This window comes from Saccharopolyspora antiqui (assembly GCF_052246905.1).
In the GTDB taxonomy this organism is placed as follows: Bacteria; Actinomycetota; Actinomycetes; order Mycobacteriales; family Pseudonocardiaceae; genus Saccharopolyspora.
Window position 1 is genome coordinate 1 of sequence record NZ_JBQQBO010000007.1, and the last position, 227,799, is coordinate 227,799.

Sequence of the window (227,799 nt, forward strand, 5' to 3'; positions counted from 1 at the left end):
CGGGTGAGGTGGACGATTTCGCGCGAAATCGCCGTCTCCCACGCGGGGCGGGGGGCGATTTCGCGCGAAATCGCCAGGTCTGCCACCCGCACCGCGAAGCAAGACGAGTCCAAGGACAGGCACTCCGGCGGTGCTGAGAAGCGTTGACATGCGGGCAATGCTGCGCGCACGATGACGGACGATCGTCCGCTGTACGGACACCGTTCGTTTGGGAGGTGCAGTGACGGGCACCGACGGACCGCTCGCCGGACTGCTGATCGCAGACTTCTCCCGCATCCTCGCCGGTCCCTACGCCACCATGCTGCTCGCCGATCTGGGCGCCGAGGTGATCAAGGTCGAGTCCCCGGCGGGCGACGACACCCGCACCTGGATTCCCCCGGAACGCGACGGGGTGTCGACGTACTACCTCGCGATCAACCGCAACAAGCGGTCGATCGGCCTGGACCTGAAGAACCCGGACGATCTCCGCGCGGCCCGCGAACTCGCCAGGCGCGCCGACGTCCTCATCGAGAACTTCAAACCCGGTGGGCTGCGGCGTTTCGAACTCGACTACTCCTCGGTCCGCGAGACGAACCCGGGCGTGATCTACGCTTCGATCAGCGGCTTCGGCACGGCTGGCGGCGCGGCGCTGCCCGGCTACGACCTGCTGGTGCAGGCCGCTTCCGGGCTGATGAGCCTGACCGGCGACGCGGACGGTCCCCCGTACCGGGCCGGGATCTCGGTGTTCGACGTGATGACCGGGATGCACGCCGCGATCGGCATCCTCTCGGCGCTGCACCACCGCGATCGCACCGGCGAAGGCCAGCACGTCGAGGTCAACCTGCTGTCCTCGGCGCTGTCCGCGCTGGTCAACCACTCGGCCGCGCACGTCGCCGGGGACGTGGTGCCGCACCGCATGGGCAACGCACATCCCAGCCTGTTCCCGTACGAGCCGCTGCCGACGGCCGACAAGGACCTCATCATCATCGCGGGCAACGACGGCCAGTTCCGGATCCTGTGCCGGGAACTCGGACTGGCGGAGCTCATCACCGACGAGCGCTTCCTGCACAACGAGGACCGCACCCGCAACCGCGAACAACTCCGGCCGCTGCTCGTCGGCAAGCTCATGCAGCGCTCCGCCGACGACTGGTTCCGGCAGCTGTCCGCGGCGGGCGTGCCGTGCGGCCCGATCAACCACGTCGACGGAGGCGTGGCGCTGGCCGACGAACTCGGTCTCGATCCGGTGGTCCGCGTGGGCGCCGGGGACGACGTGGTGCCGTCGATCCGCAACCCGATCTCGCTGTCGGCCACGCCGACCCGCCACGTCCTGCCACCACCGGGGCTGAACCAGCACGGCGACGAGATACGCGCCTGGCTCGCCGAACCCGCCGACTGATCCGAGGAGCGACCCTTGTCCGACGAATCCCAGGGCTACCCCACCTCGATCGGCACCTCCGATGCCACCACGATCACGCTGCTCGGCCACGACCTCGCCGACGAGCTGATGGGCGAGGTCGGCTTCGGAGAGCTGGCCTTCTGGCTGACCACCCGGCGCCGCCCGACCCGGTCGGAAGTCCGCGTGTTCGAGACCGTGCTCGTCGCACTGGCCGACCACGGCTTCACCCCGACCGCGATCGCGGCGCGCCTGACCCTGTTGTCCGCACCCGAGTCCGTGCAGGGCGCGATGGCGGCCGGTCTGCTCGGCGGCGGATCCCGATTCCTCGGCGTCACCGAGGACACCGGCCGCTTCCTCGCCGAAACCCTCGCCGCGCGGCCCGAAACCCCCGCTACGGACGAGGAATGGGACGCGCTGGCGCGCCGCGCCGTCGAAGACCGCCGCGCGCAGCGGAGGCTGGTCCCGGGCCTTGGCCATCCGGTCCACAAAGGACAGGATCCGCGGACACCGGTCATCATCCGCATCGCCCGCGAGGAGGGGCAGTACGGCCCGCACCTCGCGTTGTTCGAGGCGATCGGGCGGGTGGCGCCCGATGTGCTCGGCCGAACGCTGCCGCTCAACGGTGCCGGTGTCTGCGGTGCGGCGCTCGCCGATCTCGGGCTGCCGATCGAACTGCTCCGGGGCTACGCCCTGCTCGCGCGCGCGGCGGGCTTGCTCGGCCACCTCGCCGAGGAGCTCCGGCAGCCCATCGGGGGCGACGTCTACCTGTCCGTCGACCGCAATGCGCACTACGTCGATCCCGAGCACAGCGAGGTGCGAGATGACGCCTGATCCGCAGGTAGCCGACTTCACGCCGGACCGGCCCGTGTTGTTCCGCGGTGCGACCGTGCTGTCCATGGATCCATCGATCGGGGTGCTCGACGGCGGCGACGTGCTGGTCCGGGGCGATCGGATCGAGCAGGTGGGGCGGGACCTCGCCGTCCCGGACAACGCGGTGGAGGTGGACGCGACCGGCGGCATCCTGTTGCCCGGCATGGTCGACACCCATCGCCACATGTGGCAGACCGCGCTGCGCGGCCTGGGCGCGGACTGGACGCTGTCGCAGTACTTCGTGTTCTACTACCTGAACTGGGGCAAGATCCACCGCCCGGCCGACATCCACGCGGGCAACGTGCTCTCCGGCATCGAGGCGCTCGACGCCGGGGTGACGACCACAGTGGACTGGTCGCACGGGCTGCAGACCGTCGAGCACGCCGAAGCGGCGGTCGAAGCGCTGCGCTCACTGCCAGGCCGGTTCGTGCTGGGCTACGGCAACATCCTCGGGGCGCCCTGGGAATGGGCCAACGACGCCAGGTTCCGGGCCTTCGTGAGCGAGCACTTCAGCGCGCCGGACGAGATGCTCGGCCTGCAGCTGGCCTTCGACGTCACCGGCGACGCGGAATTCCCGGAGCGGGGCGCGTTCGAGGCCGCCAGGGACCTCGATCTCCCGGTGACCACCCACGCGGGCGTGTGGGGCGCGACGAACGACGACGGCATCCGGCTGATGTGGGAGCACGGCTTCATGACCCCGAAGGTCACCTACGTGCACGCCACCACGCTCACCGACGACTCCTACCAGCGGATCGCCGCTTCCGGCGGCACCGCCTCGGTTTCCACGGAGAGCGAGCAGAGCGCGGGCCAGGGCTACCCGCCCACCTGGCAGCTGCGCAAGCACGGCATCCCGGTGTCGCTGTCGATGGACACCAGCGTGTGGTGGAGCGCCGACCTGTTCTCGGCGATGCGGGCGACGCTGTCCGCGGACCGGTCCCGCGAACACCTGGAGGCGCACGCGCACGGCGAAACGGTGGTGCACAACAAACTCCGCGCCGCGGACGTCGTGGAGTGGGCGACGATGGGCGGGGCCCGTGCACTGGGGCTCGACCACCTCATCGGCTCGCTGACGCCCGGTAAGAAGGCCGATCTGGTGCTGATCAAGAACGACCGGTCGCCGACGATGTTCCCGATCCTGCACCCCTACGGGCACGTCGTCTACCAGGCCGGTCGCGGCGACGTGCACACCGTGCTGGTGAACGGCGAGTTGGTCAAGTACCGGCACGAACTCGTCGGCATCGACCTCGACCGAGCGCGTGCCGAGGTCGCCGCGACGGTGGAGCACATCCGCGCCGGGATGGGCGAGGAAGCCTGGCGGGAATGCATGGCACCGGAGATCCCGGAAACCGAGCTGATCCCGAACCCCTACACCTACGCGGACTACCGCGGCGACGGCGTCGCGGTGCAGCACTCCGAACCCTCGTGAGCTCGGCGATCATCGCAGCCCGGAGTGCAAGAAGGCGTGGGTTATGTGGCGTGCGGTGAACACGTAAACGGCGAGCACGGGCACGGTGGAAAGCGTCGCGGCCGCGAGTAGTGGTCCGGGATTGGACCCCTCGGTGTTGGTGAACAACGTCAATCCCATTTGGATCGTGGCGTGTTCCGGTGTCGGCGCGATCAGCATCGGCCACAGGTACTCGTTCCAGGTGTTGATGAAGGACAGGATCGTCACCGCGCCCAGCGCGGGTCGCGATAGGGGAAGGACGACGTGCCACAGCGTCTGGATCGAGTTGGAGCCATCGAGTTGGGCGGCGGAGAACATTTCCTCCGGGATGGTGTGAAAGTTCTGCCGTAGCAGTAACACCGCCAAGGCGCAGCCGCCCAACTGCGGGATGATCAGCCCTGCGTAGGTATCCAGCCTCCCAAGGCGGGAGACGAGCAGGAACTGGGGAATGATCAGGGCCTGCGCCGGGATCAGCAGCGCGATCGTCACCAGCACCAGCAGTAGTCGCTGTCCTCGGAAACGGAACCGGATCATCGCGTACGCGGCCAATACAGCGATCACCAGATGGCCCACGCTGACACCGGCCGCGGTGACGAGTGTGTTGAGCAGCAAGCGGAACAGCGGAAATTCCTGGGTCGCGACTTGGTAGTTCTCAAGGCTGGCGGGCAGCGGAAGCACACTCGCTCCGTAGAGATCGCTCGCTGGCTTGAACGAACTGATCAGGGCCCACAGCAGGGGAAGTAGCAATCCGAGGCAGGCAAGCACGAGTACCGCGTGACTGCTGGCGCGGTATCTTCGACCGCCGGGCTTGATCACTTCGCCACCGCCGACCGTCGGTGCCGCAGCAAGCCGCGGATGACCAGTGGCGCACCGAGTACCGCCATCAGGACGACCGCCGCGGCCGACGCCGTGCCGGGTTCGAAAAAGGTGAAACCGTAGGTGTAGATCCGGTAGTAGACGTTGTCGGTGACACCGTCCGGGCCTCCTTGGGTCAGTACGGCCACGTTGGTGAAGGCCCATTGCCCGGCGAGGACGACGGTCACGCCGACGAGTAGCCCGGTGGTGCGTACGAGTTGGGGGATCAGCACGTGACGAGTGACTTGTCCCTCGGTCGCTCCGTCAGCGCGGGCTGCTTCCACACATTGCGGGTCGAGTCCACTGAGTGCGGCCCCGTAGAGGACGACGTTGAGGGCGACGATTTTTCCCGCGGTGATGAGCGCGATGGCGGGTAACGCGGTGTGGGGGTTGCCCAGCCAGTTGACCGGACCGAAGCCCAGCAGTCCCAAGGCCTGGTTGGCCATGCCTTGCAGCGGATTGAGGAGGAACTGCCACGACAACGCGTTGGCCACCGGTGCGAGCACCACAGGTGTGAACAGCAGCGTGCGGTAGATCGTGCTTGCCCGACCGGGCCGTTTCCACAGCAGGATCGCCAATGCCATGGGCAGGGCGGTCGCGAACGGCAGTAGGCAGACGACCAGCAGCACCGTCCGTGCCAGCGCCGCAGGAAATTCGGGCTGGGTGAACAGGTCGAGGTAATGCTGCAGCGCGGCGAACTCGGGCGCGCTGGTGAAGTCCCAGTCGACCACGCTGAGCAGCACGGTGAAGACCAGCGGCCCGTACATGGTGACCGCGAGCACCAAGACGAGCGGCGTCAGATAGGCCCATGCCCCGCGCGAGGGTGTCATCGTGGTCATCCGCCGGTGAGTCCGCGGATCTTGTCGGCGACGGTGCGGAGGGTGGCTGGTGGCTCCGCGTCCCGCAGCATGATCGGCGCCACCGCCTCGTCCTGCAGTGTCACCACGGCTTGATTTGCCTTCGGCCCGTTGAAGAACGTGTACGGGGTCAGGGTGTCCAGTTGCCGCAAGGCGGGAAGTAGCCGTTTGTCCGAGTCGAAGTAGCCCTTGAGATAGCGCGGCTCGCTGACCACGTTGGGCCGCAGCGGCAGGTAGCCGATTTTGGTGGTGATGGTGGTGAAGGCTTGCTCGCTGGTCAGGAACTGGATGAACTTCCACGCCGCCTGCTGCTTGGCCGGGTCCTTGGACAGTACGGCGAGTCCGGCTCCGGAGTAGGTGGGCCGGGCTGGTTTGTCGCCGAAACGGGGAAGTCCCGCGGTGAGCACCTGAAATTTTCCGGCCGCCGCCTTGTCCAGTGCGGTGAGGACGGCGGTGGAGGTCACCAGCATGCCCAGTTTGCCCGCCTTGAATGCCGCGAGTGCGTCGTCTTCGCTGACCGCCGGTTGGGCTCCTGACCGGGTCAAGTCCGCCAGCACCTGCAATGCCTGCACCGCGGGCGGCTGATCCAGCGTCACCGCCCCGTTCGGGGAGACGATCGAGCCGCCGTTGCTGTTGACAAGGGATTGGGTCAGGAAGTCGGATTTGCTGGCATTGGCCGCATCCACGTAGACGCCGTAGGCGCCGTGCTGGACGAGGGCGAGCGCGGCGGCCTTGACGTCATCGAAGGTTTCGGGCGGTCGCGTCGGGTCCAGGCCGGCGCTGCGGAACAGATCGGCGTTGTAGAACAGGGTGGGAATCGACATCGTGTAGGGCATCGCCGCAGTGCCACCGTCGTGTTCGGTGGCTTTCAGCACTGCCGGGTTGAATCCGGCGACGGTGTCGTTCCAGTCCCGCTCCGAGGCTATCTTCTGCACCGGCGTGATCGGTAAGGTCTGATAGGCCTCGGCCATCTTGCTCCAGCCGATCTGCGCCACGTCGAAGCCCGTACCACCCATCTCCGATGTGCGCAGCTTGGTCAGTACGTCCGCGACGGCAACGCCTTGTGGATTGATCTTGATGGTTGGGTTGGCTCTTTCGAACTCGTCGATGAGCTCCTGCGTCCCCTGCCCGCCAAGGTCGCTGGTGCCGTAGTTGTAGGACAGGAACGTCAGCGTGATCGTCCCCGGTGGCCCTGCGCTGTGCTGGCCGCAGCCCGCCAGTGTTGTTGCGAGAACAGCCGCGAGCGCCGTGCGAACGGCCAGCTTGCCGCGGAGCGTTCGGTTGATCACTGCAGTGCCTCTCGCGCCTGGTGAATGGGGAATCGGGCATACGGCGTCGCGACGTGTACCGGGCCTGCGAACAGCGCGGCAGCACTGTCCCGGAACAGCTCCAGCTGGCCCGGATCCGCGGAGCTGAAGTGGGTGAGCACGAGCTGCCCGGCGCCAGCTCGATGCGCAACCTCGGCGGCGTCTTCGGCGCAGAGATGACCGTGGGGACCGGAATCCGGTGCGGCCAAGGTGCATTCCGCCAACAGCAGGTCGGCATCCCGGGCGAGTCGGCGCAAAGCGTCGGTGCGGCCGGTGTCTCCGGTGTAGACGAGGGTGCCGTCGGCTGAGGTGATGCGGAAACCGCAGTTCGGTGCGGCGTGTGCCAGCAGTTCTGGCTCGACTTGGGCAGCGCCCACCGCGAACGGTTGCCCTGGGTCATATTCGTGCACGTCGAAAGCGAGGTCGAACGCGCGGTCCAGCGCTGGCACGGTGGCCACCGGAAACAGCGCCGCGAGCTGCGTCAACAGCGCCCGAGCACCTGCGGGAACATACAGCGGTATCCGCCGCGCCAACCGCACATCATCCTGCGGAGGCTCTCCGTCGACCGGATAGCGCAACCCCGCCGAAAGCAGGGCCTTGCCGATGGGCAGCAGGTCATAACAGTGATCAAGATGAACGTGGGTGATCAGCACCGCGTCCAGCGCATCAAAAGCGCACAGCCCGCTCAACGCCGTGGCCACGCCGGGACCGCAGTCCAGCAGGAGGGTGGTGTCAGCACCGGCGGTCACCAGGTAGCCCGAGCTGGCCTGGCCATCCGCGGGCATGCCGGAGCGGCAGCCAAGAATTGTCAACTCCATCAAGAACACTCGATTTCTTCCGCATGATGCCGGGAAACAGGGAGGAATCCGTCGGCTATCAGCTTTCAAGTGCGGCACCTTCGGCGCAATGAACAAATGCCAAAGACGCGATTGAGTTGTCCAATCGCAGACCACGCCACGTGATCAGCACCGTCCCACCGCCGCAGGCTCGGTGAATGGCCCCGCCGCCGCAACGCAATCCAGGAACCGCTGGGTCGACGGCGCGGCGCCCCCGGCCGACCACACGATGCACACATCGACGATCGGCTCGGGCTCCACCAAAACGATGGGCTTCAGCCCCATCCCGGCGGCCTCGGTCGCCCGTTCCGCCGATGCGAACCCCACCGCCGATCCCGTGGCCACGACCATCGCTGTTCCGATCGAGTCGTCGACCTCGTCGGCTACGTCCAGTTCAGCCCCGGCATGCCGCGCGGCCATCACCAGGGCGTCGTAGCAAGCCGGGCTCAACTCGCGCTTGAACAACAGGCAGCGGTGCTCGCACAATTCCGCGAACGACACCTCGCGACGAGCGGCCAGCGGATGCTGTGTCGCCACCAACGCCATCAGGGGCGTGCTAAACACCAACCGAGAGGCGTACGCCGCATCCGTCGGCGCACCAAACACCAGTGCCACATCCAACTCACCGGCCGCGACGCCAGCCAACTGGGGACCAGAACGCTTTTCCACCAGCACCGGTCGCAACCCCGGATAACTGTCCGCCAACCGACTCAAGGTTGCTGGCAGCACCCGCCGACCCGCCGGGTAGTTGAACCCCACCCGCACCGTCCCGTGGTGACCAGCATCCGCCTCCTTCGCCGCGTTGATCGCCTCTCGAAGCTGACCCAGCAACCGTCGAGCGTCCTGCTGGAACACCGCCCCAGCGGCCGTCAACTGCACCCGGTGCGGACCCCGATCGACCAACCGCACCCCCACCGCCCGTTCCAAGCGCTGCACGTGCTGGCTCAACGAGGGCTGCGAAAGGTGCAACCGCGCCGCCGCGCGACCGAAATGTCGCTCATCGGCGACCGCCAGGAAGGATTCCAAATACCGCAATTCCATGCCATCTCCCGGCCCGCCGACCACCGCGCCTCAAGGCGCGATTAGAGACTGCGGACTCAAGCTGGCCAAGAAGCGACAACGGCGTGTTGACACCACAAACGGCAAACAACCAGCCGCAAAACGCCATTGGTGCTAGTGCCGAGCACGGTCATCCCCGATAGGGCAGGACCGGCTGGCCATGGCCCGCTCGCGGCACCCGGAAGACCGCGCCCGCCAGCGGATGGGCCTCCAGGTCGGTGCCCACCTGGGAAGTCGTGATGTACAGGTCGGTCAGGTCGGGGCCGCCGAACGTGCAGGCGGTCACCTTCGGCGCGGGGACCTCGATGCGGTCGACGAGTTCACCGGTCGGCGAGTAGCGGTGCACGCCTGACCCGCCCCACAGGGCCACCCACAGGTACCCGTCCGCGTCCACGGTGAGCCCGTCGGGCGCACCGGCCTCCGGCGCCACGTGCGCTACGTGGCGCCGGGCGCGCAGCTCGCCGTCGGCGTAGTCGAACGCGTCGACGCACTGCGTCGGAGTGTCCACGTAGTACGCGGTCGTCCCGTCCGGGCTCCAAGCGAGGCCGTTGGAGATCGTGACCGCGTCGAGGACGACCGAAACCGAACCATCCGCGTCCAGCCGGTACAGCTTCCCCATTCCGGGATCGCTGCGGTAGGACATCGATCCGCAGTAGAAGCGGCCGTCGGGATCGCAGCCGCCTTCGTTCATCCGCACCGCCGGATCGCGCCACACCTCGGGCAGCGGCCGCACCTCGGTCAAATCGTCGTCGGCCAGGGCGAATCCCCGCTCCAGCGCGAGCACCGCGCCGCCAACGCTACGAGGCCGCAACGCCGCCGCGACCGAGCCGACGTGCGCGCGCCGCACCGCACCGGTCGCCTCGTCCAGCGTGAGCACGTCCCCGGCCAGCATGTCCACCCAGCGCAACCCGGGCCAGTCCCGGTGCCACACCGGGCCTTCGCCGTGGTGCGCGCACGGGTCGGTGAGCTGCTGTGCTTCGGCCATCGGGGATCTCCTCGAAGCTGTCAGGGATGCAGGAGGACCTTCACGATCCTGGCACGTTCTCCGTCGCGGGCCCGCAGCGCCTCGGCCGCGTCGTCGAGCCCGTACTCGCGGCTGATGATCCGGCCCGGATCGAGCACGCCGGTGGTGAAGGCCCGCACCGCGTGGACCCAGGCCCCCGACGGTGCGCCGAACACCGTGTGCAGCGTGAGCTGGTTTTGCACCAGGTGTCCCGGCGACGGCGGTTGTTCGTCGTGCGCGGCAACGCCGGTCAGCACGACCCGCCCGCCGCGACGAGCCAGCCGGGTGGCCAGATCCGCGGTGCCGGAAGCACCCGCGGCCTCCAGCACCGCGTCGAAGCGCCCGAAGTGCTGCGCTGCCTCCGCAGAGCGCCACGACGTGGTTGCACCGCACGCGACGGCCAGCTCCGCGCGCGTCGGCTCGGGGTCGACCACGACCAGTTCCGCCGGTCCCGCCGCGGCCAGCAGCTGCGTGGCGAGCAACCCCAGGCTGCCTCCGCCGACGACCGCGACGCGCTCACCGGGCACGGTTGCCAGCTTCAGGCACGCCTGCGCCACGCAGGCGGCCGGTTCGAGCGCTGCCGCGGCCCGCAGGTCGGCGTTGTGCGGCAGCACGTGCAGCAGGCGTGCCGGAATGGTGAGGTAGTCGGACCACGCGCCGGGCTGGGTGAATCCCGTCTCGTCATATCCCGCCGCGCACAGGTTGTTCTCGCCGCGACGACAGGCAGCGCAGACCTGGCAGCTGCGAAACCCCTCGCCCACCACGGATTCGCCGACCAGCTCGGCGCGGACGCCCGAGCCGACCTCGACCACGGTGCCCGACCACTCGTGCCCGGGAACGACCGGGTAGCGCACGAGCCCCGCCGGGCGTCCGCCGGTGAACAGTTCGCGGTCCGATCCGCAGATCCCGCTCCACGCCACGCGGATCAGGGCCTCCCCCGGGCCGGGCGGCACCGGTTCGGCAGGCCCCACCCGCAGGCTGCCCGGTCCATCGATGGTGACGGCGCGCGGCGTCATCTGGCGGTGCCGTGCTTGAGCGGACGCAGCCAGACCCAGCGGAGGAACAGCGCTGCCACGGCGAGCATGGCCAGCCCGGTCCACAGGTTGATGTTGATGCCCTGCGACTTCACCAACCCGGCCGCGGTGGGGAACAGCCCGGCCGCACCGATCAGCAGGCCGTAGAGCAGGAACAGCCCGCCGATCATCGTTCGGATGTCGAAGAGCTTGCGCGCCGTCGCCGACTGCTGCTCCAACTCGGCGACAGCCGCCGCGCGCCTGGTGCGCTCGACCGCATCTTCTGGCATTCGGTTCCTCCTTGCACGCTGCGGAATCTTCCTCGCTCAGAACGAGAACGGGAGGTAGCACAATGCGGCCAAGACTATTGCGCTCCATCCAAGCACGGCCGGGCGCCGGTACCAGGCGGAGTCACCGGGCGCCGGTTCGCCCGCCGAGCGGGCCGCCGCGCGGCTGTAGACCAGACCTTCGAGTTCGGCGTCGGTCTTGGGCGAGGTCGCCAGCGCGATCGGCACGCTGACCGCGACGTCCACGCAGAAGGCGATCATCGACGAGATCAGGTTGGCGCCCTGGTCGGTGCTGATCGGCACCACACCGCTCTGGTACGCGACGTAGAAGCTGATCGGTGCCAGCGTGCCGACAGGGAGCGCTGCACCTCCGCGAAGTTCGTCGTCCAATGTTCGGGACGATGTACCGACGTCGCGCGATGCGCCTCGATGCACCCATATCGCTCAAAACAACAAACCCGATCATGTTAGCGATCACATCAAACTGCGATGCGACGGCGACGCTGGACGAGATCCCGCAGCTGCCAGTTCGTCGCCTGGTAGCCACGCTCGATCAGCTGCCCCGTCCGGGAGAACGTCCAGCCCGTCCCGGGATTGACGGCGCCGCCCAGCACCAGAACCCGGTGATCGTCAACCGAGGCGGACGACCGGTACCCGACGGGGCGGGGCCAGCGGGTCGTCGGCAGCGCGATCACGGAAGCCGCACCGAGTTCGAAGGCCTCCGCGATCGGCAGGTCGTGGCGGATCCCGCCATCGACCAGGGCGACACCGTCGATCTCGACCGCGGGCAGCAGCACCGGTATCGCGCAACTCGCCAGCAGCGCGGGCAGCAGCGGTCCAGCGCGGAGCACGCGCTGCCGACGAGCTCCGCGTTCGGTCGCGAGCACGAACAGCGGCACGGCGAGTTCCTCGAACCTGCCGTGCGGCGGGAGGACCGATTCGGCGAGTCGGCGCAGCCCGTCGCCGCTGAACACCGCCCGTCGATCGCGCACCGATCCGCCGCCCCAGCAGAAGAGATCGCGGGCCCGCGCGCGCCGCCACAACGTGTCCAGACTTGGGACCGCCGAAGCGGGATCGGCGGCCAGCACCGCGGCGTTGAGCGCACCGACGGAGCAGCCGACGAGGAAATCGGGGCGAACACCGTGCTCGCCCAACGCCCGCAACTGTCCTACTTGGACAGCTCCGTGACTGCCACCGGCACCCAGCGCGAACGCCACCGGGCGAGGCAGCGGCACATCGTGCGGATGGTGCTGCCCCGCCGCCGGACGGGCCCGCTCGGCGCGGCGAAATATCGGGTGCGATCCGGTCATCGTTGCTCCTCGTGCGGCGCCGGTTCGCACCAGACCATGCCGTTTCGGGAGCTCGCACCGCGTCTACCCGCGGTCAGCGATCGATGTGACCAGGGGTTGAGACAGCCCGGATCTCAGTGCTGCGGGCCGGGGCGGATCAGCCGATGTTCGTAGGCGAAGACCACCACCTGTATCCGATCCCGCAGCCCCAACTTCGTCAGGATCCGCCAGACGTGCGTCTTGACGGTGCCCTCGCTCAGGTGCAGTTCGCCCGCGATCTCGGCATTGGAGCGGCCGCGGCCGACCAGCAGCAGGATCTCGCGTTCCCGCTCGGTCAACGGCGCCAACGGATCCGGCCCGGTCAGCGGCACCGGGAGCTCGGTGGCCACCTGGTCGAGCAGCCGCCGAGTCGTCGACGGCGCGATCACCGCGTCGCCGCGGTGCACGGTGCGGATCGCGGCGAGCAACTCCTCGGGGTCGGCGTCCTTGACCAGGAATCCGCTGGCACCGGCGCGCAACGCGGCGAACGCGTGCTCGTCCAGGTCGTAGGTCGTCAGCATGATGACCTTCGGCGCGGCCTCGCGGGACAGCAGACGTCGTGTCGTCTCAACGCCTTCCAGCCTCGGCATGCGCACGTCCATGAGCACCACGTCCACCGAGGTCGTCGCCAGGCGGTCCAGCGCCTCGCGGCCGTCCCCGGCCTCCCCGATGACGGTCATGTCCTGCTGCGAATCGACCACCATCGCCAAACCCGCGCGCACCAGGGCCTGATCGTCGACCAAGAACACCCGGATGCTCACCGGCTCACCTCTCCCCCCGGCGCGGCAACCACGCCTCCACCAGGTATCCGCCACCGGTCGCCGGACCCGCCGCGGCCCGCCCGCCGACCACGGACAGCCGTTCCCGCATGCCGACCAGTCCGTGCCCGGGATCGCCGAGGCCCGCACCCGCGCCATCATCGCGCACCTCGATCACCACGGAGTCCGCGAACCACCCGAAACGCACCCGCGCTCGGGCACCGGCCCCGGCGTGCTTCAGCGTGTTCGTCAGCGCCTCCTGGACCGCCCGGAACGCGGCGAGTTCGGCGGCGGGGCTCAGGCCGTGCTCGCCGTCACCAGGTGCATCGCGCTCCTCGAACGCGACGGGCACACCCGCCGCGCGGATGCGATCGAACAACTCCGGAAGATCGGCCAGTCGCGGATGCGGGAACTGCTCATCGTCGCCCGCCGCGCTGCGCAGCACCTGCAACAGTCCCCGGATGTCGGCCAAGGCCTGGCGTCCGGTTCGCGCGATGGTGGACAGCGAATCCACCGCGCGGGCCTGGTCGGTCTCGGCCACGTACCGGCCGCCGTCGGCCTGGCTGATCACCACGGACAGCGCGTGTGCGACGACGTCGTGCATCTCGCGGGCGAGGCGCGCGCGCTCGTCGGCGACCGCGCGCCGCGCGCGCTCCTCCCGCTCGGCCTCGGCGCGCACCGCACGGTCTTCCAGTGCGGCAACATGAGCGAGCCGCACCCGGCGGAACATCCCGAGGCTCCATGCCGCCACCACGAACGGGATCAACCGCAGCGCCGCGTGCTCGAACCACTGCGCCGGTCCGGCGGGAAGACCGGCGAGCGGGAAACCGCAGACCGAGACCACCACGGCTCCGACCACGCCGGTGGCCAGGCCCAGCACCGGAGCGAGCCGCGCTCCGCAGGCGCTCAACGAATACAGCGCCACCAGGAACAGCGGTGCGGACGGCAGGAACCACCAGATGCTCGCCAGCTGTTGGACACCCGTCGCGGCACCTACGACGGCGAACGACACACCGGGGCGAACCCGGCGCCACGCGACCGCGGCATGTCCGGCCACCACCGACGCCACCACCAGCGCTCGCCACGGCGGGCGCGTGGCCGGTGCCCCACCTACCACCGGTTCGCTCGTGCCGTCGAACAGCAGCGAGACCGTCCACAGGCCGAGCGTTGCGGCGAGCAGCACCGCGAACCCGGAGTCGACCAGCAGCGGATGCGCCCGCAACACCCGGCCGATGCGCTCCAGCCAGACCGGCACCCCGGCACTCCGATCGAACCTCCGCACCGCCACGCCCCCGAGCATCCCGCATGCTGTTGCGCATCCGCTGCACATCCGCACCTCACGTTCTGATGTTCCGGGGCGTTTACCGGGGGTGAAGGTGAGACCGTTCGAGCAGATCGTTGACGAGTACGGGCCGATGGTGCTGCGGGTTTGCCGGGCCGTGCTCGGACCCGCCGACGCCGACGACGCGTGGTCCGAGACGTTCCTGGCTGCCCTGCGCGCCTATCCGGAACTGGCCGAAGACGCGAACGTCGAGGCGTGGCTGGTCACCATCGCGCACCGCAAGGCGATCGACGTCACCCGAGCCGCGGCGCGGCGACCGGTGGTGGTCGAGCGCCTGCCCGAACGGACCAGCACCACGGGCAGACCGGAGGACTGGGACGGCGACCTGTGGGCCGCGCTCGGCGCGCTGCCGACCAAGCAGCGCACGGCGGTGGCCTACCACTACCTGGCCGGGCTGCCCTATGCCGAGATCGCCGCGATCACCGGCGGCAGTGCCGCCGCCGCGCGTCGGGCCGCCGCCGACGGCATCAAGACCCTGCGCGCGACCTATCAACACGCCACGAGTGCGGGAAGGTGAATGTGATGATGACGAGCCACGAATCCGATGACCGGCACCTGTTCGACGCGCTCCCGGCGATCGGCGTCGACGCCAGCGCCCGGCTGCACGCCCTGCTGGTCGAGGCCGCCGAGCGGGAGGGCCTGCTCGACGTCTCCTACCGCACGGTCGACACCCCGGTCGGCGAACTGCTGCTGGCCGCGACCGAACAGGGCCTGGTGCGGGTCGCCTTCGCCCGCCAGGGCCACGACCAGGTTCTGGAGTCGCTGGCGGAAACGGTCAGCCCGCGCATCCTGCGCGCGCCGGGGCGGCTGGACGAGGTCGCCCGCCAGATCGAGCAGTACTTCGCCGGGCAGCGGCGTGTTTTCGACCTGTCGCTGGACTGGCGCCTCTCGCGCGGGTTCCGGCGCAACGTGCTCTCGCACCTGCCGGACATCACTTACGGCAGCACCGCGAGCTACGCCGCGGTCGCCGCGGCGGCGGGCAGCCCGAAGGCGGTGCGGGCGGTGGGCACGGCGTGCGCGACCAACCCGCTGCCGGTGGTGGTGCCGTGCCACCGCGTCGTTCGCTCGGACGGCACCGCTGGCGGCTACGTCGGCGGCCCGGAAGCCAAGACCACCCTGCTGAGTTTGGAGGCGGCATGAGCACCGCGAATTCGGACCGGTTCGCCAAGCGGGTCGCCAGTGCGGACTGGGGTGCGGTCGCTACCGGGGTCAACGACTACGGCTGCGCCCTGCTGCCGCAGTTGTTGACCCCGGCCGAGTGCGAGCGCATCGCCGCCCTGTGGGACGAGCCGCGGCATTTCCGCGCCACGATCAACCTGCGCCGCCACCGCTTCGGCGACAACGGCGACTACCGCTACTTCGCAGCCCCGTTCCCGGCGCCGGTGGAGGAACTGCGGCAAGCCCTGTACTCGCGACTGCTGCCCATCGCCCGAGACTGGCACGACAAGCTCGGACGCGAAGCGGAGTGGCCGGGCACGCTCGACGAGTGGCTGGACGTCTGCCACCGAGCCGGGCAGACCCGCCCCACCCCGATCCTGCTGCGCTACGAGCCGGGTGGCTGGAACGCGCTGCACCGCGACCTCTACGGCGACAAGGTGTTCCCGTTGCAGGTAGTGATCAACCTCAACGATCCGGGCACCGACCACACCGGCGGGGAGTTCCTGTTGGTCGAGCAACGCCCCCGCGCCCAGTCGCGGGGCACCGCGACGCTCATCCCGCAGGGCTGCGGCCTGGTGTTCACCACTCGCGACCGGCCGGTGCGCTCGGTTCGCGGGTGGTCGGCGTCCCCGGTCCGGCACGGGGTCTCGCCGGTGCGTTCCGGACGCCGCCACACGCTGGGCCTGGTCTTCCACGACGCCACCTGATGTCCTACACGCTGATCGGGGCCGATGGGCAGCCGTACGAAAGCGCCGTGCCAGGTGAGCTCGGCGGGTACCGGCGCGGCCGGATCTACGGACGGCTGGACTGCCCGTCGGCGCGGCGTGCGATCGCCGATGGCGGCTACGTGGCTCATCGGGTGTTCTTCGCCGACGAAGCCACCGCGCGTTCGGCGGGTTACCGGCCCTGCGCGGTGTGCTTGCCTGAGCAGTACCGGCAATGGAAAAGCGGTCAGCTGCCTGGAACCTCGGCCCCACTGGTCCGACGATCGCGAGCACCGGCTGTGACTGCGCCGACCGCGCCCGCCCCGCCGCACAGCGCGGCTAAGGTCGCGGCGGTGCTGGGGCTGCTCGCGGGGATGCGGCCACGCGTGGCCTACATCGTGGTTGGGACCTCGCGCGACGCGGTTTCCCGCGCGACCGCCGCCGCCCTCGCCCAGGCCTGGACCGAGCGCGGCGGGCACGTGCTGGACATCGTGGACTGGCCCGAACAGGCCGCGTCCTGGTTGCGGCAGGCCCGCCGCTTCACCGCGCAGGATCCCGACGCGTGGGTGGTGACCGGGCGACTGCCCGGCTGGCTGCGGATGGGACGTCGACTCACGCGCTCCACCGGTTGGGACCCGGCGCGCACGGTCGCCACCGCCGCGCTGGCCAGTGACGACCTGATCGCCATCGGCGGAGTCGGCACCTTCGACGGGCTGCGCGGTGCGACCCGCGACGGCGGCACCTGGGAAGTCGCCAGCACCCAGCTGATCCAGCACTAGCAGGTGCTGCCGCGCCCCGGGAACCAGTCAGTCCACTATGGATTGTCCCGGAACCGATGTGGTTGCAGGCGGTTCAGTGCGCGAAGGCCGTTCCGGTGGCCGGAGCCCGGTCGACCTCCGGCCGGTAGGCCATCAGCACCGACGTCAGGCCGAGCCACACGGCGAACACCACACCGGTAACCAGCGACGCGATCGTGACGAACACGCCCGGCACGTAGAAGGAAGTGACACCGGCGACCAGACCGATCAGCCCCACGGCGAAACCGAACCAGCCCAGCCACGGCGCCATCAACTCGCGCCGCACCATGGCTGCCCCGGCGGTGGCCGCGAACAACGCGATCAGCAGACCGAGCGCCCCCAGCGACAACCGGTGCAGCTCGGACAGCACGAACACCATCGACTGGCTGGCGCTTTCCACGTTCCGGCTCAGCGAGACCAGGGTGGTGACCGGCAGCGTGCTCACCATCGTCATAATCGCCAGGCCGACGCCCGCGCCGAAGACCACCGGCGAGAACGCTTCCGCACCGCCTTCAGCCCGCTGCAACAGGTGGCGCAGGTGCCCCACGAACCACAGGAACACCACCCCCGCAACGGTCGCCAGCAACGCGGACAGCAGCACCGTCGACCGGTTCGCGGCCACGTAGAAGAAGGCCAACACCGGCTCTTCGCTGGTCGGCGGCAACGGGTTGAGGAACAGGCTCACCAGCAACAACACCGCTGCGGCCAGTCCGCTTATGGCACCTGCGCGTTCCCATGCGCGTTCATTCATCACAGCCCCCTAGACAAAAGAAATGCGAACGCCAAACCACGGGTACCCCGGAGGCGCTCGCGTCACCTCGTTGCCCGCGACCGAGACGTCGGGGTGGTCCGGAGATACGATGATGTCGTCGCAGAATTCGGTGCGGTGGCCAGCGCGAGCAGCACCCTTGCAGACATCGGACTGGGCGGCGATGACGCAGCAGTACCTCGTCGGCGAACTGTCACTGCGGTTGGCGCAGTTGCAGGCGGTCGCGGGTGCCCCGGCCGCCGCGGTTGAGGCTGCCCGGCTGCGCCGTGAAGTCGAAACGACCCTGCCGACCGCGTTGACGTCGGTGGCGGTCCGGGCCGTGCGCCTGCTCGACGAGTTCTGCTGGGACTCCCTGCACAGGGGCGACGTCGCCGCATTCGACGGCCAGGCCGAGGTGTCCGCGGAACTGTACGAGTTCGGGGTTTGCGCTGGCCTGTTCGGGCGGGAGGGTGAGCCATGACCACAGCACACGAGTCACCGGCCTCCGAAGCGGAGATCTCCGTGCACTGGCGGGAGGAGGACTACTACCAGCCACCGGCGAAGTTCATCGCCCAGGCCAATGCCGCCGACCCGGACATCCTCGGTCGCTTCGACGAAGGCCACTTCCCGGACTGCTTCAAGGAATACGCCGACCTGTTGAGCTGGGACGCCTACTGGCACACCACGTTGGACACCTCGAACCCGCCGTTTTGGCGGTGGTTCGTAGGCGGGCGGCTCAACGCCTGCTACAACTGCGTCGATCGGCACCTGGCCACCGATCGCAACAAGGCGGCCCTGATCTGGGTCCCGGAGCCGGAGGACGAGCCGACCAGGACGATCACCTATCAGGAGCTGTACCGGCAGGTCAACGAGTTCGCCGCCCTGCTGCGCGACTTCTGCGGACTGCGGACCGGTGACCGGGTCACCTTCCACCTGCCGATGGTGCCCGAGCTCCCGGTGGCGATGCTCGCCTGCGCCCGGCTCGGCGTGATCCACTCCGAGGTCTTCGGCGGGTTCAGCGGGGCCGCCTGCGGCGAGCGGATCGCCGACTCCGGCAGCCGCATCCTGGTGACCACGGACGGTTACTACCGCAACGGTCAGCTGTTCGACCACAAGGCCAAAGCCGACGAGGCGGTGCGGACCGCGGACGGACTCGGACAGCAGGTCGACAAGGTGCTGGTGTGGCGGCGGCACGCGGGGCGTTGCACCTCGCGGACCCCGATGGTCGACGGGCGTGACTTCTTCGTCGACGAACTGCTCGCCGAGCACCACCGGGCGGTCGTCGAGCCCGTCTCGATGCCCGCCGAAGCCCCGCTGTTCCTGATGTACACCAGCGGCACCACGGCGCGCCCCAAGGGTTGTCAGCACTCCACCGGTGGATATCTCGCATACGTCGCCGGGACCTCGAAGTACTACCAGGACATCCACCCGGAAGACACCTACTGGTGCTGTGCCGACATCGGGTGGATCACCGGCCACTCCTACATCGTCTACGGTCCGCTGGCGCTGGGCACCACCAGCGTCATCTACGAAGGCGCCCCGACCTACCCGGACGCCGGTCGGGTGTGGCGGATCGCCGAGCGGTTGGGGGTGAACATCTTCCACACCGCACCGACCACAATCCGCATGCTGCGCAAGCTCGGCCCGCGCGAACCGGACAGGTACGACTACCACCTCAAGCACATGACCACCGTCGGCGAACCCATCGAGCCGGAGGTGTGGCGCTGGTACCACGATGTGGCTGGCAAGGGCGAGGCGGTCGTGGTCGACACCTGGTGGCAGACCGAGAACGGCGGCTTCCTGGGCAGCACGCTGCCCGCCCTGCAGCCGATGAAGCCGGGCAGCTGCGGTCCCGGCGTTCTCGGCGTGTACCCGGTGATCTACGACGAGAACGGCAACATCGTCGAGGCGGGTAGCGGCAAGGCGGGCAACATCTGCATCCGCAACCCGTGGCCGGGGATCTTCCAGACCATTTGGGGCCAACCCGAGCGGTTCGTGCAGATCTACTACGCGAAGTACTGCCGGAACCCGGCCAGCACCGACTGGCGGGACTGGCCGTACTTCGCCGGGGACGGGGCGGTGCAGGCCGCCGACGGCTACTTCCGGATTCTCGGCCGGGTCGACGACGTGATCAACGTAGCCGGGCACCGGCTGGGCACCAAGGAACTGGAGTCCGCGTCGCTGACCGTCCACGAGGTTTCCGAGGCGGCGGCGGTCCCGGTGATCGACGAGATCCGCGGTCGAGCCGTCGAGATGTACGTCGCGCTGCAACCGGGCACGGCGCCCACCGAGGCCATCCGGCAGGCGGTGACCGGTGCGATCGAGCGCGAGATCGGCAAGATCGCCCGGCCGAAGAACGTCTGGATCGTCGACGACATGCCCAAGACCCGCTCCGGGAAGATCATGCGCCGGGTCATCGCCGGGATCTCGAACTTCTCCGATGTGGGCGATGTGTCAACATTGGCCAATCCGGAGATCGTCGACGAGATCCGGCACCGCATCCAGAGCGCAAAGCTCGCGCACGGCGAGGTGCCCCGGCAGCTCACCCGCGAAGAAGCCGCGGAGATCAGGTCCTTCGGCCGCAACGAGTGAACTCGCCTCAGTGGTGGTACTGGTGCACGACGGCATGTCCCTTGCCGCGCCGGATCAGCACGCGGTTGACCGGAACGGTCACCACGAACGCGATCGCCAGCGACGCGGCCAGCGCACCCCAGAACAGCGGGCTGGTCAGCCCGGCCGCCATCGCGCCGGGGATCACGACCATGATGGCGTTGTCGACGATCTCCATCACGGCGATCGACACGGTGTCCGCGGCGAGCGCCACGCCGAGCGCGGCGCCGAAACCAATACCGACCCGCAGCACCGGCACGATGGTCAGGCTGTATCCGAACACGAACGCCAGGGCGATGGCCAGGATGACCGTGGCGCCGCTGGACCAACCGAGCGCCGTGCCGATGACCATGCCGAGGACTTCGCCGATGGCGCATCCGGTCAGGCAGTGCGCCGTCGCCTTGATCGCGGTGCGGGTCAGCGCACGCCCATCGCCGACATGGTGCCCATGCCGCTGAGCGTGCTGGTCATGCGAGTGCGATTCGTGCCCAATCACCACAACACTCCCCTACTACGGGCCACCCACCGGGCAGCCACCATTCCGACAACACTCGATTTATACCCTAGGGGGGTATGGTTCGCAAGAGGATGAGCTGATGCCGAGTGCCTGCTCTGGCAGTGATCGGCCGGGTCGAACCCAGGAGTTTCACTGGACGGGAGGCCGGTTGGTGCGGGAGGCTGTGTCGTGCTTTTGCGCCAGTTGGAGTACCTCGTCGCGTTGGCCCGGGAGCGGCACTTCGCTCGTGCCGCGGACGCCTGCCACGTTTCGCAGCCTTCGTTGTCCGCCGCCATCCGCAAGCTGGAGCGGGAGCTCGGCGTCGCGATCGTGCTGCGGGGCCACCGGTTCGCCGGACTCACCCCGGAGGGCGAGCGCGTTCTCCAGTGGGCGCACCGGATCCTCGCCGAGTGCGACGCACTGCGCCACGACCTCTCGACGATGCGCGAGAGCCTGTCCGGTGTGCTGCGCGTCGGCGCGATCCCCAGCGCGCTGACCGCGGCCCCGCTGTTGACGACGCCGTTCTGCGAGCGGCATCCGCACACCCGGATCTCGCTGGAATCCCTGTCCTCGCGGGAGATCACACGTCGGCTCGCGGAGTTCGAATTGGACATCGCGATGACCTATGTGGACGATGAGGAGCTCGGAAACGTTCGGGTGACACCGCTTTACGAAGAGCGCTACCTGCTGCTGACGCCCAACGACGGCGAACTCGCCGACCGCCAGCTGGTGCGCTGGTCCGAGGTCGCGTCGCTGCCGCTGTGCATGCTGACCCCGCGGATGCGCAACCGCCGCATCCTCGACAAGATCTTCGCCGACGCCGGGGTCACCCCGGTGCCCGCGATCGAAACCGACACGGTGTCGGCGCTGTACGCGCACGTCGGGACGCACCGGTGGTCGAGCGTGATCGCGCACGCCTGGCTGCACATGTTCGGCACCCCCGAAGGAATGCGGATCGTTCCGCTGGAGCGCCCGACCTACTCGCCGCAGATCGGTCTCGTGGTGGCCGACCGCGACCCCGAGCCGATCCTGGCGCGGGCGTTGCTGGACCTGACTCGCGATCTGGACGTGCGCAGCGAACTCGACCGGGTGCTGCACGACCATCTGGCCTCGTCACAGCACGCTGGATAGAATTGGGCTATCCCCGAATAGAAAGTTTCGTTTTGACCGTGGCTTCGGGCACGGGGAAGGTCAAAAGCACCTGACAGAACGATCTTGGGAGCCAAATCATGGCAAAGGTGCTGTGCGTCCTGTATGACGACCCGGTGGACGGGTACCCGAATTCTTACGCGCGGGACGACCTGCCGCGCATAGAGCGCTATCCCAGTGGACAGACCCTGCCGACACCCGGTGCGATCGACTTCACGCCGGGCCACCTGCTCGGCAGCGTGTCGGGTGAGCTGGGACTGCGCCGATTCCTGGAAAGCCAGGGCCACACCCTGGTGGTCACCTCCGACAAGGACGGCGCGGACTCGACGTTCGACCGCGAGCTGGTTGATGCGGATGTGGTGATCTCCCAGCCGTTCTGGCCCGCTTACCTCACCGCGGAGCGGATGGCCAAGGCGCAGAACCTGAAGCTGGCGATCACCGCTGGAATCGGTTCGGACCACGTCGATCTCGACGCCGCGATACAACACGGTGTCACGGTGGCCGAGGTGACCTATTGCAACAGCATCAGCGTCGCCGAGCACGTGGTGATGATGATCCTCTCGCTGGTGCGCAACTACCTGCCCTCCTACAAGTGGGTGCTCGACGGCGGCTGGAACATCGCCGACTGCGTGGCGCGCTCCTACGACGTGGAGGGCATGCACGTCGGCACCGTCGCCGCCGGGAGGATCGGGCTCGCGGTGCTGCGCCGCCTGGCGCCCTTCGACGTGCACCTGCACTACACCGACCGGCACCGCCTGCCGGAGGAGGTCGAGCGGGAGCTGAACCTCACCTTCCACCCGAGCGCCGCCGACATGGTGCCGGTCTGCGATGTGGTCACCATCAACGCGCCGTTGCACCCGGAGACCGAAGGGCTGTTCGACGACGAACTGCTGGGGACCATGAAGCGCGGTGCCTACCTGATCAACACCGCTCGCGCCCGCATCGCCGACCGCGACGCCGTGGTCCGCGCGCTGGAGAGCGGGCAGTTGGCCGGGTACGCCGGTGACGTGTGGTTCCCGCAGCCCGCACCGGCGGACCACCCGTGGCGGAGCATGCCGCACCACGGCATGACCCCGCACATCTCCGGCAGCTCGCTGTCGGCCCAGGCCCGCTACGCCGCCGGAACCCGGGAAATCCTGGAGAACTGGCTGGCAGACACGCCGATCCGCGACGAGTACCTCATCGTCGATCGGGGCAAGCTCGCCGGTACCGGCGCGCATTCCTACTCGGTCACCCGCTGACCGGGCAGGCCGTCTAGCACGTCGAGCGCCGCGACCACCGGGGAACCGGCGGTCGCGGCGCTCGGGTGCGCCTGGCTCGTGAGTGGAAATCCCGGTCCTTACCGGAACAACCGCTCCCGAGCCGCGGCTACTCGCCGAGGAAGATCGGGTTAGTCATCGCCACCATCCCCGTCGGCCTGCGGACCTCCGCCCGCACCCAGCGCGTGTAGCGCGGGTAGGCCGTCCAGCTCGTGGTCAGCGAACCGGAGTCGGGGACCGCCTCGGTGTGCTCCGGCCCGAGCTGGTCCAGCAGCCGCACCGTGGTGCCCGGCACGCCGCTGACGGTCAGTTCGAGGATCACCGGGGTGCCGGTGTCCACCGGCAGCCGTTCGCCGATGCCCACCGTGCGACCGCCGCCGGTGGCCGTGAAGTCCAGCTGCACGGCTGCGGATTCGGCCAGCCACGAACGTCCCGCGCGCAGCCCGGCGAGCAGCGCCTCGCGCCGCAGGCCGTCGGCGAGCACCACGGTTTGCGGGCTGCCGACGGTGTGTTCGGGGTTGTGCGCGTCGGAGTTGCCGATCAGCGGAATCCAGCGTCCGGTGCGCAGCAGGCCGTCCCAGTGGTGCACGGCCGCTTCCTCTTCTTCGGTCCAGCCCTGGTTCCACACCTCGACGAGATCCGCCAGGTCGTAGGCGAATTCGTAGCTGCACCCGAAGCAGTTGGCGAACGGGTGTGCGGCGGTGACCAGGCCGCCCGCGTCGTGCACCTGGTCGACGAAGCGCCGGAAGCTGCGCGGGTCGTCAGCGCGGTAGCGCCAGTCGATCCAGGTGTTCGGTGGCAGTCCGATCGCCGGCCAGTGCCCGCTGCGGGTGGTGACCTCTTCGCCGTTGAGGATGAGCAGGTCGTCGGTCGCGTGCTCGCCCCACTGCAACGACGCCGACGGCGTGTTGTGTTCGGTGGAGGTGATGAAGTCCAGCCCGGCGGCGCGTGCGGCGGCGACGAGTTCCTCGGGTGTCCGGCGCCCGTCGGAGTGCACGGTGTGCAGGTGGCAGTCGCCGCGGTACCACGCCCGGCCCCGGTCGCGGGCCGGTGCGGTCTCGGGCGCCGGGTTGGGACGCGCTGGCGGTCCGGGCGGACCGAACCGCAGCGTGATGTCGACGCGGTAGTTCATCCCCTGCGGGGCGACGGTGTACGGGCCGAGGATGACGTGCCAGGTGCCCGCGCTGATCGGACCGGGCAGGTAGCCGGGCGTCGCGGTGGCGGCGTTGATCGTGAAGCGGTCCCGGAAACCACCGGACCAGCCGCGGAAGCCCCGGGCGTTGCCCAACTCGTGCCCTTGCGGGCCGAAGATGCCGATGTCGCAGGCGTTGCCTCGGGTGCCGGGCGGTACCTGCGGTTTGTCGTAGGAGTAGACCACCTCGATCTCGGCCACCCCGCGCGGCACCTCGACCGGGAGGTAGAACCAGTCTTCGATGCTGGGCTCGAAGGTGCCGGTGACCGTGCGGGTCTGGTCGCCGTCGGCCTGCTCCGCGAACGCCACGCCCGGCAGCAGGTTGGCCGCCGCGATGACACCCCCGGCCGCCAGGAACCCGCGCCTGCTCAGCAGATCCACTCTTTCCTCCCACGCTCGAAGTGCCACGAATCTAGCGGGGTGGAGCTGACCAGAACCGACACGCCGGGTGAACCCGATGCGACCGGCGGAAGAACTCCCTCCGGCCGCGATCCGGCAGCCGCCCAGGGCGGCCGGTTGATCGGCGAATCGCGTTGACATGGTGAGTCTATTTATAGAACTATCGAGGTAGACGTAATGTTTTGGGTTCGGATCGTCGGCTAGGCGCACCGGAACAACCGACCACCTGGAAGGACCATGGACGATTCCCAGGCCGGGGCAGAGCTCTGCGGCGCCGCCGGACAACCGGCGGCCGGTCGACCAGCCATCCGACCCGTGACGCCGCGGCCGCGCACCGAGCACCACCCGACAGCGGTTCTCCTCGTCGCCTCGGCCGGAGCTTTCCTGGCCAATCTCGGGTTGTTCATCGTCAACATCGCGCTGCCGGACATCCGCCAGTCCTTCGCCGGGACGCAGTTGGCCGGGGTGGCGTGGGTGCTCAACGCCTACACGGTGGTGTTCGCCGCGCTGCTCACCCCGGCGGGTCGCCTCGCCGACCGGTACGGCCGACGGCTGGTGTTCCTGATCGGCGCCGCGGTCTTCACCCTCGCCTCGGCCGCCTGCGCCGCCGCTGTTTCGGTTCCGCTGCTGGTGGTTTTCCGCGCCGTGCAGGCCGTCGGCGCGGCCTTGATGATCGCCACCTCGCTGGCGCTCATCCTCGCGGCGTTCCCACCTGCCAAGCGCACGACCGCGGTCGGGTTCTGGGCGGCGATCAACGCGCTGGCCGCGACCACCGGACCACCCATGGGTGGGCTGCTGGTCGAGCTGTCCTGGCGCTGGGTGTTCCTGGTCAACCTGCCGATCGGCGTTCTGATCCTGGTCATCGGGCCGCGGGTGCTGGCGGAGCACAGGACACCGACCGCCGGAGTGCCGGACGTGCTCGGCACCATCGGTCTGGTGCTCGGCGTCGGCGCCCTGACGTGGGCGTTCATCGAGGCCGCCGAACTCGGCTGGACCGGTGGCGCGGTGCTCGCCGGGTTCGGTGTCGCGGTGTTGTCGCTGGCGTGGGTGGTGTGGCGCTCGACGCGGCACCGGGTGCCGGTGCTCGACCTGCAGGCGCTGCGGGTGCCCAGCTTCGGGCTGGCCTGTGCGGCGATGCTGCTGTTCTCGGCCGGTTTCGGCTCGATGGTCTTCGGCAACGTCCTGTTCCTGACCGGGATCTGGCACATTTCGGCGGCGCTCGCCGGGCTGATGCTCGTACCGGGAGCGCTCGCCGTGGTCGTGACCGCACCTTTCGGCGGACGCCTGACGGACCGGTTCGGCTCGGGCCCGGTGGTGGCCGCCGGGGGGATCGTTTTCGCCGCCGGGGCGGCATCGTGGGTCTGGCTGCTGGATTCGACCGTGGACTTCGCCGGTGGACTCCTGCCCGGGCAGCTCCTCGCGGGCATCGGCATCGGCCTGCTGATGCCGAGCCTCAACGGCGTGGTCGGCTTGGTGCTCCCAGCACCGCGCTGGGGCGCCGGATCATCGATGATCAACACCTCGCGGCAGGTGGGCATCGCACTGGGAACCGCGCTCACGGTCGCCCTCTACGGCGACGACCTGACCCTCCCAGGCTTCCAACACAGCTGGCTACTGATCATCGCCACCACACTCGCAACAACACTCGCGGGCTACACCATCACAAAACAACACCGAACAACCAACACTCCACAGTAGACACACAACCACCCGCATCCCGCACCGCCCCGGGTTCACACGATGAGGTACGAGTGAAGGGCACCTTTGACCGACTATGCCGGTCAAAGGTGCCCTTCACCCCTCACTCGAACGGTGCGGCCGCGTGCTGGGGTGGGTTCAGGGGTCGAGTTCGTGGACCAGGTCGATGGCTCGGGCCAGGGTGGTCAGGCGGGCGTCCAGGGTGTCGCCTGCTGGGTAGAGGCGGACGGTGTCCACTCCGGAGGCCTGCCAGACGCGCAATCGTTCGCGGACCATGTCCTCGGTGCCGAGTAGCGTTGTGCCGAGCACCATTTCGTCGGTGACGAGATCGGCGGCGCCCGCGCGGTCACCGGTCTGCCAGCGCTGCCAGATCTCGGCAGCGACTTCGGCCCAGCCCTGGCGGCTGTAGGCGTTGTTGTAGAAGTTGGTGCTGGACGAGCCCATCCCACCGAGGCTGAAAGCCAGTTTCTTCTTGCGGCTGACCAACATCTCCCGCAGCACGTCCTCGTCGTCGGCGAAGGCCACCTCCGCGCCCTGGCAGACGTCGAGGTCGGTGCGGGTTCGCCCGGCCTCGGCCAGACCAGCGTCCAAGTGGGCGAAATAAGCGTCCGCGGCGCCTTCCGGCACGAAGCTGGTGCCCAGCCAGCCATCCGCGATCCGGCCGGTCAGCCGCAGCAGCGCGGGCGAGAGCGCGGCGAGGTAGATCGGGATGTCGTGTTCGGCGCGCATCGACAGGCACATCGGCGACGCATCACCGCCGGGCAGCGGAATCTGGAACCGGCTGCCCGAGAACGAGATCTTCTCGCCCGCGATCGCCTGCCGGATGATCTGCACGGTCTCGCGCATCCGCGCCAGCGGTCGGTCGAAGGCCACCCCGTGCAAACCCTCGATCACCTGCGGCCCGGACGGTCCCACCCCCAGCAGGAACCGGCCCCGCGACAGCTGCGACACGGTGATCGCCGCCTGCGCGATCGCCACCGGAGTCCTGGTGCCCAACTGCATGACGCCGGAACCGAGCAGCATGTGTTCGGTCCGCGCCGCCAGGTATCCCAGGAACGACGGGGCGTCGGAACCCCACGCCTCGGCCACCCAGCAGACGTCCAGCCCGAGTTTCTCCGCCTCCACCGCGAACTCGACCGGCTCCGACCAGTTGCCGCCGCCCGAGGCCTCGATCGTCGTGGCCGTGCGCATCAGGCGTCCACCCGGCCCGCGCCCTCGGCCAGCTTCTTGATCCCCTCGACCGTGGCGGTCATGTTCGTCTCGAACTCCCGCATTCGGACGAACACGATCTTCTGCTCCTTCTCCGGCATCCGATCGATCGCCAGCGACAGCCCGGAGCGGCCCGGCCCCATCCGCATCCACTCGTGCAGCCACGTTCCGCCGTCGGCCGATTCGATGGTGAACCGCCAGGTCGCGGTGGGGGCGTCGGGGCCCTGCACCGCCCAGGCGAACACCCGGGGCGGTTCGAACTCGACCACGCGCGAGGTCGTCGACCACTCCCCCAGCGCCTCGTGGGTGCTGCGCCCGACGAACCGGACGCCCAGCGCCGGGCCACTCGCCCCGTCCACCCACTCGATGGACTGCAACTCCGCGCTCAGACTCGGCATCAGCTCGACGTCGGAGACGAGTTCCCACACCCGCTGCGCAGTGGCGTCGATCCAGGTCCGCACCTGCGCGGTCGGCCCGTCCGCATACCGCGCGCCCGTCCATTCCATCCTCGGCTGACCTCCTCGTCACGCCGGACGACCGCTCGAAAAACGGCCTGACCACGAGAGTTGCGTAACTAAACTCGCGTGTCAAGACGGGGTTGCGAGCCGTAGCCGAAGACTCAGCGCGCGAAGCGCCGCTGCACCTCCGGCCGCTGCGCCAGCCGAGGCGGATAGCCCGGCCCCATCCGCTTGGTGGTGTCCGCGGCGGTCAGCGGCTCCCCGCAGACCGCGCACACCACCTCGGCGTGCGTGTCGTGCCCGCACCGCTCGTGGTGCAGGGTCACCGGTGGCCCCTCCTGCCCCGCGAGCCACTTGTCGCCCCACCGCGACATCGCGGCGAGCACCCCGTGGAAATCGCGGCCCTTCTCGGTGAGCACGTAGTCGTAGCGCACGGGGTTGCTGTCGTACTGCTGCTTCTCCAACAGGCCCTCGTCCACCAGCCGCCGCAACCGCTCCGAGAGCGTGTTGCGGGCGATGCCCAATTCCTGCTGGAACTCGTCGAACCGGCGGATCCCGTAGAAGGCCTCGCGCAGCACCAGTGGCGTCCACCAGTCACCCAGCAAGTCCATCGTCCGAGCGATCGAGCACGGCCACCGTGCGAAAGAGGTACGCCTCATACCGGCCAGACTACAAGTCTCACGACGAAACCGACCAGGTCAGTGCACGCGGCCGGAGCTCTAGAGCGCCTGGTGGATCAGGCGGTCCAGGACACCGGTGAGCAGATCGAGGCCCTTCACCAGGTCCTCGTCGGCGGTGTGCTCCAACTCGTTGTGCGAGATCCCGTCCACGCTGGGCACGAACAGCATCACCGTCGGCACCAGGTCCTTGACGTTGGTCGAGTCGTGCCCTGCGAGGGTGCGGAGCTCGCGACTGCTCAACCCCAGGTCGTCCGCGATCTCCCGGGCGAGCGCCACTCCCGCGGGCTCGTACTGCGCCGCTGGCCAGCGGTGGCCGAACTTCTTCTCGATCCGCACGTCCGCCTTGAGCTCGATCGCCGTGAACTGCTGCCGCAGCAGCGCGTCGGCTTCCTCCAGCAGTTCCTGGGAGTCCGAACGGAGGTCGAAGTGCATGCGCACCTCCGACGGCACGACGACCGGGGAGTTCGGGTGCACGGTGAGCTGGCCGCAGGAGGTGTGCAGGTGTTCGCCGAACCGGTCGGCGAGCTCTCGAACGGCCACCACCGCCAGTGCGGCTCCGTAGAGGGCGTCCTTGCGGTCGGGCATCGGGGTGGCACCGGTGTGGGCCTGCGCGCCGTGCACCGCGATCTCGTACTTGTTCGCCGCCCAGGTGGAGGTCACCAGGCCGATGTCGATGCCCTCCTTGTCGAGGATGGGGCCCTGCTCGATGTGGATCTCGGCGTATGCGGCCAACTCCGTCGCCGGGTCCACCACTTCGGCCCGGCCCTGTTCGCCGATCTGGAGGAGGGCGTCGGCGACGGCTGTGCCGCTGGTGTCCAGTTCGCCGAGCGCCTGGTCGAGCGGGATCTTGCCGCAGAACACGCCGCTGCCCATCATGGACGGCTTGAACCGCGACCCTTCCTCGTTGAACCAGTTGACCACGCCGATGTTCAGCGGTGGGGGCACGGCCGCTCCCCGGTACTTGCGGCGCAGCCGGTCCGCCGCGTGGGCGGCGGCGAGAACGCCGTAGGCGCCGTCGTACTTCCCGCCGCCGGGCTGGCTGTCCAGGTGCGAACCGGCGAGCACGTACGGCGCGCCCGGGGTGAATTCGTAGAGCCCGAACATGTTCCCGATCGGATCGTTGGCCACCCGGAACCCGCGGTGCAGCAACCAACCGCGCAGCCACGCCCGGTTCGCCAGGTCCGCCGGGGTCGCGGCCTGCCGCTCCACCCCACCTGCCGGGGTCGCCCCGAACTTCGACATGGTCCGGAAATCGGCGAGCAGATCGTCCGCCATGGCACCACCTTTCCAGCAAAAGACCGCCGGTTGGGACCCTACGAACCGCAGCGCCGCGCGGCCATAGTGCGGAAGTAGTATTCGCCCCAGTGGACGGCGCGTTGGCCAGCAGCGCCGCGGCGATGACCGACGAGTTCACCAACGCGGTGTCCTTCGAAGAAGCACTGCGCCGCTACACGGTGCACGCCGCGCACAGCACGTTCCTGGAGCAGCAGCTCGGCAGCCTCACCCCCGGCATGCTGGCCGACGACCCCACCTCGGTGCCCTCGACCAGATCCACATCACCGCCACCATCATCGGCTGACGGCCCGCCTACGCCCCGGACGCGCTGCTGGGCTGAGCACCGGCGGGGGCCAGCCGCGGCACCAACCACTGCCGGAACCGGGCGCCGAGCACCACCGGATCCTCCAGCAGCAACGGGATTCCCGCCGTGTTGCCCGGTTCGATGCGGGCGTGGATCAGCACCGGACCGGCGGATTCCAGCGCCTTGGTCAACGAGGCGTGCAGCGAGTCGGTGCTGTCGGCGCGCAGCACTTCCAGGTCGCAGGCCTCAGCGATGCGGCCGAGGTCCAGTCGCGCCGCCTGCGTCGGAATATCGGCGGTCGAGGCGTAGGTGCCGTTGTCCAGGAGCAGCACGATCAACGGCTTGGGCAGCAGATATCCGGCGGTGGCCAACGCACCCAGGTTCATCAGCAGCGAGCCGTCGCCGTCGATGGTGACCACCTTCGACACCGCGGTGCCTTCGCAGGCCAGCGCCAGACCGGTACCGACCGAGGTGGTCAGGCCCATCGCGTCGAGCAGGTAGAAGTGGTTCGGGCGATCCGCCACGGCGGCCAGTTCCCGACTGGTCGCCGCGCAGGTGGCCACCACCGGCAGGTCCTCGGTCAGCGCCACAGCGGTGCGCAGGGCATCGATGCGCTTCATGCTGCGTTCTTCCCTTCGGTCGCGTCGAAGAATTCCATCAGCACCACGACCGGCCGGTACGTCATCCGGGCGTGCTTGCCCGCTTCGGCGACGGTGCCGTGCCAATCCGCTGGCGAATCGCGGCGGTCCACTGTGAACACCGGGATCGCGGATGCCGACAGCACCGCGGGCACCGCGCCGGAAATGCTGTGGATCATCGAGTTGTACTCGCCGAGACCGCCGCGGGTGTTCGCCACGATCAGCAGCGGCAGGTGGTAGGACAGCGCGAAGGTGGTCAGCGCCGTCAGGGCGTTTCCGAAACCGTTGTCCTGCATGACGATCGCGCCGAACTGCCCGGCCAGCGGCAGCGCACCGATGATGCCCACGGCCTCTTCTTCGCGGGACACCGGGAACACCGCCGTCGGGCGTTCGGTGCCGGAGGCCGGGTCGGTGCGCTCCAGCTCGGTGATGATCGGCGCGATGCTGTTGGACGGGACGTAGGCGATGAAGTCGCAGTCCAGGTCCCGGATCGCGGCTGCGACCCCGGACCGTCGTTGCTCGATCCTGCTCATGCTGTCCTTTCCGATGAAACCGTGGCCGGTTGCCATGATGCGTGAAACTCCGCGCCAACAGCATGTCAATCCGCTCATTGCCGCAACAACGAATTCTGGCGGAAAATCCACCGGAGAAAAAGCCGATCCGGAGGTCGCGGAAGGCGGGGGCCGAACACCGTACCTCTCGGAACAGGGCAGGACAACGGCTGTCATCTGGCAGATCACCTGATAGATTCGGCACCGCAACGCGATATGTCCACTCAGGATCGCAAAGCCCGATTCGGGTGCAGTTGACGTCGTGCCTGGCGTTGCGGAGTCCACCAACCGGTTCTCGTTCTGCCCGCAGCACGAGAAGGGACGGTCGATGTTGAGAAGAGCCAACGCTTCCGGTACTCGCCTGCCGATGCGGAAGATCGCGACGGCGGTCGCGCTGCTCGCCGCCCTCGTGCTGCCCGCGGCCTGCGCAACGGGCGCGAAGTCAGCGGCGGACTACCCCTCCGACGAGATCCGGCTGCTCGTGCCCTACACCCCCGGTGGGCCCGCCGACCTCGCGGCCCGCACCATCGGCGACTACTACCAGCGCACGATGGGCCAGCCGGTGGTGGTGGAGAACGTGCCCGGCGCGGCCGGTTCGGTGTCGATGAACGAGCTGGTGTCCAGCAAACCCGACGGCTACACGATTGCGTTGATCGCGGCACCGTCGAGCGTGGTCACACCCATGCTGCAGGATGTCGGCTACGGCTCGGAAGACTTCGAGACGGTCGGTGTCATCACCGCGGTTCCGTCGGTGCTCTCGGTCGGCACCGGGTCGAAGTTCGGCACCGCGGAGCAGTTCTTCGCCGAGGCCAAGGCCCGGCCGCAGCAGCTCAAGGTCGGCGTGCCGGGCGCGACGACCTCGCAGGCCATCGAGTTGCGCCGGTTGGCCGACGAGTACGGCGTGCCGCTGACCGTGGTGCCGTTCAACGGCAACATGGAGATGATCCCGGCCATGCTCGGCGGCAACATCGACGCGCTGTTCTCCAACCTCTCCGAGGACATCCGGGCGCAGTTCGACGCGGGCGCGTTCCGGCCGCTGGCCATCAGTCCCCGCGACCGGGTCGACTACCTGCCGCAGGTGCCCACCCTCCACGAGCTCGGCTACCAGGGCCTGACCTACAGCACCTCGCTGTTCGGGCTCGGCGTGCCCAAGGGCACCCCGCCGGAGGTCATCGACAAGCTGGAGCAGGCGCTGCGCGCCGGATTGCAGGATCCGCAGGTGCGCCAACAGCTCGACGAAGCGTACGTGCCCAACGAGTTCGTCGACCGCAACGCATTCCGGGCGCAGTTGAACGAGATCGTTCAGGTCTACGGACCGGTGGTCAAGCGGATCAGGGGGAACTAGGTTGGCCACCCGCGAGCCGGGCCGACCCCGGTTGGCGCACCGCATCGGCGGTGTGGTGGCGCTGCTGGTCGGCGTCTTCTTCGTGGTGCAGGCCGCGCTGCTGCCGCTGGGCGACTTCGCCCGGCCGGGGCCGGGGCTGTGGCCGTTGCTGGTCGGGCTGGTCATGATCGGTGCCGCGATCCTGGTGCTGTTCACCGATTCCGGCGCCGACCACGAGCCGTTCGCGCCATCGGCGCGCAACGTCGCGTTCGGTGTCGCGGGACTGGCCGTGTTCATCACCGCGTTCGGCTACCTGGGTTTCATCCTGCCCGGGCTGGTCACGTTCGCCTGCTGGCTGCGGTTCCTGGCGCGCGAGTCGTGGCGCGATTCGCTGCTGCTCGCGGTGGTGCTCACCGTCCTGTTCTACGTGCTGTTCGTGCCGGTGCTGGGTGTGCCGTTCCCGCCGGACGTGGTGGCCGGGCTCTGGGGAGGTGACTGACCGCGATGGGGTTCGAATCGATCCTGACCGGGTTCGAGGTCGTCTTCGCGCCGGAGAACCTGCTGTACGTGTTCCTGGGCGTGCTGATCGGCACCGTCATCGGTGTCATGCCGGGGCTGGGTCCGACCGCGACGATCGCGCTGCTGCTGCCGTTGACCTACGGCATCGAACCGGAGTCGGCGGTCATCATGCTCGCCGGGATCTACTACGGCTCGATGTACGGCGGGACCATCACCTCGGTGCTGCTGCAACTGCCTGGCGAAGCCGCGTCGGTGGTGACCACCTTCGACGGCTACCAGATGGCCAAGCAGGGCCGAGCCGGGCCAGCGTTGGGCATTTCGGCCATCGGGTCGTTCATCGGCGGAACCGCCGCGGTGGTGGGGCTGACGCTGTTCGCCCCGCTGCTGGCGTCGTTCGCGGTCCGCTTCGGCCCGCCGGAGTACACCGCGCTCACCGTGCTCGGCATCCTGCTGGTCACGTACTTGGGCACCAAGTCGGTGCCCAAGAGCCTGGTGGCCGCCGCGCTCGGGTTGTTGCTGGCCGCTATCGGGCAGGATCCGATCGAGGGCACCGCGCGGTTCACGCTGGGCATGACGGATCTGTTGGACGGCCTGGACTTCGTCGCGATCGCGATGGGCCTCTTCGGCGTCGGGGAGGTGCTCTACAACCTCGAACGCGGCACCGACGGCTCGATGGTCACGCAGAAGATCGGCCGGTTGTGGCCGACGATGCGGGACTGGGCGCAGTCGCGGGGTGCGATCCTGCGCGGCTCGATCCTGGGGTTCGTCATCGGTGTGCTGCCCGGTGGCGGTGGCGTGGTGTCGTCGCTGGCGTCCTACGCCTTGGAGAAGCGGCGGTCGCGGCATCCCGAGCGGTTCGGCAAGGGCGCCATCGAAGGCGTGGCGGGGCCGGAGACGGCGAACAACGCCTCGTCGGCGTCGGCGTTCATCCCGCTGCTGACCCTCGGCATCCCGTCGAACGTGGTACTCGCGTTGATCTACGGCGCGCTGCTGATGCAGAACATCACGCCCGGGCCGCAGTTGGTGTCGCAGCACCCGGAGATCTTCTGGGGCGTCATCGCCTCGATGTACCTCGGCAACCTGATCCTGCTGGTGCTCAACCTGCCGCTGGTCGGGGTGTTCGTGCAGTTGCTGCGGTTGCGGGTGGGCATCCTCGGCGCGATCGCGGTGATGGTCACGATGGTCGGCGTTTTCAGCATCAACAACGACATCTTCGACATGTGGATCGTGCTGGTGTTCGGCGTGCTCGGCTACCTGATGCGCAAGGCCGGATTCGAACCCGGCCCCCTGGTGCTGGCCTTCGTGCTCGGCGCGATCATGGAACGCTCGTTCCGCCAGTCGATGCTGCTGTCCAACGGCGAACTCACCATCTTCGTAACCCGCCCGATCTCCGGCACCATCACCCTGATCGCCCTAGCCCTGATCACCTTCTCGATCTACCACTTCATCCAAACCCACCGCAAAACCCCAACCCCCACCCCAACTTCCCACGATGTGGACTGAGTGAAGGGCACCTTTGCCCGGCATACCCGGTCAAAGGTGCCCTTCACCCACCACCCGAACGGTGAACTGGGGTGCTGTTCGTGGGGCGGGTCGTGGGTGGTTTCTCAGCGTGCGTGGGTTGTTTGACAGGTGGGTTTTGGCTGGGCAGGCTCGGGGTTCGTGCAGGGGTATTTGGCAGTGCTGACTCGGCGCCGGTTCGTCGACAACATGACGGTGGCGAGCTCTTCCTGTTGTCGCTGAACCGATGGCGCAGACGCGCCGCGCGGCAACCGGCAGATCCCGTCAACACGGCCATGTCCAGTTTGGAGCCCGCCATGCCAATCGACCCCGCCACCCTCACCGCCGAACTCGCCAACACCGCCGAGGAGTACGACCACACCGGCGAATTCCCCACCGCCGGTATCCAGGCCGTGCACCGGGCCGGTCTGCTCACCGCGACGGCGGGCGCGGAGTACGGCGGCGCGGCGCTGAACATCGGCGGCACCGCCCGGCTGCTGGCCGCGCTCGGCGAAGGAGATCCCTCGGTCGCGTTGATCACCGCGATGACGCTGTTCCAGCACGCCGCCCAGGCAACCCGCGGCCACTGGCCCACCGACCTGTACAAGGAGGTGCTGGCGGCATCGGCGCACCGGCCCACGCTGCTCAACGCGGCGCGCGTGGAGCCCGAGCTCGGTTCGCCCGCTCGCGGCGGGCTCCCGGCGACCACCGCTCGCCGGACCGCGACCGGCTGGGCGCTCAGCGGCACGAAGCGTTTCGTCACCGGCGCCGAAGGGCTGGCGTACTTCCTGGTCTGGGCGGCCACCGACGAGCCGGTGCCCAAGGTCGGCGCGTTCGCCGTGCCCGGCGGCAGCGCCGGGATCGACATCGTCCGAACCTGGGACACGGTGGGGCTTCGGGCCAGCGGTTCGCACGACGTCGTCTTCACCGACGTCGAGATCCCGGTGTACAACGTGGTCGGACCGCTCGCTGAAATCGACGGGCGGGGCAGCATCGAGCACATCGGTCTCGGTCTGGCCCTGGCCTCGATCTACCTCGGTGTCGGACGCGCCGCGCAGCGCGCCTTCCACCGCTTCGCCTGGGAACGCGTGCCGAGCAACCTCGGCCGCCCGGTCGCCGAAACCGACCGGTTCCGCGCCGCCGCCGGGGAGATCGACGCGCTGCTGGGCGCCGCCGAGCACCTGCTGTTCGGGCTCGCCGATCGGGTCGACCGGGGCGAGGAGGTTCCCGACACCCGGCTGCTGGGTGCCCGCGTGGTCGCCGTCCGGCACCTCACCGACGCCGTGCAGGCAGCGCTGCGCCTGCTGGGAAATCCCGGATTGAGCAGGCTGAACCCGCTCGAACGGCACTTCCGCGACATCCAGTTCGCCGGGGTGCACGCCCCGCAGGCCGATGTCGCGCTGGGCATCGTCGGAGCCGCCGCGTTGTCGCGCGAGCGGGGCTAGCCTGCGGAACACCACTCCGGACGCCGCTGCGGTCTCGTACGCTGGCTGCCGTGTCGGAAGCCGGAATGCGCCTCGCGGACCGCCTCCGGCTGTTCTTCGCCGGGCTGCGGCCACCCACCCGCCGCGCGGCCTTGGTCGATGGTGCGCTGCTCGTGGTGGCGCTGGTTGTCTCGGTGGGCGGCGGGATCGCCGTCCCGCCGCCGGGGCCTGGTTGGCTCCCGGTCAAGCTCGCCGTGCTGGTCGGGCTCACGACGACGGCGCTGGTGCTGCGCCGCCACCATCCGATCGTGAGCCTGCTGGCGGCCGCGGCGGCCGCGGCGCTGCTGCCGCCAGCGCAGTTCCTGCTCGTCGGCATGAGTTACGCGGCCGGTTACCGGATCGCGCGAGTCGGGCATGCGCTGGCCGCGCTGGCGGTCGCCTCGGCGCTGTATCCACTGGTGGGTTGGTTGGCCTACCCGACGACCTACTTCAGCGAACCCAGAATGGGCTTGTTCATCTTCCTTTGGCTGGGGATGACCATGCTGCTGGGGAGGTACCGGCGCCAGCGCCGAGACCTGGTGGTCAGCGGCTGGGAGCGCGCCGAGCGGCTGGAAGCCGAGCGGGCCTTGGTCGCCAGGCAGGTGCGGCACGCCGAACAGCTCCGGATCGCCCGTGACATGCACGATTCGCTCGGTCACGAGCTGAGCCTGATCGCGCTGCAGGCGGGCGCGCTGGAGCTGGACCGCTCGCTCGACGAACGCCACCGCGACTTGGCGGGCAGACTGCGCTCCAGCACCACCGCCGCCATGGAACGCCTCCAGGACGTGATCGGACTGCTTCGGGAAGACACCAGACCGGACACGACGGGTGGTGGTATCGACGAACTCGTCGAACGCGCGGCCAACGTCGGTATGGACGTCGAACTCCGACGCGAGGGCAACCCGGACCACGTGCCGTCCGAGGTCGCCGAGGTGGCTCGCCGGGTCGTGCAGGAATCGCTGACCAACGCCCTGAAGCACGCCCCGGGCAACCCGGTCCACATCGGACTGTCGTACACCGCCGACGAGGTCGGTGTCGAGGTGGCCAACCCGGTGCACTCCGGTGAGCTGGCGAGTTCCCGGTGGCGGTTCAGCTCCGGTGGTCATGGACTGACCGGACTCGCGGAACTGGTGGCGCTCGCGGGTGGCACGCTGCGGGCCGACGGCCAGGGCAGCGAATTCCGCCTCACCGCGCGGATTCCCCGTCGCACCGACGGCACTTCGACCGACGCCGACTCGCCGCGGATCGATCCCGAACCCCGCACCGGTGGCCCGGCGACCGCGGCGTTCAACCGGTTCCGCGCCAGCGTTCGGGCGACGGTCGCCGTCCCGCTCGCCGCCGTCGTGGTGATCCCGATCGGGCTGCTGCTGTTCATCGGCAACCTCGAAGTCCGCAACACCTCGATGCTGCCTCGGGACTACGACGCGCTTCGCGTCGGGATGACCGAGACCGCGGTGCGAGACCGGTTGCCCGCCTCGGAGTATCCCGACGCCGAGCAGGACGATCGGCTGCCCCGACCGGCCGGGGCGGACTGCCGGTACTACGGGCAGCGCAGCGGCGGCTTCGGCACCGAAGGCCTTTACCGACTGTGCTTCTCGTCCGGGAAGCTGATCGCGAAGGATGTCCTCGAACCGTGATCCGAGTGGTGGTCGCCGACGATGAGGCGTTGATCCGGGCGGGCATCCGGGCGGTGCTCGGCAACGACCCGGAGATAGAGGTGGTTGGCGACGCGGCCGATGGTCATCAGGCCGTCGACCTGGTGCTGCGCCACCGGCCGCAGGTCGCCGTCCTGGACATCCAGATGCCGGAGCTCGACGGGATCGCCGCCACCACCGAGGTGCTGCGGCTCGCGCCCGCGACGGCCGTGATCATCTTGACCACGTTCGGCGACGACGAGTACATCAGCGGGGCGCTTGCCGCCGGTGCCACCGGATTCGTGCTCAAGGCCGGTGATCCGCGGGAACTGCTGCAGGCGGTCCGGGCCGTGACCGAAGGAGCGGCCTTCCTCTCACCGCGGATCGCCCACCGCGTCATCAAGCGGTTCACCGCCACCGACCGGTCCGGCCGCACCCGCGCGGCCGAGCGAGTCGCGGAACTGTCCGATCGGGACCGTGACGTGCTGGCCCGGCTCGGGCGGGGACTGCCGAACGCGGCCATCGCCGCTGAGCTGCACCTGACCGAGGGCACCGTGAAGGTCTACGTCAGTTCCTTGCTCGCCAAGCTCGGCGTCGAAAACCGGGTCCGGGCGGCGATCCTGGCGTACGAGGCGGGCTTGGTCGAACAGGGCTGACGCCGCGTCCTGTTCTTGACGCGGCGCAACCGGCGTCGCTATGCGGAGATTAACCTCGGTTAATCGCAGGTGTTGACTTCCACCAATGTCCGCGGGATGCGGATCCCTGGTGGGATTTTCCCATGCACATAGCGAAATTCCGGAATTCGGCTCCCCCGAGACCAATTCACCCCGCGCGGCGGTTGTCCGGTGCCGCTGGCCTGATCCGCTTCTGCTCCCGCTGGTCGTGGTTCGTGGAACGCGAAATCGGCTGCCTGGCGGCGTTCGTCCCGCCGGGTTCGGTGTGCATCGACGCAGGCGCGTCGTACGGGAGCTATTCGCTTCCACTGGCACACCTGGCCGGTGCCACGGGCCAGGTGCACAGCGTCGAGCCCATCCCGGCTTCCGCGCGGCTGCTGTCGAGCTTCGCCAGGGTGTGCGGGGCGGCGAACGTAGTGGTGCACCAGGCAGCGGTCGGCCGGACCGGCGGAACAGGGCACATGAGCCAGCCCCGCCGCTTCGGTGTCGCGGTGAGCACCCGGAGTTTCCTGACCACGGGCAGCCGCGGCCCCGGCGCCAATGCCGGGTTCGCGGCCCAGCGGCTGGTCGAAACCCGCGTGACGAGCATCGATGAGATCCGCCGCGAGCACGGCCTGACCAGGGTCGATTTCATCAAGGCCGACGTGGAGGGCAACGAGCTCGCGATGCTGGAAGGCGCGCGGGAGACGCTGGCGGCGCACCGCCCGGTGCTGCTGTTGGAGGTGGAGCAACGGCACGTCGAGAAATACGGCGCCCAGGCGGACGACCTCCCGGCGCGACTCGCCGACTACGGTTACGCCATGCACGTGCTGCGCGGCGGCGCGTGGCAGCCCGCGGCTCGGATCACCGGTGCGTTTCGAAATTACCTTTTCACCGCAAGGGAATCGCGGGCGGCGCGACATGAGAGTTGAGCCGCGCCTGGACGAGATCTCCGCTCGGGAGCAATCTCCCGCACCTCAGCCGTTTTTCGAATTGGCGAAAGGACCGCTGTTCCTCGTCTTCGCCGCCGTGGTGCTGGTGCTGTTGGCGACCAGCGGGCGGTACGGCTACTTCGCCGACGAGCTCTACGCCGTGGCGGCCGGGCGCCGGTTGGACTGGGGGTACGCCGACCAACCACCGCTGGTTCCGCTGTTGGCGCTGGTGATGGACACGCTGCTGCCCGGTTCGGTGGTGGCGTTGCGGATTCCGGCGATGCTGGCGACCGGTGCGGGCGTGTTCGTGGCGGCCCTGTTGGCGCGCGAGTTCGGTGGTGACGGTCGTGCGCAGGTGCTCGCCGCTGGCGCGTGGGCGGTGACCGTCCAGTTCGTCAGCGCCGGGCACATGCTCGTGACCTGGGCGATCGACCCGTTGTTGTGGGCGGTGGTCAGCTGGCTGTTGGTGCGCTGGACCAGGCTGCACGCCGAGGGCCGGGCAGCCGACCGCCTGCTGCTGTGGGCCGGGGTCGTGACAGCGGTGGCGTTGCAGGTCAAGTTGCTGATCCCGGTGCTGTGGCTGTGCCTCGGTGTCGCGGTGGTCGTGGCCGGACCGCGGGCGCTGCTGCGCCGCCCGATGCTGTGGTGCGGGGCGGCGTTCGCCGCGGTCACCGCGATCCCGACGCTGGTCTGGCAGCACGCCAACGGCTGGCCGCAGCTGCGCATGCCCGGGGCCGTTGCCGCCGAGAACTGGTACGGCTGGCTGTTCGTGCCCTTGGCGGTCGCCGGTGCCGGAGCGGTGGGCGCCGTGCTGGTCTGCTACGGCCTGTGGCGCCTGTTGCGCGCACCGGAGCTGCGGGTCTACGGCTACCTGGGGTTGACCGCGCTCGGTGTCACGACGGTCTGCTTCCTCGCTGGCGGGCGGCCGTACTACGTCGCGGGCCTGTACGGGGTGCTCTACGCGGCCGCCGCGGTCGGACTGCAGCGCCACCGGGCGGCCGGTGCCCGCAGGCGGTGGATCGCCTGGCCCGCGTTCGGCGTGTCGGCGTGCCTGGCGCTGGCGGCGTTGCCGGTCCTGCCCGCGTCGGCGATCTCCTCGCGCGACGTGTTCAGCAGGGGCAGCCTCGGTTGGCCCGAGGTCACCGCGACCGTGGCGGAGGCCTATCGGCGGCTTCCGGACGACCGCAGGCGCACCACGGCCGTGCTCACCCACGACTACTGGTCGGCCGCGGCCATCGATCACTACGGCCCCGCGCTCGGGATTGCCCGGCCCTACAGCGGAAGCCGGGGGTTCTGGTACCTGGGCCGTCCGCCCGATGACACCGAGGCGGTCGTCTACCTCGGCGGCGGCGAACGCTACCTGCGCACGTTCTTCCGCGAGGTTCGGTTGGTGGGCTCGGTGGACACCGGCGTCGACACCTACTACGAGGGCACCCCGGTCTGGCTCGCCGCTGGCCCGAAGCGGCCCTGGCCGCAGCTGTGGCCCCAGCTCAGGCGGATGGGCATCTTCGACGGTTCCAGCGGGTCCGGCGGCGATGTGCCGGGGGCGGAGTCCCCGAACCGGGCGAATGCGGTCAGCGGCGCCCACGAACGGGTCATCTCAGGTTTTGCCGGTTACCGATCAGTAGTACCGTGATGTGACCGGTACCACATATGTTCGACCGGTTGGGGGCTGCGATGACCACATTGGACAAGAGCCGCGAGACGACCCGCGTCGACGCCCAACAGGCTCGGCAGGTCGCCGAAGAGGCTCGCGAAACCCGTTGGGACCGGCCGAGTTTCGGCAAGGAGCTGTTCCTCGGCCGGTTGCGTCTCGACCTGATCGATCCGATGCCCGAGGGCCAGGTCTCCCCCGAGGGCGAGGCGTTCCTCGAACGGCTGCGCGAGTTCTGCGAAACCAAGGTCGACACCCAGCAGATCGAGCGCGACGCCTGGATCCCGGACGAGGTGATCAACGGGCTGAAGGACATCGGCGCCTTCGGCATCAAGATCCCCGCCGAATACGGGGGTTTGGGCCTTCCCGCGGTCTACTACCACCGGGCGCTGATGCTGGTCGCCACCGCCAACCCGTCGATCGGCGCCCTGCTGTCCGCGCACCAGTCGATCGGTGTGCCGCAGCCGGTGAAGATGTTCGGCACCGAGGAGCAGAAGCGGCGGTTCCTGCCCCGCTGCGTCCGCGAGATCACCGCTTTCCTGCTCACCGAACCAGATGTGGGCAGCGATCCGGCGCGGCTGGCCACCAGCGCGGTGCCCAGCGAGGACGGCCGGAGCTACACGCTCAACGGCGTCAAGCTCTGGACCACCAACGGGGTGCTGGCCGATCTGCTGGTGGTGATGGCGCGGGTACCGCGATCGGAGGGGCACCGCGGCGGCGTCACGGCCTTCGTCGTGGAGGGCGATGCCGAGGGCATCACCGTGGAGAACCGCAACTCCTTCCTGGGGCTGCGCGGCATCGAGAACGGCGTCACCCGGCTGCACGACGTGGTGGTGCCCGCCGCCAACCGGATCGGCCGCGAGGGCGAAGGCCTCAAGATCGCGCTGACCACGCTGAACACCGGGCGCCTATCGCTGCCCGCGATGTGCACCGCCGCCGCGAAGTGGTGCCTGCTGATCGCCCGCGAATGGTCGGCGCACCGGGTGCAGTGGGGTCGACCGATCGGTGAGCACGAGGCCATCGCCGACAAGGTCTCGTTCATCGCCGCCACCGCCTTCGCCCTGGAAGCGGTGCTGGAGGTCTCCGGCAGGCTGGCCGACGCCGACCGGCACGACATCCGCATCGAAGCGGCGCTGGCCAAGCTCTACGCCACCGAGCAGTCCTGGCTGATCGCCGACGAACTGGTGCAGATCCGCGGCGGACGCGGCTACGAGACGGCCGACTCGCTGGCCGCGCGCGGCGAGCGCGGGGTGCCCGCCGAGCAACTGCTGCGCGACCTGCGGATCAACCGGATCTTCGAGGGATCCACCGAGATCATGAAGCTGCTGATCGCCCGCGAAGCGGTCGATGCCCACCTGTCGGTGGCCGGCGACATCATCGACCCGAAGGCCGATCTGTCCCGCAAAGCACGCGCCGCGGCCCGCGCGGGCGGCTTCTACGCGCGTTGGCTGCCGACGCTGGTCGCGGGCCGGGGCCAGTTGCCAGGCAGCTTCGGCGAATACGGGCCGCTGGCCGGACATCTGCGGTTCGTGGAACGCGCCAGCCGCCGCATCGCGCGGCAGACCTTCTACGGAATGTCGCGCTGGCAGGGCAAGCTGGAGCACCGGCAGCTCTTCCTCGGCCGCATCGTCGACATCGGCGCGGAGCTCTACGCGATGAGCGCCAGCTGCGTCTACGCGCGGTCGGCAGGCCAGGACCCGTCGGCGGTGGAGTTGGCCGACGCGTTCTGCCGCCAGGCCCGCCGCCGCGTCGAGGCGCTGCTGCGCGGGCTGTGGCACAACACCGACGCCACCGACCGGGGACTCGCGCGGAAGGTCCTGGACGGCAGGTACTCCTGGCTGGAGGAAGGAATCCTGGACACCTCCTCGCCCGGGCCGTGGATCGCGGAGGCGGCCGCCGGTCCCTCGCAACGGAAGAACCTCCGGCGGACCGTGCCGCGCACCTGACGGCGAGCAGTCCACAGTGCAGCCGAACGGCCGCCCCTATTGACCCAGCCGAGTGACGGCAGTTACATTCCCGCCGCAAAAACGACTTTTGCACGGTGAGAGCGGGAGCGGATGGCTGGCTGGCATCGACTGGGAGTCATGGCGCCCCGAAGCGGCTCCTGCCGAACCGCCATCACGCGCTTGTCCGCCCACCGCCGACCGGGCAGAAGGGCAAGCGAATGAGCCAGGCGACGCGGCCTGAGCACGACGACGAACGACGGGACGAGGCGCGAACCGATATCGACGAGATCGTCGCCACGCACGACGAGGAACGTCCGGCCCGGCAGTTGTCCCGCCGACCGGACCTGCTGGTCTACCTGGCCGCCCTGCTGGTGGCGGTGCTGGTGCTCAAGCAGGTCTTCTACCCGCTCGCCAAGGGCAACCAGTACTACCTGGTGATCTTCCTCGGCTGCACGCTGCCGCTGGTCTTCCTGTGCTACCGACCGGGCGGGCGGCGTCCGAAGGGCGACCGCGACGACCCGGCCTGGTACGACTGGGCGCTCTCGCTGGCCGCGCTGCTGGTCGGGTTCTACCCGGTGCTGCCGTTCCCCTCCGGCGGTTTCGACGAGTTCCTCAACCGGCAGGGCAGCCTGTCCACCTTGGACGTGGTGGCCGGGACGCTGCTGCTCCTGCTGGTGCTCGAAGCGACCCGGCGCACCACCGGCTGGATCCTGCCGGTGATCTGCGTGGCGTTCATCGGCTTCGCCTACTACGGCGGCTACCTCCCGCAGAACTGGGGAATCGCGCACGCGGGCGTGGACTTCAACCAGATCATCAACGCGCTCTACAACGATGCCAGCGGGTTCTACGGCACGCCGCTGGACGTCGCGGCCAGCTACATCGTGCTGTTCACCATCTACGGGGCGGTGCTCAGCGCCTCCGGCGCGGGCCAGTTCTTCGTCGACTTCTCCTTCGCCGCGTTCAAGCGTTCGCGCACCGCGCCCGGCCGCACCACGGTGCTGTCCGGGTTCCTGCTCGGCACCGTCTCCGGGTCCGGCACCGCGACGGCGGTCAGCCTCGGCGCGATCACCTGGCCGATCCTGCGCCGCGCCGGTTATCCGCAGGACAACGCGGGCGGGCTGTTGGCGGCCTCCGGCATCGGCGCGATCCTCTCGCCGCCGACGCTCGGTGCCGCCGCGTTCATCATCGCCGAGTACCTGCAAACCTCCTACCTGACGGTGCTGATCTGGGCCGTGGTTCCGACGGTGCTGTACTACCTGGGCATCGTGTTCGCCGTCGAGGCCGACGCCCGCCGCTTCGGCGCCAAGGCGGTCGAGACCGAGCACGGCAGTGCGTGGCGACTGCTGCTGCGCGGCGGGTACCACTTCGTGTCGCTGGCGATCATCGTGGTGTTCCTGGCCATGGACATCCCGCCGTTCGCGGCCGTGGTCTACGCGACCGGGGTGGCGGCGCTGTTCACCCTGATCTCGGGGCTCGTCCGGGCCGAGCACGGTCCGGGGCAGGCGGTGCTGAAGTGGTTGCGGGACATCGTGGACGCGCTGTCGATCGGGGTGCGCGGCGCACTTCCGGTGGTGGCGGTGTGCGCGGCGGCCGGGATCATCACCTCGACGATCACCAAGACCGGGCTGGGTCAGGAACTGGCGGACGCGCTGGTCGAGGCCGCTCAGGCCCTCACCAGCAACCCGACCGCGGTCCTGGTGCTCACCGTGGTGTTCTCCGCGCTGGCCGTCGGAGTCCTCGGGCTGGCGGTGCCGGTGACGGCGTCGTTCATCATCGCCTGGGTGGTAATCGGGCCCGCGCTGGGCGCCCTCGGCGTCGCCGACGCCGAACGGGCCATGTTCATCTTCTACTACGCGGTGCTCTCGGAGGTGACACCGCCGACCGCGCTGGCCGCGGTGGCCGCCGCCGCGATCACCGGTGGCCGGATCACCGGCACGATGATGCAGGCCTGGAAGTACACGCTGCCCGCTTTCCTGGTGCCCATCGCGTTCGTGCTGACCGACAACGGCTCCGCGCTGCTGCTGCAGAACGATCCGCTGACCGTGCTCTGGGTCGCCGCGGCGTCCATTGTGGCCGTTGCCGCGCTCAGCGTGGTGACCGGTGGTTGGCTGTTCGGTCCGGTCAGCCGCCCGGTGCGCGCGCTGTTCGCGCCGGGCGCGTTGTGCCTGCTCTACTTGGAACCGCTGGTGGTGGCGATCGGGCTCGGATTCTGCGTGCTGGGCGTTGTCGCACAGCTGGTCCTGCGCCGCAGGGAAACGATCAAGGAGGTTCGTGATGCGGATTAAGGCATTACTGGTGACCGCTGCGGCGGCGATGCTGGTCGTGACCGGCTGCGGCGGCAAACAGGTGCAGGACACCCCGACCGGTGCGGCGCAGGCGTGCGAGGCCTCCGATGGCCGACTGACCATCGCCACCGGCAACACCGGTGGGGTGTACTACGTGCTCGGCGGCGGTCTGGCCCAGCTGATCAGCAACAACACGAAACTGCGTGCCACTGCGGCGGAAACCGGCGCATCGGTGCAGAACATCCAGCAGTTGGTGGCCGGTGACTACGACATCGCCTTCACCCTCGCCGACACCGCCGCCGACGCGGTGCAGGGCAAGGACAGCTTCGCGGGCCAGCCGCAGAAGATCCAGGCGCTGGCCCGGATCTACCCGAACGCGACGCAGGTGGTGGTACGCGCCGACTCGGGTATCAACAGCGTCGCCGACATGCGCGGCAAGCGGATCTCCACTGGCTCGCCGAAGTCGGGCACCGAGGTGATCGCCAACCGGGTGCTGACCGCGGCCGGGCTGAACCCGGACTCCGACATCCAGGCGCAGCGCCTCGCGCTGGGCAAGGCGGTGGACGGCATGAAGTCCGGCACCGTCGACGGGCTGTTCTGGTCGGGCGGCCTGCCCACTCCGGAGATCACCGACCTGACGACCTCGCTGGGCGCTGGGGTGAAGTTCATCGACATCACCCCGCAGCTGCCCGGCCTGAAACAGATCAGCGAGGTCTACGAGGCGAGCACGATCCCGGCGGACACCTACAAGCTGCCCGCGGACGTCCCGACGGTGGTGGTGCCGAACCTGCTGGTGGTCCGCGAGGACTTCCCGGTGAACAACGCCTGCGCGATCACGAAGCTGCTCTTCGACAAGCGCGCCGACCTGGAGCAGGTGCACCCGTCGGCCAAGGAGATCACGAAGGACAACGCCACCAAGACCGAGCCGGTCCCGCTGCACCCCGGCGCCCAGCAAGCCCTCCAAGGCTGACCGACGCCCCGGAAGCACCGGAAGGGTGAGGGGCACCCGTGACCAACTTACTGGGTCACGGGTGCCCCTCACCTCGACTTCGCCACCCGACCGGGATTGCTGGCGAGGTGTTCGAGGAGGGTTGCCGCGTGGTCGGGGCCGGGTTGGGCGGCTGCTTCGGCGCGGATTCGTTCGGCTGCGTGGCGGTATGCCGGATCGGTCAGCACTTCTGACAGGGCCGCCCGGATCTCCGCCGGGGTGGCCGTCAGCGGGTCCATCACCCTCGCCGCTCCGAGGGTTTGGCAGCGTGCCGCGTTGTGGGGTTGGTCGGCTCCCATCGGGAACAGCACCGAGGGCAGGCCGTGGCTGAGGGCGCCGATGACGCTGCCCGATCCGCCGTGCGAGATGACCGCACCGCACCGGCGCAGCACGACCGACTGCGGGACGTACTGTTCAATGTGGACATTGGCCGGTTGCGGGCCGAGGTCGGCCGGGTCGATGTGGTTGCCCACCGTGACCACGACGTTGGTCGGCAGGTCACGAACACCCCGCAGGACTCGGGAGAACAGGTCGCCGGACTCGATGTTGAAGACCGTGCCCAGGGTGAAGTAGACCGTCGGCGCGGCGGGCAGCGCCGCCAACCACGCCGGGGCGGGTTCGGCGACGTCCGGCTGGACCGGCCGGAACGTCGTCGCCGTGTCCGGCAGCGGGAACGCCGGGTCGCGGAAACTCGGTGGCACCGGGGAGAGGACGAGGTAGCGGCTGAGCATCCGCAGGTCCGGATCCGGTGGCAGTCCGTGTTCCGCGCGCAGCTCCCCCAGCGGTTCGGCGACCAGTTCGGTGCGGTTGAACGAACCCGCCGCGATGACCAGCACGCTCGCATGCGGCAGACCGAGGCGTTCGGCCACGACCATGGCGCCGAAGTCGATCTCGTCGCAGATCACCAGGTCGGGCCGCCACTGGCCGCACAGGTCGAGCAGGTGCGCCGCCCGATCACGCGCGATGCGGTCGGCGAAACCCTCGCTCAGGCCGCGGTCTTCGCGTGTGGCGTCGTATGCGAGTAGCGGGCCCGGTTTCGGTGTGCCGAAACTGTTCCCGCCGGTGCTGAAGGCGGTGAAACCGGCGGCCTCCACCATCGGGACCAGTGCGGGCTGGCCCGCGAAGGCGACGGTGTGCCCGGCGGCTTCGGCAGCGCGGGCGAGCGGGATGAGGGGGTTCAGATGCCCGGACCCGCCAGCGAAGGTGAAGAGGAAACGCACTCCACGTCCTTGATTTCGGTTTTCCGTCCACCCTAGGCTTGATCCCGCTGTCGTGGGGTGCGCCACATCGGTTGGGGTCGCGGGCCGCCGTCGGGCAGGACGATCGGCTCGCCGAGTGGTTGGAAACCGTGTCGCGCGTACAGCTTCTCGTTGCGCGGGGTGCTGGCCTCCAGGTACACGGGGCGCGCCAGCTGGTCCGCGCGGGCCAGCCGGTGCCGCAGGATGGCGCTGGCGACTCCGCGTCCGCGTTGTTCGGGCAGCACACCGATCGAGGGCAGGTAGACGTGCGGCGCCTCGGGATGCCGAGCGGCGACGAGGCCCATGACCGTTGCCACGCGGGCGAAATCCGGTCGGGCGGCGGCGAGTTCGGTGAGCTCGGCGGCTTCCCGGCGAATCCGCTCGGGCGAGTCGAGATCGGTCCACACCGACACCCCCGCGATGCCGCCGTCGTGCTCGGCGATCAGGACCTCGTCCCGGTCGAGGGCTTGGGCGAGGTAGTCCTGGTACAGGTCGGTGGCGAGTTCGCCGCGCCGCGCCGCGTCCGGGATGACCCAGACAGCGACGGCCTCGTCGGCGAACGCGGCCGTGTAAGCCAGCACCACTCGATGCAGTTCGCCGAGTCCGGCGGGGCGGACCGTCAGTCCATTGGCGGAGCTGATCATCGGCTTCCTCTCGGTTACGTTGTACGGGTTCGGTCCAGCGGCCATGATGTCGCCGAGAACCTGGGATTCCGAGGGTTTTCGTCACGCGAAGGAGGTGTGATGAAAGGGGGTCGCTGCGCGCAGTGCGGTACCGAGATCGCCACCACCGGCCGCGGCCGACCGCGCCGCTACTGCGGGCGCGCGTGCCAGGCGCGGGCGTACCGCGCGCGCAAGGACGGCGACCGGCCGCGCCACCGGACACCGCAAGCCGCCCCGGTGTCGCGCCGCGAGCTGGACCGCCCGACCATCGTGCGCGACGCGATAGCGCTCGCGGACGCCGACGGGCTCGACGCGGTGTCGATGCGCGCCCTCGCCGCCCGCAGCGGGGTGGCCGCGATGACCTTGTACCGGCACGTGTCCGGAAAGGACGATCTCGTCTCGGCGATGGTCGACGCGGTGTTCGCGCAGCGACGGCAGCCCGACGCACCCGGCGGCGACTGGCGGGCGCGGCTGGCGCACGAGGCGCGGCTGGAGTGGGAGCTCTACCGGCGCCACCCGTGGACGTTGCAGGTGTTGGCCACGATGCGTCCGCCGCTGGCGCGCGGCGTGCTGGCCAGCGTCGATCGCTGCATGACCGCGCTCACCGACGAGGGCCTCGACGCCGACACCGCGCTGCCGGTGTACCTGCTGGTCAGCGGCTACGTGCAGGGGGCGGCGCTGCTGGAGGTCGCCGAATCGAAGGCGCTGCGGGACACCGGCGTGAGCAGCGCGAGCTGGTGGTCGGCGCAGTTGCGGCGGCAGGCGGGCGCGGTCGGCTCCGGCCGGTACCCGTGGCTGACCGAACTGGCCACCACCGGCCCGATGCACTGGCCGGACCGGACCGACCTGCGGTCCTGGTTCGACTTCGGCCTGCAACGCGTGCTCGACGGCGTCGCGGCCTTCCTCAGCGCGTCAGCGACCGGCCACGACGCGGCTGCGCGGCACGTATCGGGGCACGTAGCGCAGCAGCAGGCCCGCGCCCAGCAGGCCGAGCAGGCCCATGCCCGCTCCGGCGAACCCGACGCCGATCAAAGCGGTCAGACCGGACACGGTGACCGGTCCGATGGCCTGCCCGAAATCGCCGGTGAAGCGCCAGGCGCCGAGGAACGGGGCCGGGCCGGGTTGCGGCGCCAGGTCGGCGCCCAGCGTCATCAGGATTCCGCTGCTGGTGCCGTTGGCCAGCGCCAAGCCGACCGCGACGATCGTGAACGTGGGCACGTTGGCCACCGCGAACAGGGCCAGGTGCCCGATGGCCAGTCCCACCATCGACGGCACGGCGGCCCAGGTGCGGCCGAAGCGGTCCATGATCTGGCCTGAGCTGTAGGAGAGCGCGAATTCGACCCCACCGGCGATGCCGATGATCATCGCGGTGGTCGAGGGCGGCAGTTTCGCGGCGACCGCGACCAGCGGCAACGCCACCATCCGGGACGCCCGCAGGCCACCGATCAGCGCGGCGCAGGTGCCCATCCGCAGCAGCACGCCGCGGTGGCGCACCAGCGTGGCCAGCAGTCCCTGGTGGTGCGCGGGCTCGACGGCCTGGTCATCCCTGGTGCCGAGGTCCTTGGTGCACAGCAGCAGGATCAGCGTGGCGACCGCGAACGCGATGTGGATCAGGAACACCGACCGCTTGTCCGGGGTCACCATCAGCACCAGCACGGACAGGAACGGGCCGATGAAGTAGCCCGCCCGGAACAGCCCGCCGAGCACGCTCAACGCTCTGGCCCGGTAGCGCAGCGGCACGGTGGTGGCGATGAACGCGTGCCTGGCGAGCGCGAACACGGCGGTGGCCAGGCCGACGAGGAAGACGCTCGCGCCCAGCATCCACGGGCTCACCGAGAAGTAGCAGCCGAGCAGTCCGAGCACGGAAACCAGGGACGCGACGATCATCGCGTTGCGCTCGCCGAGGCGGTGCACGAGCGTGCCGCTGGGCAGGTCACCGATCAGCTCGCCGACCATGATCATGGCGCCGATCAGCCCCAGCACCCCGAGGCTCGCGCCCTGGTCGGCCGCGATGAGCGGAATCATCGGAATGATCGCGCCTTCACCGGTGGAGAACAACAAAGTCGGCCCGAAGGCCGCAATCGCAACGGTTCTCAGTTCGAAAGGCCGCTCATCTGCCCGCAATTTCCTGTTGACTCCTCGCCGTGCACGCCCAGCGTCGGGCATGTCCAGCTTGCCAGACGGCGCCTACCGGCGGGAACATGAGCGAGCCGCCGGAAAGCGCCGGCGGAGCGTGAAATTCGTTACTCCACAAGCACCAGTTACCCGCTGCGAGCGAGCGCGTTCGCACCGAGCGCGGCACCGGTGGGCGTTTTGGCGGGTTTTTCCACTGATTCGTAGGCATTGGCGACTCGCAGTATCGTGCCCTCGGCGAAGGGGCGGCCGATCACCTGGAACGCCACCGGCAGGTTCTCCTCGGTCAGTCCACATGGGACTGACACGGCCGGGAGTCCGGTGGCGTTGGCCGGGGCGCACAGCCGGGTCAGCGCGTCGGTCACCGGTTCGGCGGCCCCCGGTGTGGTCTCGGCCACGGGCTGGTCGGTGCGCGGGGCCGGGATCGCAACCGTGGGTGCGACGATGACGTCGACGTCCGCGTACAGGTCCCGCCAGGCGGCCTGCAAGACGCTGCGGTGCCGGATGGCCGACAGGTAGTCGAGCGCCGACACCGATCGACCGGCGTTGATCCGGGCGAGGACGTCGGGTTGGTACAGCTCCCGCTTGTCCCGCAGCATCGCCTGGTGGTAGCTCGCCGCTTCGGCGGTCACGATCAGCAGGTTCATCTCCCGCATCGTCTCGGCGTGCGGCACCCGCACCTCGCGGACCTCGGCGCCGAGGTCTTGCAGCACCGAAATGGCGGCCACCACGTACTTCTCGACTTCCGGGTGCAGCTGGTCGAAGAAGTAGTTCGTCGGAACTCCGATGCGCAGTCCCGCCAGGCGCGTTCCGGCCGCCAGCGCGGCCAGGTAGTCCGGCACCTCGACATCCACCGTGGCCGGATCGCGCCGGTCGTAACCGGCCAGGGCGCCCAGCAGCACCGCGGCGTCCCGGGCGGTCCGGGTGAGCGGGCCGACGTGGTCCAGCGACCAGGACAGCGACGTCACCCCGAACCGGGACACCCGGCCGTAGGTGGGTTTGAGCCCGACCGTGCCGCACAGCGCGGCGGGGATGCGGATCGATCCGCCGGTGTCGCTGCCCATCGCGGCGAGCGCGGACCCGGCCGCGACCGCGGCACCCGACCCGCCTGAGGAGCCGCCCGGGGAACGCGTGGTGTCCCACGGGTTGCGGGTGGTCGGGGTGATCGCGCCGAAGGCGAACTCGTGGGTGTGCGTTTTGCCCACCGTGACCGCGCCCGCCGCGGTCAGCCGCTCGGCGACTGCCGAGTCGGTGCCCGGCACGTAGTCCGCGCGGACCGCTGAGCTGGCGGTGGTCGGCAATCCCGCGACGTCGAAGAGGTCCTTGAGCGCCACCGGGATGCCGTGCAGCGGGCCGCGGTAGTCGCCCGCGATGATCTCGTCGGCCGCCCGGCGCGCCTGCTGCACCGCACGCTCGGCGGTGACCTGCACATATGCGTTCAGCACCGGTTCGGTCGCGGCGATGCGGGCGAGGACGTCCTCGGTCAGTTCGACCGGCGAGAGCTCGCCGGAACGGATCCGCTCGGCCGCCTCGGACACGGTGAATTCGTGCGGTTGCATCGGCTCACTCCCATCGGGCGTTGAACGCGGTCGCCGGGGGCGTCTCCGCCAGGGCGGTGCCGAGTTCCTTCCAGTCCACCGATGCGGCCCCGCGCAGTTCGGACATCACCTGCCGCCACGGCGCGACCGTGGCGAACAGGTAGGCCATGACCGCCAGCGACGGTTCGTGCTGTCCTGCCGGGGCCGCGGTGCAGTCCGACGCGACGATCACTTCGAAGTCGCGCTGCTGCGCGGACCGGACGGTCGACTCGACGCAGATGCTGGTCACCACGCCGCACACCAGCAGCCGACGCACCCCGAGCGCCCGCAGCACCACTTCCAGGTCGGTGTAGAGGAACGCGTCGAACCGGTTCTTGTCCAGCACGATCTCGTCGTCCTGCGGGCGGAGTTCGTCGACGACGTCGGCGTCCCAGGTGCCGCGCACCAGCGGCCGGTCGGCGAGGTTGAGCATGGCCACCGCCTTCGGTGGCGCGTCGATGAAGTCGGCCCGCCACACGTGCCGGGTGTAGATCACCGGAATCCGTTCGCGGCGGCATTCCTGGATCAGCCCGGCGCTTTCCCGCACCGCTTCCGCGACGCCGGGCAGGACGGTACCGGCCCTGGGCAAGGATCCGTCGGGGTGGCAGAACCCGTTCTGCATGTCGATCACGAGCAGCGCAGTGTCCATAGTGGATCCTTCCGACGAGTCGCGAGCGGTCGTTCCGACCCTTGCCGGAGCAACCGCGCACGGGAGATCAGCGCGGATCGGCAACCATCGCCATGCCCACATGGTTGGCAATGCACATTGCTTCGACGAAACGCGGCGATCAACCGCCTGTTAACCGTGTGCCAATCCAGCACGCCTATGTCCTAAGTGGACAAATGTGTCACACCGCTGCCGATTCGTGCCTCCCAATGCGAAAAGGCGCCTGCGACCGAACGACTCGGCCGCAGGCGCCCTGCTCGAAGGGGTCAGATGCCGAGCAGGTCGGCCAGCCGGGCGCGCTGCTGCTCCGGGGTGCCGAGCAGCAGCTCCGAGGTCTTCGCCCGCTTGTAGTACAGGTGGGCGTCGTGCTCCCAGGTGTAGCCGATGCCGCCGTGCAGTTGAACGGTGTCGGCCGCCGCTTGGAAGTAGGCCGGAGAAACGATCGCCTGTGCCATCGCCGCCGCCAGCGGAAGTCGCGCGCGGTCGTTGTCGGCCACCCACGCTGCGTAGCGCACCGCGGACTCGGCCTGCTCCCAGGCGCTGTACATGTCCGCGCAGCCGTGCTTGACCGCCTGGTACGAGCCGATGGCCCGGCCGAACTGCACCCGGACCTTGGCGTACTCCGCCGTCATCTCCAACACCCGCTGCATGCCACCCACCTGCTCAGCGGCGAGCGCGACCGAGGCGAGATCGCGCACGTCGGCGTGCACGGCCGCCGCATCCGCCGTGGCCAGTTCGCGTGCCGGTGCACCGGCGAAGTCCAGGTGCGTCATCCGGCGGGTCGGATCCAGCGTCCGCAACGGCGTCTTCGCAATGCCCTCCCCCGAACCGGACACCTGGAACCACCCGGTGCCCCGCTCGGTCCCGGCGTACACCAGCACGACGTCGGCGATGTCGCCGGAGACCACTCGCGGCGCACGCCCCGCCAGCACCCACGAGCCGTCCCGCGGGATGGCGGTCGGCATCGTCCCCGGATCCCAGGCGACGGCCGCGATCCGCGCACCGGAGGCCAGGTCGGGCAGCAGTTCGGCCCGCGCCGCCGCGTCGTCCAGCGCGAGCAACGCGTCGGTCGCCAGCACCGCGGACGCCAGGAACGGCACCGGCGCCAACGCCCGCCCCAGTTCCGCGAGCACCACCGACCGCTCCGCGTGCCCGGCCCCAGCCCCGCCGTACTCCTCGGGCACCACCAGCCCGGTCAAACCGAGCTCACCGCCAAGCCGCTGCCACAGCCGCGGATCGTGACCACCGCCGTCCATCAGCTCGCGAACCCGCGCCAACGACGCGTGTTCACCCAGGAACTTCCGAACCGCCGACCGGAGCTCCAGCTGCTCCCGACTCAAAACCAACTCCATCCCACACCCCTCCAAATCCTCGCCCCAACTCCTGGAAGCACCGCAACGATGAGGGCGGGGTGAAGGGCACCTTTTACCAAGTAACTTGGCGAAAGGTGCCCTTCACCCGTCACCCGATTCGGTCAGGCTGGGCGTTGGGTGCCCACCTTCAGGTCGCGGAACGGGACGTCGCGGTCCGCCTGGGGTTCCTTCGGCAGGCCGAGGATCCGTTCGCCGATGATGTTGCGCTGGATCTGGTTGGAGCCACCGGCGATGCTCGACGAAGGAGTCGCGTTGATCGCGATCGCGATCTCCTCGGCCGCCGAGTCGCCCGGCTCCCACGCGGTCAGCTCCGGCCCGGCGATCAGCCCCGCGGTGTCCACCGCACGCCACAGCAGCAGCGCTCCGGCGAGCTTCGACACCGAACCGCGCGCGCCGGGCGGCGATCCGGCGTCGGCCTCCTGCCGCAACCGGCTGTTGAACAGCCCGAGCACCTGTTCTCGCGCGTAGATCTCGGCCAACCGGCCGCGCACCACCGGATCAGCGGCGCGGCCCAGTCGGCGGGCCAGTGCCACCAGGTTGTCGTAGGCCAGCGGATCGCTGCCGCGGCGCACCGACCCGCCGATCGCCACCCGCTCGTGCCCGAGCATGGTGACCGCCGCCAGCCAGCCGCCGCCGACCTCGCCGATCACCGCGTCCGCCGGGATCCGCACGTCGTCGAAGTAGACCTCGTTGAACGGGGCGCGGCCGGTCATGTCCCGCAACGGCCGCACCGTCACCCCCGGTGCGTGCATGTCGATGGCGAACATGGTGATGCCCCGGTGCTTCGGGACGTCCGGATCGGTGCGCGCCAGCAGCGCCCCGAAGTCCGACCACTGCGCGCCCGAGGTCCACACCTTTTGGCCGTTGATCACCCATTCATCGCCCTCGCGCACCGCGCGGGTCTGCAGGCTGGCCACGTCGGAGCCCGCGCCGGGCTCGGAGAACAGCTGACACCAGATCTCCTCGCCGCGCAGCAGCGGCGGCAGGTACCGGGACTTCTGCTCCGGGGTGCCGAGATCCAGCAGCGTCGGGCCGCACATCCCGACCCCGACCATGAACGGTCCGCTCGGCAGGTCGAAATGCGCGGCTTCCTCGTCGTACGCCTGCTGTTCGGCGGCGGTCAGGCCCGCTCCGCCGTATTCCGCGGGCCAGGTGATGCCGATCAGGCCCGCGTCGTAGGCGGCGGCCTGGAAGCGCTTGGCCTCCTGGAGGACCTCGGCCGGGGCACGGTCCCCCAGCGGCGGCGGAGCGTTGCTGGCCAGGAATTCACGCGCCTTGACGCGGAACTCGTCGACGTTCATCGCGACTCCCTCCGGCGATGCGGTGGCACCGAATCAGTCAACGCTGACTGTAACTGACCGGACACCCGCCGAACACCGCCGATTTTCGTCCACAGTAGACGGAATGGCCGGTTCGCCGAGTACGCTGGCGACGTGGTCCAGCGCCAACACCTCCAGCGCACCCGGCAGGAACGGGCGGCGGACAGTCGCACGCTGATCCTCGAAGCGGCCGTCGACTGCCTCGTCGAGTTCGGCCATGCGGGCACATCAACGCTGGCCATCCAGGCGAAAGCGGGCGTCTCCCGAGGCCGTTTGCTGCACCACTTCCCCTCCCGCGACGGACTGCTGGTGGCCGCCGCGCAGCACCTGACCAAGAACCGGCTCGCGCAGACCGAGCAGCGGGTGGCCGAGCAGTTGACCGATATCCCGGAGGGACCGGGCCGCGTCAACCGGTGCATCGACCTGCTGTGGGAGACCTTCCACGAGCCGAACTTCTGGGCCGCCATGGAACTGTGGACCGCCGCGCGGACCAATCCGGCGCTCAGCGCGGCACTGCGACCGGAGGAACGGCGACTGCGCCAGGCGATCCACTCGGTCAGCGACCGCATCTGGGGACCGGTGGTGTGCGGCCATCCGGTTTATCCGGAACTGCGCGAAATGCTGTTCACCAGCATGCGCGGCGCCGCGCTGGTCTACGCCTTCGAAGACGGCTCACCGGCCCGCAGCGCACATCTCGACGTGTGGAAGTCCATCACCCGCCGACTGCTCTTCGACTCCTAGGAGAGCCCGCGGGTTGGTTTGCGTTTCGGTGCGGGTAGCGGAACCTCAGTGCCTGTTTTTGAAGTGGTCGTGTCGGGCCGTCCACCTCGGGTGAGGTGGGCGATTTCGCGCGAAATCGCCGTCTCCCACGCGGGGCGGGTGGCGATTTCGCGCGAAATCGCCAGGTCTGCCACCCGCACCGCGAAGCAGGACGAGTTCGAAGACAGGCTCTCAGAGGCCTTCTCGACTCCGGGATCCCCGACTCATGTGTCCGATACACCACGTCGGGCCTGTCCTCGCGAGAAAACCTCTGAGAACCCGCGGCGGTGCCAGCTGCGAGAGTGGTGGAAAGCGGCTGACGCCGCTTGCCTGACGACCACCCCCGCCACGCCCAATCTGGGCGAGCTCCGACCGCCTGTCCCGAGACTCCTTTTGCAACAGGCTCCAACGGTTCCCTGGACGGCGATCACTGCGGAATTCCCAGTTGCTGGAAGATGCCCAGGATCCGTTGGTGGGTGGCGGCCACGGCCTGCTGGACCGGGACTCGCTTCTGCTGGATCTCGGCCATCATGTCGGTGAGCAGGTAGCTCTGCAGCACCGCCTGCCGACCCGCGCTGGGCGCCTGCGGGAAGTGCAGTCCGGTGCGGGTTTCGATGGGCAGCGGCTGGGTCATCAGCTCGCGGACGGTGCCGAACGCCGGATCTCCGTCGCGGTAGAACGGGTCGGAGTCCCACACCTTCTCGTAGGCGGGCATCACCAGACCGTCGGAAACCCGCGCCATGGAAAGCAGCGGCGATCCCGCGACGAGGTACTGCGCGACCACCTCGGCCAGTCCGGGGTTGCGCGCGCCCTTGAACACCACCAGGATGTGGCAGTCGCCGGATTCCAGCGGTCGGTCGGCGGCCGGGCCGGTCAGCCCGACCAGGGTCGCGGTGTTCTGGTAGACCGGGCTTCCGGTGGTCTTCGAGTCCGCGTAGACGCTGAACTGGTTCGAGGTCATCCCGATCACCCCGGCCAGCCACGCCTCGTTGTTCCCGCTGTCGGTCCAGCTCTCGATACCCGGCGGCCGCATCGCCGCGTAGCGCGGATTGGTGTAGAGATCGGCGATGAACGAGATGGCATCGACTGTTTCGGGCGAGTTGAAGCTGACCTTGCGGCCGTCGTCGGTGACGATCGAGCCGCCGTAGCTGTTGATCACCCGCTCGATCATCGCGTTGCCGTCACCGCTGCGGTTGATCGTCATGCCCCAGCCGAAGCGGTTGCGGGTGGGATCGCTGATCTCCAGCGCGATGTCCCGGGCGTCGGTGAGGCTGCGCAGCTGTTCGAGCGGGATGCCTTTCTCCGCCAACCAGTCCTTGCGAACCAGGGTGCCCTGGCCGATGGAGTAGTACGGGATCCCCCACCACACGCCGTCGATCATGGCGCTGCTGCGGGAGACGTCGGCGGGTTTGCCGTGCTGTTGTTCCAGCTGCGCCACCACATCCGAGACATCGGTGAGATCGTTCAGGTCGTGGAACTGCGCCACGAATCGGCTGCCGGAGAAGAACGCCAGATCGGGGGCGTTTCCGGCCTTGACGGCCGCATCGGTCTTGGCGACGGCGTTGCCCGCGTCGCCTTCGAGGAACGAGTTCTTGATCGTCGTCCCGGTGCGGTCGGCGAACGCCTGCAGCGCCGTTTCCAGGGCTTGGTTGGCGGTTTTGGCGTAGGTGCGTTGCGAGAGCATCGTCAGCGAGGTGCCGTTGAACTGCTGCGCGGCGGCGACCAGGTCATCGGGCACGGTCGGTGGTGGTCCGGCAGGGGCGGATCGGCCGCATCCGGTCAACGCGGCCGCACCCACCACCCCGGCGCTGAGCAGGAACTGGCGTCGACTCCACGGGTTTGGTGATCTCATCGCACCCTCCGGCGTAGCTGCTCGCTCGGTGATCAGCAGTGCGCGAACACCAAGGCCGCATTCGCGCCGGAGCATGTCGGAGAAACCGTCGGGAAAAAAGTGAACTTCACGCTACGATTCGGTGGCAGGCATGTCAAGAAGGGACTTCGCCCGCCGCACGATCGTCCACATTGGATTCACCACTCGAACGCGGCGAACCGGTCAGAGCACCTGTCGCGGCGACCAGACGGCGACGACGGGAATCGCCATCACCAACAAGCGCTGGCGGCGTTGCGCCGCGAACGAACAGCATGGTGCACCAGCGAGTTCACCGCGCCGCGCTCAGCCTCGCTGCGCTCGGCGGCGGTCGGTCACCAGGACGTTCATGTCGAGCAGGAACCGGCGGATCGCCTCGCGTTCCACCGCGTCGTAGGACCGCATCTTTTCGACCACCTCGCCAATCAGCGGTCCGAAGAACGACTGTCCGAGCGCGACGGCGCGATCCGCCACGACCAGCTTGACCCGGCGCCGGTCGACTGGGTCGCGTTCCCGCTGGACGTGGCCGAGGCGTTCGAGCCGGTCGATCAGCGCGGTGACCGAAGCGGAATTCAGGCCGAGCCGCTCGCCCAGCCGACCGGGCGTCGCAGTCTCGCCCGCCCGGTCGGCGTCCAGCAGCGCGATTAGCGCGCGAAGGTCGGTCGGGTGCAGCCGGTGCGTCCCGGCGAACTCGGCGCCGAGCAGGTCGAGTTCGACCGTGACGGCCCGCAGCAGGTGGACCAACTGGAGTTCATCTTCCACAGCACCATGTTAGTCTCTCGATCATCGAGATATTTGATGAGCGAGGTGCACGATGGGATTTCGGACCGCAGAAAGCGCCGCGGCCTTCTTCTCCGCGTACGACGCCGTGCTGGCGCAGTGGCCGATCCCGGTCGAGGCGCTTGACGTTCCGTCGGCCTACGGGACCACGCGAGTGCACGTTTGCGGCTCGACGAGCGGGACACCGCTGGTGCTGCTGCCGGGCGCGGGTGCCACCTCGACGGTCTGGTTCGCCAATGTCGGCGAACTCGGCGAGCACCACCGGATCTATGCGATCGATCTGATCGGCGCTGCGGGACGCAGTACCGCCGACGGCAAGGCGGTCAGCACCGCCAGCGACCTGATGGCGTGGCTGGACGAAGTGCTCGACCACCTCCGCGTCGATTCCGCACACCTTGGCGGGCATTCGTACGGCGCATGGGTCGCGCTGCATTACGCCGTTCATTCGGCCCGGGTACGCAGCATCACGCTGTTTGATCCGACCGCCTGCTTCACGCGCTGGAATCCGCGCTACCTGCTGCGCGCTCTGCCCGTGCTGCTGCGGCCGACCCCGGAGAGAACCCGGAGCTTCGTGCTTTGGGAAACCGACGGTGCCGGTATCGATCCGGCGTGCCTCGAACTGCAAGCCTGCGCCGCCGCCTTCCAGACGGCTAAGGTGATCGTGCACCCCAAACCCGATCCGTCGCGGCTGACCGCGCCGACGCTCGTGCTGGCCGCCGCGAACAGCAAGGCGCACAACGCCAACCGTCTGGTCGCGCACGCCCAACGCGTGGTGCCGAACGTCGAAACCGCCGTGCTGCCGGACGTGAGCCACCACGCGCTACCGACCGAAAACGCTGGTCATCTCAACGAGATCATGGCCGACTTCCTCCACCGAGCAAGCGCCGACCACGGCTGAACGAGCTACCGGGACCGAGCGCGGTGCCGAAGTCGCCGCACACTGGGAAAACGCCACCCGAGGTGGTCGGTCAACCAGGGTCGTCGTGCGGCCACCAGACGGCGACGACGGGGATCGCCAGCACCAACAGCGCGGCCGGGAGCAGAAATCCCAGCGCCGCGTCGGACCGGTAGGCACCGGTAAACGCCGCGGGTGCGGCCGACATCCCGAGGAACCGCAACGCGGTCACCACCGAAATGATCGCGCCACGACCGCTGGCGCCACCGGTGAGCACGGTGGCATGGATGCCGACCAGGATCAGCTGACCGCAGATCCCACCGATCGCCCACGCCGCGACGACCAAAGGCAACCATCCGACCAGTCCGATCGAACCGACCGAGAAGGCCGCGACGAGCAACCCCGCGCACACGATCATGCGCTGCGCGAACCGGTCCGCCGCCGCCCCGATCAGTCGAGCTCCGAGCACCCCGGCGACACCGTAGGCGGTGAGCACCAAGCCGCGCGCGCCCGGGCTCAGCGCGAACGCGTCGTCGAGCCGGAAGGAGACCAGGAACGGCAGTCCCGCCAAACAAGCCCACGAGACGAAGGCGACGCCGCCGATCATCAACACCGAAGCCCGCCAGGCGTCCCGAAGCGCCGCGGGGGGCCGGGGCGAACCGTCGTGCGACTCGCCGGGCAACGGGCTGATCGCCAGCACCGCGGCCACCGCGGCGAGCCCGACGAACGCCCACTGCCAGGCTCCTTCGGCGGCGATCCCGCCGACCAGCGGCGCGGAGGTCTGCCCCACCGCCTGCATCGCACCGTAGGTGCCCAGCGCCCGGCCGAGGCGGTCCTTGGGTGTGACGGCGGCGAGCTTGGCCAGCAGCAGCGGTGTGGTGAATGCGTTGGCGACGCCCTGCAACGCGCGGCTGACCTGGAACAGCCAGAACCACGGTGCCACCGCCGCCAACAGCGCAACGATCGCATACCCGGCATAGGCGACACGGATGCTGCGGCCCGGTCCCCAGCGCTCGCCGAGACTTCCGGACACCAGCATGACGATCGCGAACGGCAGCAGGTAAACCGTCAGCGAAGCCGCCGCGTCGCCCTGCGACACCGCGAAGCTGCCGCTGAGTTCCGGCAGCATGGCGGCGACGATGCCGGAGCCGAAAGGTCCCAGCAGGCCACCGATGTACAGCGCGACCCGGGAGATCAACGAACAACCGGCCCCGAACGGCTCCGTGGATCAGCCCTCCGGTGCCCGATCATCATCCACCGCCCCTCCATCGGCCACATCGCCCAACATCCGATCACAGCAGCAGAACGGAAGCTGAGCAATCCGCCGGGTGATCGACCGGTCGCACGACCGAGCGGGTCACAGCTTCCGCAGGTGCGGGGCGACTTCGGTGCGGAGTACGTGAAAAACGGGAACCATCCTGGGAAAAACGCATTCACCCGCGCAAAACCCGCATTCCCGCTGGCCATGGCCCGCATCGAACTGCGCCATCGCGGTGACACATCGGACAATTCTTGACCCCGCCGCACCGCCGAACCTATGGTCCAGACCATCGGTTCAAACAGGGCCGGAGCCCGGTCGACCGGTCGGTCGCCGGAATGTCCCTCCCTTCCTCGGCCCGGTTCCACCCAGCACCGCCGAGCAGGACCCGCTCACCTGACGGCGCGGTTTACCCAGCGGTTTCACCAAAGGAGCTGAGATGAACAAGAAGCCGAAGATCGCCGCGGCGGCCGTCGGTGCGGCGCTCGCCCCCTTCCTGGTGGCGGTTCCGACCGGCACCGCCAGCGCCCACGGCTACATCGACTCGCCGCCGAGCCGGCAGGCCCAGTGCGCCGCCGAGACCGTGCCCTGCGGCGCCATCAAGTACGAGCCGCAGAGCGTCGAGGGCCCCAAGGGCCTGACCAGCTGTAGCGGTGGCAACTCCGCCTTCGCGGAGCTGGACGACGACAGCAAGGGCTGGGCGGTGACGCCGGTCGGCAACTCGGTGACCTTCAACTGGACGCTGACCGCCGCCCACTCCACCTCCACCTGGGAGTACTTCATCGGCGGCAACCGCGTCGCGGTGTTCGACCAGGGCGGCGAGCAGCCGCCGTCGCAGCTCTCGCACACCGTCGACCTCAGCGGCGTCAGCGGCCCGCAGAAGGTGCTGGCGGTCTGGAACATCGCCGACACCGCCAACGCCTTCTACGCCTGCGTCGACGTCAACGTCGGCGGTGAATGACCCGGCACCGAGATCGGCGGGCCCGCGCTCCACTCGGAGCCGGGCCCGTCGTGCTCCCGGTCCCCCGCACCCGCGCGATGTGAAAAAATCCACTGTGGACGATTTTGGTGGGCATCCGGCGAAACGGTCGACGTGGACGAACCCGCGCACAGTGGACGAAAATCCAATGTGCAATCCCCAGTTGTTTCCTTCTTGACCTCGGTCGGGTATTCAGGTCGGGTGACCAAGTTGGTGCTGGGCCCCCTGCTTCGCTACGTAGACGAAACACGCGCCACCGTGTGGGTGGAGACCGACGGTCCCTGCACGGTCGCGGTGCTGGACTGTTCGGCACCCACCTTCCAGGTCGGCGGCCACCACTACGCGCTGGTCACCGTGCGGGATCTGGACGCCGCCACGCCGTACGAGGTGCGCTTGGACGAACGCGTCGTCTGGCCGGAGCCCGGCGGCCCGCCGAGTTGGATCCGACCGGTGGCGAAATCGGCGAAGTTGCGGTTGCTGTTCGGTTCCTGCCACTTCGACCGCCCCGAAGACGCCAAACTGCGCAAAGCGCTCGGACCGGATGCGCTGACCGCCTACGGCGCGCAGCTGGCCCGCACCCCCGAATCCGACTGGCCCGATGCCCTGCTGCTGCTCGGCGACCAGGTCTACGCCGACGAGACGACTCCCGAGCTGCGGAGCCAACTGCGCGCCCGGCGCGATCTGCGGCGTCCGCCCGGCACCGAGGTCGCCGACTTCGAGGAGTACACGCTGCTGTACCGGCAGGCCTGGCGCGACTCGGGAATCCGGTGGCTGCTCTCGACCGTGCCGACGATGATGATCTTCGATGATCATGACGTGCGGGACGACTGGAACACCTCCCGCGCCTGGCGGGCGCAGCAGGCGCGCGCGCCGTGGTGGCCGCAGCGCCTGCTCGGCGGACTGATCTCCTACTGGATCTACCAGCACATCGGCAACCTCAGCCCGGACGAACTCGACCGCGACGAGACCTACCAGCAGGTGCTGGTGGCCGGGCGGTCCGGCGATGCCCTGCCGGTGCTGCGCGAGCACGCCGCGCGCGCCGATGTCGAGCAGGACGGGGAGAAAGGTGTGCGGTGGAGCTACCACCGCGACCTCGGCCCGACCCGGCTGGTCGTGCTGGACACCCGCTGCGGCCGGATCCTGGAGACCGCCGACCGCGCCATGCTCTCCGACGGCGATTTCAGGTGGCTGCGCGAAACCGTCGACAGCGATCACGAGCACCTGGTGCTCGCCTCGTCGCTGCCGTGGCTGCTGCCGCCCGCCGTGCACCACATCCAGTCCTGGAACGAAGTCGCCTGCACCGACCGGGGTCGGCTGCCGAGGCTCGCCGAGCGCATCCGGCAGCTCGGCGACCTCGAACACTGGGCCGCGTTCCGGAACTCCTTCGACCGGCTCACCGCACTCATCCGGGACCGCGCCGACGGCGACGGCGCGCCGTTGACGGTCAGCGTGCTCTCCGGCGACGTGCACCACAGCTACCTGGCCGAGGCCGAGTTCGGACAACCGACGCGATCCCGCGTGGTGCAGCTGACCTGTTCACCGCTGCACAACCCGGCGCCGCGCGTGCTGCGCGGACCGCTGCGCGCGGCGTGGACGGCGCCGCTGGCGGGGTTGCTGCGGCGACTGGCGGAACGGGCGGGGGTCGCGCCACTGCCGGTCCAGTGGCGCAAAACCGCGGGCCCGTTCTTCGGAAACGCCATCGGCGAGCTGGATTTCGATTCCTCGCGCGCCGAAGTCCGGATCCTGGAAGCGGTCAGCGAGCGGCGGCTGACCGAGGCCTGCCACGAACAGCTGAGCTGACTACCCGCTGCCGGTGAAGGCGGCGAACGCGATGATGTTGTCGCGGTAGCTGTGGGCGGTGTGGTCGAACGAGCCACCGCAGGTGATCAGCCGCAACTCCGGCCCCGCGGTGTCGCCGTAGACCTCGTCGGCCGGAAAGCCGGTCTTGGGCTCCTGCGCCATGCGCCGCACGACGAATCGGGCGACCTGCCCGTCCTGGCGGCCGATGCGGATCTCATCGCCTGCCCGCAGTTCCCGCAACCGCGCGAAAATACCGTCCTGCCCGGCGCCGTTGACGTGCCCGAGGACCACCGCCGGTCCGACCGAACCGGGCGTGGGGCTGTACTGGTACCAACCGGCCTGCATCGGCTGCTGCACCGGCGGCACGGCCACCGTCCGGTCCGGGTTGAGCCCCAGCGGGACCAGCGACGACCGGGCGCCGATCCGGGGGATCTCGATCCACGTCGGGTCCGATGACGGCAGCGCGCTCGGCGTCCGGGTGGACACTTCGGCTGGGGCCTGCGGTGGGTCGGGCGCGGCGAGGTCGATGGGCTGCTGGTCCGCTGCGCAGCCGGAGAGGACCAGGGAAAGGGCGAGGGCCACGAGGGCCGGGGTGGCCGCGATCCTGCCGCGACCACCCCGGTTTCCCCGCACGCGAGGATGCACGCTCATCCAGGCGCCTCAGTTCGCGTTCGCGCGCCGCCGACGCAGCACCAGCGCAGCCCCAGCGCCAGCGGCGATGACGGCCGCGGCGGCACCGCCGACGGCAACCGGGTTGATGCCCGATTCCTCCGGTCCCCCACCGGTTTCCGGCGCGCCCACCGGCCGCTGCGACACCTGTCCGCGCGGCCGCTCGGTGGGCAGCGGCCGCTGCTGCGGGGGCGCGGGTCGCGCCGAGGGCTGCTCAGCGGTGGGCGGCTGCACGGGCGCGGGTCGCGCTTCCGGCGGCTGCGGCGCGCTGACGGGCGGCTGCGCGTCGGCCCAGCTGATCGGCGCCGCCAGCGGCAGCGCCGCCGCGCCGAGCAGAGCTGCGGCTGCGCACGTACGACCAAGCTTCATCGATCGCGTCCTTTCCATTCGACTGTTGATCCGGAGTGCCGGACACCGCACAGCTTCCAGCGGGTTTTTCAAGATCCCGTCTGGTCGATGTGAAGAACCTGTTCGATTCCCCGCCGCTGCGGCGGAATGTGAAGATCCTGTTCAGCGGCGGTCATGGTTCGATGGGCGCGGCGACCGGCGCGGCGGCGGAAAGCGATAATGCGCAACGTGAGCGCACAGGTGCTGGTCGCCGAGGACGACCCGAAGCAGGCCGAGCTGATCCGGCGTTATCTGGAACGGGACAACCACCGCGTCGTCGTGGTGCCCGACGGACGCGCGGCGATCGACGAGGCCCGGCGGCGCGAACCCGATCTCATCGTCCTCGACGTGATGATGCCCAAGGTCGACGGCCTGGACGTCTGCCGGATCCTGCGCGCCGAATCGGACGTCCCGATCGTGCTGCTCACGGCGCGCACCACCGAGGAGGACGTGCTGCTCGGACTCGACCTCGGCGCCGACGACTACGTGACCAAGCCGTACAGCCCGCGACAGCTGGCGGCGCGGGTCCGCGCGATCCTGCGCCGGGTGCGGCGTGCGCAGGATCGCGGACAGCAGCCGTTGCGCGTCGGGGACCTGGTGGTGGATCAGCAGCGCCACGAGGTCACGCTGCGCGGCGCACCGCTGGAGTGCACGCCCGCGGAGTTCCGGATGCTCGCGGTGCTGGCCGCCGAACCCGGTCGCGCGTTCACCCGCGGCCAGCTGCTCAGCCAGGCCTTCGGCATGGACCGGTTCATCACCGAGCGGACCATCGACGTGCACGTGATGAACTTGCGCCGCAAGCTCGAACCCGATCCCCGACGACCGGTGCACCTGCTCACCGTGTACGGCGTCGGCTACAAGCTCCAGGACATCTCCGTTGATGGCGCGTCGACATAGCCTGCTGGCCCGGCTGCTGGCGATGTCGGTGGTGGTGGCCGGTTGTTCCATCGGGGCCACCGCGTGGCTGGCCGCGCAGAGCACCAGCGGTGCGATCAACCAGGAGCTCGGCGAAACTCTCGCCACCGACACCAAGATCTACGACTCGCTGCTGGGCTACGCGGCCACCCACCCGCAGTGGTCCGGGGTCCAGCAGGTGGTGTCGGAGTTGTCCGCGCAGACCGGGCGCCGCATCACGTTGACCAATCCGGCGCACCTGCCCATCGCCGACTCCGGCGGCCCGCAGGACCCGCCGCTGCCGAAAACCCCGTCGGCGGTGGTCGATCCGCTCGCCGTCGACCCGGTCCTCAAACCCGACATCGCGGCCGCGGGCATCGATCCGCGCGCGGTCGGCCCGTACCGGCTGACCGAGGTGGAGCGCGACCAGCTGCGCCAAGCCGCTACGCGGCAGGTGTCGTGCCTGCGGCGGTTCGGCAGCGACGGCACGATCGTCGAACTGCCCAACGGGCGCTCGACGGTCCAGATCGCCGCGGTGGCCAGCCCCGCCGAACAGACGCCCCAGCAGAGCAGGCCGCCGATCCGAACCCTCGAACCGAGTTCCGAGCCAGCCCGGCCAGCCCCGCCCAGCGCCGTACCAGCCCCGCCGAACGTCGGCTATGCGCCGCCCACCACGCCGAGGGAGCGCTGCGCCGACCCACCGGCTACCACCGATACCGAAACCAAGGCGACTGCTGAACTGCTGAACCTGGTCAACGCCTGCCTGACCCGGCAAGGCCTGGATCCGCTGCCCGCCGACGCCGCCAACACGAACTCGCCGGAGGGCCTGCGCTCGTCTCCGGAGGACAAGCGCTGCGTGGACGCCGGGCGCCGGGAGCAGCTCGGCGCCTACGTCTCACCCGCGGCGCAGCTGTTCATCACCCGACCCGGCGGAAACCCCGCCCCGACCGATTTGTCCACTGTGGGCACCTCCCGGATCGCGTGGACGGCGCTGGTGGTGCTGGTGCTCACCGTGGGCCTGACCGCGCTGGCCGCCAGTCGCCTGGTCCGGCCCATCGCGGCGATCACGGCGGCGGCGCGCAAGATGGGCGGCGGCGACCGGTCGGCGCGGGTGGACACCAGGGCGCGCGGTGAGATCGGCGAGCTGGCCGCGGCGTTCAACACGATGTCCGCGCAGGTCGAACGCAACGAAGCGCAGCGCAAGACGATGGTCAGCGACATCGCCCACGAACTGCGCACCCCGCTGGTCAACGTCCGCGGCTGGTTGGAGGCCGCCCAGGACGGCGTCGCCACCCTCGACCAGCCGCTGGTCGCGTCGCTGCTGGAGGAGACCCTGCTGTTGCAGCACCTGGTCGACGATCTGCAGGACCTCGCGCTCGCCGATGCCGGGAAGCTGCGGGTGTACCCGGAGCCCGTGCACATCGGCGCCATCCTGGAGCAGGTCGCCGCCGCACACCGGGGCCGGGCCGAGGCAGGCGGTGTCGAGCTGACCGCCACCGTGGACGGCGAACCCGACCTCACCGCCGACCCGACCCGGCTGCGCCAGGCGTTGGGCAACCTGGTGTCCAACGCGCTGCGCTACACCGCCGCCGGTGGCCGGGTCGCGCTGTGGGCACGGCGGGTGGCCGACGAGGTGCTGATCGACGTGACCGACACCGGGGTCGGCATCAGCGCGGCGGCGCTGCCGCACGTCTTCGACCGCTTCTGGCGGGCGGAGAAATCTCGCACCCGGCATGCCGGTGGCAGCGGCCTGGGGTTGGCGATCACCCACCACCTCATCGATGTGCACGGCGGCCGGATCGAGGTGCGCAGCACCGTCGGCGTCGGCACCGCCTTCACGCTCCACCTACCGGCGACTACACTTGAAAGCACTACAGGTATCTGACGGCTGGAGTAATTTGCGTAGCACGTCGGCCCGCGCGTCGGGTCCGGTGGTCAGCCGCCGCCGGGAGGTCAGCCACGCCAGCGCCCGATCACTGCTGATGACGGTGCTCGGCGAGTTCGTGCTGCCGCGCAGCCAACCGGTGTGGACCGCGACGCTGGTGGAAGCGCTGGCGATGTTCGACATCGAGGAGAAGTCCGCCCGCCAGGCCCTGTCCCGGACAGCCGCCGAAGGTTGGCTGGAGTCGCAGCGCCACGGCCGCCGGGTGCGGTGGTCGCTGACCCCGCAGGGGCGAGGGCTGCTCACCGAAGGCGCGGAACGCATCTACGGCTTCGGCCGCGACGAACGCGACTGGGACGGCAACTGGGTGGTGCTGCTGGTGTCCGTGCCGGAATCGAAGCGCGACCTGCGCCACCGGTTGCGCACCCGGTTGACCTGGGCCGGATTCGGCTCCCCGACACCAGGGGTGTGGGTCAGCCCGGATCCGCGGCGCGAGGCCGAAGCCAAGCAGATCGTCGCCGAGCTGGTGCCGGAATCGGCGGCGATGTCGTTCATCGCGGGCTACGGCCAGATCGGCGACGAAGCCGAACTGGTGGCCCGCTCCTGGGATCTGTCCGAAGTGGAGCGCCGCTACGCGGAGTTCATCGACGAGTTCACCGGCCTGAACCCGGGCCGCGACGTGCTGCACGCGCAGATCCGGTTGGTGCACGAGTGGCGCCGGTTCCCGTTCCTCGACCCGCGACTCCCGCTGCGACTGCTGCCGCCGAACTGGAACGGCATCAAGGCCGCCCAACTGTTCCACGACGAGCACGACGCGTGGTGGCCCGCATCCCAGCAGCACTGGGACGAACTGCTCGCCAAGGAACAATGATCACCCGGCCTGCTGCGCCGGGGCATCGGTTGCCAGCGTCTCGCGCAGCACGTTGCGGCGGACCTTGCCCGTTGCGGTGCGCGGCAGCTCGGTGAGCTCCACCACCGCGCGGGGACGTTTGAAGGCGGCCAATCCGTCGCGGCACCAACGAATCAGCTCCTCGGCATCGAGGCGGCTGCCGGGCGTCGGCACGATGCAGGCGACCGGTTTGTCCAGCCCATCGGCGTCCGGGATGCCGACCACCGCCGCCTCGGCCACGGCCGGGTGCTTGAGCAGCTGCGCCTCCACCTCGCTGGGGGCGACCCAGATGCCACCTGCCTTGATCATGTCGCCGGACCGGCCGAGGAACGTGTAGCTGCCGTCGGCATTGCGCTGGTAGGTGTCGCCGGTGCGCATCCACTCGCCCTGGAACACCTGCCTGCTGGTGTCGGCCCGGCACCAGTACCCGGTGGCGGCGCTGGCCCCGCGCACGTAGAGCTCCCCCGCCTGCCCGGCCGCCTCGATCACCGCGCCGCGCTCGTCCCGGATCTGCACGTCGTAGCCGGGTACCGCGGTGCCCGAAGATCCCGGCCGCACCGCACCGGGCCGGTTCGAGATGTAGATGTGCAGCATCTCGGTGGAGCCGATGCCGTCGAGCACCTCGACGCCGAACCGCTCGCGCATGCCGTGGAACAACCGGGGCGGCAACATCTCACCTGCGGAAACCCCTTGGCGCACCGAGGCGAACGCATCCTCGGACACCTCGCTGGTCAGCAGCGGAGCCCAGAAACTGGGCGTGCCGAAGAGCAGCGTCGCCCGGTCGCCGCTGGCGCGCTCGGCGAAGCGCGCCGGGGTGGGTCGTCCCGGCTCCAGCACCGCGGTCGCACCGACCGACAGCGGGAAGAACATCGAATTGCCGAGGCCGTAGGCGAAGAACAGCTTGGCCACCGACAGGCAGCGGTCGTCGGCGTTGACGCCGAGGACCTGCTGCCCGTAGTTCTCCGCGACCAACCTGATGTCGGTGTGCCGGTGCATGGCCGCCTTGGGCGCACCGGTGGTTCCCGAGGTGTACAACCACAGCGCCGGTGAATCCGGCCAGCTCGGGAAGGTTTCGGCCGCGCCGTGGCCGAGCAGCTCGTCCCAGCGGTGCCCGGTCACCCCGGTGGCCAGGCCGTCGGGGCGGTCGCCGACCTGGACCACGTGCCGCACTTCCGGCGCGCCCGCAACGGCTTTGCACACCGTGGCGCCGAAATCCGCGCAGCCCAGCACGATGCGGGCACGGGAGTCGACGACCAGGGTGCGCAGTTCCGCCGCGGTGAGCATGGTCGACACCGGAACCGCGATCGCGCCGAGGTGCATCGCGGCGAGAATCCCGCTGAACAGCTCGACATCGTCGGCCATGCAGAGCAGCACGCGGTCCTCTGGGCCGACGCCCAGCGCGCGCAACCCGGCCGCGATGCGCCGGATGTCATCGGAAAGCCGCGCATAGCTGACGGTGCGGTCCGCGGTGATGACCGCCGGATGATCGCCGCGACCGGCCAGCACGTGCCGATCGACCAGGTACTGCGTGGCGTTGAACAATCCCGTGGAGCTTGTCGTCGTTGACGAAGCTGTCGACATCGTCGGCCGCCTTCGGGTCAGGTGAGGTAGACGTATTCGTAGTCGAACGGCTTTCCGTTGATGCCGTTGGTCGGTGGCGCCACCCAGCTGGCGACCTTGCCGCGCTGGTAGACCGGTTGCATCAGAGAGCGGACGAACGCCAGATCCTCGTCGGTGGGCAACCACTTGCGCCGCCCAGCCGCCCAGGTCCGCTCGTCCACGAGCTCACCGCCGGGTGTGACGTGGTAGCCCGCGCACATCCCGACCTGGCGGTTGAAACCCGGATGGGGCAACGCCAGCCGCGCTTCGATGCCGTACTCGGCGAGGATCTTGTTCCACCGCTTCAGGCCGGTCTGGCAGTCGGCGATGTACTCGCCGCGCAGGTCGAAGTTCAACGCCAGCAGGGTCTGCACCTCCTCCTGCGTCCAGGTGCCTTCCGCGGTGGGTTTGTCCAGGAAGGTGCTGTCCTCGGTGAGCTGGTGGTCGTCCTTGCGGCGGGTCTCCTGCCAGCGCCCCTTGAGTCCGGCGGTGAAGTAGTTGGCCGCGTTGGTGGAGGTCTCGCCGCCGAAGAGGTCCAGCGAAACGGTGTAGTGGAAGTTGATGTACTTCTGGATGATCTCCAACGGCACACCGCCGTGCGGGCCGATGTCCAGCGTGTCGTGCTGCCGGATCAGCTCCGCGCTGCGGGCGACCACCCGGTCCACACCAGTGGTGCCGACGAACATGTGGTGCGCCTCTTCCTTGAGCATGAACTCGCAGGTCCGCGACAGCGGGTCGAAGGCGCTCTCCTTCAACGTGCCGAGCTGGTACTTGCCGTCCCGGTCGGTGAAGTAGGTGAACATGAAGAAGGCCAGCCAGTCGGCGGTTTCCTCGTTGAACGCACCGAGGATCCGCGGGGTGTCCGGGCTGCCCGAGTTGCGGTGCAGCAGCGCCTCGGCCTCCTCCCGGCCTTCCCGGCCGAAGTAGGCGTGCAGCAGGTACACCATCGCCCACAGGTGGCGGCCCTCTTCGACGTTGACCTGGAAGAGGTTTCGCAGGTCGTACAGGCTCGGCGCGGTCAGACCCAGCAGTTTCTGCTGCTCCACCGAAGCGGGTTCGGTGTCGCCCTGGATCACGATCAGCCGCTGCAGGTCCGCCCGGTACTCGCCGGGCACCTGCTGCCAGGCCGGTTCGCCCGCGTGCTCGCCGAAGGCGATCCGGCGTTCGGGATTGCGCTCGGCCAGGAAGATCCCCCACCGGTATTCCGCGGGCACCACGTGCCCGAAGTGCGCCCAGCCGTCCCGGCCGACGCTGACCGCGGTGCGCAGGTACACCCCCTGGGTTTCCAGCACCGGGCCCATTTCCGCCCACCAGTTCAGGAACTTCGGCTGCCAGCCCTCCAGGGCGCGCTGCAACCGCCGATCCGAGGCGAGCTCGACGTTGTTCGGAATCTTCGCACTGTAGTCGATCTTCTCGGGCATTCCTGGAAGTCCTCTCCCGAACCTCCGTCGTCGGGCCGGTACGCACGACGGCGTTCGCTCAAACTCGCTTCCGGTCGAAGGTCGCCTTTCTTCCGGTGCCGTAGCGGCGCAGGGCTCCTTCCGGGCCTGCCGCGTTGGGCCGGTTGAAGATCCAGTTCTGCCAGGCCGACAACCGGCCGAAGATCTTCGTCTCGACGGTTTCCGGCCCGACGAACCGGTGGTTGGCCTCCAGACCCGTCAGGGCGTCCGGGGACAGCGAGCGCCGGGCCTCCACCGCCAGCCGGATCTCGTCCTCCCAGTCGATGTCGTCGGGCGCGTCGGTGACCAGTCCGAGTTCGACGACTTCACCCGGCGTCAGCTCCCGGTCCACTTCGCGCCGCAACCAGTCCAGGTGGTCGTCCTCGCGGTAGAACCGGGACTGCAGCCGGGACAGCCCGTTGCCCATCGGGAAGGCGCCGAAGTTGGCCCGGGTCAACCGGATCGAGGCGCGCAGCGGGCTGTCCTCGTCATCGATCGGCGGTCCGTCCAATATGTACTGGCGATCGCTGGCGAGCGCGAGTTCGAGCAGCAGCCCTGCGAAGCAGGAGCCTGGTTCGACCAGCGCGATGAGACTGCGGCTGGTGACGTCCAAGCGCTTCAGGGTTCGCTTGTAGTAGTGCAGGATCTCGTTGCACAGCCAGTCGCTGTCCGCGTTGTCGAGGATGATCCGCTCGCAGCCGACCACCGCGTCGGCGTCGCCTTCGGTGCGCAGCAGCCAGGTGCCCAGCTCAGGTTCGTTGGTGCGCAAGCGAAGAATCAGGTCGTCGAGTTCCCTGGTCATCGCCAGCACCCAGCCCGCAGCACCCGCGGCGTGCACCTCGTCGACCCGGCTGGGCACTTCTTCCGGCCCGCGAAGGGTGATCTCCACCGTGCTCGCCGCACGGTCGAAGCGCGCCGACACGTGCCGGTAGTCGATCCCGCCGGGGCCGCCTCGCCGTTGCAGCGGCGCGAGTTCCACGCCCCGCGCATCGGCCGGTCGCCCGCTGCGCTCGGCGAACTCCAGCGCCCGCCGACGCACGGCCTCGGCGAAGTCCCGGCGCGGCGCGAGTTCGTCGACCAGCCGCCACTGCACCGCGGTCTTCCCGCGCACCCCATCGCTGCGGGTGGCGAACACATCGGCTCGGTCCTTGCGGACCCGCCGCTTGTCCACGACGCGGGTCAGCCCGCCGGTGCCGGGCAGCACGCCGAGCAGCGGCACTTCAGGCAACGCCACGCTGGAGGAGTTGTCGTCCACCAGGACGATCCAGTCGCAGGCCAGCGCCAGTTCGTAGCCGCCGCCCGCGCAGGAGCCGTTGACCGCGGCCAGGTAGAACTGCCCCGAATTGGCGGTGGCGTCCTCCATCGCATTGCGGGTTTCGTTGGTGAACTTGCAGAAGTTCACCTTCCAGTGGTGCGCTGATCCGGCCAGCATCCGGATGTTGGCCCCGGCGCAGAAGACGTTGTCCTTCGCGCTGGTCACCACCACCGCGTGCACCTCCGGATGCTCGAACCGGAGGCGCTGCACGGCGTCGTGGAGCTCGATGTCCACGCCGAGGTCGTAGGAGTTCAGCTTGAGCTCGTAACCCGGCACGAGTCCGCCGTGCTCGTCGACGTCCAGCTCCAACCAGGCCACGGGGCCGTCCAGCCGCAGCTTCCAATGCCGGTAGGTGTTCGGCTGCCGGTCGAAGTCGATCTCCGGCGCGTCGACGTCCGCCGCCACCGGTCTTGCCGCGATCGTCACGCCAACCGCCTCCTCGCAGCCGGGATCGCATTGCCGGACCCATTCTCTTCACATGGATGCACCATCGTCAAGATTCTGTAGAATGACGCTTCAGAGGGTGCGCGGATTGGTTTGCGTGGCGGTGCGAGTGGCAGACCTGGCGTTTTCGCGCGAAATCGCCACCCGCCCCGCGTAGGAGACGGCGATTTCGCGCGAAATCGCCCACCTCACCCGAGGCGGACGGCCCGACACGACCACTTCAAAGACAGGCACTCAGAGGCCTTCTCGACTCCGGGATCCCCGACATCACGTATGTCCAATACGCCACATCGTGGCTGGCCTCGCGAGATAGCTCGGGGTGCGGGGTGTCCCCGCATGGACACAGCTGAGAACCTGCGGCGGTGCGAGCTGCGAGGGTGGCGGGAAGCGGCTCACGCCGCTTGCCTGACGACCGCCGCCGCTACACCCGATCGGCGCGAGCTCTAAATCACGGTGCGCGTTTCCCGCCGGACATCCCGTGACCACCCGCGACTGTGGTCCGATGGGATGGTGAAAATTCGAATCGGAGTGGGGCTCAGCGCACCGCACGCCACGCCCGATGCGTTCCGCGATGCCGTCGACGAACTCGAAGCGGCCGGGGTGGATTCGCTGTGGCTGCCGGAGTTCATCTACTCGCCGCAGGTCGACCCGTTCATCGGGATGGCGCACGCGCTCGCCCGCACCACCAACCTCAAGGTCGGCACCGGAGTGGCGGTGCTGCCGGGTCGGCACCCGGTGCTGATCGCCAAGCAACTGGCCACCCTGGCCGGACTCGCACCGCGGCGAGTGCTGCCGGTCTTCGGTCTGCGACCGGCCCGACGACGCGAACGCGACCTGTTCCCGGTGCCGACGGGTCAGCGCGCCGCTGTGTTCGACGAATCCCTGGACCTGGTGCGTCAACTGCTGACGCACGACGAGGTCACCTACACCGGCCAGTTCTTCGCCGTGGACGGCGTGTCGATCGGCCCCAAACCGGCCAAACCACTGGACATCTGGCTCGGCGGCAGCGCACCCGCCGCGCTGCGGCGCATCGGCTGCCTCGGCGACGGCTGGCTGGCGAGCTTCCTGTCACCCGAGGAGACCCGGCGCGGCCGGGCCGCGATCGAGGCGGCAGCCGCCGAAGCGGGCCGCGAGGTCGAGGACGACCACTACGGCATCACGCTCCTGGTCGCCGAAGACGGCATCCCACCCGAGGTGCTGGCCACGGTCCACGACCGCCGCCCAAACGCCGACCCAGCCGACCTGGTCGCGGCCAACTGGCCAACAGCCCGCCAACTGATCGAACGCCACTTGGACTCAGGCCTGACCAAATTCGTCATCCGCCCAGCCGACCAAACCACCCCACTACCGCAATTCCTCCACCACCTAACAGAAGAACTCCTACCCCTCCAAAACTAAACCCACCCAACGAGCGAAAACCCCCAGGTGAAGGGCACCTTCGACCGACTAACCCGGTCAAAGGTGCCCTTCACTCACCCCCAATCGGGTGCACACCCGCCCCGACGCAACGCGCCGGTCACCTGGATGGGGCATGACTGAAGGGCACCTTTTACCAACTATGCCGGTAAAAGGTGCCCTTCACTCCTCAGTCGAACGGGTTCAGACGAGGAAGGAGAAGAGGGGGGAGCCTGGGGAGACCTGTTCTATTTGGAGGGGGGATTCCTTCATGCGCTTGAGGAGGGCGTCGAGGTCGTCGGCGTGATCGAGTTCGATGCCCACCAGCGCCGGGCCCGTTTCCCTGTTGTTCTTCTTGACGTACTCGAAGGCCACGATGTCCTGGCCCTCGTCGAGCACGTCGTCGAGGAAGTGCCGCAGCGCACCCGGCTCCTGCGGGAAGGTCACCAGGAAGTAGTGCCGCAGCCCCTCGTGCACCAGCGAACGCTCCACGACCTCGCCGTAGCGGCTCAGGTCGTTGTTGCCACCGGAGACCACGCACACCACCGGTCCCCTGGGCGGGCGCTCCAGCGGCAGCCGGACCGCCGCACTGGCCAGCGCCCCGGCGGGCTCGGCGATGATCCCGTCCGTCTGGTACAGCTCGATCATCTCGGTGCACACCGCACCCTCGGGCACCGCGACCAGCTCGTCGACCAGATCCCGGACCACCCGATACCCGAGGTCCCCGACGCGCCCGACCGCGGCACCGTCGACGAAGGTGTCCACCGACGGCAGCGCGATCGGCCCGCCGTGGTCCACCGCAGCCCGCATGCTCGCCGCCCCGGCGGGCTCGGCACCGATCACCCGGACCTCGGGGAAGTGCTCCTTGAGCCACAGCACGACGCCTGCGAGCAGCCCGCCACCGCCGACCGGCACGATCACCGTGTCGATCGGCCCGTCGTGCTGTTCAGCGATCTCCAAGCCGACCGTGCCCTGCCCGGCGATGGTCCGCGGGTCGTCGAAGGGGTGCACGTAGACCGCGCCGGTGCGCTCGCTGTCCTCGCGCGATGCGATGCTGGCCTCGTCGAACGAGCTGCCGACGATCACCGGCTCGACCCACTCGCCGCCGATCTCGGCGATCCGCCGCCGCTTCTGCCGCGGCGTGTTGGCCGGGAGGTACACCCGGCCCTTGATCTCCAACTCGCGACAGGCGAAGGCCACTCCCTGCGCGTGGTTACCGGCGCTCGCGCACACCACACCGCGCTCGCGTTCGCCAGGCCCCAACGAGGAGATCAGGTTGTACGCGCCGCGCACCTTGTAGGAGCGGCAGACCTGCATGTCCTCCCGCTTGAGCCGCACCGGAACACCGAGCTCGCCGGTCAGGCGGGTGCTCTGTTCCAACGGGGTGCGCCGGACCACCTGCCGCAGGCGGGTACCAGCGCGGAAGATCGCCGCGGGGCTCAGCTCATCGGACACCTGCCGATAGTAGATGCGCTGGCCCGGCTACTCCGAGCGGGTGCCACGAGGCGTCGATTTGTCGCATTCCGCCAGGCCACCGCCAGCAGCCGACTCGCGGCTACTCCTGTGGGGGCTGGCGCCAGATCGCGCGGTAGCGCTCGGCGGCCTCGGCGTCGCGCTGCCGACGGACCGCGGAGCCGTGACCTGGCGGATAGCCGTAGCGCACCAGGCGCGCGTCAACGCTGTCGACCGAACTGGTCAGCACGATGCGGACCACCACGAGGATGCCCAGCAGCAGCGCCCCGGCGGCGATCGGCCACGACCCGCCCAGCACGCCGAGTCCGACGAACAACACCGCACCCAACGGCAAGATCTGGATCAGGCACCGCAGCAGCACCCGCAGCACCCACGTCTTGCAGGTGGCGTCGTGCAGCACCCACTCGCGATACCGCTGCGGGAGCGTGCCGCCGTACTGGTAGTACAGCCACCGCACGGGATTGGGGCGCTTGCCGGACACCCGCCCAGCTTACGGCCCTGCCGCTCTCGGGTTGGAATGGCGATATTCGAAGCCCGGACACGGCATGGTGGCGCCGAGCACGTCATTGCCCGAGGTCCACCGTGGACTTCGCCGTGGCGCGGAACTGCTCCGACACCGCGCGTGAGCACCAGCGCCCCCTTCCAACCGACCGCACCGCATGCGAGGATCAGGTCAACTGTTCTGACCACTGCCCGGGTCAACGCGCGAAGAAGGATCGGACGCATGTTCAACGTCGAGAAGGTCCGGTTGTCCGGAGCCGACATCGAACTCCCCAAGATGATCCCGATCGAGCAGCGGTTCGCCGCGGAAGCGGTCGAGGACCTCGAAGCCGCGATCCGCAACCAGGTCGTCGAACACGACCGCACCAACCCGGTCAGCGGCAAGCGGATCGCGATCACCGCGGGCAGCCGCGGCATCGCCCGCATCGACCGAATCGTCGCCACCCTGGTCGATGCCCTGATCGGCTGCGGCGCGAAGCCGTTCGTGGTGCCCGCGATGGGCAGCCACGGCGGCGGCACCGCCGAGGGCCAGCGGCAGGTGCTGGCCGAATACGGGATCACCGAGGAGACCGTCGGCGCCCCGGTGGTGTCGTCCATGGAGACGGTCGTGATCGCCGAGTTGGCCGACGGCACTCCGGTGCACTTCGACGCCGAGGCGGCCCAGGCCGACGGCGTGATCGTGCTCGGCCGGGTCAAACCGCACACCGACTTCCGGGGCACGCACGAGAGCGGACTGGCGAAGATGATCGCCATCGGTCTCGGCAAGCACGAGGGTGCGACGACCCTGCACACCCACGGTTTCGAGGCGTTCGACCGGCTGATCCCGGCGGTGGCCGAGGCGGTGCTCGGCGTGGCCCCGATCGAGTTCGGGCTCGCCGTGGTGGAGAACGCCTACGAGCAGATCGCGCGGATCGAACTGGTGTCGACCGAGAAGATGCTGCTGCGCGAAGCGGAACTGCTGGCGGAGGCGAAGCAGCTGATGCCGAAGTTGCTGATGTCCGACATCGACGTGCTGGTCGTCGACGAGATCGGCAAGGACATCAGCGGCGCCGGGATGGACCCCAACATCACCGGGCGAGCCCCGGTCAACGCCGACAAGTTCCAGGCGGTGCCGATCAAGCGGGTGGTGGTGCTCGGACTCACCAGGCACACCAACGGAAACGCCTGCGGTCTGGGCATCGCGGACGTGACCACCCAGCGCTGCGTGGACCAGATCGAGTTCGGCTCGTTCTACACCAACTCGCTGACCTCGGGCGTCCCCGACGGAGCCCGCATCCCGATGGCCCTGGCCAACGACCGGGACGCGATCATCGCCGCCCTGCACCTGTCGCGCGGCACCGAAGACCGCCCCGCGAAGGTGGTGCGCATCCGCAACACCCTGTCGATGCCCCGCATCGAGGTCTCCGAGGCGTACGCCGAGGAAGTCGCCGCGCACCCGGACATGATCGCGCTCGGCGAGCCGCACGACTGGGACTTCGACGCCGCCGGAACCCTCCCCCCGCTGCCCTCCCACCACTGAGTTGGCAAAAACCCCGGCGCCTGTCGACGCCGGGGTGTTCTCCTCCCAGCACTGGGTTTCGCCTTGCCGAGGTCGATTAAATTCGATCAACACTGAAACAATAGACCTTATTAACGTTTCTTGACATGTCCACTGTGGAGTTTTGGTGGGCCCGAAGTGGTGGACCTAGGATCGGCGGCGTGCGACCAGCAGGCGTGATCTTCGACCTCGACGGGGTGCTCGTCGACTCCGAACAGCTGTGGGACCAGATCCGGCGGGAGGTCGTCGCCGAGACCGGCGGCGCCTGGAAACCCGGTGCGACCGAGGCGATGATGGGCATGAGCACGCCGGAATGGGCGCGCTACCTGGTCGACGAGCTCGGCGCCGACACCAGCCCGGACGACATCGCCACCGAGGTCATCAACCGCATGGCCCGGCGCTACGCCGACGGACCTCCGCTGCTGCCGCAGGCGACCGAGACGGTGCGAACCGTCGCCGCCGACCACCCGGTCGCGATCGCCAGCTCCGCACCACCGCGCATCATCCAGGCCTTCCTGGACGCCACCGACCTGGGGTCGACAGTCCGCTACGCGGTCTCCAGCGAAGAGGTCGGCGCGGGCAAACCGGCCCCCGACGTCTACCTGCAAGCCGCCCGGGGACTCGGTGTCGCCGCCGCGAACTGCGCCGCCGTCGAGGACTCCAGCAACGGCCTGCGCGCCGCGGCGGCCGCGGGCACCACGGTCTTCGCCGTCCCCAATCCGCACTTCCCACCCGCCCCGGACGCCTTGGCGCTCGCCCATCGAGTGCTCACCGGAGTCCGAGATCTGCCCGCGGCACTGCGGGAGCTGATCGACTGAGCCACTGCCGCTGCGGCGGGTTCCGCCTCAGCGCCGCTGGATCAGCACTGCCGCGCCGCGAACGCGCCCGGAGTCGAGGTCGGCCAGCGCGCGGTCGGCTTCGTCCAGGCCGTAGGGCGTCGTGGTGATCTCCAGGTGGTGGCGGGCCGCGAAGTCCAAGAAGTCCCGGCCGTCCGCGCGGGTGTTCGCGGTGACGCTGCGCAGGTTGCGCTCGTAGAACAGGTGCTGCTGGTAGTTCAACGTCGGCACGTCGGTGAGGTGGATTCCGGCCACCGCCAGGGTTCCGCCGCGATCCAGTCCGGCCAGCGCGGTCGGCACGAGGTCCCCGACCGGAGCGAACAGCACCGCTGAGTCCAGCGGTTCCGGCGGCGGATCGCCGGAATCACCGGCCGAAGCCGCACCTAGCCGAAGCGCCAGTTCACGCGCCTGCGCGGAACGGGTGAACACGTGCACGGTCGCCCCGCTGGCGATGGCGACCTGCGCGGCGAGATGCGCGCTCGCGCCGAATCCGTAGATGCCCAACCTGCCCCGCTCGGGCACCTGCGCCCGCAACCACGCCCGGTAGCCGATGATGCCCGCGCACAGCAGCGGGGCCAGTTCCTCGTCCGAATACCCCTCGGGCAGGCGGTAGGCGTAGTCGGCGGGCACCACCGCGAACTCCGCATAGCCGCCGTCGGCGTCCCAGCCGGTGTAGCGCGACAGCGGACACAGGTTCTCCTGATCGCGCAGGCAGTAGGTGCAGCTGCCGCAGGTGTGCCGCAACCAGGCGATACCGACCCGATCACCATCGGCGAAGCCGGTGACCCCAGCGCCGCGGGCGACGACTTCGCCCACCACCTCGTGCCCGGGCACCACCCGCGGCTTGTGCACCGGCAGGTCGCCCTCGGCGACGTGCAGATCCGTCCGGCAGACCCCGCAGGCGCGAACGCGGACCAGCAACTCACCGGCCCCCGCCACTGGCACCGGCAGGGTTTGCGACACCAGCGGCCGGGTCCGCACCGGACCGGGATCGGCCACCACCCACGCGTTCATCACCGACTGCGGCATCGCACAGCACTCCTGTCGAGGCAGGTCATCGCGGCGATGGTAGCCGCGCACCGGCTCAGCAGCGCGCCTCGGCGGATCCGGCGAACTAGAATCGAAGGTCCTCCCCCAGCATCGCCCGGCGGGCCGGTTCGCCGGTGCGAAGAAGGTGAGGACCGCCGTGCAGCCTCCCTTGACCACCGAGCGGCTCATCGTGCGCGACTGGACGACCAGCGACGCCGACGTGCAGGCCGCGCTCGCCGTCTACGGCCGCCCCGAGGTCACCGAGTGGCTGACCCCGGTCATCTCCAACGTCACCGACCTCGCCGCGATGCGCGCCGTCGTGCACTCCTGGACCGAATCGCAGCCCAACCTGGTGCCGCCCACCGGGCGCTGGGCGATGCAGCGCCGGTCCGACGATGCGGTGATCGGTGGCCTGGTGCTGCGGATGCTGCCGCCCTACGCCCAGGACCTCGAACTGACCTGGCAGCTGCGCCCGGAGGTCTGGGGGCACGGTTACGCCACCGAGGCCGCCACCGCCCTGCTGCACTGGGCGTTCACCTACGACATCGACGAGGTGTTCGGCCTGGCCCGCCCGGACAACACCCGGGCGATCGCCACCGCCGAGCGCATCGGCATGGAGTGGGTCGGCGAAACGACCAAGTACTACGACACCGCGCTGCAGGTCTACCGGATCCGCCAGGGCGATCTGCCCGAGCGACCCCGCTCCATCGAGACCGAGGACTGATCACTATCCACTGTGGCCTGTCACGTCGACCGTCCGCAGTGGACTCCCGAGGTGGTGGCGGTGCGTAGCGGGATTGTCCGCGATCGGACGACCTGCCGGATGTCCCGGTGAATGCGATGCTGAAGCGAGGTTCGAGCGGATTTGGGACGAGCTGCCGGAGGAACCGTGCCACCGCACCACAACACCAGAACGGCCCGCAGCCGCCGCACCCAGCCACGTCGGCCGCGCCGCGGCACAGCGACCGGCGGCCGCCACAACGGGGTGCGCATCGTGGTGACCGCACTTTCCGCGCTGGTGCTGGTGGTGACCGGGTACGCGTGGGCCAACTACCGCCACCTGCTCAACGGCCTCGCGACCAGCGACGTCACCAACGACGCCGGAGCGGACGGGGCGACCGATGTCCTGCTGGTCGGGATGGACAGCCGGACCGACGCGCACGGCAACCCGCTGCCCGCCAGCGTGCTCCGGGAGCTGCACGTGGGGGCCAACGACGCGGCGCTGACCGACACGATCATCCTGCTGCACATCCCCAACGACGGATCCAGTGCGGCGGGCTTCTCCTTCCCGCGCGACTCCTACGTGCAGATCCCCGGCCAAGGCCGCCACAAGATCAATTCCGCCTACGGCCGGGGCCGGGACGACGCCGTCGCGGCGCACACCAGACGCGGCGTCGCCGATCCGGCGGAGCTGGCGCGGCTGGGTGGCGACGCCGGGCGCAAGTTGTTGGTGCGCAGCGTCGAACAGCTCACCGGGGTGTCGATCGACCACTACGCCGAGGTCAACCTGCTCGGCTTCGCACGCATCACCGAGGCGGTCGGTGGTGTCCCGGTGTGCCTGGTCGCGCCCACGCGGGACAGCTACTCGGGCGCCGACTTCCGCGCCGGGCCGCAGGTCATCTCCGGCCCCGACGCGCTGGCGTTCGTGCGCCAGCGGCACGGTTTGCCGCGCGGCGACCTGGACCGCATGGTGCGCCAGCAGGCGTTCCTGGCCGGTCTCACGCAATCCGTGGTCTCCGGTGGGGTGCTCGCCAATCCCACCCGGATGCGTGAACTGATCCGATCGGTGCAGGAATCGGTGTTGCTCGACAGCGACTGGGACGTGCTCGGCTTCGCCGACCGGCTGCGCGGGCTGGCCGGGGGCTCGGTCCGGTTCAGCACCATTCCAATCGAGAACGCCGCCTACGAAACCCCGGACGACGGGCAGGTCGTCCTGGTCGATCCCCGCAAGGTGCAGGCGGCCATCAAACGCACGATCGACCCCACGACTGCGGAACCTGGTAGCGCCGAGACCAAAGCGGCCACCGTGGACGTGTTGAACGCCACGAAGAGCACCGGATTGGCCCAGCGGGTGCGAACCGAACTCGCCAACCGCGGCGTGTCGGTCGGCGGAGTCGGCAACGCGCCGAAGAGCCGGACCTCGGTCGTGCGCTACGCCCCGGGCAGCGACGCCGCGGCCGACCGGGTCGCGGGGCTGCTCGGTGGCCTGCCGACCGAACCTGACGAATCTTCGGCAACCGGCCGGGTTCGGGTGGTCATCGGCAGCGACTACCAAGGACCGGTCGGCTTCGCGCCGCCGCGCGCCGTGACCCTCGACGGCCCGCACCGGACGCAGGCCGACGTTCCCGCGCCGAATGCGATCACCGCGAACGGCATCCCCTGCGTCAACTGACCCCGCGATTTCACACGATCGGTCGGCACGTTCGACCGGGTCCTGCGGCGGATCGCCGGTGGTGAGGCGGCCCCCTCGCCCGTCTCACCACCGACCGGCGCGGCTGGTGGCTACCCCCAGTGACCAAACCGCCAGCCGGGCTGACGTCGGCGCCAGGTACCGCGCCGGTGCCTCTCCGGTTGTCGGATGTCCGCGGGAGGTGCGCCGTCCGGACACCTGGATCGAACACACGGCGAGCGTTCGATGCATGCCGCGGCCGAATGTTCAACAGCCCCGGCATCCTTCGGGTGCTCCCGCGGCGCGCCAGGGGCTGGAGCGATCCACCGCCCGCTGAGAATACGCCGCCGGAAGCCACGTCGCTAGCTGTGAAAACCGCCTAGCCGTCCCGTTTCGCGGGTAGCGGAGACACGCCGCCGACTGCTTCGGTACGCCGGTTCGATCAGCCCCACCGGTCACAGCGGGATGACGCGATCACCGCTTCGCGTCGAGCCGCAGCGTTCGCATCGCAAGGACCAACGCGAGCAACACCACCGCGAGACCCGCCAGTCCCGCACCCAGGGAATACGCGGCGGCGATCACGCCGACGAGCAACGGACCGCCCGCGTCGCCCAGCTCGCGCCCGACCTCCGCCGATCCCATGGTCTGGCCGAGCCGCGCCTGCGGCGTCGAGGCGGCCAGGTGCGCGAAGCCCAACGGGGTCACCAGACCGGTGCCCAAGCCGATGGCGACCGACGCCACGAGGACGCCGAGCAGACCGGGCACCGCAGCCGCCATCAGCAGCCCGGCCGCGGCGATCGCGAGTCCCCCGGCCATTCCGGTGCCGTCGGGCAGCCGCCCGGCGTCGCGCGCTCGACCGGCCAGCGGCTGCACCAGCGCGGCGGTCGCGGCCAGCACCGACACCGCCGCTCCGGTGGCCAGCGGGCCCAGCCCACCGCCCGCACCCACCACCGGCAGGAAACCGACACCCACGGCCAGGGCCGCGGTCGCGCCCGCCAGCCCGGCGGTGGGGCGGAGGAAACCGGGTGCGGTCAGTCTGCGGGCCAGGTCGAACAGGGTCTGGCGATCTCGGGGCAGCGGCGCCACCTTCGGCACGACCAGGACCGCCCAGGCGAGCACCGCGAGCGCCAGCCCGGCCAGCGTGCCGAACAGCAGGCCGAAACCGCCGAGGGTGATCAGGATGCCGCCCAGCACCGGCCCCAGGGCGTGGCCGAGCCCCTTCCAAGCGCCGTAGCCGCCGAAGGCACGTCCGTGCTGCGAGTCCGGCGCCAGCCGGGCGACCAGCGCCCCGGCCGCCGGGGAGAACGCGGCGGCTGCGGCGCCCTGCCCGAACCGGACCAGCCCGATCGCCGCCGGGTCGTCGACGAGCACGAAGGCGGCGGAGGCCGCCGCGAACGCGAGCAGGCCGCCGTAGAGCACCGGTCGCGGGCCGATCCGATCGGCGAGCGCCCCGAAGACCGGCTTGAGGATCACCTCCGCGCCGTCGTACACGGCCAGCAGCAGGCCCAGCGCCAGCAGCGAGGTGAAGCCGGTGTAGGCGCCCAATCCGGCGGCGATGCTGTGCGCGCCGAACGCGGTGACGAATCCTGCTGCGTACAACGGGAAGACCTGATCGGCGCGACGACCGGCCACCGGCTTGATGCCGGTCATTCAACCATCCCTTCACCGTCCACTGTGGCGCGTCCAGTCACATCTGGTGCAATGCTTGGAAGACCTGCTCGGTGTATTCGGCCAGTCGGTCGGTGCAGTGCTGGAGGCTTTGCTGCGCTTCGGCCGCGGCCGGGGCGCCGAAGACGTCACGCGCCTTGAGATCGCGGTACCAGCGGCGCAGCCGCTCCAGGCTCTGCTCTTCCTCTTCCAACTCGGCCATGGTCAGCTTTTGGTTGCGCAGTTCCTTGTCGATCTCGGCGTCGAACTTGCCGCAGTCGGCCAGGAATTCCGTCCACTCCTCCTGCCGTTCGGCGGTGAACATCGCCGAAAGCCGCGCCGCGTCGGGTTCCTCGCGCCCGGTGGCCGCGAGCACGATGACCTCACCGGAGCCCCGCTCGGCCAGCTCGATCGCGCGTGCCACCCCGGCGGCGACACCGGGCACGTCCGGCAACGTCCAGGTGCCCTGGCCCAGCGAAAGCGCCCCGACTCGGCGCAACTCCCGCCACACCGCCACGCGGTGCCGGGACGGCTGCGCGGGCAGCCGGACCACCAGCACCAACCAGGACATTCGGTCCGCCGTCACGCACCAGAATGTATCACGTGTTACTTCGTCCGATTCATGGCCCTCGCGAACCCGGCTCGGGCCGCCGGGGTGACCTCGCCCATACGGCGGCCCGTGGGCGCCGTCATTCGAACCAACGTGCGGTAGCGTCTCCGCATGTCCAACCCGCCGTCTTCGCCTGCCCAGGCCTACGAAGTGCTGTTGGAAGGCAACCGGCGATTCGTGGAGAGCACCCGGCTGCACCCGAACCAGGACGCCGACTACCGCACCTCCCTCGCACCTGGCCAGCGGCCCTTCGCGGTGCTCTTCGGCTGCTCCGACTCCCGGCTGGCCGCCGAGATCATCTTCGACCAGGGCCTCGGTGACCTGTTCGTGGTCCGCACCGCAGGCCACGTCACCGGTCCCGAAGTGCTGGGCAGCATCGAATACGGCGTCGGCGTGCTCGGCGCACCGCTGGTGGTGGTGCTCGGACACGACTCGTGCGGGGCGGTCACGGCGGCCCGCCAGGCCTGCCTCGAAGGCACCGAGCCACCCGGCTACCTCCGCGACATCGTGGAACGCGTGACGCCGAGCGTCCTGGCCGCCCGCGCCGCGGGCAGCACCGAGGTCGACGAGATCGTGGACGTGCACATCCAGCGCACCGTCGACCTGATGATGGAGCGCTCCACCCTGCTGGCCACCGAGGTGGCCGCGGGCCGCTGCGCGGTGGCCGGACTCTCCTACCGCCTCGCCGGTGGCACCGTCCGCCTCGTCGGCAGCCACGGCCCACTCCTCCACGAGACCTGAGCGTCCCTGCGAGGTGAAGGGCACCTTTCACCAACATACTTGGCAAAAGGTGCCCTTCACCGCTCACCCGAACGGTGAACCGAGCGTCTTGGGCGGCGGCTACCGCAGCGGGCTGTAGGGGGTGAGGTCGAGGCCGGGGTCCGCACCGACGGCGAGCTTCGCCGCGACGGAGCCGACGTAGGGGCCCATCGTCAGGCCCGAAGCACCGAGGCCGTTGGCCAGGACCAGGCCGGACAACTGCGGCACGGTGCCGAGCAGCGGTCGGATGTCCGGCCCCATCGGCCGGAACCCGATCCGGGTCTCCACGTACGACGCATCGGCCAGGCCCGGCGCCACCGACAGCGCTTCGCGCAGCACTTCGGCCAGCCCGCCCGCGGTCAACCGGTGCTCGAAACCGGTGCCGTCCTCGCGGGTCGCGCCGACGACCACCCGTGAATCGTCGAAGGCTAGCAGGTAGTGCCGCGACCGCGGCAGCACGACCGGCCAGTTCGCGGTGTCGGTGCCGGGCAGCCGCAGGTGCATGATCTGACCGCGCTGCGAAGTGACCGGTACCTCGACGCCGAGCGGTTCGAGCAGCTGCGCCGACCACGCCCCGGCCGCCGCGATCACCGCATCCGCCGCGACGAGCTCGTCCCCGATCCGCACACCGCGCACCGCGCCATCGGCGCTGACGATCGCGGCGCTGCCGTTGACGATCCGGGCACCGTGCCGTGCCGCCGCGCGCCGCAGGGCATCGCGCACCCGGCGGCCGTCCAACCGGGCCGCGCCGGGGATGTGGATCGCCGGACCGTCGTGCCCCAACGGCGGAAACAGCTCGCGCGCGTGCTGACCGGTGATCAGCGCCACGTCACCGGCCAACGCGGAGTTCTCGGCGCGCTGGGCCACCCGCCGCAGCGCCGCGTCGGCTTCGTCCTCGGTGACCAGCCGCAGCGAGCCGACGCGACGGTAGCCGAGGTCCCGCTCACCGTCGGCGGCCAGCGCCGCCACCAGGTCCGGGTAGTGCTCCGCCCCGGCGACGGCGATCCGGTACCAGTCGGGATCGTCCACTTGCGACGACCACGGGCAGATGATGCCCGCACCCGCCGACGTCGCCCGCCCCGGGATCGCCGAGTCGACCAGCACGACCTCCGTCCCGGACCGCGCCAGCTCGTACCCGGCGGCCGCACCGACGATGCCCGCCCCAACGACCACTACCCGCATCGCCACTCCTTCTTGTCCACCAAGCGATTTCAGCGCCTGTCCCGGTTCCTGCTCTTGACGCGGCGCCAGCTGCTTGGGTTCCGCCACCCGCACCGCAACGCAAAACAATTCCAAGGACAGGCGCTCAGTTGATTCCGCTCATTCGGCGGTGGATCCACGGGGCGATCAGGAACATCACGCCGCCGATGGCCATCACCGCCGCACCGACACCGGCGAAGTAGCCGACCTCGGTCTCCGGCCGGTACCACTGGACGACCTGCGCGTTGATGCCTTCAGCCGCCGCGGAAGCCAGGAACCAGAGGCTCATCATCTGCGCCAGGAAGGCGCGCGGTGCGAGCTTGGTGGTCGCCGACAAGCCTACCGGCGACAGGCACATCGACCCGCAGATCACCACGAAGTAGCTGGCCGCGAGCCACCACGGGCTGGCGGGCACGTCCACTCCGAACAGCAGACCGGGTCCGGCCATCAGCACGAAAGACGCGCCGCCGAGCGCCAAACCGGCGGAGAACTTGCGCGGCGTGGTGGGCTGGCGATCCCCCAGCCTGATCCACAGCCAGGCGAAGGTCGGCGCGAGGATCAGCGTGGCGATCGGGTTCAACGACTGGAACCAGGAGGACGGGATGGTGAATCCGAAGGCCTCCAGATCGGTTCGCGTGTCGGCGAACTGCGCCAGCACCGAGCCCGACTGCTCGTTCACCACCCAATAGCAGACCGCACCGATGAACAGCGGGATGTAGGCGATCAGCCGCGATCGTTCCACCGCGTCGGTGCGCGGGCTGCGCAGCATCATGATCACGTAGCCGACCGGCAACACCACCGAGAGCACTGTGATGGTGTTGATCAGCGTCTTGACCGTCAAACCCCCGGCGACTCCCAGCGCCACGAGCGCCACCGCCACCACGACCGCGCCGCCGATGGCGCGGATCGCGACCTGCCGCCGCTCGTCCATCCTAAGTGGATTCGTCGGCGCGCTTCCGGCCAGCCGCCCCCGACCCCGGGCGTACTGCACCAACCCGGCGGCCATGCCGATCGCGGCGAGCCCGAAGCCCAGGTGGTAGTCGACCTGCTGGCCCAGCGTGCCGACCAGGTACGGCGCCACGAACGCGCCCAGGTTGATGCCCATGTAGAAGATGGAGAACCCGGCGTCGCGCCGGTTGTCGTCGGCCGCGTACAGCTCCCCCACCAGGCTGGAGACGTTCGGTTTGAGCAGCCCGGTGCCGGTCACGATCAGCAGCATCGACACCAGCAGCGCGGGCAGCCCGCCGGGCACCGCCAGCGCCAGGTGCCCGCACATGATCAGCACGCCGCCGCCGAACACCGCCCGCCGCATGCCCAGCAGCCGGTCGGCCACCCAGCCGCCGAGGATGCCGGACATGAACACCAGCGACCCGTAGATCGACACCAGCGCCGAGGAGGTCGGCTTGTCCAGTCCGAGTCCGCCGTTGGCGGTCTGGTCGTAGAGGTAGTACAGCAGGATCGCGGACATCCCGTAGTAGGAGAACCGCTCCCACATCTCGGTGAAGAACAACGTCGCCAGGCCGCGGGGATGGCCGAAGAAGCCCTTGCTGGGCGGGGAAACCGTGGGTAACTCGTCCATGACCGCCTTTCGGGGAGCGGCGCACCGGCCAGGTGGGCACGCGATCAGCTGGTCGTGCCGTCCGAACGCCGCAGCAACGGGCGGTCCACCGTCCAGAGCACCTCGACGACGTCGGCGCCGCGGTTGTGGATGGCGTGCGGGGTACGGGATTTGAAGTGGATCGAGTCGCCCGCGCCGAGCACCACCGTCTCCTCCGGCAGCAGGAACACCAGCTCGCCGCGGAGCACGTAGCAGAACTCCTCGCCGTCGTGCTGGGAGACCGGCGATGGTTCGGCCGTCGGGTGCACCCGGGTGGCCAGCGCTTCGATGCGCTGGTCGGGCAGTTCGGCGGTCAGCACCCGGTGCTCCCGCTCGCCCATCACCACCCGCGCCGCGTGCGGGTCGTCGTGCCTGGCCACCGCGTAGTCGCGGCGCGCCCGGCGACCCGCCGTGCCCAGCAGGTCGACGGCGTCCACGTCCAGCGCGTCGGCGAGCGCGAACAACGAGGTCAACGAGATCGAGTTGATCCCGCGCTCGACCAACGACAGGAAACCGGGCGACAGGCCGCAGCGCTGCGCGAGCTCCCGCAGGGTCAGACCGCGTTCCGTGCGGGTCCGCTTGATCGCCGCCGCGACGTGCCGCGAGGGGCCGTCGGCGGCCTGCTCGGCAGCCGCCGGATGCGGAGTTGCAGCCACGTTCGCGCCCCTTCCCTCGAACGCCTCGAATTTAGTCAGGCAAAACAGGGGCCGTCAATACTGAACAGCGGGCGGATTGGCGCCAGCGCGCCGTCCCCCAAGATCCAATGTGGCCATCCGGCCCGGTCCACTTCGGACTCTGGCGGTCGCGGTGATGATCGACGGGCGCCCTCGTCCCGGCCAGCCGAACCCGCGCGACCACGCTAGCCTGCGGGGGGCACGAGTCGGGCGAAAGGATCCAACCGCGTGACCGTCCAGGCACGTCGAGTGCTACTGGTCAGCGCCACCATCGGCGAAGGACACAACGCGACCGCCCGCGCCGTCGAGGAAGCGGCCCGGCGGGTGTGGCCGGGGTGCGAGGTGGCGTGGCTGGACGCCCTGCGGACGATGGGCCGCTGGGTGCCCGGGACGTTCAACTGGATCTACGCCACCAACGTCGAATCCACGCCGTGGCTGTACGACTTCTTCTACGAATCGCTGTGGCGCTACCGCTGGTTCGCCAACGGCTCGCGGCGGTTCGTCGGCGCCTGGAGCGGGCCGCTGCTGCGCCGGGCCATCGCCGAGTACGACCCCGATCTGATCGTCTCGACCTATCCGATGGGCACCGCCGGGCTGAACTGGCTGCGGCGCCGGGGCGAGCTGGACGTGCCGGTGGCCGCGGTGGTTTCGGACTTCTCACCGCACCCGTTCTGGGTCTACCCGGAGATCGATCTGCACTACGTGATGAGCGGGACGAGCCTGCGGGCGATGCGGCGTGCCGAGCCGGACGCGGTGGGGGCGGTCTGCGTGCCGCCGGTCGTTTCGGCGTTCCAGCCCGCGGACCGGGTCCCGGCGCGGCGGATGTTCGGGTTGCCGGAGACCGGGTTCACGGCGTTGATCTCGTGCGGCTCGCTGGGCTTCGGTTCGGTCGAGCGCGCGGTGGACGCCGCGCTGCGGGCCGACGGCGTCGGGCGCGTTGTGGTGGCCTGCGGGCGGAATACGGCGTTGCGGCAGCGTTTCGCCAACCGGGCGGACGACCGGCTGGTGCCGTTGGGCTGGGTGGCGGACATGCCTGGTCTGGTGGCGAGCGCGGATGTCGTGGTGACCAATGCGGGTGGTGCGACGGCGTTGGAAGCGCTCGCGTGCGGGCGCGCGGTGGTGATGTTCGAGCCGATCGCCGGGCACGGCCGCGCGAATGCCGAGCTGATGGCCGACGCCGAACTGGCCGAGCTCTGCCCGCGGGAACGCGATCTGACCGGGACGCTGCACCGGTTGGCAACCGATCCGCACGAGCTGGCCCAGCGGGAAGAGCAGGCGCTCAAGCACAGCCGCACCGCCGACTTCGCGGAGCAGGTGGCCGCGCTGGCGCACCTGCCCCGGCACCACGGCCGTCGCCCGCTTCGCCCGCAGGACGCCTTCTTCGTGTACGCCACGACTCCGGCCGTCTCGCAGCAGACCGGTGCGATCCTGCGGCTCGAAGGCCAGCGGCGGTCCACATCCGACTGGTGCGAACACATCACCCGGCGAATCGCGCGGCACGCCGCCGGATTGCCGATGCTGACACGGCGTTTGGTGCTGCGGCGCGGGCGCCGACCACAGTGGATTCACGGCGGCGAGATCGACCCCGGTGATCACCTGCGGTGCCGGGAACCGCACGACGGGCAGCGCCCCGAGACGATCATCAACGAGTTCTTCAGCACCCCGGTGCGCACCGACCGGCCGCCGTGGGAACTGCTGCTGCTGCACGACGTCGACACCGGCAGCGCCTCGGTGCTGGCCAAGATGCACCACGCCCTCGGCGACGGGGTGGCCGTGACCAGCAGCCTGCTGCGGTTGCTCTGCGACAGCCCACCACCGGCGACGACACCGAGCCGGAGCCCCGGCGCACCGTGGCACCGGCGAGCTGGGCGGATCCTGCGTGGTCTGGTGAGCCTGGCCGGTGCGGGAGCCGCACCGAAGACGAGCGTGGCGGGGCGCAGCACCCCGAACCGCTCCTTCGGCCACGTTGAGCTCCCGGCCGCCGAGGCCCGCGCGGGCGCGCGCGCCCACCAGGTGAGCAGCACCGCCTTCCTGCTCGGCGTGGTCGCCGAAGCGCTGCACCGGATGCTCGGCGACACCAGACCGGGACAGCGGTTCCGCGTGATGGTGCCGCGCACCGCCCGCACCGCGCGGGGCGGTGCGGGCACCGGTACCCCCGGCAACCACACGGTGTCGGTGTCGATCGATCTACCCGTCGGGCCGATGCCGCCCGGCCGACGGCTCGCCATGGTCGCCGCCGGGCTCGACCGACCGGATCGCACCGGGCAGCCCGCCGCGGCGGGTGCCGTGCTGGCGGCGCTCGGGGTCCTGCCAGCCCCGCTGCACGCCTTGCTCGTGCGGCGGATCTACCAGCGCCGATTCTTCAACGCCGTGGTGTCGGTGCTACCCGGGCAGCGCCGCCCTTCGCACATCGACGGGGCGCTCATCGCGGGTGTGCTGCCGGTGCTGTCGCTGGCCGATGGCGTGGGGGTGGCCGTCGGCGCCATCGGCTGGGGTGACCGGATCGGGTTCGGGATCACCACCGACACCGGGCTGGCCCCGGATGCCGCGGTGCTGGCCGGGCACGTCCGCGACGCCTTCACCGACCTGCGAGGGGGCGATCGGCGGTGAGCGCGCACGGCACGGTTTTCGCCATCGCCGTTCCGTGCGCGGTCGTCGGGGCGGCCAGCTTCGGCCTGGCCAGCGCCATCCAGCACCGGGTCACCAAGCAGGTTCCCAAGGTGCGCACGCTGAGCCCGCGCATGCTCCTCGAACTGATCCGCAAGCCGATCTGGGTGCTCAGCATCCTCACCGTGATCGTCGGGTTGTCGTTGCAGGTGGTGGCGCTGGCCTTCGGCCCGCTGGTGCTGGTGCAGCCGCTGCTGGTGACCTCGGTGCTCTTCGGCGCGGCGTTCGCCGCGTGGCTGGCGCACCGCAGGATGGACCTGGTGCTGGCGCTGGGCGGGCTGGCCTGCGTCGGTGGACTGTCGGCGTTCCTGGTGCTGGCTCAGCCGTCCGGGCAGGGCAGCGAGTTCACCGGCGCGTCGATCCTGCCGCTGGCGCTGGCGCTCGGGCTGCTCGTGGTGGTGTCGCTGTCGGCGGCCCGGCTGGTGCCCGGCGAGGCCGGGGTGATCGGGATGGCGGTGGCCACCGGCGTGCTGTACGGGGTGACCGCCGGGCTGATCAAGGTGGTGGCCGGGCAGTTCCGCAGCGGCGGGCTGGCCGAACCGTTCCTGCACTGGTCGCTGTACGCGGTGTGCGTGATCGGGCCGATGGGGTTCCTGCTGAGCCAGCAGACCTTCCAGCGGGGCAGGTTGATGTCCCCGGCGCTGGCCGTGATCACCACAGTCGACCCGCTGGTGTCGGCCGCGATCGGGGTGAACTGGCTCGGCGAGCACATCGAGTCTTCCCCGGCGATCCTCGCCGGGGAGATGATCGCCGTCGTGGTGATCATCGGTGGCATCGTGGTGCTGACCCGCCGGAGCGAGCAGTTGCGCCGGGCCATGGAACACGACGACCGCGACGGCGACTCGGCGGACTCGACGTGGGGCTGACGGTGCGCGGGCGAACCGCGCTGGTCACGGGTGCGTCCTCGGGAATCGGGGCGGCCACCGCCGCCGAACTCGCGGCGGCGGGCTGCGACGTCCTGCTCACCGGCCGCGACGAACGACGGCTGGCCGAGGTGGCGCAGCGCACCGGCGGCCGGCCGGTGCCCGCCGACCTCACCGATCCGGCCGGGCTCGCTCGGGTCGCCGCTGCCGCCCGGGATGCCGATCTGCTGGTGCACAGCGCGGGCCTGGGCTGGGCGGGCGAGGTGTCCGCGATGCCCGCGCAGCGGATCGAGGCGCTCGCGGCGGTGAACCTGACCGCGCCGATGCTGCTGACCCGCGCGGTGCTCCCGGAGATGCTGCGGCGCGGGCGCGGGCACATCGTGTTCGTCGCGTCCATCGCCGTGGTGGGCGTACCGGACGAAGCGGTCTATTCGGCGACGAAAGCCGGGCTGCGCGCCTTCGCCGCGAGCATCCGCTACCGGACCGAGATCGGCGTGACCACGGTGTACCCCGGTGCGGTTCGCACACCGTTGTTCGACAACCGCAGCTACGACCGCCGGTTCCCACGCATGATCAACCCGGAAGACGTGGCCACCGCACTGGTCCGCGCCGTACAACGCGGCAAACCCGAGGTCTTCGTCCCCAAGTGGCTCACCGTGCCCGCCCACCTCCAGGGCGCCCTACCCGGCGTGTTCCACCACCTCGCCCGCCGCTTCAGCTGAACCCGATTCGGGCGAGGTGAAGGGCACCTTCTACCAAGTAAGTTGGCGAAAGGTGCCCTTCACCTCTCACCCGAACGGCGAACGCGCGGTGGCAACGGGGGTCGGGGGATTCAGGTCGTCGCGGGGTGTTTGGCGAAGCGCAGTCGGATGCCCTGGCCGCGCAGCTCGCGGCGGAACCACAGCAGCGACGCCACCGCCGCGACGGCGACCAGCGAGAACGATCCGGCGGTGCTGACCACCAGGAAGCTGCCGAGCTTGGCCTGCGCCAGCGCCCACAACGTGGTCAGCCCGTTGATGGTGAACACCAGCGCCCACAGCAGCGAAACCCGCCGGAAGAACCGCTGCACCCGCACATTGCCGGTCAGTTCGGCGGGCAGCAGGCAGAAGTCGCCCGCCACCTTCGCCAGGAACGTCCGCTCGAAGGGCAGCGTCACCAGCAATACGATCGCGATCAGGAAGTTCTGCAGGCTCGGTTCCAGGAAGTACACGAACGTCGAGCCGGTGACGAGACCGAGCACCGTGCGCGCCACCAGGACCACCGTGGTCAGCCACAGCACCACCGGGATCTTCGCCCCCACCACCAGCCGGAAGGTCATCGCGGCGGCCACCCAGCCCAGCGCCGCCAGCAGGCCACCGGTGAAGCCGGTCAACTTGAACAGCAGGCAGAACAGCAACAGCGGGGCCAGCACCGTCTCCACCAGGTGCTTGGCGGCGTGCCACAGCTGTGCAGGCAGACCGTGCAGGTCAACGGTGAGTTGGTGATCGTGCATCGGTTCCTCGCGGTCGAGCGGGTGCCGCGACCGCTGGTCGGGGACATCGTGCGCCAATCTAACGGTTCGCCGCGCGGTCGCCTACCCCCGCAACGCGCGGATCGACTCGCGCAACGAACCCATGGTGGCCAACACCGCGGTCGGCTCGTAGCCGCAGTGTGCCATGCAGTTGGCGCAGCGCGAATCACGGCCGCGCCCATAGGCGGACCAGTCGGTGTCGGCCAGCAGTTCCCGGTAGCTGGACGCGTAACCGTCGTTCATCAGGTAGCAGGGCCGCTGCCAGCCGAACAGCGAATACGACGGGATGGCCCACGCGGTGCACTGGAAGTCGACCTGCCCCTCCAGGAAGTCCAGGAACAGCGGCGAATGGTTGAACCGCCACTTCTTGCGCCGCCCGTCGGCGAAGACCTTGCGGAACAGCTCGCGGGTCTCGGTGACGCCGAGGAAGTGGTCCTGGTCGGGTGCCTTGTCGTAGGCGTAGGCCGGGGACAGCATCATCTGGTCGACCTTGAGGTCGTTGTTGAGGAACTCCAGCACCTCGATCACCGACTGCGGGGTGTCGGAGGTGAAGAAGGTCGAGTTGGTGGTCACCCGGAACCCGCGGCGCTGGACCTCCTTGATGTTGTCCACCGCCTGCGCGAACACGCCCGACTTGCACACCGAGGCGTCGTGCCGCTCCTCCAGCCCGTCGATGTGCACGGCCCACGCGAAGTACGCCGACGGTCGGAACTTGTCGATCTTGCGGGGCAGCAGCAGCGCGTTGGTGCACAGGTAGACGAACTTCTTGCGCTTGACCAGTTCGTCGACGATGACCTCGATCTCGGGATGCATCAACGGCTCGCCACCGGCGATGGACACCACCGGAGCCCCGCACTCCTCCACCGCGGCGATGGCCTGCTCCACCGGCATCCGCTGCTTGAGCACGCTCGCCGGGTGCTGGATCTTGCCGCAGCCCGCGCAGGCCAGGTTGCAGGCGAACAGCGGTTCCAGCTCCAGGGTCAGGGCGAACTTGTCGCGGCGGGCGAGCTTCTGCTTGACCAGGTAGGCGCCGACTCGGATCGCCTGGCGCATGGGGATGCCCATCAGTACAGCTCCTTGGATGCGGCGGATCGGATCTCCGGTGAGACGGTGCGGCCCCACCGCGGTAGGCACGGGCCGATGGCGTGCAACCGGGCGAGTGCCGCCAGCGCCCGACTCGGGGTGCCCGGCCGCAGCAGCGGCTGCCGGGCGGTGTCGACCACGACGCGCACTACGCCCAGCGGACGCGACCCCGCGGCTTCGGCGAGCACCGCCGACTCCATGTCGACGGCGAGCGCTCCGGTACCGGCCAGCTCGGCGCGCTGGGCGCCGTGCACGATGTGGTCGGTGGTGGCGATCGGCCCGCAGTGCACCGGGAACCCGGCGCGGCGCAGTTCGGCGACCAGCGACGGCGCCGACGGGCAGCGCACGGTGCCGCGCTGACCGCGGAGCTCGTCGGCGACGATCACGTCACCGCTGCGCACCTCGGCGCCGATGCCGCCGGCCAGTCCGGCGATGACCAGCACGTCGAAGTCCGCACCGGTGAGCGCCGCCGCACTGCGGGCGCTGCGGCGCGGGCCGCAACCCGTGCGGCGCACGTACTTCTCGCCCAGTGCCGCCCGCAGGGCGCGGGCTTCCAGGCCCAGCGGTGCGCAGACCAGCAACTGTGGCGACATCTCATCCTCCGGCGTGCTGGTACCGGCCGAGCGCGGCGAGCGGGAAGATCACCCGGTACAGGTGGTAGTTGATGTAGAAGTCGCCCGGAAACCCGGTGCCGGTGAACTGCGGTTCGTCCCATCCACCGTCCGGGCGCTGGGTGCCGACCAGGTACCGCACGCCGCGGCGCACCGCTTCGGTGTCGTGCCGGTCCAAGGCGAGCAGCGCCAGCAGTGCCCAACCGGTCTGCGACGCCGTGGAATCGCCTCTGCCGATCCACGCCGGGTCGTCGTAGGAGCGCAGGTCCTCGCCCCAGCCGCCGTCGTCGTTCTGGTGGGCCTCCAGCCACCGCACCGCGCGGCGCAGCGCGCGGTGATCGGGCTGCAGCCCCGCCCGCACCAGGGCGGGCACCACGGCGCCGGTGCCGTAGACGTGGTTCGCGCCCCAGCGCCCGAACCAGGAACCGTCCTGCTCCTGGTTGTTCAGCAACCACTGCACGCCGCGTTGCACGACCCTGTCGTGGTATCCCATCGCCGCCAGCGCCTCGACCACGTGCGCCGTCACGTCGGCCGACGGCGGGTCGATCACCTCGCCGAAGTCGCAGAACGGCAGTTTGCGCACCAGTTCTCGGGTGTTGTCGGCGTCGAAGGCGCCCCAGCCGCCGTCGGCCGACTGCATGCCGCGCAGCCATCGGATGCCGCGCTCGGTCGCGGCGTGCACCGCCGCCTTGTCGGGGTGGTCCGTGCGGGCCAGCGCCAGCAGCACTTCGGCGGTGTCGTCGATGTCCGGGTAGCCGTCGTTGTCGAACTCGAACGCCCAGCCGCCACCGGGCGGCAGGTTCGGGCGGCGCACCGACCAGTCGCCCTTGACCCGGATCTCCTCGGCCAGCAGGTAATCGGTCGCCCGGCGCAACGACGGGTGGTCGGCGGGCACCCCGGCGTCGGACAGCGCCTGCATGCCGAGCACCGTGTCCCACACCGGGGACTGGCAGGCCTCCAGCCGCCGCACCGTCCCGGCCGGGGTGTGCTCGCGGATCAGGAAGCGGTCCAATCCGGCCAGGCCCTGCCGCAGCACCGGGTGGTCCATCGGGTAGCTGAGCAGGTGCAGCGCGAGCAGCGAGTAAACCCACGGCGGCTGGATGCCGCCCCAGGAGCCGTCCGCCTCCTGCCGAGCCGTGATCCATTCCGCGGCGCGCAGCATGGCGTTCTTCCGAACAGTCCTCAGTGGACGACGATGGTAGCGGTGCAGAACTCGGTCCAGTACCTGGAAGCTGTATCCCCACGACCACTGTGGACGAACAGGTTCACTGGTGCGCCCGGTGCGCAGTTCGGCGACGGTGATGCCGAGATCCCGCCGCGGGCGCAGGGTGCACACCACGGTCAGCGGAACCACCGTCTGCCGCGCCCAGCACCCCCAGTCGGAGACGTTCAGCGGGAACCACTTGGGCAGCAGCACGAGTTCCGGCGGCATCGCGGGCAGTTCGTCCCAGGACCATTCGCCGAACAGGGCCAACCAGATCCGGGTGAACACGCGGGTGGCTTCCAGTCCGCCCTGCGCGCGGATCCAGTCGCGTGCCGCGGCCAGGTGCGCGGCGTCGACGTCATCGCCCGCTAGCTTGAGCGCGGTGTAGGCCTCCACCGTGGTGGACAGGTCACCGGGGCCGCCGTAGAAGTTCGCCCAGGTGCCGTCGGAGCGCTGCTGCGAGCGGATCCAGCGGGCCGCCTCCTCGGTTTCGGTTGCGGTGCGGATGCCGAGGAACTGCCGCAGCAGCAGGTCCTCGACGTCCATCGTCACGTTGGTCTCCAGCTCGCCCTTCCACCAACCCTCGGGATGTTGCAGGGAGAGCAGGTAGTCGCGGCCAGCGGCCAGCGCCGTTCGGGTGTCGGGAACAGCGATCGCGCGGCCGGACTGCTGCAACTGATCGGTCAAAGTTTCCTCCGTACGATGAACTCGGCGAGCTCAGTCAGGTCCTCGGTCGCACCGTGCGGACCGTCGGGCAGGTGCTGGTGCGCGGCGGCCAACCGCCGCATGCACTCCTGGCGGGTCCACTCCGCCGAACCGGCCTGCCGCACCATTTCGGCGGCCTCGTGCAACTGGTCCTCGGTCAACGGCTCGGCCTGGGCGTACAGCTGGCGCAGTCGATCTCCGGGCGCGGTCCCGGAGCTCAACGCGTGCACGACCGGGATGGACTTCTTGTGGGCGCGCAGGTCCGACAGCACCGGTTTGCCGGTGACCTCGGGATCGCCCCACAGGCCGAGCAGGTCGTCGACGAGTTGGAAGGCCATCCCCAGTTCGGTGCCGAAGGCGTGCAGCCGCAGCACGGTTTCCCGTGGTGCGCCGACGCAGCGCGCGCCGATCGAGGTCGCGCAGGCCAGCAGCGAGGCGGTCTTGTCGTGCGCCATGCGCAGGCATTCGTCCAGCCCCACCTCCTGGCGGTGCTCGAAGTCCAGGTCGGCGGCCTGACCGGCGATCAGGGTGCGGGTCGCGGCGCACAACGACCGGGCCGCGGCCACCGCGTGGCTGGACGACGACTCCAGCAGCACTTCGGTGGACAACGTCAGCAGTGCGTCTCCGGCCAGCAGCGCGGCTGGTCGGCCGAAGACCGTCCACGCCGTCGGCCGGTGGCGGCGGGCGGTGTCGCCGTCCATCACGTCGTCGTGCAGCAGGGAGAAGTTGTGCACCAACTCCACCGCGGCGGCCGCGGCGATCGGCACGTCTTCGGATGCGTCTGCGCCCTCCGCACCGACGCTGCGCGCGGACAGCAGGACCATCGCCGGTCGCAGGGCCTTGCCGCCACCGGCTGCCGGGGACCCGTCGGCGTTGCGCCAGCCGAAGTGGTACTCGCACACCCGGCGGGTGTCCTGGTCGAGTCGGTCGACTGCCTTGCGCAGTGCCGGGTCCACCGACTCCCGGGCCGTGCGCAGCACTGGTGGCAGAGCAGTCGTCATGCGGTCACCTCCACGCCTTGTTGGGATCGCTGGTCCAGATCAACTACCTCGGCGGCGCGAGCACCGCTCAACACCGCTCCTTCCGTGGTGTCCGGCCACCCGGTCGCGGTCCAGGCCCCAGCGAGCACCAGGCCGGGCACCGAGGTGCGGGCCGACGGTCGGATGGCGGCGGTGCCCGGCGCCTGCCGGAAGGTGGCGTTGGGTTCGCGGGTGACGAAGAAGTCGAGCACCCGCGCGTCGCGGGCGCGCGGGAAGATCTCCCCCAGCGCGGGCAGGAACACCTCGCGCAGGTATTCGGTGCGCGCCTGCACCTGCTCTTGTGCGGCGGAAAGCGAAACGGCCAGGTACTGGCCGTGCGCAGCGCCGGAGATGGCCGTCCGGTCGAACACCCACTGCACCGGCGAATCCAGCACCGCGGCCATCGGCAGGCCGGTGACCTGCCGGTCGTAGTGCACGTGCACGTTGACGATCGGCGCCGCCGACAACTTCTCCCACGCCGCCACGCCCGGCACCGGCAGGTCGGCCACCAGCCCGGCGGCCGCGCGGTGCGGGACCGCGACGACCACGGAGTCGGCCGTCAGGACCGAATCGCCGGAGCTCTCCCGCACCGGCACTTGGAAACCGCTGCCGGAGCGGCGAATCGCCCGCGCGCGGCAGCGCAACCGGACCTCGACGCAGGCGCCCAGCAACGCCCGGTAGGCGGCCTCGCCGTGCAGTTGTCCTAGCGGGGCCTGCGCGATGCCGATGTCGGCGCTGTCGGTGGCATCCAGCACGCCGGTGCGGAACACCCTGGTCGCCAACGCCATCGAGGCCTCGTCCGGTTCGGCGTTGAGCGCGGCGACCGCCAGCAGTCCCCACAGCGCGTCGACGGCGCGCGGCGATTCGCCGCGCTGCCGCAGCCACTGCCCGAGGCTGATCTCGTCCAGCTCGGGGTCTTCCGGGTCCAGCCGTCGAAGCGCCAGCGCGGTTCGCGCGACCCGCATCCGTTCCGGCAGCGTCAGCAGCCGATAGCCCAGCAGTGCCGGGGTCAGGTGCGCCGGTGCCGGGAGGTTCCAGCGGCGCAGCAGCGAAGCCCGACCGCCGGGGGTCAGCACCGGAACCTGGAATCGCGGTTGCATGCGCACCGCGTCCGCGACCCCGAGCCGCCGCAGCAGCCCGAGGTAGGCGGTGTAGCAGCGCAGGAACACGTGCTGGCCGGTGTCCACCACGAGGTCGCCGCGCGGGAAGGAGTACGTCGCGCCGCCCAGTCGCGACCGCGTCTCCAGCAGCTTGACCTCGAAGCCCAGCTCGGCGCAGTGCAGCGCCGCGGTCACCCCGGCCAGCCCGCCGCCGACCACCACCACTCGCCCGCGGCTCACGGCGCCATCCCGGCCAGCGAGCGCGCCGCCACCCCCGCTTTCCGCCAGCCGGACAACGAAGTCCGCTGGTTCAGCGCGGCTCGCGGGTCGGCGGCGATGCGCGCCAGCAGTTCGTGGTAAATGCCCGCCATCGACGCGCAGCACGCCCTGCTGCGCCGATCGAGCATCGGCAGCAGCCGAAGGCCCTGCGCATACCACTGCTCGGCGCGGGCGGTCTGGAAGCGGATCAACCGGTCCCACCGGTCCGGGTCCTCGACGAGCCCGTTGCCCGGTTCCAGCCGGACGCCGAACCTCGCCAGGTCCTCAGCTGGCAGGTAGACCCGACCGGCCAGCTGGTCTTCCCGGACGTCGCGCAGGATGTTGGTCAGTTGCAGCGCGACACCGAGCGCGTCCGCACGTCGCTCGGCAGTGGGTGGGTCGACGGTGCCGAACACGCCCAGTGACAACCGCCCGATCGAGCCCGCCACGCACCGGCAGTAGTGCAGCAACTCGTCGAAGGTCCTGTACCGAACGCCGCGGACATCGGCCTCGCAGCCGTCGATGAGCTCGTCGAAGGCGGCCAGCGGCACCGGCAGGCGCGCGGCGGAATCCGCCAGCGCCACCACCACCGGGTCGGGCGCGTCGATGTGCGCCGCGTGGACCGCCTCGCGGGCCTGCTTGAGCCGCCGCAGCTTCTCCTCCCGGGGCAGGTCACCGTCGCCGATGTCGTCGACGCGGCGGGCGAAGGCGTACACCGCCGACAGCGCGCGCCGCTTCGGGCCGGGCAGCAGCCGTATCCCGTAGGAGAAGTTGCGCGCCTGTTGCCTCGTGATCCGCTCGCACTCCAGGTAGGCGTCCCGGATTCGCGCCGACTCCGTCACCAAGTTCCTCCCAACACGTACAACCGTCCCCATTCGACGAAGGTGCGCCGCCGCCCCGGCCGAACGTCCACGCGCAGCGGATCGTGGTTCGCCGCGGCCAAGGCGGCCGCGGTCGCTCGCCCGCCAGCGACGTAACCGGCCACCGCGATGCGGGCGGTACCGGCGAGCTCACCCACCAGCGGCGCGCCAGCGTCGAGCATCCGCCGCGCACGGTCCACTTCGTACTTCACCAGTCCGCGCAGCCGGGTCGACGCTCGCGCGGCCACCAGTTCCGCTTCCGGGCAACCGAAGCGCTGCAAGTCCTCGCTCGGCAGGTAGATCCGGTCCTGCTGGAAGTCCTCGGCGATGTCCTGGCAGTGCTCCAGGATCTGCAGCGCGCTGCAGATCTGGTCGGACAGCGCGATCAGCGGCGGCTCGGCCCGGCCGAAGACGTGCAACACCGCCTCCCCCACCGGATTGGCCGACAGGGCGCAGTAGTCGAGCAGTTCGGTGAAGGTCGGGTAGCGCCGCACCCGCTGGTCCTGGTGGTTGGCCTCGATCAACTTGACCAGTACTTCGTGGGGGATGGCACACTCGGCAACCGTGGGTGTCAGCGCACGCAGCATCGGAATACGGGCCGTGCCCTGGTACGCGCGCTTGAGGTCGACCGCCAGGAAGTCCAGCAGCTCACCGCGGTTGCCGGGCGCCTCGTCCCCGGCGTAGTCGACGAGTCGGAAGAAGCCGTAGAGGGCCTGCAGATGCTGCCGCAGTCCGCTTGGCAGCATTCGGGATGCGACGGGGAAGTTCTCCGACCGCATCCTCGCGAGCACTGCGGCACTGCGCGGAAAATCACCCGAACGTGGCGCACCGTTCGGGTGTTCGGAATCCCCGCCGGACAATGCGTTATCAGGCAGCGACAAGACCATCGACCCTCCTCCTATCCGCCGACCAGGAGGCGCAACCGGCATCGTATGAGCACCACTGCAACACCGCAGGGTGAGCGACTGATCACCACCATTTCCGGTGGTTCGAGCCGGTGTTCGACCGCCTCGCCTATCATTCCATAATGGACGGAGTCGATCAGCACGGGGCCACAGTGGACCAAATGCGGCCCCACCGGCTCCGCCAGTGGCGGCATAGATCAGATCGCTGAACAGTTCGGCAGGCGAGCCGAGTGCTGGCCCGCGGTGCTTCCCGGATCTTCGGCGGTCAGGTGACCGCCGGGCATGTGCCCGGCTTCCGGCGCCGGGTCTGGTGCCGGTGGAACGACTCCGGGCCGAGATCGCCGATCTCGTATCCGTCCGGATAGGACAGTGGGTGCGGCAGCGCCGGGCGGGAATCCGGCCGCACCGGGCCGATCCGCACCAGTTCGGCGCGTGCCCGCATGCTCAGTTCGGCGACTTTGCGGGCGGCGGTCGGAATCCGGGGGAAGCCGAAGGCGGCCAGCAGGTGCGGCTCCATCAGCAGTCGCGCGGCCCGCACCACGGCGGGCGACAGCGGCTTCGGATACCAGGTGCCGAACAGGCCCAGCGTGGCGTCGGCGACGCGGCGCCCACCCGCGTCGTAGCCGAAGTGCTCGCGCTCGTAGTCGTCGAACAGCCGCTCGAACTCGGCATAGGTCTGCGGGATCCCGGAGATCTTCATGCCCGCGCCGAGCCGCCGCATGGCGTTGGTCAGCGCCCGAACCTCGTGGGGGTGCAGCCGCCGCCAGCCGAACCGCTCGATCCAGCGGACCGGGGTCACCACGAACGTCGACAGCGTGTAGGCGTAGTCGTCGTTGCTGATCTGGAAACGGCCGTGGATGGCGCCCAGCTGCGCCAGCGCCTGCCGCCCGCGCTCGCTTTCGGTGCCCCAGTGGAAGATCTCGAACAGGATCAGCACGGTGTCGTCGTAGCGCCGCTGCGCGCACCGGGTGAACTCACCGGTGCGGTCCAGCAGTCGGCCGATGCTGGGCACCGCGTAGGTGCGAAACAGCGCGAACTCCAGCGCTTTGGTGAGGTCCCAGGGAAATTCGTACTCGGCGAGCAGCCGGTAGATCTCCTCGCAGTCGCGGTCGGGATCCAACGCGAGGATCCGAGCCAACCGGTCGAAACGCTTCATCGCGCGGCACCTCGTCTCGGGCGCGTGTTCGATGCGGCGACGGTATCGACCCCCGGGACGACCGGGCAACACCCGGCCGTCAACCGTCCAGTTGGTCGATGGTGGCCACCGAGGGCCGCTCGGTGCGTTGCAGATCGCGGGCGACGGCTTCCGCGTCGCGCAGCACGCGGACCGCGTTGTGCCAGGTCAGCTTGGCGAGGTCGGCTGCCGACCAGCCTCGGACGAGCAGTTCCGCGATCAGGTTCGGATAGCCCGCGACGTCTTCCAGCCCCACCGGGGTGAAGGCGGTGCCGTCGAAGTCGCCGCCGATGCCGATGTGGTCGATGCCCGCCACCTCGCGCATGTGGTCGAGGTGGTCGGCCACCGTCGCGACGGTGGCCACCGGGCGGGGGTTGGCCGACTCGTAGACGCGCAGCGCCTCCAACGCCTCGGGCGTCGTGGACAGCGGGTGGAGGCCCTGCGCCCCGAGGCTGGTCTCCGCGGCCTTGCTCCATTCGATCGCCTCGGGCAGCACGAACTTGGGCACGAACGTCGCCATCGCCACACCGCCGTTGGCCGGTAGGGCCGCCAGCACGTCGTCGGGGATGTTGCGCGGGTGGTCGCAGACGGCCCGCGATGAGGAGTGCGAGAAGATCACGGGCGCTCGGGTCGCCCGCAGCGCATCCCGCATCGTGTCGGCCGCGACGTGCGAGAGGTCCACCAGCATGCCCAGCCGGTTCATCTCCCGCACCACTTCGACGCCGAAGCTGGTCAGGCCGTTCGCGGCCGGTTCGTCGGTCGCGGAGTCCGCCCACGGCACGTTGTCGTTGTGGGTGAGCGTGAGGTAGCGGACGCCCAGCTCGTGCAGGGCGCGCAGGGTGGCCAACGAGCAGTTGATCGAGTGCCCGCCTTCGGCACCCATCAGCGAGGCGACCCGGCCGTCGGCGCGGGCGGCCACCACCTCGTCGGCGGTGCGCGCCAGTCGCAGGTGTTCCGGATACCGCTCGACCAGAGCGCGCACGCAGTCGATCTGTTCGAGGGTGGCGCTGACCGCCTTGTCGCCCTGGTACTCGGCCTTCACGTACACCGACCAGAATTGGCCGCCGACACCACCGGAGCGCAGCCGGGCCAGGTCGGTGTGCAGCCGGGCCGACTGGTCCTGGGCGATGTCGCAGCGGTCCAGGACGTAACCGACCTGCTCGCGCAACGCCCACGGCAGGTCGTTGTGCCCGTCGAGGACCGGGTGCTCGGCGAGCAGCTCCCGGGCTCGCGCCAGCGCGGCGGTGTCGGTCATCTGCGCACCCCAATCTCCCGCGATCATCCCACCGGGTGAACCCGGTTCGGCGAGCTTATCCGGTCGTGATCCACGCGCGGCGCCGCACATCGGCGTCGTTACTGATCGAATCGACGAATCCCGCCGCTGGCTCCACCATCAAAGGATGGACCACATCCCCAGGCAGCAGGACAACAACGACCTGCCCACCGTGCTCGCCGAGTACGGTCACCTGGCGGCGCAGCTGCCCAGCGCCTCCCGCCGCCACGCCGAAGCCCTGCGCACTCGCCTGGCCGAGCTGGACGTACTGATCGACCAGCACATCGCCCGCCTGACGAACTACCAGCTTCCGTCCACCGCGGACGACTCGGATTTCGGTCCCCAGCAGGTTCGGAGTTAACGGACTCGTGCGCGGTCGTTCCGGTGAGAACCGGGATATTCACCCACGAACTACGAATTCGTCTCGGAACTCGTCGTGCGCGGCGCGGTTTCCTGGTCGGCGCGCGCCTTCGCCAGCGCCTGCTGCGCCCACGGGACCACGACGAAACCGCGTTTGACGGTCAGCGCCTCCACGTTCGCCTGCCAGCTGCGCACCCCCTCGATGCGCCCCAGGGTGCCGGTGACGAACCGGTAGAGGTCCTCGGTGGTCGGCATGATCACCTCGCAGACCAACGAGTACTGCCCCAGCAGCGCGGCCACGAACCGCACGCCGCGGTCTTCGGCCAGCTGCGCGGCGACCGACTCCAGCCGGGCCGGTTCGACCGACACGAACAGCATGACCTCGGCCTCGTATCCGAGTGCGGCAGCCGGGACCAGGGTCACCGTCTCGACGCAACCCCTGCGGTACAGCCCTTCGCAGCGCCGCCGGACGGTGCTCTCGTTGACGCCCAGGCGCTTGGCCAGCGTCTGGAACCCGGCCCGGCCGTCCTCGTGCAGCAGCGCGACGATCCGGGTGTCCAGCTCGTCGAGGTGCGAGTCGTCGCACAGGTGCGGCGGGCGGGGTCGGGACAGCTGGTCGGCGCCGCCGATCAGCTGTCGGCTCCAGTCCTGGCCGATCTTGTAGGTGTGCAGCACCAGTTCCGCGACGCTCTGGCGCACCCACGGAATGCCCTGCAACTCCTCGACCAGCAGCGCGTGCAATCCGGCCCCGCGCGGTACGTGCAGCTCCACGATCAGGTCGTGTTCGCCGGTGAGCACCGCCAGGAACCGGACGTCCGGGCGGTCCACCAACGCGGCCGCGGTCGCCAGCTGCCGCCCTGCCGTGCAGCACAGCCGCACCAGGAACAGGTCGCCGTCGCCGCCCTGCTGCAGCTTGGTCAGCGCGATGATCCGCACGACCCCGTCGGCGAGCAGCTGTTGCGCGCGCCGGGCCACCGTGGTCACCGAGGTGTCCACGGCGGCCGCGATGTCGGTCCAGCTGGCCCTGCCGTTGACCTGCAGGGCGGCCACGATCCGGCGGTCGAGGTCGTCGAGCTGTTGCATGCCGGACATCATCGCCTGCACGGCGCGCGGTCCGGACACCGGCTCCAACACTCCCAAGCGCCCGGCCGCACGCCTTTCAGGCGGTGACTGATTTCGTTCTTCCTCGAAGACAGGTTCTTCAGGCGGTCATGTCGAGGACGACTCGGAACCGGGCGTCCCCGGAGAGCATGTGCTCGTAGGCCTTGGGCGCATCGCTGAGCGGCATGACCTCGTTCATGGACTGGATTCCCCGGGCCGCGCTGAAGGCGAGGTTGTCCTCGTTCTCGATCGCCGAGCCGGTCAAGCTCCCGGTGAGCGTGCGCTGCCCGAAGATCAGGTCGGGCGTGTTGACCGAGATGGGATCGGCGGCGACTCCGACCACCACCAGGTGTCCGTGCGGTGCCAGGCCCGTCGCCAGCGGCGACATCGAGGCTCCGCTGGTGGCGGTGGCGATGATCGCGGCGGCACCACCGAGCGCCTGCAGGGCGGCGCCGGGGTCCGCCGCGACGCTGTCGATGTAGTGATCCGCACCCAGCTTCTCGGCCAACTCGGCCTTGCCCGATCCCCGCGCGATGGCGGCGACGCGGTAGCCGAGCTTGCTGGCGTACTGCACGCCGAGATGCCCCAGCCCGCCGATTCCCTGCACGGCCACCAGCGATCCCGGGCGGATGTCCAGCGACTGCAGCGCGTTGAACGTGGTGAAGCCCGCGCACAACAACGGCGCGGCCGCCACCGAGGTCAGCCCCTCCGGGACGCGCACCAGACCACTGGGCCTGGCGTAGGTGACCTCCGCATAGCCACCGTCCACCGTGGTCCCGGTCTGCGGCTGGTCGGTGCAGTTGACGAAATCGCCTCGCCGACAGGGATCGCATTGCCCGCAGTGGCCGCCGAGGAAGCCGACCCCCACCCGGTCGCCGACCTGCCACCCGGTAACCCCGTCTCCGACCGCGTCGATCACACCGATGATCTCGTGGCCGGGGACGATGGGCTGCGACGGATCAGCGCGCAGCCCTTCCGCGGCCAGCATGTCGGTGTGGCAGATTCCGCAGCTCTCCACCTTCAGCCGCACCTGGCCCGGCAGCGGCGCGCGCAATTGCCGTTCCACCAGTTTGAACTGGCGTGATCCGGTGACTTCGAACGCACGAAACGTAGACATAGCTCCTCATCGGGATTTTCAGCGCAGGATTTCGTCGAAGACGGTCGTGAAGAAGTCGTCCAGCGGTTCGGAGTTCTTGACGACCTTGGCGCGCAGCAGTGCGCCCTGCCACGCGTTGAGGATGAACCGCCCGATCCGGTCGACGTCCAGATCGCGCGGGAGTTCGCTACGGTCCTGTGCGGCGCGCAGCGATTCGGCGATGCTGTCCGACCACTCCGCCAGGTAGGTCTGGACCGCACCGCGGATCACCTGGCTTTGGTCCGCCAGTTCCTCGCCAAGATTTCCGATCAGGCATCCGCGCGTGTATCCGTTGTCCACCAAGACGTCGGTCATCAGCTGGAAACGCGCGCGCAGCCAATCCAGCGGCGAAAGTTCGGGATCGCCTTCGGCTTGCCAGCCGACGGCGGTGACGTAGCGGGCCAGCGCCTCCACCCCGAGGGCCTCTTTGCTCTTGAAGTGGTTGTAGAAGGAGCCCTTGGGCACCCCGGCCGCCTTGGTGATGGTGTCGACCGAAGTGGCGGCGAAACCACGGCGGTGCAACTCCACCAACGCGGCTTCGACGATTTCTTCGCGAACGCTCGGCCTCGGCATGGTTTCAATATGACCGGTCGTCTTAGAACTGTCAAGGCCGGTGGCGGGCGTGGCCTGGCAGAGCCATGGGCTACCGCTGCTTGTCGATGAAGCGCCGCGATCGTCGCTCTATGTCGGAGAAGTGCCGGGACATCTCCTGGGCCGCCGCGTCGGCGTCCCCCGCGCGGATCGCGTCGACGATGCGCTGGTGCTCGGCGCCGATCTCGTCGCGCACCACCTCGGGCGGGTCGATCTCCGCCTCCACCCGGTGGTAGACGGTCCAGAACAGGTCGATGAGCTGGACCGCGATCTCGTTGTCGACCGGCCGGTACAACAACTGGTGGAACCGCCGGTCGGCCTCGACGACGTCGCCGCTGCGCATCTCGGCGACGCACGACTCCAGCTCGCCGATCAGCGCGTCGTCAGCGTTCGCGGGCACCTCGGCGATCAACGAGGTCTCCAGGATCCGCCGCAGCTGGATGAAATCGGCCAGCGTCGAGGCGTCCTGCCGGGCCGACTGCCGAGCGCGGAACAGCAGGCCGGGCAGCAACGCGGTCACCGGCGCCTCGCCGACGAAAGTCCCGTAGCCGTGCCGGATGTCCACGATGCCGAGGGTGTGCAGCGCGCGCAGCGTCTCCCGGATGGAGTTGCGGCTGGCGCCGAACTGCGCCATCAGCTGGGGTTCGCTCGGCAGCGGTGCGCCGGGTTGCAGTCCGGACTCCAGGATCAGGTCCACGACCTTGTCCTGCAGCAACCTGCCGCCGCCCGCCATCAAGCCTCCACCGATCTGCGCCAACCAGCCTGCCCGAACATCCTACGTCCGACGTCCGGCCCCGACCAGAACCCACCGGCGTGCCGAAACCCACTCCGACTCCCGCGCGGCCGGTGCGGACCTCGCGTGCGGCGGCTATTGACTTCGCCCATCCGAAGATTCATTCTCGCTGAAACCCTTCACCCACCCCGAAAGCCCGTCATGATCGGCCCGCATCTGCGCGAGCTGCGCCGCGAACGAAACCTGACCCTCAAACAACTGGCCGAACGCACCGGACTGTCCACCGGACTGCTCAGCCAGGTCGAGCGCAGCATCCACGACCCCAGCCTGGAGACGCTGCGTCGCCTGGCGAGAACCCTCGAAGTGCCGCTGTTCAGCCTCTTCGCCGGAGAAGACCGCCAGCAGGTGGCGGTGGTCCGCCGCGACCGGCGGATGACGGTCAGCTCGCCGCACGGCGGGATCAGCTACACCCGCATCTCCCCCGGCTCGGGCCGCCTGGAACTGCTGGAGGGCTGCCTGGAACCGGGTGCGGCGTCGACCGATCGCCCCTGGAGCCACCCCTCCGAAGAATGCGTGCTCGCGCAGACCGGCGAACTGCTCGTCGAAGTCGGCGAAACCGTGATCCGGCTGGCGCCGGGCGACAGCTGCTACTTCGATTCGCGAACCCCGCACCGATTCGTCAACCCGGGCGCCGACGCCAACACCTTCCTGGTCTCGGTAACCCCGCCCAGCTACTGAATCCACCGCACACCGAGGAACCGCACCGTGAACGCTGCCCCAACCGCCATCACCGATCCGAGCCTGTTCCGCGGCTACTTCCCGTCGCTGACCGAGCACGTGCACCTGGCCAGTTGCAGCCAGGGCGCGCCGTCCCGGCAGCTCGGCGACGCCCTCGCGGAGTACCAGCGCACCCTTGAGGTGCACGGATCGGCGTGGGAGATCTGGATGCAGCAGGTCGAACAGGCGCGACGCGGTTTCGCCCGGCTCATCGGCGCCGAACCGGACGAGGTCGCGGTGCTCTCCAACGCCTCCGAAGGCGCCTTCCAGGCGGCGTCGACCAGGAGCTACACCGATCGGCCTCGGATCATCACCACCGACATGGAGTTCCCCTCCATCGCGCACGTGTGGCTGGCCCAGCGCCCGCGCGGTGCCGAGGTCGTCCACATCGGACAGACGGATGGGCGGGTGCGCACCGAGGACTACCTCGACGCGATCGACGAACGCGCCGAGCTGGTGTCGGTGCCGCTGGTGTCCTACCGCAACGGCCTCGTGCTGCCGACGCGCGAAGTGATCGCCCGCGCGAAGCAACAGGGTGCGACCACGTTCGTCGACGCCTACCAGGCCGCGGGCGTGCACCACATCGACGTCAAGGAACTGGGCTGCGATTTCCTCGTCGCGGGCGCGCTGAAGTACGTGCTCGGCATTCCCGGTATCGCGTTCCTGTACGCGCGCCGGGGTGTGCGCGACGCGGTGGCGCCGCAGCTGACCGGTTGGTTCGGCCGCGACAACCCGTACGAGTTCGATCCGCGCTCGATCGACCACCCGGCCCGCGCCAGCCGCTACGAGAGCGGCACCCCGAGCATTCCCTCCGCCTACGGCGCGAACGCGGGCCTGGAGCTGGTCAACCGGCTGGACGCACCGACCGTGCACGAGCACATCCGGCGGTTGACCCAGGCGCTGCAGGACCGGTTGCTGGCGGCCGGTGAGCGGCTGTGGTCGCCGACCGATCCCGCGGCGCGCGGACCGCAGGTCGCGCTGTCCGAGGACGATCCGAACAAGTTGGCCGCCTGGCTCGCCGAACGGCGCATCGCGACCAGCCCGCGCGGCACCATCCTGCGGATGTCCTTCCACTTCTACAACGATGAATCCGATGTGGACGCCGTCGCGGCGGCCATCACCGACTACCGCCGCTCCGGGAGCTGAGATGGACTCCACCACGGGCAGATCCACCGAGGACGACACCGGATCCGGCGGCCAGCTGCGCCGCGTGCTGACGCACCGCCAGGTGACGATGATCGGCCTCGGCGGCGCGATCGGCACCGGGTTGTTCCTGGGCTCCGGGCTGGCCATCTCGCAGGCCGGACCAGCCACCGTGCTCGCCTACCTCGCGTGCGCACTGGTCGCGCTGGTGATCGCCTGGGCGCTGGCCGAAATGGTCGTGCAGCACCCGGAGGCGGGCGCCTTCGGCGCGATCGCGCACCGCTACCTGGGCCCGTGGGCCGGGTTCGTGGTGCGCTGGACGTACTGGACGATCCAGGTCATCGCGGTCGGCGGCGAGCTGATCGCGGCCGGGATCTACACCCAGTTCTGGTGGCCGCAGTTACCGCTGTGGGTTCCCGTGGTGGTGTTCTCGGTGCTGATCCTGGCGGTGAACGCGGGTGCGGTCGGGTTGTTCGGCACCTTCGAGTACTGGTTCGCGATGATCAAGGTCACCGCGATCGTGGTGTTCATCCTGCTGGGGATCGCGCTGGTGACCGTGGGGCTGCCCAACGCCGAGCCCACCGGGTTCGGGAATCTGACCGCGCACGGCGGATTCCTGCCGAACGGGCTGAGCGGCCTGTACCTGGCGATGGTGTTCGCGCTGTTCAGCTTCATCGGCACGGAGGTCGTGTCGGTGACCGCCGCCGAGTCGGAGAACCCGGAGCGCGACATCCCCCGCGCGGCCCGGCAGATGGTGCTGCGCCTGTCGCTGTTCTACCTGCTGGCCATCGCGCTGGTGCTGACCGTGGTGCCCTGGACCGTGGTGGCGCAGACCGACGGGGTCAGCGAGAGCCCGTTCGTGACCGTCTTCGGCGCCGCCGGAATCCCGTTCGCCGCGCTGCTGATGAACTTCGTGGTGCTCACCGCGGCGCTGTCCAGCGCGAACACCAACCTGTACCTGTGCACCCGGATGCTGCATTCCCTCGCCGGGCACGGCTATGCGCCGCGCTGGACCGCGCGGTTGAGCCGACGCGGCGTACCCCGCCACGCGCTGCTGCTCAGCGCCGCCGGGCTGCTCATCGCCACGGTGCTGTCGGCGGCGCAGGGAAACGCCGCCTACCTGGCGTTGTTCGGGTTGTCCATCTTCGGTGCGCTGGTGGTGTGGATCCTGATCCTCCTCACGCACCTGGCGTTCCGCCGCTCCCGCGCCGCCGAGGGCCTGCCGCTGCCCAAGGTCCGGCTGCGCGGCGCGCCGGTGACCGGGATCGTGGCGATCCTGTTCCTCGCGGCGATCCTGGTGTCCACCGCGTTCATCGACGACCTCTCGGTCGCCTGGTGGGCGGGCCTGCCGTTCTTCGCGCTGCTGAGCGCAATCTACTACGCCATCAGCCGAAAGGCCCGCGCCTGATCTGTCGGAAGGCGCGCTATTTCACTGGCGAAACGTGGCGCGGATGCGTCCACATCGGACTGATCAGTGTGCCCGCGCCGCCGTCCGGTGGTGTCTCGGCTCGGGTTCCAGCACGAAGTCGTAGCCCGCGATGCGTCCTGGCCGCACCGCCACCCGGTCCACCGCGGGGTGCATGCCCGGCGCCGAGATGACCACCGTGACGTACTTGCCCGGCAGGTCGTGCACCTCGTACTCGCCGGAGTTCGAGGTCACCAGGTGCGCCAGCTGCGTCCCGGTCGAATCGGTGACGGTCACGATCGCGCCCGGCACCGATGCGCCGCCGGCGGCGGAAACGGTACCGGCCAGCGTGTGGTGGTGCGCGGGTTTTGGGGCCTCGATCGCCGGATCCACCACGACACCGCTGTCGTCCTCGTGCTCGTAGCTGCCCGCGACGGTCACCGCCTCGGGGTCCGCGGCCTGCTTTCGTCTGGTGCGCAGCTGGTTGAACACCACCAGCAGGACGCCGAACGCACACCACGCGACCAGCCCGAGGACGGCGGGCAGGGCGCCCGCGCCGTTGAAGTACAGGATGCCGCGCATCGAGTCGACGGCCTGTCCCAGCGGCAAGAACCGGTGCAGCGACTGGAAGAACGAGGGCACCAGTTCCTTCGGGATGGCTCCGCTGCTGGAGGGCATGCTCAGCAGCACGAACAGGCCCATCGCCACGCCGGGGATGAACTGCTTGACGAACGGCACCAGGCCGAACGCCGTCCACCCGACCGCCTGGGTGAGCAGGAAGCCGATCGGCAGCAGGATCGGCCGGTTGTAGATCACGCCCATCGACAGCGCGGTGAAGTAGCAGACCACGGTGGCGAAAACGCCGACCCCGACCAGTGCCAGCAGCTTCTGCCGGGCGCTCAGCGCCGCGCGCACCAGCATCATCACCGTCACGTACGGCGGCATGTTCATCGCCAGCAGGCAGTAGAACAGGCCGGTGCCCATCACGTCGCCGGGCGCGGACGGGGCCAGGTCGGTGGGCGCCAAGGGGTGGCCGCCAGCCGCGGCGACCGGTGTGAACACCTGTTGCAGCACCATCAGCAGCGCGGAGCCGTTGGCCTTGGCGTAGAACAGCTGCCCGTCGGCGGGGTCGTAGGCGGCGACCGCGTTGCGCTGCATGATCGCCTCGCGGGCGCCGTGCTCGTCGGGCACCGCGGTGACGTTGATGCCGCCGGGCATCGCCTTGGCGAAGGTGGCGTCGAGCTGCTGCGCGGCCTGCTCGCCGACCACCGCCACCGGCATGTGGTGCGGCGCTGGGGCGTGGAACGGCAGCAGGTAGCAGAGCATGAACCCGACGATGAAGAACATCGGGAACCACAGGGTCGAAGCCAACGTGCGCACCAGCGAACTCGGCTGTGCCTCGGTCAAGAAACCTCCTCGCGACGAGACGGGGGTGCGGCACTGCACCGGTTCGAATCGCCCGGCGCGACCAGCGCTGTCGGCGAGAACTGCCCGTTAACGATTAGCGACACTAACGTATTTCTGCAGTCTGTGCAAAAATGCAGGTGTGCAACAACGGTTTGCCGGAGATGTCCGGACCGTTGCGCGCGACGCTCGCCCCTGGAGAAACGGACGCTGCGGATGGCCAACACCACAACCGCCCTCGACAGCGGCACTGGCACGTCTCGCGGGGGCACGTCTCCCGGGGGCACGGGCACGTCTCGCGGGCTGCGCGAGCGCAAGAAGCGGGCCACCCGGCAGGCGCTGCAACGGGCGGCCATCCGGCTGTTCCTGGAGCACGGCGTCGAAGCGGTCACCATCGAGGACATCTGCGCCCGCGCCGAGGTGTCGCCGCGGACCTTCTTCAACTACTTCACCGCCAAGGAAGAAGTGCTGGTGCCGTGGGATCCCGACATCGTCGAGAGCACCGCGCAGCGGGTGCTGGCGCAGCCCGCCGAGCACTCCCCGCTGCGGGTGGCGCACACCGTGCTCGGCGCGGCCATCGACACCGCGATGGCCGCACCCATCTGGCGGGACCAGGCACTGCTGCTGCGCGACCAGCCCGAACTGATGCGCCGGGTCGTGACCGCCTCACGAGCCCTGGAAGCGGCCTTGGCCGACGGGCTGGCGCACCGGCTCGGTCGGGATCGCGAGGACCGCTACATCCGGCTGCTGTCGGCCACCGCGATCACCGCGATGCGCAGCTCCATCCAGTCCTGGCACCGGGCGCCGCCGGAGACCGACCTGCACGACTTCCTCGACGAAGCCTTCGAACTGCTCAGCCGGGGCCTGCCGCCCGAGTGATCCCGGCGCCGCCAGCGAAAGGACCGCGTCGCCAGCGAAAGGACCGCGATGGACGACCAAGACCACCCGCAGCTACCGCCCAGTCCCGATGACCTCCGGCGGCACGTCGCCGCCCGGCTGGACCGGTTCCGCACCAGGCGCATCCCGCTGCAGAGCCGCCGGGCGGCGGCGGTCGCGATCGCGCTGGCCAGCGATGGCGGCGAGCCGGGCGTCTGGCTGACCCGACGAGCCGCGACGCTGCGCGCGCACGCCGGTCAGTTCGCGCTGCCCGGCGGACGGCTGGATCCCGGCGAGGACGCACGGCAAGCCGCGCTGCGCGAACTGCGCGAGGAACTCGGCGTGGCCGCACGGGCGCGCAACGTGCTCGGCCAACTGGACGACTACGCGACGCGATCCGGCTACGTGATCACGCCGATCGTGGTGTGGATCGGTGCGGCGCCTCGGCTGACTCCCAACCCGGCGGAGGTCGCCCGCGTCGACCTGGTGCCGCTGACCGAACTGGACGTCACGCCCAGGTACGTGCGGATCGCCGAATCCGACCGGCCGGTCATCCAGCTGCCGCTGCTGGACACCCTCGTCCACGCGCCGACCGCGGCGGTCCTGCACCAGTTCACCGAGGTGGTGCTGCACGGCCGGGACACCCGGGTGGCCGACCTGGAACAACCGGTTTTCGCCTGGCGCTGACCTGGGGCGGCGCCAGGTGGCCACCGCGAGGCATCCTGGATGCGGACACCACCCGGTAGTGCTGGCGCATTGGAGGAGGTAGCTGTGTTCAGCGGCACGTTCGGAGTTACCCATTGGCTGATCGTGATCGGCGTCCTGGTGGTCCTCTTCGGCGCGAAGCGGCTGCCCGCAGCCGCCCGCGGCCTGGGCCAGTCGATGCGCATCCTGAAAGCCGAGCTGCGCGACGACCCCGACGAGGACGACCGGCAGAAGTGACCGCGCCGCGGACGTAGCGCGGGTCCCGGAGGGAATCCGGGGGAACGGGGATGGACCTGATCCGGCTGTTCCTGTGCGGCGATGTGATGCCGGGTCGCGGCGTCGACCAGATCCTGCCGCACCCGGGCGATCCCCGGCTGCACGAGCACTTCCTGCGCGACGCCCGCAGCTACGTCGCGGCGGCCGAGGCGCGCAACGGCCCGATCGGCAGCCCGGTCGGCTTCGACTGGCCCTGGGGTGACGCACTGCGCGCGCTGGAGGCCGCCGCGCCCGATGTCCGGGTGATCAACCTGGAGTCCAGCATCACCCGCAGCGATGACTTCGCGCCGCGAAAAGGCGTGCACTACCGGATGAACCCGGACAACGTGGGGTGTGTGAGCGCCGGTCGGCCGGACGTGTGCAACCTGGCCAACAACCACGTGCTGGACTTCGGCCGCCGCGGACTCGCCGACACGCTGCACGCGCTGTCCCTGGCCGGGTTGCGCTGGGTGGGTGCCGGGCACGACGCCACCGAGGCGCGGCGACCGGCGGTGCTCGGCACCTCGCACGGCCGGATCGTGGTGTTCGGCTTCGGAGCGGCCTCCAGCGGCATCCCGGCGGGCTGGGCGGCGACGTCGCGGCGGTCCGGGGTCAACTTCCTGCCCGACCTCTCCGATCGACGAGCCGCCGAGATCACCGGCGAGATCCGCGAGCGGACCCGGCCCGGTGACATCGTGATCGTCTCGCTGCACTGGGGCACGAACTGGCACTACCAGGTCGAAGCCGACCAGATCCGCTTCGCGCACCTGCTGGTCGACGGCGGGGTGCACGTGGTGCACGGGCACTCCTCGCACCACCCGAGACCGATCGAGATCTACCACGACCGGCTGGTGCTCTACGGCTGCGGCGACTTCATCGACGACTACGAGGGCATTCCCGGCTACGAGCAGTACCGGGACGATCTGCGCCTGCTGTTCTTCCCGTCGCTGACCCCTTCCGGTGAACTCGTCGACCTGCGGATGCTGCCGATGCAGGCCAGGCGGCTGCGCCTGCACCCGGCGTCGGACGTCGACGCCGCGTGGCTGTGCGCGACGCTGGCGCGGGTGAGCGCCTGCTTCGGCACGGAGGTGTCGATGTCCAACGGGGCGCTGCGGGCCCGAGCCCGGGCCTGAAGCCGCTGCCCGGCCGATCCGGTGGCGTGCCGCTGCGGTACCGTCCCGCATTGTCCATATAGGACTCCCGATCCGAAGGAGCGCCTTTCGGCATGGCCCGCACCGAAGTCGCCCAGCACCGCAGACGCCCGATCATCCGGATGGAACAGCACGCCGCGCACCAGCAGCCCCCGCGCCGCCGCCACGGCTACACCGTCCGGTTCGACGTCGGCGGCGTCCCGGGCCACCTGACCACCAACGCCTACCCGGACGGCAAGCTGGGCGAACTGTGGGTGCACGTCGACCGCCAAGGCAGCCCGGTCAGCGGATTCCTGGACAGCTTGTCGGCCGCCGTGTCGCTGGGCCTGCAGCACGGCGTGCCGTTGGAGCGGTACGTGGCGAGGTACGTCGGCATGCACTTCGAGCCCTGCGGTCAGGTGTCCGATCCGGACATCGGATACGCCCACTCCGTCCCGGACTACGTCTTCCGCCGCCTGGCCCTGGACTACCTGGACCAGGCGACCTGCGCACAACTCGGCATCCGCAGCGAATGATCCGCCCGGTGTCTCTGGTCACCTGGTCGGTTCCGACACGCGGTCCCCGGCTCGGGTTGGTGCCCGCCAGCCGAACACGAGAGGCAGGACCAGCGCGAGTGCCGCGACCGCGCCCCAGATCCCCGCGATGGCCCAGCTCGCCCCGGCGAGCGCGAGCACCGGGGTGAAGGTCACCGCGGTCACCTCGACCGGCAGGATCGGCAGGTAGGCGATGGCGAAGTCCTCCAAGGTCCGGGAACGCAGCCGCGGATCGATGATGCGCAGCAGCGCGATTCCGGTCGAGACCGAACCGGTCGCCCAACCCCAGGTGAAGATCTGCTTCTCGAACCACGCGTCGCCGAGCATCCGCGGCGCGACGCCGAGGCCGAGCAGCAGGCACAGCGCCAGCCCGACGACGAACAGGACGAGCAGCGGCACCCAGTAGTCGGCCACGAAGCTCGGCACGATCGAGGCGATGCCGCAGACCACGAGCACGTCGGTGGCGCTTCCGGAGATCGACTTGATCGACTCGGGATCGACGAGGCGGCGCGTCCGGGTGGCGGACAGCAGCGCGCGGACGACCAGCCCGACCAGGAACGCGATCGAGAACAGCGGGAACGACACCGCTGGGAAGACCTCGCCGAGCAGCGTGTTGACCCCGTACGCCGCCGCGGAGATCACCAGGACGATCCCCGCCTGGAAGCTCAACGACTCGATCGCGCCGCCCGAGAACGTGTGCGTGCCGATCGCGGGCCGGTCCCCTTCCGGGCGCAGGACTCCGGTTCGGACGTGCTCGGGCAGCGCGCCCAGCCCCTCGAATTCCCTGGCGTGCCCCCGTTTCGCGCCGATCTTGGCCTGGGCGATGCCGCCGACGATGCCGACCAGCAATCCGACCGTCGCGGAGGTGAAGGCCAGCGACTGCGCTTCGGCCCAGCCGCCGTCGCCGAAGACGGTTCCCATCGCCGCGGCTGAGCCGAATCCGCCAGCCCATCCGGCGAACAGCAGCAGACCGAACCCGTCGGGCGTGCCGAACAGCGGGCCCAGCACCAGCAGTCCCAACAGGACGCCGAGGGCGACCTGCGCCGCGTACATCAGCACGCCGTAGCTCGCGAACCCGGCCACCGAGCGACCGAGCCGCCGGAGGTCGAGGTCGTCGGTCAGCGCGAGGCAGGCGAACACGACCACGATGAGCACCGACGAATACGTGCCCAGCTGCTCGGAGAACGGCAGGAGGCCGAGTCCCTCGGGCCCGAGCACGAGCCCGAGCACACCGGCGAGCACGCTGGCCGGGACCATCAGCGTCTGGAGCGGTCGGACGGTCGCGCGGAGCGCGGCTCCGACCACGAGGAGCAGGCCGATGAGTCCGGCGTCCACGAGCAGGGACCAGGCTGAGTAATCCATGGGCACTCCTACGGTGCTGGTGCGTTGCCCTCCGCGGCCTGCTCGGCGTCGGAGGCGGTGGGACGGTGCGCACGGCCTTGAGCGGGGTCGTCCCCGCCGAAGCCGAGCGCGTGCTGGGCCGACCGGAAGGCGCGCGCGACAACCGGTAGCAACCCGAGCGGATCCCCGCTGGCGACCCTGGCGCGCAACGGCGAGCGCGCGGTCGTGCCGGGAAGGCGGAGGAAGCGCACGCCGGGCCAGGGCGTGAGTCCGAGGATCTCGGAGACTATGGCCACGCCGAGACCAGCCGAGACCAGGCCCAGCATCGCCTGTTCGCTTTGCACGTGGGCCACCGGTTCGGCGGAGAAACCGGCCTCCGCGCAGGCGGCGGCGATCGCGTCGAAGGCGACCGGAGCGCGGTCCCGGGCGAACAGCACGATCCGCTCGGTGGCGACGCTGCGCAGGGACGCGGTGTCAGCCCCGGCCAGCGGGTGCCCGACCGGAACGGCCAACAGCAGTCGTTCGTCGGCGAGCACGATCTGGTCCGGAGAAGGGTCCTCCCACTCCCGGAGGATGGCGAGGTCGACGCGCCCGGCTGCGAGAGCGTGCCGCTGCTCGGAGCTGCCGAGGTCGACCACCACGGGGTCCCACTGCGGCAGTTCCGGCAGCAACACCGGGAGCAGGGCCGGGAACGCGGAGGTCACCGCCGCGATCCGGACCGGGGTGAGACCAGCGTCCCCGCGCACCAGGGTCCGCGCCTCCGCGGCCCTCCGGAGCAGGAACAGGGCCTCCGGGTAGAGCACGTCGGCGGCGGCGGTCGGCAACACCGAGCGGCTGGTCCGCTCGAACAACCGCACCCCGAGTTCCTGTTCGAGGTTCGCGATCGCCTGGCTCACCGGTGGTTGCGCGGTGTGCAGGCGCCGTGCCGCGGCGGTGAAGCTGCGCTCCTCGTACACGGCCACGAAGTGGCGCAGCAGCCGGAGTTCCACATCAGCCCCCGAACCGATCCGGGGAGAACCGCGAGATGTCGTGCTGCTGCGGCAGTCCGAGGACGAAACGGGCCGCGATCTCGCCGAACGCGGGCGCGAGTTTGAAACCGTGCCCGGATAGCCCGGCGACGACCGCCACGCCGGGCTGGACCGTACCGATGACGGCCCGCCGGTCCGGGGTGTAGGCGTCCATGTGGACCGAGTGCCTACTCGGCTGCGCGGGCAGTTCCGGCAGCAGCGCGTGGACGTCGCGGCCCACCCCGGCCATGGCGCGCGGCTCCAGGAAGCGGGTCAGCCCAGCGGGGTCCTCGATCGAACCCCAGGCGTCGGCCCAGCCCGCTTTCACCAGGGCACCGTCGAGGCTCGGGATGCCGAACAGGTGCACGTCTCCGAGATCGCGGATGAAACCGGGGAAGACCTCCGGCGCGTACCGCGCGGGGTCTTCGGGGGCGAACCAGGTCAGCACGAGCGGACGAATGTCGAGCAGCGCCCGCAGTTCCGGCAGGAGCTGCGCCGCCCACGCTCCGGCGGTGACGACGACGTGCTTCGCGGTGCGGACGCCCTGCTCGGTCGTCACGCGCACGCCACCGGGAACCGGCTCGACCGCGGTGACCGGGGCGTTGTCGATCAGCTCCGCACCTGCCCGCCGCGCCCGGCGCAGCGCTTCGTGCACCGCGGACTCGGGCCGCAGCACGCCGCCGAGCTTGTCGAGAACCCCGATCTCGTCGGTGATCGACCCGTGCTGGGGGAACCGGCGCGCCAGCTCAGCCGCGTCGAGCACCTCGTGAGCGATCCCGTGCTGTTGCACCGAGACAAGCACGTTGCGCATCGGCGTGATCGTCGGAGCACCGATCGACAGCACGCCCGCGGGGTGGAACAGCGTCCGCTGCCCACCCTGCTGCAACTCCTGCCAGAGCTCCCGCGCCTGCAGCAGCATCGGGACGTACTCCGGACTTTCGTGGTACCCGGTGCGGAACAACCGCGACTCGCCCGCGTAGCCCCCGAAGTCGTGCCCGAGCGCATGCCGCTCCACGCCGATGACCCGCGCGCCATGGACCTCGGCGAGGCGCCAACTGGCCATCGCCCCCACGGTACCGAGCCCCACCACGACGACATCCGCATCCATGGACGGAGATTCTCAACATGCCCACCGAGCCGCCGCAATACCTCACTGATATCAAAACACTGGCGAGCCATAGCGTTGCGATATTGATCACGTCACACCGAGGCCAGAACCACCGTTGGTGGCGATGCTGATCTCCCCCGTACACGGGTATCCCGCATTCTCGACGTCGACTTCCTGGAAGAACGAATAGTTCCCCGAGCGCGAGAGCGTTGTTCACCGTGCGGCGGTGTACTTCTACCCGCCTCGGTGCTTCCATACCCGAGTCTCCAGCAGGCTCGGAAGCGCGTTTTCGCTGGGCGCGATGTCCGATAAGCGCGTGGCGAGGTTCGGTTCGGGAGCGTGATCACTGCTCGCAGGCGGGGCGCATCCGGTTGGTGGGACGTAGATCGCGCACAAGCCATCGCGGAAGGAGCATGGGAATCGCGACTCTAGAAGTGTTGTGCGTGGCACTGATCCCGCTGGCGGTGGCGGTGGCCACCGCAGCGACCATCGCCCGGAGCCAGATCTTGGCGCAACGCCTTGCGATCGTTGCTGGCTCGATGTTGGTAACGGCACTGCTCCTCCTGATGTTCTTGTCGCTGGCCGGTTGACGAGTCCCGGCTCAAACGCCGCACGGCCCCGCCAGCTGCGTCGAAAAACGTTGACTCAGAACAGTTTTCCGAACTGGTCCAGCAGCAGGGAGATGGAGAAGTAGCCGTAGAAGAGCACCGCCACGAACATCATCACCAGGCGCCAGCTGGTCAGCCGGATCGAGCGGGGCAGGAACCGCCGGTTGATGTAGATCAACAGCATCGAGTACAGGAACATCACGACGCCGCCCGCCGATGACGAGATCAGGATGAGCGCCAGCGGCTGGTCGGTGCCGGAGAGCAGGATCGCCGAACCGGCGACGATCAGCACCCACACCACCACGAAGTAGATGCGGCTCTCGGTGATCCGGGTGCTGTTGCGGAAGAACGTCACCTTCAGGCTGTCGGCGGTCAACCGGCTGACCCAGTCCATGATGCCCAGCTGGGTGGAGAACAGCGCGATGGTTCCGGCGACCCAGAAGGACGTGCGGAACCAGTCGCCGAACCGATCGGCGAAGACGTTGCCCTGCTCCCGGATGAAGTCGAAGTCGTCCTCCGGCAGCGGCATGCCGTACACCGTGGCGAAGGCCAGCACCGACATGATCACCAGGGTTCCGCAGCCCAGCACGAAGAACGTGCCGAACTGCTCGACGTTGGCCACCCGCCACCAGGCCTTCCAGCGGCGGCGGTTGTCCGCGCTGTCCAGGAACATGTACCCGGTACCCGCCGCGGCCTCCTCCTGCCCGGTGAACGGCGAGGTCACCCGGGGCAGGAACTGGCCCATGCCCATCCGCTTGTCGCGCACCCAGTTGCTCTGCACCAGGTTGTTGCCGCCACCGGCACCGGCGAACGCGATGGCGCCCAGCAGCGCGGCGATACCACCGACTTCCTCCATCGGCGGAAGTTGCCCCACGTAGGCGAAACTGGCGCCGAACGCCGCCCAGTCCGACAGTCCGGTGCCCACCACGACCGCGACCACCAGGAACACCGTGATGCCGCCGACGAGCACCAACTCGATGCGCTCCACCGTCTTGTAGACCACTTTGGACAGCGTCAGCGCGGCACCGATGGCCACCATCGCCACGATCGCGATCGGCACCGGAGCGCCGGCCCCGGCCACGTAGGTCACGATGGTGGCCGCGCCGGTGGCCCAACCCGGCCACAGGTTCGGGATGATCGCCATCAGCATCACGATCACGCCCAGCGGCGCCCAGATGCGGGTGAAGCCGGTGACCGCCGTCTCGCCGGTGGCCAGCGTGTAGCGCGAGATCTCCATGTTGAGGATGTACTGCATGAAGAAGCCCAGCACCGCCGTCCACATCAGCACCAGGCCGACCTGCGAGGTGATGTAGGGCCACAGCACGAACTCGCCGGAGCCGATCGCCGTGGCGGTGAGGATGATGCTGGCGCCGAAGATCGATTTGAAGGAACGGGGTTCGGGCATGTTCCGATAGGTTGCGGCGGGGAGGAATCTGCTGGGCAGTTCCGGGGCGAGAGCCCCTTCCTCTGGTAACTCGTGTTCCCGCTGGGTGGCCACGTTGCCTCCTGGAGGGGAGCGGTTACGGCTGATCCGGTTTACCAACCCGAACATGAAATGTGAACCGAGTCACATCTCTATTCCGTCACAAACCCCACACCGGACATCGGCACAGCCGAGAGGTAGAACCAGCAGATGCGCGCGATCGTCCTCGAAACAGCTGCTGGCACGCCGGTTTGGCGGGAGCGGCACGACCTCGCGGTGCCGGAACCGGACGCGACCGAGATCGTCGTCGAGGTCCGCGCCGCCGCGCTGAACCGAGCGGATCTCGACGAGCTCGCGGGCACCTACGCCTCCGCACCGCGAAGAACCGGTCGACCGCACCTCGTCGGCTCGGATCTCGCCGGTGTCGTCACGGCGGTCGGCAGTGCGGTTTCCGGGACCCGGCCCGGGGATCGCGTGATGGCGATGGTCGACGGCGCCTTCGCCGACGTCGTCGCCCTCGACCACCGGATCGCGCTGCCCGTACCGGAGCGCATCGATTGGGCCGCGGCCGCCGCCCTGCCATCGGCGCTGATGACCGAGTACGACGCGCTGATCGACCAGGGCCAGCTCGCCGCTGGGCAACGGGTGCTCGTAACCGCCGCCACCTCCGGTGTCGGGCTGGTGGCCATCGACATCGCCCGGTGGGCCGGTGCGGCGCAGGTGCTCGCGACGACCACCAGCGCGCGGAAAGAACTGCTGCTCACCACGCGCGGCGCGCAGGCCGTCAACACCCGCACCGACGATCTCGCCGAAACCGTGCTCGCCGCGACCCGCGGCGCGGGCGTCGACCTGGTCATCGACCACGTCGGCGGCGCGCTGCTCGACGGATGCATCGCGGCGACCCGGCTCGGCGGCACCGTCGTGCAGGTCGGCCGGACGGGCGGACACACCTCGACCATCGATGTCGACCGGCTCGCCTACCGCCGCGTCCGCCTGATCGGCACCACCTTCCGCACCCGCGGCGACACCGAGCGGGCCCGCATCGCCGAGGACATCCGCACCCGGCTGCTGCCCGCGGTCGCCGACGAGCGGATCCGACCCCATGTGCACCGCGTGCTGCCGCTGGACCAGGCGAGCCGGGCACTCACGGAACTCGCCGAGGCCGCTTCGACGGGCAAGCTGGTACTCGACTTCGGCTGACCGGCAGCGCGCCGATCGAGGAATTCGGGGTGGTCCTCGGTTAGGGTGATCTTTTCCAGTGGCGTGGAAGGGACCAGCAGCGATGCCCAAATTCACCTGGCACACCAGCGCTGTGCCCGAGGGCCTGCCAGTGCGGCAGGTGTACGGGTTCCTGTTCGTCCCGGACGGTCGGCTGCTGATCCGCCTCGACGGCAACAAGCACTCGCTGCCGGGTGGGCGTCCCGAGCCCGGCGAGGTCGAGTACGTCGACATCCTGCGCCGGGAGACCTGGGAAGAGGTGACCGTCGGCATCGGCGAACCGCACTACCTCGGCTACCAGTGCGTGGACGACGGGATCTCGCCGTACGCCCAGGTCCGGATGGCCGCGCTGATCACCGCGGTGCACCCGCCGGAACCGGATCCGGACAGCGGCCGGATCTACCGCCGACTCCTGGTGCACCCCGGCAAAGCCGGTGACCTGCTCTCCTGGGGCGAGACTGGATACCTGCAGGCGACCGCCGCCGCGGAAGCGGCGATCAACGTGTTCGGCCTGCCCTGCGCCGGGCTGCCCGAAACCGGTTATCTCTGACGCTTCTCCAGCAGCTCCGCCCGGCCCGGTCGGCCGATCGCCCGGTAGGCCCGCGCCCAGACGTCCGGATCGGCCAGCGGCAGGCCGCGCCAGTGCCCGGTGACGCGCGTCGGGAACGTCACCACTCGGCCGTCGTCGACGACGGCGAAGCCGACCAGCACGTCCACCTCGTGGTTGTCGGCGGCCACCACGAACCGTTCGCGGGTGCGGTAGATCCCGTCGCGCACCGCCGCGTCGCGAAACGGCCAGCCAGCCTCGCGCAGCACCTCGGCGACCACGTCCGGGTCGGCGTCGGTGGTCAGATCCCAGTCCCGCACCTGGTCGACGAGCCCCAGTGCGGCGAGCAATCCCGAGCCGCCCAGCGCGACGACCACTCCCCTGTCCTGCAGCGCTGCGCAGAGCGCGCGGACCACGTCAAGCGGCGGCGTTCGCATCGCGGCCACGATATACCGCCGTCGAACGTTTTCTGCCGCTGCGAACCGGCAAAGCGGTTGTAACGTCCTTGACCCCTCGCGCAACGTTGGCTTATCGTTCGCACACTGCACGAACGTTCACTATGCGCACAACAGGGAGTGGTCTGGGTGGCACGCATCCTGCGGCTCGACGAGGCCATCGCGGAGCTGGTCCACGACGGCGACACCGTGGCCCTGGAGGGCTTCACCCACCTGATCCCGGTCGCCGCCGGGCACGAGATCATCCGGCAGCGCCGCAGGGACCTGACGCTGATCCGGATGACACCGGACATCGTCTACGACCAGCTGATCGGCGCGGGCTGCGCGCGGAAGCTGATCTTCTCCTGGGGCGGCAACCCCGGTGTCGGCTCGCTGCACCGCTTCCGCGACGCCATCCAGAACTCCTGGCCGGTGCCGCTGGAGATCGAGGAGCACAGCCACGCCGGGATGGCCAACCGCTACGCCGCTGGCGCCGCCGGGCTGCCCTTCGCCGTCCTGCGCGGCTACGCGGGCACCGACCTGCCGGGGCAGACCGACACGATCAAGACGATCGAATGCCCCTTCACCGGCGAGCAGCTGGCCGCGGTCCCGGCGGTCAACCCGGACGTCGGCATCATCCACGCCCAGCAGGCCGACCGGGCGGGCAACGTGCAGATGTGGGGCATCACCGGGGTGCAGAAGGAGACCGTGCTGGCCTCGGCGCGTTCCCTGGTCACCGTCGAGGAGATCGTCGACGAACTCACCCCCCGCCCCGGCGCGGTGGTGCTGCCGCAGTGGGTGGTTACCGCCGTCGCGGAGGTCCCCGGCGGTGCCCGACCGTCCTACGCGCAGGGCTACTACGAGCGGGACAACGGCTACTACCAGCAGTGGGACCCGATCGGACGGGACCGCGAGAAGTTCGAGAACTGGCTGCAGACCGACGTCATGGGTGCGGGTGCCCCGCAAGACGCTGAGAGGAGCGCTCGATGACGGAGTTCACCTCCGACGAGATGATGGCCGTCGGTGCCGCCCGATCGCTGCGCGACGGCGCGAAGTGCTTCGTCGGCATCGGCCTGCCCAGCACGGCCGCGAACCTGGCCCGGCGCACGCACGCCCCGAACCTGGTGCTGATCTACGAGTCGGGCACGCTCGGCGCCAAGCCCGACCGGTTGCCGCTGTCCATCGGCGACGGCGTGCTCGCCGACACCGCCGACTCGGTGATCAGCGTCCCGGAGATCTTCAACTACTGGTTGCAGCCCGGCCGCATCGACATCGGCTTCCTCGGCGGCGCGCAGGTGGACCGCTTCGGCAACATCAACACCACCGTGATCGGCGGCGACTACGCCAACCCGAAGGTCCGGCTGCCCGGTGCCGGTGGTGCCCCGGAGATCGCCGCGTCCTGCCGCGAAGTGCTCATCGTGATGCGGATGAGCCCGCGCAGCTTCGTTTCGAAGCTCGACTTCGTCACCTCGGTCGGCTACGGCACCGGCAAGGGCGACCGGGAGAAGCTCGGCCTGCGCGGCCGGGGTCCGGTCAAGGTGATCACCGACCTGGGCGTGCTGGAACCCGACCCGGAGACCTGCGAACTCACCCTCACCCAGCTCAGCCCCGGTGCCACGGTCGAGCAGGCGAAGGCGGCGGCCGGCTGGCCGTTGCGGGTCGTCGAAGAACCGACCGTGCAGCAACCGCCCAGCGAAACCGAGCTGACCGTGCTGCGCGAGTTGCAGGCGACCATCTCAGCAGGCGCGAAGTGAACCCGGCCGAATACTGGCAGTCGTCCCGCACGTCTGACAGCGTTGAGTACGAGGAGCCGCGATGACCACAGAACAAACCCGCTCGCCAGCCGGGCTGGTGCTGCCCACCTACGGGCGCGACGACCAGTCCCACCCGGCGCTGAACACGCCCGGATACGGCTCATCCGCGCTGCGGTACCCGAAGCAGCCGCTGCAGTACCTGCCCCAGCACCTCACCGAGATCACCGGGCCGCTGCTGGGCCAGGACCGCTGCGGCGAACACGACCACGACCTGACCGTGCAGCACGACGGCGAGCCGCAGGGCGAGCGCATCATCGTCAGCGGTCGGGTGCTGGACTCCGGCGGCAAGCCGGTGCCCAACACGCTGGTCGAGCTCTGGCAGGCCAACGCCGCAGGCCGCTACCTGCACCAGGGCGACCGCCACCCGGCGCCGCTGGACCCGAACTTCTCCGGGACCGGCCGGTGCATGACCGACGCCGAGGGCAACTACAAGTTCATCACCATCAAGCCCGGCGCCTACCCGTGGCGCAACCACGACAACGCCTGGCGTCCGGCGCACATCCACTTCTCGCTGTGCGGGCAGGCGTTCACCCAGCGCTTGATCACCCAGATGTACTTCCCCGGCGATCCGCTGTTCTACCAGGACCCGATCTTCAACTCGGTGCGCGACGAGAAGGCGCGGGAACGGATGATCTCCCGCTTCGACCTCGACACGAGCGTTCCGGAGTGGGCGCTGAGCTACAAGTTCGACATGGTGCTGCGCGGCCCGGAGGGCTCGGTGTTCGAAGACGAGGAGGACGACGACTGATGGCTGCCCCCACTCCCCCGGCGACCACGCCGTCCCAGACGATCGGCCCGTTCTTCGCGCTGCCCGACGGAATGCTCTGGGAAGACGGCCCGGAGGTCGTCGCCGCCGATCACGCGGGCGCGTTCGTGCTGCACGGGAAGCTCACCGACGGCAACGGGGATCCGGTCCCGGATGGGCTGGTCGAGATCTGGCAGGCCGACGAGCAGGGCCGCTTCGACCACCCAGACGACCCGCGCCCGCAATCCTCGTCGTGGCAGGGCTTCGGCCGGTGCCCGACCGATTCCGAGGGCCAGTTCTGGTTCCGCACCGTCAAGCCGGGCCCGCTGCCCACTCCGGGCGGTGCGACCGAGGCGCCGCACATCGACGTGACCGTGCTGGCGCGCGGCATGCTCAACCGGGTGGTCACCCGCGTCTACTTCCCGGACGAGGAGCAGGCCAACGCCGCCGACCCGGTGCTCTCCGAAGTGGACTCGGCGCGCCGCGGCACCCTGCTGGCCACCGCCGACGAGCGGGGCTACCGCTTCGACATCCGATTGCAGGGCGATGGCGAAACCGTCTTCTTCGCGGTCTGACGGCCTGTTCGGCCCGATGTTCAGCACGCCTGCGGCCACCGAGCGGACCAGCGCCGCGGCCTGGTTGCAGGCGATGCTGGACTTCGAGGCGGCATTGGCCGCCGCGCAGGCCAAGGCCGGGGTCGTTCCGGCCGCGGCCGCCGAGGAAATCGCCCGGCACTGCCGGGCGGAGTTGTTCGACGCCGACTCGATCGCCGAACGCGCGGTGTCGTCGGCGACCCCGGTGATCGCGCTGGTGCGCGAGTTGACCGCGCTGGTGGACGCCGATGCGAAACCGCACGTGCACCGCGGTGCGACCAGCCAGGACGTGATCGACACCGCGGCCATGCTGGTGGTGCGCGACGTGCTGGCCCTGATCATCGCGGAGCTGCGCACCGCGGCCGACGACTGCGCCCGACTGGCCGAGCAGCACCGGGACACGGTGATGATCGCCCGGACGCTGCTGCAACAGGCACTGCCCACGACGTTCGGAAACCGTTGCGCGGGCTGGTTGACCGCGCTCGACGAGGCCACCGCAGCGCTGCACCACCTCCGCGAGGCGCGGCTGGCGGTGCAGTTCGGCGGTCCTGCGGGCACGCTCGCCTCGCTGGGCGCCGAGGGCATCCGGGTGACCGAACTGCTCGCCGCCGAACTGGGATTGGCCGAGCCCGTGCTGCCCTGGCACACCGACCGCACCCGCATCGCCGAGTTGGCCGGTGCGCTGGGCACCGCCGCCGGGGTGCTGGGCAAGATGGCGCTGGACGTCAAGCTGCACGCGCAGACCGAGGTCGGCGAGCTCGCCGAAGGCAAGGCGGGCGGTTCATCTGCCTTGCCGCACAAGCAGAATCCGGCGGCGGCGGTGCTGATCGCCGCCGCCACCCACCGGGTGCCCGGCCTGGTGGCCACCCTGCTGTCGGCGATGCCGCAGGAGTACGAGCGAGCCGCTGGGGCCTGGCAGGCCGAGTGGGAACCGCTGACCGAACTGCTGCGCCTGGTCGCCGCGGCGGCCGCGGGAACCCGACAACTGCTGGCCGGACTGCGCGTGCACACCGAGCGGATGGCCGCCAACCTCGACCTCACCCGTGGACTGGTGATGGCCGAAAGCGCCGCGGGCCCGCTGATGAACGCCCTCGGCCGAACCGACGCGCAAGATCTCGTCTCCCGGCTGTGCCGCCGCGCGGCGCAGGAGGGCACGACGTTGCGCGCGGAGTTGCTGGCCGATCCTCAGGTGCGCGCGGTGCTTTCGGAAGCCGAGGTCATCGCGGCGACCGAGCCCGCCGACTACCTCGGCGCTGCCCCCGCCTTCATCGACCGCGCCCTGGCCGCACACGCCGAATTGGAGAATCCGGTGAACGTGAACTACGAGCTGACCGGGCCGGACGGTGCCCCGGTCGTGGTGCTGTCCAACTCGATCGGCACCGACCTGACGCTGTGGGACGAGCAGCTTCCCGCCCTGGCCCAGGAGTTCCAGGTGCTGCGCTACGACCAGCGCGGCCACGGCGGCACGGCGGGCAAGCCCGGCCCCTACACGCTCAAGCAGCTCGGCGGCGATGTGCTCGCGCTGCTGGACAAACTCGGCATCCGCAAGGCGCACTTCGCCGGGGTGTCGCTGGGCGGCATGACCGGCATGTGGCTGGCCGAGCACGCGCCGGAACGCATCGACCGGCTGGCGCTGATCTGCACCTCCGCCGAACTGGGCCCGCCGTCGAACTGGCGCGAGCGCGCCGCCTTGGTTCGGGACAAGGGCACCGAGGTGATGGTCGAGCCGTCGCTGCCGAGGTGGTTCACCGCCGAGCTGGCCGGGCGTGCGGACATCGTCGAGAAGTTCGGCGGCATGCTCGCCGCGGTCGACGACGAAGGTTACGCGGGTTGCTGCGAGGCGATCGCCACCATGGACCTGCTGCCCAGGCTCGCCGAGATCACCGCGCCGACGCTGGTCATCGCCGGTGCCGAGGACCCGGCCACGCCCCCGCCGCACGCCGAGCGGATCGCCGCCGCCGTCGCGGGCGCGCGCGTGGAGGTGCTGTCCCCGGCCGCGCACCTGGCCAACGCCGAACAACCCGAAGCGGTCAACCGGCTGCTGCTGGACCACTTCACGAGGAGCCTGTGATGCCCGACCGCCTCGACGACGCCACCCGGCACACCCAGGGCATGCAGGTGCGCCGACAGGTCCTCGGCGACGAGCACGTGGACCGCGCCAACGCCAAGATCACCCCGTTCACCGAGGGCTTCCAGGACTTCATCAGCCGCTACGCGTGGGGCGAGGTGTGGACCGGCGATGGCGTCGACCGGCAGACGCGCAGCATGCTGACGCTGGCGATCCTGGCGGCGCTGGGCTGCGAGGACGAGTTCGCGATGCACGTGAAGGCGGCCCGCCGCAACGGGGTGCCGCCGGAGCGGATCCGCGAGGTGCTGATGCACGTCGCGGTCTACGCCGGGGTGCCCCGGGCCAACAGCGCCTTCGCGATCGCCAATACGATCCTGAGCGAACAACGACCAGACTGAACCGGGCAGGAGACAACGCCATGGAGCCCGTGTCCGAGCCGAGCGGCGGTTATGTCCAGTCGCTGGCGCGCGGACTGATGGTGATCCGCGCGTTCAACGAGTCCAACCCGGAGATGACGCTATCCGAGGTCGCCCGCGCCACCGACCTGTCGCGGGCGGCGGCCCGCCGGTTCCTGCACACCCTGGTGCACCTCGGTTACGTGTGGACCGACGGCCGGGTGTTCGCGCTGACCCCGCGCGTGCTGGAGCTCGGTTTCGCCTACCTGTCCAGCGTTTCGCTGCCGGAGATCGCCCAGCCCTACCTGGAGCGGCTGGTGGCCGAGGTGCACGAGTCGGCGTCGGTGTCGGTGCTCGACGGCCCGGACATCGTCTACGTCGCGCGGGTGCCCACCTCGCGGATCATGACCGTGTCGATCAACATCGGCACCCGCTTCCCGGCTTACGCCACCTCGATGGGCCGGGTCCTGCTCGCGGACCTCTCGGACGCCGAGCTGGACGACTACTTCTCCCGGGTGGAACTGCAGCCGCTGGGCCCGCACACCATCACGACCCCGGCCGGTCTCAAGCGCGAACTCGCCCGCATCCGGGACCAGGGCTGGGCGCTGGTCGACCAGGAGCTGGAGGCGGGGCTGCGCTCGATCGCCGCCCCGATCCGGGACCGCTCGAACCGGGTGGTCGCCGCGGCCAACATCTCCTCGCACGCCTCCCGCACCAGCCCGGCAGACGCCCGCCACAACCTCCTCCCCCCGCTCCTGCAGACCGCGGCCAGGATCGGCGCGGACCTCCGAGTCGCCCCGAACTCGCGAACCTTGCGGGGTGAGGGGCACCCGTGACCGAGTAACTGGGTCACAGGTGCCCCTCACCCACCACCCGTCCGGGTGCGAGTTGGGAAACAATGGTCGGGCGGCGGTGGCCGCAGGTACCGGCGAGGATTTCGGTTGAGGCCGAACGGAGAGGTGATGCGGGCATGAGGGTGGCGTTGTTCGCGACCTGCCTCGGGGACACGCTGTTCCCGTCGGCACCACAGGCGACGGTGCAGGTCCTGGAGCGGCTCGGCTGCGAAGTCGAGTTCCCCCGCGCGCAGACCTGCTGCGGGCAGATGCACACCAACACCGGCTACCGCAAGCAGGCGCGGACCTCGCTGCGGACCTTCGTGGACGCCTTCGCCGACTACGACGCCGTCGTCGCCCCCTCCGGGTCGTGCGTCGCCTCGGTGCGCCACCAGCACGCGCTGGTCGCCGACGGCGACAAGCGGCTCAGCCGGGCCGCCGCGCAGATCGCACCGCTGGTCCACGAACTGTCGGAGTTCCTGGTCGACGTGCTCGGGGTTACCGATGTCGGCGCCTACTTCCCGCACCGGGTCACCTACCACCCGACCTGCCACTCCGCCCGACTGCTGCGGGTCGGCGACAAGCCGCTGCGGCTGCTGCGCGCGGTGCGCTCGCTGGACCTCGTCGAGCTGCCCGCGGCCGACCAGTGCTGCGGATTCGGCGGCACCTTCGCGCTGAAGAACCCGGACGTGTCGGTGGCGATGGGCGCGGACAAGGCGCGCCACGTCCGCGACACCGATGCGGAGGTGCTCTGCGCCGGGGACAGCTCGTGCCTGATGCACATCGGCGGCCTGCTTTCCCGGCAGCGGTCCGGGATCCGGGTGATGCACCTCGCCGAAATCCTCGCCGCCACGGAAGGAGCGGACAAGTGACCGGCACCTACCTGGGCATGCCCGCCTTCCCGGCCGCCGCGAAGCGCGAGCTGGCCAACTCCCAGCTGCGGCACAACCTGGCCAACGCGACCGCCACGATCCGGCACAAACGCGCCGCCGTCGTCGGCGAACTCGACGACTGGGCGCAGCTGCGCGAGGCCGGTGCCGCGATCAAGGCGCACACGCTGTCCAATCTGGACACCTACCTGGAGCAGTTCGAGGCCGCCGCCACCGCGGCCGGTGCGACGGTGCACTGGGCGCGGGATGCCGAGGAGGCCAACCGGATCGTCGTCGACCTGGTGCGGGCCACCGGCGAACGCGAAGTGGTCAAGGTCAAGTCGATGGCCACCCAGGAGATCGAGCTCAACGAGGCCCTCGAAGCAGCCGGGATCGACGCGTGGGAGACCGACCTGGCCGAGTTGATCGTCCAACTCGGACACGATTCGCCAAGCCACATCCTGGTGCCCGCGATCCACCGCAACCGCGCGGAGATCCGGGAGATCTTCCGGCGCGAGATGGGCAAGGTCGGCACGCCCGCGCCCGACGATCTCACCGATGAGCCCGCCCGGCTGGCCGAGGCCGCGCGGCGGCACCTGCGGGAGAAGTTCCTGCGCGCCAAGGTCGCCGTCTCCGGCGCGAACTTCGCGGTCGCCGAGACCGGCACCCTGCTGGTCGCCGAATCCGAGGGCAACGGCCGGATGTGCCTGACGCTGCCGGAAACGCTGATCAGCGTGGTCGGCATCGAGAAGCTGGTGCCGAGCTGGCAGGACCTGGAGGTCTTCCTGCAGCTGCTGCCGCGCTCCAGCACCGGTGAGCGGATGAACCCGTACAACTCCACCTGGACGGGAGTCGCCGACGGCGATGGCCCGCAGACCTGCCACGTGGTGCTGCTGGACAACGGCCGCACCAACGCGCTCGCCGACGAGATCGGGCGCCAGGCGCTGCGCTGCATCCGCTGTTCCGCCTGTCTGAACGTGTGCCCGGTGTACGAGCGCACCGGCGGCCACGCCTACGGCTCGGTGTACCCGGGACCGATCGGTGCGGTGCTGACCCCGCAGCTGCGCGGCACGACGTCCGAAGTGGACAAATCGCTGCCGTACGCGTCGTCGCTGTGCGGTGCCTGCTACGACGTGTGCCCGGTGGCGATCAACATCCCGGATCTGCTGGTACATCTGCGGACCCGCGTGGTCGAGGAGAACGGCTGGCGGTCCAAGCCGCTGGACGCGCTGATGGGCCTGGCGTCCTGGGTGTTCGGGGACGCGAAACGGCTGGCCGCCGCGCAGCGGGTGGCGGCGGCCAGCCGCCGGATCATCGGCCGCAAGGGCACCATCGGCCGACTGCCCCCGCCGCTGTCCCGCTGGACCGATGCGCGCGACGCACCCGCCCCGGCCGAGGAATCCTTCCGCGCCTGGTGGGAACGCACCCGAGGGGGTAATTCGTGATGGGCGAAGGGAATTCGGCGCGCGACGCGGTGCTGGGTCGGGTGCGATCGGCGCTGCGGCGGACCGAGCGGACGGCGGCGACGAGCATCCCGCGCGCCTATCGAACCGAACGTCCGGCCGCCGATCTGGTCGGCCTGTTCTGCGAGCAGGTCGCCGACTACCGGGCCACAGTGGACCGCGTCGCCCCCGCCGAGCTGCCCGCCGCGATCGTGGCCGCCGCACGCCGAGTCGGTGCTCGCCGAGTGCTCACCCCCGCTGGGGTACCACAGCCGTGGTGCGAGGCGTTGCGCGCGGAGTTCGAACAGGTTGACGGTGCGGACATCGACACGGCCGGGCTCGACCACATCGACGCGGTGATCACCACCGCCGCCGTGGGCATCGCCTCGACCGGCACCATCGTGCTCGACCACGGCCCCGGGCAAGGCCGCCGGGCCATGACGCTGGTGCCGGACGTGCACATCTGCGTCGTCGAGGAATCGCAGGTCGCCGACGACGTTCCGGCAGCGCTGCACCGCCTGGACCCCACGCGACCGACCACCTTCATCAGCGGACCGTCGGCCACCAGTGACATCGAACTCAACCGGGTCGAAGGCGTGCACGGTCCCCGCACGCTGCACGTCCTGGTCACCCCGGGTTCGGCCGGACCGGGCGATTTCGCGGGAGAGGCGCGTTCGCCTCGGTGAACGCGTTCCTCGGGAAATTGTGCTCGCCGCCGACCAGGTGACACGGCTAAGTTGCGGTCCGTGCACACTGATCACCGGGGTTCGGTGGATCTGGAGGAGTCGAGCATGGGGACCGACGGGGCGTTCGGGCCGGGGGACGATGTCGTTGCGCGCGCGGCGGCGTTGCGTCCGCTGTTGGAACGGCATCGCGCCGAAGGCGAGCAGGAACGTCGGCTCGCTGACGAGACGATCGCCGCGCTCGACGAGGCGGGGCTGTTCCGGGCGTGGGTGCCGCGCCGGTTCGGCGGCTCGGAGTACGACCTGCGCACCATCATGGACGCCACCGTCGAGATCACCAGGGGCGACGCGTCGGCGGGTTGGCTGGTGGTGATCCTCGGCTGCGGCGACTGGCTCACCGGGCTCTTCTCCGACCAGGCCCAGGAAGAGGTCTTCGGCACCAACCCGGATGCGAAGATCTGCCAGGTGCTCACGCCGAAGACCGCCGCCCGGCGCGTCGACGGCGGCTGGCAGGTCAGCGGCAGCTGGGCACCGGCCTCCGGTTGCCTGCACTCGGACTGGGCCATGCTCGGCATGTCGTTATCCGAGCACGACGATCCGGATGGCGGCGGCGACCCGGCAGGCGCCGCTTTCTGCCTGGTCCCGATGAGCGAGCTGCGCGTCAAGGACACCTGGTTCACCCTCGGGATGCGCGGCACCGGCAGCAACCTGCTGATCGGCGAGAACGTGTTCATCCCCGACCACCGCGTGCTGCACCGGGCCCCGGCTACGCAGGGCGTGTTCCCGCGCAAGCGGAACAACACCCCGCGCTACCGCAGCGCCCTGATCCCGACGATGTCGACCTTCCTGATCGCCCCGCTGCTCGGCATGGCCGAGGAAGCGCTCGACCACGTGGTGTCCCAGTCCGGCCAGCGCGGCATCGCCTTCACCAGCTACCAGTACCAGCGCGATGCCACCGCGTTCCAGCTGGCGGTGTCCGAAGCCTCGATGAAGATCGACGTTGCGCGGCTGATCGCACACCGGTCGGCGGCCGTGGTGGACGGCCATGCGCTGTCCGAGACGCATCCCGACTACGTCGAACGTGCTCGACTGCGGCAGCACTGCAGCTACGCGATCCAGCAGTGCCGCGAGGCCGTCGACATCCTCGTGTCCGTCTACGGCGCGAGCGCGATGTCGGAATCGGATCCGCTGCACGCGATTCTGCGCGACGTCCAGACGGCCAGTCGACACGCCATCGCGCACCCGGCCAGCAATGCGGAACTGTTCGGCCGCGCACTGCTCGGCATCGAACCCAACATCACCGAGATGATCTGAGTTCTAGTTCGCCGCCTCGCGCACCGCGAAGCAGCGGAGTCCGCGATCAGGCTTTGAGCTGCACCACGTCTGCGATCACCACGCCGGGCTCGGTGAGCCGTCGTCGCGCCGGGCTGTCGTAGACCACCAGGAGTTCCCCGGAGGGCAGCAGGGCGATGCCTTCGGCGTGGTCGTCGCCTTCGCCGTAGGGCAGGTCGAGTTCGCGGTGCAGCTCATCGCGGTGCACCACCTCCGGGGCCTCGATGCGGCCCGCGCCGGGCCAGCGGTAGATCCGCACCGGACCGTCCAGGTCCATCGACGGACCGGCCAGGATCAGCAGATCCTCGCCGTGTGCGCACAGATCGCGGATGCCCAGGCCGTCCAGGTCCAGGAAGTGCTTGACGTAGCGTTCGCCGTCGGCGAACTTGGTCAGCCGCAGCTCGTCGTCGTCCTCGCGAGGCGCCACCTGCAGCACGACCGCCCAGCCGCGCAGCACCGGCCCCCGCAAGCCGAGGAACACCCGTTCCGCACCGGGTTCGCCGTGCACGGCGATGCCCTCGATGTCCAAACCGTTGTCCTTGCCCGGAATCGCCAGGAAAGGACCCAGGTGCTCGTCGTCGTCGAGCAGGTCGACCAGACCGGGTCCGCCCAGCGCCGCGCTGCGCCCGCCTTCCGGCGTGGTGCCCGCCGGAACGTCGTCGGCCAGTGCGATGCGCGCCAGCACTCGACGACTCGGTTCGGCGCTGACCGAGGCCAACCGCTTGGCCGCCTTGGCGTCGGACTGCCCGTTCTTGATCTTCTTGCGCTTGCTGCTGTGCGAACCGACCACCCACAGATACGGTCCGTTGCGCGAAATGCCTTCGATGTCCACTTCTTCGTCGGCCTCACCGGGTAGCGGCACGACATCGGCCAAGGGGAAACTGACGTGTTCGCGATATTCGGTCGGCCGGTCGACGCTGTCGCAGGTCAGGCGTTCCACAGTGGCGGTTTCGTCACCGGCGATCCACAGGTGCGCACCGTCGGTGCGCACTGCGGAGAGGTTGACGTGCGTTTCGGCTGCCACCGCACCGGCTTCGAAGCACAACCGCACCGTGCGTTCGACGTTCATCCGTTGTTTCTACCAGTACCGTCCAACCTGGTCATCACGGCTGGCCACACGATCCAGTGACAGCTGGAACCGAGCCCACGGCGCCCCGGTCGAAGCGGTGTCGTTCTCGATCACGGAGGGGAGTTTCGCGTGGCAGACATCCGGGTTCGGCTGCGAGGTGGGCCGGAGGACGGCCACGAGGTGACAGTGGCCGCGGACGCGTCGGGCAAACCGATTCCGCGCATCACGCTGCCCGCCCGAACGCGGAACGCCCAAGCCGTACCGCCGCTGCTGATCTACGAGCGAGGCGCCAAACGATCCGACGGGACCTGGGAATTCGACTACGTCGGCGCGGAAACCTAGGCCCGCGACGCAAGCCTCGCCCGAAGTCACGTTGCCCCGAAGTCACGTTGCGTGCGGCTCGCGCCACATCGGGTAGAGGCCCGGGCCGTCGTGCGGGAGGACGATCGGGTCGCCGAAGTCCCGAAAGCCCAGGCGCAGGTAGAGGTTCCGGCTGCGTTCGCTGCTGGCCTCCAAGTAGCACGGCAGGCCGTCGATGTCCCACTCCCGCAACGCATCGCCCAGTTCGCGGCCGCCGATCCCGGTGCCCTGCACCGCGGGATCGACACCGATCAGCGCCAGGTACTGGTGGGGTTCTCGCGGATGTCGGTCGGTGCTGAGGTTGCCGAACGCGCGGAAGCGGTGCACCTGGGGCCCGGCCAGTTCGAGCAGGCGCTCGGTGGCGGCGTCGTCGAGCATGGCCGGGGGCCCGGTGCGCCCCGACAGCCAGACCTGCACCGCCAGATCGTCGGCACCGGCGATCACCCGACCCGCCGTCTCGGCGTGTGCCAGGACCATGCTGAACCATTCGCGGTACACGTGGTGGCGGTGCGCCCGTTCGGGCAGCAACCACTGGGCGAAGGCATCGTCGCGGAACGCCCGAAGCAGGGTGCGCAACCGGGTGTCCTCAGTGGACATCCGCGGGCTCCTGCTCGACCTGCACGGTGGCGGCGCGAGCTCCCATCCCGATCCGGGCGTAGGCCACCGGGCGGAACCGCTTCAGGGCCGCGCCCCAGATCGCGCCGAGCACCAGCACCACCAGGAACGCCAACGGCAGCGCCCAGGCCGCCGGGTCGCCCTCGGACACCCCGAGCACGGTGCCGAAGGACGACACCGTCAGGACCAGCACCACGCCCAGCACCAGCGCCGCCACCGCTGGTGCGACGGTGGTCCGCCACCGGCTGTGCCCGTGGTCGCGCTCCCGCACGAAGTAGCCGACGACCGCCAACGAGGTCAGCAGCACCAGGGTCAGAACGCCGAGCGCGCCCACCGATGCCCCCCAGAAGAACAGGTACGTGATCGGATCCAGACCGGTCACCGCCACCAGGACCACCACGACGACCGAGATGGCGGTGCTGGTCAACGATCCGGCCGCGGGTGCGGCGGTGCGCGGGCTGGTGGTCCCCCACCAGCGCAGGCCGACGCCTTCCCGTCCCAGTGCGAAGAAGTACCGGGCGCAGACGTGGTGGAACGACAGCGTCGCGGCGAACAGGCTCGTCACGTACAGCGCCGAGCCGACGGACACCAACACCCCCGGCAGCCGCTCGGCGGCGAGCACGAAGAGCAGTTCCGTGGAGTGCGTCTCGGCTTGCCCCACGATGTTGTCCGGTCCGGTGGCCACCGTCATGGCCCAGGTCGACAGCGAGTACAGCCCGCCGATGATGGCCAACGAGATGTAGGTCGCGTAGATCACCGTGCGCGGGTTCTTCGCCTCCTCGGCCAGCACCGTGGAGTTCTCGAACCCGATGAACCCGGTGAAGGCGATCACCAGGATCACCCCGGCCGCGCTGGTCATCAGCTGGGCGGGGTTGAGCGTGTCGAGCACCACGCCCGCATCCGAGGGCGCGGACACGAACGCCGCGTCGAAGACCAGGATGACGGCGACCTCGGCGAGCAGCAGCACGCCCAGCACCCGCCCGTTGACGTCGATGCGCAGCACGCCCATCGCCGCGATCACCGCCAACCCGACTCCAGCGAGCAGCCACCACGGCATCGACACGCCGCTGAGCTGTCGGATGAAGTCGGCCGCGCCGACACCGAAACCACCGACCAGGCTGACCAGGATGAGCAGGTAGGACACCAGCGCCACACCACCGGCGGCGGTCCCGGCGACCCGGCCCAGCCCCTTGGCGATGTAGGCGTAGAACGCCCCGGCGTTCTCGACGTGCTGGGACATCGTGACGTAGCCGATCGCGAACAGCCCGAGGACCAGCGCGATCGCCAGGTAGCCCAGCGGAATCCCGGTCACCCCGGACACCGCGAACCCGCTGACCGCACCACCGCCCACCACCGTTTCCGGGGCTGCGGCGGCGACGGTGAAGAACACGATCGTTGTCACGCCCAAGCGAGCACGGGCTAAGGCGGCGGACACTTTGGACGGTGGCAACGGCGCGCTCCTTGTCGAATCGGTTCAGTGCCTCGGTGTGATCGCAGACTGCCCGCGGGCCGCGGCCACCTCGCTGACCAACGTCCGCAGCGGACCGGGGATGCGCGGCTCCCAGGACTCCATCCGGTACTCGCCTTGCCGCGCGACGTGCTTGGGCAGCCGCACTTGGCGCAGCACGCCGGTTTCGCGCGCCAGCAGCGCGAAGGTGATCTCGACCAGCCGCGCCGGGTCGCTGATCATGCCGCTGCCGGTGGCCGTTTCGGCGTTGGTGAAAAGCACTTCCAAGTTGGCTTCCGAGTTGCTCACCGCGGTGTCGGCGAACCGCCACGCCGCGGCCGTACCGCCGCGCCAGCCCGCCGACACCGGGACTTCCCGCAGCACGTCGGTGATGGTCAGCCGGGCGCGCACCTTCTCGGTCGCCGTCTGTCCCAGGAACTCCAACCAGGTCCGCAGGTCGTGCCCGGATTCCAGGCGGATCTCCCGGAGGATCGCCCAGGACAGGAAGTCCGGACAGCGGCCCTTGCCCGCGGGCCGGACGCTGGGGGTCACCGCGATCTCCTCTTCCAGGATCAGTTCCGCCAGCAGACCCCCGGCGCAGCCCAACGCCACCAGCGCGCTGTCCACTCGGGTGGCGAGGCGCTGCTCGCCGGTGTGCGCGGTGAGGAAGAACCGATCCGCCACGCGCAGCGGGATGCGCGCGGGCTCCTGCCCGGAAAACGTCAACGGCCACCCCCGGCCGAAGTGCGGATCAACACCGCGATCGCTCCCGTCCGCCGCAGCACCGTGCCTGCCAAGTCGGTCCCCGAGTTCGGACCGTGCCCGAAACAGCGCACAGAGTAACGCACCGGCGGCCGGGTTCAAGATCGCCCGCGGCGGCAGCACCGATCGGAAACGGCGCCGTGGCTAAATCGTTGCAGTGCCCGGTGGCCAGCGCCTGCGGCGGGCCGCGGAATCAGCACCCGCCCGGCGGCGTTGACTTCCACCTAACACGAAGTTCGACGATGGACCCGACACTCCACCACGTGCTCTGAGGGGACTGCGAACATGACGATGAGCTGGGAGACGATGCGCTCCTTCGCCAGTGACAAGTCGGTGACCCGGCAACGCCTCTCCCCCGGGCTGGCCCGGCGGATCCTGCGCTACGCCCGGCCCTACACCCGCGACATCGTCCCCTTCCTGGTGCTGGTGGCCGCCGCGGCGGTGCTCGGCATCATCAACCCGCTGCTGTTCAAGGCGATCATCGACGACGGCATCGTGCCGCGGAACATGTCGGTGGTGGTCTGGCTGGCGGTCGCGGTGGCCGGTGTCGCGCTGCTCGAAGCGGCGCTGTCGTTGGTGCAGCGCTGGTATTCCGCCCGGCTCGGCGAAGGGCTGATCTACGACCTGCGCTCGGAGGTCTTCGACCACGTGCAGCGGATGCCGGTGGCGTTCTTCATGCGCGCGCAGACCGGTGCGCTGGTCAGCAGGCTCAACAACGACGTCATCGGCGCGCAGCGGGCGTTGACCAGCACGCTGTCCTCGGTGTTGTCCAACGTGCTGAGCCTGGTGCTGGTGCTGGCGACCATGCTCACCCTGTCCTGGCAGATCACCCTGATCGCGCTGGCGCTGCTACCGCTGTTCCTGTTGCCGGTGCGCTGGATCGGGCGGCGGCTGCAGCGGGTCACCCGCGAGCAGATGCGGGTGGACGCCGAGATGAGTTCGCTGATGACCGAGCGCTTCGGCGTCGCGGGGGCGATGCTGGCGAAGCTCTACGGCCGCGCCGAGGACGAGTCCGAACGGTTCGCCCGCCGCGCCGAGCGGGTGCGCGACATGGGCGTGGTGTCGGCGATGTACAGCAGGGTGTTCTTCGTCGCCCTGACCCTGTTGGCGGCGCTGGCCACCGCCGTGGTGTACGGGCTCGGCGGCGGGCTGGTGCTGGCCGGGGCCTTCCAGCTCGGCACCCTGGTGGCGTTGGCGACGCTGCTCAGCCGCCTGTACGGGCCGCTGACCGCACTGTCCAATGTGCACGTCGACGTGATGACCGCGCTGGTCAGCTTCGACCGGGTCTTCGAGGTGCTGGACCTGCGGCCGATGATCCAGGAGAAGCCGGGCGCCGAGCCGCTGCCCGCCGGGGCGGCCGACGTCGAGTTCGACGCGGTGTCCTTCCGCTACCCGGCGTCCAGCGAGGTCTCGCTGGCGTCGCTGGAATCGGTGGCCCGGCAGGACAACGCGCCCGCGCACGACGTGCTGCACGACATCTCCTTCCGCGTCTCGCCGGGCCAGACGATCGCGCTGGTCGGGCACTCCGGTGCGGGCAAGACGACCATCACGAACCTCGCCGGGCGGCTCTACGACGTCGAGTCCGGTGCGGTGCGCATCGGCGGCACGGACGTCCGCGACGTGTCGCTGGCTTCGCTGTACGCGACGGTCGGGGTGGTCACCCAGGACCCGCACCTGTTCCACGACACGATCCGCGCGAACCTCACCTTCGCCCGGCCGGACGCCACCGACGAGGAACTGACCGCCGCCCTGCGCACCGCGCAGCTCGGACATCTGGTGGCCGACCTGCCGGATGGGCTGGACACCGTGGTCGGCGACCGCGGCTACCGGCTCTCCGGTGGGGAGAAGCAGCGGCTGGCGATCGCACGGCTGCTGCTGAAGGCGCCGCCGATCGTCGTGCTGGACGAGGCGACCGCGCACCTGGACTCGGAGTCGGAGGCGGCCGTGCAGGAGGCGCTGAAGACGGCGCTGTCGGGACGCACCGCGCTGGTCATCGCGCACCGGCTGTCCACCATCCGCGAGGCGGACCGCATCCTGGTCATCTCGGCGGGACGCATCGCCGAGGAAGGCACGCACCGCGAGCTGCTGGCCCGGGGCGGCCGCTACGCCGAGCTGTACCGCACCCAGTTCGCGCAGCAGGACGACACCGAAGAAGCCGCGTAACGGGGCGCGGGCCTAGACCGCGGCACTCAGTCCCGCGTCGGCGGGGCGGTGGTGAGGGTTCCCGCCGGGTCCAGGTGCGCCAGCATGGCGGCGCAGAGTTCGTCGAGCTGGTGCACCTGGGCTTGCGAGAGCCCGTCGAAGATCAGCGAACGCACCTTGTTCACGTGTCCCGGCGCCGAGGCGACGAGCTTGTCGTAACCGGCGTCGGTGAGTTCCGCGACGTTGCCGCGGCCATCGCCGCACGCGCGGTGCCGCCGCACCCAGCCGCGTTGTTCCAGGCGGGCGACCACGTGCGAGATCCGGGACGGCGAGGCGTTGGACCGGGCCGCGAGATCACTCATCCGCAGGGCGCGCTCCGGGTGTTCGGACAACATCGCCAGCACCCAGTAGCCGAAGTGGGTCAACCCCGCGTCCCGTTGCAGCTGCGTGTCCAGGGCGGCCGGGACGACGGTCAGCAGTGCGGCGAACTTCCGCCAGGCGCACTGCTGCTCGTCGGTCAACCATCGCGGTTCGGTCACCCGATCAGCATACGCGGTAGTTACTTGAAGGCTCACATATCTGTTTCGCGGTCACCCCAACGTGCGCACCGGCACGGTCGGGCGGCACGCCCGCGGCCTGATCAGCGGCGGAGATCCTTCAGCACGGTGGCCGCGGAGACGTCGTAGACGCCACGACGCGCGTCCCAGCGGGAGAGCACGGTCGCGGCCGCTTCGGCCAGATCCGGCGGCAGGCCCGCATCGCGCAGCGTCTGCGCGATCTCCCGCATCTCCGGTCCCCACCGCCACGCGCGGGCCGCGACGCTGGGCAGGTAGTCGCGTTGCGCCAGGATCCGCCCCGGCATCCGGTCGGCCTCCGCCAACAGCGCCTCGGTGACGCCGTGCGCATCGGCCAGCGAATGCGCGACGGCGGCCAGCACCCGCGCCGCCTTCTGGTAGGAGGCGAAGGCCATCTTCAGCGCACTGGCCTGCCCGTGCTCGGCGCCGAGCCGGACCGGTTCGACGCGGGTACCGGCGACCAGTTCGGCGACCAGGTCCAGGTGCGGCGCCGGGCCGGACAGGTGCAACCGGGTTGCGGTGCGGTGCCCGCTGGGCGGCGGCCCGATGATCGAGCCGTCCACCACCGGCGTCGGATCCAGCCGCGCGACGATCCGGTGCAGGGTGGCGGGATTGACCGCGTTGGCATCCACGAAGACGCCGCCGAAACCGAGCGCGGCGACGCGTTGGGCGAGTTCTTCGGCTGCCGCTGGCGGGCAGATCGACAGCACCACCTCCGAGCGGTCGAGCAGCACGCGCAGCTCGTCGACCGGCGCCAGCCCGGCCGCCTCGGCGCGCAGCCGGGTGGCCTGGCTGCGCCCTGCGGTGCACCACAGCACCTGGTGGCCGTTGCGGCGGATCTCGGCGCCGACGGCGGCGCCCATCCGGCCGGGGTGCAGCAGGCCCACCGTCCTCATCGGACGCCCTCGGGCAACGCGGGCGCGGCCGGTGCCGCGCAGAAGGCGCCGATCTGATCTCGCAGGTCAGCGGCCAGCGCCGTGGTCTGCAACCGCGGCCGCTGCAGGGCGTTGTTCAGTTGGCGCAGCCGCCGGACGACGCTGTCGGTGCGGCGGCGGCTCGCCACCGACAGCACCTCACCGACCTCCTCGGCGGCTCCCTCCAGGTTCTCCTGCCCGAGCCGGGCGACCGCGACGTCCAGCCGGGCCAGGCAGAGCTCGCCGAGCCGCCGCTGCTCCGGCGGATCCTGCCGGTACAGCTCGACCGCCTCGCTCGCGGAACGCTCGGCGCGCGCCAGGTTCGCCGGATCGCCCAACCACAGCCGGGCGGTGGCGCCGTACCAGATTTGCTTGGCGGCCGGGAATTCCATCAGGCCACCGGGCAGATCCACCCCGGTGACCTCCTCGCGCGCCCGCGCCACGCGGCCGAGCGCCTCCTCGCTGGCCCGCGCGTCCCGCAGCCGCGCGTGCGCGCGGGCCTCGATCGCCGCCAGCCGCACCCTCGCGGTGCCCGATTCCGGCACGTAACGCCAACCGTCCGCGGCCAGCTCGACGGCGTCCCGGCAGCGATCTTCCCAGTAGGCGATCACGCTCTGGGTGCCGCGGATCCACGAGCGCAGCGCGTCGTTGCCCGCCAACTCGGCGCACAGGAACGCGGTGCGGGCCTGCGTTTCCGCGGCGGCCAGCTGACCGAGGTCGAAGGAGGCGTTGGCCAGCGCCCCGCACACCACGCCGGTGATGAGGTACAGCTCGCGGGACTGCGCCGGGGGCTGCCGCCCCTCCAGCGCGTCGAAGGCACGGTCGCGCAGTTCCCGCAGCTCCACGAACAGCGGGAACACCGGGCGGTTGGGGTAGGTGGTGACGATCCGGACCACGTCCGCGCGGAACTGCTCCAGCGTGTGCGGTCCGACGTTGCTCTGCTCTGCGAAATGCCCGAACCTGGCGGATTCCGCCGCTGCCATGGCAACCTCGCTCTCGATCGAAGTGTCCACGTCGTCTTGCCGGTCTGGGCCGCCGACCTGCCGCCGGACCGGCGCGTCGCGGTGCGGTGGCCCGAACAGCTCTTCGGCGGTCTCGCCGAGCATGTGCTCCAGCACTCGGCAGGTCGCCGGATGCGGTAACCCGCCGATCTGCCCGGACATCCAGCGGCTCACCTGGCGCGCCGAAACCACCGTGGATTCGCCCAAATCCCGGGACGCACGCCGGAAGTCGTCGCAGAACTCCCGGAGGGTCCGCCGCGACTGCCGGATCACCTGCTCCAACCGGGTCCGGGCCACGGACTGCGCGCCGACCACGTTCTGCCCCCTTCACCAGGGCGTCCATCAGCTTCGGTCGTCGGCAACTATAAGAAGGTAACAGGCATATTCCGCAGGGATGTCTGAAAAATGTCGGACAAACGCGACCAGATGTCACCTCCATGTCGCAGCTCGGCGCAGCACACTGCGTAATCAGGTCGAATCCGATCGTCGAAGGCGCAAGTGGAGGTGGTGGTGTCAGTGACAGTCCAGCAGGACCTGATCCAATGGCACGTGGAAGACGTCCGGTGCCATCCGGGCGGGCGGATGCTCGTCCCGATCGAGCAGGCCCCGTTCGGACGCGTCCTGCCCTATCGGCGATCCGCCGGGGAGGGACCGCCGCCCGGTTGCGCGTCGCTGGTGCGGAATCGGGGCTGGATCGCCGATCTCGGGCAGCGCGGGTTGAGCGAACTGCTGCTCGGCCTCTCGGCGATGACCGCGCTGCGGGAGACCACGCCGAACGCACCACTGCACTACAGCGGACCGGAAGCGCAGTTGATGCAACGATGTTCGGTACCGGTCGAGTCGAGCACGCAGACCTGGGGACCACATGTGATTCGCACGTCGACACGTTCTCCGGTTCGGTTCAGAATCGATCCAGAAGAGCCACCGGCCTGGCTGGACCGGGTCGAGGAACACCTCGTCGACGTGCACGCCTCGTTGCCGATGCGGCACTACCTGGCCCTGGAGCAGAGCCTCGGCGTGCGGCTGGCGGCCGATGCCGCGCCGGTGCCCCGGTTCCCCTCGCAGCAGCTGGCCCAGCCCGGGCACGTGGTGCTGGTGACCGTGCCCGGCTGGCCCCGGCACCTGGATTTCCAGCTGACCGAATTCGCCGCGGTGGCCACCGAACTCGCCGCTCGCGGCGGGGCGCCCTGGCGGTTCACCGTCATCGCCGCGCGCAACGCCGCGCTGCCGACGATGTTCGACGGGCTGCCGGTCGAGGTCTGGCACGAGCCGGGCGCGGCGAACTGCATCGACCTGTTCGCCTCGGCGGAACTGGTGCTCGGCACCGACACCGGGCTGACCCAGCTCGCCGCGCTCACCAGCCGGGCCGACGGGAGCGGTCCGCAGGTGATCGGGCTGTACTCCCGGCACGCCCACACGAAGTGGATCACCGGCCTGCCGCACCACCACGCGGTCGCCACCCGCTTCGCGCAGATGCTCGCGCTGGCCGACCGCAACGCGGAGCCCGCCGAGCTGACCAACGCCACCTGGGGCACCGCAGCGGACATGAAGGGCGTCCCAGCCACCCTGGTAGCCGAATTCGCCGCCGCCCAATCATTCGGGTAATGAGTGAAGGGCACCTTCGACCGACATAGCCGGTCAAAGGTGCCCTTCACTCCGACCTCACCGGGTGAGCCCGGCGGCTCAGGGGTGGGGGTTCAGGAGGGTTTCGGCGGTGCTGGTGTTGAGGACTTGGTTGGCGGGTAGCTCGCACTCTTCGGCGCGGGCGCATCCGTAGGACAGCCAATCGAGTTGGCCGGGTGCGTGCGCATCGGAATCGATGCTGAACAGGCAGCCGGTGTCGCGGGCGAGCCGGATCAGCTCGCGCGGCGGATCCAGCCGGTCCGGCCGCGAGTTGATCTCGACCGCGACGCCGTTGTCCCGGCAGGCCTCGAACACCGCCACCGCGTCGAAGGTCGACTGCGGGCGCTTCTTCTCCCCGATCAGGCGGCCGGTGCAGTGGCCGAGCACGTCGACGTGCGGATTGGCCACCGCAGCCCGCATCCGCCGGGTCATGGCCGGTGCCGCCATCCGCAGCTCGGAATGGACGCTGGCGACCACCAGGTCCAGCTCGGCCAGCAGGTCCTCGTCCTGGTCCAGCGAACCGTCCGGCATGATGTCGACCTCGATGCCGGTGAGGATCCGAAACGGTGCCAGCCGCCGGTTGAGTTCGGCCACGACGCCCAGCTGCTGGCGCAGTCGATCGGCCGACAGCCCGCGAGCCACGGTCAGCCGAGGCGAGTGGTCGGTGAGCACCATCCACTCGTGCCCCAGTTCCCGGGCGGTGTTGGCCATCTCGGCGATCGGGCTGCCACCGTCGGACCAGTCGGAATGGGTGTGGCAGTCGCCGCGCAGCGCCGCGCGCAGCTCCCGCCCGTGCTCCGGAACGTCCACTTCGGACCGCAGGCGCGCCAGGTACTCCGGGATCTCACCGCGGTGGGCCGCCTCGATGACGGCGGCGGTGGTCTTGCCGATGCCCTCCAACGCGGTCAACCGACCGGACGCCACCCGATCGTCGAGATCCGGGAGGTCGTCGACCACCGCGGCGGCGCGGCGGAACGCCCGCACCCGGTAGGTCGGCGCGCCGGCGCGCTCCAGCCAGAACGCGATTTCGCGCAGTGCCCGTGCCGCATCCACGCCGTCCTTCGTAGCCGCTGCCAGCCGGGAGCGCCACCGGCGGGCTTGGCCACAAGGGGTTGGCGGGAGGTGGCGCGCAGCGTTAGATGGCCGTCGGGAACGTTCCGATGGGCTTCGGTGGCCCGCTGTCTGGATGAGTGAGGTGAACAGTGCTGCAGTACGAACTGGCGGTGCTGCCCGGCGACGGGATCGGCAACGAGGTCATGCCGGAAGCACTGCGCGTGCTTGAGGTGATCAGCGCGAAGTACGGCGTGCGGTTCACCTACCGGCATTTCGACTGGAGTTGCCAGACCTACCAGAGCACCGGGCAGATGATGCCCGATGACGGCCTGGACCGGTTGCGCGACCACGACGCGATCCTGCTCGGTGCGGTCGGCTGGCCCGGCGTGCCCGACCACCTGTCGCTGTGGGGCCTGCTGCTGCCGATCCGGCGCGCGTTCGACCAGTACGTCAACCTGCGGCCGGTGCGGCTGCTGCCCGGGGTGACGCCGCCGGTGCGCGACAAGCAGCCTGGCGACATCGACTTCTGGGTGGTCCGGGAGAACACCGAGGGCGAGTACTCGCGGCTGGGCGGTCGGCAGTTCGAGGACACCCCGAACGAGCTGGTGCTGCAGACCGCCGCGTTCACCCGGCGCGGCACCGACCGCATCATGCGCTACGCCTTCGAACTGGCCCGTAAGCTCGACAAACCGCACGTCACCTCGGCGACCAAGTCCAACGGCATCTTCTACTCGATGCCGTACTGGGACGAGCGGTTCGCGGCCATCTCGGCCGAGTACCCGGACGTCACCGTCGACCAGGACCACATCGACATCCTGTGCGCCCGGTTCGTGATGACGCCGGAGCGCTTCGACGTGGTGGTCGCCAGCAACCTCTTCGGCGACATCCTCTCCGACCTGGGCCCCGGCGTGACCGGCACGATCGGGGTGGCGCCGTCGGGCAACATCAACCCGGAGCGCAACTACCCGTCGACGTTCGAGCCGGTGCACGGTTCCGCGCCGGACATCGCCGGGCGCGGCATCGCCAACCCGATCGGCCAGATCTGGTCGGCGGCGATGATGCTGGACCACATCGGCCTGCCGGAGGCCGGGGCGGACGTGGTCCGCGCCATCGAGAAGGTCCTCGCCGACACCACCACCCCGCGCACCCCGGACCTGGGCGGCAAAGCCACCACCGAAGACCTCGGCAAAGCAGTCGCCGCCGCAGTCCAAACCACCTGACCACCACACCGCCGAGCGCCAGATCGCCAAGACCGAGGTGAAGGGCACCTTTGACCGACTTAGCCGGTCAAAGGTGCCCTTCACTCATCGCCCGAACGGGTATTGGCGCTAGTTGGTGATGCGGGTGGCGGCTGCTAGTAGCAGGTCTTCCTGGCCTGGGCGGCTCACCAGTTGGACGCCGACCGGTAGGCCGTCGATGGAACCGGCCGGGACGGACACCGCCGGGACACCCGCCACGTTCCACGGCTTGGTCAGCGACAGCAGGGCACCGCGCACGTTCGACTCGGTGCCGTCGACGGTGATGTCGCGCTGGCCGATCTCGGGGGCGACCACGCAGGTCGTGGGCAGCGCCAGCAGGTCGACGTGGGAGAGCAGCTCGTTGACCTCGGCGCGCCACTGATCGCGGGCGGTCAGGGCGCGCACGTGCTGCCAGCCGGTGGTTTGCCCGGCCTCCTGCAGGCGCCGCATGACATCCGGGGTGAACAGGTGCGGGTTCTGCGCCACGCGCTCCGCGTGGATCGCGTACGCCTCGCTGAACTGGATGCCCGCGAACGCCTTGTGCATCACGACCGGATCGCGCAGCTCGACGTCCTGCACCGCGAAGCCCTCGACGTCCAGTGCCGCGCGGGCGATCCGATCGACCTCGGCGTCGGTCGGGTGCAGGGCGGTCGGCGGGATCCAGCCGATGCTGGCGGTCTGGCCGCTGTCCCGGCTGGGTGCGGTGCGCAGCCCAGCCAGCACCCGGTAGCTGATCCGGCAGTCCTGCGCGGTCCGGGCCAGCACGCCGACGTGGTCCAGGGATTGCGACAGCGGGAAAACCCCGCCGGTCGGGATCGCGTTGAAGGTCGGTTTGAAGCCCACCACCCCGCACAGCGCGGCCGGGATCCGAACCGATCCGCCGGTGTCGGTGCCCAGCGCCAGCGGCACCATCCCGGCCGCGACCGCGGCCCCGCTGCCAGCGCTGGATCCGCCGGTGACCCGACTGGTGTCGTGCGGATTGCGGGACGGACCGTTGTGCGCGCTGTCGCCGGTGGGACCGAAGGCGAACTCGTGCGTGGTGGTCTTGCCGACCACCACCGCGCCCGCGTCGCGCAGCCGCCGCACGCATTCGGCGTCCGATGTGGACACGTAGTCGGCGAAGTGCTCCGAACCCATCGTGGTGGGCAGCCCGGCCACCTCGATGATGTCCTTGACCGCCACCGGAATCCCGTGCAGCGGCCCGCGGTCCACCCCTTCGCCCAGCTCGGCGTCGGCCTTTTCGGCGGCCTCCAACGCGCCTTCGCGGTCGACGGTCACGAACGCGTTCAGCGCACCGTCGAGCTCGTCTATCGACGTCAACGCGCCGCGGGCGAGTTCGACCGCGGTCACCTCACCGGCGCGCAGTTGCTCGGCGAGCTCGCTGATCGTGCGGTTGCGGAAATATCCCACAGGGCTCTGCTGGGCCAACGTAGGTGCACCTTCTCCCCGGCGATCGCCGCTGCGCGGCATCCGACGACGGAACATCCTGCGCGCAACCGGGAAATCCGTCAACGCTCGGTGGCCCCTCGTTCGCCCAGCGGTAGGGCTCCCGGATACCGGCGTTGCAGGCGGTCGCATCCTGGGGCAGCGCACGGGTTTCGGTTCGGTGACGATCTGCCCGCTGGCCTCCGCGGGAGCCCGGATGCGGCATCATGCCAGTAGCACACCGACCGTCGGGCACCGATGCCATTCACCGTCCAAAGTGGACTTCGACGGGTCGTCCGCCAACGCCTGGTGATCGGTCAGCAACGCAGCGTGCTGGTCTTGACCCGCAGCGCCGCGCAAGAGGAGTTCGGGCTTCAGGACCGTCATGGCTGGAAGTGCGGGCGTGTACCGGCCCCGGTGAGCAGGCCGCGCGCGACGATCTCCAACACCACCAGGATCGCCACCGATTCCACCGCCAGCAGCGCTATCAGCACGTAGAGCTGCACGATCCCGGCCTGGATCGGGCTGGCGCCGCCGAGCAGCATCCCGACGAAGGCACCCGGCAGCGTCACGGTGCCCACCGTGCGGGTCTGGTCCAGTGCGGGCACCAGGGCGCCGCCCGCGACCGGCCGGACGATCTCCAGGCGCGCCGCCCGGTCCAGCATGCCCAGCGCCAACGCGGCCTCCACCTCGCCGCGCCGCTGGTTCAGCTCGTCCAACAGTCGGCGTCCGGCCAGCGCGGTCGCCACCATCGCCCCACCGATCAGCTGTCCGACCAGCGGAATCAGCACCAGTCCGGTCAACGGCACCGCGTCGGTGACGATGAGCAGCAGCGCGGCCGGGGCGACTCCGGCCGCGATCGGCAGGGCCGCCCACAGCCAAGTGCGGTTGCCGGTGATGCGCCGCCCGGCGGTGTGCGCGGCGATCACGAACATCAGCACGATGAACAGCGCCGCCAGTGCGGTCCACCGGACGATGTAGGCGATCAGCAGTGCCACCGCGAGCAGTTGCACCGCGGCGCGCAGACCGGCGAACAGCACGTCCCGGTATCGGGCGAGGCCGCCGAGACCGGCGACCGCCGCCGCCGCGACCAGCAGCAGCGCGATGGCCACGCCCAGCTCCGGAGTGACCGGTATGGATCCAGACAACACCGCCTGACTCTAGGTGGGCCCCCTTGGCGCGGCTGCGCGGGACTGAAACTGCTGCGGGCGATTTCGCGAAGCCGCCACCGGCGTTCCCACGGGCAACACCCATTTCGCGCGAACCCCGACCGAGTCGGGTACCCGCCTCAACTGGGGGCGTCGAGCAGTTCCACCGGCTCGGCGATCACGTCGACCAATGCCCCGTTGCGGGTCACGGTGATCTGCAGCGGTCGGCCGATCGCCTCGGCGAACATCAACCGCTGCAGGCCCTGCGCATCGCGCACCGCGCTGCCACCGGCGGTCAGCACCAGGTCGCCGCGATGCAACCCGGCCCGCGCCGCCGGGCTCTGCCGGACCACGTCCACCACGCGCAGGCCGGTGCGCTGCCCGGTTCGTTCGGCCAGGTCGTCCGGCAGCGGCGCCGGGGTGGTCACCAGACCCAGGAAGGCGCGGCGGACCCGACCGTCGCGGACCAGGGTGTCGATGATGCGGCGGGTGGTGGCGTTGATCGGGATCGCCAGGCCCAGCCCGATCCCGGCGACCGCGGTGTTGATGCCCACCACCACGCCATGGGAGTCCGCGAGTGCCCCGCCGGAATTGCCCGGGTTGAGCGCGGCGTCGGTCTGGATCACGTCCTCGATGATCCGGGCCGCGTTCGCGCTGCGCGCGGGAAGCGAGCGGCCCAGTCCGCTGACCACTCCGGCGGTGACCGATCCGCCCAGTCCGAGCGGATTGCCCACCGCGACGACCAGCTGGCCGACCACCAGCCGGTCGCTGTCGCCCAGCCGCACCGGAGGCGGTGTCGCACCGGCCGCCCGGACCACTGCCAGATCGGACAGCGGATCCGTGCCGACCACGGTGAACGGCGCGCTGGTGCCGTCGGCGAAGTGCGCGGTGCCGCTGGTGGCGCGGCCGATCACGTGCGCGTTGGTCAGCATGAAGCCGTCGTCGGTGAACACCACCGCCGACCCGGCTGCTTCACCCCACTCACTGGACACGTGCAGGCTCGCCACGCTGGGGGTGATCGCGGCTGCCACGGCGACCACCGCCTGCGAGTAGGCGTCCAGCGCGTCGAACTGCTCTCCCGAAATGCTGGCCATCTCGGCCTCCAACCGGAATGTCGTGTTCCTGCGAAACGCCCGGTGAGCCCCGCGAATTCCGCCCCGAACGGACCGTTGACATCGGTTGTCCGGCTGCCAATACTTCGTCGCACATCAACTTGCATGCAGCGTTGCATCCATCCCGCAGCTGAGCGTGGAAGGACTCCAGATGACCGCTCCCGTCGGAGATCCGCAATCAGGGTCCGCATCGACTGCCGCGCCGTCCACGAACTCGGCGCCCACGAACTCGCCGCTGCGCGCGGCGCTCGCCGGTTTCGTCGGCACGACCCTGGAGTGGTACGACTACTTCCTGTACGGCAGCGTCGCCGCACTGGTGTTCCCGAAGCTGTACTTCGCCGACCTCGGCCCGACGGTCGGCACCCTGGTCTCGCTGGCGACCTTCAGCGTCGCGTTCGTGCTGCGCCCGGTCGGCGGCATCATCTTCGGGCACTTCGGCGACCGGTTGGGCCGCAAGCGGATGCTGATCACGACGCTGGCCATGATGGGCGGCGCGACGTTCCTGATCGGCCTGCTGCCCACCCGGGACCAGCTCGGGGTGCTGGCACCGGTCCTGCTCATCGTGCTGCGCATGGTGCAGGGCATCGCGCTCGGCGGCGAATGGGGCGGCGCCGCGCTGGTCACGGTGGAGAACGCGCCCGCGCACCAGCGGGGCCGCTACGGCGTGTCCATGCAGCTCGGTGCGCCGGGCGGGCAGCTGCTGTCCTCCGGGCTGCTCGGCGTGTTCGCGCTGCTGCCCGACGAGCAGTTCTTCAGCTGGGGTTGGCGGGTGCCGTTCCTGCTCAGCGCGGTGCTGCTGCTGGTCGGCGTCTACGTGCGGTTCGGGTTGACCGAGACGCCGAACTTCCAGCGGTTGCAGCGCGCCGACGCCAGGTCCCGGGTGCCGCTGGTGGAGCTGTTCCGCACCGCGGCGCGGCCCACCGTGCTGCTCACCTTCGTCCAAAGTGGACCGAACATCGCCTACTACTTGTTCACCGTCTACTCCGCGATCTACGTCACCGAGCAACTGGGGCTGCCGCGCAGTTGGGCGTTGATCGGGGTGCTCATCGCGGCATCCGTGGAAATCCTGACGATGCCGTTCTTCGCGGTGCTGTCCGACCGGATCGGTCGACGGCCGGTCTACGCGTTCTCGACGGTGTTCCTGGCGGCCTACGCCTTCCCGTTCTTCTGGCTGGCCGACACCCGCCAGCAGCTGTGGATCTGGGTGGCCTTGGCGATCGGACTGGGGATCGGGCACTCGGCGGCCTGCGCGCTGCACGGCCCGCTGTACGCCGAGCAGTTCCCCACCAGGATCCGCTACACCGGCGCCGGATTCGCCTACCAGGCCTGCAGCACGATCTCCGCGGCCCCGGCCGCCGTGGTCGCCACCGCATTGGTCAACGCCACCGGCAGCAGCGCCGCGGTTTCGCTCTACGTCATCGGCGGCTGCGTGGTGTCGCTGATCTGCGTCCTGCTGCTGCGGGAAACGTTCCGATCCGACATCAGCGGATGAAGGAGGTCAGGTGTCCGAGATCAAGGCGCAGTCCCGCGTCAGCGGGGTCGATGTCGGGGTGATCATGCTGGACAACACGTTGCCCAGGCCGGTCGGCGACCTCGGCAACGCGCGCAGCTACCACTACCCCGTCGCGTTCGAGACCTGCGACGGCGCCGACACCAGGTTGGTGGTGGAACGCGACGCCGCCGGGCTGCTGGATTCGGTGCTCGCCGCCGCCGTGAAGCTGCGCGAACTCGGGGTTCGGGCGATCACCACGTGCTGCGGGTTCCTGGCCATCTACCAGCGCGAGCTGGCCGCCCGGCTGGACCGCCCGGTCGCCACCTCCAGCCTGCTGCAGATCCCGTTGGTGTTGCGCATGCTGGCACCGGAGAAGAAGGTCTGCGTGCTGACGGTGAACGCCTCGACCCTCTCCGACGCGCACCTGCGGGCCGCCGGGATCACCGACGCCGAGCGCGACCGGATCGTGCTCACCGGTTTGGAAGGCACCGCGCACTTCTACCCGATGATCGTCGGTGCGGTGCGGGAACTGGATCCGGCGCGGGCCGAGGCCGAAGTGGTCGCTGCCGCGCACCAGGCGGTGCGCGACGATCCGGACATCGGTGCGTTCGTCTTCGAGTGCACGAACCTGCCGCCGTACTCGGCGGCGGTGCGCGCGGCGACCGGCGTGCCGGTGTGGGACGCCGGAACCTTGGTCAACTGGCTGCGGGCGGGAGTCGAGCAATGAGCCCAGTGCTGCACGGCGGACCGGTGGTCGTCATCGGCGGCGGTGTCATCGGCGCCTCCGTCGCGTTCCACCTCGCCGAGCGCGGCTACCGCGATGTCACCGTGCTCGAACGCGGCCTGATCGGCGAAGGCGCCACGGCCCACGCCACCGGCGGGATCCGCCAGCAGTTCACCTCCGAGGTGAACGTGCAACTGGTGCGCGACTCGGTGGAGTTCTTCACGCACTTCGAGCAACGCACCGGCGCACCGTTGACCTTCCGCCAGCACGGCTACCTGTTCCTGCTCACCGACGAACGCCAGCTCACCGCGTTCACCGCAGCCGCCGAGATGCAGCGCGGGCACGGGGTGCCCGCCGAACTGCTGACCCCGCGGGACGTGCGGCGGCTCAACCCGCAGATCCGGGTCGATGATCTGCTGGGCGCCGCCTACTGCGCCACCGACGGATCGGCGTCCCCGCACGACGCCGTGCAGGGGTTCGCCAAGGCCGCCAGGGCGCGCGGGGTGCGGATCCGCCAGCACACCGAGGCGGTGGCGATCGAGACCTCCGGCGGCGCGGTCAGCGGGGTGCGGACCGCGACCGGCGAACGGTTGGCAGCCGAACTGGTGTTGATCGCGACCGGGCCGCAGGCCCGCGAAACCGGGCGGCTGGCCGGGGTGGAGCTGCCGGTCGGCCCGCACCGCAGGCAGGCGTTCGCCATCGACGCGCTGCCGTGGCTGAGCCCGGACCAGCCGCTGACCGTCGACCTGGGCAGCGGCGCGTACCTGCACCCGGAGACCGGTGGCGCGGTGATCGGCGGCAACGACCGCGACGTCCCGGAGGGCACCGACACCGCGGTGGACTGGTCGCTGACCGAGCCGCTGATCGAGGCCCTGGTGCACCGCTTCCCGGCGATGGCCGAGGCCGCGATCGTGCGCGGCTGGGCGGGGCTGCGCGAGATGACGCCGGACGACCACGCCATCGTCGGCCCGCTCGCGGTGCCCGGGCTCTGGGCGGCGGCGGGCTTCTCCGGGCACGGCTTCATGCAGTCCCCCGCCATCGGCGACCAGCTGGCGCGCTGGCTGCTGGACGGCAGCCCCGCGATCGACCTCAGCGCCCTGCGCATCGAACGCTTCAGCACCGATCAGCTCGCCGTGGAGGGCGTGCGCTTCTGAGAACTCGTGAGCGGATCTTCCGGTCCGCACCGGTGCAACCGCTCACGACCGACTTGCAGGAGGATCGAGATGACCGGGACCTTCTCCGGACGCGGCGCGGACCTGCTGGTGGAATGCCTGGTTCGCGCCGGGATCACGCGGCTCTTCGGCGTTCCCGGCGACACCGGCGTGGTCTTCTACGACGCGCTGCACCACCGCAGCGGCGACATCCACCACGTGCTCGCCCGCGACGAACGCCACGCCGCGGCGATGGCCGACGGCTACGCCCGGGCCACCAACGCGGTGGGCACCGTCGAGGTGTCCAGCGGTGGTGGCACCACCTACGTCGTCGGCGGGCTCGGCGAGGCCTACGCATCGGCGGTGCCGGTCCTGCTGATCACCTCCGACATCCACCGCGGCAGCCGGGGCACCGGCGCGTTGACCGAGATCGACCAGGAGGCGCTGTTCAGCGCGGTCACCAAGTGGCGCACCACCGTCGACGACCCGCGCAGGATTCCCGAATTCGTCGCCCGCGCGCTCACCGAGATCACCTCGGGGCGCCCCGCGCCCGCCGCGCTGATCCTGCCCGAAGACGTGCTGGACGAGCCGGTCACGGTGCCGGTCGAGGTCTTCGACCAACTCGCCGGGGCATCGACGCTGCCCCGCACCCGGCCGCCCGCGCACGAGGCGGACGTCGATCGGGCCGCCGAGTTGCTGGCGCGGGCGGCGTCACCGGCCGTCCTCGCCGGTTCCGGCGCGCACCTCTCCGGCGCGTGGGCGAATCTGCGGCGGCTGTCGGACAAGGCCGGGATCCCGGTCGCGACCACGATCCACGGCAAGGGCGTGATCGCCGACGACTCGCCGTGGAGCATCGGCACCGCGGGCAACAACGGCGGGCTCGACGAGGTCAACGCCTACCTCGCCGAGGCCGATGTCGTGCTGCTGGTCGGCACGCGGGCCAACGCCACCGACACCAACGGCTACACCTCGCCATCGCGCGACGCGACGATCGTGGCGATCGACATCGAACGCGACCTGGCGGGCCGCAACTACCCCGGATCGCTGGTGCTGGCCGGTGACGCGGACCAGGTGCTCGGCCAGCTCGCGGACCGGATTCCCGAGGCACCGCACCGCACGGCCAGTCCCCGCCGCGCGCCCCACCCGAGCCCGGCCACCGGGCCGCTCCCCGAAGGTCAGCTGCTGCCCAGCGAGGTGATCCGGCTGGTGCAGGACGTGCTCGGGGACCGCGCGACGGTCGTCGCCGACCCCGGCACTCCGACGCCGAACGTGGCGGTGTCGTGGCGGACCGCCGAGGCCGGTCGCGACGTGATCGTGCCGCGCGGGCACGGCCCGATGGGCTACGCGATCCCGGCCGCGATCGGGGTCGCCTTCGCCCGCCCGGACCGCCCGGTGCTGGCGCTGACCGCCGACGGCAGCTTCGCGATGGCCTGCGGCGAACTGGAGACCGTGGCGCGCTACCGGCTGCCGATCGTGTTCGTCCAGTTCACCAACCACAGCCTGGGCTGGATCAAGATGTTGCAGCACCTCTACACCGGCCGCCGCTACTTCGGCGTCGATCCCGGCACCGCGGACGCGGCCGCGATCGCCGAGGCCTCGGGGCTGCGCGGAGTCCGGGCCCGGAGCCTCGCCGAGGTCGAGGAGGCGGTGCGCAAGGCCGTCGACGGCGGCGAACCGGTCTACCTCGACGTGGAGGTGCCGCACATGATCGACCACACCCCACCGGTACCCGCCTGGACCCGCGCGCTGGCCGGTGACGGCGAGCGTCCCGTCTACTGAGCGTGGGTAGGCTCGGCTGTCCGAGCACACACCGAATGCGAGCACCGTGGCCAGCCAGCACGAAGCCAACGACCGAACGGCGACCCGCACCGAGGAGGTCTACCAGCGCCTGCGCCAGGAGATCGTCCGCGGCGACCTGCGTCCCCGCGAGGCGCTGTCGGAGGTCGAGATCGCCGAGCGACTGCGGGTCAGCCGGACACCGGTGCGCGAAAGCTTGCAGCGGCTCGCGTCCGAAGGGCTGATCCGGTCGCATCGCCGCCGCTGGGTGGTCTACGAGCACAGCACCGCGGAGATCCGGGAGATCTACGAGGTGCGGACGGCGCTGGAGGGCTATTCGGCGCGGCTGGCCGCCAGCCGCGCGACCGACGCGGAGCTGGCCGGGCTGCGCGAGCTGCGGGACCAAGTGCGCGACGCGAGCCCCGAACTCGACCAGCGCGTCGCGTTCAACGAGCAGCTGCACGACGGGATCCTGGAGCTGGCGCACAACGAAACGCTGCTCAAGCAGGCGCGCACCAGTCGGCGGTACTTCTTCAACCGGACCGTCGCGCAGCTCTACACCCCGGCCGAGCTGGCGGTATCGGCTGAGCAGCACCGCGAACTGCTGGCCACCGTGATCGCCCGCGACGCCGACGAAGCCGAGCGGTTGGCCAGGCTGCACGTCGACTTCGCCCTCGACGTCATCCTGCACCGACTCCGCTGATCGCCGCCTGGTCCCGCGGCACTCAGCGCGATGGGGTGCGCGCCGCGGTGATCGCGCTCAGCGCGGCGACGACGGCGATCATCCCCAGCGACAGCAGGGTGACCTGGGTGTCCTGGGCCGTGGTGGTCAGCCCGGTCAGCACCGACTTCACCCCGACGAACACCAGCACCACCGCCAGGCCCACCGAAGCGTCCGGCACCCGCTCGACCAGGTTCCTGGTCAGGCGGAACAGCCGGTGGAAACCGAGCAGCGCGAACAGGTTGGCGCAGAGCACCAAGTACGCCGAACCGGTCACCGCGACCGTCGCGGACACCGAGAACAGCGCGAACACCGCGGCCGCGAGCACCGCTGCGCCAGGTGCGGCACCGGGTTTGCCCAGCACCGTCGGCAGGGTCGTCGCATCGTCGTGGCGGAACACCTGCCACGCCGACCACAGCACACCGACACCGAACAGCACGGAAATCCACGCGATCACCGATGCCGCCGGGACGCCCAACGCGACCAGCACGACACGCACCAGCACCGCGACACCCACGCCGAGGGTCACGATGCGGTGCTGGCCGGGCACCCGGCTGGTGACCAACAGGAACACGAACAGGGCGTCGACGGTGATCGCCAGCGAACTCGCCCAACCGGAGAAGAACGCCCCGGCGGCCGACGCGCCACCCGCAGCGAGCACCGCCGCGCCGAACAGCACCGCCAGCAGCAGATAACCACCGACCGCGACGGCGTCGTCCCGCAGCGAGACATCCGACGGTGTTCGCCAGCCCGCGACCAGGTCACGGGTGACGAGCGCGAGCAGGATTCCCGCTGTCACGACCCACAGGAAAGCAGGCACGACCATAAGCGCCTCCGGCACGCGCTGGGGAGCAATCACCGGTCCCCCGCAGACCGATTTCGGTCTGGCATCGTGGTTCTAGTCCGCCGGTGTTCGCTTTGTCCAGCAACACCAGCACCATCCATCCGTTCGGCGCAGCGGACTGTCCTATCTGGACTAGTGAGCAGCAGCGGGAGTTCCGCCGCGAACCAGACCTTTCGCCCACCACTAAGAGGCGTCCATCACGTGAACGTTGTTTCCGCAGTCAACTGTCGTCGCATACTGTATGCTAAAGCCTCCGGGCAAAACACCCGCCGCCCGTGCACACCGCCATCCACGCAAGAGTACGAGCCCGACCAGATCCGCCCGGCGGAACTGGCCAAGCCCCCGGAGCTGACCGCATGTCGCTGACCTCGAAACTTCCGCAAGGCATCGCCGCGCGTCAAGTCGCGCGGCCGGTCCCACTGCGGGAGACCGTGTACGAGGCCATCCTCGATCTGATCATCTCCGGTGAGCTCAAGCCAGGCCACCACCTCGTGGAGAAGGAACTCGCCGAACTGCTCGGGGTGTCCCGACAACCCGTTCGCGAGGCCCTGCAATGGCTCAAGAAGGACGAGTGGGTCGATCTGCGGCCAGGCTACGGCGCGTTCGTGCACAGCCCCACGCCCGAGGAAGCCGACCAGCTGCTGAGCGTCCGAACCCTGCTGGAGGCCGAGTCGGCCCGGCTGGCGGCGCTGAGCCCGACCAAGGAAGGCATCGCCGAGCTCAAGCAGATCTACAAGCGCGGCGTGCAGGCCTTGAAGTCCGAGGACATCGAAGAAGTGGTGGCGGCCAACGCCGAGCTGCACGCCCAGATCACCGAGATGTCCGGCAACAAGATCCTCAAGGAGATCGCCGCCCAGGTGGATCGCCGGGTCCGCTGGTACCACACCCCGGTGGCCAAGTCGCGGGGCAAGGCGGCCTGGGACGAGCACGCGGCGCTGATCGACGCCATCAGCAAGAAGGAAGCCGACCGAGCGGCCCAGCTCATGCGCGAGCACACCGAACACACTCGCACCTCCTACCTAGAGCAAAACGCCGAAGCCGTTTGACCGAGTGCGCGGATGGCCTGCGTGGCGGTGCGAGTAGCGGAACCTCAGAGGCATTCTCGACTCCGGGATCCCCGACTTGTGTATGTCCGATACGCGGCGTCGGGGCTGTCCTCGCGAGATATCCCGGGGTGCGGGGTGTCCCCGCAGGGCACAGTTGAGAACCCGCGGCGGTGCGAGTTGCGAGAGTGGGCTAAGCGCCTGCGGCGCTTGCGGGGCATAGGTGCGTGCGTCCGTTGCTCGTCGCGGCGGCGGTTCACCGCTGGAAGCGGCTACGCCGCTTGCCTGACGGCACTCATTTAGCCCTTGCCTGACGGCACTCATTTAGCCCTTGCCTGATGGCACTCGCTTAGCCCTTCCCTCACGGCAATTGCTTAGCCCTTCCCTGATGGCAATTGCTTGGCGCTTGCCTGAGCGCACTTGCTTTGAGCTGTTGGCCGGGGCCGGGCGCTGCGGCAAAAGTCCGGAGGGCGTTCCGCTAGTCCGCTGGGTGGTCAGGTCAGGAATGGGAGGTCGCAGAGGGTTCGGCCCAGGTAGTCCAGGGCGGTGTCGGTGGGGAGTTGGCCGTAGGTCGCCGTGTGGGCGTCCCGGAAGCGGCGTTCGATGCCGAACTCCTTGCGGAAGGCGAACTGGCCGCAGACCTTCATGCCCAGTTCCGCCACCTGCACCGCGCTTTCCCCGGCGGTCGCCCGCACCTGGAGCAGGCGACGTTGGGCGTTAGCCGGTTCCTGCCAGGCCGCTTGGACCGCGTCGGCGAGCATCAGCCGGACGGTGTCGAGCTTCGTCTGCATCCGAGCCAGGTCGGCTCGAACGTCGGCCTGGCGCGACGGTGGGTCCTGCCAGCGCGCCCAGGACGGCTGAGGGCCGTTGACGCACTCCACCGAGCGCCGCACGACCGATTCCATCAGACCGAGCGCCAGCGCCGCGTTCAGGGCCAGCAACCAGGGCAGCACCGTCGTCAGCGCCAGGTCCACGCCGCCGCCGTCCTCGCCCAGCATCGCCGACACCGGGACCTGGACCGGGTCGGCGGTGATCGTGGCCGTCGCGCTGCCCCGCAACCCCACCCCGTCGACCGCGGCCGGGACGCACATGCCCGGCGCGGCCGCGGGGACCAGCCACAGGGTGCTGGCTCCCGAAGCACCCAGTGCGCGGCTGGACCAGATGTAGCTGTCGGCTTCGCCGGCCGCACTCACCCAGCTCTTGCGGGCGTGCAGGTCCACCACTCCGCCGTGTTCGTGGGACCGGCCGGTCGGGACGAACGGGCGCTCGCCCACTTCTGACAGCGCGAGCGTGCTCAAGTGCCGACCGGCCGCGATCTCGTGCAGCAGTTCCGGCGGTGCGTATCGGGATAGCACCGCCACGGCTGCGAAATGCGCTTGCAGAACCGTCGCCGTCGAACCGCAGATCCGGGCCACCTGCGAGATGACCTGGACCGCTTCGCCGAGCCCGTGGCCGCCACCGCCGTAACGCGTCGGCAGCGTCAGGCCGAGGATTCCGGCCTGTCCCAGGGCGTTGATCGCCGGTCGGGGGAACCGGCCCAGGTCATCCGCGTCTCGTGCGGCCGGTTCGAGGACCGCGTGCAGGATGCGATCGAGGCTGTTGCGGTAGTTGCCCGCTCGCCGCGTCACGATCGCACCTCCCACTGCCCGGCCAAGACGTGCCGCGAGCCCCTGCCGCCCAGGTTCGGGCGGCGCAAGGGGTTGATCCGGTCGAGATCTTCGTGCTGGTAGCGCTCACCCGGCGGTCGCCGGTAGCGATCTTCGGGCGGCGCGTCCGGAAGGGCCCTGCGCGGCATCGGCACCGGGTTCTCCAGTGCGGTGCACGCGCTCAGGACGATTGAGTTCCCCGGGTTGCCAACGTCTTCTCCGTCCAAAGTAGACCCTGCTGGCCGCTGCGGAAGATCTGCCGCGGTCATGCCGATTCCCCCTCCCGAACGCGCCGAATTGTTCGGCCGCCGATTCCACCGCGCGCCGGGCCTGCGGTCCCAGCCCGCAAATGGTGGAATCGCACCGCCAGTTGGTGCGGTCGGCTCGGCTGACCGGAATCGGCCGCCCACTTCCGGCCGGTCGGGACGCTGCGCCGTCCCGTCCGGTCAGCCGAGCCTCGGTGACCTGCCGGATCACCTGTGCCGCGCCCACGTCCACGGGTGCGGGCAGTCGCGCGGATCGAGCCGTCTGAGACACCCGATCCGCGCGACCCCTCACGCCGCCGGTACGACGGGGCGCTTTTCGAGCAGATCGCCCAGCGCGTTGATGACCCGGAGGCTCGGCACCTCGGCACCGACCAGATCGGCCAGTTCCACCACCGCGGCCAGCATTGCGGCCAATTCCAGCGGTTTGCCCTTTTCCAGGTCCTGCAGCGTGGACGTCTTGTGCTCGCCGGTGCGCTCGGCACCGACGATCCGCCGTTCGATCGCGATTTCGGGATGACATCCGAGGGCGGCGGCAACTTCCAGGGTTTCGGCCATCATCATGGCGACCAAATCCCGGACCCCTTGGTGTCGGCACATCGCCGCCAGCGTCGCCCGAGTCAGCGCACTGATCGGGTTGAAGGCGATGTTTCCCATCAGTTTGATCCAGATGTCGCGGCGCAAATCCGCCTCGACCGGACATTTCAGGCCACCGGCGATCATGGCGTCACTGAACTCGCGACAGCGGGTGGAGATGCTGCCGTCGGGCTCGCCGATGGAGAACCGCGTGCCTTCCAGGTGCCGCACCACACCGGGCGATTCGAGCTCGGTGGCCGCGTAGACCACGCAGCCGATCGCCCGCTCCGGCGCCAGCACCTTGCTGACCGCACCGTCGGGGTCCACCGTCTGGATGCGGTAGTCCTGGTACGGTCCGGACAACCCGTGGAAGTACCACCACGGGATGCCGTTTTGCGCGGCGATGAACGTGGTGCGTTCGTGCATCAACGGCTCGACCAGCGGGCCGGACGTTGCATAGGAGTAGGCCTTCAAACCGAGAAAGACGTGGTCCACCGGACCAACCTCGGCCGGGTCGTCGGTGACCGCTGGTCGTGCCACGAAGTCCCCGCGCGGACTCCGAACCACGACCCCGTCGCGGCGTAGCGCCGCCAAGTGCGCGCCGCGCGCTATCAGACTCACCTCCGCACCTGCGCGGTGCAGACATGCGCCCACGTAAGCGCCGATGGCACCGGCGCCGAGAACAGCGACTTTCACGATGATCTCCGCTCTGGTCAGGCGGCCAGGCGTTGGTGTCGGTGCATGCAGTATACAGTATGGAGAGTTTTCGGCAATATTTTGCCGACCCGGGGCTCGGCTCCAGCCCATACCACAAACGATCAACCAGCATAATCACTGCTGGAGCATCCACAGTGGACAAAGATCGAGCAGGTAAGAGTTCGGTATCGAACTATGGACACCCGGGGGGTTCTGCGGTATCCCTGGAGGACCTCATACGGTATGCAGTATGGAACCGACCGCAGGCACAGCTGCTAAGGGGAGCTAAGGGAAGGAAGAGAGCGCACATGGCCCAGACTTCAACCGACCTAGCAGGCGAACCCCAGCTGATATCCGGCGGTCACCTTGTCGCCAAGGCTCTCAAGACAGAGGGCGTTGACACGATCTTCACGCTTTGCGGCGGGCACATCATCGACATCTACGACGGATGCGTTGATGAAGACGCGGAGGAGCTGCGGGAGGTGGAGACGGCCGCCCACGAGAAGCGGACGAACCAGATCCGCTACGGCCAGATCGCCAAGTACGGCGAGGACCGCGGCCGCGTCGGCAACACGCTCGGTGACATCGAGTACAGCAAGTTCGCCCAGCTGCTGGGTGGTTATGGCGAGGAAGTCCGCGACCCGGCCGACATCGGCCCGGCGCTGCTCCGCGCCCGCGAATCGGGTAAACCGTCGCTGATCAACGTCTGGGTGGATCCGGAGGTCTACGCGCCGGGCACCATGAACCAGACCATGTACAAGTGAGGGGCTTGACATGACTGCACTTGAAGGTGTTCGGGTGCTGGACATGACACATGTCCAATCTGGACCGTCCGCGACCCAGATCCTGGCCTGGCTCGGAGCCGACGTGGTCAAACTGGAGGCACCGACCGGCGATATCACCCGTCGCCAGCTGCGCGACATCGAGGATGTCGACAGCCTCTACTTCACGATGCTCAACTGCAACAAGCGCAGCATCACGCTGAACATGAAGTCCGATCGCGGCAAGGAGATCTTCACCCAGCTGGTCGCCGAGTCCGACGTGCTGGTGGAGAACTTCGGGCCGGGCACCGTGGACCGGATGGGCTTCACCTGGGAGAAGCTGCAGGAGATCAACCCGAAGCTGATCTACGCCTCCATCAAGGGCTTCGGCGATGGGCCGTACACGCACTACAAGGCTTACGAAGTGGTCGCCCAGGCGATGGGCGGATCGATGAGCACCACCGGCTTCGAAGACGGCCCGCCGCTGGCCACCGGTGCGCAGATCGGCGACTCCGGCACCGGTATCCACACCGTGGCCGGGATCCTCGCCGCGCTGTTGCAGCGCGAGAAGAGCGGGCAGGGTCAACGGGTTTCGGTGGCGATGCAGCACGCCGTGCTCAACCTGTGCCGGGTGAAGCTGCGCGACCAGCAGCGACTGGCCCACGGCGCGCTGCGGGAGTACCCCAACGCCAGCTTCGGCGACGAGGTGCCGCGCTCGGGCAACGCCTCCGGCGGCGGCCAGCCCGGTTGGGCGGTGCGCTGCAAGCCCGGCGGTGCCAACGATTACATCTACGTCATCGTGCAGCCGCAGGGCTGGGCCCCGATCGCCCGCCTCATCGGCCGCCCCGAACTCGTCGATGACCCCGACTGGGCCACCCCCGAGGCCCGACTGTCCAAACTGGACAAGATGTTCAGCATGATCGAGGAGTGGACGCTCGGCCTGGACAAGTGGCAGGTGCTGGCGGCGCTGAACGAGCACAACATCCCGTGCGGTCCGATCCTGTCGACGCAGGAGATCATCGAGGACGCCTCGCTGGCCGACAATGACATGATCGTCACCGTCGACCACCCCGAACGCGGGGCGTTCAAGACCGTCGGGTGCCCGATCAAGCTGTCCGACTCCCCGGTCGAGATCGAGCGGTCCCCGCTGCTCGGCGAGCACACCGCTGAGATCTTCCAGCAGCGACTGGGCATCGACGAAACCGAGCTGGCAGAGCTCAAGGCGAACGGAGTGATCTGAGAAATGTCATACGACGGTGCCCGCGTACGAGAGGTACTCGACGCGGTCCGGGCCGAGGGCAGGGCAGCGCTGACCGCCCCCGAGGCGAAACTGCTTTGCGACGCCTACGGCATCCCAACCGCGGGCGAGGGTCTGGCGACGAGCGCCGATGAGGCGGTGTCGCTGGCCCAGCAGTTCGGTGGTCCGGTGGCGCTGAAGATCGTTTCACCGGACATTCTGCACAAAACCGACGCAGGCTGCGTGCTCATCGACGTCAGCGGCGACGACGCGGTCCGCGAGGGCTACGAGCAGATCCTGGCCAACGCCCACGCCTTCACCGAGAACCCGGCCATCGCCGGAGTGCAGGTGCAGCAGATGGTCAGCGGCCACGAGGTGATCATCGGCGCCACCACCGACCCGACCTTCGGCAAGGTGGTCGCGTTCGGGCTCGGCGGCATCCTGGTGGAGGTCCTCAAGGACATCACCTTCCGGCTCGCTCCCCTCACGTCGGAGCAGGCACATGCGATGCTCGGCGACATCGCCGCGGCCGATGTGCTGCGCGGTGCGCGCGGCAGCGAGCCGGTCGATGCCGACGCGCTGGCCGACGTGCTCCGTCGGGTTTCCGACCTGGTGAACGATTTCCCGGAGATCAGCGAGCTCGACCTCAACCCGGTGTTCGCCACCGCGGCCGGGGCGGTCGCCGCCGACGTGCGGATCGTGCTGGAGTCCGAGACGCCCACCAGGCCCGCACAGCACTCGCAGGAGGAAATCCTGGCGAGCATGCAGCGGCTGATGAACCCGAGTAGCGTCGCCGTGATCGGGGCGTCCAACGAGGACGGCAAGATCGGCAACTCGGTCATGAAGAACCTGATCAACGGCGGCTACGCGGGCGAGATCTACCCGATCAACCCGAAGGCCGACGAGATCCTGGGTCGCAAGGCCTACCGCAGCATCACCGACGTCCCCGGCAGCGTCGACGTCGCGGTGTTCACCGTTCCGGCCAAGTTCGTGGCCGGGGCGCTGGAAGAATGCGGCCAGAAGAAGATCGCCGCGGCCGTCCTGATCCCCTCCGGGTTCGCCGAGACCGGCAACCAGGAAATGCAGGACGAGGTCGTGGAGATCGCGCGCAAGCACGGGATCCGGCTGCTCGGCCCGAACATCTACGGCTACTACTACACGCCGCAGAACCTCTGCGCGACCTTCTGCACGCCCTACGACGTGCGCGGCGGGGTGGCGCTGACCTCGCAGAGCGGCGGCATCGGGATGGCCATCCTCGGCTTCAGCCGGACCACCAAGATGGGTGTGTCGGCGATCGTCGGGCTCGGCAACAAGTCCGATGTGGACGAAGACGACCTGCTGACGTTCTTCGAGCACGACGACAACACGCAGGTCGTGGCGATGCACCTGGAGGACCTCAAGGACGGCCGGGCGTTCGTCGACGCCGCCCAGCGGGTCACCAAGAAGAAGCCGGTCGTGGTGCTCAAGGCCGGTCGCACCGACATGGGTGCCCGGGCGGCGAGTTCGCACACCGGGGCCCTGGCCGGTAACGACAAGGTCTACGACGACATCCTGCGGCAGTCCGGCGTGGTCCGGGCACCGGGGCTCAACGAGATGCTGGAGTACGCGCGCGGCATCCCGGTGCTGCCCACCCCGAAGGGCGAGAACGTCGTCATCATCACCGGTGCCGGTGGCTCCGGGGTGCTGCTGTCGGACGCCTGCGTGGCGAACGGGCTGACGCTGATGGACATCCCGCCGGACCTCGACGAGGAGTTCCGGCGCTACATCCCGCCGTTCGGTGCCGCGGGCAACCCGATCGACATCACCGGTGGTGAGCCGCCGAGCACCTACGAGGCCACCATCCGGCTGGGGTTGCGGGACCCGCGGATCCACTCGCTGATCCTCGGTTACTGGCACACCATCGTCACCCCGCCGATGGTGTTCGCGGAGCTGGCCTCGCGAGTGGCCGAGGAAGCCCGCGCCGAGGGCAACGACAAGCCGATCGTGGTGTCGCTGGCCGGCGACACCGAAGTTGAGAAGGCCGCCGAGTACCTGTTCGACCACGGCATCGTCGCCTTCCCCTATACGACCGAGAAACCCGTCGCCGTTTTGGGCGCGAAGTACCAGTGGGCCCGTGCGGCTGGTCTTCTCGGTTGAGAACTAGCCCCGCGCAGGTGTCCAGCACGACCGGTCACCTGCGCGGTACTAGTTCACAGCACAACCAAAGCACAGCGAATCCGTACGTGGGACAAGGAGGTCCGATGTGGACGCTGAAAAAGCGCCTGGGAGAGATGCAGAACCTGAGATAACAACAGATACTCGGGTGTGGAAGGCGGGTCGGCTGGAACCGATGCCGATCCGCAAACTGCCCGAATCACCACCTTCTGTGCACTTTCTCGGCCCCACCGTGTTCTTGGTCGCACTCGGGGTCGGCATGGGCGAGTCCTACCTGTGGCCCCGATTAGTGCTGCTGTTCGGGCCGGAGATCCGCTGGCTGTTCTTCATCGGCGTTACCCTGCAGGCTGTCGTGATGCTGGAGATGGCCCGCTACGCGATGGCAACCGGTGAGAGCATCTTCTCCGGCGCGGCCCGAATCGCGAAGCCGATAATGTGGTTCTTCTTCATCACCGCGATCGCCGTCTACATCTGGCCGGGCCACCTGTCAGCGGGTGCGGCGGCGCTGGAGCAGGTCACCGGAATCCCGTGGCAGGCATCAGCGGTCGTCGGCATGCTGCTTGTGGGCGCGGTATTCACACTGGCCAAGGTGATCTACGACGTACTCGAAAAAGTGCTGTCGTTGACGATCGGTCTCCTGGTGGTGGGCACCGCGGTGGTTGCTTCGATGGTCGGGAACCTCTCCGACCTGACCAGCACCCTCGCCGGGATGTTCCACTTCGGCTACTTCCCGGCTGACGCGATGTCGGCGCAGTGGTTCCCGGTCGTGGTCGGGGCCATCGCCTTCGCCGGTCCGTCGGGTATGCAGCAGATGTGGTACACGCTGCACCTGCGGGACAAGGGCGCGGGCATGGGCGCGCACATCCCTCGGATCCGCGGCCTGCGCAGCGCCGGGGAAGAAGAGGCGATGCCCTCGCGCGGGTTCATGTTCGACACCGATGACCCCGACGAGTTGCGCAAGTGGAAGGGCTGGCGGCGTTGGGTCACCTTCGACGCGCTGCTGCTCTTCTGGGGCATCACCATGTTGGTGACCGTCTCGTTCACCGTCCTCGCTCAGTCCGCGGCACGTGAGAACCCCAACGTGAAGGAACTGATCGCGGCCGGTGACCAGGATGCGTCGCTGAACGCGATGGCCGATGCCTTCAGCTCGGCGGGCGCACCGGTGCTCGGTTCGGTGTTCCTCTTGTTCGTCGCGCTGATCGGTCTCAACGCAACACTCGGCCTGTTCGACTCGTTCTCCCGCGGTCAGGCCGATATGACGTACCACTTCGTGCCTGGTGCACGACGGTTCCGGATGTCCCACCTGTATGCGGCCTTCCTTTGGGGCCTCATCATCCTGGGCATCCTGATCCTGCTGTTCGGCCCGGCTGACGGCCCCGCCTCGATCCTGGACACGCTCTCCTTCTTGTCCGCGTTCGCGATGGGTGCCTACTGCATCGTGCTGCTCCTGGTGAACAACATCCTGTTGCCCAAGCCAATCCGACCGAACCTGTTCATCAACCTGATCATCGGTTTCGGTGCGGTGTTCTACCTCGGGATGCTGTTCTTCTGCCTCTTCGCCTTCGGAGTGGTCGTGAGTTGACATGACACTCACCAGCCAGATCACCACGCCGGGATTGGTAATCGGGACGATCGCCGGCCTGTTCGCAGGCGGGCTGGCGCTCGTCAGCGGTATGCCGTCGAGCTGGGCCGCGGTCACCGCGGTCACGCTCGGCCTGCCGTTGGTCGTGCTGGGTGCGGGTTGCAGTTTGCTGCGGGCGCGAGGGGTGCTGCGTAGCGGCGCCTTCGCGCCCGTGGCGCTCTACTGGCTGCTCGCGTTCCCGATCGCACGGCTCTTCCAGGAGGTGGGTACCCGCCTGGTGCTCAACGAACAGTTCGCGTTGCCGCCGGACCTGCTGGCCTTCCTGGCCTTCCAGGCATTGGTCAGCGTCGGGTTCGCGATCGGCTTCGTTTGGGTGCAAGAGCGGATGTGGCGAAGCGGGTGATGCCTTGTGGGCCGAGTGACCAGTAGGCGGCGTGTGATCAGCCTCCAAGACGGTGTGCGTCGGGCCCGTCCCGACACGCTCGTCACGGAGGAACCGCTGGAGATCCGCCTCGACGGGAAACCTTTGACGGTGACCATGCGCACGCCGGGCAACGACTTCGACCTGGCGGCCGGTTTTCTGGTCAGCGAAGGTGCGGTTCGCCGCACCGACGAGCTCCTCGGCATCCGCTACTGCGCGGGCGCGACCGATGACGGCGTGAACACCTACAACGTTCTCGACGTCTCGCTCGCGCCCGGCACCACCCCGCCGGACACCTCCCTGCAACGCAACTTCTACACCACGTCGTCCTGCGGGGTCTGCGGAAAGGCCAGCCTCGACGCGGTCCGCACCGTGGCGACCTGGCCGGTCCGCGACGACCCCGCGTCGTTGGATCCGGAGCTGCTGACCGAACTCCCCCACCGGTTGCGCTCCGCCCAGCGGGTTTTCGACCGCACCGGCGGCCTGCACGCCAGCGGCCTGTTCAACCTCGACGGCGAACTGCTGTGCCTGCGCGAAGACGTGGGGCGGCACAACGCCGTGGACAAGGTCGTCGGCTGGGCACTGCGCGAAGGCCGGTTGCCGCTGGCCGGAACCGTACTCATGGTCAGCGGTCGAGCCTCCTTCGAACTCGTGCAGAAGGCGGTGATGGCCGGGATCCCGATGCTGGCGGCGGTTTCCGCACCGTCCTCGCTGGCGGTGGACCTGGCGGCGGAATCCGGCCTGACGCTGGTCGGTTTCCTGCGCGGCAGGAGCATGAACGTCTACACCGGGGCGCACCGGCTCGGTCTGGTCGAGGCGGGTAGCCCGGCATGACCGGGCAGTGGCCGATGATCGGCCTGCACACGCCGAACCTGGAGGTCCGCGACCACCACGGCCGCCGGTACCGGGTCGGTGAACAGCCGCAGGACCTCATCGGGCGCTCCCGCGAAACGATGCTGCGGCTGTGCTGGCTGCCGATGCTCGTCGTCGGCACCATGCAGTACGCCTACGGCGCGGCGGTGCCCGCGCTGGCCGCCACCGGGTACCGCACCGGCACCCTGTTCTGGGTGCTGGCCGGATGGGCGGTTTTCCAAGCTGGGGCAGGCTTCCCGGTCGCGCACTTGCGCCAACGCAACCGCATCGGACCCCGACCGGTGCTGGTAGCGGGCGCTTTCATGTGCGCGACCGGGATCCTCAGCTTGGCGCACTCGCAGACCCTGCTCGGCCTGCTGGTGGGGTATTCGGTGATCGGCGGTACCGGGGCCGGTCTGGTCTACGCCGCGTGCACTTCGACGGCGGGCAAGTGGTTCCCCGAACGGGCCGCCGCCCGGGTCGGTTTCGTCACCGGCGCGTTCGCGTACGGATCGACCCCGTTCGTCATCGCACTGGTGCTCAGGCCGCAGAACGTGACCACGGCACTGGATGTTTTCGCGCTGGTGCTGTTCGTCGCGGTGCTGGGCTGCGGGTTGCTGCTGGCCGATCCCCCGCGCGACTGGTGGCCGGCGCACGTCGATCCCCGGCAGTGGGCCCGGACCGGTCCCGGCCGGATGAGCCCGCCCGCGGTGCGGCAGTACTCGGCCCGCGAAGCGCTGCGCACCTCGGTGCTTCCGGTGATGTCCGCGTGCCTGTTCTGCGCGGCGACGGTGTCGCTGTTCAACGCCGCGTTCCTGGTGCTGTTCGCGGGATCGCTGGCCCCGGCGTTGGCCGCGGCCGCGTTCGTGGCGACCAACGGCGCCGGTCGGGCGCTGGCCATCCCGGTCGCCGACCGGATCGGATGCCGCCGCACGCTGCGCTGGGTGGTGACGGTCCAGGCGATCGGCCAGATCCTGCTGCTGGGCGCTGTCGTGCAGCAGTCGACCGCACTGATGCTCGCGGGCGCCACGGTGGCCGGGATCGGTGGCGGTGCGTTCTACCCGCTGTTCGCCGCGCTGGCCCGGGAGTTCTTCGGCGAGCAGCGCAGCGCCGAGGTGCACGGCCTGATCTACAGCGCCAAGGCGGTCAGCGGGGTGGTCGGCATCGGCTTGGCCGCGCTGGCCACCGCGCAGTGGGGCTTCCCCACCGCCCTGCTCGCCGCAGCGGCGTTGTCGCTGGTATCGGCGGTCCTTTGTGGAGCACTGCGACGCCCCGGCCTGCCGAAGACGCTGCCATCACCGGACCCGGGCGCCCGCAACCTGTAACCGCTGCCGGTTCTTGGGTGGATTCCGGTTTCCCGGCACCCGAATTCAGGTCACGCAGGAAGGCCACCGCTGCTGGGCGTCAGGCCCAGCCCGCGCCTCGCAGGGTGGCGTGGTGCTCGACCACCTGGGTCATCAGGGACAGCAATCGCTGCCGGTCGTCCTCGTCGAGGGGCGCGAGCAGGTCGTCCTGCGCCTCGGCCACCAGGCGGCGCAGCTGTGCCAGGTGCCGGGTGCCCTCGGGAGTGATCGTCACGATGTTGCGGCGCAGGTCGGTCGGGTCCGGCTGGCGCTCGATGTGGCCGTGTTCGCCCAGTTCGCCGACGACGGCGGCGATGTCGCTGCGGTCGAGGTGGCAGCTGCGGCCGAGGGCGATCTGGCTGACCGGGCCGCGCTCGGCGAGCGCGGACAGCACCGAGAAGTGGTAGCGCCGCGCCCCGACGGTGGCCAGCCCGTCGCTGACCAGCCGGTGCGCGTACGCGGAAGCCTGGCCGATGAGCCAACTCGGACTCTGGCGCAGTGCGGTCGGCGGCGCGTCATCGGTGGGCTGCATGGGGACAAGTCTATATCCGTTGGCGATACCAACATGTCGGCCTACCGGCTGGACGACCTGCGCGACCGCCTCGCCCGAACCCGCTGGACGGACGCCCACGACATCGTCGTGCGCGACATCCGCGCGTTTCCCTCCTGACTGACCGCTGCGGCAATGCGGTCACACCACGACGACCTCGGCGCCGGGCAGGGCCCGAAACGGCGCCAGATCCCCGTCGGTGGCGCCGCGGTCGGTGACGAGCGTCCAGGCCGCGGGCAGCGGAGCCCAGGCGTTGAACGGGGCGGCGCTGAGCTTGCTGCTGTCGGCCAGCACGTAGACCTCGCGGCCGCGCGCCATCATCTGCTCCTTCAGGCGGGTTTGCAGCAGGCTCGCCTCGCAGATGCCCAACCGCGCGTCCAAGCCGTCCGCGCCGAGGAAGACCTTGTCGGCGGTGAGCCGGGTCAGGGTCAGTTCGGCCAGTGGTCCGACGAATCCCTGGCTGATGTGCCGCATCTCCCCGGCCAGCGCGATCACCTGCACCGCATCGGCGTCGGCCAGTTCGGTCAGCGTGGTGATCCCGTTGGTGATCACCGTCAGCCCGGCGCGTTCGCGCAGGTGGTGGGCCAGTCGGCCGGTGGTCGTCCCAGCATCCAGGATGACCGTCTCCGGCCCGCCGATGCGCTCGGCGGCCCACCGCGCGATGCGGTCCTTCTCCGCGGTGGCCAGCGCGGTGCGCTGCCCCAGCGACGGTTCGGTCGCCGTCGCGGGCATCGCGCCGCCGTAGGTGCGCGCCAGCTTGCCCTGCTCGGTCAGCAGCGAGAGGTCGCGGCGGATGGTGGACTGGGTGACCGCCAGCGACTCCGCGAGCTCCTCCACCTGCACCGCGCCCTGCTCGGTGACAAGCCGCTCGATCAACGCGCGCCGCTGGCCCGCGGACATCCGCTGGCCGAAGTCCGTGCTCACCGGGCAATCCTCCCAGTCACGGCCGCCGGGCCAGCGCGGCGGCCTGGCGCAACGCCTCGATCATGCTGCCCGCCTCGGCCTGACCGGTTCCGGCGATGTCGAAGGCCGTCCCGTGGTCCACCGAGGTGCGGATCACCGGCAGACCCACCGTGATGTTCACCCCGGCCTCCAGACCCAGGATCTTCACCGGCCCGTGGCCCTGGTCGTGGTACATCGCCACCACCAGGTCGAAATCTCCTCGCCCGGCGCGGAAGAACACCGTGTCGGCGGGCAGCGGGCCCTGCGCGTCGATGCCGTCGGCGCGGCAGGCTTCCAACGCCGGGACGATCTTCTCCTCTTCCTCGCCGCGGCCGAACAACCCGTTCTCCCCGGCGTGCGGGTTGATCCCGCACACCGCGATCTTCGGTGCGGCGATGCCGGAATCGACCATCGTGCGGAAGCCGCGTCGGACGGTGCGCTCCACCAACCCCGGCTCGATCCGCTCGATGGCGTCGACCAGTCCGATGTGGGTGGTCACGTGGATGACCCGGACCTTGCCGGTGGACAGCATCATCGACACCTCGGGCACCCCGCACAGCTCGGCCAGCAGCTCGGTGTGGCCGGGATAGCGGTGTCCGGCGGCGTGCAGCGCCGCCTTGTTCAGCGGCGCCGTGCAGATCGCCTGCACGCCTCCCGCCATGGCGAGCTCGGCGGCCTTCGCGACGTACCGGTAGGCACCCTCACCGGCCAGCTCGGAGAGTTCGCCGAAGGGCAGGTCATCGGGGATCAGGTCCAGGTCGAGCACCTCGATCACACCCGGTTCACCGGTGGCCTGCGCAGGCGAGTCGACGGTCTTGAACCGCACGTCGACGCCGCAGATCTCGGCCGCCCTGGCCAGTCGCGCGGCGTCGCCGATCACGACGCAGCGGGCCAGCTCGCGCACCTCCGGTGCTACGAGCGCGCGCACGACCACCTCGGGTCCGACGCCAGCCGCATCGCCCATCGTGACGGCAATGGTGGGCAGGTTCATCTCAGTCCCTTTCCCGAACGAACCGCCGCGACGGCCCGGTGCAGTGTTTCCGGCGTGCCGAAGCCACCGGCTTTGGTGATGACATAACCCGGCTGCGGCTCGGTGCGCGCGAGCACCACACCCGGTTCGAGCTCGCCCAGCAACCGCAGACCGGTGACGCCGCGTCGGCTGAGCACCGCGCGGGCGGTCTCGCCGCCGGTGAGCACCAGCAGTTCCGCGTGGCCGGTCGCCGGTGCGCAGACCTCGGCCAGCGCGGCGTTGAGCTGACGTGCCGCGGCGACCTCGATCGGTCCGTCCAGCGTGACGACCACATCTCCGGTGGCCAGCTCGTCGCTGAGCTGCTCGGACATCCGCGCCAGGTCGGCGGCGTCCGCGTCGAGCAGTTTGCGCACCGATAACCGGCAGGTGTGCGCGAACCGCTCGGCCAGGAATTCGGCCTGTTCGCGCGAAACCCCGCTGGCGCTGCCGACCACCGCGAGCGCGCGACCGCCGACCGGTGGCGGCGGTTCGACCTCGCGACCCGGCCGCAGCTGCTCGGCCAACGCGTCGGCCAGGCCCGCCGAACCCACCCAGTACGGCTGCCGCGCGGCGGTCATCCCGGCCGCCACCACCGCCCGCAGATCGCTTCCGGCCACCGCGTCGCAGACCACGACATCGGCTTCGGTGAGCAGTTCGGCGAGCTTTACCCGCAGTGCCACCGGATTGCCCCGGATCGACGCGAGCGCCACGTGCCGCACCGCCAGCGGCTTGAGCGCCGAGGCGATGTCCACCGGCGGCTCGGCGGTCTCCGCGGCCCAGGAATCCGTGTGGTGCAACGGAATTCCCCGCACGTGCACGACACCGCCGAGCACCGTCCGCCCGGTGGCCGGGGACGCCGGGCACAACAGCACACCCGTGCCCTCGGCGTGCTCGACGAGCGCGCCGATCTCGGCGGCGAGGTTCCCGCGCAGCGTGGAATCGATCTTCTTGAACACCACCCGGCCCGCGGCGTGACCGCGCAGCGCGGCCGCCACCCGCTCGGCCGCCCGACTCGGTTCGACGTGTCGGCTGTCGGTGTCCGCGACGAACACCTCGGCGTCGCCGGTGTCATCCAGTGCCAACAGGGTGCGCATTTCGCGCAGCGCGAAGGGAATACCGGAATCACCGGCACCGCTGAGGTCGTCCGCCACGACCAAGACTCGCGATCCCATGATCACCTGCTCTTCCGCTCGCCAGCGTCCGTCCGGGCATTCGTCGCGCACGCCGCGCAGCGATGGCTACACCATAATGAGCACTGCGCGAATCACGCAATGTCTCGGTGAGATGTGCTCATAACACGCATGACGAGCGAGTCGCCGGGCACTGACCACCACCGATGCCTGGCGGTGGCGGCGGCAATAGGGCCGAAAGACCTGGAGTTGTGATTTTCATCCGCCTGCCACCGGCTCGCCGGGGCGCGAAATCGCCCCTCCCGGCACACCCGTCCCGCCAGCCGCACCGGTTCGCGCGGTTGGCGGGTACGCCCTACCGAAGGGTCTTCCACCAGCGGTTATCGTGGTCGTCAACAGCTGACGTTGGGAACAGCCATGGCCGAACCACACGGCGTCGACCACTTCGACGCGACCTTCGCGAGCGACCTCGCGTGGGCCCAGAAGCTCCGCGAGCAGCTCGCCGAGATGCCCACCGCCGAGGAGCCCGAACAGGTCGAGTGACCGCTACTCGCCCGGTTCCGGGCTGCGTCCGGCGGGCAGGTGTTCGGCGAGCAGCTCCAGCAGCACGTTGACGTCGACCGGTTTGCTCAGGCACTCGGTGGCCCCGGCCTCGATGCTCTGCTCGCGGTCGCCCTTCATCGCCTTGGCGGTGATCGCGATGATCGTCAGATCCCGGTAGCGCGGCATCTCCCGGATGATCCGGATCGTGGCGTTTCCGTCCATCTCCGGCATCATCACGTCCATCAGCACGATGACGATGTCGCCGTGCTGCTGCATCGCGTTCAGCCCGGCCAGCGGGTTGTCGGCGTGCACGACCTGCAGGCCGTGCTGCTCCAGCAGCGCGCTCATCGCCTGCACGCTGCGGTAGTCGTCGTCGACGACCAGCACCTTCTCCCCGTTGAACCGCAGGGACGCGTGCTTCTCCGGTTCGCCGCAGCGCAGCATGTGCTGGTGGTCCTCCTGCCGGATCAGTTCGGTGGACCGCAGCGGCGGATCGATGCCCTCGACCGCCACGTCCAGGTTGCTCTCCGCCGCGGTCGGCACGTAGCTGCGCGCCGGGCGCTCGACCACCGGCTCCGCGCTGACCGCGGGTTTCGGTGTCGGTGGCTCGACCGGCAGGAACAGCACGAAGGTGCTGCCCTGGCCGGGTTCGCTGTGCACCTGGAGTTCGCCGCCGAGCAGGGTGGTCAGCTCGCGACTGATGGACAGCCCCAGCCCGGTTCCGCCGTACTTGCGGACCGTGGTGCCGTCCACCTGCTGGAAGGCCTCGAAGATCAGGTTGAGCTTGTCGGCCGGGATGCCGATGCCGGTGTCGCGCACCGAGAACGCCAGCCGCTGGGTGGCGCGGCGCAGCCCATGGGCGTGCACCTCGGTGGGCTGGGCCGGACGGATCCGCAGTTCGACGCCGCCCTTGTCGGTGAACTTCACCGCATTGGACAGCAGGTTGCGCACGATCTGCTCCAGCCGGTTGCGGTCGGTGCGCAGGCTCGGTGGCACCGACGGCGCCACGACCACCGTGAAGTCCAGGCCCTTGTCCGCCGCCAGCGGCCGGTACAGCGACTCCACGTGCGCGGCGAGGTCGGCCAGTTCGACGTCCTCGGGCAGCAGGTGCATCTGCCCGGCTTCCACTTTGGACAGGTCCAGCACGTCGTTGATCAGCTGCAGCAGGTCGGTGCCCGCCTGGTGCACGGTCTTGGCCAGGTCCACCTGCTGCGAGGTGAGGTTGCCGTCCATGTTGTCGGCCAGCAGCTTGGCCAGGATCAGCACGCTGTTGAGCGGGGTGCGCAGCTCGTGCGACATGTTGGCCAGGAACTCCGACTTGTAGGCCGAGGCTTGGGACAGCTGCCGGGCCCGTTCCTCCAACTCCTGGCGGGCCTGTTCGATCTCGATGTTCTTCAGCTCGATGTCCCGGTTGCGGCTGGCCAGCAGCGCCGCCTTCTCCTCCAGTTCGGTGTTGGAGCGTTGCAGTTCGGTCTGCTGCTGCTGCAACTGCTCGGAACGCGCCTGCAGTTCCTTGGCCAGGTGCTGGGATTCGGCCAGCAGCGCCTCGGTGCGCGAGTTCACCACGATGGTGTTGACGTCGACGCCGATGGTCTCCTTGAGCCGTTCCAGCAGGTCCAGGTGCACCGCGGTGAACGTGTTGACCGAAGCCAGTTCGATCACCGCGAGCACCTCGCCCTCGAACAGCACCGGCACGATCGCCACGTTCGTCGGCGACGTTTCGCCGAGCCCGGAACTGATCCGGACGTACTGCGGGGGCGCGTCGGAGACCAGGATCGACTTGCGGTCGGCCGCGACCTGCCCGACCAGCGACTCGCCCAGTTCGAAGCGCAGCGGCGGGACGCCGTCGCGGGCGTTGGGGCGGCCGTACCCGGCGGTGCGCTCCAGGAGCAGGCGGCCGTCCGCCCCCAGTCGGCTCAGGAAGAACGCGCCGTACTGGGCGGACACCAGCGGGGCCAGCTCGGTCATGATCAGCTGCGCGAGCGCGTCCAGGTCGTGCTGCCCCTGCATCAGCGCCGAGATGCGCGCCAGGTTGGTCTTCAACCAGTCCTGTTCCTGGTTGTCCTTGGTGGTCTCCTTGAGGTTGCTGATCATCGCGTTGATGTTGTCCTTGAGCTCGGCGACCTCGCCGGAGGCGTCCACGGTGATCTGCCGGGTCAGATCGCCCTCGGTGACCGCGGTGGCCACCTGCGCGATGGCGCGCACCTGGGTGGTGAGGTTGCTGGCCAGCCGGTTGACGCTCTCGGTCAGCCGCCGCCAGGTGCCGGAGACGTCGGCGACCTCGGCCTGGCCGCCGAGCTTGCCCTCGGTGCCGACCTCGCGCGCCACCCTGGTGACTTCCGCGGCGAACGCGGAGAGCTGGTCGACCATCGTGTTGATGGTGGTCTTGAGCTCCAGGATCTCGCCCCGGGCGTCCACATCGATCTTCTTGGACAGGTCGCCGCGGGCCACCGCGGTGGTCACCTGGGCGATGTTGCGCACCTGGTTGGTGAGGTTGCGGGCCATGATGTTGACGTTGTCGGTCAGGTCCTTCCAGGTGCCCGCGACGTTGGGCACCCGGGCCTGGCCGCCGAGGATGCCCTCGGTGCCGACCTCGCGGGCCACCAGCGTGACCTGCTCGGCGAACGCGCGCAGCGTCTCGACCATCCCGTTGATCGTCTCGGCGAGCGCGGCGACCTCGCCCTTGGCCTCCACGGTGATCTTCTTCGACAGGTCGCCACCGGCCACCGCGGTGGCCACCTGGGCGATGCTGCGCACCTGGTTGGTCAGGTTGTCGGCCATGATGTTGACGTTGTCGGTCAGGTCCTTCCAGGTACCGGCCACGCCGTGCACCCGCGCCTGGCCGCCGAGCTTGCCCTCGGTGCCGACCTCGCGCGCCACCCTGGTGACCTCGTCGGCGAACGCGGAGAGCTGGTCGACCATCGTGTTGAGGGTGTTCTTCAGCTGCAGGATCTCGCCGCGGGCGTCGACGTCGATCTTCTGCGACAGGTCGCCGCGGGCCACCGCGGTGGCGACCTGGGCGATGTTGCGCACCTGCACGGTCAGGTTGTTGGCCATGAAGTTGACCGAGTCGATCAGGCCGCGCCAGGTACCGGCGGCGCCTGGGACCTCGGCCTGACCACCCAGCTGCCCTTCGCTGGCCACCTCCCGCGCCACCCGGCTCACCTCGTCGGCGAACGCGGAAAGCTGGTCGACCATCGTATTGATGGTCACCTTCAGGTCGAGCATCTCGCCGCTGACCTCGACGGTGATCTTGCGGGTGAGGTCACCGGCGGCGACCGCCTTCGCGACGTGCGAGATGTCGCGCAGCTGGCCGGTGAGGTCGGCGGCCATCCCGTTGACCGCGTCGGCCAGGTCCCGCCAGGTGCCCACCAGACCCGGCACCTGCGCCTGGCCGCCGAGCTTGCCCGCGGTGCCGATCTCCCGCGCCACCCTGGTGATCTCCTGGGCGAACAGCGACAGCTGGTCGAGCATGTCGTTGACCGCCGTGCTCAGCCCGGAGAGCTCGCCGGGCAGCGCCACGTCGGCGGCGCGGCGCGGCATCCGCTGCGACAGGTCGCCGCGGGTCAGCGCCCCCAGCACCCGGTTCAGGTCGGCCATCGGCGCCAGCAGGGTGCGCACCATCCCGTTCACCGAGTTCGCCGCGACCGTCCAGCCGCCCAGCGAACCGCCGTTGAAGTCGATCGGGGTGATCGGCCACTCGCCCCGATCCGCAGCGGCGCTGACCCGCTGCAACTCGCCGACCAGGTATTGGTTGCGTTCGGCGAGTTCGTTGAACACAGTGGCGACCTCGGCCGCCATCCCACCGCCGGAGAACACCAGGCGGCGGCGGAAGTTGCCGTCCCGCAGCTCCCGCAGTCCCATCGTCAGACGGGTCAGCAGCGCGTCATCGGTCATCGGCGCAGCAGAATCGAACTCCGCGGACGAAACGTCCGGGGGCTGTGACGACATGAGGGCCTCCCGCCGCACCCAGCTCAGCGCTTGTTGCGCGAATCGCGGTCCAACCGCAGCTCGGTGGCCAGCACGGCGGCCTCGCTGCGGTGCCGCATCGCCAGCTTCGCCAGCATTTGGGACACGTAGTTCTTGATCGTTTTTTCGGCGAGGTACATGCGCTTGGCGATCTCCCGGTTGGTGAGACCCTCGCCTATCAGTTCCAGCACCTGCCGCTCCCGCGCGGTCAGTTCGCGCAGCGGATCGGCCTGCTGCTGCTCCTTGCGCAGCCAGGACAGCATCGCCTCGGTCTTCTTCGGGCTCAGCAGCGACTGGCCGGCCCCGGCGGTGCGGATCGCGGTGACCAGTTCCTCGCTGACCACGCCCTTGAGCACGAACCCGGCGGCACCGGCCATGATCGCGTCCATCAGCGCGTCGTGGTCGTCGAAGGAGGTCAGCATCAGGCAGCGCAGCTCGGGCAGCTGCGACCGCAGCTCACGACACAGCTCGACGCCGTTGCCGTCGGGCAACCGGACGTCCAGGATGGCGACCTGCGGTTGGGCGTTGGGCACCCAGGCCAGCGCTTCGGCGACCGTCGCCGCCTCGCCGACCAGTTCGAGGTCCGACTCGGCCGCCACCAGGGCGCCGATACCCCGCCGAATCACATCGTGGTCGTCGACCACGAACACGCGTGTCGTCATCTGATTTCTAAGCCCCCTTCGCCCCGGATTCGTCGGGAGGGCACTGACCAGGATAAATACCCTGTCACCCGAACGCTGCTCGGAGTTCGCCGAAGGGCGGCGACCATCGGCGCCTGGTTCGGTACCGGGCGCCGGGCGCAGCTATCACTTGGTCGCGTAGACGCTCTCCACGAAGTGCGCCAGCTGGTCATCGGTGAGGTGCCGGGCCAGATCGGCCTCGCTGATCATGCCGACCAGCCGGTGCTCGGCGATGACCGGCACCCGCCGGATCTGGTACTGCTCCATCATCGACAACACCTGACCAACGTCGGATGTGGCCTCCACCCAGTGCGGAGTGCCCTGGGCCAGTTCACCGGCCTTCACCTCGGCCGGGTTGCGCCCTTCCGCGCAACAGCGCAGGACGATGTCGCGGTCGGTGATGATGCCGTGCAGCCGGTCGTCCCGACCGCAGATCGGCAACGATCCGACTTTGAGGTCGCGCATCATCTGCGCGGCCTTGTACAGGCTTTCGTCCTCGCCGATGCACTGAGCCCCGGAATGCATGATGTCGCGCGCCGTGGTCATGGCTGATCCTTTCGACTGCGGTGCCTGGCTGTCCTGGCACTACCCGCAGCACTCGACGGCGAAACCGCGCCGGTCAGGCCAGGCGATGCGGCGACATGAACTCGTAGCGCGGGTCGGCCGTGCCGGTGAGCAGGTCGGCGACCACCGCCGCGAGGCCGGTGGCGAACTTGAAGCCGCGCCCGGAGTGGCCGGTGGCCAGCACGACGCGGCCAGCGCCGACGCGACCGACCAGCGGATGTCCGTCGGAGGTGTACAGGTCGGTGAAGGCGTCGGTGCGCAGCGGGTGCGGGTGCAGTCCAGGCAGCATCCGCCGCACCGCGTCCGCGATGGTGCAGACCTCCGCCGAGCTGTGCCGCCGGTCCACGGCCGCCGGATCCGGCACCGAGTGCGAGACGACGGCCCCGGCGACCTTCACCATGACGTCGTCGACCGTCGGGGTGCCGTAGATGTGTGCCGTGCCGCCGTGGTGGATGAAGATCGGAAATCGCTCCGGCCGGTAGTCGTCGATGTTCTCGGTGCCGAACCAGGTGAGCAGGACCCGGCGCGGATCCACCGCCGCCGCCAACCGCTCGGGCAGGAACCGCGACGCCCAGGCCCCCGCGCACACCACCACCTGGCCGACCCGGTAGGTGCGCTCGGGGGTGCGCAGCTGCACGTTGTCGGCGTCTTCGACGATGTCGGTCACCTCGGTGTAGCGCAGCACCCGCGCCCCGAGGCGTTCGGCGACCCGGGTCGCGCTGAGCACCGCCTGTTCGCAGCGCAGGAAACCGGCCTGCTCGTCGAGCACCGCGACTTCGCCATCGCGCAGCCGGTGCTGCGGATACCGTTGCGCGGCTTCGCCTTTCGACAGCACCTCGACCGCGACACCGGTGCGGTGGACGCTGTCGATCAGCCCGGCCAGGTACTCCGCCGCCGGGTCGCCGATCGCCAGGCCCCCGCACTGGGTCAGGATGTCGGCGCCGGATTCGGCTTCCAGTTCCCGCCACAGCCGCAGCGAATCCCGCAGCAGCGGCACGTACTGCGCGCCTTCGGCGTAGGCGAGCCGGAACAGCCGTGTCTCGCCGCCCACCGCGCCGCGGTCGTGGCCGGGCGCGAACTGCTCGAAGGCCAGCGCGCCGACGCCGCGGCGCGCCAACTGCCAGCTGAGCATGCTGCCAGTCGTGCCGGTTCCGACGATGCCGACCTCGGCGTCCAGTGGAGTAGCTGCCATGACCTCACAACACCTTCGACGGGAACGACCTGGTGCGTTCGTGGTTCGTGAGCTGCGAGCAGAACGTATGTTGAATCCAACTCGGTTCCGGCCGCAAGCCTCCCCGGGCGAGCGCGGTCGAGGGCGGACCCGCGCTCACTCGGTGGTCCGTTGTGGACAGCCGGGTCAGTACTCGTGCATGAACCGGTCGAAAGCCGCGTTGGCGGCCGCCCATTCGTGGGTGATCAGCTCGCGCGACTCGCCCGGTCGCGGTTCGGCGTCGACGGTGACCACGAATCCCGGCTCGGCGATCCGACGCCGCAGCTGCACCAGGCATCCACCGGCGGAGCAGCCGAACCGCTCCCCGTTGTCCCTGGACTCGACCTGCCCCGGTCGCAGGGCAGAAACGTGGTTGTCCCGGTTTTCCGCCATGCGCCCGTTGTAACCCAATCCGGCGGTACCGGCACGGCGGTCAGCGCTGCGCCTCCGAACCGAACAGCCGTGCCACCCCCACGACGCGTTCGATGACCACGGCCGCCACCACCGCGAACAGCACCATCAGCGTGCCGACCGCGGTCACCGTCGGGTCGTAGTTGTACTGGAGGTAGTTGAAGATGCGCACCGGCAGCGTCTGCATGTCCGTGGTCACCACGAACAGCGCCACCGTGAGGTCGTCGAACGAGGTGATCAGCGCGAAGAACGCGCCAGCGATCAACGAACCGCGCAGCGCGGGCAGCGTGACGTGCCAGAACACCTGCAGCGGCGCAGCCCCCAGCCCGGCCGCCGCGCGCTCGGCGGAGCGGTCCAGTCCCGCGAGCCCGGCGAGCACCAGCCGCACCGTGTAGGGCACGGTCAGCATCAGGTGCGCGAGCAGCAGCGTCAGCGGGCTGGCCGCCATGCCCAGCTGCGCGAACCACTGCAGCAGCCCGATGCCGAGCACGATCGTCGGCACCGCGAACGCGCTGGAGAACAGGTTGTCCAGCACCGCTCGGCCGGGGAACGGGTAGCGGTGCATCGCCAGCCCCGCACCCAACCCGAGCAGCGTGGACACCGCGGCAGCGGCGGCCGCGACGCCGATGCTGAGCGCGAAGGAGGCCAGGAACTCCGGCCGGTGCAGCAGCTCGACGTACCAGTGCAGCGTCAGCCCCTTCGGCGGGAAGGACACGTAGCTGGTGGTGGTCAGCGACGAAGCGATCGTCACCAGCACCGGGGCGAGCAGGAAGAGCCCGACCAGGGTCGCGAAACCGGCGCCCAGCGCCCGAACCGCCCGATTCATGCGAACGTTCCCTTCGCGTCACGACCGCGCAGCAGCCTGCCGTACGCGGAGACGAGCACCGTGGTCACCACGATCAGGATGAAGCCGATCGCCGCCGCGTACGGCCAGTCCAGGCTGTTGGTCGCCTCGGTGTAGACGAAGTACGGCATCAGCTTGACGGTCGGGCCACCGAGGATGGCCGGGGTGACGAAGCTGGAGACGGTCAGGCTGAACACGATCAGCGATCCGGCCAGCATGCCCGGCGCCGACAGCGGCAGCGTGATCCGCCAGAAGCAGCTCCAGCCGCTGGCGCCGAGGCCTCTGGCGGCGGGCACCAGGGTGGGATCGATCCGGTCCAGGCTGCCGATCAGCGGCAGCACCATGTACGCGAACATCACGTGCACCATGCCGATGACCACGGCGGTGTCGGTGTAGAGCAGCTTCGGCTCCTGGATGCCGAAGACGCCCAGCAGCGCGGCGACCGGCCCGTTGGGACCCAGCACCACCAGCCAGCCGTAGGCCCGGATGACCATGCTGATCAGCAGCGGCGAGAGCAGGATCAGCGAGAGGTAGTTGCGCACCCGCGGCGAGCGGCCGCGCAGGTACACCGCGAACGGATATCCCAGCACCAGGCAGCCCGCCGTGGTCAGCGCTCCGATCCACAGGGTGTGCCACAGCACGTCGCGGTAGAACGGGTCGCCGAGGAACCTGATGTAGTTGGCCAGCGTCAGATCGCCCTGCTGGGTCCGGAAGCTGTTGAACACCAAGGTGAACAGCGGCGCGACGAACAGCAGGACGCACACCGCGATGGCGGGCGCGGCCAGCAGCAGCCCAGTGCGCCACACCGGGCCTCGACGGGCGCTCACGGCCGCCGGACGGTCAGCGACGCGTGCTGCGGTTGCCAACTGCACCTCACCTCCGAACCCTCGTCCGGCACGGTTTCCCCGAACGGCAGGGAAACCTCGATGTCACCGGCCGCTGTGGACACCGTGCAGCGGGCCTTGGAACCGAGGAACCGGGTGGCGCGAACGGTGCCGGGCAGCCCCGGCCCGTCGCTGGCCGCAGCCGCCAACCGAACCGCTTCCGGCCGCACGTAGAGCCGAACGCCATCGCCCGCCGACGGTTGGCCGCCGACCGGATCGGCCGAGACCACCGCATCCGCGACCCGGCAGACCGAACCGCCCTCGGAGGTGCCGTCGAGCACGTTGACCTCGCCGATGAACTGGGCGACGAAATCGGTCGCGGGCCGCAGGTAGACCTCGCGCGGGATGTCGATCTGGTGGATCACGCCCTGGTCCATCACGGCGATCCGATCGGAGACGGCCAGCGCCTCCTCCTGGTCGTGCGTGACGAGGATCGTGGTGGTGCCGATGCGGCGTTGCAGCGCCACGACCTCGTCGCGCAGCCGGACCCGCAACTGGGCGTCGAGGTTCGAGAAGGGCTCGTCGAGCAGCAGCAGGTCGGGTTCCACGACCAGCGCCCTGGCCAGCGCCGCCCGCTGCTGCTGACCGCCGGAGAGCTGCCGGGGATAGCGCTCGGCCATCCCGTCGAGGCCGACCATCGCCAGCGCCTCGGCGACCTTGCGGGCCCGCTCGGCCCGACCGGTCCCGCGCATCCGAAGGCCGAATCCGACGTTGTCGGCGATCGTCATGTGCGGGAACAGCGCATAGGACTGGAAGACCATCCCCATGGTCCGGCGATGCGGTGGCGTGTTGGTCAGCTCCCGGCCGTCGACCTCGACAACACCGGAATCCGGCAGCAGGTGCCCAGCGACGATGTTCAGGGTGGTCGTCTTGCCGCAACCCGACGGCCCGAGCAGCGTGAGGAACTCGCCTGGCTCGGTGCGCAGCTCGATGCCCCGCACGATCTCCTTGCCGCCGAGGCTCTTGCGCACGTCGGTCAGCCGGAGCCGACCTCGGGTGGCCGTTTCGGTCAGCGTGGTCACCGGACCTCCACCTGCTTGTTCCACTGGTCGGTCCAGGCCGAGCGCTGCTGGTTGATCAGCGGCCAGTCCAGCTTGCGCAGCTTGTCGATCTCGTCGGGGCCGACGACCTTCCCGGCCAGCGCGGGATCGACCGGCACACCCCGGACGGTGGGGCCGTCGTAGGTGGCCTTGGCGAGGTCGTCCTGCACCTTCTTGTCCAGCAGGTGGGCGACGAACTTCTGCGCCAGCTCGCCGTGCGGCGCCTTGTTCACCACGTTCGCGGTGGTCACCAGCGCGAGCGCGCCTTCGGCCGGGTAGACGAACCGCACCGGGAAGTTCTTCTCGGCCAGGGTAGACGCCCGCGACACACCCCAGACCGAGGCCGCGGCCTGGCCCTGCAGGAAGTAGTTGGACACGTCGGCGGTGGTGTCGAAGGTGACGGCGTTGTCGGCGATCTTGCGCGCGGCTTCGAAGCCCGGCTGGATGTTCTGCTCGGAACCGCCGTTGGCGGTGGCCGCCCCGACCAGCAACCCGATCCCGTAGGTGTTGGTGATGGAGGGCAGCACCAGCGCACCCTTGAGCCGCGGATCGGCGAGGTCCATCCACTTGGTGGGCGCCGGAATGCCGTGCTGCGCGAACCATTCGGGCTGGTAGGCGATGCCGGTGGCGGTCATGCCGAACCCGACGCCGGTGTCCCCGGGCAGCCGCGCCACATCCACGACTTGGTCGACGGGCACCACCTTGGTGTCCAGCGGGGCGAGCAGCCCGGCTTCCACGGCCTGCGCCTGCGGTCCGTCGTCGAGCAGCGCGACGTCGATCTGCGGGCTGGACTGCTGCGCCTTGATCTTGGCGATGCTGTCGGTGGAGGAACCGGGGATGTAGGTGACCTTGCAGCCGCAGGTCTGCTCGAACTCGGGGATGACGGACTGCCGCAGCGCGGTTTCGAAGGAGCCGCCATAACCGGCGACGACCAGCGTTCCAGCCCCGGCCGACGGGTTGGGCGGGGCGCATCCGGTGAGGGCGAGCAGGGCCGCGCCAGCGACGGCGCCAAGCGTGGTGAGCAAGAAACGGCGTGAACGCATGGTCGTCTCCTGAAGAGAGGAAGGCCCCGAGCAGAGCGGGAATGGTGGTGCTGCGCCGCTCAGGACGGTGGGCCGCTGAGCGAGGATTCGACGTAGAACCGGGACGAATCGGCGGGCAGGATCGCGCGGAAGAGCTCGACGACCTCCCCGTCGGTGGCCCAGGTGATCCGCAACCAGCGGAAGACCGGTGTTCCGGCGGGCAGTCCGAATGTTTCGGCGTGCGCGTCGTCCAGGGCGTAGGGCTCCACGTAGAGCCGACTGCGCCCCAGCTCGACCCCGCGATCGCGGAGGTAGAGGTGCGTTGTGGTGGTGACCAGTGGTTGATCGAGCAGGTCGGGCGCCACGCGGAAGGGCAGCACGGCGAGTTCGGCGATCACGACCCGCGTGCCGTCCGCGCTCAGCTTGTGGCGTTCGACCTGGACGACGGCTTCATCGCCGGAAAGACCCGGCAACTCCAGAGCGGCTTGTCCGGCGGGCAGCACCTGCGCGTTGATCACCCGGTGATCACCGTGCATCTCGGGACCGCTGACCAGCAGCCCGGTCGCCCGGAGCAGGTTGTGCTCCCCGGCGGTGTGCGCGACGAAGGTGCCGCGCCGCCGGTATCGCACGACCATCCCGGTATCGGCCAGGTCCCGGAGTGCGCGCTGCACGGTGATCCGGGAGACCCCGAACTGCTCGCCGAGCTCCGATTCGGTGGGGATCCGGGTTCCGGGGCCCCACCGGCCGTCCTGGATTCGTGCCTCCAGCTCCCTGCGCACCCGCGCGTGCAGCGGGAGGCCACGTCCTTTCATGCCCTGGAGATCCTGGGCATTCGGTGTTGATATGTCAATAGTGCTATTCGATATGACTTCAGTTCGACACGCGGGTTCAACTCGTCGACTCGCGGCGGAAGTCAGCCGACCGCAGCGCAGCCGAGGAGCCGCAAAGAAGTGTCCATTGAGGACCATAGCGTCGGCCGTCGGCGACAAATCACCGAGAACCACCCCGCGGCGAGCCCGGCCGGATAAACTGCGCCGAGAACGCGCAACGCCCAGGGGAAGCAGATGTCCACGAGAACCAAACCCTTCCCCGCGACCGAAAGCACGCAGCGCCTCCCCTGCCTGCTGCCGCCGTTCGCCCGCCTGCGGGTCCTGACCATCGCCGCACTCGTCGCGGCACTGCTGGCGATCCTCACAACGCGTTACGACTACGTCACCGATGAGCTCTACTTCCTGGCCGCGGGGAAGTTCTACCCGGCGTGGGACTACATGGACCAACAACCACTGGTCCCCCTGCTGGCGGCGTTCCTCGACACCGCGTTCCCCAACTCACTGCTGGCCTTTCGATTACCCTCGGCGCTGGTGACGGCACTGGGCGTAGTCGTCACGGCCCTCATAGCCCGCGAACTGGGTGGCGGCGGCCGGGCCCAAACCCTTGCCGCAGCGGCCTATCCGCTGTCCCCGTGGCTGCTGCTGGGCGGTCACTGGCTGACGGCGTCCACGATGGAACCCCTGCAGTGGACCACGATCGCCTGGCTGGTGATCCGCTGGAGCAGGCTGAACGATCGAGGAATCCGCCGAGACCGCCTGCTCGTCCACATCGGCCTGGTCACAGCCCTTGCGCTGCAAACGAAATTCCAGGTGGTGGCCCTGATCGCCGCGCTGCTGCTGAGCATCGCGATCGTCGGCCCGCGAACCATCTTCCGCAGACCCCTGTTTTGGGTCGCGGCGGCGATCCCGGCGCTGACGGCGATCCCGACGCTGTGGTGGCAGGCCACCAACGGTTGGCCCGCCTTGGACATGGGCACCGCGGTGAACAACGAGAACGACCGGCTGTTCCTGGTGCCCACCGCCCTGTTCTACGCGGGCATCGTGGTGGGAGCGGTGTTCTGCTGCTACGGCCTGGTCCAACTGCTGCGGGCCCCGGCGATGCACCCGTTCCGGTTCCTCGGCTGGACCACGATCGCGGTGCTGCTGTGCTTCCTGATCGCCGGTGGCCGTCCGAACTACGTCGCGGGCCTGTACGGGTTGCTCTTCGCGGCGGCGGCCGTCGGCCTGCGGCACCGAGCGAAGAAGCTGCAATGGCCCGCATACCTGGCCTCGGCGATCCTGCCGCTGGCGGTGCTGCCGATCTACCCGCTGGACTTCCTGGCCCGCCACCCCGAATTCCCCAGCTACCCGCGCCTCTACGAAACGGGCTGGCCCGCCCTGGTGCGAACCGTCGCGCGCGAATACCAGGCGTTGCCGCCCGATCGGCAACGCCACACAGCTGTCCTGGCCGAGAACTACTACCTGGCCGCCGCCCTCGACGTCTACGGCCGGGAGGTCGGCCTACCCCGCGCCTACAGCCCGCACCGCGGCTACTGGTTCTTCGGCGCACCACCGGAAACCGCCGACACCGTGCTGTACGTCGGCACCGATCAGCCCCTGGCGCCGTATTTCGGAGGGCACCGCGAGCTCGGCACGGTCGAAACCGGCCTGGTGAACATGGCCCAGGGCAACGAACTCACCCTCTACCAGGACCCGAAGCAGCGGTGGTCCACCCTGTGGCCACGAATCCGCACCTTCTGAAACAAACTGCGGTTGAACTCGTTCTGGGCAGCGGTGCCTGCCCGCGGCCGTCGAGTCCGTGCGGCCAAGCAGGTACCGATGCTCACCTGGGCGGTCCCGGCCAACCGGGGCGCGGGCCGGGCGGCGGCGGACGGTGCCCCGGCGGCGGCTGGTGTCCCGGCGGGCGCTGCTGATACCTCGGCAGCTGCGCCGCCGTCAGCTGCGCTGGCGGGGCGAAGAACCCGGACCGCTCCTGGCGCGCCCACGGCGGCGGGGGTGCCTGCGGCATCCGCCGGAAGAACGCATCGCGCGCGGTCCGCATCAACCTCAGGATCGCGTCCCGCCGCGCGAAGAACTTCTCCGGCGGGATCGTCGCCTTCTCGGCGTGCGCGTGCAGCAGCGCCAGCTCGGTGGCCGCCAACTGGTAGTCGCCCATCGCACGCGCCCCGGTCGTGCCCGCCTGCGTGCGCGCCCAGTGCCGGGCGTTGCGCCGTCCGGACAGACTGCCCAGCATCCGCACATCGCCCGGCTGCACCAGGCCGCTCGGGATGTAGGCGGGCAGGTAGGTGCGGATCAGCCGCACCAGCCGCTTGCGGTCCAGCACCAAGACCACGATCAACCCGATGAGCACCAGGAACTCCACCAGGTACGCCACCACCAGACCCGCGAAACCGGCCAGCGTGACGCTGCCGTTCCACAGCGCGTGCAGGAACACCGCGCCGCACCAACCACCGACCACGGCGAAGAACCGACCCGGACCGCGATGGGTGGCGGCGTAGGCGACACCGAGCCCGGTCATCGCGGTGTACAGCGGGTGCCCCAGCGGTGCGATCACCCCGCGGATGAGCACCGTCACCCAGATCTCGCCGCTGGCCGCGCCCAGCCCCTGCATGTAGTACAGGACGTTCTCGACCAGCGCGAAACCCAGCCCGCACATCGCCGCGTAGACGATCCCGTCGGTCGGTCCGTCGATCTCGTGCCGCCGCACCCACAGCAGGTACAGCAGCAGCGCGCCCTTGAAGCTCTCCTCGACGACCGGCGCCACGATCGACGTGGTGACCGCCGAGGCGAACTCCGGTCCCAGCGCCGGTGCCATCAGGATCTCGCTGCCGGTGTTCACGATCAGCGCACCGATGATCGCCACCCCGGCACCCCACCCGAACGCCAGCCACAGGTTGAGCTGCGGCTCGGGTTCCAACCGGTCGATCAACAGGATCAGCGCGATGAGCACGATCGCGGTCGGCAGCGCCAACCCCGTCCCGATCACCACATCTACCGGCCCGCCCTGCACCAGGTAGAACGTCAGCGCCAGCAGCAGGCAGACGCCGGAGACCACCAGGCCGATGATCAGCGGTATCGGGGCGCGGTTGGAGCTGCGGCCTTCCAGGACCGACCGAGGACTGAGCGCGGGCATGCCCGCGAGCGTAGGAGATCGCGCCCGACCGCGACCGGCGAACCCGACCAACTGGTGCTGCCGATCCCGCCGGGGCGGACCCGGATCACCGCGAATTCAGATCCACTTCGGCGCGCAGGATGCTGTACAGCACGCAGTCCCGCCATTGGCCGTTGCGGAAACCGTAGCCGCGCAGCACGCCTTCGCGGGTGAACCCGGCCTTCTCCAGCGCGCGCTGCTCGGCGACGTTGGTCAGCTCGGTGCCCGCTTCGATGCGGTTGACCTGGGTATTGGCGAACAGGTACCGCACCAGCAACCGCTGCGCTTCGGTGCCGTGCCCGCGGCCGCGGGAATCCGGCTGGAGGTTGACGCCGATCTCCCAGCAGTGCGACCTCGGACCGGTCTCCACTCGGTGCCAGGACACGAAACCGACCAGTTCCTGCTGGGCGACGACCAGCATCACGCCCTGCTCGTCACCCAGCAGTCCGGTCTCCTCCCACCGCTTGGCCATCAGGCCCGGTTTCCGCCAGCCCCACCAGTTGTACGGCGCGGCGGACGCCGGATCGTTGATCAACCGCTCCAGTGCGGCGAGGTCGTCTTCCTGGACGGGTCGCAGTTCCAGCTCTTCCACGCTCGGAGAGCCTAGAGAGCCGGTCGGTGACCCTTCGTGCAGGCTGGGCAGCCGTCAGTTGTTCTGCGGGAATCCGAGGTTGACGCCGCCGTGCGAGGGGTCCGGCCAGCGCGTGGTGACGACCTTGGAGCGGGTGTAGAACTGGATGCCATCCGGCCCGTAGGCGTGCGCGTCGCCGAACAGCGAGTCCTTCCAGCCGCCGAAGGAGTAGTACGACACCGGCACCGGGATCGGCACGTTCACGCCGACCATGCCGACCTCGACCTCCTCGCAGTACTGCCGAGCGGCGCCGCCGTTCGCGGTGAAGATCGCCGTGCCGTTGCCGTACGGGTTGTTGTTGAGCACCTCGATCGCCGCGGCGTAGCTGGGCACCCGCAGCACCGACAGCACCGGCCCGAAGATCTCGTCGGTGTAGATGGACATGTCGGTGCCCACGTTGTCGAACAGCGTCGGCCCGAGCCAGAACCCGTCGGATTCGCCGTCCACGCGCACTCCGCGCCCGTCGACCACCAGTTCCGCCCCGGCGGACAACCCCGCTGCCACGTACGACGTGACCCGATCCCGGTGCGCGGCGGTGACCAGCGGCCCCATGTCGCAGCTGCGGCGGCCGTCGCCGACGCTGAGCTTCGCCATCCGCTCGGCGATCTTGGCCACCAGCTCGTCGCCGACCGGGTCGACCGCGACGACCGCCGAGATCGCCATGCACCGCTCCCCCGCCGAGCCGAATCCGGCGGACACCGCGGCGTCGGCGGCCAGGTCGAGGTCGGCGTCCGGCAGCACCACCATGTGGTTCTTCGCCCCGCCGAGCGCCTGCACCCGCTTGCCGTTGCCGGTGCCGGTCTCGTACACGTAGCGCGCCACCGGGGTGGAGCCGACGAACGACACCGCCTTGACCGTCGGGTGCGCCAGCAGCGCGTCGACCGCGACCTTGTCGCCGTGCACCACGTTGAGCACGCCGTCTGGCAGCCCGGCCTCGTGCCACAGCTGCGCGATGAAGTTGGCCGCCGACGGGTCCTTCTCGCTGGGCTTGAGCACCACGGTGTTGCCGCAGGCGATGGCGCCCGGCACGAACCACAGCGGCACCATGGCCGGGAAGTTGAACGGCGAGATCACCCCGACGACACCCACCGGCTGCCGAACCGAGTGCACGTCGACGCTGGTCGAGGCGTTCGCCGAGAACCCGCCCTTGAGCAGGTTCGGGATGCCGCAGGCGTATTCGACGTTCTCCAGACCGCGCTGAACCTCGCCAGCGGCGTCGGAGACGACCTTGCCGTGCTCGGCGGTGATGATCTCGGCGAGCTCGCCCTTGCGCTGGTTGAGCAGTTCCCGGAAGGCGAACAGCACGTTCGAGCGCCGCGCCAGCGAGGTGTGCCGCCAAGTCTTGAGGGCCTCGGCCGCCTTCGCCACCGCGGTGTCCACATCGGACTCCGAGGCGAACGCGACCCGCTTGGTCAGCTTGCCGGTGGCGGGGTCGAAGACGTCTCCGGTGCGCTGCGGGGTCGCGTCGTCGAACTTGCCCGCGATCCAGTGCCTGATCAATTCGGTTCTGATCAATTCGGTCATGCGTGGAGCTCCTGCTCGGCCAGCGAGATGGTTTCGGTGAGGATCTGCAGCGCCTGCGCCGCTTCATCCTCGGTCAGCGTCATCGGCGGCGCCAGGCGCAGGACGTTGCCGTGCAGCCCGCCCTTGCCTACCAACATCCCGCGCTGCTTGGCCAGTTCCATCACCCGCGTGGCCGACATCGCAGCGGGTCGCCGGGTGCCGGGTTCGACCAGTTCGACGCCGATCATCAGGCCCTTGCCGCGCACATCGCCGATCAGCGGGCACTGCTCGGCGAGCCCCCGCAAACCGTCCAGCAGCCGGGAGCCGAGCTTGGCGGCGTTGCCCTGCAAGTCGTGGTCCAGCAGGTAGTCCAGGGCGGCCGAGGCGGCGCTGGTGGAGATCGGGTTGCCGCCGAAGGTGGAGATCGAATTCGCGGTCAGGCAGTCCATCAGCTCCGCCTCGGCGACCACCCCGCCGATGGCCACCCCGTTGCCCAGGCCCTTGGCGAAGGTCATCGCGGCCGGGGCCACGCCGTGCGCCTGGATGCCCCAGAAGTGCTCACCGGTGCGGCCCCAACCCGTCTGCACCTCGTCGGAGATCAGCAGGATGCCGTACTCCTCCAGCACTTCGGCGAACGCGCCGAAGAGGCCGTCGGGCGGCGTGGCGAACCCGCCGACGCCCTGGATCGGCTCCGCGATCATGCAGGCCACATCCCCGGCCGTGGTGGTCTCGATGACCTCGCGCAGGTCGTCGACGCAAGCCGCGATGTAGTCGGCGTCGGAGCGGTCCCGGAACGGGCTGCGGTACCGGTAGCCGCCGTGCACGTAGCTGACCTTGACCGGGGACAGCGAACTGGCCGACCAGCCGCGGTTGCCGGTCACGCCGAGGGTGCCGAAGGCGCGCCCGTGGTAGGAGTTGCGCAGCGCGAGGACCTGGTTGCTGTGCCGGTACTGGGTGGCCAGCAGCAGCGCGGTCTCGTTGGCCTCGGTGCCGGAGCTGGTGAAGAACACCTTGGGGTTGGCCAGCCCGGACAGCTCGCCGATCCGCTCGGCCAGCTCCACCTGCTGCCGGATCAGGTACAGCGTGGAGGTGTGCAGGATGCCGGTGTCGACCTGGCGGCGGATCGCATCGCTGATCTCGGCGACGTCGTAGCCGATGGCGTTGGTCAGGATCCCGGCGAAGAAGTCCAGGTAGGTGTTGCCCGCGGCGTCGGTGACGTGCCGCCCCGAGCCGCTGACGATCTCGATGGGGTCCTCGTAGTACAGGGCGAGCCAGCTGGGCAGGGCGGCGCGATGCCGTGCCACCAGATCAGATTCGGTCATCGGTCCTCTTCGCGAGCAGGTGGGTGGGCGGTCCGCGCACCAGTCTTCCCGGCCGATCCAAGCGACCACCACGGACAACATGCGCTGATCTCGCCAGTGGCGCCTTACAGTGTGTGCATCGGGAAGGGGTCTGATGAAGCCGATCTCGCCGGATGTGCTGGCGCTGCCGACCGTCTCCGAGGTGCTCGACCTGCCGGTGCTGCGCAGCGGCAAACCGCGGGTGATCGCCGGGGCGTCCGGCCTGGACGGCCGGGTGCGCTGGGTGCACGTCGCCGAGATCGCCGACATCGCACCGCTGCTCAGTGGCGGCGAGCTGGTGCTGACCACCGGTATCGCGCTGCCCGACGAGCCCGCGGAGCTGGTCCGCTACGTCGACGAGCTCGCCGCGGTCGGGGTGTGCGGGGTGGTCGTGGAGCTGGTGCGCAGGTGGCGCGATCGAGTCCCGGTGGCGCTGGTGGACGCGGCGCACCGGCACGATCTGCCGCTGGTGACGCTGGCGGAGGAGACGAAGTTCGTCGCCGTCACCGAGGCGGTGATCGCCCGGATCCGCGACGCCCAACTGGCCGAGCTGCGCGCGACGCACGCGATCCACGACACCTTCACCGCGCTTACCACCTCGGGCGCCGAACCGGCTTCGGTGCTGCGCGAAGCCGCTCGGATCGTCGGTCATCCCGTCGTCCTGGAAACCCTCGCGCACCAAGTGCTCGCCTACGACGCGGCCGGGCAGGATCCGGTCGCGCTGCTGTCGGAGTGGTCGGAGCGCTCCCGCGCGGTGGTGCAGTCCGGCCGCACCTCCTACGACCCGGACCAGCAGTGGTTGACCACGGTGGTCGGGGCGCGCGGCGACGATTGGGGACGGCTGGTGATGCTCGGCCCGCAGCCGCCGCACCGGCACGTCGTGGTGGCCGAGCGGGCCGCGTCGGCGCTGGCGGTGAACCGGCTGGTGACCCGCGACCGGGAGAGCCTGGAACGCCAGACGCACCGCACCCTGATCACCGAACTGCTCGCGGGCAACGCCGACGCCGCGGATCTGGCCGCACGCGCCGCAGGCGTCGGTGTGCCGCTCGACGGCCCGCTGCTGGGCATCGCGGTCCGCCTGCGCACCACCACGACGCTCGCCCCGGCGCTGGAAACCCAGCAGCTGCTGCGGGATCTCGCCGAGGCGACCGCGCTCGCCGCGCGCAAGGCGAAGCTGCCGGTGCTGGTCGGGGTGGTCGACGACCTCACGGTCCGGGCCCTGGTGGTGCTGCGCACCGCTGATACCGACGCCGTCCTGACCCGCCTGGCGGCTGATGTGCGCCGGTCCGCCGGTGCGCACTCCCTGCCCGTGGTGGTCGCGGTCGGCAGCACCGTCGGTTCGATCTCCGGAGCACGCCGGACGCTCGCCGAGGCCGGGCAGGTCGCGGAAGCGGCCCTGCACGTCGCCGACGGCACCCGGGAGTTCCACCGGCTCGACGACGTTCGGCTGCGCGGCCTGCTGCACCTGCTGCGCGGCGATGAGCGGCTGACCGCGTTCGCCGAACGCGAACTGGGTCCGATCCTGGCCCATGAACGGCTGGTGGACGCGCTGCGCTCGCTTTGCCAGCACGGGGGCAACAAGTCCGCGGCGGCAACGGCGGCGCACCTGTCCCGCACCGCGTACTACGCCCAACTGGCCCGCATCGAGCAGCTGCTCGGGGTTTCCCTGGACACGCCGGAATCCCTGGTGTCCCTGCACGTCGCGCTATTGGCCTGGGATCTGCACAACTCCGACCGGCCGTGACCGACCAGCGGGGACCGCGCACGGCGTCGCGCCGGAAGCGCTCCGGCACGCGCGCCGCCGCGCGGCGAAGGGACTCCACGGCGACTTCCCACTGGATCCGCTCGGTCCACTGTGCTCAGCGGGCCACCGGGATGCGCGGAGCCGATGCTCACCACCGCCATCCGGCACCTCGTGAGCCTCGGGACCGCCGCCGTCGGCGACCGGACGATGCGGATCATCCTCAGCGGCGCGGGAATCCGGCTCACCGGACTCGCCCGCCCGGCCGTCGACGCCACGATCCGCACGCCATCGAACTCGACGCGGTCGTCCAACGCACCGGTTTCACCGGATGGACCAGAGGAGCAGCCGCCGCGATGCCGACCTTCGTCCGGGGACCTGACCGTCCCGACCTCGTTGCGGCAACCGGAGAAACGCGTCGGGGCGGCGGGTGTAACCTGAGGCCGCTGGCCGCGTACTGACGGCACCTCCCCCCAGTGGCTGTCGGTGCGCGGCTGGCCTTTGTGGCGGCTGCGCAGGTTGGTTTCCCGCGCAACCACTTGGTTTTCGAGCAGCCGAAAGGTCACTGGCGTCGCCGGTTCCGGTGCTGGTCATCGCCGCTGAACTCGCGCTGTCCGGACCGTTCTAGGACCGTGTTTTCACACTCGTTCCGCGGGTAGCGGTGCGAATTGCTCACGCGGACCGAACTGCTGACGTCGCTTCAAGAACAAGACCGAAGACAGGCATTGATGACCAAGCGTGCCCGGGACATTCGATAGCTGCGCCGATCGTGTGATGAGACGATCATGATCCGCAGTTGGCATTGGACCGAACGGGTCAAGCTCCCCTACCGCACGTCACTCGATCCCGGCGTGCCCGTCCCGTCCCCGGAGGTGGGGGAAAATGTTCCAAACCAAGCACCACTGGCAACCGGCCGAGCAGCTGCGGCACGCCGTCGCGGGATGGCCGACCTGCGCGGAATGCATGCGAGCGGCCAAGCGGCTTGGCGGGATCGCGTCGTGAACGGCGCCGTCGTGGTCCGCTTCGCCTTCGGCGTGGTCGGCGAATCCCGCCGCGACGCGCATCTCGCGGCCGTCCCGGACAGCGGAATTCCGGAGTACTGGCTGACCTTCTGCGGCCTGGAGATCCCGGCGGATCTGGCCGAGGTGTCCAACAGGCCAGCGGGCATGCCGTGCGCGCGCTGCCTGGCTTCAACCGGATCCGCGCAACCCCTGACCGTCCCGGGATGACGGTCCCGTCGTGAACCGGTTTTGCGTTGCGGTGCGGGTGGATGGGCAACCACGCGAACCGCGCTCCGCGCAAAACGAACCGCACCCGCCCGAGTTTCGGGCGGGTGCGGTCGGTTGCAGCGGTCAGCGCGAGAAGGTCACGGATCGCACCTCGACGCCAGCCGGGGCGTGCTGTCCCGGACGCAGCACGAAGTACACGTCCGAGTCGCAGCTCGGGTCCAGGAAGACGACCGCCGTCGCGTTGGTCTCGTTCTGCACCCGGTAGGCCGGGGTGTACGAGTTCGGCAGGTCGAGCCGGTGGCAGACCTCCCCGTCCGGGTCGAACAGCGCATCCCGTTGAACCGCGCCGAAGCGGTCGAACGAGTAGAAGAATTCACCTTCTGCCGCGAGCGCCGAGCCGGGCAGGGAAAGCAGCAGACCGGCCGCACCGAGTGCGGCGGTGACGGTTGCGCGCAGACGCATCGAGATCGTCCTTTCTGGGAAAAACGAACACCGACAACGCAAATGGTCGGGTCCGCGGCGCGCCACGCCACCCCGATCACCCGCTGGTGGGGTGATCGGCGGATTTGTTCACCGATCAGCTCGACCGGGCCGCGTCAGCGGGCCACGGCGAGGGACAGAGCGAAGTCGCCGGCGTCGTCGAGCCACCAATGGTGTAGGTCGAAGCCCGCCAGGGAGAGCTCGTCGCGAACCCGGTTGCGCCGGAACTTCGCCGATATCTCGGTGCGGATCTCCTCGCCCGCGGCGAAGTCGACGGTCAGCGCCAGCTCCGCCAGCCGGACCCGCATCGGCGCTTCCGCCCGCAGCCGCATCTCGATCCACTCCTGCTCGGCGTTCCACAACGCCACGTGCCGGAACCGCTCGGGAACGAAGTCGGCACCGAGCTCGCGGTTGAGCACCCGAAGCACGTTGCGGTTGAACTCCGCGGTCACGCCGCGCGCGTCGTCGTAGGCGCTGACCAGCCGCTGCCGGTCCTTGACCAGATCGGTGCCCAGCAGCAGCCACTCCCCCGGCCGCAACGCCGACCGCACCGCGGCGAAGAACACCGCACGCTCGACGGGCAGCAGATTTCCGATCGTGCCACCGAGAAACGCCACCAGACGCCCGGTGCCCGCGCGCAGGGCGCTCAGCCCGCTGGTGAAGTCGTCGACGACACCGCGCACCCGCAGATCCGGGTAGTCCAGCGCGATCGACTCCACCGCCGCGCGCAGCGCGGCACCCGAGACGTCCAGCGGCACGAACTGCTGCAGGGTCTCGTTCTTGCGCAACGCGTCGAGCAGCAGCCGGGTCTTCTCCGAAGATCCGGACCCGAGCTCGACGAGGGTGGCCGCGCCGGTGACCTCGGCGATCTCCAGCGCGTGCCGGGACAGGATCTGCTGCTCGGCGCGGGTCTGGTAGTACTCCGGCAAAACGGTGATCTGCTCGAACAGGTCGCTGCCGACCGCGTCGTAGAACCACTTGGGCGACAACCACTTCGGACTGTCGGTCAGGCCTGCCCGGACATCGGTGCGCAGCTCGCGGGCCGCGTCGGCGTCGGTGAATCGGACGATCAGTTCCGGCTCGCTCATCGTTATCCCGTCTCCTCCAACGGCGTCACCCGCACGCCTTCGGTGTCCGCGACGAGCAGGCACCCGTCCGGCACTTCCACCCATCCGGCCGTCGGGCCGAACCGCTCCGAGGCCACCGTCACCGCGGCGTCGCCGCGGCGCACCCACAGGGAATGCGTCCAGGTGGTGGCTATCAGCCGGGAACCGTCGGTGAGCAGCAGGTTCAGCCGCGATTCCGGTGCGGCGGCGAGCACCTCGCCCACCAGCTCCCGCACCGCCTCGCCCGGATCGGGCGCGTCGGCCAACCGCTGCCGCAGCAACGCCCACAGCAGGACCGAATCGGTCGGCGCCGCCATGGTCAGCAGATCGACGACGTCCAGCCGCGCGGCGAGTTTCGCCACCGAATCGGGCCAGCCGGTGATCCGGCCGTTGTGGCTGAACAACCAGGTGCCATCGGTGAACGGGGCGCACGCGTCCGAATTCACCGGCATGCCGACGGTCGCCGAGCGGACCGCCGCGACCACTCCACCGCTGCGCACCTCCGCGGCGGTCTGCCGAAACGACCCGTCCGTCCACATCGGAACCGCCGCCCGATATCTGGCGGTTCCGCGGCCATCCGACCGGTACCAGCCGACGCCGAATCCGTCGGCGTTGAGCGAACCGGCGCCGCGCATCTCCTCGGGCGCCCACGCCTGCTCCAGCAGCGAATGCGCCGGTTCCAGCAGCAGTTCGGCCAACGCGACCTCAGGCCCCAGATATCCCACGTGCCGACACATGTGTCAGTCGCGCTCCTCTTGTCCTGGTGTTCGGGCGCACCGGAACCCGGCGAAGATCTGCCTCCGGATCGGGTAGTCCCAGTTGCGGAAGGTGCCCCGGCAGGCTGCCGCGTCGGTGCCGAACGAACCACCGCGCAGCACCTTGTAGTCCGGACCGAAGAAAACCTCCGAGTACTCGCGGTAGGGGAAGGCGGAAAATCCCGGGTACGGCAGGAAATCCGTGGCGGTCCACTCCCACACGTCGCCGATGAGCTGCCGCGCGCCGCACGGCGCGGCACCGTCCCGGTACGCCCCGGCGGGCGCCGGTTGCAGGTGCCGCCCGCCGAGGTTGGCGTGCTCGGGCCGCGGATCGTCGTCGCCCCACGGATACCGCCGGGACCGACCGCTGGCCGGGTCGAACCGCGCGGCCTTCTCCCACTCCTGTTCGGTGGGCAGCCGTTTGCCCGCCCACGCCGCGTACGCCTCGGCTTCGTGGAAGCTCACGTGCACCACCGGCTCGTCCGCCGGTACCGGTTCGACGTGGCCGAACCGACGCCGCAGCCACCGGTCGCCGTCCCGCCACCAGAACCGCGGCGCCCGCAGGTCGGCGCGCTGCCGGTAGGCCCAACCGGCCTCGCTCCACCAGGTCGGATCGTGGTAGCCGCCAGCGTCGATGAACGCCTGGTACGCGCCGCCGGTGACCGGCGTGCTGTCGATGAAGAAGTCGTCGACGTGCACCTGGTGCGCCGGGCGTTCGTTGTCCAGCGCCCAGGGTTCGGTGGAGGTCCCCATCGTGAACGGCCCGCCGGGCACCAGAACTTCCGGCGGCAGGACGTCCACATCGGACGGTGGCGGATCGGCGGCCAGCGCGGGCGGTCCGTCGCGCAACTGGTGAGTGGCGAGCATCGTTTCGTCGTGCTGCTGCTCGTGCTGCACGATCATGCCGAAGGCGAACGCCTGCTCGATCAGTCGCCGCCCTTCCAGCGGGACGCGGTCGAGCAGGTCGAAGACCTTCGAACGCACCGTCGCGAGGTATTCGCGCGCCTCGGTCGGCCCCAGCAGCGGCAGCTGCGGTCGGTCGGAGCGGGCGTGCTGGAAGGCGTCGTAGAGGTCGTCGATGTCCGGGCGGATCGCCGCCGCCCCGCCGACATCGCGCACCAGCCACAGCTCCTCCTGGCTGCCGACGTGCGCCAGGTCCCACACCAGCGGCGACATCAGCGGCGAATGCTGCTTCACGAGGTCCTCGTCATCGACCGCGTCGGTCAACTCCGCGCTGCGCCGCCGGGTGCGCGCCAGTTCCGCGGCCACGCGCGAGCGCAGCCCTTCGATTCCCAAATCTGCCAGGTTCTGGGTGTTTTCCACCGATACCTCCGGATTTCAGCTGTCGCTGATCGTGGCGAGCCGACTCGCCACGAACTCCGCCAGTCGCTCCGCCAACCCCACCGGACTGTCCGGGCCCGTCAAGCGTTGGCACGCCAGGTCGAACACGTCGCGGGCGCTGCGCGCCAGCACGCGGTCGCGCAGGCCGTGCCGCGCGGCCTGCACCCACCGACCGGCGGCCGGGGCCGCCAACGCCAGGACCTCATCGACGGTGGACTCGTCGCCGAACAGCGCGATCAGCGCTCCGGCAGGCAACATCCAGTCCTGGCCGGGCTGCGCGTCGAGGTAGCGGACCTCCAGGTAGCCGCGGGGCCGCACCGGCGGGAAGACCGTGGTCAGGTGGTAGTCGAGGTCGTCGTGGGTGGGCCGGTTCGGCAGCGCGCCGTGGATCCACTCCGCGAAGCTGATGCCGCTGGGCGCGGTCCAGTCCTCGCCGTCGCGGCGCAGGCACACCAGCGCGGTGTCGAGCACCCGCTTCGCCCAGCCGCCCGCCGGATCGGCGGTGATCGGGCCGGGGCGGGTGCGCGGCGGGTCGGTGCGCAGCAGCGCGCGGGTGCGGGTGGACACCCAGCCGGTGCGCTCCCCGAACAGCTGCGGCGAGTTCGCGAAGGTGGCGAGCATCACAGGCCCGAGCGCGTGCAACGCCGCCCAGCGAGCGGCGACGCGGTGCGGTTCACCCGCGTCGAGGCAGACCTGGACCCCAGCGGTGCTGCACATCATCAACCGGCCGTCCAAGCCGATGCGATCGAAGGCGGTCTCCATCGCGGCGTAGCGCGGCACCTTGAGGATGCGCTTCGGGAACCGCCACGGGTCGGTGCCCTGCCCGCCGAGCACCAGCCCGACGCTGCGCAACCGGCGCTCGACGTACTCGGTATCGGCGGCGACGACGCTGAACAGCGATCGCATTGACGTGGTGGGAAGACTGGAGACCTCGACCTGGCCGCCGGGTTCGACGGTGAGCACCGAGCCGTTGGGCAATCGGCGGTGCGGGCTGGCAGGGACCAGGGAGCGTGGGGCGTGCGGGCCGAGCGCCTCGATCAACGTCGCGGCATCCAGCGGCCGACTCGGATCGTCGCGGTGGTGCACGGTCCATTCGAGTTCGATGCCGAGCAGCCTCGGTGGTCCGTGCTTGAAGCACACCGACGCGACGTAAGCCTCCGCCTCCGCCCGGGTGCGAACCCGGGAGGTCGGAAAGTCATCAGCGGCCGCTGGACCAGTCGATACGGGCAAAACGATCACCCCCGGTAATTGGCCGACTACCGACGCTACCTGTCACCCCCGACAGTCGCGACCCTTGTTCTTGATCCCCATAGCTGCTAAGGGTTTACTGGTCCTGGTCTGCCTTGCGCGGCACCCGCGGTTCGCCCGCTCGGTTGGGACACGCGCAGCAAAACGTACGTACGGATTGCAATGAGGCGGATCCGCCTGGGACGATCAGGGCATGCCTCGGGTCAGCCAGGACCACCTCGAAGCCCGGCGCCGTCAGATCCTCGACGGTTCCCGGTCGTGCTTCGCGCGCTTCGGCTACGAAGGCGCGACCGTGCGGCGGTTGGAAGAAGCGACCGCGCTCTCCCGCGGTGCGATCTTCCACCACTTCAAGGACAAGGAATCGCTGTTCCTCGCGCTGGCCGAGGACGACGCGACCCGGATGGCCGATGTGGTGGCCGAGCAGGGCCTGGTGCAGGTGATGCGCAACCTGCTCGACGAGCCCGCGCACGGCGGCGGCCACGCCCCCGGCGCCGACTGGCTCGGCACCCGGCTGGAGGTGTCCCGGCGGCTGCGCACCGACCACGAGTTCCGGGAACGCTGGGCGCAGCGCTCCGAGCAGCTCACCACCGCCACCCGCGCCCGCCTGCAGTGGCAGCGCGATGCGGGCAACCTCCGCGACGACGTCGCCGTGGACGTGCTGACGGCCTACCTCGAACTGGTGCTGGAAGGCCTCGTGTCGCACCTCGCGATGGGCCTGCCCGCCGAACACCTCAGCGCCGTGCTGGATGTGGTCGAGGAGAGCGTCCGCCGCCACCGCGGCCGGTGATCCCGGTGCGCACGCGCGCACGGCACTCGGCGTAATGTCGCTGTCGCAAACGGTCGAGCGCAAAGGAGCCTTGCGGCGCCATGTGGAGCGAGTGGTGGAACCGCTTCATCGCCTCTGATCCGGCCCTACGCCGACTGCGCACCGCCACCCGCGTGACGTTCGCGGTCGCGCTCGTCCTGGCGGTCATGCTGCCGGTGCTGTCGTGGTGGGGTCAGCCGATGCCGCTGGCGCTGATCGGCGCCGTGGTGGCGATCAACTCCTCGCTCGGCATCAACGACCCGACCCGGCGGCAGCAGCAGATCACCAACCTGCTGATGCCGTTGCCGACGACCTTCGCGCTGCTCCTGTCGATCCTCACCGCCTCGTGGCCGCTGCTGCACAGCGTGCTGTTCCTCGCGGTGATCTTCACCGCCACCTACATCCGCCGGTTCGGCCCTCGGTACTTCCCGCTGGGCATGGTCGCGTTCATGGGGTACTTCTTCGCGATGTTCCTGCGCCCCCAGCTGCCGCAGCTGCCCGCGCTGATCGCGGCCGTGGTGACCGGGGCGCTGGCGGCGTTCGTGATGCGGTTCCTGGTGTTGCGCGATGACCCCGAAGGCGTGCTCGAACGGGGTCGCCGCACGCTGCTCGCCCAGGTGCACGGGTTGCTGCACGCCGTGCGGGACGTCGCCGAGCACCCCGATTCGGTGCAGCGCCGCCGCGAATTGCACAACCGGTCGATCCGGCTCAACGAGACGTCGCTGATGCTGGAGAACACCGTCGGCCAGCTCGACACCCTCGACGAAGCGGGCCGCGAGCTGCTGCGGCAGCGCATCCTGGACGTCGAGCTCGCCGCCGAGAACCTGCTCACCCCGCTGATGCGGGTCGTCGACCACCCCAGCGGCGGCGGCACCGTGCCGCAGGCGATCGGCGCCCTGCTCGCGGTGCTGCGCACCGAACCGCAGGAGATCCGGGACGCCACCCGGCTGGTCGCCGAGCAGATCGAGCAGCAGGACTCGGTGCAGATCGCGATGGCGGTTCGACGGCTGGGCGCCGGGCTGGCGGACCTGGCCGACGCGACCGGCGAACTCGGCGATCACCAGGCCGCGCCACTCCCGCAACCACGTGCGGAGGTCGCGCCCGAGGCCGACACCGAGACCGGGTTGCAGCGTCCCGAGCTGCGGATGGCCATCCAGGTCACCTGCGCGGCGGCGCTGGCGATCATGCTGGGCCAGCTGGTCTCGCCGAACCGGTGGTACTGGGCGGTCATCACCGCGTTCGTGGTGTTCATCAGCACCAAGAGCCGCGGCGAACTGCTGGTGCGGGCGTGGCAGCGCACCGCGGGCACCATGTTCGGCGTGGTGGCGGGCATCCTGGTCGCCGCGCAGATCTCCGGCAACACCGTCGCCGAGATCGCGACGACCCTGGTCTGCGTGTTCCTGGCCTTCTACTTCGTCGGCTACTCCTACGCGGCGATGACCTTCTTCATCACCACGCTGCTCGGGGCGCTCTACGGCATGCTGGGCACCTTCGACGTGTCCGTGCTGGAGACCCGGCTGTGGGAGACCGCGATCGGTGCGGCGGCCGGCGTGTTGGCCGCGGTGTTCGTGCTGCCCACCCGCACCCGGCTGCTGATGCGCACCAACATCCAGGACTTCCTGTTGTCGCTGCGGGACTTCCTGCGCGGCACGGGCACCGAGATCAGCGACCACGGCGCGGTCACCGGAGCGCAGGAGTCGATGCGGGAGCTCGACGACGGGCTGCAACAGGTGATCAACAGCGCCAAACCGCTGACCAACTACCGGCTGCGGTCCCGGCGCAGCCAGGTCCAGCGGTCGGTGGCGATGCTCAGCGGCACCGCCTACTACGTGCGAAACCTGGCGGTGGCGCTGTCGGCCACTGTGGACATGGTCGACGACGACACCCGGAACCGGTTGGCCGAACTGCTGTGGGCGCTGGCCGATGCGGTGGAGTCGATGACCGACGAGGCCCAGGTGAGCTTCGACGCGGCGATGGCCTCGGCGCACCGCACCGCCGACGCGCTGCACGACATCGCCGAATCCCTGCCGGACGGCCCGACTTCGCTGCACCGCAGCATCCGCTGGCTGGACCGCACCACCCAGATCGTCGAGGACCTCGCCCGCGAACTCGGCGCGGCGCGGGCTGAAACCCAGCCCACCGGTTGAAAATGGTCGGCGCAGGCCGGTTCGCGCACTCGGGTGTCGCCGGGGCGATCCAGCGGATCCGAATTGGACCGCGACGCCGAGTCCGCCGGTTGCTTATCTTCGTGCTGTTCACCAGACAACGTCGAAACCCGAGGTGCCCGCGTTGGATCCGAGTCTCGCCGACGATCTCGCCCGATTTCCGCAGCTGCTCGACGACGCCCGGCGATATGCCGTCGAGGTGCTGTCCGGGGTCGCGGACCGGCCGGTCGCGGTCCCGCCGCAACGGCCGCGACCCGCTCCGCTGCCGGATCGCGGAACCGGGGCCGACGGTGCGCTCAGCCGGTTCCGGGACCGCTGGGCACCGGGCTTCTCGGGCAGCGCGGGACCCCGCTACCTCGGGTTCGTGACCGGCGGCTCGACCCCGGCCTCCGTCACCGGCGACTGGCTGACCAGCACGTTCGACCAGAACGCGGTGATCAATGCCGACTCGACGGCACTGGACCTGGAACGCGAGACGGTCGGCTGGCTGCGCGAACTGTTCGGGCTGAGCGCGGCGCATGAAGGCGCGTTCGTCACCGGCGCGACGATGTCGAACTTCGTCGGCCTGGCCATCGCCCGCGAGTGGGTCGGCGAACAGCTCGGCGTTTCGGTGGCGCAGGACGGCGTCGCAGCACTGGGTGAACTGCCGGTGCTCTCCGGAAGTCCGCACTCCAGCGTCTACAAGGCACTCGCGATGCTCGGCCTGGGGCGCGGTAGCGTTCACGAGGTGGCCACGATGATCGGCCGGGAGGCGGTCGACGTCGATCGGCTCGACGCGGAACTGGCCGCACTGGACGGTCGGCCCACGATCGTGGTGGCCAATGCGGGCACTGTCAACACCGTGGACTTCGACGATCTGCGGGCCATCGCGGCGCTGCGCCAGCGGTATCCGTTCTGGCTGCACGTCGACGCCGCCTTCGGCGGATTCGCGGCGCTGTCCCCGCAGCACGCCGAACTCGTCGCCGGACTCGACGAAGCCGACTCGGTGTGCGTTGACCTGCACAAATGGCTGAACGTGCCGTACGACAGCGCGATCCAGTTCACCCGGCGCCGGGACCTGCAGGTGCGCATCTTCCAGAACGCCGCCGCCTACCTGGGCCTGCCCACCGACGATCCGGACTTCGTGCACCTCACGCCGGAGAGTTCCCGCCGGCTGCGCGCCCTCCCGGCCTGGTTCACGCTCACCGCCTACGGGCGGCAGGGACACCGCGAGATCGTGGAACGCGACGTCGCACTGGCCCGCGAACTCGGTGACCGGATCGCCGAGCTGCCGCACCTGCGGCTGCTGGCCCCGGTGCGCCTCAACGTCGTCTGCTTCACCCTCGCCGAGGACCCCAGCGCGCAACGAGTCGGCGCGCTCGCCCGCGCCGTCGCCGAATCCGGCGAGGCGTTCCTCACCCCAACCGTCTACAGGGGAACGCCGGGGTTGCGCGCGGCGTTCAGCAACTGGCGAACCACCAATTCGGACGTCACGCGCATTGTGGACATTTTGCGGCCACTGTGACGAAGACCGGCGTGAATCCGCCGCTGGGTGCGGTTTTTTCGGGGCTAGGTGGAGTGCCGTCGAGCGATTACGCTGCGGGACAGCCCGATCCCCGCAGGTGAGGAGGCCCCGTGAAACGTTCGATCGCATTAGGTCTCGCCGGAGCCGTCGTGCTCGCCAGCACCGCGGTCACCGGCGCGACCGCCCAGGCCGCACCCGGTCTGCATTTCGGACCGTGTCCGGCCGACATCAGCAAGCCCTACCCGAAAATGCGGTGCGCCAATCTCGAAGTGCCGCTGGACTACCACTCACCCAACGGTGAGAAACTGCAACTGCTGGTTTCCAAGCTGCCCGCCCGCAAACCGGCGGCACGACGAGGTTCGCTGCTGGTCAACCCAGGTGGCCCTGGTGGCGCTGGGATCAGCTTCGCCGGTGACCTCATCGGTCAACTGCCCGCCCAGGTGCTGGACTCCTACGACGTGATCGGGTTCGACACCCGCAACACCGCGCACAGCACCCCGATTACCTGCGTCGATCCGGCGACCTACTGGAAGAACCCGCTACCCGACCCGGACGCCCCGCAGGCCCGCGAGCAGAACTGGCAGCGCGCCCAGGAGTACGCCGACGGCTGCCAGCAGCGGGCCGGGAAGTACCTGCCGTTCCTGAACACGCCGACCAACGCCCAGGACATGGACCGCATCCGGCAGGCGCTCGGCGAGCAGAAGATCAGCTACCTCGGCTACTCCTACGGCACCTACCTGGGCGCGGTGTACGGGCAGCTGTTCCCGCAGCGCGTGGACCGGATGATCCTGGACAGTTCGGTCAACCCGGACACCTCCCAGATCTGGTACCGCGACACCCTCGGTCAGGACGTCTCGGCGCAGCAGCGGCTGGACCAGTACTTCGACTGGATCGCCCAGTACGACCGGGTCTTCCACCTGGGTACCGACCGCGCCCAGGTGCGGGCGGCCTGGGATGCCATCCAGGCCGACTTGCGCAAGGCGCCGCGCGGCCCGCTCGGCCCGGCGGAGTTCGACGAGATCACCTTCAACGCCCTCTACGGCGAGGACGACTGGACTCCGCTGGCCACGGCGATCGCCGACTTCCGCCTCCGCAACGATGACAGCGAACTCATCGACCACGTGTCGACCAAGGACAAGGCCGACGAGAACACCAACGCCGTCTACAACGCCGTGGAGTGCGCGGACGCCTCCTGGCCGACCCGCCGCGAGGACTGGGAGCACGACTCCCAGCAACTGGCCGCGAACAACCCGCTGACCGCCTGGTACAACAGCTGGACCGTCGCGCCCTGCCGGGTCTGGCCCGGCCCTCAGCAGCAGCCGGTGAAGATCACCGGCGCCGGTCTGCCACCGGTGTTGATGTTCAACTCGGTGCACGACGCCGCGACCCCGTACCAGGGCGCACTTGAGATGCACCGATCGCTGCCGTCGTCGGTGCTGGTCACCGAGCAGAACGCGGGCAAACACGGGGTATACGCACTGGCCGGAAACCCCGCAGCCGACCAGATCGGCACCGATTATCTGGTCAACGGCACGATCCCACCCCAAGACCGCAGCATCCCAGGCCACCCCACCCCAGACCCCACCAACCCCCAAACCAACCAAGACAGCCCCTAACAACGCGATCCCAACACCGCGGATTCACGATCGGGTAAGAGTGAAGGGCACCTTTGACCGAGTAAGCCGGTCAAAGGTGCCCTTCACTCATCACTCGAACGGGGTGCTAGAGGACGCCGTGCATGTAGTGCTTGATGCTCTTCGCGGCGATCAGCAGCAGTACCGCGCAGCCGATCGTGGCCACGCCGACGATGCCGAAGTAGATCTGCTGGTTGTCCACCGAGTACAGCTTGACCACCTGCGCGCCCAGGCCCTGGCCCATCGCCGGGGCCAGGAAGTACAGGCCCATCGTCTGCGAGGCGAAGACCTTCGGCGCCAGCTTGGTGCTCACCGACAGGCCGACCGGCGAGAGCATCAGCTCACCCACGGTCATGATCACGAACACCAGGGCGAGCATGACCGGCAGGTGCTGACCGGTGCCGACCAGGGTCTTCGACAGCACCACCCACAGGAACGCGACCCCGACGAAGAACAACCCGCCGACGAACTTCTGCGGGGTCGACGGCTGCCGCGCGCCCAGCTTCATCCACAGCGCCGCCAGCACCGGCGCCAGCACGATGATCGCCAGCGGGTTGATGGACTGGAACCACGACGCCGGGATCACGAAGCCGAAGACGTCCAGGTCGGTGTCCGCTTCGGCGAGGTTGGCCAGCGTGTTCGGCTGCTGCTCGAACAGCAGGAAGAACAACGCGGTCGCCAGGAACAGCGGGATGTAGGCGATCAGCCGATCCCGCTCGATCTTGGTGATCTGCTTGCTGGCCAGCATCACCGCGAAGTAGACGATCGGCAGCACCGCCGAAATGATGCTGATCACGTTGACCAGCCCGCCCAATCCCATCATGCCGCTGACCGACAGGGCGACCAGGACCACCACGAACACCAGGGCGATACCCGCCGCCCGACCCAACACCCGGCCGTGTTGCCCGGCGGGCAGCGGGTTGACCGGCTTGAGCCCGGCCGAGCCCAGGTTCCGACGCCCGAGCACGTACTGGATCAGGCCCAGCGCCATGCCCACGGCGGCGGCCCCGAACCCGAGGTGCCAGTTGACCTTCTCGCCGAGGGTGCCGACCACGAACGGCGCGAAGAACGCCCCGAGGTTGATGCCCATGTAGAAGATCGAGAACCCGGCGTCGCGGCGGGTGTCCTGCTCGCCGTAGAGGCTGCCGAGCATGCCGGAGATGTTCGGTTTCAGCAGGCCGGTACCGACCACCAGCAGCACCAGGCCGAGGACCACGGTGCTGATCCCACCGGGCAGGGCCAGGCTGATGTGGCCGAGCATGATGATGCAGCCGCCGTAGAACACCGCCCACTGGGCACCGATCACCCGGTCGGCCAACCAGCCGCCGAGGATGCCGGTCATGTAGACCGAGGCGCCGTAGACGCCGACCACGGACAGCGCGGTCGACTCGGGGATGCCCAAGCCGCCTTCGGCGACCGCGAAGTACAGGTAGTACCCCAGGATCGCGCGCATGCCGTAGTAGGAGAACCGCTCCCACATCTCGGTGAAGAACAGCGTCAACAAACCGCGGGGATGTCCGAAGAACCCCTTCTGCGGTGCGTCCGCAACCGTGGGTGTACTCACGATCACGTCCTCTCGTACGTGTGACCAGGCGGCGGTAGCCGCTCGCAACAAACCTGCGGCAGGTTACGTCCTGCCGATGTGGCCTAGACCATCGGGTCGCCAACCCGCCGCGGCGCGCCCGACACACCCGTCCCAAACCGGCCACACTGGACGCATCGTCGGCGGATTCGCTGTTGCCGCCTGGGGATCCGTGACCGCAATCACAATGGACATCAGGAGGAATCATGCAGCTGTTGGAGGCGCACCGCAGGGCCATGGCGGAGTTCGACGACCGGGTGCGGCACATCGGTACCGACCAGTGGGACAACGCCACCCCGTGCGCCGAGTGGAGCGTCCGGGATCTGCTCAACCACCTGGTGTCCGAGCAGTTGTGGGCGCCGTGGCTGCTCGACGGCGCCACCCTGGACGAGGTCGGCGATCGCTTCGACGGTGATGTGCTGGGCGCTGATCCGGTTTCCGCCTGGAACGAAGCCGCCGCAGCCGCTCGGCGGGCGTGGGACAAGCCGGGCGCGACCGACGGCGAGGTGAACGTGACCGGCGGCGTGATCCCGACCGAGGACTACGGCTGGCAGATGACCTTGGACCTCGCGGTGCACGCCTGGGACCTGGCCCGCGGCATCGGCGCCGACGACCGGCTGGACCCAGCTCTGGTGGCCGCGGCGCACACGGTGTTCGCGCCGCAGGTACCGGCCTGGCAGGACATGGGGATCTTCGCCCGGCAGCGACCGGTGGCAGCCGACGCCGACGAACAGACCAAGCTGCTGGCGCTGCTCGGACGATCGCGATGAGTCCGTCACCGCTGGCACCCCGGCGGCCGGGATATACTGACGCCGTATTTTTCGGGTTTTCCGATGAGGAGTGACATCTTCGGTGCCTGCGGCACAATCACCTGAAGGCAGTACCGAGCCGGGACATAGTCCCGGCTTTCCGCAAGTCATGACCGGCGCCTCGGGGCGGGGTGGCTGGTGATGGAAGTTCTGCTGGCCGTTCTCGGCCTGCTCTTCGTCGGAGTCCTCACGCTGGGCACCGCTCTCGCGGTCGCCGCGGAGTTCTCCCTGACCTCTCTGGAACGCAGCACGGTCGACGCGCACGTGAGTGCCGTCGGCGACCGGCGCGCCACCGCCGTGCAGCGGGCGCACCGGACGTTGTCGTTCCAGCTCTCCGGCGCCCAGGTCGCGATCACGCTCACCACGCTGATCACCGGTTACGTCGCGGAGCCGCTGATCGGTGACCTGATCGAGCCGGTGCTGACCGCGGTCGGCCTGCCCGGTGAGGCGGCCGAGGCGGTGTCGCTGACGTTGGCGATCCTGCTGGCCACCACGTTGTCGATGGTCTTCGGCGAGATGGTGCCCAAGAACCTGGCCATCGCCCGGCCGCTGTCGACCGCCCGTGCGGTTTCCGGCTACCACGCGCGGTTCTCCCGGGTCTTCCGCTGGCTGATCGACGCGATGAACAACAGCGCCAACTGGGTGGTGCGCCGGTTCGGCATCGAACCCCAGGAAGAGCTGCGTTCGGCGCGCTCCCCCGACGAGCTCGGCTCGATCGTGCGCTCCAGCGCCGAGCACGGGACGCTGGACGAGGCCACCGCCCAGTTGATGGACCGGTCGCTGCGCTTCGGCGACCGCACCGCCGAGGAGCTGATGACCCCTCGGGTGCGAGTGGAATCGCTACCGGCCGAGGCGGGTGTGGTGGACCTGCTCGACATCGCCCGCCGCACCGGGTTCTCCCGGTTCCCGGTGCACGGCGGCGACCTCGACGACGTGCACGGCGTCGTCCACGTCAAGCAGGCCTTCGGCATCCCGGCGGCGGACCGCGAGTCCACCCGGGTCGGGTCGCTGGCCAGGCCGGTGCCTACGGTGCCGGAAACGCTGGACGGCGACGCGCTGCTGAACCGGCTGCGCGGCTCGGGCCTGCAGTTGGCGTTGGTCGTCGACGAGTACGGCGGCACCGCCGGGATCGTGACGTTGGAGGACGTGGTCGAGGAGATCATCGGTGACGTCCGCGACGAACACGACCGCCGGGAGATCGCCGCGGTGCGCCGCCTGAGCGAGGGCACCTGGATCATCTCCGGGTTGCTGCGTCCGGACGAGCTGGCCGAGGCCACCGGATTCGCCACACCCGACGGTGAGTACGAGACCGTCGCCGGTTTCGTGCTGGCCCGACTCGGCCGCATCCCGGAGGTCGGCACCCGCCTCACCTTGGACGACTGGCTGCTGACCGTCGCGCGGATGGACCGCCACCGCATCGCCGAGCTGCGGCTGAGCCGCCAACCGGCGCACGCCGAACCGATGGAGGTGACCCGGTGACCGACGGTCTGGCCATGCTGCTCGGGGTGGTTCTGCTGCTGCTCAACGCGTTTTTCGTGGGTGCGGAGTTCTCCCTGCTGTCCTCCCGCCGCGACCGGCTGGAAGCCCTGCTGGCGCAGGGCGTCGGGCGAGCGAAGACGGTGATCAAGGCGAGTCAGGAGGGCTCGCTGATGCTCACCAGCGCCCAGCTGGGCATCACGCTGTGCTCGCTGGGGCTGGGCCGCCTCGGCGAACCGGCCGTGGCGCACCAGCTGGAGGTGCCGTTCGCCGCCCTGGGCATCCCCGAACCGGTGATGCACGCCGTCGCGTTCGCGATCGCGCTGGCGCTGGTCGTGGTGCTGCACGTGCTCGTCGGCGAGATGGTGCCGAAGAACCTCGCCATCGCCGAACCGGAACGGCTCGCGCTGTGGCTGGTGCCCGCGCTGGTCGGCTTCGTCAAGCTGGCCCGGCCGCTGATCGCGCTGTTCAACATGATGGCCAACGTGGTGCTGCGGCTGCTGAAGGTGGATCCCAAGGACGAACTCGACACCGCCTACACCTCCACCGAGCTGGCCGAACTGCTGGTCGAGTCCCGCCGGGAAGGACTGCTGGAGCACTCCGAGCACCGCAGGCTCGCCCAAACCCTGTCCTCGGTGGAGCACACCGTCGGCGACGTGCTGGTCCCGCTGCCGGATCTGACGACGCTGCCCGGTCGCCCCACCCTGGGCGACGTGGAACGCGTGGTGGCCGACACCGGGTTCTCCCGGTTCCCGGTGCGCGGCGACGACGGCGCTCTGCTGGGCTACCTGCACATCAAGGACGTGCTGGACCAGGCCGGGCACGACCCGTCCACCCCGATCGCGCCCGCGCGGGTGCGACGGCTGCCGACGGTGCCGGTGGACGCCCGGCTGGACGAGGCCATGACGTCGCTGCGGCGCGCCGGAAGCCACCTCGCGGCGGCGGTGGACCCCGCTGGCGCCGCGGTCGGCGTGGTCGCCCTCGAAGACCTCGTCGAGGAATACGTCGGAACCGTCCGAGACGGCACCCACGTGCGCTGAACGCCACCGCATCGCTGTTGGGACCCGTTTCGGTGCCTTCGCGGTTCGGCTGCCGCGGAGGCACCTCAGCGGGTCCCGCCGCACGGCGTGATCACTCGGTCATGAGTGGGCGCTGACGCCGGGTCCTCGGAAAGCTCCCGCAGGGATCGCACCGGCGAGAGGAATACGACGAGCCAGCCCACCGCGAAGGTGGCCGCTGAAATCGACAGCACCGCGCCGGTGCCCGCGAGCTCGCCGAGCACCCCGGCCAAGGCGGATGCGACGGCGAGGGCGCCGGTGAGCAGGAATCGGAACGTCGCGTTCATCCGCCCCATGAGGTGGTCGGGCGTGGCCGACTGCCGCAGGCTCACCGCGAGCACGTTGCCGATGCCGATCTTGACGGTGATCAGCAACCACGCCACGGCCGCCAACCACAGCCAGGAACCCACCGCGACCAGCGGGACGAAGCATCCCGCGCAACCGGACGCGGCCCCGGTCATCCACAACGTGCGGCCGTGGCCGAACCGCTCGCCGAGTGCGCGCGCACCGGCCGCACCGACCAGCGCACCGCAGCCCCCGATGGCCAGGAACAGGCCCAGGACCCATTCGCTGAGCCGGAGTTCCTCGACGAAGACGACCGGTAGCACCGTGAGCGTCAGCGTCATCGCGAAGTTCGTCAGCGCGCCATCGAGTGCCAAGGGGCGCAGCAGCCGATGACCGAGCGCGTGGCGCAGTCCTTCGCGGACATCCGCCCACACCCGCGACGATCGCCGCGCCGTCGCGGTCGGCGGCACTCCCCGGATCCGCCCGAGGACGACGGCCGAACACGCGTAGCTGATCGCGTCGACGGCGATCGTGATCGGTGCGGTGAGCGCGGACACCAGGAATCCACCGACGCTTCGGCCGACGAGCTGGTTCACCCCGCGCATCCCCGTCAGGCGCGCATTGGCGCGCACCAACTGGGCTCGGCTGACGACCGCTGGCAGCAAGCTCTGCGCGGCCACCTCGGAGAACACCGTCGCGACCCCGCTGAACAGCGCGACCGCGTACAGCTGCGGCATCGTCAGCACACCCAGCAGCCAGGCGACGGGAATCGAGGCGAACAGCACGGCACGCACCAGATCCGCGATGATCATCACCGCGCGGCGGGGCAGCCGGTCCACCCAGACTCCGGCTGGCAGCCCGATCACCAGGAACGCGACGGCGCTGAGGGCACCGATCGCACCGACCTGCGCCGGGCCCGCGTGGAGCACGAGGACAGCGGTCAGCGGCAGCGCGATGAAGGTGACTTGGGTACCGAGATCGCTGCCGCCCACAGCGGCGAACAACAGCCGGAAGTTCCTCGGCAGCCCGGCAGAACCGGTGGTTGCGGTGATTTGGTCGTTGCGCACCCGGCCACCATGGTTGCCGCCCAGCCCGGTGACCAGGAATTTAGACTGGGCCGAATCCACCGGCCGAATCCGTCGGGGTGAAGGGGGACATCGGGTGCTCAGGATGACGATGTCCGCCGGTGACCTGGCCCGCGTGCGGTTCGCGTTCTCGCCGCTGTGGGAAGTCGCGGCGAGCGTGCGCGTCCTGAAGGAGCCCGGGTCGAATCCGCTGCACCGGTCGTGGCTGGCCGAGGTCGATCAGCGGTTGCGGCGCAGCACCACCGACCTCTCGCTGCTGTTCGACCTGGTGCCGACCCCGACCAAGTACCTGCCCGGTTTCCTCGCCCCCACGCCGTCCACGCAGCGGCCGACCCTGGCCGCGGAACTCGAAGACCTCCGGGCGGTGCCACCGGATTCAGTGCGGGCGATGATCGAGAACGCCGGTCGGCCCGCATCCGATCCGGTTCGCCGGTTGCACGCCGACCCGGGGCGGGAACTGCACCGGCTGGCCCGGGCGATCGAGCACTACTGGAAACTGGCCGTCGAACCTTGGTGGCCGTCGATGCTCGACCTGCTGGAGCAGGACGCTCGCTACCGCGGCGCACTGCTGGTCGAGGGTGGCACCACCCGGCTGTTCAACGAGCTCAGCCCGATGGTCCGGTGGCGCGACGACGGCCTGCAGGTGACGCACCGGTACCTCTCCGGAACCCAGGTGCTCGACGGTCGCGGTCTCGTGCTGGTGCCGTCGACCTTCCTCTGGCCCACGGTGTTCTCCAAGTTCGATCCGCTGTGGCCCGCGGCGCTGCGCTACCCGTCGCGCGGTGTCGCCGCGCTCTGGACGCCTGAGCGGCGCACCGCCCCCGACGCGCTGGCCGCGGTCATCGGGAAATCCCGGGCGCTGCTGCTGACCGAGCTGTCCTCGCCCAGGTCAACCACCGAGCTGTCCCGCCGGACCCGGATGTCCGCCGGGAACGCCTCGCAACACCTGACCGCCCTCCGCGACGCCGGACTGGTCTCGGTGCGCAGAGTTGGGCGCTACGTGCTCTACGGCCGAACCGCACTGGCCGAGGCGTTGCTCGCCCAGTGCGACTGATCACCGCCGGTAGGTGTTCGGTACCGCGTGCTCGTCGGCCGCCGCTGCGCTGGGCCGGGCGCGGCGGGCCAGCAGGACGAACACCACGACTGCGGACAGCGAGAGGGCGCCCATCACCAGCCCCATCGGCAGCGCGGTGCCCGTACCCGCCACACCTACCAGCGGGGCGGCCAGGCCACCGGCCATGAACTGCATGACGCCCAGCAGCGCCGAGGCGCTTCCGGCGGTCTCCGGGCGCCCGGACAGCGCCAAAGCGGTGGCGTTCGGGAACACCATGCCGATGCTCGATGCCACCAGGAACAGCGCGGGCAGCAGGCCGACCAGCCCGACTCCGGTCACGGCTGAGACGGCCACCGCGACACCGCCGACCGCGTTGATGCCGAGGCCGATGGACAGCAGCCGACGCGGGTCGACGCGGCCGACCAGGCGGCCGTTGAGCTGCCCGACGAGCATGATGCCCAGCGAATTCACCCCGAACACCACGCTGAACAGCTGTGGCGACATGTCGAAGACGTCCTGGAGCACGAACGACGAACCGGAGATGTAGGCGAACATCGCGGCGAACGCCAACGCCGCCGACAACGAGTAGCCGAGGAAGGCCCGATCGCCGAGCAGGCCACCGAAGATCCGCAGCGTGTTGGCCAGGCTGCCGGGCCGCCGCGACTGCTCGGGCAGCGTTTCCCGCACCCCGAGCGCCGTCGTCACCAGCAGCACCACACCGATCGCGCCGAGCACCGCGAAAACCCCTCGCCACGACGTCACCCGGAGCATCTGCCCGCCGACCAGCGGGGCGAGGATCGGCGCCAGCCCGTTGACCAGCATGAGCAGCGAGAAGAACCGGGCCAGCGCGATGCCCGAGTACAGGTCGCGCACCACGGCACGGGCGATGACGATGCCAGCGGCCCCGCCGAGGCCCTGCACCAGCCGCATCCCGACCAGCGCGTACGCCGACGGAGCGAACGCGCACAGCAGCGACCCGAGGGTGAACACCACCAGGCCGACCAGCAGCGGACGACGCCGACCGAAGGTGTCCGACAGCGGACCGGCGACCAGCTGGCCGAGCGCGAGCCCGATCGTGCAGGCCGTCAGCGACAGCTGGACCTGCGACGGCCCGGAATGCAGCTCCGCCGCGATCGTCGGGAAAGCGGGCAGGTACATGTCGATCGACAGCGGCCCGAACGCGGACAACGAGCCGAGGATCAGCACGTACTTCGCCCTGCGCGGTTGGTCCGCCATCGCCCACTCCCGATCATCTGAAACCGTTGGGAACCGTAACTCCACGACGTGCGCCGGTCCCGGACGAGTGACCGATGAATCTCGACCACGGCGGTGGTCTATTCCGGTGGAAGCGATCCACTCCCAGGGAGCTCTCGATGACCGCACTGCCAGACCTCGAACCCGCCACCCGCCAACTCGCGGGCCTGCTGGAGCACATCTCCGACGACCAGCTCACGGCGCCGACGCCGTGCGCCGAGTACACATTGGGCGACCTGTTGGACCACGTCAACGGCCTGACCCTGGCTTTCACCGCCGCGGCCGCGAAGGACTTCCCACTGACCGGGGCAGGGCCATCCGGCGATGCCACCCGGCTGCCCGCCGACTGGCGCACCCGGATCCCCGAGCGGTTGGCCGCGCTCGCGGAGGCGTGGCGGGAGCCCGCGGCCTGGGAAGGCATGACGCAGGCCGGTGGCGTCGAGCTGCCCGGGCCGGTGGCGGGCAGGGTGGCGATGAACGAGATCGTGGTGCACGGCTGGGACATCGCGAAGGCCACAGGCCAGCCGTTCCGGTGCGATCCGGCAGCGACGGCCGCGAGCCTGGAATTCGTGTCGCAGGCAGCGTCGGACGGCTCCGATGGCGGCGGGCTGTTCGGCCCGGCCGTCGAGGTGCCCGCCGACGCCCCGGCGCTGGACCAGCTGATCGGTCTTTCCGGCCGGAATCCCGCCTGGCAGGCGGCGTGACCTCGTGTGCACTTTCCGGCGCCACAGCACCGGAAAGTGCGCACGGCCCAGCTCCAGCACGCAGCGCCGCTGGAACTTCAGCGGACTTCTCCCACGGCGGCTGTTCCGACACCTGGGGCGGCGCTGGTCCGTTGAGTGTTTTACCCTGACACCAAAGGGATATCTTTCAAACTGTCCACACAGGACATACAAAGGCTAACGGCAATCGGTGGGCTTCTCGCGAAGATCGCGTCGCACCCAGCGGACCGCAACGACCGCCAATGCGAACGCCGCGACGGCCTCCACCGACAACCAAATCCACACCACGGTCATCACCGACTCCTCACTCCGGCATGTCGTCCATCGTGGGGCGCCCTGCGGCCGGATACGAGTGGCGCGTTGGCCAACATCCGCAGGAATCCGGCCATGATCGCCTGCCATCGCGCCGCGCGGTCCAGGTGGTGCGGAGCAGGTCAGGGGATCCGGAAGCCGTAAGGGAGTTCGAGGCGGTGGGCGGCCAGCAGTTCGCCGTCGGCGAGGATCTCGGCGGTCGGTCCGTCGGCGACCACCGCGCCGTTGTCGATCAGCACGCTGCGCGGGCACAGCTGCAACGCGTACGGCAGGTCGTGGGTGACCATGAGCATGGTGCCGCCCCAGGCCAACAGGACCTCGGCCAGTTCGCGCCGGGCCACCGGTTCGAGGTTCGACGACGGCTCGTCCAACACCAGCAGCTCCGGCCGGCAGGCCAGCACCGTGGCCAGCGCGACGCGTTTGCGCTGGCCACCGGAGAGGTGCAGCGGCGAGCGGTGCGCGTGCTCGGCCATGCCCACCGCGTCGAGCGCCGAGGAGACCCGTTCCTCCAGCTCCGCACCGCGCACGCCGAAATTCGCCGGGCCGAACGCGACGTCCTCCCGCGCCGTCGGCATGAACAACTGGTCGTCCGGATCCTGGAACACCAAGCCGACTCGACGGCGAACTTCCTTCAGGTTCCGCGAGTCCACCGGCAGGCCGCCGACCTCGATCCGGCCCGATTCCGCTCGCAGCACACCGTTTAGGTGCAAAGTCATGGTGGTCTTGCCCGCCCCGTTGGGTCCCAGCACGGCGACCCGTTCGCCGCGCTCGACGCGCAGATCCACCCCCCGCAGCGCGCGGTGGCCGTCCGGGTAGTGGAAGGCCAGCCCAGACACCACAAGTGCCGGGACGGACTCCGGCACGGCGGCGCGCTCGGACAGCGATTCGCTCAGGCGGTCCACAAGGCAGCTCCCAGGACGACAGCGGCGACCGCCGGTGGCGCCATGCCCAGCCACCACGCCGCCGACGATGTTCGGTGCGACTCCCCCAGCTCCGGCATCGCTCCGCTCCAACCCCGCGACACCATCGCCAGGTGGACCCGTTCGCCGCGCTCGTAGGAGCGGATGAACAGACTCCCCACCCCGCGTGCCGTCGCACCGACCTGCCACAGGAATCGCGGATCGTGACCGCGGCAGATGCGCGCGATCCGCATCCGCTGCGCCTCGGCCACGATCACCTCGGCGTAGCGCAGCATCAACGTGCTGATCGTGATCAACAACCGGGGCGTGCGCAGCCGTTGCAGGCCGACCACGATCTCCCGGGGCGCGGTCGTGGCGGCCAGCAGCAGCGACGTGGCCAGGCCAAAGGTGCCCTTGACGAGGATGTTCCAGCCCGCCAACAAACCCTCGGTGGACAACGCCAACCCGGCCACCTCGGTGGTCGCACCGCCTGCGGTGAACGGCAGCACCACGGCCAGCACCACGAACGGCACCTCGATGAGCAGGCGGCTGGCCAGCCAGCGGGCCGGGATCCGCGCTACCAGCGCAAGACCGAGCAGCAACAGGGCATATCCGCCGAAGGCCCAGAACACCTCGCGGGGTGTGGCGACCACGCACAGCACCACCAGGAAGGCGGCCACGATCTTGACCTCGGGCGGCAGGCGGTGCAGCGCCGAATCGCCGGGCAGGTGCAACGCGCTGGCGTGACCTGCGCCCACGGCTAGTTTCCCCCGGTTCTGCGGCGCAAACCCCAGAACAGGCCACCCGCCGCGGCGAGGGTGACCACGGCGCCGATGACTCCGGCCACCCCGGTCCAGCGGTCGTCACCGCCGACGGTGTAGTCGGCCAGCGGACCGCCGGAAAAGGCGTGCTCCTCGGCGTGCTGCGCGATGCAGCGACCGTCCAACTGCTCGCCCTGCTGGGTCTCGACCACGGTGCAGCCGCGCTGGGTGACCGCGTCCAAGCCGTCCGGATCGGAGTCCGCCAAGTAGGCCACCCCGCCCGCGATGGCCAGCACGACCAGGCCGAAAACCAACAGAAAACGCCAACGCGGCGCGGTCATCGCGCGGTCTCCTCCGTCGTCGAGGCGCTGCGCCATCCGGTGCGCAACAGGTGGATCAGATCCGGTCGGGCGGCGGCGACCGCACCCACCGTCGCGGCCGTGATCGCGCCCTCGCCGAGGCCGATCAGGCAGTGCACCCCCACCACCGCGAGCGCGGCTGTCCCGGTGCCATAACCGGCGGCACCGCCGAGGGCGTATTCGAGGACGAAGCCGAAGGACGCGGCGACGGTGTTCACCCAGGCCGCGACGAAAGCCACCACCAGCAACATGCCCCGGCTGCGCAGCGCGAACTTCCGCAACGCGAGCGCGACGAGGTATCCGACGGCGGTGCCGATCAGCGCCATGTTGGTGATGTTCGCGCCGAGCATGGTCAACCCGCCGTCGGCGAACAGCAGCGCCTGCACCACCAGGACGATCGCCACGCACAGCGCGCCGACCCACGGCCCGGCCAGCAGCGCCGCCAACGCGCCGCCGAGCAGGTGCCCGCTGACACCGGGCAACACCGGGAAGTTGATCATCTGGGCGGCGAAGACGAACGCGGCGACCAGACCGGCCATCGGCGCGGTCCGGTCGTCGAGATCGGCCCGCGCCTTGGCCAGCGCGACCGCCAGCCCAGCGATCGCCACGGCCGCGAACAGCACCGCCGTCGGCGCGTTCAGCAGGCCATCACTCATGTGCATGGCGAGCGTGGTAGTCGGCACGACGCGGTCCCTCTCCTAGCCCGAACAGCTGCGCATTGAGGGTAGTTGCCGATTTGGCGTTATCACCAGTAGCTGGCAAGAGTTCTTGATCGCAATTCTCGGCAGAAAAAAGGTCGACCCGGGCAAAACACCCGGGCCGACGGTCGAGTCGTGGGGTCAGTCGCGAACGGCGAGCGCCAGCTCTCCGTTGGAATCGCGCTCGGCGTCCAGCACCTTGTCGCCGAGCGACGTCGCGACCTGCGGTTCGAGGAACACCCGAACCCCGGATTCCTCGATCACCTCATCGCCGTCCTGCGGCTGTTCGACGATCGACGCCTGCAGGCCCTCTCCGGCCGGCGCGATGCGCAGCCCGGAACCTTCCGGAGAGTCGCCGCCGACGAGGACGAGCTTGATGACCTCGGCGGCACTCTCGCTGATGGTGAGCATGATGCTCCACTCCTCTCGGAGCCGGTCAGATGAAGGGGACACCGTGTCATCCGGGCCTCCGGATGCGCAAACCGAACCCGGTTCGGCGTGTCGCACCCGCCCCAGTAGCCGCAGCGCCCCCGGCCGCCACCGCGACCGGGGGTGCTGCGGGGAGATCAGCCCTGGTAGGCGGTCAGCGGCGGGCAGGAGCAGACCAGGTTGCGGTCGCCGTGGGCGCCGTCGATGCGGCGCACCGGCGGCCACACCTTCACCACATCGGTGCCCAGCGGGTAGGCCGCTTCCGCCCGCGAGTAGGCGTGGTTCCACTCCTTGGCCAGCGAGGCAGCCGTGTGCGGGGCGTGCACCAGCGGGTTGTCGTCGGCGGGCCACTGCCCGGCGACGACCTTGTCGATCTCCGCCCGGATGGCGATCATCGCCTCGCAGAAGCGGTCCAGCTCTGCCAGGTTCTCGCTCTCCGTCGGCTCGACCATCAGCGTGCCGGCCACCGGGAACGACATCGTCGGCGCGTGGATGCCGTAGTCGGCCAGCCGCTTGGCGACGTCGTCGACGGTGATGCCGCTGGTCCTGCTGATCGGCCGCAGATCGAGGATGCACTCGTGCGCCACGAAGCCGCCCTCGCCGGTGTAGAGCACCGGGAAGTAGCTGCCCAGCCGGCGGGCCACGTAGTTGGCGGCGGCCACCGCGGTCAGGGTCGCGCGGCGCAGGCCGTCGGCACCCATCATCCGCACGTAGGCCCAGGAGATCGGCAGGATCGAGGCGCTGCCCCACGGGGCCGCGCTGATCGGGCCGACCCCGGTCGTCGGACCCGCGGCGGGCTGCATCGGGTGGTTCGGCAGGAACGGCGCCAGGTGCTCGCGCACCCCGATCGGGCCGACCCCGGGGCCACCGCCGCCGTGCGGGATGCAGAAGGTCTTGTGCAGGTTCAGGTGTGAGACGTCGGCACCGAACTTGCCCATCCGGGCCAGGCCGATCAGCGCGTTGAGGTTCGCGCCGTCCACGTAGACCTGACCGCCGGCGTCGTGCACCAACCCGCACACCTCGCGCACGGTGTCCTCGTAGACGCCGTGCGTCGACGGGTAGGTGATCATGATCGCGGCGAGGTCGTCGGCGTGCTCGGCGACCAGTTCGCGCAGGTGCGCCATCTCGATGTTGCCCTCGTCGTCGCAGCGCACCACGATCACCCGCATCCCGGCCATCACCGCGCTCGCGGCGTTGGTGCCGTGCGCGCTCGCCGGGATCAGGCAGACGTTCCGGTCGGCGGCACCACGGCTGTGGTGGTAGGCGCGGATCGCCAGCAGACCCGCGAACTCGCCCTGGCTGCCGGCGTTGGGCTGCAGGCTCACCGCGTCGTAACCGGTGATCTCGGCCAGCCAGTTCTCCAGGTCCTTGACGATCGACAGCAACCCGGCGGCGTCCTGGGCGGGCGCGAACGGGTGCAGCGAACCGAATTCCGGCCAGGTGATCGGCTCCATCTCGGCCGTCGCGTTGAGCTTCATGGTGCAGGAGCCCAACGGGATCATGCTGCGGTCCAGCGCAATGTCCTTATCGGACAGTTGCCGCAGGTAGCGCAGCAGCGAGGTCTCGGAGCGATGGGTGTGGAACACCGGGTGGGTCAGGTACTCCGAGGTGCGCCGCAGTGCTGTCGGCAGCGCGTCCGGGGTCTCGGTGTCCAGTTCGTCGACGTCCACATCCGCGATGCCGAACGCCTGCCACACGGTCGCCAGATGGGCCCGCGTGGTGGTCTCGTCGCAGCTGATGCCGACGTGGTCGACGTCCACCCGGCGGAGGTTGACGCCGCGCTGCCGGGCCGCCGCGACGATCTCGTCCGCCCTGCCCGGCACCTTCGTGACGATCGTGTCGAAGAACTCCCGGTGCAGCACCTCGATCCCGCTGCGGCGCAGCTGCTCGGCGAGCACGGCCGCCATCCGGTGCGCGCGGGTCGCGATCGAACGCAGCCCGGCCGGTCCGTGGTACACGGCGTACATCGACGCCACGACCGCCAGCAGCACCTGCGCGGTGCAGATGTTGCTGGTGGCCTTCTCGCGGCGGATGTGCTGTTCGCGGGTTTGCAGCGCCAGCCGGTAGGCCTGGTCGCCGTCGGCGTCGACGCTCACCCCGACCAGTCGGCCCGGCAGCTGCCGCTCAAGTCCCTTGGCCACGGCCATGAATCCGGCGTGCGGACCGCCGAAGCCCATCGGCACCCCGAAGCGCTGGGTGCTCCCGATCACCACGTCGGCGCCGATCTCGCCGGGCGAGCGCAGCAGCGTCAGCGCCAGCAGATCGGCCGCCACGACGACCTTCGCGCCGCGCCGGTGCACTTCGGCGATGATCTCCTCGTGGTCGCGCACCGCGCCAGCGGCGCCCGGATAGGCCAGCAGCACGCCGAAGAACTCGCCCTCCGGCAGCGCCCGCGCCCCCTCGGACAGGTCCGCCACGACGACCTCGATGCCCAGCGGCCGCGCGCGGGTCTCGATCACCGCGATGGTCTGCGGCAGCGTATCGGCGTCCACCACGAACCGCGGCGACTTCGACCGGCCCGCGCGGCGCACCAGCGTCATGCCCTCGGCCGCCGCGGTCGACTCGTCGAGCATCGAGGCGTTGGCCACCGGCGCCCCGGCCAGGTCGGCGACCATGGTCTGGAAGTTCAGCAGCGCTTCGAGGCGCCCCTGCGAGATCTCCGGCTGGTACGGGGTGTACGCGGTGTACCAGGCGGGGCTTTCCAGCACGTTGCGCAGGATCACCGGCGGGGTGATGGTGGCGTAGTAGCCCAGCCCGATCATCTCGGTGTGCGGGTGGCAGTGGTGCGCCAGGTCGCGCAGCTCGGCCAGCGCGTCGGCTTCGGTGGCCGGTTCGGGCAGCGCCAGCTCCAGGTCGCCTTCCCGGATCGCCTCCGGCACGGCGCGCTGCCCCAGCTCCTCCAGCGAACCGACCCCGATCACGTCGAGCATGTGCGCCAACTCGGCGGGCATCGGTCCGACGTGCCGATCGGCGAACGGCGTGCCGTGCTCCAGCGCGGCCAGTGGGATGCGGTCGTGGGTCACGTCGGTCATCGCCAAACCTCAATCATCACGGCGGACAAAGGGCGGCAGGCAGTGCAGGCCACGTGAGCGACGATCGCCTTGCTGCTCAGGTGACCGACCGGGCGCGGATGTCCCGCAAGACCCAGCTGGAACTGCGCTGCTCTCCCCCTCTGTCACTGTCCGCGCAGCGGACGCCTGAGAGCTTCACCCGGAGCACCGGGCTTGCACCGTCGGCGGAGTGCACCACGGCTGCGGTGCGCTCTCTTTCCAGAGGCATCTCGCCCGTGCGGTCCAGGTGGCCTGAGAGGTTGTCGGGGAGAGTTGCTCCTTCGGCGCCAGCCACGACCGAAGCCGGACCGGACTCTCCCGCACGGGGTCGGCGATGTGCCGCAGCCTACCGGATCAGGCGGCCGCAGCGGACCGCCGATGTCACCAGCCGCACATGGTTCGCCCGATTCAGCCGGTCTCGGCCTGCCGGTCGCGCCGCCGCCGGGACAACTCGTCGTCCACCGACTCCGCCAGCTCGCCACCGTCGGCCCGTTCGGCCGGGAACTCGTGGATCGTGCCGCTGATCTCGCGCATCGCACCGCTGACGGCGATGCCGAACACCCCTTGGCCACCCTGCAACAGGTCGACCACCTCCTCGGCAGAGGTGCACTCGTAGACCGTCGTCCCGTCGCTGAACAGCGTCAGCCGCGCCAGGTCCTGCACGCCTCGGTTGCGCAGGTGCTCCACCGCGACCCGGATGTTGTGCAGCGACACCCCGGTGTCCAGCAGTCGCTTGACCACCTTGAGCACCAGGATGTCCTTGAACGAGTACAACCGCTGCGAGCCAGAACCGGCGGCACCGCGGATGGACGGTCCGACCAGCTTGGTGCGCGCCCAGTAGTCCAACTGGCGGTAGGTGATACCGGCGATCTGGCAGGCCGCCGGGCCCCGGTAGCCGACCAGTTCGTCCGGCAGTGAGGCGTCGGGGAACAGTTCGCCCTGCTCAGCGGCAGCATCCCGGTTGGACGCTTCCTCGACCACGCCTGCCTCCCCTCGTCCGGCACGAAGCCGACGACGACGATCACCAGCACCCGAACCATCCCGGTCCAGGGCCGCGAACACCGCCCACCGGTCGAACGCATCGGCCGAATCACCGGCTGAATCACACCGGGGCAATTCGCGTATCTCGACGGTATGCCTGCCCCGCGGGGAGGTCAACGCGACGCGCCCGGACGACCCGGCCCCTGCCCGCGGTGCGCGGGCAGGGGCCGGGATGCTGTCGTCGGGCCGATCGGCGGGGTCAGGTGTCCGCGCCGCGGAAGTCCTCCGGCGATACCGAGTCCAGGAACTCGCGGAACTTCTCGACCTCGTCCTCTTGCTCGTCCGGGATGATCAGCCCCGCCTCGTCCAACACCGATTCGTCGGCGTGGATCGGCACCCCGATGCGCAGCGCCAGCGCCACCGAGTCGCTCGGCCGTGCCGAAACCCGCACATCCCCGTCGAACACCAGCTCGGCGAAGAAGGTGCCGTCCTGCAGGTCGGTGATCCGCACCTGTTCCAGGTCGCGCCCGAGGGCACCGATGACGTCCTTCAGCAGGTCGTGGGTAAGTGGTCTTTGCGGCCGCACACCCTGCTGCTCAAGGGCGATGGCCGTCGCCTCGACCGAGCCGATCCAGATCGGCAGGTAACGCTCGCCGTGCGCCTCGCGCAACAGCAGAATCGGCTGGTTTGCTGGTAGTTCCACTCGCACGCCGACGACGCGCATCTCGCTGCTCATCGTCACATCGCCTCCTCCAGCGCGCCGAAGCGTGACATCCCCGTCGAGGATCGCGCACCGACGCCTCCGACGCTACCCGCGATACGGCGGACACGCCCATCCCTTTGGCGGTCTGGTCGACCACCGATTCTCGCGGCCTTCCTGCCGGTGCATCTGGCCCGAAACCGCTGGCTGAGCTCTTCATCGAGCATTACCCAGCACGATACACCGCCCACCGGCCCATCGGACCGGTGCAAAAAGCCGCATTGACGTAGAAACCGGTTGCGACGCCGGGAAATTCCCAGCGCGCGGACATCGCGCGCCCGGCCCGCGGACCCGGGACGCGCCAGCGGGGCGACGCCACCTCGGCGCCGCCCCGCTGGCGGGTCGCAAAGTCGAATGCCGGGGCCTCAGCGGCCGCCCGGTCCCCCGTCGATCGGGCCGGTCAGGAACACCAGCCGGAACTTCCCGATCTGCACCTCATCGCCGTTGGCCAGCACCGAGGTGTCCACCGGCTCCCGGTTGACGTAGGTGCCGTTGAGGCTGCCGACGTCGACGACCACGAAGTCGTTGCCCTCGCGCCGGAACTCGGCGTGCCGACGGGAAACCGTGACGTCGTCGAGGAAGATGTCGCTGTCCGGGTGACGTCCCGCGCTGGTGGTCTCCCGGTCCAGCAGAAATCGCGAACCCGCGTTCGGGCCACGCTTGACCACCAGCAGGGCGGACCCGGCGGGCAGCGCATCGACCCCGGATGCGGCGGCAGGCTCCGGGGGCGCACTCTCGGTGCTTTCCGGCTCCGAGAGGAAGGGCCTGAAGACCGAGGTGGTCTCCGGTGACTGCTCCGGCGGAACATCGCCGAAGCCGCTGTTTTGGCTCACCTGAGCTCTCCTCTACGCGGATAGATCGTGCCAAGTATGTGCCCAACGTACCGTGCTGCGACAGGCACGGAACGCGCGACTCCCGACATCTTCTCCGCGGCCACCGACACGAAGACGATCATGCCTGGTCGATCAGCTTCTGGTAGCCCGCGGCGTCGAGCAGCCCGGTCAGTTGGGCCGGGTCGGCGAGCTTGAGCTCGACCATCCAGCCGTCGCCCAGCGGCGCCGAATTGACCAGCTCGGGCTCGTCCGCCAACTGCTCGTTGCGGGCCACCACCTCACCGGTGACCGGGGCGTAGATGTCGGAGACGCTCTTGGTCGACTCCACCTCGCCCAGCGCGTCACCCGCGGCGACCTGCTGACCGAGCTCGGGGAGCTGCACGAACACCACGTCACCCAACTGCTGCTGCGCGTAGTCGGTGATCCCGATGCGCACCGTGTCCTCCGCAGTGCGCTGAACCCACTCGTGCTCTTCGGTGTACTTGATCTCGTCCGGGGCCGCCACGTGGTCCCGCCTCCCTGGTCCGCTGGTGCAGTGGATCACCGGCCGCGATGGTGCGCGTGATCGGTTCGGCGAGCGTATTTGCCGTGCTGGCCGGGCCGCAAGGCGACCCCGGGATGTCGACTAGATCGATTTGGACCTGGCCTGGCGCACCGCCGCGACGACCTGCCCGAGGTAGAGGATGCCCGCCCACAGGTAGAGCGCCCCGCCCCAGCAGGTGAACGCGTATGCGATCGGGCGCACGATGTCGGACAGCGGGAAGTCCTCCTGCACCAGCAACAACAGCGGGAACGCGTACATCAGGCAGAAGGTGGCGGCCTTGCCGAGGTAGTGCACGTCGGGCGGTTCGTAGCCGTGCCAGCGCAGCACCGGCAGGCACAGGGTCAGCACCACGTCGCGGATCACCAGCGCGGCGGCGACCCACCAGGGCACCACGTCGCGCAGCACGAAGGCCACCAGCGTCGCGACTATGTAGAGGCGGTCGGCGGCCGGGTCGAGCAGTTCGCCGATGCGGCTGTACTGGTTGAGCCAGCGGGCGAGCTTGCCGTCGAGCCAGTCGGTGATGCCGCTGACCACGAGCACCAGCAGGGCGAGCAGGTCGGCTCGCGGGCCGAGCAGCAGCCAGAGGAACACCGGCACACCGGCCAGCCGGATCACGCTGAGCAGGTTCGGCAGTGTCCACCATGGATCGGCCCACACGCCGGCGGCGGCCTCCCGGATCCGGGCGAGGCCGGGATCCGGGGCCCGGTCCGGGCCCGGCGGTTCGGGACGCTGCACGGGGTCCTCGCCCGCGGGGCCGGGGTTCACGTCGCGGTCCCCGCTCGTGGTGTTGTCCGTGGTGCGCTCAGCGTCCTGCACCACGAGCCTCCCCTGAATGGTTGTGCGTTGCTACCCCGCTTCGGGCGCACACCCGGTGCGTCCCTACTGGATCAGGGTCTCACATTCCTGGCACAACACACTTGGCGGCTGGGCTCCCACGGAGCCGGTCGATCGGGCTGGCTTCGCGTGGGTGGGAGCCGCGCAGTCGCGGATCGGGGTCAGGCCCGCGTATGGCTCCAGCCGCGCCGTCGGAGGTCGGCGTCGGTGAGGAACCGGGCCCGGCCGCGATCGTCCACACCCGCCCAGCGAGCCCCGGTGACACCTTCGAGCACGTACGAATGGCCGCCGCTCCACACCACGCTGCACGGCGTGGTGGGCAACTCGGTGGTCGACCTGGCTCCGCTCGGATCGACCTCGTCGGCAGAGACCTGGGCGGCGGATGCCTTGGGCGGCAGGGCCGGTTCCGTGCTCATCGTTCGTAGCACCTCCGATTTCGTTGTCGGCACAATGCCTCCTGGTGTTAGCCCGATCTTCGACTCCGGATCGATTGTGTGCGGTCGAGCACGCTCTGTCGCGGCGACTTGGCCCCGCAGCGCCAAATGGACACGTTGCGTCGCCGAACTGCGAGCGGATATCGGCCCGGCGCTCAGTGCTGCCGAAGATCAACTACCGTTCGTCCGATCAACGGTGTTTCGGCTGTGACAAACGTGTTTCGCGCGCCGCCGGAGGCGATCTTGGCGTGGCCGGGGATTTGCGGTAGGACACCAGGCAACATCGGTGTGTGCGGGAGGTGTGTGGCCATGGGCGAGTACGCCGAGGCCTACCGGCGGAGTTTGGCGGACCGGGAGGGCTTCTGGCTCGACGCGGCGGCCGCGATCGAATGGGAGCAGGCGCCGTCGCGGGCCCTGGACGACACCGCGGATCCATTCTTCCGGTGGTTCCCCGACGGTGTGCTCAACACCTGTTTCAACGCGCTGGACCGGCATGTTCGGGACGGTCGCGGCGAGCAGCCCGCGTTGATCTGGGACTCGGCGATGACCGGCGCGGTGCGGCGCTGGACCTACCGGGAACTGCTGGAGCGGGTCGCGCTGTTCGCCGGGGCGTTGCGGGCGCAGGGCGCCGCGCCGGGCGATCGCGTGGTGATCTACCTGCCG

The 227,799-nt window shown here is 69.7% G+C and carries 211 protein-coding genes, 4 pseudogenes and 2 riboswitches (1 of these 217 only partly in view); of the genes and pseudogenes, 98 read left to right on the forward strand and 117 right to left on the reverse strand.

The window, feature by feature from the left end; translation table 11 throughout:
• Positions 1-220 precede the first annotated feature (220 nt).
• Genes ACTWQN_RS13525 through ACTWQN_RS13535 form a run of 3 tightly spaced genes read left to right on the forward strand, consistent with a single transcriptional unit; the run spans position 221 to position 3,671 of the window.
• Positions 221-1,375, forward strand: a complete 1,155-nt coding sequence (locus tag ACTWQN_RS13525; protein WP_443203789.1) for a CaiB/BaiF CoA transferase family protein — start codon at positions 221-223, stop codon at positions 1,373-1,375.
• Between the two features lie 15 nt (positions 1,376-1,390).
• Positions 1,391-2,206 carry a citryl-CoA lyase gene (locus ACTWQN_RS13530; RefSeq protein ID WP_443203790.1) on the forward strand — a complete coding sequence of 272 codons (816 nt, stop codon included), beginning with the start codon at positions 1,391-1,393 and terminating at the stop codon, positions 2,204-2,206.
• The gene (locus ACTWQN_RS13535; protein WP_443203791.1) at positions 2,196-3,671 is read left to right on the forward strand and encodes an amidohydrolase family protein; all 1,476 of its coding nucleotides are present in this window, start codon (positions 2,196-2,198) and stop codon (positions 3,669-3,671) included. The genes ACTWQN_RS13530 and ACTWQN_RS13535 overlap by 11 nt, the downstream gene beginning before the upstream one ends.
• Positions 3,672-3,680: 9 nt before the next feature.
• Here ACTWQN_RS13535 and ACTWQN_RS13540 read toward each other — a convergent pair whose 3' ends face one another.
• The 12 genes from ACTWQN_RS13540 to ACTWQN_RS13595 all read right to left on the reverse strand — a co-directional run bounded on the left by ACTWQN_RS13540 (position 3,681) and on the right by ACTWQN_RS13595 (position 14,247).
• Positions 3,681-4,505: a carbohydrate ABC transporter permease gene (locus ACTWQN_RS13540; RefSeq protein ID WP_443203792.1), complete on the reverse strand. Its 825-nt coding sequence runs from the start codon at positions 4,503-4,505 to the stop codon at positions 3,681-3,683.
• On the reverse strand, positions 4,502-5,374 hold the full coding sequence (locus tag ACTWQN_RS13545) for a carbohydrate ABC transporter permease (protein WP_443203793.1): 873 nt from the start codon (positions 5,372-5,374) through the stop codon (positions 4,502-4,504). The genes ACTWQN_RS13540 and ACTWQN_RS13545 overlap by 4 nt, the downstream gene beginning before the upstream one ends.
• Before the next feature lie 5 nt (positions 5,375-5,379).
• Positions 5,380-6,690: an ABC transporter substrate-binding protein gene (locus ACTWQN_RS13550; protein ID WP_443203794.1), complete on the reverse strand. Its 1,311-nt coding sequence runs from the start codon at positions 6,688-6,690 to the stop codon at positions 5,380-5,382.
• Complete coding sequence (locus tag ACTWQN_RS13555) at positions 6,687-7,661, reverse strand: MBL fold metallo-hydrolase (protein ID WP_443203795.1); 975 nt, start codon at positions 7,659-7,661, stop codon at positions 6,687-6,689. The genes ACTWQN_RS13550 and ACTWQN_RS13555 overlap by 4 nt, the downstream gene beginning before the upstream one ends.
• A gap of 9 nt (positions 7,662-7,670) precedes the next feature.
• Positions 7,671-8,585 (reverse strand): LysR family transcriptional regulator, encoded by a 915-nt coding sequence (locus ACTWQN_RS13560; protein WP_443203796.1) that lies wholly within the window; start codon positions 8,583-8,585, stop codon positions 7,671-7,673.
• A 148-nt stretch (positions 8,586-8,733) separates the two neighbouring features.
• Positions 8,734-9,588, reverse strand: coding sequence for an SMP-30/gluconolactonase/LRE family protein (locus tag ACTWQN_RS13565; protein WP_443203797.1), 855 nt, complete (start codon positions 9,586-9,588; stop codon positions 8,734-8,736).
• A gap of 20 nt (positions 9,589-9,608) precedes the next feature.
• Positions 9,609-10,622, reverse strand: coding sequence for a zinc-dependent alcohol dehydrogenase (locus ACTWQN_RS13570; protein WP_443203798.1), 1,014 nt, complete (start codon positions 10,620-10,622; stop codon positions 9,609-9,611).
• Entirely contained in the window at positions 10,619-10,909 is a 291-nt protein-coding gene (locus ACTWQN_RS13575) for a hypothetical protein (RefSeq protein ID WP_443203799.1), read from the reverse strand. The genes ACTWQN_RS13570 and ACTWQN_RS13575 overlap by 4 nt, the downstream gene beginning before the upstream one ends.
• A 36-nt stretch (positions 10,910-10,945) precedes the next feature.
• Positions 10,946-11,296, reverse strand: a complete 351-nt coding sequence (locus ACTWQN_RS13580; protein WP_443203800.1) for a hypothetical protein — start codon at positions 11,294-11,296, stop codon at positions 10,946-10,948.
• An 89-nt stretch (positions 11,297-11,385) separates the two neighbouring features.
• Positions 11,386-12,216: a patatin-like phospholipase family protein gene (locus ACTWQN_RS13585; RefSeq protein ID WP_443203801.1), complete on the reverse strand. Its 831-nt coding sequence runs from the start codon at positions 12,214-12,216 to the stop codon at positions 11,386-11,388.
• Positions 12,217-12,329: 113 nt separating this feature from the next.
• A complete protein-coding gene (locus ACTWQN_RS13590; RefSeq protein ID WP_443203802.1) occupies positions 12,330-12,995 on the reverse strand; it encodes a response regulator in 666 nt (221 codons plus the stop codon).
• Between the two features lie 4 nt (positions 12,996-12,999).
• Positions 13,000-14,247: a sensor histidine kinase gene (locus ACTWQN_RS13595; RefSeq protein ID WP_443203803.1), complete on the reverse strand. Its 1,248-nt coding sequence runs from the start codon at positions 14,245-14,247 to the stop codon at positions 13,000-13,002.
• Positions 14,248-14,362: 115 nt separating this feature from the next.
• Between ACTWQN_RS13595 and ACTWQN_RS13600 the strand changes: the two genes are divergently transcribed.
• The 4 genes from ACTWQN_RS13600 to ACTWQN_RS13615 are packed head-to-tail and all read left to right on the forward strand — an operon-like array spanning position 14,363 to position 16,975.
• Positions 14,363-14,851: an RNA polymerase sigma factor gene (locus ACTWQN_RS13600; RefSeq protein ID WP_443203804.1), complete on the forward strand. Its 489-nt coding sequence runs from the start codon at positions 14,363-14,365 to the stop codon at positions 14,849-14,851.
• Positions 14,852-14,859: 8 nt separating this feature from the next.
• Positions 14,860-15,474: a methylated-DNA--[protein]-cysteine S-methyltransferase gene (locus ACTWQN_RS13605; RefSeq protein WP_443204044.1), complete on the forward strand. Its 615-nt coding sequence runs from the start codon at positions 14,860-14,862 to the stop codon at positions 15,472-15,474.
• Positions 15,471-16,199 carry a 2OG-Fe(II) oxygenase gene (locus ACTWQN_RS13610; RefSeq protein WP_443203805.1) on the forward strand — a complete coding sequence of 243 codons (729 nt, stop codon included), beginning with the start codon at positions 15,471-15,473 and terminating at the stop codon, positions 16,197-16,199. Before ACTWQN_RS13605 ends, ACTWQN_RS13610 begins: the two co-directional genes overlap by 4 nt.
• Positions 16,199-16,975 carry an Ada metal-binding domain-containing protein gene (locus ACTWQN_RS13615; protein ID WP_443203806.1) on the forward strand — a complete coding sequence of 259 codons (777 nt, stop codon included), beginning with the start codon at positions 16,199-16,201 and terminating at the stop codon, positions 16,973-16,975. The genes ACTWQN_RS13610 and ACTWQN_RS13615 overlap by 1 nt, the downstream gene beginning before the upstream one ends.
• A gap of 73 nt (positions 16,976-17,048) precedes the next feature.
• On the opposite strand, the gene ACTWQN_RS13620 is transcribed toward ACTWQN_RS13615, so the two are convergent.
• Positions 17,049-17,744 (reverse strand): hypothetical protein, encoded by a 696-nt coding sequence (locus tag ACTWQN_RS13620; RefSeq protein ID WP_443203807.1) that lies wholly within the window; start codon positions 17,742-17,744, stop codon positions 17,049-17,051.
• Positions 17,745-17,901: 157 nt separating this feature from the next.
• Between ACTWQN_RS13620 and ACTWQN_RS13625 the strand changes: the two genes are divergently transcribed.
• On the forward strand, positions 17,902-18,222 hold the full coding sequence (locus ACTWQN_RS13625; RefSeq protein ID WP_443203808.1) for a hypothetical protein: 321 nt from the start codon (positions 17,902-17,904) through the stop codon (positions 18,220-18,222).
• A complete protein-coding gene (gene acs / locus ACTWQN_RS13630; RefSeq protein WP_443203809.1) occupies positions 18,219-20,333 on the forward strand; it encodes an acetate--CoA ligase in 2,115 nt (704 codons plus the stop codon). Before ACTWQN_RS13625 ends, acs begins: the two co-directional genes overlap by 4 nt.
• A 7-nt stretch (positions 20,334-20,340) precedes the next feature.
• Here acs and ACTWQN_RS13635 read toward each other — a convergent pair whose 3' ends face one another.
• Complete coding sequence (locus ACTWQN_RS13635) at positions 20,341-20,844, reverse strand: DUF4396 domain-containing protein (protein WP_443204045.1); 504 nt, start codon at positions 20,842-20,844, stop codon at positions 20,341-20,343.
• Positions 20,845-21,036: 192 nt separating this feature from the next.
• On the opposite strand from ACTWQN_RS13635, the gene ACTWQN_RS13640 reads away from it, so the two are divergent.
• Both ACTWQN_RS13640 and ACTWQN_RS13645 read left to right on the forward strand, forming a co-directional pair.
• The gene (locus tag ACTWQN_RS13640; protein WP_443203810.1) at positions 21,037-21,978 is read left to right on the forward strand and encodes a LysR family transcriptional regulator; all 942 of its coding nucleotides are present in this window, start codon (positions 21,037-21,039) and stop codon (positions 21,976-21,978) included.
• Between the two features lie 98 nt (positions 21,979-22,076).
• Positions 22,077-23,237: an NAD-dependent formate dehydrogenase gene (locus ACTWQN_RS13645; protein WP_443203811.1), complete on the forward strand. Its 1,161-nt coding sequence runs from the start codon at positions 22,077-22,079 to the stop codon at positions 23,235-23,237.
• A 127-nt stretch (positions 23,238-23,364) separates the two neighbouring features.
• Here ACTWQN_RS13645 and ACTWQN_RS13650 read toward each other — a convergent pair whose 3' ends face one another.
• Positions 23,365-24,828 (reverse strand): CehA/McbA family metallohydrolase, encoded by a 1,464-nt coding sequence (locus tag ACTWQN_RS13650; RefSeq protein ID WP_504230363.1) that lies wholly within the window; start codon positions 24,826-24,828, stop codon positions 23,365-23,367.
• A 255-nt stretch (positions 24,829-25,083) separates the two neighbouring features.
• On the opposite strand from ACTWQN_RS13650, the gene ACTWQN_RS13655 reads away from it, so the two are divergent.
• Entirely contained in the window at positions 25,084-26,544 is a 1,461-nt protein-coding gene (locus tag ACTWQN_RS13655) for a DHA2 family efflux MFS transporter permease subunit (RefSeq protein WP_443203812.1), read from the forward strand.
• A gap of 138 nt (positions 26,545-26,682) precedes the next feature.
• On the opposite strand, the gene ACTWQN_RS13660 is transcribed toward ACTWQN_RS13655, so the two are convergent.
• From ACTWQN_RS13660 to ACTWQN_RS13685, 6 genes are all read right to left on the reverse strand, one after another.
• Complete coding sequence (locus ACTWQN_RS13660) at positions 26,683-27,735, reverse strand: LLM class flavin-dependent oxidoreductase (protein WP_443203813.1); 1,053 nt, start codon at positions 27,733-27,735, stop codon at positions 26,683-26,685.
• Positions 27,735-28,259, reverse strand: coding sequence for an SRPBCC family protein (locus ACTWQN_RS13665; protein ID WP_443203814.1), 525 nt, complete (start codon positions 28,257-28,259; stop codon positions 27,735-27,737). Before ACTWQN_RS13665 ends, ACTWQN_RS13660 begins: the two co-directional genes overlap by 1 nt.
• 113 nt (positions 28,260-28,372) lie before the next feature.
• Positions 28,373-28,870, reverse strand: a complete 498-nt coding sequence (locus tag ACTWQN_RS13670) for a winged helix-turn-helix transcriptional regulator (protein ID WP_443203815.1) — start codon at positions 28,868-28,870, stop codon at positions 28,373-28,375.
• A gap of 60 nt (positions 28,871-28,930) precedes the next feature.
• The gene (locus ACTWQN_RS13675) at positions 28,931-30,166 is read right to left on the reverse strand and encodes a M20 family metallo-hydrolase (protein WP_443203816.1); all 1,236 of its coding nucleotides are present in this window, start codon (positions 30,164-30,166) and stop codon (positions 28,931-28,933) included.
• Positions 30,167-30,478: 312 nt separating this feature from the next.
• Entirely contained in the window at positions 30,479-31,090 is a 612-nt protein-coding gene (locus ACTWQN_RS13680; RefSeq protein ID WP_443203817.1) for a thiamine pyrophosphate-dependent enzyme, read from the reverse strand.
• A complete protein-coding gene (locus tag ACTWQN_RS13685; protein ID WP_443203818.1) occupies positions 31,087-31,641 on the reverse strand; it encodes a thiamine pyrophosphate-binding protein in 555 nt (184 codons plus the stop codon). Before ACTWQN_RS13685 ends, ACTWQN_RS13680 begins: the two co-directional genes overlap by 4 nt.
• On the opposite strand from ACTWQN_RS13685, the gene ACTWQN_RS13690 reads away from it, so the two are divergent.
• The 12 genes from ACTWQN_RS13690 (at position 31,640) to ACTWQN_RS13745 (ending at position 46,539) form a co-directional block, all read left to right on the forward strand.
• Complete coding sequence (locus ACTWQN_RS13690) at positions 31,640-31,852, forward strand: hypothetical protein (protein WP_443203819.1); 213 nt, start codon at positions 31,640-31,642, stop codon at positions 31,850-31,852. The genes ACTWQN_RS13685 and ACTWQN_RS13690 overlap by 2 nt on opposite strands.
• A 69-nt stretch (positions 31,853-31,921) precedes the next feature.
• Complete coding sequence (locus ACTWQN_RS13695) at positions 31,922-33,004, forward strand: tripartite tricarboxylate transporter substrate binding protein (RefSeq protein ID WP_443203820.1); 1,083 nt, start codon at positions 31,922-31,924, stop codon at positions 33,002-33,004.
• A gap of 1 nt (position 33,005) precedes the next feature.
• Positions 33,006-33,482: a tripartite tricarboxylate transporter TctB family protein gene (locus ACTWQN_RS13700; RefSeq protein ID WP_443203821.1), complete on the forward strand. Its 477-nt coding sequence runs from the start codon at positions 33,006-33,008 to the stop codon at positions 33,480-33,482.
• A 5-nt stretch (positions 33,483-33,487) separates the two neighbouring features.
• Positions 33,488-35,005, forward strand: coding sequence for a tripartite tricarboxylate transporter permease (locus tag ACTWQN_RS13705; protein WP_443203822.1), 1,518 nt, complete (start codon positions 33,488-33,490; stop codon positions 35,003-35,005).
• Between the two features lie 314 nt (positions 35,006-35,319).
• Positions 35,320-36,447 carry an acyl-CoA dehydrogenase family protein gene (locus ACTWQN_RS13710; RefSeq protein ID WP_443203823.1) on the forward strand — a complete coding sequence of 376 codons (1,128 nt, stop codon included), beginning with the start codon at positions 35,320-35,322 and terminating at the stop codon, positions 36,445-36,447.
• A gap of 50 nt (positions 36,448-36,497) precedes the next feature.
• Complete coding sequence (locus tag ACTWQN_RS13715) at positions 36,498-38,102, forward strand: sensor histidine kinase (RefSeq protein WP_443203824.1); 1,605 nt, start codon at positions 36,498-36,500, stop codon at positions 38,100-38,102.
• Positions 38,099-38,755 carry a response regulator gene (locus ACTWQN_RS13720; protein WP_443203825.1) on the forward strand — a complete coding sequence of 219 codons (657 nt, stop codon included), beginning with the start codon at positions 38,099-38,101 and terminating at the stop codon, positions 38,753-38,755. Before ACTWQN_RS13715 ends, ACTWQN_RS13720 begins: the two co-directional genes overlap by 4 nt.
• A 182-nt stretch (positions 38,756-38,937) precedes the next feature.
• Complete coding sequence (locus tag ACTWQN_RS13725) at positions 38,938-39,684, forward strand: FkbM family methyltransferase (RefSeq protein WP_443203826.1); 747 nt, start codon at positions 38,938-38,940, stop codon at positions 39,682-39,684.
• A complete protein-coding gene (locus tag ACTWQN_RS13730; RefSeq protein ID WP_443203827.1) occupies positions 39,674-41,320 on the forward strand; it encodes an ArnT family glycosyltransferase in 1,647 nt (548 codons plus the stop codon). The genes ACTWQN_RS13725 and ACTWQN_RS13730 overlap by 11 nt, the downstream gene beginning before the upstream one ends.
• A gap of 41 nt (positions 41,321-41,361) precedes the next feature.
• Positions 41,362-43,284 (forward strand): acyl-CoA dehydrogenase family protein, encoded by a 1,923-nt coding sequence (locus ACTWQN_RS13735; RefSeq protein WP_443203828.1) that lies wholly within the window; start codon positions 41,362-41,364, stop codon positions 43,282-43,284.
• A gap of 218 nt (positions 43,285-43,502) precedes the next feature.
• Positions 43,503-45,569 carry a TRAP transporter permease gene (locus ACTWQN_RS13740; RefSeq protein WP_443203829.1) on the forward strand — a complete coding sequence of 689 codons (2,067 nt, stop codon included), beginning with the start codon at positions 43,503-43,505 and terminating at the stop codon, positions 45,567-45,569.
• A complete protein-coding gene (locus tag ACTWQN_RS13745; protein ID WP_443203830.1) occupies positions 45,559-46,539 on the forward strand; it encodes a TAXI family TRAP transporter solute-binding subunit in 981 nt (326 codons plus the stop codon). Before ACTWQN_RS13740 ends, ACTWQN_RS13745 begins: the two co-directional genes overlap by 11 nt.
• 68 nt (positions 46,540-46,607) lie before the next feature.
• Here the strand turns inward: ACTWQN_RS13745 and ACTWQN_RS13750 are convergent, their stop codons facing one another.
• On the reverse strand, positions 46,608-47,777 hold the full coding sequence (locus ACTWQN_RS13750; RefSeq protein WP_443203831.1) for a glycosyltransferase: 1,170 nt from the start codon (positions 47,775-47,777) through the stop codon (positions 46,608-46,610).
• A gap of 32 nt (positions 47,778-47,809) precedes the next feature.
• The gene (locus tag ACTWQN_RS13755) at positions 47,810-48,439 is read right to left on the reverse strand and encodes a GNAT family N-acetyltransferase (RefSeq protein WP_443203832.1); all 630 of its coding nucleotides are present in this window, start codon (positions 48,437-48,439) and stop codon (positions 47,810-47,812) included.
• Positions 48,440-48,538: 99 nt separating this feature from the next.
• Between ACTWQN_RS13755 and ACTWQN_RS13760 the strand changes: the two genes are divergently transcribed.
• Entirely contained in the window at positions 48,539-49,774 is a 1,236-nt protein-coding gene (locus tag ACTWQN_RS13760) for a TetR/AcrR family transcriptional regulator (RefSeq protein ID WP_443203833.1), read from the forward strand.
• 48 nt (positions 49,775-49,822) lie between these two features.
• On the opposite strand, the pseudogene ACTWQN_RS13765 reads toward ACTWQN_RS13760, so the two are convergent.
• The 5 genes and pseudogenes from ACTWQN_RS13765 to ACTWQN_RS13785 all read right to left on the reverse strand — a co-directional run.
• Positions 49,823-50,623, reverse strand: a pseudogene (locus ACTWQN_RS13765) (MFS transporter); the annotation flags it as partial.
• A 95-nt stretch (positions 50,624-50,718) separates the two neighbouring features.
• On the reverse strand, positions 50,719-52,149 hold the full coding sequence (locus ACTWQN_RS13770; RefSeq protein ID WP_443203834.1) for an amidase: 1,431 nt from the start codon (positions 52,147-52,149) through the stop codon (positions 50,719-50,721).
• 4 nt (positions 52,150-52,153) lie between these two features.
• Positions 52,154-52,816, reverse strand: a complete 663-nt coding sequence (locus ACTWQN_RS13775) for a cysteine hydrolase family protein (RefSeq protein ID WP_443203835.1) — start codon at positions 52,814-52,816, stop codon at positions 52,154-52,156.
• Positions 52,817-53,100: 284 nt separating this feature from the next.
• Positions 53,101-54,186 carry an acyl-CoA dehydrogenase family protein gene (locus tag ACTWQN_RS13780; RefSeq protein WP_443203836.1) on the reverse strand — a complete coding sequence of 362 codons (1,086 nt, stop codon included), beginning with the start codon at positions 54,184-54,186 and terminating at the stop codon, positions 53,101-53,103.
• A gap of 122 nt (positions 54,187-54,308) precedes the next feature.
• The gene (locus tag ACTWQN_RS13785; RefSeq protein WP_443203837.1) at positions 54,309-55,508 is read right to left on the reverse strand and encodes an acyl-CoA dehydrogenase family protein; all 1,200 of its coding nucleotides are present in this window, start codon (positions 55,506-55,508) and stop codon (positions 54,309-54,311) included.
• A gap of 132 nt (positions 55,509-55,640) precedes the next feature.
• Here ACTWQN_RS13785 and ACTWQN_RS13790 point away from each other — a divergent pair, with 132 nt between their 5' ends.
• Positions 55,641-56,267 (forward strand): TetR/AcrR family transcriptional regulator, encoded by a 627-nt coding sequence (locus tag ACTWQN_RS13790; RefSeq protein WP_443203838.1) that lies wholly within the window; start codon positions 55,641-55,643, stop codon positions 56,265-56,267.
• 445 nt (positions 56,268-56,712) lie between these two features.
• Here the strand turns inward: ACTWQN_RS13790 and ACTWQN_RS13795 are convergent, their stop codons facing one another.
• Positions 56,713-58,137, reverse strand: coding sequence for an ABC transporter substrate-binding protein (locus tag ACTWQN_RS13795; protein ID WP_443203839.1), 1,425 nt, complete (start codon positions 58,135-58,137; stop codon positions 56,713-56,715).
• 321 nt (positions 58,138-58,458) lie between these two features.
• Positions 58,459-58,914, reverse strand: a complete 456-nt coding sequence (locus ACTWQN_RS13800; protein WP_443203840.1) for a MarR family winged helix-turn-helix transcriptional regulator — start codon at positions 58,912-58,914, stop codon at positions 58,459-58,461.
• A gap of 106 nt (positions 58,915-59,020) precedes the next feature.
• On the opposite strand from ACTWQN_RS13800, the gene ACTWQN_RS13805 reads away from it, so the two are divergent.
• The gene (locus ACTWQN_RS13805) at positions 59,021-59,830 is read left to right on the forward strand and encodes an alpha/beta fold hydrolase (protein WP_443203841.1); all 810 of its coding nucleotides are present in this window, start codon (positions 59,021-59,023) and stop codon (positions 59,828-59,830) included.
• A gap of 70 nt (positions 59,831-59,900) precedes the next feature.
• Here ACTWQN_RS13805 and ACTWQN_RS13810 read toward each other — a convergent pair whose 3' ends face one another.
• The gene (locus tag ACTWQN_RS13810; protein ID WP_443203842.1) at positions 59,901-61,025 is read right to left on the reverse strand and encodes an MFS transporter; all 1,125 of its coding nucleotides are present in this window, start codon (positions 61,023-61,025) and stop codon (positions 59,901-59,903) included.
• Positions 61,026-61,524: 499 nt separating this feature from the next.
• Between ACTWQN_RS13810 and ACTWQN_RS13815 the strand changes: the two genes are divergently transcribed.
• Both ACTWQN_RS13815 and ACTWQN_RS13820 read left to right on the forward strand, forming a co-directional pair.
• Positions 61,525-62,046 (forward strand): lytic polysaccharide monooxygenase auxiliary activity family 9 protein, encoded by a 522-nt coding sequence (locus ACTWQN_RS13815; protein ID WP_443203843.1) that lies wholly within the window; start codon positions 61,525-61,527, stop codon positions 62,044-62,046.
• 219 nt (positions 62,047-62,265) lie between these two features.
• A complete protein-coding gene (locus tag ACTWQN_RS13820) occupies positions 62,266-63,864 on the forward strand; it encodes an alkaline phosphatase D family protein (RefSeq protein WP_443203844.1) in 1,599 nt (532 codons plus the stop codon).
• Here ACTWQN_RS13820 and ACTWQN_RS13825 read toward each other — a convergent pair whose 3' ends face one another.
• Complete coding sequence (locus ACTWQN_RS13825) at positions 63,865-64,515, reverse strand: class F sortase (protein WP_443203845.1); 651 nt, start codon at positions 64,513-64,515, stop codon at positions 63,865-63,867.
• Between the two features lie 9 nt (positions 64,516-64,524).
• On the reverse strand, positions 64,525-64,902 hold the full coding sequence (locus ACTWQN_RS13830; RefSeq protein WP_443203846.1) for a hypothetical protein: 378 nt from the start codon (positions 64,900-64,902) through the stop codon (positions 64,525-64,527).
• A gap of 207 nt (positions 64,903-65,109) precedes the next feature.
• On the opposite strand from ACTWQN_RS13830, the gene ACTWQN_RS13835 reads away from it, so the two are divergent.
• Genes ACTWQN_RS13835 through ACTWQN_RS13845 form a run of 3 tightly spaced genes read left to right on the forward strand, consistent with a single transcriptional unit; the run spans position 65,110 to position 68,567 of the window.
• A complete protein-coding gene (locus tag ACTWQN_RS13835; RefSeq protein WP_443203847.1) occupies positions 65,110-65,817 on the forward strand; it encodes a response regulator in 708 nt (235 codons plus the stop codon).
• Positions 65,801-67,699: a sensor histidine kinase gene (locus tag ACTWQN_RS13840; RefSeq protein WP_443203848.1), complete on the forward strand. Its 1,899-nt coding sequence runs from the start codon at positions 65,801-65,803 to the stop codon at positions 67,697-67,699. Before ACTWQN_RS13835 ends, ACTWQN_RS13840 begins: the two co-directional genes overlap by 17 nt.
• 46 nt (positions 67,700-67,745) lie before the next feature.
• The gene (locus tag ACTWQN_RS13845) at positions 67,746-68,567 is read left to right on the forward strand and encodes a PaaX family transcriptional regulator (RefSeq protein ID WP_443204047.1); all 822 of its coding nucleotides are present in this window, start codon (positions 67,746-67,748) and stop codon (positions 68,565-68,567) included.
• Here ACTWQN_RS13845 and ACTWQN_RS13850 read toward each other — a convergent pair whose 3' ends face one another.
• Genes ACTWQN_RS13850 through boxC form a run of 3 tightly spaced genes read right to left on the reverse strand, consistent with a single transcriptional unit; the run spans position 68,568 to position 73,364 of the window.
• Positions 68,568-70,166, reverse strand: a complete 1,599-nt coding sequence (locus ACTWQN_RS13850; protein ID WP_443203849.1) for a benzoate-CoA ligase family protein — start codon at positions 70,164-70,166, stop codon at positions 68,568-68,570.
• Between the two features lie 17 nt (positions 70,167-70,183).
• Positions 70,184-71,605: a benzoyl-CoA 2,3-epoxidase subunit BoxB gene (gene boxB / locus ACTWQN_RS13855; RefSeq protein ID WP_443203850.1), complete on the reverse strand. Its 1,422-nt coding sequence runs from the start codon at positions 71,603-71,605 to the stop codon at positions 70,184-70,186.
• 58 nt (positions 71,606-71,663) lie between these two features.
• The gene (boxC, locus tag ACTWQN_RS13860; protein WP_443203851.1) at positions 71,664-73,364 is read right to left on the reverse strand and encodes a 2,3-epoxybenzoyl-CoA dihydrolase; all 1,701 of its coding nucleotides are present in this window, start codon (positions 73,362-73,364) and stop codon (positions 71,664-71,666) included.
• Between the two features lie 525 nt (positions 73,365-73,889).
• Here boxC and ACTWQN_RS13865 point away from each other — a divergent pair.
• Positions 73,890-74,780 (forward strand): TIGR03854 family LLM class F420-dependent oxidoreductase, encoded by an 891-nt coding sequence (locus ACTWQN_RS13865; protein ID WP_443203852.1) that lies wholly within the window; start codon positions 73,890-73,892, stop codon positions 74,778-74,780.
• 201 nt (positions 74,781-74,981) lie between these two features.
• Here the strand turns inward: ACTWQN_RS13865 and ilvA are convergent, their stop codons facing one another.
• Both ilvA and ACTWQN_RS13875 read right to left on the reverse strand, forming a co-directional pair.
• Positions 74,982-76,232 (reverse strand): threonine ammonia-lyase IlvA, encoded by a 1,251-nt coding sequence (gene ilvA / locus ACTWQN_RS13870; protein ID WP_443203853.1) that lies wholly within the window; start codon positions 76,230-76,232, stop codon positions 74,982-74,984.
• Between the two features lie 100 nt (positions 76,233-76,332).
• Positions 76,333-76,731, reverse strand: a complete 399-nt coding sequence (locus tag ACTWQN_RS13875) for a DUF5313 family protein (RefSeq protein WP_443203854.1) — start codon at positions 76,729-76,731, stop codon at positions 76,333-76,335.
• Between the two features lie 243 nt (positions 76,732-76,974).
• Between ACTWQN_RS13875 and ACTWQN_RS13880 the strand changes: the two genes are divergently transcribed.
• Positions 76,975-78,270, forward strand: a complete 1,296-nt coding sequence (locus ACTWQN_RS13880) for a nickel pincer cofactor-dependent isomerase, group 22 (RefSeq protein WP_443203855.1) — start codon at positions 76,975-76,977, stop codon at positions 78,268-78,270.
• Positions 78,271-78,449: 179 nt separating this feature from the next.
• Positions 78,450-79,106 (forward strand): HAD family hydrolase, encoded by a 657-nt coding sequence (locus tag ACTWQN_RS13885; protein ID WP_443203856.1) that lies wholly within the window; start codon positions 78,450-78,452, stop codon positions 79,104-79,106.
• A gap of 27 nt (positions 79,107-79,133) precedes the next feature.
• On the opposite strand, the gene ACTWQN_RS13890 is transcribed toward ACTWQN_RS13885, so the two are convergent.
• Positions 79,134-80,138 carry a zinc-binding alcohol dehydrogenase family protein gene (locus tag ACTWQN_RS13890; protein ID WP_443204048.1) on the reverse strand — a complete coding sequence of 335 codons (1,005 nt, stop codon included), beginning with the start codon at positions 80,136-80,138 and terminating at the stop codon, positions 79,134-79,136.
• A 172-nt stretch (positions 80,139-80,310) separates the two neighbouring features.
• Between ACTWQN_RS13890 and ACTWQN_RS13895 the strand changes: the two genes are divergently transcribed.
• Both ACTWQN_RS13895 and ACTWQN_RS13900 read left to right on the forward strand, forming a co-directional pair.
• Positions 80,311-80,877 (forward strand): GNAT family N-acetyltransferase, encoded by a 567-nt coding sequence (locus ACTWQN_RS13895; protein ID WP_443203857.1) that lies wholly within the window; start codon positions 80,311-80,313, stop codon positions 80,875-80,877.
• Between the two features lie 165 nt (positions 80,878-81,042).
• Complete coding sequence (locus tag ACTWQN_RS13900; RefSeq protein ID WP_443203858.1) at positions 81,043-82,545, forward strand: LCP family protein; 1,503 nt, start codon at positions 81,043-81,045, stop codon at positions 82,543-82,545.
• Positions 82,546-83,016: 471 nt separating this feature from the next.
• Here the strand turns inward: ACTWQN_RS13900 and ACTWQN_RS13905 are convergent, their stop codons facing one another.
• Positions 83,017-84,192, reverse strand: a complete 1,176-nt coding sequence (locus ACTWQN_RS13905) for an MFS transporter (RefSeq protein ID WP_443203859.1) — start codon at positions 84,190-84,192, stop codon at positions 83,017-83,019.
• A gap of 37 nt (positions 84,193-84,229) precedes the next feature.
• On the reverse strand, positions 84,230-84,775 hold the full coding sequence (locus tag ACTWQN_RS13910; protein ID WP_443203860.1) for a Chromate resistance protein ChrB: 546 nt from the start codon (positions 84,773-84,775) through the stop codon (positions 84,230-84,232).
• Positions 84,776-84,910: 135 nt separating this feature from the next.
• Between ACTWQN_RS13910 and ACTWQN_RS13915 the strand changes: the two genes are divergently transcribed.
• Complete coding sequence (locus ACTWQN_RS13915) at positions 84,911-85,540, forward strand: carbonic anhydrase (protein WP_443203861.1); 630 nt, start codon at positions 84,911-84,913, stop codon at positions 85,538-85,540.
• Between the two features lie 99 nt (positions 85,541-85,639).
• Here the strand turns inward: ACTWQN_RS13915 and ACTWQN_RS13920 are convergent, their stop codons facing one another.
• The 3 genes from ACTWQN_RS13920 to ACTWQN_RS13930 form a co-directional block, all read right to left on the reverse strand.
• Positions 85,640-86,740 carry an NAD(P)/FAD-dependent oxidoreductase gene (locus tag ACTWQN_RS13920; RefSeq protein WP_443203862.1) on the reverse strand — a complete coding sequence of 367 codons (1,101 nt, stop codon included), beginning with the start codon at positions 86,738-86,740 and terminating at the stop codon, positions 85,640-85,642.
• Between the two features lie 124 nt (positions 86,741-86,864).
• Complete coding sequence (locus ACTWQN_RS13925) at positions 86,865-88,337, reverse strand: peptide MFS transporter (protein WP_443203863.1); 1,473 nt, start codon at positions 88,335-88,337, stop codon at positions 86,865-86,867.
• Positions 88,338-88,381: 44 nt separating this feature from the next.
• Positions 88,382-89,011 carry a helix-turn-helix domain-containing protein gene (locus ACTWQN_RS13930; RefSeq protein WP_443203864.1) on the reverse strand — a complete coding sequence of 210 codons (630 nt, stop codon included), beginning with the start codon at positions 89,009-89,011 and terminating at the stop codon, positions 88,382-88,384.
• Between the two features lie 246 nt (positions 89,012-89,257).
• Here ACTWQN_RS13930 and ACTWQN_RS13935 point away from each other — a divergent pair, with 246 nt between their 5' ends.
• Genes ACTWQN_RS13935 through ACTWQN_RS13945 form a run of 3 tightly spaced genes read left to right on the forward strand, consistent with a single transcriptional unit; the run spans position 89,258 to position 93,281 of the window.
• Entirely contained in the window at positions 89,258-91,639 is a 2,382-nt protein-coding gene (locus ACTWQN_RS13935; protein ID WP_443203865.1) for a wax ester/triacylglycerol synthase domain-containing protein, read from the forward strand.
• A complete protein-coding gene (locus ACTWQN_RS13940; RefSeq protein ID WP_443203866.1) occupies positions 91,636-92,562 on the forward strand; it encodes a DMT family transporter in 927 nt (308 codons plus the stop codon). Before ACTWQN_RS13935 ends, ACTWQN_RS13940 begins: the two co-directional genes overlap by 4 nt.
• Positions 92,559-93,281 carry an SDR family NAD(P)-dependent oxidoreductase gene (locus ACTWQN_RS13945; protein ID WP_443204049.1) on the forward strand — a complete coding sequence of 241 codons (723 nt, stop codon included), beginning with the start codon at positions 92,559-92,561 and terminating at the stop codon, positions 93,279-93,281. Before ACTWQN_RS13940 ends, ACTWQN_RS13945 begins: the two co-directional genes overlap by 4 nt.
• Before the next feature lie 110 nt (positions 93,282-93,391).
• Here the strand turns inward: ACTWQN_RS13945 and ACTWQN_RS13950 are convergent, their stop codons facing one another.
• The 10 genes from ACTWQN_RS13950 to ACTWQN_RS13995 form a co-directional block, all read right to left on the reverse strand.
• Positions 93,392-94,051: a VC0807 family protein gene (locus ACTWQN_RS13950; RefSeq protein ID WP_443203867.1), complete on the reverse strand. Its 660-nt coding sequence runs from the start codon at positions 94,049-94,051 to the stop codon at positions 93,392-93,394.
• A gap of 81 nt (positions 94,052-94,132) precedes the next feature.
• Positions 94,133-95,134, reverse strand: a complete 1,002-nt coding sequence (gene hpnH, locus ACTWQN_RS13955; RefSeq protein ID WP_443203868.1) for an adenosyl-hopene transferase HpnH — start codon at positions 95,132-95,134, stop codon at positions 94,133-94,135.
• On the reverse strand, positions 95,134-95,745 hold the full coding sequence (locus ACTWQN_RS13960; RefSeq protein ID WP_443203869.1) for a phosphorylase family protein: 612 nt from the start codon (positions 95,743-95,745) through the stop codon (positions 95,134-95,136). The genes hpnH and ACTWQN_RS13960 overlap by 1 nt, the downstream gene beginning before the upstream one ends.
• Position 95,746: 1 nt before the next feature.
• Complete coding sequence (gene shc, locus ACTWQN_RS13965) at positions 95,747-97,654, reverse strand: squalene--hopene cyclase (protein WP_443203870.1); 1,908 nt, start codon at positions 97,652-97,654, stop codon at positions 95,747-95,749.
• Positions 97,651-98,673: a polyprenyl synthetase family protein gene (locus tag ACTWQN_RS13970; RefSeq protein ID WP_443203871.1), complete on the reverse strand. Its 1,023-nt coding sequence runs from the start codon at positions 98,671-98,673 to the stop codon at positions 97,651-97,653. Before ACTWQN_RS13970 ends, shc begins: the two co-directional genes overlap by 4 nt.
• Positions 98,670-100,031: a hydroxysqualene dehydroxylase HpnE gene (gene hpnE, locus ACTWQN_RS13975; RefSeq protein WP_443203872.1), complete on the reverse strand. Its 1,362-nt coding sequence runs from the start codon at positions 100,029-100,031 to the stop codon at positions 98,670-98,672. Before hpnE ends, ACTWQN_RS13970 begins: the two co-directional genes overlap by 4 nt.
• Positions 100,028-100,891 (reverse strand): presqualene diphosphate synthase HpnD, encoded by an 864-nt coding sequence (hpnD, locus tag ACTWQN_RS13980; protein ID WP_443203873.1) that lies wholly within the window; start codon positions 100,889-100,891, stop codon positions 100,028-100,030. The genes hpnE and hpnD overlap by 4 nt, the downstream gene beginning before the upstream one ends.
• Positions 100,888-101,700, reverse strand: coding sequence for a squalene synthase HpnC (hpnC, locus tag ACTWQN_RS13985; RefSeq protein ID WP_443203874.1), 813 nt, complete (start codon positions 101,698-101,700; stop codon positions 100,888-100,890). Before hpnC ends, hpnD begins: the two co-directional genes overlap by 4 nt.
• Before the next feature lie 379 nt (positions 101,701-102,079).
• Positions 102,080-102,970, reverse strand: a complete 891-nt coding sequence (locus tag ACTWQN_RS13990; RefSeq protein ID WP_443203875.1) for an oxygenase MpaB family protein — start codon at positions 102,968-102,970, stop codon at positions 102,080-102,082.
• Positions 102,971-103,049: 79 nt separating this feature from the next.
• Positions 103,050-104,243 carry a dipeptidase gene (locus tag ACTWQN_RS13995; RefSeq protein WP_443203876.1) on the reverse strand — a complete coding sequence of 398 codons (1,194 nt, stop codon included), beginning with the start codon at positions 104,241-104,243 and terminating at the stop codon, positions 103,050-103,052.
• A gap of 145 nt (positions 104,244-104,388) precedes the next feature.
• Between ACTWQN_RS13995 and ACTWQN_RS14000 the strand changes: the two genes are divergently transcribed.
• Positions 104,389-104,622, forward strand: coding sequence for a hypothetical protein (locus tag ACTWQN_RS14000; protein ID WP_443203877.1), 234 nt, complete (start codon positions 104,389-104,391; stop codon positions 104,620-104,622).
• 50 nt (positions 104,623-104,672) lie between these two features.
• Here the strand turns inward: ACTWQN_RS14000 and ACTWQN_RS14005 are convergent, their stop codons facing one another.
• The 4 genes from ACTWQN_RS14005 to ACTWQN_RS14020 all read right to left on the reverse strand — a co-directional run bounded on the left by ACTWQN_RS14005 (position 104,673) and on the right by ACTWQN_RS14020 (position 108,181).
• Positions 104,673-105,743 carry an Lrp/AsnC family transcriptional regulator gene (locus ACTWQN_RS14005; RefSeq protein ID WP_443203878.1) on the reverse strand — a complete coding sequence of 357 codons (1,071 nt, stop codon included), beginning with the start codon at positions 105,741-105,743 and terminating at the stop codon, positions 104,673-104,675.
• Between the two features lie 79 nt (positions 105,744-105,822).
• On the reverse strand, positions 105,823-106,839 hold the full coding sequence (locus ACTWQN_RS14010) for an alcohol dehydrogenase catalytic domain-containing protein (RefSeq protein WP_443203879.1): 1,017 nt from the start codon (positions 106,837-106,839) through the stop codon (positions 105,823-105,825).
• 18 nt (positions 106,840-106,857) lie between these two features.
• Positions 106,858-107,430: a TetR/AcrR family transcriptional regulator gene (locus ACTWQN_RS14015; protein WP_443203880.1), complete on the reverse strand. Its 573-nt coding sequence runs from the start codon at positions 107,428-107,430 to the stop codon at positions 106,858-106,860.
• Between the two features lie 70 nt (positions 107,431-107,500).
• Positions 107,501-108,181: a FadR/GntR family transcriptional regulator gene (locus ACTWQN_RS14020; RefSeq protein WP_443203881.1), complete on the reverse strand. Its 681-nt coding sequence runs from the start codon at positions 108,179-108,181 to the stop codon at positions 107,501-107,503.
• A 201-nt stretch (positions 108,182-108,382) separates the two neighbouring features.
• Here ACTWQN_RS14020 and ACTWQN_RS14025 point away from each other — a divergent pair, with 201 nt between their 5' ends.
• From ACTWQN_RS14025 to ACTWQN_RS14035, 3 genes are read left to right on the forward strand one after another with little or no spacing between them, the layout of a single operon-like run.
• Entirely contained in the window at positions 108,383-108,919 is a 537-nt protein-coding gene (locus ACTWQN_RS14025; RefSeq protein WP_443203882.1) for a helix-turn-helix domain-containing protein, read from the forward strand.
• A gap of 27 nt (positions 108,920-108,946) precedes the next feature.
• Positions 108,947-110,104: an aminotransferase class V-fold PLP-dependent enzyme gene (locus ACTWQN_RS14030; RefSeq protein WP_443203883.1), complete on the forward strand. Its 1,158-nt coding sequence runs from the start codon at positions 108,947-108,949 to the stop codon at positions 110,102-110,104.
• A gap of 1 nt (position 110,105) precedes the next feature.
• Positions 110,106-111,509, forward strand: a complete 1,404-nt coding sequence (locus tag ACTWQN_RS14035; protein ID WP_443203884.1) for an amino acid permease — start codon at positions 110,106-110,108, stop codon at positions 111,507-111,509.
• Positions 111,510-111,572: 63 nt separating this feature from the next.
• Here the strand turns inward: ACTWQN_RS14035 and ACTWQN_RS14040 are convergent, their stop codons facing one another.
• On the reverse strand, positions 111,573-112,913 hold the full coding sequence (locus ACTWQN_RS14040) for a carboxypeptidase regulatory-like domain-containing protein (protein WP_443203885.1): 1,341 nt from the start codon (positions 112,911-112,913) through the stop codon (positions 111,573-111,575).
• 213 nt (positions 112,914-113,126) lie between these two features.
• On the opposite strand from ACTWQN_RS14040, the gene ACTWQN_RS14045 reads away from it, so the two are divergent.
• From ACTWQN_RS14045 to ACTWQN_RS14065, 5 genes are all read left to right on the forward strand, one after another.
• A complete protein-coding gene (locus ACTWQN_RS14045) occupies positions 113,127-113,789 on the forward strand; it encodes a TetR/AcrR family transcriptional regulator (RefSeq protein ID WP_443203886.1) in 663 nt (220 codons plus the stop codon).
• A gap of 48 nt (positions 113,790-113,837) precedes the next feature.
• On the forward strand, positions 113,838-114,473 hold the full coding sequence (locus tag ACTWQN_RS14050) for an NUDIX hydrolase (protein WP_443203887.1): 636 nt from the start codon (positions 113,838-113,840) through the stop codon (positions 114,471-114,473).
• Between the two features lie 84 nt (positions 114,474-114,557).
• Positions 114,558-114,728, forward strand: coding sequence for a Sec-independent protein translocase subunit TatA (locus ACTWQN_RS14055; RefSeq protein ID WP_443203888.1), 171 nt, complete (start codon positions 114,558-114,560; stop codon positions 114,726-114,728).
• A 50-nt stretch (positions 114,729-114,778) separates the two neighbouring features.
• Positions 114,779-115,879, forward strand: a complete 1,101-nt coding sequence (locus ACTWQN_RS14060) for a CapA family protein (protein WP_443203889.1) — start codon at positions 114,779-114,781, stop codon at positions 115,877-115,879.
• A 92-nt stretch (positions 115,880-115,971) separates the two neighbouring features.
• A complete protein-coding gene (locus ACTWQN_RS14065; RefSeq protein ID WP_443203890.1) occupies positions 115,972-116,412 on the forward strand; it encodes a TSCPD domain-containing protein in 441 nt (146 codons plus the stop codon).
• Between the two features lie 18 nt (positions 116,413-116,430).
• Here the strand turns inward: ACTWQN_RS14065 and ACTWQN_RS14070 are convergent, their stop codons facing one another.
• The 3 genes from ACTWQN_RS14070 to solA (ACTWQN_RS14080) are packed head-to-tail and all read right to left on the reverse strand — an operon-like array spanning position 116,431 to position 119,886.
• Positions 116,431-117,792 (reverse strand): sodium/glutamate symporter, encoded by a 1,362-nt coding sequence (locus tag ACTWQN_RS14070; protein WP_443203891.1) that lies wholly within the window; start codon positions 117,790-117,792, stop codon positions 116,431-116,433.
• An 8-nt stretch (positions 117,793-117,800) separates the two neighbouring features.
• Positions 117,801-118,760, reverse strand: a complete 960-nt coding sequence (locus ACTWQN_RS14075; RefSeq protein ID WP_443203892.1) for a LysR family transcriptional regulator — start codon at positions 118,758-118,760, stop codon at positions 117,801-117,803.
• 1 nt (position 118,761) lies between these two features.
• Positions 118,762-119,886 (reverse strand): N-methyl-L-tryptophan oxidase, encoded by a 1,125-nt coding sequence (solA, locus tag ACTWQN_RS14080; RefSeq protein WP_443203893.1) that lies wholly within the window; start codon positions 119,884-119,886, stop codon positions 118,762-118,764.
• 413 nt (positions 119,887-120,299) lie between these two features.
• On the opposite strand from solA (ACTWQN_RS14080), the gene ACTWQN_RS14085 reads away from it, so the two are divergent.
• Positions 120,300-120,476, forward strand: a complete 177-nt coding sequence (locus ACTWQN_RS14085) for a hypothetical protein (protein WP_443203894.1) — start codon at positions 120,300-120,302, stop codon at positions 120,474-120,476.
• Positions 120,477-120,531: 55 nt separating this feature from the next.
• Here ACTWQN_RS14085 and ACTWQN_RS14090 read toward each other — a convergent pair whose 3' ends face one another.
• The gene (locus ACTWQN_RS14090) at positions 120,532-121,899 is read right to left on the reverse strand and encodes an Nramp family divalent metal transporter (protein ID WP_443203895.1); all 1,368 of its coding nucleotides are present in this window, start codon (positions 121,897-121,899) and stop codon (positions 120,532-120,534) included.
• Positions 121,900-122,127: 228 nt separating this feature from the next.
• Here ACTWQN_RS14090 and ACTWQN_RS14095 point away from each other — a divergent pair, with 228 nt between their 5' ends.
• A complete protein-coding gene (locus tag ACTWQN_RS14095) occupies positions 122,128-123,117 on the forward strand; it encodes a quinone oxidoreductase family protein (RefSeq protein WP_443203896.1) in 990 nt (329 codons plus the stop codon).
• 82 nt (positions 123,118-123,199) lie between these two features.
• Positions 123,200-123,685: an NUDIX domain-containing protein gene (locus tag ACTWQN_RS14100; RefSeq protein ID WP_443203897.1), complete on the forward strand. Its 486-nt coding sequence runs from the start codon at positions 123,200-123,202 to the stop codon at positions 123,683-123,685.
• Here the strand turns inward: ACTWQN_RS14100 and ACTWQN_RS14105 are convergent.
• On the reverse strand, positions 123,676-124,119 hold the full coding sequence (locus ACTWQN_RS14105; RefSeq protein WP_443203898.1) for a hypothetical protein: 444 nt from the start codon (positions 124,117-124,119) through the stop codon (positions 123,676-123,678). The two genes, ACTWQN_RS14100 and ACTWQN_RS14105, sit on opposite strands and share 10 nt — an antisense overlap.
• Before the next feature lie 147 nt (positions 124,120-124,266).
• Here ACTWQN_RS14105 and ACTWQN_RS14110 point away from each other — a divergent pair, with 147 nt between their 5' ends.
• The 12 genes and pseudogenes from ACTWQN_RS14110 to ACTWQN_RS14165 all read left to right on the forward strand — a co-directional run bounded on the left by ACTWQN_RS14110 (position 124,267) and on the right by ACTWQN_RS14165 (position 134,872).
• The gene (locus ACTWQN_RS14110) at positions 124,267-125,106 is read left to right on the forward strand and encodes a CoA transferase subunit A (protein ID WP_443203899.1); all 840 of its coding nucleotides are present in this window, start codon (positions 124,267-124,269) and stop codon (positions 125,104-125,106) included.
• Positions 125,103-125,870 carry a CoA-transferase subunit beta gene (locus ACTWQN_RS14115; RefSeq protein ID WP_443203900.1) on the forward strand — a complete coding sequence of 256 codons (768 nt, stop codon included), beginning with the start codon at positions 125,103-125,105 and terminating at the stop codon, positions 125,868-125,870. The genes ACTWQN_RS14110 and ACTWQN_RS14115 overlap by 4 nt, the downstream gene beginning before the upstream one ends.
• A 61-nt stretch (positions 125,871-125,931) precedes the next feature.
• Entirely contained in the window at positions 125,932-126,678 is a 747-nt protein-coding gene (gene pcaH / locus ACTWQN_RS14120) for a protocatechuate 3,4-dioxygenase subunit beta (protein WP_443203901.1), read from the forward strand.
• On the forward strand, positions 126,678-127,250 hold the full coding sequence (gene pcaG / locus ACTWQN_RS14125; protein ID WP_443203902.1) for a protocatechuate 3,4-dioxygenase subunit alpha: 573 nt from the start codon (positions 126,678-126,680) through the stop codon (positions 127,248-127,250). The genes pcaH and pcaG overlap by 1 nt, the downstream gene beginning before the upstream one ends.
• 16 nt (positions 127,251-127,266) lie before the next feature.
• Positions 127,267-128,535, forward strand: a pseudogene (gene pcaB / locus ACTWQN_RS14130) (3-carboxy-cis,cis-muconate cycloisomerase); the annotation flags it as partial.
• A 42-nt stretch (positions 128,536-128,577) separates the two neighbouring features.
• On the forward strand, positions 128,578-129,339 hold the full coding sequence (pcaD, locus tag ACTWQN_RS14135) for a 3-oxoadipate enol-lactonase (RefSeq protein ID WP_443204050.1): 762 nt from the start codon (positions 128,578-128,580) through the stop codon (positions 129,337-129,339).
• Positions 129,339-129,734: a 4-carboxymuconolactone decarboxylase gene (gene pcaC / locus ACTWQN_RS14140; RefSeq protein ID WP_443203903.1), complete on the forward strand. Its 396-nt coding sequence runs from the start codon at positions 129,339-129,341 to the stop codon at positions 129,732-129,734. The genes pcaD and pcaC overlap by 1 nt, the downstream gene beginning before the upstream one ends.
• 20 nt (positions 129,735-129,754) lie before the next feature.
• Complete coding sequence (locus tag ACTWQN_RS14145; RefSeq protein ID WP_443203904.1) at positions 129,755-130,567, forward strand: IclR family transcriptional regulator; 813 nt, start codon at positions 129,755-129,757, stop codon at positions 130,565-130,567.
• Between the two features lie 134 nt (positions 130,568-130,701).
• Positions 130,702-131,436: a (Fe-S)-binding protein gene (locus ACTWQN_RS14150; RefSeq protein WP_443203905.1), complete on the forward strand. Its 735-nt coding sequence runs from the start codon at positions 130,702-130,704 to the stop codon at positions 131,434-131,436.
• A 17-nt stretch (positions 131,437-131,453) separates the two neighbouring features.
• Positions 131,454-132,878, forward strand: coding sequence for a LutB/LldF family L-lactate oxidation iron-sulfur protein (locus tag ACTWQN_RS14155; RefSeq protein WP_443204051.1), 1,425 nt, complete (start codon positions 131,454-131,456; stop codon positions 132,876-132,878).
• Positions 132,878-133,561, forward strand: a complete 684-nt coding sequence (locus ACTWQN_RS14160; RefSeq protein ID WP_443204052.1) for a LutC/YkgG family protein — start codon at positions 132,878-132,880, stop codon at positions 133,559-133,561. The genes ACTWQN_RS14155 and ACTWQN_RS14160 overlap by 1 nt, the downstream gene beginning before the upstream one ends.
• A 105-nt stretch (positions 133,562-133,666) precedes the next feature.
• Complete coding sequence (locus ACTWQN_RS14165; protein WP_443203906.1) at positions 133,667-134,872, forward strand: acyl-CoA dehydrogenase family protein; 1,206 nt, start codon at positions 133,667-133,669, stop codon at positions 134,870-134,872.
• A gap of 46 nt (positions 134,873-134,918) precedes the next feature.
• On the opposite strand, the gene ACTWQN_RS14170 is transcribed toward ACTWQN_RS14165, so the two are convergent.
• Positions 134,919-135,959: a DUF3616 domain-containing protein gene (locus tag ACTWQN_RS14170; protein ID WP_443203907.1), complete on the reverse strand. Its 1,041-nt coding sequence runs from the start codon at positions 135,957-135,959 to the stop codon at positions 134,919-134,921.
• A gap of 129 nt (positions 135,960-136,088) precedes the next feature.
• On the opposite strand from ACTWQN_RS14170, the gene ACTWQN_RS14175 reads away from it, so the two are divergent.
• Positions 136,089-136,301 (forward strand): DUF8847 domain-containing protein, encoded by a 213-nt coding sequence (locus ACTWQN_RS14175; RefSeq protein ID WP_443203908.1) that lies wholly within the window; start codon positions 136,089-136,091, stop codon positions 136,299-136,301.
• A 42-nt stretch (positions 136,302-136,343) separates the two neighbouring features.
• On the opposite strand, the gene ACTWQN_RS14180 is transcribed toward ACTWQN_RS14175, so the two are convergent.
• The 3 genes from ACTWQN_RS14180 to ACTWQN_RS14190 form a co-directional block, all read right to left on the reverse strand.
• The gene (locus tag ACTWQN_RS14180; RefSeq protein WP_443203909.1) at positions 136,344-136,916 is read right to left on the reverse strand and encodes a GNAT family N-acetyltransferase; all 573 of its coding nucleotides are present in this window, start codon (positions 136,914-136,916) and stop codon (positions 136,344-136,346) included.
• Positions 136,906-138,336: an APC family permease gene (locus ACTWQN_RS14185; protein ID WP_443204053.1), complete on the reverse strand. Its 1,431-nt coding sequence runs from the start codon at positions 138,334-138,336 to the stop codon at positions 136,906-136,908. Before ACTWQN_RS14185 ends, ACTWQN_RS14180 begins: the two co-directional genes overlap by 11 nt.
• Positions 138,337-138,408: 72 nt before the next feature.
• Positions 138,409-139,107 carry a GPP34 family phosphoprotein gene (locus ACTWQN_RS14190; protein WP_443203910.1) on the reverse strand — a complete coding sequence of 233 codons (699 nt, stop codon included), beginning with the start codon at positions 139,105-139,107 and terminating at the stop codon, positions 138,409-138,411.
• 321 nt (positions 139,108-139,428) lie between these two features.
• Between ACTWQN_RS14190 and ACTWQN_RS14195 the strand changes: the two genes are divergently transcribed.
• Positions 139,429-141,306, forward strand: coding sequence for an ABC transporter ATP-binding protein (locus ACTWQN_RS14195; RefSeq protein ID WP_443203911.1), 1,878 nt, complete (start codon positions 139,429-139,431; stop codon positions 141,304-141,306).
• 26 nt (positions 141,307-141,332) lie between these two features.
• Here ACTWQN_RS14195 and ACTWQN_RS14200 read toward each other — a convergent pair whose 3' ends face one another.
• The 3 genes from ACTWQN_RS14200 to ACTWQN_RS14210 all read right to left on the reverse strand — a co-directional run bounded on the left by ACTWQN_RS14200 (position 141,333) and on the right by ACTWQN_RS14210 (position 144,090).
• Entirely contained in the window at positions 141,333-141,824 is a 492-nt protein-coding gene (locus tag ACTWQN_RS14200; RefSeq protein WP_443203912.1) for a MarR family winged helix-turn-helix transcriptional regulator, read from the reverse strand.
• Between the two features lie 101 nt (positions 141,825-141,925).
• Entirely contained in the window at positions 141,926-142,756 is an 831-nt protein-coding gene (locus tag ACTWQN_RS14205) for an NAD(P)-dependent oxidoreductase (RefSeq protein WP_443203913.1), read from the reverse strand.
• Positions 142,753-144,090 (reverse strand): NsdA family TPR-like regulatory protein, encoded by a 1,338-nt coding sequence (locus tag ACTWQN_RS14210; protein WP_443203914.1) that lies wholly within the window; start codon positions 144,088-144,090, stop codon positions 142,753-142,755. The genes ACTWQN_RS14205 and ACTWQN_RS14210 overlap by 4 nt, the downstream gene beginning before the upstream one ends.
• Before the next feature lie 195 nt (positions 144,091-144,285).
• Between ACTWQN_RS14210 and ACTWQN_RS14215 the strand changes: the two genes are divergently transcribed.
• A complete protein-coding gene (locus ACTWQN_RS14215; RefSeq protein ID WP_443203915.1) occupies positions 144,286-145,380 on the forward strand; it encodes a glycosyltransferase family 9 protein in 1,095 nt (364 codons plus the stop codon).
• 78 nt (positions 145,381-145,458) lie between these two features.
• On the opposite strand, the gene ACTWQN_RS14220 is transcribed toward ACTWQN_RS14215, so the two are convergent.
• Positions 145,459-146,451 (reverse strand): PHP domain-containing protein, encoded by a 993-nt coding sequence (locus tag ACTWQN_RS14220; protein WP_443203916.1) that lies wholly within the window; start codon positions 146,449-146,451, stop codon positions 145,459-145,461.
• Positions 146,452-146,600: 149 nt separating this feature from the next.
• Between ACTWQN_RS14220 and ACTWQN_RS14225 the strand changes: the two genes are divergently transcribed.
• Positions 146,601-147,671: a tartrate dehydrogenase gene (locus ACTWQN_RS14225; protein ID WP_443203917.1), complete on the forward strand. Its 1,071-nt coding sequence runs from the start codon at positions 146,601-146,603 to the stop codon at positions 147,669-147,671.
• Positions 147,672-147,779: 108 nt separating this feature from the next.
• Here ACTWQN_RS14225 and ACTWQN_RS14230 read toward each other — a convergent pair whose 3' ends face one another.
• The 3 genes from ACTWQN_RS14230 to ACTWQN_RS14240 all read right to left on the reverse strand — a co-directional run bounded on the left by ACTWQN_RS14230 (position 147,780) and on the right by ACTWQN_RS14240 (position 151,356).
• Complete coding sequence (locus ACTWQN_RS14230) at positions 147,780-149,117, reverse strand: amidase (protein ID WP_443203918.1); 1,338 nt, start codon at positions 149,115-149,117, stop codon at positions 147,780-147,782.
• A 380-nt stretch (positions 149,118-149,497) separates the two neighbouring features.
• A complete protein-coding gene (locus ACTWQN_RS14235) occupies positions 149,498-150,265 on the reverse strand; it encodes an ABC transporter permease (RefSeq protein WP_443203919.1) in 768 nt (255 codons plus the stop codon).
• Positions 150,266-150,402: 137 nt separating this feature from the next.
• Positions 150,403-151,356, reverse strand: coding sequence for a S1C family serine protease (locus tag ACTWQN_RS14240; protein WP_443203920.1), 954 nt, complete (start codon positions 151,354-151,356; stop codon positions 150,403-150,405).
• Between the two features lie 169 nt (positions 151,357-151,525).
• On the opposite strand from ACTWQN_RS14240, the gene ACTWQN_RS14245 reads away from it, so the two are divergent.
• From ACTWQN_RS14245 to ACTWQN_RS14265, 5 genes are all read left to right on the forward strand, one after another.
• Positions 151,526-152,866, forward strand: coding sequence for an MFS transporter (locus tag ACTWQN_RS14245; RefSeq protein WP_443203921.1), 1,341 nt, complete (start codon positions 151,526-151,528; stop codon positions 152,864-152,866).
• Positions 152,867-152,876: 10 nt separating this feature from the next.
• Positions 152,877-153,593: an aspartate/glutamate racemase family protein gene (locus tag ACTWQN_RS14250; RefSeq protein WP_443203922.1), complete on the forward strand. Its 717-nt coding sequence runs from the start codon at positions 152,877-152,879 to the stop codon at positions 153,591-153,593.
• Positions 153,590-154,744, forward strand: coding sequence for an NAD(P)/FAD-dependent oxidoreductase (locus ACTWQN_RS14255; protein ID WP_443203923.1), 1,155 nt, complete (start codon positions 153,590-153,592; stop codon positions 154,742-154,744). Before ACTWQN_RS14250 ends, ACTWQN_RS14255 begins: the two co-directional genes overlap by 4 nt.
• A 69-nt stretch (positions 154,745-154,813) precedes the next feature.
• Positions 154,814-156,520: a thiamine pyrophosphate-binding protein gene (locus ACTWQN_RS14260; RefSeq protein ID WP_443203924.1), complete on the forward strand. Its 1,707-nt coding sequence runs from the start codon at positions 154,814-154,816 to the stop codon at positions 156,518-156,520.
• A gap of 46 nt (positions 156,521-156,566) precedes the next feature.
• The gene (locus tag ACTWQN_RS14265; protein WP_443203925.1) at positions 156,567-157,220 is read left to right on the forward strand and encodes a GntR family transcriptional regulator; all 654 of its coding nucleotides are present in this window, start codon (positions 156,567-156,569) and stop codon (positions 157,218-157,220) included.
• Positions 157,221-157,242: 22 nt separating this feature from the next.
• Here ACTWQN_RS14265 and ACTWQN_RS14270 read toward each other — a convergent pair whose 3' ends face one another.
• A complete protein-coding gene (locus ACTWQN_RS14270) occupies positions 157,243-158,037 on the reverse strand; it encodes a TerC family protein (protein ID WP_443203926.1) in 795 nt (264 codons plus the stop codon).
• Between the two features lie 401 nt (positions 158,038-158,438).
• On the opposite strand from ACTWQN_RS14270, the gene ACTWQN_RS14275 reads away from it, so the two are divergent.
• Positions 158,439-159,128, forward strand: a complete 690-nt coding sequence (locus ACTWQN_RS14275) for a GntR family transcriptional regulator (RefSeq protein ID WP_443203927.1) — start codon at positions 158,439-158,441, stop codon at positions 159,126-159,128.
• A gap of 491 nt (positions 159,129-159,619) precedes the next feature.
• Here ACTWQN_RS14275 and ACTWQN_RS14280 read toward each other — a convergent pair whose 3' ends face one another.
• The 3 genes from ACTWQN_RS14280 to ACTWQN_RS14290 all read right to left on the reverse strand — a co-directional run bounded on the left by ACTWQN_RS14280 (position 159,620) and on the right by ACTWQN_RS14290 (position 162,417).
• Entirely contained in the window at positions 159,620-160,753 is a 1,134-nt protein-coding gene (locus ACTWQN_RS14280) for an acyl-CoA dehydrogenase family protein (RefSeq protein WP_443203928.1), read from the reverse strand.
• Positions 160,750-160,920, reverse strand: coding sequence for a hypothetical protein (locus ACTWQN_RS14285; RefSeq protein ID WP_443203929.1), 171 nt, complete (start codon positions 160,918-160,920; stop codon positions 160,750-160,752). The genes ACTWQN_RS14280 and ACTWQN_RS14285 overlap by 4 nt, the downstream gene beginning before the upstream one ends.
• A gap of 405 nt (positions 160,921-161,325) precedes the next feature.
• Complete coding sequence (locus tag ACTWQN_RS14290) at positions 161,326-162,417, reverse strand: 2-dehydropantoate 2-reductase (protein WP_443203930.1); 1,092 nt, start codon at positions 162,415-162,417, stop codon at positions 161,326-161,328.
• Positions 162,418-162,614: 197 nt separating this feature from the next.
• On the opposite strand from ACTWQN_RS14290, the pseudogene ACTWQN_RS14295 reads away from it, so the two are divergent.
• The 8 genes and pseudogenes from ACTWQN_RS14295 to ACTWQN_RS14330 all read left to right on the forward strand — a co-directional run.
• Positions 162,615-162,779 (forward strand): annotated as a pseudogene (locus ACTWQN_RS14295) (thiamine pyrophosphate-binding protein); the annotation flags it as partial.
• 36 nt (positions 162,780-162,815) lie between these two features.
• Positions 162,816-163,070, forward strand: a pseudogene (locus ACTWQN_RS14300) (thiamine pyrophosphate-binding protein); the annotation flags it as partial.
• Positions 163,071-163,080: 10 nt separating this feature from the next.
• Positions 163,081-164,307 (forward strand): formyl-CoA transferase, encoded by a 1,227-nt coding sequence (gene frc / locus ACTWQN_RS14305; RefSeq protein ID WP_443203931.1) that lies wholly within the window; start codon positions 163,081-163,083, stop codon positions 164,305-164,307.
• A gap of 3 nt (positions 164,308-164,310) precedes the next feature.
• Positions 164,311-166,440, forward strand: a complete 2,130-nt coding sequence (locus ACTWQN_RS14310) for an acetate--CoA ligase family protein (RefSeq protein WP_443203932.1) — start codon at positions 164,311-164,313, stop codon at positions 166,438-166,440.
• Between the two features lie 250 nt (positions 166,441-166,690).
• The gene (locus ACTWQN_RS14315) at positions 166,691-168,040 is read left to right on the forward strand and encodes an Nramp family divalent metal transporter (protein ID WP_443203933.1); all 1,350 of its coding nucleotides are present in this window, start codon (positions 166,691-166,693) and stop codon (positions 168,038-168,040) included.
• Between the two features lies 1 nt (position 168,041).
• Positions 168,042-168,443, forward strand: a complete 402-nt coding sequence (locus tag ACTWQN_RS14320; RefSeq protein WP_443203934.1) for a hypothetical protein — start codon at positions 168,042-168,044, stop codon at positions 168,441-168,443.
• A 6-nt stretch (positions 168,444-168,449) separates the two neighbouring features.
• Positions 168,450-169,295 (forward strand): formate dehydrogenase accessory sulfurtransferase FdhD, encoded by an 846-nt coding sequence (gene fdhD / locus ACTWQN_RS14325; protein ID WP_443203935.1) that lies wholly within the window; start codon positions 168,450-168,452, stop codon positions 169,293-169,295.
• Positions 169,292-170,638, forward strand: a complete 1,347-nt coding sequence (locus ACTWQN_RS14330; protein ID WP_443203936.1) for an OFA family MFS transporter — start codon at positions 169,292-169,294, stop codon at positions 170,636-170,638. Before fdhD ends, ACTWQN_RS14330 begins: the two co-directional genes overlap by 4 nt.
• 79 nt (positions 170,639-170,717) lie before the next feature.
• On the opposite strand, the gene ACTWQN_RS14335 is transcribed toward ACTWQN_RS14330, so the two are convergent.
• The 4 genes from ACTWQN_RS14335 to ACTWQN_RS14350 form a co-directional block, all read right to left on the reverse strand.
• Positions 170,718-171,188, reverse strand: a complete 471-nt coding sequence (locus tag ACTWQN_RS14335) for a MarR family winged helix-turn-helix transcriptional regulator (protein WP_443203937.1) — start codon at positions 171,186-171,188, stop codon at positions 170,718-170,720.
• A gap of 159 nt (positions 171,189-171,347) precedes the next feature.
• Entirely contained in the window at positions 171,348-172,130 is a 783-nt protein-coding gene (locus ACTWQN_RS14340) for a DeoR/GlpR family DNA-binding transcription regulator (protein WP_443203938.1), read from the reverse strand.
• A 16-nt stretch (positions 172,131-172,146) separates the two neighbouring features.
• Positions 172,147-173,139: a 4-hydroxythreonine-4-phosphate dehydrogenase PdxA gene (pdxA, locus tag ACTWQN_RS14345; RefSeq protein ID WP_443203939.1), complete on the reverse strand. Its 993-nt coding sequence runs from the start codon at positions 173,137-173,139 to the stop codon at positions 172,147-172,149.
• Entirely contained in the window at positions 173,136-174,329 is a 1,194-nt protein-coding gene (locus tag ACTWQN_RS14350) for a four-carbon acid sugar kinase family protein (protein ID WP_443203940.1), read from the reverse strand. The genes pdxA and ACTWQN_RS14350 overlap by 4 nt, the downstream gene beginning before the upstream one ends.
• A gap of 375 nt (positions 174,330-174,704) precedes the next feature.
• Here ACTWQN_RS14350 and ACTWQN_RS14355 point away from each other — a divergent pair, with 375 nt between their 5' ends.
• Entirely contained in the window at positions 174,705-174,830 is a 126-nt protein-coding gene (locus ACTWQN_RS14355) for a hypothetical protein (protein ID WP_443203941.1), read from the forward strand.
• A 3-nt stretch (positions 174,831-174,833) separates the two neighbouring features.
• Here the strand turns inward: ACTWQN_RS14355 and ACTWQN_RS14360 are convergent, their stop codons facing one another.
• The 10 genes from ACTWQN_RS14360 to ACTWQN_RS14405 all read right to left on the reverse strand — a co-directional run bounded on the left by ACTWQN_RS14360 (position 174,834) and on the right by ACTWQN_RS14405 (position 186,266).
• On the reverse strand, positions 174,834-178,727 hold the full coding sequence (locus ACTWQN_RS14360; protein ID WP_443203942.1) for a HAMP domain-containing protein: 3,894 nt from the start codon (positions 178,725-178,727) through the stop codon (positions 174,834-174,836).
• A gap of 77 nt (positions 178,728-178,804) precedes the next feature.
• Positions 178,805-179,461, reverse strand: a complete 657-nt coding sequence (locus ACTWQN_RS14365) for a response regulator (RefSeq protein WP_443203943.1) — start codon at positions 179,459-179,461, stop codon at positions 178,805-178,807.
• Positions 179,462-179,605: 144 nt separating this feature from the next.
• Positions 179,606-180,025: a CBS domain-containing protein gene (locus ACTWQN_RS14370; RefSeq protein WP_443203944.1), complete on the reverse strand. Its 420-nt coding sequence runs from the start codon at positions 180,023-180,025 to the stop codon at positions 179,606-179,608.
• A 73-nt stretch (positions 180,026-180,098) separates the two neighbouring features.
• The gene (gene solA, locus ACTWQN_RS14375) at positions 180,099-181,235 is read right to left on the reverse strand and encodes an N-methyl-L-tryptophan oxidase (RefSeq protein WP_443203945.1); all 1,137 of its coding nucleotides are present in this window, start codon (positions 181,233-181,235) and stop codon (positions 180,099-180,101) included.
• Positions 181,236-181,400: 165 nt separating this feature from the next.
• Positions 181,401-181,646 carry a hypothetical protein gene (locus tag ACTWQN_RS14380; RefSeq protein WP_443203946.1) on the reverse strand — a complete coding sequence of 82 codons (246 nt, stop codon included), beginning with the start codon at positions 181,644-181,646 and terminating at the stop codon, positions 181,401-181,403.
• A 40-nt stretch (positions 181,647-181,686) separates the two neighbouring features.
• Entirely contained in the window at positions 181,687-182,490 is an 804-nt protein-coding gene (locus tag ACTWQN_RS14385) for an ABC transporter permease (protein ID WP_443203947.1), read from the reverse strand.
• Complete coding sequence (locus tag ACTWQN_RS14390; RefSeq protein WP_443203948.1) at positions 182,487-183,335, reverse strand: ABC transporter permease; 849 nt, start codon at positions 183,333-183,335, stop codon at positions 182,487-182,489. Before ACTWQN_RS14390 ends, ACTWQN_RS14385 begins: the two co-directional genes overlap by 4 nt.
• The gene (locus tag ACTWQN_RS14395) at positions 183,332-184,414 is read right to left on the reverse strand and encodes an ABC transporter ATP-binding protein (RefSeq protein WP_443203949.1); all 1,083 of its coding nucleotides are present in this window, start codon (positions 184,412-184,414) and stop codon (positions 183,332-183,334) included. Before ACTWQN_RS14395 ends, ACTWQN_RS14390 begins: the two co-directional genes overlap by 4 nt.
• Positions 184,411-185,475, reverse strand: a complete 1,065-nt coding sequence (locus tag ACTWQN_RS14400; protein WP_443203950.1) for an ABC transporter substrate-binding protein — start codon at positions 185,473-185,475, stop codon at positions 184,411-184,413. The genes ACTWQN_RS14395 and ACTWQN_RS14400 overlap by 4 nt, the downstream gene beginning before the upstream one ends.
• 59 nt (positions 185,476-185,534) lie before the next feature.
• On the reverse strand, positions 185,535-186,266 hold the full coding sequence (locus ACTWQN_RS14405; RefSeq protein ID WP_443203951.1) for a GntR family transcriptional regulator: 732 nt from the start codon (positions 186,264-186,266) through the stop codon (positions 185,535-185,537).
• Positions 186,267-186,518: 252 nt separating this feature from the next.
• On the opposite strand from ACTWQN_RS14405, the gene ACTWQN_RS14410 reads away from it, so the two are divergent.
• Positions 186,519-188,024, forward strand: coding sequence for an ArnT family glycosyltransferase (locus ACTWQN_RS14410; RefSeq protein ID WP_443203952.1), 1,506 nt, complete (start codon positions 186,519-186,521; stop codon positions 188,022-188,024).
• A gap of 82 nt (positions 188,025-188,106) precedes the next feature.
• Here the strand turns inward: ACTWQN_RS14410 and ACTWQN_RS14415 are convergent, their stop codons facing one another.
• From ACTWQN_RS14415 to ACTWQN_RS14430, 4 genes are all read right to left on the reverse strand, one after another.
• Positions 188,107-189,417 carry a PrsW family intramembrane metalloprotease gene (locus tag ACTWQN_RS14415; RefSeq protein ID WP_443203953.1) on the reverse strand — a complete coding sequence of 437 codons (1,311 nt, stop codon included), beginning with the start codon at positions 189,415-189,417 and terminating at the stop codon, positions 188,107-188,109.
• Between the two features lie 85 nt (positions 189,418-189,502).
• Positions 189,503-190,027 (reverse strand): GNAT family N-acetyltransferase, encoded by a 525-nt coding sequence (locus ACTWQN_RS14420; RefSeq protein ID WP_443203954.1) that lies wholly within the window; start codon positions 190,025-190,027, stop codon positions 189,503-189,505.
• 54 nt (positions 190,028-190,081) lie between these two features.
• Positions 190,082-191,590 (reverse strand): CoA-acylating methylmalonate-semialdehyde dehydrogenase, encoded by a 1,509-nt coding sequence (locus ACTWQN_RS14425; protein ID WP_443203955.1) that lies wholly within the window; start codon positions 191,588-191,590, stop codon positions 190,082-190,084.
• The gene (locus tag ACTWQN_RS14430; RefSeq protein WP_443203956.1) at positions 191,587-192,891 is read right to left on the reverse strand and encodes an aspartate aminotransferase family protein; all 1,305 of its coding nucleotides are present in this window, start codon (positions 192,889-192,891) and stop codon (positions 191,587-191,589) included. Before ACTWQN_RS14430 ends, ACTWQN_RS14425 begins: the two co-directional genes overlap by 4 nt.
• Positions 192,892-193,024: 133 nt before the next feature.
• Between ACTWQN_RS14430 and ACTWQN_RS14435 the strand changes: the two genes are divergently transcribed.
• From ACTWQN_RS14435 to ACTWQN_RS14445, 3 genes are all read left to right on the forward strand, one after another.
• A complete protein-coding gene (locus tag ACTWQN_RS14435) occupies positions 193,025-194,653 on the forward strand; it encodes a PucR family transcriptional regulator (protein WP_443203957.1) in 1,629 nt (542 codons plus the stop codon).
• A gap of 144 nt (positions 194,654-194,797) precedes the next feature.
• Positions 194,798-195,091, forward strand: a complete 294-nt coding sequence (locus ACTWQN_RS14440; RefSeq protein ID WP_443203958.1) for a hypothetical protein — start codon at positions 194,798-194,800, stop codon at positions 195,089-195,091.
• A gap of 557 nt (positions 195,092-195,648) precedes the next feature.
• Entirely contained in the window at positions 195,649-195,879 is a 231-nt protein-coding gene (locus ACTWQN_RS14445; protein ID WP_443203959.1) for a hypothetical protein, read from the forward strand.
• A gap of 123 nt (positions 195,880-196,002) precedes the next feature.
• Here the strand turns inward: ACTWQN_RS14445 and ACTWQN_RS14450 are convergent, their stop codons facing one another.
• The 5 genes from ACTWQN_RS14450 to egtA form a co-directional block, all read right to left on the reverse strand.
• A complete protein-coding gene (locus ACTWQN_RS14450) occupies positions 196,003-196,341 on the reverse strand; it encodes a hypothetical protein (RefSeq protein ID WP_443203960.1) in 339 nt (112 codons plus the stop codon).
• Positions 196,342-196,475: 134 nt separating this feature from the next.
• On the reverse strand, positions 196,476-197,447 hold the full coding sequence (gene egtD, locus ACTWQN_RS14455) for an L-histidine N(alpha)-methyltransferase (RefSeq protein WP_443203961.1): 972 nt from the start codon (positions 197,445-197,447) through the stop codon (positions 196,476-196,478).
• Positions 197,448-197,449: 2 nt separating this feature from the next.
• A complete protein-coding gene (egtC, locus tag ACTWQN_RS14460; RefSeq protein ID WP_443203962.1) occupies positions 197,450-198,202 on the reverse strand; it encodes an ergothioneine biosynthesis protein EgtC in 753 nt (250 codons plus the stop codon).
• A gap of 3 nt (positions 198,203-198,205) precedes the next feature.
• On the reverse strand, positions 198,206-199,543 hold the full coding sequence (gene egtB / locus ACTWQN_RS14465; RefSeq protein WP_443203963.1) for an ergothioneine biosynthesis protein EgtB: 1,338 nt from the start codon (positions 199,541-199,543) through the stop codon (positions 198,206-198,208).
• Between the two features lie 15 nt (positions 199,544-199,558).
• Complete coding sequence (egtA, locus tag ACTWQN_RS14470; RefSeq protein ID WP_443203964.1) at positions 199,559-200,791, reverse strand: ergothioneine biosynthesis glutamate--cysteine ligase EgtA; 1,233 nt, start codon at positions 200,789-200,791, stop codon at positions 199,559-199,561.
• Positions 200,792-201,002: 211 nt separating this feature from the next.
• Here egtA and ACTWQN_RS14475 point away from each other — a divergent pair, with 211 nt between their 5' ends.
• The 4 genes from ACTWQN_RS14475 (at position 201,003) to ACTWQN_RS14490 (ending at position 206,899) form a co-directional block, all read left to right on the forward strand.
• Positions 201,003-201,596, forward strand: coding sequence for a TetR/AcrR family transcriptional regulator (locus ACTWQN_RS14475; protein ID WP_443203965.1), 594 nt, complete (start codon positions 201,003-201,005; stop codon positions 201,594-201,596).
• Between the two features lie 80 nt (positions 201,597-201,676).
• Positions 201,677-203,761, forward strand: a complete 2,085-nt coding sequence (locus ACTWQN_RS14480) for an FUSC family protein (RefSeq protein ID WP_443203966.1) — start codon at positions 201,677-201,679, stop codon at positions 203,759-203,761.
• 142 nt (positions 203,762-203,903) lie between these two features.
• Positions 203,904-205,283, forward strand: a complete 1,380-nt coding sequence (locus ACTWQN_RS14485; RefSeq protein WP_443203967.1) for a pyridoxal phosphate-dependent decarboxylase family protein — start codon at positions 203,904-203,906, stop codon at positions 205,281-205,283.
• A 110-nt stretch (positions 205,284-205,393) separates the two neighbouring features.
• Entirely contained in the window at positions 205,394-206,899 is a 1,506-nt protein-coding gene (locus ACTWQN_RS14490; protein WP_443203968.1) for an alpha/beta hydrolase, read from the forward strand.
• Between the two features lie 106 nt (positions 206,900-207,005).
• Here ACTWQN_RS14490 and ACTWQN_RS14495 read toward each other — a convergent pair whose 3' ends face one another.
• Positions 207,006-208,481, reverse strand: a complete 1,476-nt coding sequence (locus tag ACTWQN_RS14495; protein WP_443203969.1) for a peptide MFS transporter — start codon at positions 208,479-208,481, stop codon at positions 207,006-207,008.
• 224 nt (positions 208,482-208,705) lie between these two features.
• On the opposite strand from ACTWQN_RS14495, the gene ACTWQN_RS14500 reads away from it, so the two are divergent.
• The 3 genes from ACTWQN_RS14500 to ACTWQN_RS14510 all read left to right on the forward strand — a co-directional run bounded on the left by ACTWQN_RS14500 (position 208,706) and on the right by ACTWQN_RS14510 (position 211,824).
• Positions 208,706-209,269: a TIGR03086 family metal-binding protein gene (locus tag ACTWQN_RS14500; RefSeq protein ID WP_443203970.1), complete on the forward strand. Its 564-nt coding sequence runs from the start codon at positions 208,706-208,708 to the stop codon at positions 209,267-209,269.
• Positions 209,270-209,449: 180 nt separating this feature from the next.
• Entirely contained in the window at positions 209,450-210,787 is a 1,338-nt protein-coding gene (locus ACTWQN_RS14505; protein ID WP_443204054.1) for a hemolysin family protein, read from the forward strand.
• On the forward strand, positions 210,784-211,824 hold the full coding sequence (locus ACTWQN_RS14510) for a hemolysin family protein (protein WP_443203971.1): 1,041 nt from the start codon (positions 210,784-210,786) through the stop codon (positions 211,822-211,824). The genes ACTWQN_RS14505 and ACTWQN_RS14510 overlap by 4 nt, the downstream gene beginning before the upstream one ends.
• Before the next feature lie 65 nt (positions 211,825-211,889).
• Here the strand turns inward: ACTWQN_RS14510 and ACTWQN_RS14515 are convergent, their stop codons facing one another.
• Positions 211,890-213,254, reverse strand: coding sequence for an MFS transporter (locus ACTWQN_RS14515; protein ID WP_443203972.1), 1,365 nt, complete (start codon positions 213,252-213,254; stop codon positions 211,890-211,892).
• A gap of 43 nt (positions 213,255-213,297) precedes the next feature.
• Between ACTWQN_RS14515 and ACTWQN_RS14520 the strand changes: the two genes are divergently transcribed.
• A complete protein-coding gene (locus tag ACTWQN_RS14520; protein WP_443203973.1) occupies positions 213,298-214,266 on the forward strand; it encodes an ArsR/SmtB family transcription factor in 969 nt (322 codons plus the stop codon).
• Here ACTWQN_RS14520 and ACTWQN_RS14525 read toward each other — a convergent pair whose 3' ends face one another.
• On the reverse strand, positions 214,267-215,502 hold the full coding sequence (locus ACTWQN_RS14525; protein WP_443203974.1) for a Bcr/CflA family multidrug efflux MFS transporter: 1,236 nt from the start codon (positions 215,500-215,502) through the stop codon (positions 214,267-214,269).
• A 137-nt stretch (positions 215,503-215,639) separates the two neighbouring features.
• Here ACTWQN_RS14525 and ACTWQN_RS14530 point away from each other — a divergent pair, with 137 nt between their 5' ends.
• Complete coding sequence (locus ACTWQN_RS14530) at positions 215,640-216,224, forward strand: TIGR03086 family metal-binding protein (RefSeq protein ID WP_443203975.1); 585 nt, start codon at positions 215,640-215,642, stop codon at positions 216,222-216,224.
• Between the two features lie 452 nt (positions 216,225-216,676).
• On the opposite strand, the gene ACTWQN_RS14535 is transcribed toward ACTWQN_RS14530, so the two are convergent.
• From ACTWQN_RS14535 to ACTWQN_RS14590, 12 genes are all read right to left on the reverse strand, one after another.
• The gene (locus ACTWQN_RS14535; protein ID WP_443203976.1) at positions 216,677-217,456 is read right to left on the reverse strand and encodes an energy-coupling factor ABC transporter ATP-binding protein; all 780 of its coding nucleotides are present in this window, start codon (positions 217,454-217,456) and stop codon (positions 216,677-216,679) included.
• Positions 217,444-218,211 (reverse strand): cobalt ECF transporter T component CbiQ, encoded by a 768-nt coding sequence (gene cbiQ / locus ACTWQN_RS14540; protein WP_443203977.1) that lies wholly within the window; start codon positions 218,209-218,211, stop codon positions 217,444-217,446. The genes ACTWQN_RS14535 and cbiQ overlap by 13 nt, the downstream gene beginning before the upstream one ends.
• Positions 218,212-218,213: 2 nt before the next feature.
• Positions 218,214-218,555: a PDGLE domain-containing protein gene (locus ACTWQN_RS14545; protein WP_443203978.1), complete on the reverse strand. Its 342-nt coding sequence runs from the start codon at positions 218,553-218,555 to the stop codon at positions 218,214-218,216.
• The gene (locus tag ACTWQN_RS14550; protein WP_443204055.1) at positions 218,552-219,235 is read right to left on the reverse strand and encodes an energy-coupling factor ABC transporter permease; all 684 of its coding nucleotides are present in this window, start codon (positions 219,233-219,235) and stop codon (positions 218,552-218,554) included. Before ACTWQN_RS14550 ends, ACTWQN_RS14545 begins: the two co-directional genes overlap by 4 nt.
• A gap of 177 nt (positions 219,236-219,412) precedes the next feature.
• Positions 219,413-219,682: a HesB/YadR/YfhF-family protein gene (locus tag ACTWQN_RS14555; RefSeq protein ID WP_443203979.1), complete on the reverse strand. Its 270-nt coding sequence runs from the start codon at positions 219,680-219,682 to the stop codon at positions 219,413-219,415.
• A 155-nt stretch (positions 219,683-219,837) separates the two neighbouring features.
• Positions 219,838-222,732 carry an aminomethyl-transferring glycine dehydrogenase gene (gcvP, locus tag ACTWQN_RS14560; protein WP_443203980.1) on the reverse strand — a complete coding sequence of 965 codons (2,895 nt, stop codon included), beginning with the start codon at positions 222,730-222,732 and terminating at the stop codon, positions 219,838-219,840.
• Positions 222,733-222,862: 130 nt separating this feature from the next.
• A riboswitch (glycine riboswitch) is annotated at positions 222,863-222,979 on the reverse strand.
• Positions 222,980-223,081: riboswitch (glycine riboswitch) on the reverse strand. It abuts the riboswitch before it with no gap.
• A gap of 77 nt (positions 223,082-223,158) precedes the next feature.
• Positions 223,159-223,731 (reverse strand): MerR family transcriptional regulator, encoded by a 573-nt coding sequence (locus tag ACTWQN_RS14565; protein ID WP_443203981.1) that lies wholly within the window; start codon positions 223,729-223,731, stop codon positions 223,159-223,161.
• 259 nt (positions 223,732-223,990) lie between these two features.
• Positions 223,991-224,467 carry a bifunctional nuclease family protein gene (locus ACTWQN_RS14570; protein WP_029534961.1) on the reverse strand — a complete coding sequence of 159 codons (477 nt, stop codon included), beginning with the start codon at positions 224,465-224,467 and terminating at the stop codon, positions 223,991-223,993.
• Between the two features lie 389 nt (positions 224,468-224,856).
• Entirely contained in the window at positions 224,857-225,324 is a 468-nt protein-coding gene (garA, locus tag ACTWQN_RS14575) for a glycogen accumulation regulator GarA (RefSeq protein ID WP_443203982.1), read from the reverse strand.
• Positions 225,325-225,442: 118 nt separating this feature from the next.
• Complete coding sequence (gcvH, locus tag ACTWQN_RS14580) at positions 225,443-225,829, reverse strand: glycine cleavage system protein GcvH (protein WP_443203983.1); 387 nt, start codon at positions 225,827-225,829, stop codon at positions 225,443-225,445.
• Between the two features lie 120 nt (positions 225,830-225,949).
• Complete coding sequence (clsA, locus tag ACTWQN_RS14585) at positions 225,950-226,546, reverse strand: cardiolipin synthase ClsA (RefSeq protein ID WP_443204056.1); 597 nt, start codon at positions 226,544-226,546, stop codon at positions 225,950-225,952.
• A gap of 317 nt (positions 226,547-226,863) precedes the next feature.
• Positions 226,864-227,118, reverse strand: coding sequence for a hypothetical protein (locus ACTWQN_RS14590; protein ID WP_443203984.1), 255 nt, complete (start codon positions 227,116-227,118; stop codon positions 226,864-226,866).
• A 327-nt stretch (positions 227,119-227,445) separates the two neighbouring features.
• Here ACTWQN_RS14590 and ACTWQN_RS14595 point away from each other — a divergent pair, with 327 nt between their 5' ends.
• Positions 227,446-227,799, forward strand: partial view of a propionyl-CoA synthetase gene (locus ACTWQN_RS14595; RefSeq protein WP_443203985.1) — the 5' portion only. The gene runs 1,524 nt beyond the window's last position; 354 of the gene's 1,878 nt are visible here — the first part of the coding sequence; it begins with the start codon at positions 227,446-227,448; the stop codon falls past the right edge of the window.

Coding starts and splice junctions, on each gene's coding strand:
- ACTWQN_RS13535 (WP_443203791.1), top strand. CDS start 2,196: ATGACGCCTGATCCGCAGGTAGCCGACTTCACGCCGGACCGGCCCGTG.
- ACTWQN_RS13545 (WP_443203793.1), bottom strand. CDS start 5,374: ATGACACCCTCGCGCGGGGCATGGGCCTATCTGACGCCGCTCGTCTTG.
- ACTWQN_RS13560 (WP_443203796.1), bottom strand. CDS start 8,585: ATGGAATTGCGGTATTTGGAATCCTTCCTGGCGGTCGCCGATGAGCGA.
- ACTWQN_RS13565 (WP_443203797.1), bottom strand. CDS start 9,588: ATGGCCGAAGCACAGCAGCTCACCGACCCGTGCGCGCACCACGGCGAA.
- ACTWQN_RS13570 (WP_443203798.1), bottom strand. CDS start 10,622: ATGACGCCGCGCGCCGTCACCATCGATGGACCGGGCAGCCTGCGGGTG.
- ACTWQN_RS13575 (WP_443203799.1), bottom strand. CDS start 10,909: ATGCCAGAAGATGCGGTCGAGCGCACCAGGCGCGCGGCGGCTGTCGCC.
- ACTWQN_RS13585 (WP_443203801.1), bottom strand. CDS start 12,216: ATGACCGGATCGCACCCGATATTTCGCCGCGCCGAGCGGGCCCGTCCG.
- ACTWQN_RS13605 (WP_443204044.1), top strand. CDS start 14,860: ATGACGAGCCACGAATCCGATGACCGGCACCTGTTCGACGCGCTCCCG.
- ACTWQN_RS13610 (WP_443203805.1), top strand. CDS start 15,471: ATGAGCACCGCGAATTCGGACCGGTTCGCCAAGCGGGTCGCCAGTGCG.
- ACTWQN_RS13615 (WP_443203806.1), top strand. CDS start 16,199: ATGTCCTACACGCTGATCGGGGCCGATGGGCAGCCGTACGAAAGCGCC.
- ACTWQN_RS13620 (WP_443203807.1), bottom strand. CDS start 17,744: ATGAATGAACGCGCATGGGAACGCGCAGGTGCCATAAGCGGACTGGCC.
- acs (WP_443203809.1), top strand. CDS start 18,219: ATGACCACAGCACACGAGTCACCGGCCTCCGAAGCGGAGATCTCCGTG.
- ACTWQN_RS13645 (WP_443203811.1), top strand. CDS start 22,077: ATGGCAAAGGTGCTGTGCGTCCTGTATGACGACCCGGTGGACGGGTAC.
- ACTWQN_RS13655 (WP_443203812.1), top strand. CDS start 25,084: ATGGACGATTCCCAGGCCGGGGCAGAGCTCTGCGGCGCCGCCGGACAA.
- ACTWQN_RS13660 (WP_443203813.1), bottom strand. CDS start 27,735: ATGCGCACGGCCACGACGATCGAGGCCTCGGGCGGCGGCAACTGGTCG.
- ACTWQN_RS13665 (WP_443203814.1), bottom strand. CDS start 28,259: ATGGAATGGACGGGCGCGCGGTATGCGGACGGGCCGACCGCGCAGGTG.
- ACTWQN_RS13670 (WP_443203815.1), bottom strand. CDS start 28,870: ATGAGGCGTACCTCTTTCGCACGGTGGCCGTGCTCGATCGCTCGGACG.
- ACTWQN_RS13675 (WP_443203816.1), bottom strand. CDS start 30,166: ATGGCGGACGATCTGCTCGCCGATTTCCGGACCATGTCGAAGTTCGGG.
- ACTWQN_RS13680 (WP_443203817.1), bottom strand. CDS start 31,090: ATGAAGCGCATCGATGCCCTGCGCACCGCTGTGGCGCTGACCGAGGAC.
- ACTWQN_RS13690 (WP_443203819.1), top strand. CDS start 31,640: ATGCTGTCCTTTCCGATGAAACCGTGGCCGGTTGCCATGATGCGTGAA.
- ACTWQN_RS13685 (WP_443203818.1), bottom strand. CDS start 31,641: ATGAGCAGGATCGAGCAACGACGGTCCGGGGTCGCAGCCGCGATCCGG.
- ACTWQN_RS13705 (WP_443203822.1), top strand. CDS start 33,488: ATGGGGTTCGAATCGATCCTGACCGGGTTCGAGGTCGTCTTCGCGCCG.
- ACTWQN_RS13710 (WP_443203823.1), top strand. CDS start 35,320: ATGCCAATCGACCCCGCCACCCTCACCGCCGAACTCGCCAACACCGCC.
- ACTWQN_RS13730 (WP_443203827.1), top strand. CDS start 39,674: ATGAGAGTTGAGCCGCGCCTGGACGAGATCTCCGCTCGGGAGCAATCT.
- ACTWQN_RS13735 (WP_443203828.1), top strand. CDS start 41,362: ATGACCACATTGGACAAGAGCCGCGAGACGACCCGCGTCGACGCCCAA.
- ACTWQN_RS13740 (WP_443203829.1), top strand. CDS start 43,503: ATGAGCCAGGCGACGCGGCCTGAGCACGACGACGAACGACGGGACGAG.
- ACTWQN_RS13745 (WP_443203830.1), top strand. CDS start 45,559: ATGCGGATTAAGGCATTACTGGTGACCGCTGCGGCGGCGATGCTGGTC.
- ACTWQN_RS13755 (WP_443203832.1), bottom strand. CDS start 48,439: ATGATCAGCTCCGCCAATGGACTGACGGTCCGCCCCGCCGGACTCGGC.
- ACTWQN_RS13760 (WP_443203833.1), top strand. CDS start 48,539: ATGAAAGGGGGTCGCTGCGCGCAGTGCGGTACCGAGATCGCCACCACC.
- ACTWQN_RS13770 (WP_443203834.1), bottom strand. CDS start 52,149: ATGCAACCGCACGAATTCACCGTGTCCGAGGCGGCCGAGCGGATCCGT.
- ACTWQN_RS13775 (WP_443203835.1), bottom strand. CDS start 52,816: ATGGACACTGCGCTGCTCGTGATCGACATGCAGAACGGGTTCTGCCAC.
- ACTWQN_RS13780 (WP_443203836.1), bottom strand. CDS start 54,186: ATGGAGTTGGTTTTGAGTCGGGAGCAGCTGGAGCTCCGGTCGGCGGTT.
- ACTWQN_RS13785 (WP_443203837.1), bottom strand. CDS start 55,508: ATGAACGTCGACGAGTTCCGCGTCAAGGCGCGTGAATTCCTGGCCAGC.
- ACTWQN_RS13795 (WP_443203839.1), bottom strand. CDS start 58,137: ATGAGATCACCAAACCCGTGGAGTCGACGCCAGTTCCTGCTCAGCGCC.
- ACTWQN_RS13815 (WP_443203843.1), top strand. CDS start 61,525: ATGAACAAGAAGCCGAAGATCGCCGCGGCGGCCGTCGGTGCGGCGCTC.
- ACTWQN_RS13825 (WP_443203845.1), bottom strand. CDS start 64,515: ATGAGCGTGCATCCTCGCGTGCGGGGAAACCGGGGTGGTCGCGGCAGG.
- ACTWQN_RS13830 (WP_443203846.1), bottom strand. CDS start 64,902: ATGAAGCTTGGTCGTACGTGCGCAGCCGCAGCTCTGCTCGGCGCGGCG.
- ACTWQN_RS13840 (WP_443203848.1), top strand. CDS start 65,801: ATGGCGCGTCGACATAGCCTGCTGGCCCGGCTGCTGGCGATGTCGGTG.
- ACTWQN_RS13850 (WP_443203849.1), bottom strand. CDS start 70,166: ATGTCGACAGCTTCGTCAACGACGACAAGCTCCACGGGATTGTTCAAC.
- boxB (WP_443203850.1), bottom strand. CDS start 71,605: ATGCCCGAGAAGATCGACTACAGTGCGAAGATTCCGAACAACGTCGAG.
- ACTWQN_RS13865 (WP_443203852.1), top strand. CDS start 73,890: ATGGTGAAAATTCGAATCGGAGTGGGGCTCAGCGCACCGCACGCCACG.
- ACTWQN_RS13880 (WP_443203855.1), top strand. CDS start 76,975: ATGTTCAACGTCGAGAAGGTCCGGTTGTCCGGAGCCGACATCGAACTC.
- ACTWQN_RS13890 (WP_443204048.1), bottom strand. CDS start 80,138: ATGAACGCGTGGGTGGTGGCCGATCCCGGTCCGGTGCGGACCCGGCCG.
- ACTWQN_RS13905 (WP_443203859.1), bottom strand. CDS start 84,192: ATGACCGGCATCAAGCCGGTGGCCGGTCGTCGCGCCGATCAGGTCTTC.
- ACTWQN_RS13915 (WP_443203861.1), top strand. CDS start 84,911: ATGTCCAACCCGCCGTCTTCGCCTGCCCAGGCCTACGAAGTGCTGTTG.
- ACTWQN_RS13920 (WP_443203862.1), bottom strand. CDS start 86,740: ATGCGGGTAGTGGTCGTTGGGGCGGGCATCGTCGGTGCGGCCGCCGGG.
- ACTWQN_RS13925 (WP_443203863.1), bottom strand. CDS start 88,337: ATGGACGAGTTACCCACGGTTTCCCCGCCCAGCAAGGGCTTCTTCGGC.
- ACTWQN_RS13950 (WP_443203867.1), bottom strand. CDS start 94,051: ATGCACGATCACCAACTCACCGTTGACCTGCACGGTCTGCCTGCACAG.
- hpnH (WP_443203868.1), bottom strand. CDS start 95,134: ATGGGCATCCCCATGCGCCAGGCGATCCGAGTCGGCGCCTACCTGGTC.
- ACTWQN_RS13960 (WP_443203869.1), bottom strand. CDS start 95,745: ATGTCGCCACAGTTGCTGGTCTGCGCACCGCTGGGCCTGGAAGCCCGC.
- ACTWQN_RS13970 (WP_443203871.1), bottom strand. CDS start 98,673: ATGACGACTGCTCTGCCACCAGTGCTGCGCACGGCCCGGGAGTCGGTG.
- ACTWQN_RS13990 (WP_443203875.1), bottom strand. CDS start 102,970: ATGAAGCGTTTCGACCGGTTGGCTCGGATCCTCGCGTTGGATCCCGAC.
- ACTWQN_RS13995 (WP_443203876.1), bottom strand. CDS start 104,243: ATGACCGACACCGCCGCGCTGGCGCGAGCCCGGGAGCTGCTCGCCGAG.
- ACTWQN_RS14000 (WP_443203877.1), top strand. CDS start 104,389: ATGGACCACATCCCCAGGCAGCAGGACAACAACGACCTGCCCACCGTG.
- ACTWQN_RS14010 (WP_443203879.1), bottom strand. CDS start 106,839: ATGTCTACGTTTCGTGCGTTCGAAGTCACCGGATCACGCCAGTTCAAA.
- ACTWQN_RS14015 (WP_443203880.1), bottom strand. CDS start 107,430: ATGCCGAGGCCGAGCGTTCGCGAAGAAATCGTCGAAGCCGCGTTGGTG.
- ACTWQN_RS14020 (WP_443203881.1), bottom strand. CDS start 108,181: ATGGCGGGCGGCGGCAGGTTGCTGCAGGACAAGGTCGTGGACCTGATC.
- ACTWQN_RS14025 (WP_443203882.1), top strand. CDS start 108,383: ATGATCGGCCCGCATCTGCGCGAGCTGCGCCGCGAACGAAACCTGACC.
- ACTWQN_RS14035 (WP_443203884.1), top strand. CDS start 110,106: ATGGACTCCACCACGGGCAGATCCACCGAGGACGACACCGGATCCGGC.
- ACTWQN_RS14045 (WP_443203886.1), top strand. CDS start 113,127: ATGGCCAACACCACAACCGCCCTCGACAGCGGCACTGGCACGTCTCGC.
- ACTWQN_RS14050 (WP_443203887.1), top strand. CDS start 113,838: ATGGACGACCAAGACCACCCGCAGCTACCGCCCAGTCCCGATGACCTC.
- ACTWQN_RS14060 (WP_443203889.1), top strand. CDS start 114,779: ATGGACCTGATCCGGCTGTTCCTGTGCGGCGATGTGATGCCGGGTCGC.
- ACTWQN_RS14065 (WP_443203890.1), top strand. CDS start 115,972: ATGGCCCGCACCGAAGTCGCCCAGCACCGCAGACGCCCGATCATCCGG.
- ACTWQN_RS14070 (WP_443203891.1), bottom strand. CDS start 117,792: ATGGATTACTCAGCCTGGTCCCTGCTCGTGGACGCCGGACTCATCGGC.
- solA (WP_443203893.1), bottom strand. CDS start 119,886: ATGGATGCGGATGTCGTCGTGGTGGGGCTCGGTACCGTGGGGGCGATG.
- ACTWQN_RS14085 (WP_443203894.1), top strand. CDS start 120,300: ATGGGAATCGCGACTCTAGAAGTGTTGTGCGTGGCACTGATCCCGCTG.
- ACTWQN_RS14090 (WP_443203895.1), bottom strand. CDS start 121,899: ATGCCCGAACCCCGTTCCTTCAAATCGATCTTCGGCGCCAGCATCATC.
- ACTWQN_RS14095 (WP_443203896.1), top strand. CDS start 122,128: ATGCGCGCGATCGTCCTCGAAACAGCTGCTGGCACGCCGGTTTGGCGG.
- ACTWQN_RS14100 (WP_443203897.1), top strand. CDS start 123,200: ATGCCCAAATTCACCTGGCACACCAGCGCTGTGCCCGAGGGCCTGCCA.
- ACTWQN_RS14105 (WP_443203898.1), bottom strand. CDS start 124,119: ATGCGAACGCCGCCGCTTGACGTGGTCCGCGCGCTCTGCGCAGCGCTG.
- ACTWQN_RS14115 (WP_443203900.1), top strand. CDS start 125,103: ATGACGGAGTTCACCTCCGACGAGATGATGGCCGTCGGTGCCGCCCGA.
- pcaH (WP_443203901.1), top strand. CDS start 125,932: ATGACCACAGAACAAACCCGCTCGCCAGCCGGGCTGGTGCTGCCCACC.
- pcaG (WP_443203902.1), top strand. CDS start 126,678: ATGGCTGCCCCCACTCCCCCGGCGACCACGCCGTCCCAGACGATCGGC.
- pcaC (WP_443203903.1), top strand. CDS start 129,339: ATGCCCGACCGCCTCGACGACGCCACCCGGCACACCCAGGGCATGCAG.
- ACTWQN_RS14145 (WP_443203904.1), top strand. CDS start 129,755: ATGGAGCCCGTGTCCGAGCCGAGCGGCGGTTATGTCCAGTCGCTGGCG.
- ACTWQN_RS14150 (WP_443203905.1), top strand. CDS start 130,702: ATGAGGGTGGCGTTGTTCGCGACCTGCCTCGGGGACACGCTGTTCCCG.
- ACTWQN_RS14155 (WP_443204051.1), top strand. CDS start 131,454: ATGCCCGCCTTCCCGGCCGCCGCGAAGCGCGAGCTGGCCAACTCCCAG.
- ACTWQN_RS14160 (WP_443204052.1), top strand. CDS start 132,878: ATGGGCGAAGGGAATTCGGCGCGCGACGCGGTGCTGGGTCGGGTGCGA.
- ACTWQN_RS14165 (WP_443203906.1), top strand. CDS start 133,667: ATGGGGACCGACGGGGCGTTCGGGCCGGGGGACGATGTCGTTGCGCGC.
- ACTWQN_RS14170 (WP_443203907.1), bottom strand. CDS start 135,959: ATGAACGTCGAACGCACGGTGCGGTTGTGCTTCGAAGCCGGTGCGGTG.
- ACTWQN_RS14180 (WP_443203909.1), bottom strand. CDS start 136,916: ATGTCCACTGAGGACACCCGGTTGCGCACCCTGCTTCGGGCGTTCCGC.
- ACTWQN_RS14195 (WP_443203911.1), top strand. CDS start 139,429: ATGACGATGAGCTGGGAGACGATGCGCTCCTTCGCCAGTGACAAGTCG.
- ACTWQN_RS14205 (WP_443203913.1), bottom strand. CDS start 142,756: ATGAGGACGGTGGGCCTGCTGCACCCCGGCCGGATGGGCGCCGCCGTC.
- ACTWQN_RS14240 (WP_443203920.1), bottom strand. CDS start 151,356: ATGGCCAGCATTTCGGGAGAGCAGTTCGACGCGCTGGACGCCTACTCG.
- ACTWQN_RS14245 (WP_443203921.1), top strand. CDS start 151,526: ATGACCGCTCCCGTCGGAGATCCGCAATCAGGGTCCGCATCGACTGCC.
- ACTWQN_RS14255 (WP_443203923.1), top strand. CDS start 153,590: ATGAGCCCAGTGCTGCACGGCGGACCGGTGGTCGTCATCGGCGGCGGT.
- ACTWQN_RS14260 (WP_443203924.1), top strand. CDS start 154,814: ATGACCGGGACCTTCTCCGGACGCGGCGCGGACCTGCTGGTGGAATGC.
- ACTWQN_RS14275 (WP_443203927.1), top strand. CDS start 158,439: ATGTCGCTGACCTCGAAACTTCCGCAAGGCATCGCCGCGCGTCAAGTC.
- ACTWQN_RS14285 (WP_443203929.1), bottom strand. CDS start 160,920: ATGCCGCGCAGGGCCCTTCCGGACGCGCCGCCCGAAGATCGCTACCGG.
- ACTWQN_RS14290 (WP_443203930.1), bottom strand. CDS start 162,417: ATGGGCTGGAGCCGAGCCCCGGGTCGGCAAAATATTGCCGAAAACTCT.
- frc (WP_443203931.1), top strand. CDS start 163,081: ATGACTGCACTTGAAGGTGTTCGGGTGCTGGACATGACACATGTCCAA.
- ACTWQN_RS14310 (WP_443203932.1), top strand. CDS start 164,311: ATGTCATACGACGGTGCCCGCGTACGAGAGGTACTCGACGCGGTCCGG.
- ACTWQN_RS14320 (WP_443203934.1), top strand. CDS start 168,042: ATGACACTCACCAGCCAGATCACCACGCCGGGATTGGTAATCGGGACG.
- ACTWQN_RS14330 (WP_443203936.1), top strand. CDS start 169,292: ATGACCGGGCAGTGGCCGATGATCGGCCTGCACACGCCGAACCTGGAG.
- ACTWQN_RS14335 (WP_443203937.1), bottom strand. CDS start 171,188: ATGCAGCCCACCGATGACGCGCCGCCGACCGCACTGCGCCAGAGTCCG.
- pdxA (WP_443203939.1), bottom strand. CDS start 173,139: ATGAACCTGCCCACCATTGCCGTCACGATGGGCGATGCGGCTGGCGTC.
- ACTWQN_RS14350 (WP_443203940.1), bottom strand. CDS start 174,329: ATGGGATCGCGAGTCTTGGTCGTGGCGGACGACCTCAGCGGTGCCGGT.
- ACTWQN_RS14355 (WP_443203941.1), top strand. CDS start 174,705: ATGGCCGAACCACACGGCGTCGACCACTTCGACGCGACCTTCGCGAGC.
- ACTWQN_RS14360 (WP_443203942.1), bottom strand. CDS start 178,727: ATGACCGATGACGCGCTGCTGACCCGTCTGACGATGGGACTGCGGGAG.
- ACTWQN_RS14365 (WP_443203943.1), bottom strand. CDS start 179,461: ATGACGACACGCGTGTTCGTGGTCGACGACCACGATGTGATTCGGCGG.
- ACTWQN_RS14370 (WP_443203944.1), bottom strand. CDS start 180,025: ATGACCACGGCGCGCGACATCATGCATTCCGGGGCTCAGTGCATCGGC.
- solA (WP_443203945.1), bottom strand. CDS start 181,235: ATGGCAGCTACTCCACTGGACGCCGAGGTCGGCATCGTCGGAACCGGC.
- ACTWQN_RS14380 (WP_443203946.1), bottom strand. CDS start 181,646: ATGGCGGAAAACCGGGACAACCACGTTTCTGCCCTGCGACCGGGGCAG.
- ACTWQN_RS14385 (WP_443203947.1), bottom strand. CDS start 182,490: ATGAATCGGGCGGTTCGGGCGCTGGGCGCCGGTTTCGCGACCCTGGTC.
- ACTWQN_RS14400 (WP_443203950.1), bottom strand. CDS start 185,475: ATGCGTTCACGCCGTTTCTTGCTCACCACGCTTGGCGCCGTCGCTGGC.
- ACTWQN_RS14405 (WP_443203951.1), bottom strand. CDS start 186,266: ATGAAAGGACGTGGCCTCCCGCTGCACGCGCGGGTGCGCAGGGAGCTG.
- ACTWQN_RS14410 (WP_443203952.1), top strand. CDS start 186,519: ATGTCCACGAGAACCAAACCCTTCCCCGCGACCGAAAGCACGCAGCGC.
- ACTWQN_RS14415 (WP_443203953.1), bottom strand. CDS start 189,417: ATGCCCGCGCTCAGTCCTCGGTCGGTCCTGGAAGGCCGCAGCTCCAAC.
- ACTWQN_RS14425 (WP_443203955.1), bottom strand. CDS start 191,590: ATGACCGAATTGATCAGAACCGAATTGATCAGGCACTGGATCGCGGGC.
- ACTWQN_RS14430 (WP_443203956.1), bottom strand. CDS start 192,891: ATGACCGAATCTGATCTGGTGGCACGGCATCGCGCCGCCCTGCCCAGC.
- ACTWQN_RS14435 (WP_443203957.1), top strand. CDS start 193,025: ATGAAGCCGATCTCGCCGGATGTGCTGGCGCTGCCGACCGTCTCCGAG.
- ACTWQN_RS14440 (WP_443203958.1), top strand. CDS start 194,798: ATGCTCACCACCGCCATCCGGCACCTCGTGAGCCTCGGGACCGCCGCC.
- ACTWQN_RS14450 (WP_443203960.1), bottom strand. CDS start 196,341: ATGCGTCTGCGCGCAACCGTCACCGCCGCACTCGGTGCGGCCGGTCTG.
- egtD (WP_443203961.1), bottom strand. CDS start 197,447: ATGAGCGAGCCGGAACTGATCGTCCGATTCACCGACGCCGACGCGGCC.
- egtC (WP_443203962.1), bottom strand. CDS start 198,202: ATGTGTCGGCACGTGGGATATCTGGGGCCTGAGGTCGCGTTGGCCGAA.
- ACTWQN_RS14475 (WP_443203965.1), top strand. CDS start 201,003: ATGCCTCGGGTCAGCCAGGACCACCTCGAAGCCCGGCGCCGTCAGATC.
- ACTWQN_RS14480 (WP_443203966.1), top strand. CDS start 201,677: ATGTGGAGCGAGTGGTGGAACCGCTTCATCGCCTCTGATCCGGCCCTA.
- ACTWQN_RS14500 (WP_443203970.1), top strand. CDS start 208,706: ATGCAGCTGTTGGAGGCGCACCGCAGGGCCATGGCGGAGTTCGACGAC.
- ACTWQN_RS14505 (WP_443204054.1), top strand. CDS start 209,450: ATGGAAGTTCTGCTGGCCGTTCTCGGCCTGCTCTTCGTCGGAGTCCTC.
- ACTWQN_RS14520 (WP_443203973.1), top strand. CDS start 213,298: ATGACGATGTCCGCCGGTGACCTGGCCCGCGTGCGGTTCGCGTTCTCG.
- ACTWQN_RS14525 (WP_443203974.1), bottom strand. CDS start 215,502: ATGGCGGACCAACCGCGCAGGGCGAAGTACGTGCTGATCCTCGGCTCG.
- ACTWQN_RS14530 (WP_443203975.1), top strand. CDS start 215,640: ATGACCGCACTGCCAGACCTCGAACCCGCCACCCGCCAACTCGCGGGC.
- ACTWQN_RS14545 (WP_443203978.1), bottom strand. CDS start 218,555: ATGACCGCGCCGCGTTGGCGTTTTCTGTTGGTTTTCGGCCTGGTCGTG.
- ACTWQN_RS14550 (WP_443204055.1), bottom strand. CDS start 219,235: ATGCACATGAGTGATGGCCTGCTGAACGCGCCGACGGCGGTGCTGTTC.
- ACTWQN_RS14555 (WP_443203979.1), bottom strand. CDS start 219,682: ATGCTCACCATCAGCGAGAGTGCCGCCGAGGTCATCAAGCTCGTCCTC.
- gcvP (WP_443203980.1), bottom strand. CDS start 222,732: ATGACCGACGTGACCCACGACCGCATCCCACTGGCCGCGCTGGAGCAC.
- ACTWQN_RS14570 (WP_029534961.1), bottom strand. CDS start 224,467: ATGAGCAGCGAGATGCGCGTCGTCGGCGTGCGAGTGGAACTACCAGCA.
- ACTWQN_RS14590 (WP_443203984.1), bottom strand. CDS start 227,118: ATGAGCACGGAACCGGCCCTGCCGCCCAAGGCATCCGCCGCCCAGGTC.